We start from the raw sequence: 230686 nt of genomic DNA, 5'->3' as shown, positions 1-230686 counted from the left end.
TGGCCTTTTGAGCGTCGATCAGCTTCTGACGCGCTTCATCTGCTCTTTTCTGCAATTCGCTCTGCAGTTCTTCCTGGCGTTTCTGCAGCTCGGAAATATCCATCGGCTCGCCGTCGTAGACCTTTGTGAACCCGATAAGGGTCATCTTGAAGACGATTTCCTTGGCCTGCTGGTTATACGGAGCCACCCGCATTTCACCACCCTGCTTCATCGCATTGATGAAAGTATCGTCGATGGCCAGTTCGGCGTAGCAAGCGTTCGGGGCGCAGATGCTGTATTTTGCCTGCACCGGCTTGCTGTCGTCGATCTGGATCCGCAGACCCGGCTGGATCAGGACGCCCGTTGGCACTGCAACGAGCAATTTCTTGCGCGCTTCACCTTCGGTTTCCTGTATCGCGATGTTGCTCAGGAACTGGCCTGTGTTGGTGCGCAGTTCAATCGAGATAAAGCAGATTTCCTTCTGCGTGTTCGGATTGGTATTGCACGCCTTCGTCCAAGGGCTTTTCTCTTCCTGGGCGAATGCGGGAGCAGCTGCGAAAGAAGACATGGCCATGAACGCTGCCGTCGCGCAACCAAACAATCCTCTTTTCAAAACACTCGTCATCGAAACGTCCTCAATCGTGCGATATGCGAATTCTTCGCGTTGTTCTGAGGCATTCCGGAAGCATCCGCAAGGCCCGTTGGAACATTAGATCCGTGAAATGCATGGTAAGGCACCGAATTAGGGCGAGAGGGTGGCCGATTTGCAACGCAATCCTTCGGTTTGATTCAAATCTGTATATCTTTGTCTTTATGTCTTGTTCGTGGCGCGTTCACAGGAACCATGTGCTACCCTTATCGGCGAGAATCAAGGGAATCTCTGATGGTTGTTATGCGTCTCTTTCAGATTGTGATGTCTGCTTTTGGTAAAGCTGACAATCGGCGGATTGTTATCGCAGCACCCTTCCTGGGCGCGCTTCTTTTTGCTGCACCCGTTTGGGCTGCAGACGAGAACGTGCCGTGGACACACGCCATCTCCATGCACGGCGCGCCGGCACTCGGGCCGGACGAACCGTTTCCTTACGCAAATGCGGATGCGCCCAAAGGGGGCACAATTACGCTCGGAGTTCAGGGCACTTTCGACAGCATGAACTCCTTCATCGTTCAGGGTGGATGGACCTCGGCGCGCGGGATGCGCGAACGCGAGTTTGGAAACAATATCCTCGAAAGTCTGATGGTCCGCTCCTACGCGGAGCCGTTTTCACTCTACGGATTGATTGCACAACGCGTGCGCATGCCAGACAGCCGCGAGTGGATTGAATTCGAACTTAATCCGGAGGCCAAGTTTTCCGACGGCACACCGGTAACGGTCGACGACATCATCTTCTCACTCGACATCGTTCGCGACAAAGGACGGCCGCCTTACCGGAACTGGTACGCGGCAATCACTGAAAAGGAGGTGACGGCTCCCAATCGTCTGAAGCTGACCTTCGAGAATGGTGACAACCGGGAACTGCCTCTCCTGATCGCTTTGGCTCCGATCTTTTCCGAGAAGCACACAGACGCGGAAAATTTCGACAAATCTTCTTTAACCCCGCCAATCGGCTCAGGTCCCTATACCTTCAAGACAGTCCAGCCGGGCCGGCTGGTGGTTTACGAAAAGAACCCGGACTACTGGGCCAAGGACCTCCCGGTCAAAGCCGGCTTCGATAATTTCGATGAGATCCGCATCGAATATTTCCGCGATGAGACAACACTTCAGGAAGCCTTCCGGAAAGGTCTTGTCAAAGCGCTGCAGTTTCGCGATCCCGCCCGTTGGGCAACCGGTTTCGACTTTCCGGCCGCAAAGGAGGGCAAGGTCGTCCAATTGAGCATTCCGCGCGGTGTTCCAGCCCCGATGCAGGGCATTGCCTTCAACACAAGGCGGGAACAGTTTTCCGACCTGAGGGTGCGCAAGGCTCTGCGGATGCTGTTCGACTTCAACTGGGTGAACAGAAATCTCTACTACGACCTTTTCAAACGGACAGCAGGCTACTGGGACAACTCCGAACTGTCTTCGATCGGTCGTCCGGCGAGCGAACGGGAAAAAGAACTTCTCGCCCCCTTCCCCGGTGCGGTCGATCCGGACGTCATGGCGGGTACTTGGCGGCCAGCGGACGCAGACGGATCCGGCAGGGATCGCAAGGTTTTGAGGGCGGCCCTGGCGCAACTCAAGGAAGCCGGCTACGTGTTGAACGAACGCAAGCTCGTCAATGAAGCGACAGGTCAACAGCTTGCATTTGAGATCCTTGCCAAAAATGAGGACGAAGAAAAACTTGCTCTTGCCTATATCCGAACGGTTGAACTGCTTGGCATTGCCGTAAACGTGCGGAGTGTTGACCCGACACAATTCGAAGACCGCCGCACCAAGCGCGAGTTCGATATGGTGTTCAACACCTGGTACGCTTCGCTTTCACCGGGCGCTGAACAGTACGGGCGCTGGAGCACCAAGGCTGCGGATACCGAGGGCTCTTTCAATTTTGTGGGTGCAAAAGAACCGGCAATCGATGCGCTCATCGACGCGATTGTGGGAGCGCGCAGCCGGGAGGAGTTTGTCGATGCGGTTCGGGCATTCGACAGGGTTCTGATTTCCGGCTCATATGCGGTTCCGCTCTATCACGTATCAGACGACTGGGTCGCACACTGGCAGGACGTCGTGCCGCCTGAACAGCATTCTCTCTATGGGCATGAATTTGACACCTGGTGGTCATCGTCGGCCACGCAATGATCGGACCAATGGACGAAAGACAATATGAAAGCAACCCTTGAAAACCTTGCCAAGGAGTATCACGAAAGCGGAGCCTGGTCCGATGTGCCGCTGGATGAACTCTTCCGCAAGACAGCTGCGGAGCACCCTGACCGCCTGGCGCTGGTGGATGCACCGGACCGGGCAGCGTGGACAGGCGGTGAGCCACGCCGCCTGACCTATGCTGAAGCAGATCGCGAGATCGACAGGCTCGCTGCTTTCTACAGCACGGTGGGCCTCTCCTCAGATCATGTCATCGGGGTGCAGGCACCGAATACGGTCGACACCGTTATTGCCATTCTCGCGGCATTGCGTGCCGATCTGATTGTTTCTCCTCTGCCCCTTCATTGGCGTCAGAAGAACGTTGTGGAAGCGCTCAATTCCATTGGTGCAAAAGGTTTCATTGCGGCGGACCGGATTGAAACGAGAGATGTCGGCACGGCAGCGCGTGATGTTGCGGCAGACCTTTTTTCGCTTCGTTTTGTGTTCGGTCTCGGCAAGGAAGTCCCGGACGGACTTATCGAACTTGCTCCCATGCTGGCCGAAATGGGGGACGATCTTACGTTCACCCCTGCAGACCGTCCCGATCCAGCCGATCATACGGCAACGATCTGCTGGAGCCGGAGCGGCGAAGAAAACGTTCCGGTCAGCAGGTGTCACAATCATTGGCTCGCCGCTGCGCAGATGATTGTGAACGAGGCGCACATCAAGGAGGGAAGTACGCTCCTGGTGCCCTATTCGCTCAGCGGGCTGACCGGATTGGGCGGCGGGTTGGTGCCATTCCTCGCGACTGGCAGCACCTTGCACCTGCATCATCCGACCTCGCTTGCCAATCTTGCATCTCACGCCAATGACGTGGAAGCCGATGTGGTTATGACACCCGGTCCGCTGGCGCAGACGCTGGATAGAAAGCTGACCAACACAAAGACCACGGTTTTGGCGGCCTGGAACATATCTGCACCGCATCCGACAACCTTCGTCGCACGACGGCGCCTTGTCGATGTGCATGTCGCGGACGAGTTTGCCTTGATTGCAAAGGCGCGAGGGCCCTCCGCAAAGATCAAGGCGACAGCCTTGGGAAAGCATGACGGGTCGAACGGGTGTGAAAGCGGGCCAGCCCTCCTCGAAATAGCAGTGACAGAAGAGGTTGAGGCGCAGGTGCCGAAACTGCTGGTCAAAGGGCCCATGGTCCCCGAGATCGGCTGGCGCACGATCAATGGCGACCAGCGGCGCGTCCGATGGGAAGGCACCGGTTTCTTGAATACCAACATCAAGGTTGATCTGGTCGAAGGTGGAATTTCCGGTTTCGGCATTCCGGGCACATATGCCCTGGGGACCGGAAACCTGGAAACCATCGACGTGATCTACTCAAGCTATCCCGGGATAAAGGAAGCTGCCGCATTCGTCGTTGAGGATCATCTGCTTGGCGCGAGGATGTATGCCGCACTTGTCCCGGAATCCTCCAGCGTGCCGGACGCTGCGTCCTTTTTTGCCTATCTCGATGCTGAAGGTGTCGATCTCGCGAAAATCCCGCACCGCGTCCTCATTTTGCAGTCATTGCCGCGCAATGCGGACGGCACGATCTTCCGGGAAAAACTGACGCTGCGGACACAACGCTTGCCGGCAGCCGTCGCTTGAAAGTCATTTTTCCAAAGTGGCTCTGAACAACAGTATTAATGGGCGCAACCCGGCGAACATCTGCTGGTTGATCGGAAACTGATAATCAGGGCATCATGTCCTTGTTGGAAAAGCTAAAGTTGCTCTAGGTGGGGACTGGGCATGGATTATGAAACGTCGCTGTCGTGGCGTGGACCTTACTGGTATGCCGGGCGTCGGCCCAAACGGAACAGCAGCGGAGATGCCCCCGAGGATCTTGATGTTTCGCTGCTGAGTATGTTTGAGCGTCAAGCGACGCCCCCGACTGCCCTACCCGCGGCCATCGTCGTGGATATCGCGCATATTGAAGACGGCAAAAAACAACCTTTCTTTGACTGGCTTCTGCCTCATATCGGAAACCTGCCCTGCGACGTCCCCTTTTATGTCCTGACGGATGGCGATGACGAATTGCCCGATGGCCTTCAGGCAACGGCGATCATTGACCGTGTGGTTCCGGACGATGTTCTTCTCATGCTCATTTGCATCCACCAACGCGCATTGATGCGCTCTGAAGAAGCACAACTACGTCGAAAGGTCTTCGGCCGCATTCCGGGATTTGGGACTGCACCCCATCACACGGGCAGCAGCAGCCTGATGGTCGTCGGCCTCAGTGGCCGCTTTCTTGAGTGGCAGGATGCGAGCGACCCGAAAGTCGAGGTGGTTGGTGCATTCGATGGCAAAATGGCTGTCGAATTCATGTCAATGCGGGCTTTCGATGCTGTCGTGATCGATGCTGCATTCGAAGATGCCATCGACTACATACGCCAGATTAGGCGAGATGCGCGCTTTGCGGGCCTTCCTGTTCTTGCCGTCTGCGACGATGAAGAAGATACCGCAATGCTGTTCCGGAACGGGGCCTCTGATGTCATCGTGGGTGAAAACAGGAAAGAAACGCTAACCCGCCGCATGGTGTCGTCGATCCGGTTCGGAAAGCGGCGCCGGCTGGCAGATCGTATTCTGGCTGAGAGCCAGATGTGGTTGCGTCAGCAGATTGCCGATGGCGGCCTGGCAAGCGAATATTACTCGAGTTATCTGAAAACGTGCAGCGACGCTCTGGCTGTGCGCGGTCTGGATTTGTGGGAGATGCGACTGCAGCCGGAGCATTTCGGCATCCACGCATCGACGCCCGAGGAATTGGAAGAAATCTATACGACCCTCTTGTCGATTGCGGACGCGACCAGCCGTGACGAAGATCTGGTGTGTCTGGTCAAGGGGCTTGGCCCAGTTGCGGTTTTGAAAAACGAGGCCGGAACAGTACGATTGCAGAAGCGAATCAATTCGATCCTGACCCATACTGTGCGTTAGCCTGAGCTTTGCGATTGGTTTAGGGTGTGGACCCCTAGGGTTGGCATACGGGGCCAAATCCCTACCTTTCAACGACAACGAAAAAATTGGGTCAATCATGAACACAGCTGCTCCGATTACGGTTGACGTCGTCTCAGACGTTATGTGCCCTTGGTGTTACATCGGCAAAAGGAGGCTGGAAGCGGCTTTGAAGAGCGTGCCTCAGCTGGACGTGGATGTGCGATGGCATCCGTTTCAGCTGGACGCCACTTTACCAAAGGAAGGTAAAGATCGGCAGCAGTATCTCAGCGACAAATTCGGCGGCAAGGCGAATGCCGATGCTTTTTACAGCCGTATCAAGGATGCGGGGATGGAAGAAGGCATCGATTTTGCGTTCCAGGACATCAAGCTGTCGCCCAATACGCTTGATTGCCATCGGCTGGTCCTGTGGTCACGCTCAGACAACGTTCAAAACGACGTCGTTGAACGCTTGTTCAAGGCCTATTTCCTAGATGGCGAAGATCTGACAAATTCGGAAACGCTTGTGCGAATTTCGGAAGAAGCCGGAATGCAATCCGATCTCGTGGAGCAGCTGCTGGAGACGGAAACCGATCTCGACAAGACGGAAGCACAGGTTGCCAAGGCGCATGAGTCAGGCATTACGGGCGTTCCCTGTTTTATTATCGATGGCAGATTTGTTCTGGCCGGAGCCGAGAGAGCGGAGACGATTGCAGCCGCTCTCCTCCACGCTGAAGAAACACGAAGCAACCCGGACGCATCTGATCCCGATTGAGGTGTGAGAGCCAACATCTTAAAACGAAAAACCCCGCCATGATGGCGGGGTTTTGTTTGGTGCCGGTTCGGTCCGAGCGGCTCAGCCTTTCAGAATGGACCGTCCTGCATAGACAGCCTGCGGACCGAGTTCCTCTTCAATGCGGATCAGCTGATTGTATTTTGCAAGCCGGTCGGAGCGGGCAAGCGAACCGGTTTTGATCTGCCCGCAATTGGTCGCAACGGCAAGATCGGAAATCGTTGAATCTTCGGTCTCTCCAGAGCGGTGCGACATTACTGCCGTATAAGCAGCCTTGTGGGCCGTTTCGACCGCATCGAGAGTCTCAGACAATGTGCCGATCTGGTTGACTTTGATCAGGATCGAGTTTGCAACGCCGAGATCAATTCCCTTGCGCAGGCGCTCGGAGTTGGTGACGAACAGATCATCGCCGACAAGCTGGCAGGAGTTGCCGATAAGGTCGGTGGTGGCTTTCCAACCATCCCAATCGTCTTCCGCAAGCCCGTCTTCAATGGAAATGATCGGATAACGGGATACCAGATCGCCGAGATATTTTGCCATCTCTTCAGGTGCGAGCGACTTGCCCTCACCTTCGAGCACGTATTTTCCGTCCTTGAAAAACTCCGTGGACGCGGCGTCGAGCGCCAGATAGACGTCTTCTCCGGGCTTGTATCCGGCGGTTTCGATCGCCTTCATGACAAAGCCGATTGCTGCGTCCGTTGATTCCAGGTTGGGCGCAAATCCACCTTCATCGCCGACATTGGTGTTGTGTCCGGCCCCATTCAGCGCCTTTTTGAGCGTGTGGAAGATTTCGGAACCCATCCGGACTGCTTCGCTGAGGCTGTCCGCCCCGACCGGCATGATCATGAACTCCTGAAAGTCGATCGGATTGTCCGCATGCGCGCCGCCATTGATGATGTTCATCATCGGAACAGGCAGCGTTCTGGCAGATGTGCCACCAACATACCGGTAGAGCGGCAAGCCGGACGCTTGCGCTGCGGCTCGTGCGACAGCCAGTGAAACGCCCAGGATGGCATTCGCGCCGAGGCGAGCCTTGTTTGCAGTGCCATCCAGATCAATCATCGCCTGGTCGATCTGCAGTTGATCTTCCGCATCCAGGCCGCCAACTGTTTCGAAAATCTCGCCGTTGACAGCTTCGACGGCCTTTTGAACACCCTTGCCCATGTAACGGTCGCCGCCATCGCGCAATTCAACAGCTTCGTGGGCTCCTGTGGACGCGCCGGATGGAACCGCCGCGCGCCCGAAGGATCCGTCTTCGAGGAATACATCGACTTCAACTGTCGGATTTCCGCGGCTGTCGAAAATCTGGCGTCCGACGATATCGATAATGGCGGTCATGGAAAGAACTCCCTTGTCGCATGGACCTGAACTGGCGTGGTCGCCGATAGGATTACCGGCATTTGAGGTGCCGCAGCAACGGCTATGTGTCTGGATTGAAGGTCCAGATGAAAGCCGCATGTCGGTGCGGCCTTGAAATTCCTAGTCGGGCTTGGACTTGACGACGTCGTCAATCATCTTGAGCTGTCTAAGTAGCCCTTCAAGTTCGTGCATCGGCACCATATTGGGACCGTCTGAGGGCGCCTTGTCCGGGTCCGGATGGGTTTCTATGAAAAGGCCGGCGATGCCGACGGCAACTGCGGCACGTGCAAGGACAGGCACCATTTTTCTGTCTCCGCCTGTCGAAGCGCCCTGCCCGCCCGGCTGTTGAACCGAGTGTGTCGCGTCAAAGATCACCGGTGCACCGGTTTCCGCCATGATCGGCAAGGCGCGCATGTCACTGACAAGCGTATTGTAGCCGAAGCTTGCGCCTCGCTCGGTCAGAAGAACATTGGGGTTTCCGGATCCCGTTACCTTTGCAAGGACATTCTTCATGTCCCAAGGCGCGAGAAACTGTCCTTTTTTGACATTTACAACTTTGCCTGTCTCCGCTGCCGCAACAAGCAGATCTGTCTGCCTGCAAAGGAATGCCGGTATCTGAAGAATATCGACAACTTCGCCAACCGGAGCACACTGATCAGGCGCATGCACGTCGGTGACGACCGGCAGACCATAGGTCTCCTTGACCTCTGCAAAGATTGGCAGTGCGTCCTTCATACCGACACCGCGCCCGCCCGACAGGGATGTCCGGTTGGCTTTGTCGAATGAAGACTTGTAGACGGTTGAAATCCCGACGCGCTCGCTGATTTCCTTGATGGCTGCTGCGCATTCAAGAGCGTGGTTCCGGCTCTCCATGGCGCAGGGTCCGGCGATGAGGCCAATAGCCGCATCATTGCGAAACTTTACAGCTCCTGCAGCAACTTCGCGGTTCGCTTCGGTCATTCTTCACCTTGTCCCAACGAGCGACGCCGACCGATGTGATTTCTCGACCGATATCGCTCTGCAGCAAAATTCGCGTGTTCCATAGCCTTCTTTTGGCAAAGCTGCAACTGTCTGGTTTCTGCGGATTGCACGAATTTTTAAATCGATTTAAAAGCCGACATGCACACAATTTGGCATCTGTGCACATCAATTACATCTTTTTGTGTTTTGGTGCCCGCGCTATACGAATCGAGGTCGATCTCGTGAAATTTAACCAGAAAGCAAATCCTCGAAGCTAGTATCCAGCATATACCCGCTCAGAACCCTGAGTTTATTGTCCATTTTGACCAATCATGAGCAGATGGATGTGAACTCGTTTGTAAATTAGAGTTGGAAGGCCTGAAATGAACAAGCCCATTCGGAAAGCCGTTTTACCTGTCGCCGGCCTCGGCACCAGATTTCTACCGGCAACGAAAGCGGTCCCCAAGGAAATGCTGACGATCGTCGATCGTCCAATCATTCAATATGTGGTGGATGAGGCCCGTGCGGCAGGCATCGAGCACATCGTTTTTGTCACGGGCCGGAACAAGCATGTCATTGAAGACCACTTCGACATGGCATATGAACTTGAGGACACTCTCAAGGCGCGCAACAAGACCGCAGCGCTTGAGCTGCTTGAAAATCATCGTCCACAACCTGGCTCGACAAGCTTCACACGTCAGCAGGCTCCGCTTGGCCTCGGCCACGCAATCTGGTGTTCGCGAGACATTATCGGCGACGAACCCTTCGCCATTCTGCTTCCAGACGTCATTATCAAGTCCAAGGTCAGCTGCCTCAGGCAAATGGTTGATCTTTATGAGCAAACGGGCGGCAACATCATTGCTGTCGAAGAAGTGCCTGAGGATCAAACTCACCAATACGGCATTGTCGAGTTGGCTGAAACGATCAATGCGAATTCAAGCCGTATCTCAAACATGGTTGAGAAACCAGCGCCGGGAACAGCGCCGTCCAACCTCATGATTACGGGCCGATACATTCTTCAACCAGAGATTTTTGAGCTACTGTCCAACCAGAGCAAGGGTGCAGGAGGCGAGATCCAGCTCACCGACAGCATGATTTCGCTCATGTCCAACCAAAACTTCGCTTCATTGAAATTCGAAGGCAGAAGCTATGACTGCGGAAGCAAATCGGGCTTCCTTACAGCAAACATTGCCTTCGGGATGGATGACCCGAAACTGGCAGAAGATCTTGTGTCGTTCATGCAGGACATGATCCGGCAGCCCCTGGCAGCCGAATAACAAACTGCGCTGCGCTTTTGCGCAGATGGTTACGCAAATCGTGGCCGGGTCTCAACCAGATCCGGCCTTTTTGAAGGCCAGGCGCATTTACCCGGACAAGCTCTTTCATCGGAAGATTTTACAGTGCGGTTCTAAGGATATCGCAAGCCAGCGCCAAAAAGTAACTTTTTGAAGTCCTTCCCAAAATGGCAAGAGACCGCAGGCGGTGTACACGACTGTTCAGGCGCGTGCTCGTGCATTCCTCTGATTTTATTCATCTATTTTGATCTTAATTCCAAATGATGTCCCGGCTAATACTCAGAAGTCTCCGTTAGTGCCTGGAAAACAGACAGTTTTGCCACTTATTCACTCGTGGAAGAACTCTAAATAGGCAATCCAAACCGATGGCTTCACCGTACACTTGGACATGTTTCAGGAACGGGGGATGCGAGAATGGCGCGATTTCAATTCTGGAAAACACTCGCTGCGGCGGGACTTGCCGGGCTGATGTCCGGTTCGGCTTTCGCTGAAGGCAGCCTGGACAGCGATGCCTTTCAGAACATCATCAAAAACCAGATGAGTGCATTTGCGGCTGGCAACGCCAAGGCCGCCTACTCGTTTGCAACAAATTCTCTTCAGCAGAAGTTCCAGTCGCCTGAAATGTTCATGGAAATGGTCCGCCAAGGATATCAACCTGTCTACAATCCAAAGAGCGTGACCTTCGGACAATCCAAGATGACACAACTCGGACCGACCCAGGAGGTCTACGTCATCGGGCCTAAGGGCCGCAATTGGCTCGCGCTCTACAGTTTCGAACAGCAGGAAGACGGCAGCTGGCGGATATCGGGTTGTTATCTGACCAAATCGGACGGTTTTGCCGCCTAAACCGGCCTGTGTCGTTAGAGCGCGGGGATATCTCCCCGCGCCCAGTTGTCTTTTGTCTCTGCGTAGAAATCCTCGAAACGCCCCTCGTCAATGGCGTCCCGCATGCCCTGCATGAGTTGCTGGTAGTAGGCAATGTTGTTCCACGTTAACAGCATGCCAGCCAAGCCTTCGCCCGTTCGAACCAGGTGGTGCAAGTAGGCGCGACTGTAAGTGTTGGCAGCCGGACAGACGTTTTCTGCATCCAGTGGGCGCGGGTCCTCTTGGTGCCGGGCGTTCTTGAGATTCACTTTCCCGAATTTCGTATACGCCAAACCGTGGCGTCCGGCACGGGTCGGCATAACACAGTCGAACTGGTCGATGCCCCGCTTGACACTTTCCAGCAGATCATCAGGTGTCCCCACGCCCATCAGGTAGCGCGGTTTGTCTACCGGCATCACCGGGGTGGTGATATCAAGCATCTGCAGCATTACGTCCTGGGGTTCACCAACAGCCAGACCGCCGACGGAAAAACCTTCAAACGGCAGTTTCGCAAGTTCTTCGGCGGACCGAATCCTTAGGTCGGGTTGATCGCCTCCCTGAACAATGCCGTAAAGCCCCTGCCCTTTTTTGGGGCCGCCCATGTCTTCAAACTGCTTCCTTGAACGCACGGCCCATCTCAACGACAGTTCCATAGCGCGTTGAACTTCTTCCTTCGGGCTCGGGAGCTTGATGCACTCATCCAGCTGCATCTGGATGTCCGATCCGAGAAGCCCCTGAATTTCAACAGAACGTTCGGGGGTAAGGTTATATTTCTGGCCATCGATATGGCTCTGAAACCGAACGCCGTCCTCGTCGAGCTTGCGCAGTTGTGCCAGCGACATAACCTGAAAGCCGCCACTGTCCGTGAGGATCGTGTGGGGCCAATTCATGAATTTATGCAGGCCACCGAGACGCTGTACGCGTTCAGCGGTCGGTCTGAGCATCAGATGATAGGTATTGCCGAGCACCACATCCGCGCCTGTTTCACGGACCTGACCCGGATACATAGCCTTCACGGTCGCTTGTGTGCCGACCGGCATGAAGGCGGGCGTGCGAACAACCCCGTGTGGTGTTGTGATTTCCCCCCGGCGGGCCTGCCCATCGGTCTTTGTCAGGCGGAAACTGAATGTGTTGTGCGTGTCGGTCATGGGGTTTCTTGTTGTATGGAACCGGCGGGAAACAGCAACGACGAATCCCCGTAGCTGTAAAACCGGTATTTGTTCTCTATTGCGTGTTCGTACGCCGCGCGCATGGTTTCAAGACCTGAAAATGCGGATACGAGCATGAACAGGGTCGACTTTGGAAGATGAAAGTTCGTCATCAGCGCATCGATCGCCCTGAACAGGTAGCCCGGTGTAATGAATATCGAGGTTTCGCCAGAAAAAGCACTTATTTCGCCGCTCTTTTGAGCTGAGCTCTCCAGGATGCGCAGTGAGGTCGTCCCAACGCTCACCACTTTGTTGCCCCGCGCCTTGACCGAAAGCAGTGCCTCAGCCGTTTTTTCAGACACTTCGCCCCATTCTGCGTGCATCTTGTGGTCGTCGGTATCGTCGGCTTTAACCGGCAGGAAGGTTCCCGCTCCCACGTGCAGTGTCACGCGATGCGTTTCAATGCCTCTTTCCGCAAGCGCAGCAAGCAGTTCCGGGGTGAAGTGCAAACCGGCCGTCGGGGCTGCAACGGCCCCATCTTTTTGTGCAAATATCGTCTGGTAGTCCAGCCTGTCCTGCGCATCTTCCGCTCGTTTCTGCGCGATATAGGGCGGCAACGGAATATGGCCGACCGACGCGATTGCAGCATCAAGTTCTGGACCGGATTCATCAAACACCAGGAGAACTTCACCGCCTTCAGATTTTTCCGCAACACGTGCGCTCAGTCGTGCCTGATCGCTTTCGAACACAACCAGATCGGCGACCTTCAGCTTTTTGGCCGGCCGCGCAAAGGCACGCCACCGGTCATGACCGGTCCGCATGTGAAGCGTAACACCGACACCGGCCCGAACACCTTCCCGTGTCCGGTATCCCTCCAGCTGTGCCGGAATAACCTTGGTGTCATTGAAGACCAGAGCATCTCCCGGCTGTAAGAGGCTAGGCAGATCACGAACGCCCTCGTCCTGGAACGTTGGGGTATCATGCGGTCGGACAACCAGCATCCGAGCCGCATCGCGCGGCCGTGCCGGGCGCAGTGCTATCCGATCGTTCGGCAGTTGGAAATCAAACTCTTCGACGCGCATGGCGCTAAATTCAATCCGCTTTGTATCTGGAGATCAGGGTTGAAGACCGTATCCGCGGTCGATGCCCAACTTTACTGAGCGGCTCATAAACAGCGAGCGAAGGACGGTCAACCGCAGTTGTGCCGCTGTCAAACAAAAGCAGCGCGGCACATGCGTCCGCGCTGCAAAAACCTTCAGGATTCGAAATTAGGCAGCGTCAGCTGCAACTTTCAACGAAACGATATTGTCCGGGTCCACAACAGGTTCGCCACGCTTGATCTTGTCGACATTGTCCATGCCTTCAACCACTTCGCCCCAGACAGTGTACTGTCCGTCGAGCCATGGGGCGTCGGTGAAACAGATGAAAAACTGGCTGTCGCCCGAATTCGGGTCCATCGCCCGAGCCATCGAGCACGTCCCGCGAACATGTTTGTAGTCGCTGAACTCCGCTTTCAGTTTTTGTCCGGATCCGCCTGTGCCGGTTCCCTGCGGGCAACCGGTCTGAGCCATGAAACCGTCAATGACACGGTGGAACACAATGCCGTCGTAAAACCCTTCGCGTACCAGTTCTTTGATGCGGGCGACGTGGCCGGGCGCGAGATCCGGCTTCAATTCGATCACGATCGATCCCTGGCTTGTTTCCATGAGAAGAGTGTTCTCGGCATCTTTGATTTCAGCCATGTCTGACTCCTTCGGTCCTTTTGTCGGGGCTTGTCTGTTTTTGATTACTGTGCGTCTTTTGCAACGCGCATCTTGACGATCTTGTCCGGATTGGCAGGCGGCTCGCCGCGCGTGATATTGTCGATATATTGCATCCCGTCAATCACTTCGCCAAAGACGGTGTATTGACCGTTCAGCCAGTCACCATCGGCGAACATGATGAAAAATTGCGAATTGGCGCTGTTCGGGTCTGATGAGCGCGCCATGCCGAGCGTACCGCGCCGGAAAGGCGCTGGCGAAAACTCCTGCGCCAAATCGGGTTCGTTGGACCCGCCGCGGCCCGTGCCTGTCGGGTCTCCGGTCTGCGCCATGAAACCGTCAATGACCCTGTGAAAAATGATTCCGTCGTAAAAACCTTCACTGGCGAGCTTCTTGACGCGTTCAACGTGGTTCGGTGCAAGGTCGGGGCGCAGTTGAATGACAACTCGGCCATCCTTCAGATCGAGGTAGAGCGTGTTGTCGGGATCGTTGCCTTGAGCGCTTGCAACTGCCGGAAGGAAAACCAAGGACGCCATGATGGCGAACATTGCAATTAGTCGTGACACTGGTGACTCCTAAAGTTCAGGTCAGAAAAGGTGAGGTTTCAGCTGTCCGGCCGCGCGCGGCTCCGCAGCGGCTCTGCAACAGGGTTCGGAACAAATGCGGAGATCTCTCCGCCCATCTTCGCGATTTGCCTTACCAAGGTGGCGGTGATGTGGCGCACGTTTGGTGATGCCGGCAGAAACACTGTCCGGATTTCGGGCTCAAGCGTCGAATTCATGCCAGCCATCTGCATTTCATAATCCAGATCGGTTCCATCCCTCAAACCGCGCACCAGATAGGCCGCTCGTTGTTCACGCGCGGTATCGATTACCAGGTTTGAAAAAGAAATCACTTCAATCCGATCCGCCTCGTCAGCGCTGAATTCCGCGCGAGCTGACGCGTGTATGAGCTGAACCCGCTCTTCAAACGAAAATAGAGGAGATTTGCCGGGATGTATGCCAATGGCGACCACGACTTTGTCCGCAAGAGCAAGTGCCTGATGCAAAATGTCGATATGGCCGTTTGTAACGGGATCAAAGGAGCCCGGGTATAGCGCAATGCGTGTCATGGCCATTTCCATACTCCGCCTGCAGGCGCCTCACAAGGAAAACACGGGGCCAATCGGTATTTTTGCAAACACCCGACAATGTGTGACTGCCATCACATAAGTCTTTTCATCAATAGGCCAAGGTGTCTTCATCAGAAACAAGGCGTGAGCAGGAGCCAGAATCATGAGGAGCTACGTTACTTCAAGTTCAACCGCCGGCCAGAAGCCGACGCAACCGTTTGCGTTTCAGGCAAAGGCTTCGGACAGAATGGTCCATCTCAAAATGACTGCGGTATTTGTACTCGCACTTCTGACGATGATTGCAGCTGGCATGATGAGCATGCACCCGAGCAACGCTTCGCAGGCAGAAGATCTGACCAGCCTGGCTACACAGGGTTTGACCGCAACGAAATCCGACCGGATCTCAACGTCAAAGGTTGCCGACAAATGCGATTCTCAGGCATGGGGCGCATGGAGCGAAGACTGTGCAGCATCTCTGACCGGTGCCAACAAGGTCCGCAACGTTTCCTTCGTCACGGTTGAGCAGAAGACGCCGTCCGTCAACGAAACCATTCTCGCAAGATTCCCGACGAACTAACCAAGCTAGTACCTCCAACTTACCTCCCCCCGTAACGGCAAACAGCGGCTCAGGTTCCACCCTGGCCGCTGTTGTCGTTTTAGGCTGTGTCAAACAGCCGGGTCAGCTTTCGGGAGCTTCACCAGAGCCCGTGTCATCCTCATTGTTGCCCGACGTGTCGCCCTGTTCTTCGCTACCTTCGGCGTCGCTGTTTTCTTCACCTGCTTCGCCTTCTTCAGCGAATTCTTCCTCATCCACTTCAGAGATGCCTTCGACGGCAACGACCTTCTCTTCTGCGGCGGTCTTGAAAACGATGACGCCCTGCGTCGCCCGGCCGGCAATACGAATGCCGTCGACAGGACACCGGATCAGCTGTCCACCATCTGTGACCAACATGATCTGGTGACTGTCCTCAACCGGGAAAGATGCAATCAAACCGCCATTGCGCTGATTGACGGCCATCGCCGTAATGCCTTTACCGCCGCGGCCAGTGACGCGGTACTCGAACGAGGACGTCCGTTTTCCATACCCGTTCTCCGACACAGTCAGAATGATCTGCTCCGCAGCGCTCATCTGGGCATATCGTTCCTGGGACAGATCGCCGGCAACAACGCCATCCTCGTCGGCGGCGCCGCCGTTTTCGTCAGCTTCACCGCGCATGGCGCGGGAAAGTTTCAGATAGGCGGCCCGCTCCTCGGCCTCAACGTCGATGTGGTGCAGGATCTGCATGGAGATCACGCGGTCGTCGTCGGAAAGCCGGATACCACGCACACCCACAGAATTTCGTCCCGCAAACACCCGAACGTCTGTCACGGGGAAGCGGATGCATTGTCCGGAATTGGTGGTCAGCATGACATCGTTGTGTTCGGAACAGGTGTCGACGCCGACAATGCCATCGCCCTCTTCCAGTTTCATCGCAATCTTGCCGTTCCGGTTGATGTTGACGAAATCGGAGAGTTTGTTCCGGCGCACCGTGCCGCGAATCGTCGCGAACATGACGTCGAGATTTGCCCAGCTGTCCTCGTCTTCCGGCAAGGGCAGGATGGATGTGATCTGCTCGCCCTGTTCCAGCGGCAGCATGTTGACAAGTGCCTTGCCACGCGATGTCGGTCCGCCCTGCGGCAGACGCCAGACTTTCATTTTGTAGCAAATGCCGCGGGACGAGAAGAACAGCACCGGCGTGTGCGTGTTGGCGACAAAAAGGCGCGTTACGAAATCCTCGTCCTTGGTCGCCATGCCGGCGCGGCCTTTGCCGCCACGGCGCTGTGCCCTGTATGTGGCCAGGGGTACACGCTTGATGTATCCGCCATGGGAGACGGTCACGACCATGTCTTCGCGCTGGATAAGGTCTTCGTCGTCGAAGTCCGCGCCGCCTTCAATGATTTCGGTACGGCGCGGCGTCGCGAACTCTTCCTTGATTTCCAGCATTTCGTTGCGAACGATTTCCTGGATGCGGGCCCGCGAGCGCAGGATTTCGAGAAACTCTGAAATTTCCGCACCGATTTTCTTCAATTCGTCGTCGATCTCGTCACGCCCGAGAGCTGTCAGGCGTTGCAGACGCAGATCCAGGATAGCGCGCGCCTGCTCTTCGGAGAGCTTATAGGTGCCGTCTTCCTGTACCTGATGGCGCGGATCGTCGATCAGACGTATCAAGGGCTCGACGTCATGCGCCGGCCAGTCGCGCTCCATTAATTGGGCCCTGGCGGTGGCCGGGTCCGGCGCGGTCCTGATCAGATGAATGACTTCGTCGATGTTGGCAACCGCAATTCCGAGTCCAACGAGGATATGGGCACGATCGCGCGCCTTCTTGAGAAGGTAACGGGTCCGGCGCTGGACTACTTCTTCCCGGAAGGCAACGAAGGCACGCAACATATCCGAGAGGTTCAATTGCTCCGGCTTGCCGCCGTTAAGAGCAACCATGTTTGCGCCGAACGACGTCTGCAGCTGACTGAAGCGGTACAGCTGGTTCAGGACCACATCGGGGACGGCATCACGCTTCAGCTCGATAACGACCCGCATGCCGGATCGGTCACTCTCGTCCCTGATGTCGGAAATGCCTTCCACCCGCTTGTCACGGACAAGTTCGGCTATTTTCTCGATCATGGTCGACTTGTTGACCTGATACGGGATCTCCGTGACGATCAGCGCGTTACGATCCTTGCGGACTTCTTCAATGTCGACTTTCGCGCGCATCGCGATCGAGCCGCGGCCGGTTTCGTAAGCGTTGCGAATTCCCGCGCGTCCGAGAATAATGCCACCGGTTGGGAAGTCGGGTCCGGGCACGATCTCCATCAATTCCGGGAGCGTCATGGCCGGATTTTCCATGACGGCGATCGCGGCATCGATCACTTCGCCCAGATTGTGCGGCGGAATATTGGTCGCCATTCCCACAGCAATGCCGCCGGCACCATTGACGAGCAGGTTGGGGAACTTCGCCGGCAGTACAACCGGCTCGGTTTCCGAGTTGTCGTAGTTTTCCTGGAAATCGACCGTGTCCTTGTCGATGTCATCCAGCAGCTTGTGGGCGACCTTCTCCAGACGGCACTCGGTATAACGCATGGCCGCGGCGGGATCGCCGTCTATGGAACCGAAATTCCCCTGGCCATCAATCAATGGCAGGCGCAGGGAGAAATTCTGCGCCATGCGTACGAGGGCTTCATAGATCGCGCTGTCACCATGAGGGTGATACTTACCGATGACATCACCGACAACACGCGCCGATTTGCGGTACGGTTTGTTCCACTCGTAGCCGTTTTCATGCATTGAGTAGAGAATGCGCCGGTGAACAGGTTTGAGGCCATCACGGACGTCCGGAAGCGCACGCGACACGATCACGCTCATGGCGTAATCGAGGTAGCTGCGCTTCATTTCGTCGACAATGGAGACCGGTTTGATGTCGGACGGCAAACCATCCGAAGGGGTGCTGTTGTCCTGGTCAGCCAAGGAAGAACTCATTTCTTTGTTATTGCTGGTTCTTTTATATCCGATTCAAAGGTCGCGGCCAAATTTGGGAGGCTTTTCCGTCTAAGTAAAATGTGTTCAATAACAGTGACTTATACAAAGTATTCACAGGGCTTGAAAATCATTTCCGGAAAGCAACTCGAAGTAACCTACAAACCCCTGTAACAAAGCCGAATCCGAGCCTCTCAGATCGCAACGGACACACCAAATGCTGGACTTTTTCATCAATGCGTTTGCAACGCTTTTTGTTACCATTGACCCTGTTGGTCTTGCACCGATGTTCCTTGCAGTCACCGCCGGAATGAGCCAGTCGGACCGGCGAAAAGTAGCCGTTCGAGCAACGCTTACGGCAGCCGGGATTCTTCTGATATTTTATGCGTCCGGACAAACCGTGCTGAACGTCCTGGGAATTTCCGTTTCGGCATTTCGTGTCGCTGGCGGCATATTGCTGTTTTTGATCGCCATAGAAATGGTCTTTGGAAAACGCCAAGAGCGGAAGGCGGAAACAGCAGAGAAGGCCGTTGAATCGCAGGGTCACCACGGCACGGTCAACGAAGTGGCAATTTTCCCTCTGGCGATCCCCCTGATTTCGGGACCAGCAACCATTTCAGCTATTATTCTCCTGTCCAGCCAGGCTCCGGACACGGTTGCCTACGCAGGTCTTGGCGGTGTGATCGCCGTTATCCTCCTGAGCAGTCTCGGAGCGTTTCTTGTGGCGGACAAGCTTGAGAGGCTGCTCGGCGAGACAGCGCAGCTTGTGATCACCCGCTTGCTCGGCGTTCTTCTGGCCGCGCTATCGGTGCAGTTTGTTGCTGACGGTGTACTTTCCTTTGTGCGGGGCTAGCGCGGCAGTTTGAGTTTGAACTCCTGTGGCGAGACGCCGTGAACGCTGTCGCGTGCCCTGATGATCACTTCATCCAGCCCGTCCGGAACGGATACGCCAGAAAGAGAGCGGGTGAAGGGTTGCTCTTCCACGTGGGGGTGTAGAAGCACCCTTTCGCCAAGAAGCTTGCCGTCAGGCGTATAAACCCGCCAAAGGTCGGCATAGTGGTCCCAGCCGGTGTCGCCATGCTTGAGCGTTACAGAAAACGACCAGGTATCGCCCGATTGGCGCGCGGTTGCCTCGACAATTTCGACGTCGCCTGCAAATGAATATGCGCCCATTCCGTTTGCGATCAGCAAGGCACAAGCGACTAAGGGCATCTTCAAAAATTTCATAAACTCAACTCCGATCAACTCGTGCGCAGTTCTCGCAGATGGCAAACGGGCGCGCAAAGTCACGAGTGCGTCATTAACGCAGACACTTTCTCAAACCTGCTCTCAAAAGTAGCTTGCTTGCAAGCGTTCCCGTATTTCTTCATGCTCGAGCCCGGAGGAAAAAATGCCGGTCAACGATGACGCAGTGAGAGAAAAGCTGATCGCGCTCAAGGAGGAACTGGAGTCCTACAGCGAAATTTCCGAGGACGCTCGCGCGACGGTCACGCTCGACCAGCAATCCGTCGGGAGGCTTTCACGAATGGACGCGCTGCAGGGTCAGGCCATGGCACAGGCATCAGAGCGGCAACGGCGTGCGGATATTCAAAAGATTGGCGCGGCGCTCAAACGGCTTGATGAAGGAGACTACGGTTTCTGCGTCGAATGCGGTGAAGACATTGCAGCAAAGCGCCTGGAAGTCGATCCCGCCGCTGCGTATTGCATCCGTTGCGCACGCTAACGCGACGAAGAGACATGATGGCTCAGTGAGCGCAGGAAGCTGTTCACTTCGTTGGTAACGTCCTCAATCGGAAAGTCCCGAAGTCGCTCTTCTGTCCAGGTTCCGGAAGGGTCCACTTTCATCTGAAGATGCGTCAGAGCACGAGCCTCCTGCGCTGCGAGCGTCATTTTACCGGCTGTTTCCAGCAAGAGGAGAAGATCATGAATGCGGCGCATGACCGAAAGGGCGGCGCCCATGGGCTCTTTGAGGGCGGGGTTTTCGCGCCAGTTTGCACCATGAAAGACTTCCTGGGTCACCCTTTGCCCGGCGCCCCGGCAATCGTAAGCGATGCAGCCCTTGAAGCCGAGATCTTCGCGGTCTGCGAAAATACGGCACCTGTCATGGTCGTCGAGGTTCGGACAAACCTCACAAGCGTCTTTGTCGATGGCGAAGGACTCTGAGCGATCAAAAGCAAAGACAACGCAACAAAGCGCTGCGCAGGAAGAGCAATCAGGTGTCAGTAAATCCTGGTCTGGCAACGAAACCCTTTCTGTCGCACCTGCCACTTCGCAAATCCAGTGAACGAAGGCAGATGACGCGTTATGAGTTCAATAGACTTCTTCTCTTATATGATTTTTGCGTTCCTTAAAGTCCCTCGACTCGGAAAGTTCCGCCATGAGCGAGCTGCGTTGTCATCAGTATGATTTCAGCGTCGCGAGGCGTGTACACGCCCCGCCTTCACGAACAGCGTCCGGGCCATGTCGTAGGTTGAGCGCGGTATTTTCATGAATGAGCGTTTGTGACAGTTGGCCAAATCAACGACCTAGTTTTCTTCCTGAAGAGCCGGTGGTTTCTGAAAGTAACCATTCGGAACTCTTACTCCCACTCGATGGTTCCCGGTGGTTTGGAGGTGATGTCGTAGGTTACACGGTTAATGCCCTGCACTTCGTTGATGATCCGCGTTGCCGTCTCCCCCAGGAACTCGTGGCTGAAAGGAAAATAGTCCGCTGTCATGCCGTCAACCGAGTTTACTGCCCTCAGCGCGCACGCATAGTCATAGGTCCGGTAATCGCCCATGACGCCAACGGTACGAACAGGCAGTATTGCAACGAACGCCTGCCAGATCTCGTCATAAAGGCCGTGCTTGCGGATCTGATCGATATAGACCGCATCAGCCTTGCGCAGGATTTCCAGCTTGTCGCGCGTGATTTCCCCCGGGCAGCGGATAGCAAGACCGGGCCCCGGGAACGGGTGACGTCCGATGAAGCTGTCGGGGAGCCCAAGTTCTCTGCCAAGTGCCCTCACCTCGTCCTTGAAGAGCTCGCGCAAGGGCTCCACAAGTTTCAGGCCCATTTTCTCGGGCAGGCCGCCAACGTTGTGGTGGGACTTGATTGTAACGGACGGACCGCCGGAAAAACTGACACTTTCAATGACATCCGGATAGAGCGTGCCCTGGGCCAGAAACTCTGCGCCCTCGATCGTGTTCGCATATTTCTGGAAAACGTCGATAAAGAGCTTCCCGATCGTTTTACGTTTGGTCTCCGGATCCGAAACACCTTCCAGTTCTTTCAGAAAAAGGTCAGCCTCATCCGCGTGGATCAGCGGAATGTTGTAGTTGTCCCTGAACATCGAGACCACTTCGTCGGCTTCGTTCAGCCTGAGCAAACCATGGTCGACAAAGACACATGTCAGCTGGTCTCCGATCGCCTCGTGAATAAGCACTGCGGCAACGGAACTGTCGACACCACCTGACAGACCACAGATAACCTTCTTGTCGCCGACCTGCTCCCTGATCTTTGCAATGGCGTCGTCCCGGTAAGCGCCCATCGTCCAGTCGCCGGTAAACCCGGCCAGGCGGACAAAATTCTCATAGAGTTTCTTGCCATTTGGCGTGTGGTGGACTTCGGGATGAAACTGAACCGCATAGAAATTCCGGTTTGTGTCCGCCGTGATCGCAAATGGAGCGTTCGGAGAAGTGCCATAAACCTCAAAACCAGGCGCAATTTCACTTACGTGATCACCATGGCTCATCCAAACCTGTTCTTTGTCTGATTCAAACCATCCATCCAGCAATGACAGCTTCGTGTCTTTCGGTGTCACGAATGCGCGGCCGAACTCGGCTGTCCCGTGTCCTCTTTCGACCTTGCCGCCAAGACAGTGCATCATCACCTGCTGGCCGTAGCAGATCCCCAGGATAGGTATCTTGAGGTCAAACACCGATGCAGGTGGCATCGGCGCCCCTTCCGCGAATACGGAAGACGGCCCGCCTGAGAAAATAACCGCTCTTGGGTTGAAGGTCTCCAGAAAGGCGTCGGTCACATTCTGGAAGGGATGAATTTCACAGTATACGTTCAATTCGCGCAGGCGACGGGCTATCAGCTGCGTTACCTGCGAACCAAAATCGATGATGAGGAGGCGGTCATGATGGGTCATGGCCAGCTTCTAACCGGTCTAATTTATAATTAGAACCCGAATTCTGCGCAGAAACAGCTGTCTCACAGGATTTTCTGACCGAACACTGTCAGCTTGCATCATTCAGATTGCCGGGAAAGTGCAATCTGCGCCCGAAGACAAGCTGTGTACGGTCCAAATTCCGTTTTGCCCCTGCCGATGTGGTCCTTTAAAGTCGGCGGATTGATTACGTTACACAGCTCGGGATCAGGCGATGGCCGGGTCTTCAACAAGTCGGAAGAGATATGACCGCAACCGCACGTAAAGCGTTTGAAGAAGCGATTGCACTCGAACAATCCGGCGATCTCGACAAAGCGCTGGTGTCTTACCTGCGGGCCCAGGAAATGTCTCCTCAGGACACCGAAATCGCTTACAGAACGGCCACGGCGCTGCTTCAGGCGGGGTATCTGGAAGAAGCGCAATCCCAACTGCGGCGTGTCGTCTTTTCAGAGCCTGAAAATTTGAATGCACGTGCCAGCCTCGGAAACTGCCACCTTCTTTTGGGCGACCTGGAAAATGCTGCGCAGAATTTTCGTGAGGTTCTCGAACTGAAGCCGGAAAACCGGAATGCCCTTTATGGCTACGCCAGTGTTTGCCTGAAACAGGACAATCCAAGAGAAGCCAATGAGGTCGTCAATCGGCTGATCGCGATTTTGCCGGACTCGCCAGCGGTTCTTTCCCTGTTTGCGTCAATACAGGCCAGAAACGGGAACAGCGCGCCTGCCATTGCGGCTTACCGAAAAGCGCTTAAAACGGAACCGAATTCCCTGGACGCGCTTCTGGGATTGTCGGAAGTGCTGTTGCGGCGCAAACGATATGACGAAGTTATTGAACTGACCATCAAGGCGAATGAAATAGCACCTGCCGAGCCTCATGCCCTGGAAATTCTCTCTGATGCGCTGGTTGGAAAAGGTGCCCTGCGAGATGCCTACGAAGCCGCTGAAGCCGCTCTCAAACTTCGTCCCGCGTCACTAACCTGCCTTGTACGCCTCAGTGTTCTCAGCCGCAAGCTGGACGATCAGGTCAGCGCCCTCTCCTTTGCGCTCAAGGCCCACGACATCGACACGAAGGCGCAGGAGCCGCTTAACGCACTCGGAGCCGCGCTTGCCGCACTCAAATACAGCGTTCAGGCGCGCTCGGTTCTAACTGGATTGGCGTCGGGCCTTGGGCTCGATCCAAGTGTCCGCAAGCTTGCTGAAGACATTGTCGCGTCCGCAGCGCAGGCAGATCAGCATTCCGGTGATGACTCAGTTCACGCGCCTGCCCGAGCAGTTGCTGACATGACGAGCGCTCCAAGGGATGCTGAGATAACGGCTGTGCGCGAAACACAAACCGGTAAAGACACAGTCTCACGGAATAAGGCGCCTGACGGGCGTCAATTAGGCCCCGAGACAGCAAGCGGTAAAGACGGACCAGCCCCTAATCTTCTTGGTCTGCAGCGCCGCGACCGAACGTGATTGATTGATCTCACCTGATCCGAACGAGACGTTCAAGACTGCCTTTCGAACATGGATACAAAAAAACCGTCCGTGTTCGATGAAGCTGGTGTCATAAGAATTTCACCGCGTTCAGACACGTATTTCGGCTCACCGCGCCCGGGTAAAACGCTTTTCCAGATGTCGATGACGGACAAGGCCCGGAAATCTTTGTTTTCGTTGAGGAACCAGTCGGCCTGCCGCTGGTTCTCCCGGAGCAAGACCGAGCACGTGACATATACAAGACGCCCACCTGACTTGACATATCTGCTTGCTGCGCGAAGCACATTGCGCTGGTCTTCAATGCGGTCGTTTAACGCTTTTTCGGCGAGGCGCCATTTGGAATCCGGCCGGCGCCGCCAGACGCCGGTTCCAGTACAGGGCGCGTCGATGAACACCAGGTCCATCTGCGCTTCAAGGTCGGCAAGCGTGGAGCTGGCCGGGTCACGCACCTGAATGTTCCGCACACCGGCGCGTTGCAAGCGTTCATGGATCGGCGCGAGCCTCAGCCTGTCAGCATCATATGCGTACAGTTGACCCTTGTTTTGCATGGCGGCTGCGAGCGCGAGCGTCTTGCCGCCCCCGCCTGCGCAATAATCAAGGACCTGTTCTCCAGGTTTTGCCTGCGCCAGAAGCGCCGCCAGCTGGCTGGCCTCGTCTTGCAGTTCGAACCAGCCTTTGCGGTATCCCTCTTCCGCCTGGATGTGCGGCATGCGTGCAAGTCCGGGTTTAGCTTCGATGCGAACGCCATGCGGCGATAGCTTAGTTGCCACCGCACCGGTATGGGCTAGGCGCTTCAGGATCTTCTCCTGGTCCGATTTCAAGGTGTTTGCGCGCAGATCGACCGGTGCCCGGGTCGCAAGCGCGATGCCTTCTGCTTCGGCTTCGTCGCCGAATGCTTCCAGAAATTCAGGCCATAGCCAGTCAGGTACATCGGCCGTCGCAGATGCTGAGAGATCACCGGTTCTTCCGGACGTCAGGCTTGCCGTCTCGACTTCAGACAGAGGTTCCGGTGCGTGGCGGTCCTGCTCAAGCGCCGCGTTCAGCGCTTCGACGCCCTTGTCCCAGGTGAGCGCGTAGGTCGCCAGGACGATCGCGCGCGGCTCTTCGCTTCCCATGTGCGCAGAAAGGGAAGCCTTGTTGCGCAGCGCGTCGAAAACTAGATTACCTATAACCGTGCGGTCTCCGGATCCGGCAAACCGGTGTGAGTTCCCCCAGTCTTTCAAAGCAGCCTGCACCGGACGGTGACGGTTTTCCATTTCTGCCAGGACTTCAATTGCAGCCGCCAGGCGTCCGCCGTCTTTCATATTGATCCTTTGATGTAATCCGCAACAAATGGCCAGATCACGAAAACAGGTTAAACGTTAGAAGGATAATTCGGGCTTTCACGTGTAATCGTGACGTCATGCGCATGGCTTTCGCGCAGGCCGGCGCCGGAAATCTGGACGAAACGGGCCTTTTCCTGAAAGTCCCGAATGTCCCTGCCGCCGACATAGCCCATGGCCGCGCGCAATCCGCCCGCGAGCTGATGCAGCACGCTGCCAAGTGCCCCTTTGTAGGGAACCTGCCCCTCGATACCTTCCGGAACGAGTTTCAGGCTGTCGCGCACCTCGGCCTGAAAATAACGGTCAGCAGACCCGCGCGCCATTGCGCCGACAGATCCCATACCGCGATAGGACTTATAGGACCGTCCCTGATGGAGATAAACTTCGCCGGGGCTTTCCTCGGTTCCGGCAAGCAGCGAGCCAACCATCACAGACCCCGCACCTGCAGCAATCGCCTTGGCAAGGTCGCCTGAATACTTGATACCGCCATCGGCAACGACCGGAACACCCTGTTTCTCAGCCTCGTTGACCGATTCCATGATCGCCGTCAGCTGGGGAACGCCAACACCAGCAACGATGCGTGTCGTGCAGATCGACCCTGGACCGATCCCGACTTTGACCGCATCCGCTCCGGCGTCGATAAGGGCTTTCGTGGCTTCGGAGGTTGCAACATTTCCTGCCAGAACCTGAACCGAATTGGACAGTTTCTTCACCTGGCCAACCATATCCAGAACCTTTTGCGAATGGCCGTGGGCCGTGTCGACGACGACCATATCCACGCCGGCATCAACAAGCCGTTCCGCCCTTGCAAACCCCTCGTCGCCGACGCTGGTCGCCGCTGCGACCCGCAGTCTGCCCTGGGCATCCTTTGACGCGTTCGGATTGAGCTGGGCCTTTTCCATATCCTTGACGGTGATCAGGCCAATGCAATTCTGATCCTTGTCGACAACGAGGAGCTTTTCGATCCGGTTCTGGTGCAGAAGGCGTTTGGCATCCTCCTGGCTGACATTGTCGCTAACGGTGACCAGGTTGTTACTGGTCATCAGTTCCTGGATCTTCTGCTGCGGGTCCGAGGCAAAACGCACATCGCGGTTGGTCAGGATGCCGACAAGTTTGCCGGTAATTTGTCCACCGGTGCCGCCATTGTCGACAACAGGCACACCGGAGATACCGAATTGCTTCATCAGATCCAACGCATTCTGCAAGGTCGCATCCGGACCAATAACGAGCGGATTGACGACCATCCCGGATTCGAACTTCTTGACCATCCGGACTTCTTCGGCCTGCCTGTCCAGTGTCAGATTGCGGTGGACCACGCCGATACCACCGGCCTGTGCCATGGCAATGGCGAGCCGCCCTTCGGTGACCGTATCCATGGCGGAGGAAAGAATGGGAATATTGAGTTCCAGTTCCCGTGTGACCTTGGTTTTCAGGTCGACATCACCTGGCATGACTTCAGAATGACCGGGAATCAGGAGCACATCGTCGAATGTCAGAGCTTGTTGCCCGGTCGACGGGACAAAGAAAGATGCCATGGCCAATTCCCCTTTTAAAATAACAAAAGACGCAGGCTCGAATTCGAAGTCTGCGTGTGACGAGTCGCTTCGGCTTTGCCGGAGAAGTTGGCGCGGGTCAATAACACGCAGGTGACAGAATGCAAAGGGAAATCAGAGCAAAAACCCGTTTCCTGCGATGTCACTGTTCAAGGAACCGGACGACCGCGTTGTGCAGATAATTGTATTGACTGGCATTTGTGTCGCCGAATGCCTCTTCCCGGTCAGAGGGAATGTCGTCATAGGCGATCGGTTCATTGAACTGGCTGTCGGTAAAGTCGTAGCGAACGCCGTCAAGCCGATTGTAGAAATGCCAGATATCGCCGTATCTGGTTTTCAGAACCTCTGCCCCCAGAACGTCGTTGGCCACCATCGCTGTAACGCCGCATTGCCCGGCCGCTGGCGTCTTCGGCGTCCAAAGCGTGCTGGACTCCAAACTCCATGAATTGAGCAATGCCGTTTCGAACTCGGAGATTGTGGTCATACGAATCTCTCCTCATCAGTACTTTGTTTCAAAGTCTTCTGTCAGCTGTCCGGATCAAGGTCGCTGCCACGAAACCCCTTGGCGATCACATAGAGTTCCGGGCTTTCCTTGCGGCTTGCGGGCGGCTTCAGGTGCGCAACGGACTTGAATTCGCGTTTCAAATCCTGAAGGAGTGCATTCTCGGTTCCGCCCCGGAAGACCTTTGCCAGAAAGGACCCGCCTGGAACAAGATTCCGCCTGGCAAAATCAATGGCGATCTCGAAGAGATGTGTCGTGCGAAGGTGGTCGGTCTGCTTGTGGCCCGTCGTCGGGGCGGCCATGTCCGAGAGGACGACATCCGGTCTGTTCCCTCCGAGAGCTTCCATCAGCGCCGCTGGAGCATCGTCGTCGAGAAAGTCCTTCTTCAGAAAAATCGCGCCGCGGACATGGTCCATCTCGAGATAGTCAATACCAACGACCTTGGGCGCGTCGATGCTCGACTGGACCCGCTCGACTGCCACCTGGCACCATCCACCTGGAGCGCAGCCCAGATCAACGACCCGGTATCCGGGTTTGAGCAGCTTGTGCTTGTCATCTATCTCGATCAGCTTGTAGGCCGCACGCGATCTGTAACCGTCGGCCTTTGCGCGCCTGACATAGGGATCGTTCAACTGGCGTTCGAGCCAGCGGGTCGACGATTCCCGTCTTCCGGCAGCCGTCTTGACTTTGACATGCAGGCCGCGGTCACCGGATCCCTTCTTTGAACGGCTCATGCTCTGTTCCTCTGGCGTCGTCTATCCTGCCGCCTGCCTTGCTTTTTGTTTGCCCAGACACCGTCAGCCGCCATCAACTCGGTCAAAATACCCTCGCGCAATCCACGATCAGCTACACGCAACCGCGAACAGGTCCAGCGGCGCCGGATTGCTTCAAGAATGGCGCAGCCCGCAAGAACGAGATCCGCACGATCAGCACCAATGCAAGGATTGTCTACGCGGGCCTCGTAAGGCATGTCCCGAAGCTGATCAATCATCTTCGCCACGTCATGATCGTGGAGCCAGGTTCCATCGACCTTCCGCCTGTCGTAACGTCTCAGTCCAAGATGAACACCTGCAAGCGTGGTGACCGTGCCGGATGTTCCAAGCATGTGCACGCGCCCCGACGCGATGGCCTCGGACAGTGTATCCGAAAGGCCGAAAGACGAAAGATGATCTGCCGCGTCTTCAACCATCGCTTCGAAGATGTCCGGTGTCACATGCACGCCGCCATGACGCTCGGCAAGATTGACGACGCCGACCGGCAAGGAAATCCAGGACCTGATGAACCGGGTCAAGGCGTAACCGCGCGCGCCGCACCGATTGCGCAGATCCAACCATACGATTTCGGACGAACCGCCGCCGATATCAAACAGGATGACGCCATCTGCTTCGTGATCGACCAGCGATGCACACCCCGCCACGGCCAGGCGCGCTTCTGTCTCCCTGTCGACGATTTCCAGTGCCAATCCCGTTTCCGCCTTGACCCGCTCAATGAATTCGGACCCGTTTTCAGCGGCTCTGCAGGCTTCAGTTGCAATCAGGCGAGATCTCAATACGCCGCGGTCAGCCAGTTTCTTGTGACAGTTGGCAAGTGCGTCGATGGCGCGGTCCATGGCAGCTGAACTGAGGCATTTGTTGGACCCTACGCCCTCACCCAGCCTGACAATGCGTGAGTAAGCATCCACGACCCGAAAGCCACGGTCTTCAGGACGCGCGATCAAGAGCCGGCAATTGTTCGTTCCAAGATCCAAAGCTGCATAAAGCGGGGAATTGTGCTGGCCGTTCCTGAACCGTCTGCCGCCCGGAAAACGTCTTTTGACGTCTTTTTCAAGTTCCGCACCCGTCCGCGGGAGCCGAATATCTGTATCTTCCTTCGCGCGGCGGTCGCCGTCGTGCTTGTCTGCCGGGTTTTTCGCTTGTTGCACATGTGCCCGATCCGAATGCACAGCACCGTTTTCAGGCGGTGCTTCGCTCCCGTTCTTTGCGTTTTTAGAAGCCTGCCAGCGGCGACGACCCCTCCGGTTGGCAGCCTTTTTGCCTTTGATACTTGTGAAAGTTTCTGAATTAGATGCTCCGCCGGCCTGATCACCGGCCATGGCAGCTGTCAGGTTCGCTGTTGCCGAGCGGCCACGACGCCTCTTCTTGCGGCGCTTTTCTGGGTTGGGAGAATCACCAATCGCTGCTGCAGGCTTTACCTGCGCGCTGGCTGCAAAATTGACGTGTCCGCTAGCGTCTCGGGCCGGGATTTCTCCCGTTTGTTCTGACGGTGATGAAGCACGAGGACCCTGCCCCGCCAAACCGCCTTTTGAACCCTGTCCGGACCGCCGCTTCCGGCGCCGACGGTTCTTTCCCCTGAACTCGCTACGAGTCCCGCTATCTTCGGACGCGTCAGCGGCACGTCGCCCGGTTCCGGGCGGTTCCTGACCTGACTCAGTCACGTTTTTACCTTTCAGGCCGGATGCGCCTGCCATCTTGGCGGTGCATTCTCTGGCCATATCTATCGTTGGTAAAACTGTAACAGGTTGACCGCCGCTGGAAAAGCTTTCGCTCTCAGAAACTTGCAAAGCTCTCAGCAGGGCCTCAAGCGCGTAATTTCACAAAAAAGTCTAAGACGGTACTTGAAATCGCGGTTATGTTGGGCGTATATGCCGCTCACCAATCGGCGATCAGGTTGTCCTCACAACAGACATCGCACGCTCACACAGGTGAGCCGAGTTGGGGAATAGGTTAACGGTAGACCCGCGGACTCTGACTCCGTTAGTCCTGGTTCGAATCCAGGTTCCCCAGCCAATTTTTCCTAATTTATTCCAATTGCTTTTCGTAACCTGGTTGCACTTGAGATCTGATTATTGTTGCGAGTACTTCCTGCGGTTTCCCAGAACCTTCGGCGAATCCACACACCAATGATGGGACACGAAAGAGCTTAGAACGCTGATGCAGCGCGTAACCTTCTTTGGCAAAACGCGCAGATTAACTCGGCATCCAAATTTTTTCCTGGTTCGGTCCATTGTGCGAATTAAGCGGCTTCGCCTACGTCAACACGCTCATGGGCACTTGCAAGTTCTGGAAGCCCATATTGCTCTTAAAGCGCGTGGCAAAACCTCCCAAGACTACCCTTTAGCCTCTCGATTTCCGCTAGAACCGTTTCTCTCAAGTCTTGTGGATCCATCATAACGGCTTCGAGCGCATGATCTTTGTTGGATTTTCCCTCCAGGCAGAGTTCAAACCAATCTTCAGCCTGTTTGTCGGGATCCCGCATGTATCCGTACTTTAAGCGACTTCGTGGAACACGGGACAATCATTCGCCATTCTTTCAACTCGCAAGCCAATTATTTCGAGGAGCGTGTCCAGGTCTTTTCTGGGCTGCTTTTCTGCAATCAGGCGAGCAGTCTCAGCCATTGAGGCCAGCCTGATCAGCTCTTGCCATTTTATGCGCCTCTGCCACTTCCCACAGTTCGGCGCGTTTCGCTGGTTGGAGAAGCATCATTACCGGTTGTCCCAAACGTTATCCCAAGTTGCCGGGTATCTTTGGCTTCAATGCCTACGGGGATGATGCGGGTTTCCTTTTTGCTGTTGTCGTCGCTGTCGGGCGCGAGAAAAATCAGTATCGCGATCGAAAGGATCACCACGCCCATGCCGACGACCGCCCCGTATCGGCTGAATAACGTGTCATTCTTTGCAAAGAGCGGCATGACCAGCGGACCGATCTCTCCTGAACCCTCCAGATAAAGCTGTCTAGACAGCGCGATCGCGGCATCCGCCCTGCGAATGAAAAGCAGCAATGTCCCCATGATGGCGCCCGTCGAAAACACAAAGCTTAGCGCGATAAATGTGCGTATCTGGATGTCACTGGGTAACCCTTTGACGACCACCCAGCCACCGAAGAGCGAACAGATAGCAATGAAAAATTGCAGCGCTTTTGCGCATAGATCCGATATTTTTAGTGCTATGTCGTAAGCTTGCGAACTCTCCATGCGTCTCCCCCCGGTTTCGCAAAGAGGCAGGATAGGCGCAATCACAGACTGCTTACAACTTTTGGTAAAAATCTGCACCAGCTGGAATAACCAAGATCACGCTCTCTTTCATCCTGTTCCCTTGGTGTTTGCTTTGCCAGAACCCCGTCGCGCAGGTGAGTGTTGCGACGCTCATGCCGCTTTCGTTTGCGCGACGGGGCTCCGGTTCAACACCTGTTTCAGTTTAGTCGGTTGACGGCGTCCGCCATCACGTGCAGGCCGGTCATCAAGTCGGACTCGTGCGTGTCCTCGGCAAAATCGTGGCTGATCCCGTCAATCGAGGGAACAAACAACATCGCTGACGGCATCAACCGCGCCATGTTAGAAGCGTCGTGCAAGGCGCCGGACGGCATCTCGCGCCATTTTCCCGGCGCCTGCGCCTCAGCTGCGGCGCTCAAGGCCGCGTGCAAGGTGGCGTCCATTGGAACCGGCTGCAGCGCCTTGATCGGCACGATTTCAGCCTGCATTCCATGGTTGGCGGCAATCTCGGCAACAAGCTCGCGAACAAGAGCTTCCATCCGGGCCAGTCGATCCTCATCTACATCGCGCCACTGCACGTCGAACATCACTTCACCGGGCACGATAGAGGGCGCATTGGGCCGCAATTGTATCCGGCCAATCGTCCAGACTGTGCGTGGTGTTACGATGTTTCGAAGGCGGTCGTTTAGTGCGGCGTTGAATGCCGACAGCGCTTGAAACGCATCTTTTCGCTGGTGCATCAGCGTGGTGCCAGCGTGGTTTTGCTGACCTCGCAGGGTGACCTGCAGTTGCCGGGAACCGACAATATCTGTGACAACGCCAATCGCCTCGCCCGCGTCGTGCAATGTGCTGCCCTGTTCAATATGAAGTTCAATGAAACCCAAGAACTGGTCATGTGGCACGAACGCGCCTGCAAGATCCGCCATTGAAGACCGCGCATCGAGGAAAGAGACGCCGTTCATGTCCGTGAATTCGTCTGCCTCGGCAAGTGAGGTCTTGCCTGAATAAATGCTGGATCCGGTCAGCGCGCCAAACCGCCCTTCTTCATCCTGGAAGTTCACGACTGACACCGGCGGACCTCCCGCTTCTTTTGCAGCACGCGCGATTTCCAATGCGACGATGACACCCAATGCCCCATCGAGCCAACCCCCTTCGGGCTGGGTATCGGTATGAGACCCCAAAAGCATGGATGGAGCATCGCTCAGGCCGAAGACGTTGCCCATAGGATCTACATGCGGGGCCAGGCCCGCCGCTTCCAACTGGTTGATGAGCCACTTTCGGGCAGCTACGTCTGCTTCAGAAAACGCCGGACGCACCACTCCCTTGCCCACGCCACTTGCACCGAAGGAACGGAGCGTGTGAAGATCTCTCAAAAATCTGTCCGGTAGAACGTTCATCTTGACCTTTCCAAACTGAATACACCCAGAATTTGCCCGATATTCCCAATTGGAACGATCTCTTTTGAGCCTGTAGCCGCTTCGCTCACCTTTCAAGCGACCTTATTCAAAGGCGTGTCGGACTGTCATAGCGTCAAACGCTCCACAGCGCCCGCGTTCTTGACGACCGTAGCGCGCTTTTCCGAGGACCTTGCGCTTGAATGGGGCTGGCGCTGGCATTTAACAACTGCCAGTTTCCTTATCAATATCAACTATTAAGTGTGGCTATTCGCCAAGCCAGCAAAAAAATCAAATCTGACCAGTTAGTTCTGCGGATCGGTGGCATTGGGTTTTGACGGCTCGCTCAGTGTTTACAAGATGACGGCTGCATCTAGGCCACCATCAGCGCCACTGTTTGCGTGGCGTCAAACCAATTGCTTCAAAACCTGCTTAATTCGCCAACGATCCATCATTCACCAGAAAAAACAGATCTGACAATTGATTGCTTACCAAATGAAGATTCAATCCAGTTCCACTCCGTGGAAAGGGTCTTTGCAGATGACGCGTAAGCAGGCTCTGTTCGGGGTGTGTGCAGTCGGTTTACCGAAGCCGGTTACGATACCCGGGAGCGCCTAAAAGATGCGAGCCCAAGCAGTCCGGTTATCAGCAGCCAAGCGGACGCAGGCAATGGAACAACGGATGTTCTCCCGGTCGAAATCATGTCGCCGCCGATCGGCTTGCCGTCCACGTCCACGCGAACACCAAAATTAGCTGCTGCATTGTCGAAGTAGATAAGTTCGATCGGCATACGCCCACCATCGAGCGCCACAGTAGTCATAATGAGGTTCGAGTAAGACGTAACATCGGAACCATCCACGCGCAGACGAAAGATCTCCTGGCCGTCTATCTTGAGTAGCATGCCGTCATCGACCCGAGCTGCGAATGTGTGCAACCCCGCATCAAGCGTGATAAACCCGCTCAAGCGCATAATGAAGTCGTTTCCAGGCTCAAAGGTTGGTCCGGACACGACAGAGAGACTGTCAGAATCATCGCCAAGAAAATCGTCAAACGGAACAACGATCGGGTTTTGAGCAACCATGCCGCGCGGGTAGTTCACTTCGGTTGATCGAAAGGTCGCATCAGGCGTGTTCGCAGGGTCATTTACGAAAGCTTCAACTTCGCCGATAAAGCGGCGCTCGAATGTATTGTTCTGGTCCCACAATTCACCGAACAGGCCCGCAATCGGGGCCGAAGCCGCCGGGGATGCAAAAAGAACCAAAGCCGCAACCGCATAAAAAAGATATTTCATATTCGTTTGCTCCAAAATTATTAGCGAAACCGGACCGGTTTCTAAGTTCACACTCTTTTTCCGTTCGGATGAACACCCATAGAAACGTCTAAAAGGGTGCCCCCCTCTCCGATCAGTCTAGTCCTGGATCGCCGTCAAAGATCACAGCCTAATCGGCCAAGCCCTTGAACTTTGCGGACATGAATGTTTGACGGTTCTTGCGCGTTGCTATGCTTGCTCAAATTAACAAGCGATTGAAAAAGCTTACGAATTTTTTTTGGTGTGCACTTGGCACCGACAAACAGTCTAATCTAGATCCAAATAATGTCGTAACGTAACGCGACACGACTCTCAAGAAAAAACACTAATAGCTGTCGATTTGCATTTAACGCCTTTTTGCGGTTGTTCGCGTGAATGCAAGAAAGGCTGTAGAGCTTCTAGGCAAAACAAAAGGTGTGGGTCTGAAAATTTGGAGGCCTGACGTGGCTTCAGCGCGCGAACGCCAATAATTTGCGGTTCTCAGTGTGTAAAAGTGCGCTCTTCAATCCAAGCCGTAAATTAATACTCATTCAATTATTCAAACTGGCAATCAAATACTTCGGATCTTGCTGAGATATGGAAAAAAAGACAAATATTACGTAAATCTATTCACTTTATTGCTTTTAGTAAACCCTTATCCGTTTAGGTGAATTAAATTCATGCCAACTGGTTACCATAACTTAATTTGTATTTCAGACTGCTGATCTCATCTCTGGCTTACAGGAACACAAGTTCCAAGGACTTATCAAATTGGAGGTGAGAGGAAATGACAGCAAGAACAAGCACGCTTTCTGCAGCGGTTCTGGTTTTTGCCATTGCAGCCGGGCCCGCGTTAGCACAAGACAATACAGCCCCCCTGCTTCCGGAAGGCGTCATCGACGCTCACCGTATGATCGTCGAACCGCCGGCCCTTGGAACACCGCGATTTCACGAGGAAATGTCGACGGTGCTCTGGCTTCAGGAAACCCGAACACCGGAACAGATCGAATTTGTTGAATCAACGCTCAATCTGGAAAGGTTCGCTCCTGTTGTCGGCGAGGCCATTTTCGAAGTGGATGGCCCTGCCCTAAAAGCCCTGATTGACACGGCCATTGACGAAGTCCGCTCGGACTATGATGCAGTCAAGGGTGTTTACGACTACCCCCGCCCCTTCGAAATCAGCGCTGCGGTTGATCCGGTCGGCGACGCCCGCCCCGTTGCGTCCTATCCGAGTGGTCATGCCATTCGGGCGATCGTCTACGCCAGGCTTTTGTCTGAGGTCTTTCCCGAGAAGGCGGATGAGTTAGTGGACCTTGCAAACCGGATCGGTCATGGACGTGTTGTGGCTGGCGTTCACTATCCCATGGACGTATCCCAGGGGCAGATACTTGGAAACGCTTATGCCGATGCAATCATTGCAGAACCTGCTTTCCAAGCGTCGATTGCTGATATCCGTTCGCCTGAAGTTTTATGAGCTTGAGCCGGTGTGCGTGTCCAACGCGCACCGGCCCGTACAAGTCGGCAATTTGCCAGGAGGTGCGGCCTCTCAATATTCTCGCAACCCGTCCATGGGCTCAACAAGCTGCATAGGCCCGACTTGAAAGAAACGGCGCGATCTTCTGCGATCGATTCGACCGTGGTGAGCTTGAGATTTGTCCTTGATGATCGCGGATCAAGAGTGCGACCCGGTGGACGTCGTTAAGAATTGAACTCAAATTCATCCTGAAATCCGAGACAAGCCGAAGCTAGGCTTCCGAAAACGACAACTCAGCACGATGCCGACGGAAAGTGGCTGTTTCTTTGAGGAGCCAGCAGCGAAATTTACGGATTTTCGCAGATCTGCCACGGGTGTGTTTGTCTAGAAGCCAATAGCTGTTTCCATCTTCTCCCAGAAGGTCGAACGGCTGTATAAGTGTGCCCGTTGCCAATTCTCGCTCAAAAAACATAGGTGTCAGCATGGCGATGCCGCTCCCTTCGATGGCCGCGCGTGCTTCGGCTATTTGCGTTCCGAGATGACAAGCCGGCTCCGGGCTCAAGCAAAACGTTTCAAGCCCGGTCGCTTCCAACCAAACACGCCATCGAGGGTCTGCTGGTGACAAAAGGGGAAGCTTCAAAAGATCTTCGTATCTGGTCAGGTCGCCTGCCCTCTCGATCAGGCGTGGCGAAATCATCGGTGTGAAGACGGCAGGAAAGAGCCTGCAGCAGTCCATGTCGCCGAAATTTCCGGTACCAAGGCGGATCGCCATATCGCAATCAACTGACTTCGGGTCAACAGTGTTCTCGCTAATCTCCAGACGTACGTTGATGTTTGGATTTTGCTGCTGAAAAGTCTGCAGTGCACTGGCCAGATAATGGGTGGCGAAAGTCGGGATCGCATTGATCGTAAGGGTTGTTTGTGCCGCTCCTATAGCATCCGCATAGGCTTCGCATATTATGTCCATTGCCGGAACGATCTGTTTAGCAAAGTCTTTTCCAGCATTTGTCAGCGTTACACCTCGTGCATGCCGGTCAAACAGCGGGGCGCCAACACGATCTTCGAGAACCTTGATCTGGTAGCTCACCGCCGCCTGTGTCATCGACAGCTCTCCAGATGCTGAGGAAAAATTTCCGTGTCGCGCAGCCGCATCAAAAACACGGATGGCAGACATTGGGGGGACGTCTCTTGTAAGCATGGTTCTGTCTCGAGAGGAAATTTCAGAGTTGACAGCGAATACGCTGACAGAGAGCCCTTCTTCCCATGGGGCAAGCTGGCGACTTTGCTATCCGTCTCGTCCTGGTTCGTTTGGGTCAGAAGAGAACAGCGCAATCTTGTTGCCTTCCGGGTCTCGCAGGTAGGCAACAAAGAAGTTCGGTCCGTAGGACTCGCGAAAGCCTGGCGCGCCTTCATCGGCACCTCCCGCGTTAACTGCGGCGGCGTGCAGATCCCGAACCTGTTTCTGACTGCCAGCCCGAAACGCGATCATTGTCCCGTTGCCGGCCGTGGCCGGCTGACCATTGAAGGGGGCCTTGACGTAGAATTCTGGAAATTCGGGAGACTGACCCGGTTGCGCGTAACTCAACTCACCATCGATCACCTCCAGTTCATAGCCGAGGTTCAACAGGAAAGAAGAGTAAAAACACTCGGCGCGGGTCATGTCGTTCACGCCGACAGTGACATAGGCAATCATGATAGTTTTTCCTTTCGTGAGATGCGGTGCCGATCGCGGATGTGGAAGACAATTTTCGATACCTTACACATCGTATGTGCCTGTCTAAATGATTGCTGATTTGCACAAGTTTAGCTGATAGTCTCAAGTTTTACGAAACAACAAAAAGCATCAAACAATACATCAGGTATCATTGTGGAAATTGATTGGAAGTCTCTTCCCTCGCTCACGTCGCTCCGTGCCTTCGAACTGACAGCGCGCAGCGGGAGCTTTGCGTCGGCGGCGCGCGAACTCAACGTCACGCATGCTGCCATCGCCCAACGTGTCCGGTCCCTTGAGACCTATCTTGGAGCACAGCTGGCGCGACGCTCGGGTCGGACGGTCGTTCTGACCGAAGCGGGAACCTTACTGGCGCAGTGCCTGAACGCCGGCTTCGGAACGATTGCCACCGGCATCAGGGAGTTGCAGGCAGAGCAAACCAAAGCACCGCTTCAGGTTGCGGCCACTGTGCATTTCTCGCAAGCGGTGATTCTTCCAAAGCTCCACGAATTCTGGGAAACCAGCCCCGATGTCCAGGTTTCAGTCATGCCGTCTCAGGATATCGAGGACATTGTTTCCCTGGGCCTGGATCTGGCAATCCGCACTGCTCCGACCACGCCAAGCTGGCCCGGCCTGAAGGCCGAACCCCTCGTGGAGAGCGAGCTCATCGTCATTGGCGCACCCTCGATCGTAAAGGACGACATGGGGCCTCTCGACAAATTGCCCTGGATTTGGTCTGCCGGCGTCAGACACGAAGAGGAAGGTATGAAGGCTTTTGGTCTCGACACCCGATCGATCAAAAACAACGACGTCGGCGTTCCATTTCTGCAATTCTCATTGGTTCGGCAAGGCCTCGGCCTGGCTATCGCGCCGGAAATCCTTGTACGAGACGAACTTAGGTCAGGACAACTTTGCCGAGTTCCTGTCGCGTCGCCGCTGTCGATAACCTACTATGCCGTGACACCGCTCGGCACCGTGCCGCCTCGCGTCAGGGCCTTCATTGTTTGGCTACGACAAAGCATGTCAAAATAAACACGGCACCAGGTCGAATTCAGCCAGGTGCCGTTCTCCAGCTGCCCTACGAAAAGATGGTTGTGCCCGAAAAGTGTGCCGAAACGCGCGACCAGTCAACTTGCCTTTGCTGGCTGCCCCATCAGCACCGGGACAACCTGATCAGGCGGTCCCATCATGGCAATCTGACCCGATTTGAAAACGACCACGCGATCGGCCATTTTCATGTGGCTTGGGCGTTGCGTGTTGATCAAAACCGTCGCGCTACCCTGAAGTTCGCGGATCATGTCCATGAACCGTCGGTCGCCTTCAAAATCGAGATGTGTGCCCGGATTGTCGAACAGGTAAAGCGGCACGCGTTTGACCAGCGCACGGGCCAAAACGATCCGCTGTTTCATATTGTCGGGTATCTGCTTCAGGATCTCACCGTTCAGGCGGGTTTCGAGACCCTCGAAATTGTCTTCCAGATACTGGAGCAATCCGAGTTTGTGTGTGGTCTCGAAAAGCCTTTCATCGCTCGCACCCGGCTCTGAAAGAAGCAGGTTCTGTTTCACCGTGCCGTAAAAGAAATCGAGGTCATCCGGCGCGTAGCCAATTTTTGACCGCCACTCACCGGCATCAAGCTGCCGGACATCCAAACCGTCGAAGAGTATTGACCCGACTTGCGGCTGGAACAATCCGGTAATGGCCTGAAACAGCGTTGACTTTCCGGAGCCGCTCGGCCCCGTCAAAGCAATCATCTCGCCCTGTCTGACGGTCAGTTCGACCCCTTTCAAAGAGGCTTCGGTTGCACCTGGGTACCGCAGAACGAGGGACGTTATTTTCAGGTCACCCTGAATGTCCCGGGTGATCTTGGGCAGATACCCGGGCTCGCGTTCCAGAGGCACTTTCATCAGATTGTTTATCTGATCAAGAACCGTTCTGCTTTGGGCCAACTGTGTGATGCTCAAAAACGCCTGGTTCATGGGGTTGAGGACACGCCAGGACAGCGCCATTGTCGCGATCAAAGCGCCGAGGCTCATGTCGTCATTCATGACCTGCAAGGCCCCTATTCCAAGAACGAAAACACCGCATATCGTCATCAGGGTTTGAGAGATCGTCTGAAGCAGGTGCGTCAGGTTGCGTGCGTGGACGTTGAGCTTGTTGAAACCTGACGACAAGGTTGAAAATCGTTCGAGCCAGGTGTCTTCCACCGACAGATCCCTGAGGGTGCGCTGGTTGCGGAATGTTTCGATCATGAAGCTGTTAAGCTTCGATTTCTGTTCGCCGACCGCTGCCACCTCGCGCTGTACTTTGGGCAGGACGTAAAGTGCGATCAGCGCGTAGATCACGAGCAAAGCGAGCGGTGGATATGCGACAGGGCCGCCAATGAGGAAGATCGCAGTGATGAATATCAATGTGAAAGGTATATCGACGATGGCGTTGAACAGGGAGCTTTGAAAAATATCCCGAACGCTGTCGAAGTACCGAAGACGCATAACCTGCGTGCCGATCGGCGCTTCGGACAGCATCGCATAAGGTAGATGCAGGATCCGCTCGAAGGTCTTGTTGCCCACGATCGCGTCGACACGGCCACCAAGGTAGGACTGAAGAACGTTTTTGGTTTTTCGCAATGCGATTTCGCTGACAAGAATGATTGCGATCCCAACGGCCATGGTAATCAGAACATCAATGGATTTCGCACCCATTGCCTTGTCATAAATCGCCATGATGAAGAGCGGCGGACCGAGCGCGAGGACGTTCAGTATGAAGCCGATGGCCAGAATTGATACGACGCTTGACCGAAACTGTTTCGAGGCAACCGAAGACCAGCTTCGATTGCTCTTGAACTGACTGATTTCCTCACTTTCCTCTTTTACGAGATAGATATCTGCCTTTGCGACGTCTTTTTCAGACAGTGTCTGTGCCTGTGTTGTCTTGCCGGAATAGGCGCGGAATCCGCCGCTGGCAGTTTTGCTCGCCAAGACCTGGATATCGTCGTCGGTCACGCAAAGGCACGGCAGGTACGCCTCCGTCAACTCGACAGGACCACCACGAAAAGGCGCTGAGGAAACGTTGATGCGATTGAGGACCGTGCGAAGGTCCTGAATCGTTTCTATTCTGTCAAAGTGAGGAAGTGCTTCAAAGAGCAGGCGATCATTGCCTTGCCAATTCATCTCACGCAACAGGGGAACGAGGCACTTTTCCGCAGGTGTTGTGCCTTCCCCCAGTTTACTGAACGCCGTCTCGTCAGCGCGCTCGCTGGTCAACTCCTCCGACAATGCGTTCCACTGCCGGTGGACGGGGTTCGTTCCCGAATTCAGGTCTTCCAGGTCAAAGAGCGCACGGGTCACGCCGACAGTCCTACTGTTGCCGATTGAGTCTGGTCGGCGTCGCCGAGTTCCAGCAGCTGTCCGTCACCAAGCTGAAATTGCCGATCCGCAACCGCAAGCATCGATGGGCGGTGGCTCACGATAACGACTGTGAGATATCCCTTAAGGCGCTCAAGGGCCGCCACCAGCCCCTTTTCGGCCTGCTGATCCAGTTGGGCGTTTGCTTCATCAAGGATGAGAATATTCGGCTCACCGGCAAGCGCCCGCGCGATGCAAATCCGTTGAATTGTCGAGGCAGGCACTTTCCCACCCAGGTCTGCACCCAACTGGGTGTCGTATCCCTTCGGAAGCAGATGAATTTCTTTTTCCAGGCCAATAAGTCTGGCAGCCATTCGGGCATGATTGATGTCGGAAACTGCACCGAACATGGTGATGTTTTCCAGAATGGTTCCATTGAAAACCGCCGACTTGCTGTCGACGTAGGCGATCGTTTTGCGCAAGGCGTGTTTGTGGGGACCGGAAAAATCGTATCCGCCGATGAGGATTTTGCCCTCATCGGGCGAAACTTCACCGGCCAACAACTTCATTAGGGTTGTCTTGCCACTACCATCCGCACCGCGAAAACCAACAAATTCACCGGCGTTTATGTTCAGGTTCATGTGTGAAAAGACTTGCCGCCGCCCGTTTTGGAGATGCATCTCAACATTGAGGAACTGTATGGATCCGTCGGCCTTCACGTTGAGCGCGTCACTCACGGCCACTTCGGGAAGATCGAACAGTACTTCCACCTGGCTGTAATCGTGCTTCAGGCGCTGCATGTCGGTCAGGTGATTTATCGCGCGCAGGAACGGCTGGACAAATTGACCTGCGAGCAAAGTGCTCGCCGCGACACCCCCGATGCTGAAGCCGTCATTGATCACCATCACAGCCCCGCAGAGCACAACGGCAGCCGTCGTCATTGTAGCAAAGAGTGCTGAAGCGTCCCTCGCCTGCCCGGCAAGCCGCATGTATTTCGCGCTCAGCCGCGCCGTTTCTTTCTGGAGGCGCTCGAACCGGCGCATGATGAGCGATTCCATCGCCTGCGATTTCACGGTTTTCGCGCCGGAAAGCACTTCCAGTATGAAATCCGACTTTCGATCATCCTGTGTGGCTCTATCGACCACGACCTTTTGCAGCGCTCTGTTCCGAGTGAGCGCGAAGAGTACAAAGACACCAAGCAGAAGGACCGGAACGAGCGCAAGCGGACCGGCAATGAACACAAGCACGGCGAGAAAGATCCCGCCAGCTGGAAGATCGATGGCGAGTAATCGGCTTTGATCACCATAATGGTCAGCGATTGATTGAAGTGATCTCAGCCGATGGACTTGAACAGAAACCGGTGTCCGCGCAAAGTCCTGCGGTTTCGTATCCAATATCCGGCGAAACAGCTCCTTGTGGGCCTGGTGATTGAAGCTCGCTCCGAGCCGTCCCACGATTGCTGCGCGGGAGACCTTGATCACACCATCGGCGACAAGAACGCAAACAACACCAAGCATGAGCACAAGTAGCGTATCAGTGGAAGCGTTTGGCAGGACCCGGTCGTAGACCTGTAAAATGGCAAGCGGCATCGCCAGACCGAGAATATTTGCAAAGACTGAAGCGATCACGACATCTCGAGGCAATCGTGGTGACGATATCCACTTGCTCGTCGGCGAATGCCGTATTCGCATCCGCGGCAGAAAAAAAGATGAAAATGCCGATTTCAACATACAGTTAGCCAGAGTCATTTGCGCGCTTTAACAAAGTGTGTCGCTCCGGTTTAAAAACAGTTTACCTTAAGCGGCATTTCTCAAAAATATTGCTGTAATACCAATAGTTTTTGCGCAAAACTTTTCGCTTTATTAAGGACGCCGTCGTTCAGTGGCATAATCAAAAATTGTGCGGACAGGCGAGCGGATGGCAAGCGACTCGGAAAATCGGGACCAACAGACCAATACGCGGTCGACTGAAGAAAACACCGAGACAAGAACGACCCTCAGTTCAGACAGCCATCTTCATTCGGGCCTGCTCGAAACAAACGATCAGCATCTCGACAAGGTCCACGACTACCAGCTCCATCAGGACAAAGGTGTTTCCAGCGAGCAGGTCAATTCCAATCTGCACCTTGGCAGCCACAAGGCGGATCCGGTCAGAGCGGACGAAGAGCTGTCTGCCAGACATCTGCTTGAACTCGAAAAAGAAGCATCTGCCGCATCCGATATCGCTTCGTTGCCTGAAGCCGCTGTGGGTGAAGACGCTGCGCAGACCACCGCCAACCTGTCAGGGTTCGCCTTGACTCCAGATGTAGAGCAGCAACACCGCTCGAGCGGGTCATCATCGCACGCTGGTATCCTGACTGGTCAGGTTCCGGGCCTTGCTGCCGAATTTGAGGAGCCCGGTACAGTCTTTCCGGAGCAATCCGAGTTGATCTCTGCAGCGCGTAGCACAGCTTCAGCGCGCGGATATGGACAAGCTTCGGGTCAAGAAGACGCCTCTGTTGAAGCACAAACGTCCGAATTGTCATCTATTGTTGATGCTGATTCTGGCGAAAATTCCGTTGATGAGAACGCGGCTGTCGGAACGAGCACGGGCGTTTCGGTGAATGCCTCCGTCTCCGAAGGATCGTCTGTAAGCTACAGCCTGCTTGATGACGCGAACGGCCTGTTTTCAATTGATCCGGTCACCGGCATCGTCAGCGTTGCCGGCCAATTGGATGCTGAAACGGCGACTGAACATGACATCGTGGTGCTTGCGACCTCATCTGACGGGCAAACACGCACCGAAACTTTCACGATCGAGATCGGAGACGTTGATGAAAGCGACGTCTCGGTTATCACAGATACAGATGCCACGGCAGATGGAATTGCCGAGAACGCATCCGCCGGATCACAAGTCGGCATTACTGCACTGGCCACCGATACCGATGCGACCGCAAGTGTTTCTTATGCGGTCGACGATCCCAGGTTTGACATCGACAGCAACGGGACTGTCACGGTGGCTGCCGGTGCATCGTTCGATGCCGAGACCGAAAGCTCGTTGAACCTAACGGTGACTGCGACTTCAAGTGATGGATCGCAATCCGCGCAGGTCTTCAATTTGTCTGTTTCGGACATCAACGAATTTTCGGCGACGGATATAACTGACGCAAATTCGGCTTCAAACACGATTTCCGAAGGCGCTACGGTTGGTGACAGCGTTGGCGTTACGGTTTTCGCGGACGATGCCGATCTTTCAGACACCGTTACATATTCGATCGACGACGATCGCTTTGATATTGCGTCTGATGGCACGATCCAGGTAGCTGCTGATGCTGATTTTGATGCGGAAACCGAAAGTTCCATCGACGTCATCGTAACGGCACTGTCCTCGGATGGGTCGGCTTCTCAGGAAACCTTCACAATCACGGTTTCCGATGCAAACGAATATGTTGTGAGCGCTGTGTCCGATACGGATTCTGCGGCCAATCAGATATCTGAAGACGCAACGGCGGGGACTGCGGTCGGGATCACGGCTTCCGCGTCAGATGCTGATGTTTCAGACAGTGTCACCTACTCCGTCGATGACAATCGCTTCGAGGTTGATGCGGACGGGATTGTGAGTGTCGCAAGCGGAGCCGTTTTCGATGCAGAAACCGAGCAGTCGATTGACGTCGAAGTGACGGCACAGTCAACGGACGGTTCCACCAGCACGCAGACATTCACGATCAATGTTGCGGACGTCAACGAAACTGCCGTAAGCGCTGTTTCCGATACGGATTCTGCGGCCAATCAGATATCTGAAGACGCAACGGCGGGAACTGCGGTCGGGATCACGGCTTCCGCATCGGATGCAGATGTTTCAGACAGTGTCACCTACTACGTCGATGACAATCGCTTCGAGGTTGATGCGGACGGGATTGTGAGTGTCGCAAGCGGAGCCGTTTTCGATGCGGAAACCGAGCAGTCGATTGATGTCGAAGTGACGGCACAGTCAACGGACGGTTCCACCAGCACGCAGACATTCACGATCAACGTTGCGGACGTCAACGAAACTGCCGTGAGCGCTGTGTCCGACACGGATTCTGCGACCAATCAGATTTCTGAAGACGCAACGGCGGGAACTGCGGTCGGGATCACAGCTTCCGCATCGGATGCTGATGTTGCCGACAGTGTCACCTATTCCGTTGATGACAATCGCTTCGAGGTTGATGCGGACGGTATTGTGAGTGTCGCAAGCGGAGCCGTTTTCGATGCGGAGACCGAGCAGTCGATTGATGTCGAAGTGACCGCACAGTCAACGGACGGCTCGACGAGCGCGCAGACATTCACGATCAACGTTGCGGACGTTAACGAAACTGCCGTGAACGCTGTGTCCGACACGGATCCTGCGGCCAATCAGATATCTGAAGACGCAACGGCGGGGACTGCGGTCGGGATCACGGCTTCCGCGTCAGATGCTGATGTTGCCGACAGTGTCACCTATTCGGTTGATGACAACCGCTTCGAGGTTGATGCGGACGGGATTGTGAGTGTCGCAAGCGGAGCCGTTTTCGATGCGGAAACCGAGCAGTCAATTGATGTCGAAGTGACGGCACAGTCAACGGATGGGTCTACCAGCACGCAGACGTTCACGGTGCAGGTAGAAAACGTCAACGACAATGCGCCAACCGGCATTCAGGTAACCGGTCAGACCGGTAATCTGATCCAGAACGGCAGCTTTGAGTCTTTTGACGTTGCCATCGGAGACTATTCCCACGAATTGACTGATCAGTCGGGCGCCTGGACCTCCAATGGTCCGATGGAAATCTGGGACAACCACAATGGCGTCATCGCAACGGATGGCGACCAGCATCTGGAGCTCGACTCCGACACCGCCCTCAATTCCATATCGCAGACGGTCGAAACCAGTGCTGGACAGGTCTACGACCTTTCTCTGGATGCCGTGGCGCGCACCACTTCTGAGACGAGCACTGTCGAGATCTACTGGAACGGCGAATTGGTCTCCAGTTTCGACCCGGATGCCGGAAGCTGGACGAATTATGACTTCCAGGTTGTCGGCACGGGTGGCGCTGATACGCTCGAGTTCCGGGAAACAGCGGAAGACAATGACCAATATGGTGCTCTGATCGACAATGTTTCCCTGACCGAAGTGCCGCTGACGATTGCCGAAGGCGCGACGGGCGCGGTTGTCGGAACGGTCACCACCAGCGACGCTGACCTTAGCGACACGCATACCTATTCGCTCTCCGACAATCGATTTGAAGTCGTGGACAACGGCAGCGGCGGCATGGTGCTCAAACTCAAGGACGCCGAAAGCCTTGATCGCGAAACTGAGCAAAGCGTCACTGTAACGGTCACCACAACGGACAGCGGCGGTCTCACGCATTCTGAGGATGTCACGATTTCCATCGCCGACGTTTCGGAGTTTTCGGTATCTGCGATCACAGACGGTAACGCGGACAGCAACACCGTTTCCGAAACGGCCACTGCCGGCGACACGGTCGGCGTCACAGCATCGGCGAGCGATGGAGATGCAACAGACACTGTTTCGTATTCCGTTGACGACAATCGGTTTGACATCGCAGACGATGGCGTCCTGACTGTTGCCAGTGGGGCGAGCTTCGACGCAGAGACGGAGAGCTCGGTCGATGTGACCGTGACGGTACTCTCCTCGGACGGCTCGACATCTCAGGAAACCTTCACGATCGCCGTTGCCGACGTCAATGAATACTCCGTTTCCGGTGTCGTGGACGCAGATGCGGGAACGAACACCATTGCGGAAGATGCAACCGAGGGAACCAGTGTCGGCATAACCGCTTCCGCATCGGACGGAGACCTGACCGACACTGTATCCTACACAGTCGACGACGCCCGATTTGATGTTGCCTCAGACGGCACGGTCACTGTTGCATCCGGCGCTGAATTCGATTTTGAAAGCGAGCCGTCAGTTTCGATTACCGTCACCGCGACTTCAACGGATGGATCCGTCACGCAGGAAACTTTTGACATTGATGTCACCGACGTCGCTGAAACCTTCGAACTGGCTGCCGGGCAAACTGTCTTTGTGGACGAAGGAGTTGCTGAACCGACGATAATCGGCAGAGACAACGCGGAAACAATTACGGCGCACGACGATGGAAGTGCCATCTACAGCGGCGGCGGAGCCGACACCCTTCACGGCGGTGCCGGAGATGATCATCTCATTTATGGAACCGGTGCCGATACCGTTACCGGCGGCGACGGCGACGATTTCATTGACGATGAAGTCGGGACGCGTATCAGCACGGAAGACAATCATCTCGACGGCGGTGCCGGTAACGACACGATCTATGGCGGCGGCGGAGACGACACGCTTATCGGTGGTGACGGGAACGACATCCTGTCAGGCGAAGAAGACGATGACACGCTTCAGGGTGACGGCGGCAACGACCAGTTGTCCGGCGGTACTGGCGACGACACAGCGATCTACTCCGGAAACAGGGACGACTACACGATTGTGGAGAACCTGGACGGGTCCTTCACGATCACCGATACGCGCTCCGGCTCTCCAGACGGAACGGATACGGTCAGCGATGTGGAAACCTTCCGGTTTGCCGATGGCGATGTTCTGACCGGGGATCTGATACCCGAGGCCATCGGCGCGGTCTCAGACGCTGATGCGAGTGCAAACGCGGTTTCCGAAAATGCGGTTTCCGGCGACAGTGTTGGTGTCACGGCCAATGCGCAAGATGGCAATGTCTCCGACACTGTCTCCTATTCCGTCGATGATGCTCGTTTCAACGTGGCTGCAGACGGTACCGTCACGGTCGCTGACAACGCTGAATTCAACTACGAAACCGAATCCTCCGTAACGATTACGGTGACTGCGACGTCCTCCGACGGGACAAGTTCGCAGGAAACATTCTCGATCGGTGTGGCGGATGTCGCCGAGACCATGCAACTCGCTGACGACGGTGTCACAATGACCGACACCGGGGTTGCAGAGACGGCAATCGCCGGCGGAACCGGTGACGATACGATCACGGCCCATGACGATGGCGGCGCCATCGATGGCGGAGATGGTGTCGACACGGTAATTGGCGGCGCTGGAGACGACACGCTCGACGGTGGCGCTGGCATTGACAATGACACGCTGCAGGGCGGCGAAGGCAGCGACACTTATCTTTTGCGCGGCGATGGACGTGCCGACATAATCTCGGATACGGGAACCGCCGGCGTTGACCGGATAGTCTTTTCTGCTGACACCGGCACTGAATTTGAACTCGAGGACACATTCAATGCCGCTACTCAAGGCGTTGAAGAAATTGACGGAAGTGCAGTATCCGGTGAAACACTGCGCGCGCAACGCAGCGATGCGCAAATTGACTGGGATTTCACGGGTGTCACGCTGATCGGCGTCGATCAGATCGCGGGCCGGGACCGGGACGATTCCATCACCGGTTCGTCGGGTGACGATAATATCCTTGGCGGCGGTGGCGACGATACGTTAGCCGGGAGCGAAGGTGACGACACGATCGATGGCGGCACAGGAACCGACACCGTTCGTTATTCCGGAAACCGCGCCGATTACACCGTGAGCGAAAATGCGGGCACTATCACGATTGTCGATACGCGTTCCGGTTCACCTGACGGCACCGACACACTAACGAATGTCGAGACCTTCGAGTTCGCCGACGGGACCTTTTCGGTGGGAGATCTCGTTGACCTGGCGCCGACTGATATAACCCTGGACGCCAATGAAAGCCTTTCGGTTACGCAATCGGGTGGCGGCGACGCTGTAGTTACGGGCGAAATCGTTTCAGACGGATCCGGCAATCTGTCGGTCGACCACTGGTCGCTAAGCCACGACGGCGGTGACCTGATAATCGACGTTCTCGCCGGCGGATACGAAAGTGGCAGCCTTGATAGTCAAATCTACCTGTACAGGGACAATGGTGGTGGCGATTTCACTCTTGTGGCGGGCAATGACGATGGATCTGCCGGAAGCGATGGAAGCACGCAGTCCTATGATTCCTACCTTTCCCTGACGGGACTGGACGCCGGCGATTACATTGTTGTGATTGGTGGCTGGCCACTGAGTGGCAGTGAAGCCTTGAGCACGGCATCGGACTATCCAGGCTCGGGGTCAAACACCGGACCCTACCAGATCACGATCTCTGGTGATGCTTCGGTGTCAGGTCTTGCTCAAAACCCGGTCGGCGGGGGTGATTGGGGTGACCCTGGCAACAATGGTGTGGTCGTCTCCGATGGCGCTGTTGCGTCGACGATCTCCGCCGGAACCGTTGTCGCCGGTATCGAAACCGTGGCAGACGCCAATACGGGTGACACCTTCCATTTCAGTTTTTCGGATGCGGGCAGTGGCGCACTGCAGATCGACACGAACAGTGGTGACATTTCTCTCGCCGCTCAACATGATGCCACATCAGCACTCAGCGATACTGTCACCGTTGAAGTAACCGATTCAACCAACAAGACCTATCAGGAAACCGTTGGCATCGAACTCGGAACGACCGGCGACGACACGATTACCGGCACCATGGCCAATGATGTTGTGTTCGGATTTGGCGGAAACGACACAATCGACGGCGGCGATGGCACCGACACGGTCGTGCTTTCTGGGAATCAGGCCGACTACAACATCTATGACAATGGCGACGGCAGTCAGACCGTCATCGACATGCGCTCCGGATCGCCCGACGGCACGAACACGGTCTCCAATGTCGAGGCCTACAGTTTTGCCGACGGAAATGTTCAGGTTGCGGATCTGACCTACAGCACCGAACTGCTGCTCTCTGACGCGAACGGGTCGAGCAACACCATCCACGAGGCGGCGGATTCCGGGACCGAAGTCGGCATATCCGTTTCCGCGATCAACCCGGGCGGCAGCACGCTGACCTATGAGCTCGATGACGACCGCTTCACAATTGACGCGGACGGCGTTGTTTCAATCGCAGACCATGCCTTTTTCGACAGCCAGGTGGAAAGTTCAATCGACCTGACGGTTACAGCCACCTCATCAGACGGCTCACAGGCGACTGAAACCTTTACGGTCTCCGTCAGCAACCACTACGACTACAACATGACTGGTGGCCTTGCGGATGGCAGCTTTACAGGATCCTCCGCACAGTCCTATTCGGTTGATGGTATCGGCGGAAACGATGTCATCGAGACCGGTGAATTCAATGACCGCGTCGATGGCGGGTCTGTGGCCGGCAATGACCAGATTACGGGAAACGGTGGGCGCGACCTGTTGTTCGGCGAAGGCGGGCAGGACACGATCTACGGCGGTTCCGGTGATGACATCATCGTTGGCGGTACGGGAGACGACACGCTTCATGGTGATGACGGCTCGGACTTGTTTATGCATGGCTTGGGCGACGGCAATGACACCATTTATGGCGGCACCGGCAGTGCCTGGACGGACGTGATCGATCTTGGAGGCGGTCCTGGCGTCACTGCCGCCGGCGAATACGGCACCGATTGGACCGTTACCATCACAAACGGCAGCGTTCAGAATACGGATACCGAGAACGGCCGTCTCGAACTTTCTGAAGACGCTGAGGGAACGATTGATTTCTCCGACGGAACAAAAGTTGATTTCGCGCAGATCGAGGAAATTCGCTGGTAGTCCTTCCAACTCCGGAGCGAATTTACATGTCCTGTTGCGGCTGTTTTGGCCCCGCCCCTGATTGGCTGGTCCATGTGGCTGCGATGTTTTTGAGATTTTTGATTGCGGGATCTCCGATATCGGAAGATCCACCCGCAAAGCTGTCGGGGTCAGCACTGCACAAACGGCAAAACAGATGCTGAAGCGCAATAGCTCTAAAATAGTTCGTCGGCGGCGGTTTCAGATCACCGACTGATGCACCTTTGGCCGTCGACTCTTGTTCGAACTGACGCGAAATGTCATTCACGAGCACGTCTAGTGAACCTTTCAGTTTTGAGCGAAGAGCTTCGTCTATCTCCCTGAATCGAAGTTGTTCCGGCGTCGGTTCCCGGTGTGTACTTCTTTCTTCTTTCAATCGGAAAACCTCTTGATATTTAGAGCAGAGCCACGTCCTCAGTGACTGGCGTGAAAATCGCACCAGGTAACCACATCTTCCTGCCGTAAAACGTGAAATGGGTCTAAAGATGACGCCATTGTCTGACGACCAGGAAGGCCGGCCAACAAGTCAATCCGAATTGGAGAGCCAGACCGGATTATCTTTCGCTGAGCGGATCGCCGATTGCCCGTGTAACGGGTTTGAGCAGGTATTGCATGACCGATTTTGATCCGGTGACGATCTTGGCATCAACGACCATGCCCGGCGAAATTGTCTCAGCCTGGGCTCCCGCTCCGATCATGTTGGAGGATAGCGGTATCGTAGCCTTGAAATAATAGTGCCCGTATTCGTCCCGGAAGCTTGAGGCCGACACCACCGTAACTTCACCCGTCAGTGTGCCCTGGATGTTCGGATCAAACGTTGTCACAGCGATTTCGGCCTTGTCGCCAACTTCGACGTGCCCGATATCGCGGGGAGAAACACGCACTTCGGCAACCAGATCGCTGTTGCTCGGAACAATCTCCGCAACGACGTCGCCGGGCGCAAGAACGCTGCCCGGACCTTTGAGGTTAAGAGCCTTTATATGCCCGCTTGCCGGGGCTCTGACATAGAGCCTGTCAAAGCGGTCGCGCTGTTTTTCGGCTTCGAATGCAAGCTCGTTCCGCTCCTGAACTACGCGGCTCCGTTCTTCGGCAAGTTCTTCTTCCGTCGCGGCGACGGAGCGCGCCAATCCGGCTTTGGCTTCCGCGAGCTGGGCCTCAGCACGTCCCTTGCGTCCTACGAGTTCACTCAACTCACTTTGCGAGAGCTGGAGCGCGGACTTTGCATCCAGAAAGCGCCGCTTTGACGTATAACCCTGGTCGAAAAGTGATTCCTGAATAGAGTACTTTTCCTGCTCGATTTCGACCTGCGTTTTCTGGAAGGCAATCCTTTCGACCACCGTCGACAACTCCGCTTCCTTCTCGTTTATACGCGCCTTGAGTGCCTGCTGTTCCTGTTCGAGTGCCTTCTGCTGTGCTTCCAGTGCGGCCTTTTGTGCTTCGCTGAATTCGAAATTGTCTGTCAGCCTCAAAGCACCGCCTACGGTGTCTTGAGGATAGACAGCCAGGCGCTGCTCTTCGCGGGCAAGAAACTGAAGACGTGTTCTCACACGCTCAAGGTCGCTGGACGTTGCTGTTTCCTGAAGACGGACAAGCGGTGTTCCTTCTTCAACAAGCTGACCCTCCTGAACGAGGACTTCTGCGACAATACCACCTTCAAGATGGCCGACGGTCTGCACCTTGCCGGCAGGCACGATCTCACCCGAAGCCTTGGCGACCTCCCTCACCTGCCCGATCACCGACCAGCCAAGAAAGGCCGCGGCACCGATAGACAACACCTGAAGAATGCGCCGATAAGCGACGGGTGGAGGGCCCTCTTCAAGTTCGAGAGGCATGTCCAGGGAATAATCATCTTTGACGGTTTTGCGGCGGAACATATCGGCTTTACGCAACTCGGAACGACATATCCCGAAAGTGCGTGATTAAAGTAAATATCTACTGAATCAACCGGTTAAAAGGTTTGCCACCGGCTGTCAGGCGGCTGGCTCGGCGCAACGTTGTTCGCGCCAAAGTCCGGTTGTTCTTGCATAGTCCCAGCCGAACGCATCTTGCGTAGAGCCTTGCTTGTTCAGCAGATCAAGCCGTTCCAGTGCTTCTTCGAGGCTCGGTTCATGCCCGATGGGAACCGGCCACATGACAAAATGCATTTTGTCCATGACATCAAACCATTCGGCCCTGCGGGCATAAATTCGCTTATGGACCGTCTGGAACACGAACCGCTCCAAGGACTCGACGTCTCTCCAAACTGAAAGATTTGGAATGATCATCGGATCGTCCAGAACAACAGGCGTTTCATTTTGGCTGACATCCGCCTTTAGCCGCCAAATGTAACCATCGCTGCGTTCTGCCGCTGCATTGACTCGATTGAGGTTGTTTACGAAATCTGCGATCCGCGGGTCGTTGATATCGTGCTTGAGCCTTGCGATGTTCAGTTCGGCAATATGATGATCAGACATTGAGACCTGCAAGGTGAGTGTTTTGGGCCAGGATAACGTGCCAGCGTCATCGATCATATTCCAGATCGGCGTCCAATATCAGCTATCCGTATCCTGTTCGCAAATCACGGTGTCCTCTCGCACCCCTGCATCGTTTTCGCCAGCATTGATGTGTAAGGAATCTCTATGTCGTTCTGACAAGCGGATGCAATGCAAAACGCCGGACATCCGCCCGGCGCTTTCGTTTCTTTGATTGTTTTTGTTCAGCCCGCGTTTCTGGCTTTTGCCCGAGTGGCTTCAGTTTTTTCGATTGCCTTCAGGAGATAGCGGTCACGGTCATAGATATCCGAGTAGAACTCGATGCCGTTGCCATCCTGCTCCGGCCATGCCGTGAAATACGCCACATAAACCGGAATATCGCCGGTGACCTTTTCCTGTTCATTCTGGCCGGCCGCGATTCGAGACGTCACGTAGTCTTTGGACTTTCCGAGAACGGCCGCTGCCATGCCCTTCGGGTCGTGCAGTCGGATACATCCGTGGCTATAGGCCCGAACGTCCTTGTTGAAAAGGTTCTTGGCAGGCGTGTCGTGCATATAGATGTGGTGCCGGTTCGGGAACAGGATCTTCACTTCGCCAAGCGCATTGGACCGGCCCGGATATTGCCGGACATTGATCGACTGCTGTCTTGCCGCGACTGCATACCAGTTTACAGAAGCGGATGAGACCTTGCGTCCGCCAGGGGTCGTGACCTCATAGCCGGCCCGGTCGAGATAAGACGGGTCCCGCGCGAGCTTGGGAACCATTTCGTTGACGATGATCGAATAGGGAACGCCCCAATACGGGTTGTATTCCACGATTTCGATCTTGTCGTAGAAGAAGTTGGTCTGATTGGATTTCTTGCCCACGACCACCCGCATGGAAAGCGGGTCCTCGCCCGGCGCCGTGTATGTCGCCGTGAACGCCGCCTGGTTGATAAATACCTTCCGCGTTCCAAGGTTCTCCGGGATCCACCGGCTCCGCTCCATCGCCAGTTCAACCTTGGCAATCTTGGCGGCATTCGTCTCGCCGACGAGCGCCTTGATCGTGTTCTTGCCGACAATTCCGTCAGGCGTCAGACCCGCTTCCTTTTGAAAGGCCTTTACCAGTGCGACCAGTTCAGGTCCGTAAAGGTCAGCCCCTTCATAGGCAGCAAGTGTCTCGCTGTGCGCTTGTTTTAAAGCGTCGGAGCCGTTCATTGAAATTGCGGAGACAATATTTTTGAGCTCTGGGCTCGATTTACCGGCTTTCAGGAAGGTGCCTGGTGCGATGACGATTTGCTCGGCGCTATCGTCTTCAGCCTTCAGACGTTCCAGTTCAGCGGTCAGTTTGCGGAAATGGTCGTTTTGAGGCTGGTGACCGTGAAGTTCGTCAGAAACAGTTAAGGTGGTTGAAAGCTTCTCCAGCGCCGCCACAAGGTCTACCTCGTGCCGGGGAAGATCGTGATATTGCGAGATCCTGTTCGGATCGACCCGCCCACGCGTCGCGTCAAGAACATAGGTCAGCGCAGCTGCGCTCATTTCCATTTCAAAACGCATCATTGCGGCTGTGCGCGCTGCGTCATCAAGACCTGAAACAGCCGGGAGCGGAACAAAGTAATCTGAGGGAACCAGACCATATTTGCCGCTTGATGCGAGTGATTTGCGCAGCTGTGCCGCTTTCAGTGTAACGCCGTTGTCCTCGATCCAAACAAAGTCCGGATGTTCACGGTAATACGCAATGAGCGCTTCCCCCACTTCAGGAAGAACCCTCAAGGCCAAGTCCTTCAACGCCGGACGCCCCTTGTCGAATTCGGTCAGCACGGCTGGTGCGGCGGGGGCAACATCCGTTTCCACGGCGACTGCATTTTCGGTCTCGGCGTCTGCGGCTGTCGGCTGAACTTCAGCTGTTTTCTTTTCAGACAGCGGCGACAGCGATACTTTCTTCAATGCGTCAGGGGAGTAATTCAGGTAGCGCGGCGCTGCGACCTTCACCGAAACCGCCTTCTTTCGCAGTTGTTCCTGACGTTTGCGCTCTTGCTGCTTGCGATGATTTTCAGGATTGAACAAGCGCTGGAAGAGGCCTTGTGCCTCGGCTGTCGTGGGAGTCACAATGCTGAAACCGGACGCAAGTACGGTTGCCATGAGACACGCCTTCAGTGACGCGGCAGACACTGTGCGAATTCCGATTGAGCGTCCATATCTGCGATGGGATTGTTCCATATCGTTTTTCATTTGGCTCGCCTGCATTGCCTAGATCCAAAAATTCATAAGCCGGCCGGCATTCCAGATGAAAAGCCAAGCCGTGCGGCTCTTTCCGCCGCAATTAACAATCTGCCCGAAAGTTCCCCCTCCCGTGCAGCGCCTTCTCGCATTTCTTTCCGGGGCTATTCTGCAGCAAACAGCCGAATATCCTCATGAAACACAAGCGGCAAACTGGTTAATACTATAACAGGCTTGATCAGATGGTTAAGGGCAAGCTTCATACACACCTTTTGAATTCAAATCAGTGTGACGATTTTGCCTCTCCGGAACGGCGAAGACCTAACAAAAATTCGAATTCGTTTAACGCGCTAGTGACTTAGCGCACTGGAAATGACATCCGCGTGATACGCATCACGGTGCCCTACCCTGAATAAAAATAGGTTGCTCCACAGAAGACACGGATCATTCGGAGCGAAGACATGCCGTTTCAGTTCAACATCGGGGACCACGTTTCCTCCCAGATCGGGTTCACGTGTTTCAGCCTGGCGCAATATCGCCAATTGAAATGGTCTCGGGCCAAGCTCTTCGAATTGGTGAAGACCAATCCGAATTGCGATGCGTATTTCTGTTCTCTGCCAGGGGGCAGGAGCCTTACGAACCTGATCAACGACCGAAGCATATGGGTCAATTTTGCCCCGTCGATTGAAGCCCCCCGCTACGGGAAGGCCTGTCTGGCGAGTGGTGAAATCGGTATCGCCGATCGCGCTTTCCGTATGGGAAAGTGGACTGTTCTTGCAACGCTCATTCACGAGCTCGCATGCCTGAACGGCGCATCAGACCGCGGTGGAGACTCGAGTGCGGAAGAGGCCGTCTATTTTTGCGGTCTTGGGACTTCGGAGAAACACGACTGTGCGGTCGAGGACCTGAGCTGGTCTTTTCTGGGTAATCACGTGACGGAGTTTGTTGCTGTCCCGTGAGAGCCCTCAATCCGGCCGAGGGCTCTGTCTCAGTGAAGCCTTAGAACGGGATTTCGTCGTCCATTGGCCCGGACCCGCCGCCGGGTCCTCCAAAGCCGCCTCCAGACGAAGATCCGCCCGAGCCGCCTCCGTATCCGCCGCCGCCAAAGCTGCCGCCGCCTTGGGAGTCATTGCCATAGTCTGGCAGTCCGCCGGACTGGCCACCCTCGCCGCGCCCATCGAGCATAGTCAGGTTTGAATTGAAGCCCTGCAGGACAACTTCGGTCGAATAACGGTCCTGTCCTGACTGATCCTGCCATTTGCGGGTTTGCAACTGGCCCTCAAGATAAACCTTTGAACCTTTTCGCAAATATTGTTCGGCGACTTTGCATAGGCCTTCGTTGAAAATTACCACGCGGTGCCATTCGGTCTTTTCCCGCCGCTCCCCCGAGCTCCGGTCACGCCAGGACTCCGATGTGGCAATCCGAAGATTGGCAATCGGCCTGCCGTCTTGCGTTCGGCGGATTTCCGGATCGGCACCGAGGTTACCGACCAAAATGACTTTGTTGACGCTTCCCGCCATACTGCACTCCTGTTCGTTCTTTTGGCTTTACCGGATCTGCACGCCCTTCTGGCACTTGCTTAGCTGAAACCGGCCTACCTGCCATGCAGCTAGAAAGCAGAACCGTAGCGACACTCCAACCGCTTCGCCCATGTTTTCAGACCGCCACGCCCATTTTCCACAAGGCAAACTGCCTGATTTGACGCTGAGAGCGCGGGAATATGCCACTTTACAAGCTGGTTCACGTCGCCTACCCATGCAAATGTACTTGTTTTGTTCTTATCACTTCTATAAAAAAGATTCAATCGAGCAAGCAAAATCTGCGCGTGTTTTTCAATTGGCTCATTCGCCTCACTGGATGTTGCGCCCATAGCTGCTATATCGGGACATGATGACCAGGTTGAGCATCTTCTGATCTGGTTTCGGGCAACCTGCATCGGGTCAGGACTCGTTGCGATTTATGGCGGGAATTTTCAGAATGTCGAAGTCCGACAGCACTCGGAGGGATGAAAGCTGGAAAAACGACCCAACGCGGGTCATCAGCGTCCGAGGTGCGCGCGAGCACAACCTTAAGGGTGTCGACCTCGATCTTCCGCGCGATCGACTGATCGTCATGACCGGACTGTCCGGTTCCGGCAAGTCTTCGCTCGCTTTTGACACCATCTATGCAGAAGGCCAACGACGCTACGTTGAGAGCCTGTCCGCCTATGCACGCCAGTTCCTGGAGATGATGCAAAAACCGGATGTTGACCAGATCGACGGTCTTTCCCCTGCAATTTCCATTGAGCAGAAGACGACCTCTCGTAATCCGCGCTCCACGGTCGGAACAGTTACCGAAATCTATGATTACATGCGGCTTCTGTTTGCGCGCGTCGGCATTCCCTACTCTCCTGCCACCGGACTGCCAATTGAAAGCCAGACGGTGAGTCAGATGGTCGACCGTGTCAAGGAGCTTGAGGAAGGAACGCGGCTCTATCTGCTGGCTCCCATGGTGCGCGGCCGCAAGGGCGAATACCGCAAGGAACTGGCAGAGCTCATGAAAAAGGGCTTCCAGCGCGTCAAGATCGACGGAACGTTTCACGAGATTGCAGAAGCTCCTGCTCTCGACAAGAAATACAAACACGACATCGATGTAGTCGTGGACCGGCTTGTCGTGCGCGATGATATCGCGGGACGGCTTGCCGACTCTCTCGAAACCGCCCTCAAACTTGCCGACGGAATTGCCGTGGCAGAGTTTGCGGACAAGACAACCGAAAAGGGTGATCCCGAGCGTCTGATTTTCTCCGAAAAATTCGCCTGCCCTGTTTCCGGGTTCACCATTCCGGAAATTGAACCGAGGCTGTTTTCGTTCAACAATCCTTTCGGCGCGTGCCCGACCTGCGACGGGCTTGGAACAACCTTGGCTTTCGAAGAGGACCTCGTTGTTCCGGACCACTCCCTGTCGTTGCGCGAAGGGGCCGTGCTACCATGGGCCAAGACCGGGTCGACCTCACCCTATTACGCACAAACACTTGAAGCGCTGTGCAGCCATTTCAAAGTGACAATGTCGACACCCTGGAAAGACCTCCCGGATGAGGTACAGGATGCGATCCTCCACGGGACCGGGAAAACACCTGTTGAATTCGTTTATGACGATGGCGTGCGCAGCTACCGGACGGAAAAGACTTTTGAAGGTGTAATCGGCAATATCGAGCGTCGCTGGCGTGAGACGGAATCTTCGTGGGTCCGGGAAGAACTTGCAAGGTTCCAGTCGGACCACGCCTGCCCTGCCTGCAGCGGGTTCCGGCTGAAGCCTGAGGCGCTTGCGGTCAAGATTGCTGGCAAGCATATCGGCGAAATCACCGAATATTCGATCCGCGAAGCGCGAGACTGGTTCGATGCCCTGCCAGAGAAGCTGAATGACAAGCAATCGGAAATTGCCGGGCGGATCCTGAAAGAAATCAGGGAACGGCTGAAATTTCTGAACGATGTAGGTCTGGAGTATCTGACCCTTTCCAGATCGTCAGGAACGCTTTCCGGCGGCGAGAGCCAACGCATCCGGCTTGCATCACAGATCGGGTCCGGCCTGACCGGTGTGCTCTACGTTCTCGATGAGCCGTCCATCGGACTTCATCAACGTGACAATGCCCGTTTGCTTGAGACGCTGAAACATCTCAGAAATCTGGGCAACACGGTCATTGTTGTCGAGCACGACGAAGACGCGGTTCTGACGGCTGACTATGTGGTGGATGTCGGCCCTGGCGCCGGCGTGCATGGCGGCCAGGTAGTCGCCAGAGGGACGCCGTCCGAGATCATGGCCAATCCCAAGTCCCTTACAGGCGAATACCTCTCCGGCAAGCGCATGATTGAGCGGCCTGACGGGCGTCGAAAGATCAACAAGAAACGGAAAATTAGCGTTCGCGGCGCACGCGGGAACAATCTGAAGGATGTGGATGTCGACATTCCGCTCAGCACATTTACCTGCGTGACCGGGGTGTCGGGTGGCGGCAAATCGACCTTTCTCATAGACACGCTCTATAAGTCCGCGGCACGTCGATTAAACGGTGCCAGAGACAATCCCGCCCCTCATGACCGAATTGAAGGCCTGGAGGTTCTGGATAAGGTAATTGACATCGATCAGTCGCCCATCGGCCGCACACCGCGATCAAATCCGGCCACCTATACAGGCGCGTTCACACCCATCCGGGAATGGTTTGCCGGAATGCCCGAGGCGAAGGCACGCGGCTATCAGCCTGGGCGTTTTTCTTTCAACGTCAAAGGCGGACGGTGCGAAGCCTGTCAGGGAGACGGTGTCATCAAGATCGAGATGCACTTCCTGCCCGATGTTTATGTGACCTGTGATGTCTGCAAGGGAAAACGCTACAACAGGGAAACTCTTGAAGTGGAATTCAAGGGCAAATCAATCGCAGATGTTCTGGATATGACCGTTGAGGAGGCCGCAGAGTTCTTTTCAGCAGTACCGGCTGTTCGCGACAAAATGCAGACCCTTGCGCGCGTAGGATTGGGTTACATAAAGGTCGGCCAGCAGGCAACGACACTTTCAGGCGGCGAAGCACAACGCGTGAAGCTCGCGAAGGAATTGTCCAAGAGGTCGACCGGGCGAACGCTTTACATCCTCGATGAGCCAACGACAGGCCTGCATTTCCACGATGTTGCCAAGCTGCTCGATGTTCTCCACGAACTGGTGGATCAGGGCAACACGGTTCTGGTCATTGAGCACAATCTTGAAGTCATCAAGACCGCAGACTGGATTATCGACCTTGGACCGGAGGGTGGCGATGGCGGTGGTACGGTGGTTGCGACCGGCCGCCCGGAAGACGTTGCCGAAGTTGAGGCCAGTTATACCGGGCAGTTTTTGCGCGAGCTGTTGCAGCGGCGTCCGCAACGGGCTCACGACGCGGCGGAATAGCACAGGCTCAAACACTTGAATTTATGTGCGCCGCACATATCTTGTTACTGTACTGCTATTGCTGGAATTTCAGGCTCCGTATTCGGATCGCATCTCCGGTAATTTTGCATTGCACAAAATGCATGTCTGTCATGCACATCTAGCACTTCTTTTATTTTAGTTGGTGAATTATATATGAGTTCAACAACGAGACAGGAGCCAACAGGACCTGTCGGATAAGGAATAAGAAGATGTTTGATACTGTGCGCAAGAAGTACAGCAACTGGGTTAGCTATCGCCGTGCGGTTGACGAATTGTCCCGTCTGTCGGCTAGAGAACTTCAGGACCTCGGCATCAGCCGAAGCGACATCAGGTTTGTCGCACGCCGTGGAGCAAACGGCTTGTAATTTGAGATCGCGTCCGTAGGCAACCTCCTCCCAGCCGAAAGACGTGTGACACGCGGGGCATCCTCCTCCCAGCCCTGCCAGTCGAAACGACGCCCGCCAGTACCTCCTCCCACTGGCGGGCGTTCGTTTGTTCGGCTTCCCGTTTCTTCAATCCCTCTGCATCATCGCGCGTGATTCTATTTCGCAGATGCGAAATACGTTCGTTTTGTCCGCATGCCTGGCCTATGCATTATGTGCATGGATGCGCGTTAACTAATTGTTGAATTGCGGTTTTTGCATATCTGCATCGCGAAAAACCCACTACCTCGCACCGCACAATTTTCCTATATAGCGTTTGTAAGAGACGAACGGGCCAGACGCCGATCCGCGGTGCCATGGCCAAGAGATAGCGAAAGGCCTAAATCATGATCGACACAGTCGTCAAAAAATTCAACACCTGGAAACGCTTCCGTCAGACCTATGACGAGCTGTCCAACCTGTCCAACCGTGAACTCGATGATCTCGGCATCTCCCGTGCCGACATCGGCCGGTACGCACGTCAGGCTGTAAAATAATCACGACTTGCAGTCGGGAGACATCCTCCTCCCAGTCTCCGGGCTGCAAATGATCTGCGGATCAATTCGCAGATAACAAAAACGCTCGCCGGATCCTCCTCCCACCGGCGAGCGTTTTTTGTTTGTGCTGTTGGTGGTTTGCAGCGAAATAATGAAGACAAACCTTGACCCCCATTAAATGAATGCTGCTTCTGAGACAGTGTTCTCCTGGTCTTTGATACATCAGGCATGTTTCATATGTCCTTGCGTTCTATTGACCTGCTTCACGCCCACTATTGCCGCACGATTTGACATTCGAGCATGAGCAAAGGCTCATGCGATTGTGTCTTTCAGACTTTCCCAAACAGGCTCAAACAACATCGGTAAGGCATCGTCGTTTTGAGTTGACGCGATGCGATCGATCCGCTTGCGAAACCGTTGCGGTTGTGCGGCAATCCTTGTAATCAGGACAAAACAGATGTTTGCCGGCGTGCGCGAGGCAATTGACGCAAATTCTCGACCGGCATTTGTCCCAAGGATAAAAAATGGCACCCATTCACGTTATCGGTGGCGGCTTGGCCGGTTCGGAAGCCGCATGGCAGATCGCACAAGCGGGAATTGACGTCGTCATTCACGAAATGCGCCCAGTGCGCAAAACCGACGCGCATCAGACAGACGGTTTGGCAGAACTTGTCTGTTCAAACTCCTTTCGATCCGACGATTCGGAACAAAATGCAGTCGGTTTGATCCACCATGAACTGAGGCAGCTCGGATCTCTGATCATGTCATCGGCCGACGCCCATCAGGTGCCCGCCGGAAGTGCGCTCGCCGTGGATAGAGAGGGTTTTTCGCAAGCGGTGACCAAAGCGCTCGAAGACCACCCCCTTATCACGATCGCACGTGAAGAGGTTGCCGGTTTTCCGCCCGAAGACTGGAAGAGAGTGATTGTCGCAACGGGCCCATTGACCTCACCCGACCTTTCAAAGGCTGTGTTGCAGAAATCTGGAGAAGACGCCCTCGCCTTTTTCGATGCGATTGCGCCTATTGTCCATTTCGATACCGTTGATCTCTCAAAGGCCTGGTTCCAGTCGAGATACGACAAGGTCGGTCCGGGAGGAACTGGAAAAGACTATTTGAACTGTCCTATGGACAAGGACCAGTACGAAGCCTTTATTGATGCGCTTCTCGGCGGAGATACGGCAGATTTCAAGGAGTGGGAAGCAAACACGCCTTATTTCGACGGCTGCCTTCCCATCGAAGTCATGGCCTCCAGAGGCCGAGAGACGCTTCGCCACGGCCCCATGAAGCCAATGGGACTGACCAATGCTCATAACTCGGACGTGAAGCCCTACGCGGTGGTGCAGCTACGACAGGACAATGCCCTTGGCACGCTCTACAACATGGTTGGCTTCCAGACGAAACTCAAATACGGCGCGCAGGCTGACATCTTCCGGATGATACCTGGTCTTGAAAACGCCCAGTTTGCGCGGCTTGGCGGCTTGCATCGCAATACATTCTTGAATTCGCCGAAGGTGTTGGACGGTTCGCTGAGGTTGGTGGCGGACCCGCGGATTCGATTCGCCGGGCAGATCACTGGGTGCGAGGGATACGTGGAATCGGCCAGCGTCGGCTGTCTTGCCGGTCTCTTTGCGGTGATGGAAGCACGCGGATCTGCAGTTCAGGTTCCGCCGGCAACGACAGCCATGGGCGCTTTGCTCAATCACATTACCGGTGGTCACATTTCCAGAGAAGACGGCGGCGGCAAGCCTAGGTCCTTCCAGCCAATGAACGTCAATTTCGGCCTATTTCCGCCCGTCGAAGCACCGACGAAGGGTGACGACGGCAAGCGCTTGAAAGGCAAGGAAAAGGCAAAGGCCAAGAAGCTTGCCATGACCAATCGGGCAAAAGCGGACTTTTCAGACTGGATCGCCGGCATCAGTCTGAACCGGATAGCGGCTGAATAACCTTTCGTGGCTAGGCACGAAAGGGCACGTCAGATCCGTTTCAAAGGCGCTGCAGACGCTCTCCAAAGCAACCATTGCCGCTTGAGCTGAGATATTTCCGATGAACCGTGAAGCGGATCGAAAGCGTTCGCTTCCATCTTTTTCAAAAACGGTTCAACAAGCACAAGTGGCAGCACCGCGTTGCCGCATTTTTCCGGAACAGTATCAGCAGCTTCGCGAACACGCTTCAGGTGGTGGCGGGCATGCTCACGCATTTCGCCAAGGGCGGCCTGCAATTGCGGCGTGGTCTCGCCGCGGAAGACGGTCTCGCTATCAACTCCATGTCTTTCAATCAGGTCCTTTGGCAGAAACATCTGCCGGCGGGAAGCGTGCCATGGTAGTGCGCGCATCAGTCCTGTCATTCCATAAGCAACGCCCGCATGCCCGGCAGCTGTTGCCGTTCCGGGATCATCGCCATCATTCAGGATCAGGCAACCCAACTGGATGAGACCGGAGACAGTTTCGCCGGTGTATCCTTCCAGGTCGTTCAGGCTGGGCATCGGATCATCATAAAGATCGAACACCCTTGCTTCGGTCATGGCGATGAGCCCGTTTCTGGGCAGATCGTACTTTGTGATTGTTTGAATGAGAGCGTTTGCGACCGGATTGGATGCCGCGGCGCCATGCTCCGTTCCTTCAAGAAGGTCTCGCCACCATTGCAGGCGCATTTCACCGGGCAAGGGCTCCGAAACAACCTCACGCACACGCGCGATTTCCGCACTGAACGCATATATCGCCATCAGAGCGGCCCGATGCTGTTCAGGTGCCAAAAGGGCGCTGAGATATCGGTCCTTGTCATAGCGGCGCACTACATCGGCGGCATGATCGAAGTCAGTAGTCATAGTCGCCCATATGGCACAGGATCGAAACTAGTCCACCGCCAGTAAAGCCGCCGCGACGGCCCGGTCTTCCGACAACAAAACATTGAATGTGCGAACTGCCGCACCTGTCGACATCGGATCAGCCAGTATTCCCGCTTCGCGGAACAGGTCCTTCAACGCAGGTGTCAATGGCGAGAGGTCCCTCCCTGTTCCCACAAGCAGGACCTCAATGTCCGATTGTTCTTCAAAGACACGCTCAAATGCCTCTTCGCTGAAGCCCGCCGTATCGCCGATATTCCATCCGTAGATTCCGCTCGGGACACAGAGTATGGACCCCTGGTGGGACATTTTCGCGAACCGGAAGCCGCCATTGCCATAAGCATCAAGCGGTGCCCGGCCCGGAAAATGGGCGTTCCGGATTTCCATCAGGTATGGTCCTCAGACGGTTGCCTTTTCCTTGGTTTCATTCTTGTCGTCCTCGTCATTGCGCGACAACGCATCCGGACGCAGTTTCAACAGAATGAGGAAAGGCGCAGCCAGGAAGATCGACGAATAGGTTCCGATCACGATGCCGAAAATCATGGCCAGCGTGAAGGACTGGATGACCTCGCCGCCGAAGACGTAGAGCGCAATCAACGCCAGCAGGGTCGTGACAGAGGTCATCGTTGTACGCGACAACGTTTCGTTGATGGACTGATCCAGAATTTCCGTCAGCGGTCGTTTCTTGTATTTGCGCAGGTTTTCCCGGATGCGGTCATAGACCACAACTGTATCGTTGAGCGAATACCCTATGATTGTCAGAACCGCCGCGATACTGGACAGCGAGAAATCCAGCTGCAGCAGCACAAACAGTCCTATCGTGACCACAACGTCGTTGGCGGTGGTCAGGATCGCACCGACTGCAAAGTGCCACTCGAAGCGGAACCAGATATAGATCATGATCGCAAACAGCGCTGCCGCGACAGCTATGGCACCGGCTTGCGCCAGTTCGCCGGAAACGCGCGGCCCAACGACCTCGACGCGCCGGAAATCGACATTGTCATCAGCAAAGATCGTGCGGACGTTCTGGACCACGGTCTGCTGCGCTAACTCGCCGCCAGGCTGCTCTTCAACGCGAATGAGAATATCGTCTGGAGCACCGAATTCCTGGACCTGCACGTCACCCAGATTGAGCGATGACAGTTCGGAACGGATTTCACCGATATCGGCCGGACCATCGGTCTTGATTTCGATGATCGTTCCGCCCTTAAAATCGATGCCGTAGTTCATACCGACGGTGAAAAAGCCGGTGAGCGAGGCGATTACAAGTATAACGGACAACGGAAAACTGAATTTCCGAAGCCACATGAACTTGATATGGGTGTTGTCCGGAACAAGTCTTAGCAACATTTCTTATTTCTCCCGGATCAGATCGGCAACACGGACGGGCGGCGGCGGCGAATCCAAAGTGCCACCAGCAGCCGGCTGAACGTAAAGGCCGAGAACACGGTCGTGAAAATCCCGATCGCAAGAGTAACGGCAAAGCCACGGACCGGTCCGGATCCAAGCTGGAACAGGATGACGGCTGCGATCAATGTGGTGATGTTGGCATCAAGGATTGTTCCAAGCGCCCTGCTGTAACCAGCGTCAATCGCGGATATCACCGACCTGCCAGCGCGCGATTCCTCCCGTATTCGTTCAAAGATGAGCACATTGGCATCCACCGCCATGCCGATCGTCAGCACGATGCCGGCGATGCCCGGCAACGTCAGTGTCGCCTGCAGGACCGTCAGGGCCCCGAAGATCAGAAAGATGTTCGTCATCAGTGCCAGATCGGCAATCACACCGAAACGGCCATAGGCAAGGATCATGAATACGATCACCGCCACACCGGCAATAATAGACGCGATTTGACCGGCTTCGATGGAGTCAGCGCCAAGGCCTGGTCCGATTGACCTTTCCTCAATGACAGTCAACTGTGCCGGAAGCGCCCCGGCACGCAGCAGGATTGCAAGGTCCTGAGCAGCCTCAATCGTGAAATCACCCGAAATCTGCCCGGAGCCCCCCACGATCGGTTCGCGGATCACAGGTGCCGAGATGACCTCACCGTCCAGAACAATCGCGAAAGGAAAGTTCACGTTTTCCGTTGTGACCCTTGCGAACTCACGCGCGCCGGACTGGTTGAAACGGAAGGTGACGACCGGTTCGTTCGAATACTGGCCGAAGGCGACCTGAGCATCGACCAGATCTTCCCCGCCCAGGAGCGGGTTTGTTTCCAGGAGATACGGAATAGGCGGATCGTCGACGGACATGAACACAGAAGTTCCAGGCGGCGGCCGGTTTTGCAGAGCCTGTTCGCCGGTCATGTTCCGATCGACAAGATGAAAACTCAACAGAGCAGTTTCACCGATCAGATCTTTCAGCCGTTCCGGATCGCCTTCGCCCGGGGCTTCAACAAGAATACGGTCACGGCCCTGGCGCTGAATGTTCGGCTCGGTCGTACCAAGTTCGTCGACGCGTTTTCGAATGACCTCGATCGACTGCTGGACAATCGACTGGAGCCTGTTGTCCAGACCTTCTTCTGAATAGGTGAAACGAACCAATCCGTTGTCGTTTACAGTCAGATCGAATTCATCGACCGGCTGACCGGCGAAGAGATTTGATACGAGCGGATTGACGAGTGGTGCCAGTCGCTCTCTTGCCTCGTCCAGCCGCGTCAAATCTCGAATTCGCACCTGTAGCGAGTCATTGGACGCCGAGAGCCCTGTGTACCCAATTCTGGGATTTTGCCGCAGGACATCGCGCACATCGCCCTCGAGCGCCTCAAACCGTTTCTTGATGTAGTCTTCCTGGTCCACTTCGTAGAGAAGATATGCGCCACCTTGCAGATCAAGACCCAGTACCATCTGGTTTTTCGGCAGGAAATCGGGCCAGGCCTCGAGTTGTTTGGCGGAAAAGAAATTCGGCAGCGTTGTGATAATGCCAGCGGCAACCACAATCATGATCAGCACGATTTTCCAGCGGGCAAAATGGAGCATGATAGAGCCTTAAAAGCAGCCAGGCCGGCGACAAACCGGCATGGCAATTGGATCGATGCGGTTCAAGCGCGTCTTACGAATTTTCCTTGGCAGGCTCGGTCTTGGATCTGACTTCCTGCACCATGGAGCGTACCACGCGCACTTTCACGCCTTCCGAAAGTTCCACTTGCAATTCGCCATCGTCTACCACCTTCGACACTTTGCCGATAAGTCCCCCGGTGGTCACAATGGTGTCACCGCGGCGCAGGTTTGCAACCATTTCCTGATGCTGTTTCATGCGCTGGCGCTGTGGCCGGATGATCAGGAAATACATGATCGCAAAGATTGCCACGAACGGCAGGATCTGAATCAGAAAACTCGGACCTGCGGCTCCGGCTGATTGCGCATACGCTGGGGTGATCAACATTCATCTCTCCTAAGGGGCGTTTTTGCTTGTGCCGCACCTCGGCAGCACCATCAAACGCTCTGAATTCTGGTGGCGCGGACTATAACGGCGGCGCGCCTCATTTCAAGCTTTGCAAGCGGATTCCGGCGTACCGGTATGGGAATAATTGGCGTTTTCGCTTCACCTGCCTCATGCTACTGGTCTCGCAACATGTTTCAGGGCCTCAGATGGGCCTTTTTGACCAGGGTTGCAAGAATTATGAGCGCGCAAAACGACCTTGCCTCATTGAACGCCAAACTCGATTCTCTGCTGGATCTGATCGGGCGCGCTGTGCCGTCAGCGCCGCGTCCGGCGGATTGGTCCAGTGCAGACGCCTTCGTGTGGGTACCCGACCCCGGTGAACTCCAGCCGGTTGAGAAAGTCAATCGGGTCGACATATCGCTGCTGTGTGCTGTTTCGCATGTGCGCGATCTGCTTCTCGACAACACAAAACGGTTTGCAAGCGGCCTGCCTGCTAACAATGCTCTTTTGTGGGGTGCGCGCGGTATGGGCAAGTCGTCTCTGGTCAAGGCGGCCCATGCGGCCGTCAATCGAGAGCCTGATAAAGGCGATTTGAAACTGATCGAAATCCACCGTGAAGACATTGAAACCCTTCCGAAACTGATGTCTCAGATCCGGCAGGCCCCGCATCGCTTCATCATCTTTTGCGACGACCTTAGTTTCGATAACGACGACACGTCCTACAAATCGCTGAAAGCCGTTCTGGAAGGTGGAATTGAGGGCCGGCCGGAAAATGTCATCTTTTACGCAACCTCAAACCGGCGCCATCTGCTCCCGCGCGATATGATCGAGAATGAACGTTCAACGGCGATCAATCCGGCAGAGGCAGTCGAGGAAAAGGTCTCCCTATCGGATCGCTTTGGCCTTTGGCTCGGTTTTCACAAATGCAGCCAGGATGATTATCTGGAGATGGTGCGCGGCTATGCAGTCCATTTCGATCTTAAGATCGTTGAAGACGAAATGCGTGCTCAGGCGCTTGAATGGGCGACGACACGAGGCAGCCGTTCCGGACGTGTAGCGTTTCAATTCATACAGGATCTGGCTGGTCGCCAGGGCAAAACGCTTCCGTAAGAAGAGCACTTCAAGACGCTGCGGCAAGCTTGGGCAGCTAGATTATCGCGTTTCATTCGTGCAGATGGATCGGGACATCTCAATTGATGGTTTGAGAAGCATTCAGGCGTTTCTCAGGTTTAAAACATCGACAGAGAACCTGTGTGAAGGAATAGATCGCGGCGAGGAAAACTCCCCTCGCCGCACATGCTGTTTTGTTTAACGGCGTGGCAGATGCTGGAGCGGATCGACCGGCTTGTTGCCCTTGCGAAGCTCAAAATGCACCTGAGGCTGATTTACGGACCCTGTCGCACCGGCCAGGCCGACCACGTCGCCACGACGGATCTTGTCACCGCGTTTTACTTTCAACTCGCTGTTATGCGCATAAGCCGAAACCCAACCTTCACTGTGGCGCACGAGGACGAGATTTCCGTAGCCTTTAAGCTCGTTGCCCGAGTAAATCACGGTGCCAGCGTCAGCAGCCTTCACAGGAGTTCCCTCCGGTACTGCCAAGTTTACACCTTCGTTCTTGCCGCCTCCCGGTTTCGTCCCGAAGTCGGAGATGATCCGGCCGCGAACCGGCCAACGGAATTTTGCGGTGGTCGCCTTCTCTTCCTGGAGATTTGCAACAGACGGCGTCTTGATCGGTTCGGTAGGACGCGCCTCTTGCGTCAATGCAGGCGCTGGCAGCGATGCCTTTTGAACTTGCGACGACGGCGTCGCAACAGCTGGCGTCACCTGAACGCTTGTCGTTTCGGTTGAAATGGACGCCGTCGTGAGCTGAGTTGCCGCGACCGCCGGTTTACGCTTCGGCGACGCACTGACGCGTACGACATCTGCCTCTGCAACAACTGTTTCAGTCGTGCTGATCTGCGTAAATGTCGGTTGCTTGAAAGGCTTTCGTGTCGGACGTGGTGTTGAACCGGAAACGGTGGAGACGGAACTTGTGACAATCGTTTCGTTTGCGCTAACGCTCGGCAGTTTCACCTTTCCGGTTTCACCTGCAGTCGTGCTGCTAGAGCCATTGCGTTCGGCATAGACATAGGTCGGAATAATCACGCTCTGCCCTGTCCGAACACCGCTGGCGTCGCTGATGCCGTTGACAGACGCCAGTGCTTGAACAGGCACCCCGTAGCGTCTCGCGATCGAATTCAGATTGTCGCCCTGCCGGGCAGTGACCCTCGTGCCGCCCGCCGCCGTCCAGCCCTTCCAGTTCCTGCCTGGAGCGGCGCTGACTGTTTCAGGTGCCGGCAATGTCGAAACAGGCGCTGCCGCTTTTGCGGCCTGCGTTGGCGCAGGAAGCGGTTTGGATTGAATATCCGCGCGATGGCTGGGCACCGAACCGGTCGTCACGGGCGATGACCCGGCTGGCGGCAGACCCGCGCTCGTTCCTCCTGGCCCGTTCGCGATATCCTGATAGGACGGCTGCGGAGTTCTGTTCAGAATCTCACGCTGGTTTTGCGTATTTCCCGTGTAATAAGGAGGTTCTCCGAAGCGCTCAACTGCACTGGAACAACCTGCGAGAAAGACCGCGACCATGGACACTGTCGCTGCTTTACTCAGAAGATCCCCGCGGAGGGTGCGCGTCCGCTTTTTCATCGCCTTACTCATACCGCTAACAATGGCTGCTATGGTTAAGAGTAGACGCCAGTAAGGTTTATAAAGGCTAAAGATGCTGCGCTGTTAAACGCAAAACGGCAGATTTCTCTGACTTTTTCTGTCGAAGTAAATGTTCGCGCGGGGTCTTTATAGTAAATTACAGCACTTACTTCTCGCCAGGGATTCGCTTTTCATCTGCGTACACCCCGTGTTTTCCACCCTAGAGTTTAAGCGCCAGCCCGTTTTGCAGCATCACGGTTCTGATCGGCATGAGCGTTTCGGCGGTCATCACGCTTTCCGACTTCACAAACCGAATCAGAGATTGCGGCTGATTAGGCTGCCCGACAGGTGCCACGAGGATGCCGCCGGGTTTCAGCTGTTGCACCCAGGTGTCCGGAATGGCGGTGATCGCTGCTGTTACGACAATACGATCAAACGGGCCTTTCTGTTTGAGGCCTTCAAAACCATCCGCCTGGCGCGCTTTCACGTTTCCTAATTTCAGGGCCGCAAAGCGCCGTTCAGCCAGATCGGTCAGCGTTGCAAAACGGTCGATGGTCTCAACTTGGCCGGCCAGATGCGCCATAACTGCCGACTGGTATCCCGAGCCCGTCCCGATCTCGAACACGGACTGGCCAGCATTTATGTCGAGTGACTGAACGGTGAAGGCAACAAGCGAGGGTGACGTGGCAGATTGACCGCATTCAATTGGAAGCGTTGCATCTTCATAGGCCAAACTGTGATGTCTTGCCGGGAGAAACAGTCGCCGCGGCAATCGCTCTATCGCCGTAAGAACATTTCGCGCGCCGACGCCCCGCCGCCTGAGCGCAAGCACAAGCGCTGCCCTTGCTTCCGTTTCATCCGGAAGCGCTGTCGACTGCATTGTTCCGCGGTCGCCGGGAGATAGGCCGGCCATTCGCTACGCCCCTTTTCGGGTCTATTTCAGTGCCCCTGTCAGATGACTGACCAGATCGTGTGCCGTCAGATCTATGCGTAGCGGTGAAACGGATACATATCCATCCGCAATTGCCTGGAGATCGGAATTATCAAGAACCGATTTGCCGCGTTCACGAAACTTGAGCCAGTAATATGGATAACCGCGGCCGTCCACACGTTCATCGATCGACAAACCGCTCTGCTCATGGTGTCCCTGTACGGTCACCTTTACACCCTTGACCTGATCGGGTGCGCAGGCCGGGAAATTCACATTCAGGAGGCTGTAGGGCGGCAACTGAAATTCTGTCAATTTGGAAAAGAGCTCCGGAGCATGTGTCTCCGCAATTGAAAAATTGGGTTCGGACTTCACGTCCCAGTCATATGCCTGGGAAACCGCAATGGACCTGATACCAAGGATAGCGCCTTCCATTGCACCCGCGACAGTCCCGGAATAGGTCACGTCTTCCGCAAGGTTCTGACCCCGATTGATACCGGACAGCACCAGGTCCGGGCGCTCCTTCATGATTTTGTGGACCCCCATGATAACGCAATCCGTCGGCGTGCCCTTCACAGCAAAATGTCGATCGTCAAGTGCTCTCAGGCGGAGTGGATCGCTCAAGGTCAGCGAGTGCGCGACACCGCTCTGGTCAGTTTCAGGTGCGACTACCCAGACATCATCTGAAAGCGTCCGAGCAATACGTTCCAACGAGTCCAGGCCGGGCGAATGAATACCGTCATCATTGGTGATCAGGATGCGCATTTAGATCTCTCTTCCGTGGGAACCGATCGAAAATCCCGGGAGCCCTGAACCGACCGACATATCCGGGACAGGCGACGGAGCACTTGCCCCGTCGCATTTGTTTCGAATGCGCGTTTAAGCGCCAATCTTTTCCAGGCCACCCATGTAAGGCCGCAGGGCCTCAGGAACCGTCACGGAGCCGTCGCCGTCCTGATAATTTTCCAGAACGGCAATCAGCGCGCGTCCGACGGCAATACCAGAACCGTTCAGCGTATGAACGTAAACAGGCTGCTTGCTGTCCGACGGGCGGTAGCGGGCATTCATGCGCCGTGCCTGGAAGTCGCCGCAGACCGAGCACGAGGATATCTCCCGGTAGGCGTCCTGACCTGGAAGCCAGACTTCAATGTCATACGTCTTGCGCGCGCCGAAACCCATGTCGCCGGTGCACAGGGTCATGACGCGGTAATGCAGCCCGAGCAACTGCAGGACCATTTCAGCACACCCGAGCATGCGATCCAGTTCCGCTAGAGAGTCTTCCGGTTTGGTTACAGAGACCAGTTCGCATTTCTGGAACTGATGCTGTCTCAGCATCCCGCGTGTGTCGCGACCGGCAGAGCCCGCCTCAGAGCGGAAACAATAGGTCAGAGCGGTGACACGCAGCGGCAAAGCCGCTTCGGAGACAATCTCGCCTGCAACCAGGTTCGTGAGGGGCACTTCGGCTGTCGGGATCAGAAAGTGATCCGTTGTCGTCTTGAAGAGATCCTCTTCAAATTTTGGCAACTGACCCGTCCCGTAAAGCGCCGTATCGTTTACCAGAAGCGGCGGCGAGACTTCCGTATAGCCGTTTTGCTGTGTGTGCAGATCGATCATGAATTGTCCGAGCGCGCGCTCAAGACGCGCTATCTGACCTTTCAGCACCACGAAGCGTGACCCGGATAGCTTGGCAGCAGTGGCAAAATCCATGTCACCCGAGGTTTCACCCAGCTCAAAATGCTCTTTCGGCATTTCATTGAAAGTGAAAACAGGCTTGTCGCCGTGGGTTCTCAGGAGGACATTGCCACTCTCGTCCTCGCCCGTCGGTACGTCGTCGTGCGGGAGATTCGGAATGACAGCCATTGCCGCTTCCAGGTCGGCATTGAGCCTGCGTTCTTCTTCTTCACCCGATTGAATGAAGGCCTTGATCTGCGCAACCTCGTCGATCAGTTCCTGTGCACGCGCGTCATCGCCTGAACCTTTTGCCTTGCCGATTTCCTTCGACGCGGAATTCCGGCGCTCCTGGGCTTCCTGAAGTTTGGTGATATGGGAACGACGGGAATCATCCAACGCAATCAGCTTGGCAGCGGAGGCTTCGTAGCCCCGCTTGGCCAGAGCACGATCAAAGGCGTCTGCGTTTTCCCGAATCCACTTGATATCAAACATCTTCACTTCCCGAACGACGGTCGTTTTCAACACATTCCGTCCGGGAGCTGGTCAAGACCCAAACAAGCCAATCAGGCTGTCGCGTCTTCCGCTTCGCGTTCAGCTTCCCGCTGCGCGCGTTGGCGCTCCACCAATCTCACGGACAGAATGGAGACTTCGTAGAGAAGCAGCGTGGGGAGTGCAAGACCGATCTGTGAGATCGGATCAGGTGGTGTCAGAATTGCCGCAGCAGCGAAGGCCCCGACGATTGCGTATTTGCGCTTTTTCTTAAGATCATCGGAACCCACGAGGCCTGCTCGCCCGAGGAGCGTGAGAACCACCGGCAACTGGAACACAAGCCCGAACGCGAAGATCAGAACCATGATCAGGCCGAGATATTCGCTGACTTTTGCCAGGTGCTGAATGGCCACCTGACCATCACCACCAGGTTGTTCCTGCGACAGGAAGAACCCCATCGCCATCGGCATCACAAGAAAATAGACAAGGCAAGCGCCGATCAGAAAGAGAACTGGCGTTGCGAGCAAAAACGGCAGGAATGCCCCGCGCTCGTGTTTGTAGAGCCCGGGTGCCACAAACATGTAAACCTGGCTCGCAATGACCGGAAAGGCCAGGAAGAGGGCTCCGAATAAAGCGAGTTTCAGCTGCGTGAAAAACCATTCCTGCGGTGCCGTGAAGATCATTTCTACCGGATGTTCGCCGCCAACTGCGCGCATGTAGGGGACGGTCAGAATATTGTAGATGTCTGTCGCGAAGTAGAAGCAGATGATGAACATCACCAGTATCGCGCCTATTGACCACATCAGCCGCTGCCGCAATTCAATCAGATGTTCGATCAAGGGCGCCTTTGAGGCGTCGATATCATCCTGGCTCATGCCTTAACGTCTTCCGTCACCGGTTTTTTGTCCGGACTGCTCTCACTATCCGCCGAAGCGACCGGCTGTGAAGCCTCTGTGCTTCCTCCGTCGGTCTCGGCAGATTTCGGCTTCTCGGCAGCCGTTTCCGCACTCGCTGATGCAGGTTTCGTCGTCATCGGACGTGACGCCTTTTGAGCAGCGTCCTCTTCGATCGACTTTTTGAGGTCACCCAACGGATTGAAGTTTGCTGCGTCTTCAACCTGCTTTTTCATGTCGGCAATATCGGCCTGTTGCTCGGCTTCACGCAAAGCATCGTTGAACGTCGACTGGAACTCGCGCGACATGCGCCGCATTTTTCCCAGTGTCTGTCCAAGTGTGCGCAGCATGCGCGGCAGGTCTTTTGGCCCTACAACAATGATTGCCACACAGGCAATCACCATGAGTTCGGTCCAGCCGATATCGAACATGAGAACTATCGTCCCTTAAGGAGACGCGATGCAGATTAAGATCAGCTCGCCTTGGTCTGATCTTCAGCTTTCGCAGACGGAGCTGCGTCGCCGGCCTGATGATCGATGGTCTTCGGGGCATCGGCAGTGTCGTCTTCGGCCATGCCTTTTTTGAAGCTCTTAATTCCCTTGGCTACATCGCCCATAAGTTCGGAAATCTTTCCACGTCCGAACAGCAGAACCACCACCACTGCGATGATCAAGATCTGCCAAATACTAATGCCCATACGCCAAACTCCTGATAAACGGCTTTAAAGCCCTGCCGCCCTTTTACAAAAACGGCTCTCACCCTGCAACATACACCTGAAGGACATTTTGCGCTCTTAGACAGAATGATGACGTTCAGGGCAGTTTCTTCACCTAGAATTGGGACTCCCTGCGCGGAAAAACAAGCACGTCTTTCGGATCAGTGTCCACAGCGACGTCCATTCCAGCCTCCCAGGAGCTGCCTGCGCGGACCCTGGCCTGCAACGGGTGGTCAAGGCCGTCGACAACGATAGATAGAAGATCGACCTCGCCGACGAATCGTTTTGACAGGATACGCCCCGGGACACCGCACAAACCGGCGTTGGAGAGACAGATCCCCTGAGGCCGGATGCACACATCGACCTTTTCGCCTTCCGAACCGGTTTCCACGCCAAGAAGTCCGAGCGGTGTTTCTACGCCCTTGGCCGTGACACGGCCTTCAATCTGGTTCAACTCGGAAAAGAAACGGGCGGCGAACAGATCAACGGGATTGTTGTAAAGCTCGGCCGCGGTACCGTGCTGAACAAGACGTCCTTTGCGCATCAACGCGATCTTGTCGCCCATCCGCATCGCTTCTTCAGGATCGTGGGTCACGATAATGCACGTCGCCCGCGTCTCACGTATGACCGCTAGCGTCTGGTCCCGGACACTGTCCCGTAGGCGTTTGTCGAGACCGGAGAACGGCTCGTCCATAAGCAGGATACCAGGCCGCGGCACCAGAGCCCTCGCCAGGGCGACCCTTTGTTGTTCACCACCGGACAGCGCATGCGGATAGTCTGCGGCATAATCCGCAAGTCCGACACGGCCAAGCGCTGCAAAAGCAGCCGCTTGCGCATTTTTCCTGGACAGTCCCGTCAGACCAAACATTACGTTCGACAGTATCGTCATATGAGGAAATAGCGCATAATCCTGGAACATCAGGCCTACGCCGCGCTTTTCGGGCGGCAGGAAAGTCTGGTCTCCAGCGATCTCCTGGCCGTTGATCAGCACTTTGCCAAGACTTTGCCTTTCAACGCCGGCCGCAATTCGCATGAGTGTCGTCTTGCCGCAGCCCGAGTGACCCAGTAGGCAGAGGATCTCACCCGGCGCAATCGAAAGGCTCAGATCGCGAACCGACGCGACACCGTCGTAATCATGCGAGACGTTCTCAAATACGAGGCCTGCAGCGATGGTCGCGCCCGCAGTCCCCGGTGCGCCCCAGTTTGGCTGGCGCCCGTTTCCCAGCGCAGATTGCGGCCTGTTTTCCTGTGGCATCAAGCTTCGGCAGTCTCTTCGGCATCGTCATCAAAGAACGATCCGTCTTCTAACGGATCTTCGTCCTCGGTCAATGCCACTTCGTCGTTCGGTGTCGGTACGACAAAGGTGGCAGGCACGGCGCTGTCCAGCAATCCGGCGCCTTTCAGTTCTTCCAGACCGGGCAGATCCTTTACGTTTTCGAGACCAAAATGGACCAGAAACTGTTCCGTTGTACCATAGGTTACGGGCCGACCGGGTGTCCGCCTGCGGCCTCGCATGCGAATCCAGGTTGTTTCGAGCAACACGTCGAGTGTGCCCTTCGACGTGGAGACGCCACGTATTTCTTCAATTTCAGCACGCGTAACTGGCTGGTGATAGGCAATGATGGCTAGTGTTTCCAGGGCGGCACGAGACAGTTTGCGCTGCTCTTCGACATTGCGATGCATCAGGTAAGCGAGATCTTCAGCCGTGCGGAAACACCACTTTCCTGCAAGTTTGACCAGATTGACACCTCGTGGCGCATAGAGCCGCTGGAGATCTTCCAAGAGTTGCACAACATCCGTACCTTCTGGCACGCGCAGCGTCAGTTCCTCAAGCGACAGCGGTTCGGAAGAGGCAAACAGCAACGCTTCAATCATACGCTGGCCGGCAAGGTCACCTCCCGAATGTTCTTCCCCTGCAGCCGTGCCCTTCGCGTTGGTCTGCTTGGCGTCCTCAGTTGTCATGATCCTCGTCCTTCACGATGGATCGAATGTAAACCGGAGAAAACGCTTCACCCTGCCGGATCTCAACCTGCCCTTCGCGCACCATTTCCAGGCTGGCGGAAAATGTGCTGGCAACGATGGTCGCCCAATCCTTGTTGTCATAGAGATAGTCCCGCAGATAGGCATTCAACGGCGCCCACTCGCTCACGCGGCCAACGAGTTTGGCGAGCAGTTCCCTCGCCTCCTGCAAGGACCAGACCTTTCGTCTCAGGACCCTAACTGACGTGACCGACTGCCGTTGCCTCTGGGTCGCGTAAGCCGACAGCAGATCGTAGACCGATGCGTCCCAGATGCTTTTTTGCTGAACCGACATGGTTTCGGGGTCGCCGCGATGGAAGACATCGCGCCCTTGCCGGCTCCTGTCCATAAGCTTCGCGGCAACATCCCGCATTGCCTCCAGCCGCCTCAGTCTGAAGGCAAGAGCGGCCGCAAGTTCTTCGCCGGTGGGCTCATCTTCGTCTTTTTGTTCTGGCAGCAGCAGTTTTGATTTCAAAAACGCAAGCCACGCCGCCATCACAAGATAGTCGGCTGCAAGTTCGAGCCGCATCCGCCGGGCCTCGGCGACGAACTCCAGATATTGCTCGACAAGTTCGAGGATCGAAATTCGGGCGAGATCCACTTTTTGCGTACGGGCCAGCCCGAGCAGCAAATCGAGTGGGCCTTCAAAGCCCTCCACATCAACAACGAGTTGCGGATCGGACGTTGCGCGCTGCTCAACCGTATCGACATTGCTGAGCAAGTCGAAGGAGCCGTCGCCGGCAACCTGCCTATGAGTTTCCAGTTCCGCCATTCAAGCTCCGGTCAGGCACCCGTCAGCCGGTCAATGCCTGAAACTCTTCCAAACCGGCGTTTTTGTCGAAGCCGGCTTCCGGTTCCCTCCAGCCGTCGAGCGCGGCCACGCACCTGCGTTCGGCCTCTCCACCAAGCGTTGGAACCGCCTCAGCAACGGCTTTCATTTCGTCCATATCGCCATTGCAATGCAGGACAATGTCACACCCTGCCTCCACAGTCTTACGCGAACGTTCAACAAAATCCCCGCCGAGCGCATTCATGGAGATGTCATCGCTCATCAGGCAGCCGTCAAACCCGATTTCAGTGCGAATAACATCCCTGACAACCGCCGCACTTTGCGTACCAGCTGTTTCCGGGTCGATCGCTTCATAGACAATATGGGCTGTCATGCCCAAAGACACCTGCGAAAGTGCCTTGAAAGGTTGGAAATCCACGCTTTTCAGCTCTGAAAGCTCTGCATCAACCCGTGGCAGCTCAAGATGACTGTCAACTTGCGCCCTGCCATGACCGGGAATGTGCTTGATGACCGGGAGAACGCCGCCAGCAAGAGCGCCCTCCACCATGGCCTGACCGAGCGCTGTCACGATTTCGGGGTCGTTCGACATCGCACGATCGCCAATCGCATCCACGGTATCCTTGAAATGAACATCAAGACACGGAAGACAATCGATCGTTATGCCGACATCATGCAGATCTGAAGCGATCAGCCTTGCACCGAGCCAGGCCGCTCTCAGTCCACGTTCAGGGCTGATTCTAAAGAGGTCACCGTAGAGTTTAGGCGCCGGGTATTTTGGCCAATGTGGCGGCTTCAACCTTTGGACGCGTCCGCCTTCCTGGTCCACGAGAACAGGTGCGTTCTGCCTGCCAACTGCGTTCCGGAAATCGGATGTGAGCTTCCTCAGTTGATCCGGGCTTTCGACGTTGCGCGCAAACAGTATCAGACCCCACGGATCAGCCTCCTTGTAAAAGGCAATTTCATCCTGCGTGAGGGTCGGTCCGGCACAGCCGGAAACAAAGGCCTTGGTCATAGCATCCGGATTACCCGGCAGCGTCAGACCCGTCAAGAAACACGGCTTATCCTCTTGCGTCCATCCCCTGAACTTGCAATCTAGTGAGCAGTGAGCACCAAAGGGTAGAGTGTTCGGCGATGAAGCGCGCTAAGCAAGCAATCGTTTTGGCATGTGTCGTTCTCCTGGTTTTTGTCTGGTTGGAACCGGACTCAAAGGATGTGTTCATTCTACTCGGAATTCTGGAAAACATGGCGCAACGGCAACCTCTGCCGCCCGGCTTCCTTTGATGAATTCCTACCGCACCAAACCACGCGTACCTGGGAGAATTACATGCGCGCACGTCTCGACATTCCAGCAGGCACGCTTCACAGGATCTCACACCGGTCCGAGATCCTCGGACAAAACAGGTTGGGCGACACCGCAACACGCGAAATTGACGTTTATCTGCCCCATGGACACGATGGTAGCGGCCTGCCTCTCCTTGTCGATATCGTCGGTTTTACTGCCGGCGGCCCGGCGCACGTGAATTGGAAGAATTTTGGCGAAAATGTCCCTGAACGCCTCGACCGGCTCATTCATGATGGCGACATGCCACCTGTTGCGGTCGCCTTTCCTGACTGTTTCACCCGGCTTGGCGGAAACCAGTACATCGACAGCCAGGCGATTGGGCCTTGGGCAACCTGGCTGACAACAGAAATGCTTGAAGATGTCGAAGGACGGTTCAAGTGCGGCGGTCAGGGTATGCGCGCAATTTTCGGCAAGTCCTCGGGCGGTTACGGGTCTATCGTCCATGCGATGCTGCATTCTGACGTTTGGTCGGCTGCGGCCTGCCACTCCGGCGACATGGCCTTCGAGCTTTGCTATTTGCCTGAAATGCCGAGTGCGCTGAGGGCGATCGCCAAGGCTGGATCGATTGAGGCCTTTGTCAAAGACTTCGAAAAGGGTCCGAAATATCCTGGCAATTCGTTGCATGATCTCATGACGTTTGCCATGGCGGCCACCTATGACCCCGACCCGAATCCGGATGTCTTCTGCGGGATCAGACTGCCCGTGGATCTGGAGACCTGCGAACTTATTGAGGAACGATGGAATGCCTGGCTGTCCTGGGACCCCGTGGAAATGGTCGGGGCACACGTTGATGCCTTGAAATCCCTGAAGGGTCTCTGGGTCGATTGCGGCTACGTCGACCAGTACAATCTCGTTTACGGCGCAAGGCGGCTGCATCGCAAACTTGAGGCTGCCGCTGTCGGGCATGTCTATCAGGAGTTCAACGACAACCACTCTTCTATTGACTACCGGCTTGATGAAAGCCTTCCCTTCCTCGCGGAAAAACTCCTTGAAAGCTGACCGGTGGCAATGACCCATTAGGTGACTGTCGGCGTTCCCCGTTTTTGAAGCGGTATGGAGAGGATCACACCACCCAGTATGATGAGACAGGCACCTATTGCCGCCAGTGTCGTCGGGATCTCGCCCCAAACGAGATATGCAAAGATGGCCGCCAAAATCACGCTGCCATAATAGATAGGTGCAAGTGTTGCTGCGCCGGCGCGTCTGTATGCTGAAATGTTCAGGGACTGGCCAACGATGGCGAGCGGGCCCAGCCAGGCAAATGCCAACAAGCTCGGCAAAGAGATGTCTTGCGTACTGATCAGCCAGATGACCGGACCTGTCAGCAAAAGTGATGCGAACACGTTTACATAGGCAAGGATCGTTACCGTGTCTTCACGCTGCGCGATGTAGCGCATGATCAGCGCTTCGCAGGCCATGAAAACAGCGGCAAGCAATGCCGCCACAACACCATCAAATGCAAGCGTGTCATGAGCGCCAGTGTTATCGGCGGCCCTTACGACACAATAAGCCCCGATCGCGCAAAGTATCCCGGCAACCCAGTGCCGGCCGGTGATAACTTCCTTCAGGATGAGCCCAGCAAGTGCAATTGCGATAATACCTTTTGTCAGACCTATTGCGGTCGCGTCCGCAAGCGGCAGAATGGTGGCCGCGTAAAGTGAACATGCCAAGCCGCCGACACCGCAGAAAGCGCGCAAAAGGTGGAGCCTCCAAAGTGGACTCAGTCTGGAAAAGACGGGAACACGCTTTGCCACACCAACGCCGACAATTGAGATGGCACCTCCCAAAAAACGCAACCAGACCAGGACAGCAACGGGAAGCAAACCGTCGGCAATCTTTCCGGCTGCAAATACAGGCGTGAATGCCGCCATGCCGGCGAGTGCGAGCACGAACGCTAATGCCGTGTTTTCACGGCGCGCATAGATCGAGGTTGTCGGCATGGAAACTCCTGACAGCAATCCGGTCCTATCTAGCAATCAAAACGAGGTTCGTTCAGTTACCAATTGCCAATGCCGGATATACGTATTTGCATTGCATTGCTCTCTTGCGCCTAATTTTGTATATCGTCTTGATGAACTGGGACGACCTGAAACTGATTGATGCGGCCGCAAAAATGCGCTCCCTGTCGGGCGCAGCCCGCGCATTGAACCTCAGCCAGCCGCAACTGAGCAGACGACTTAAGAGTTTTGAAGATCGTGTCGGAGCGCGTCTGTTCGACAGAACGCCGACCGGCTTGAAGCCGACGGAAGCAGGTCTTCGCCTCATCCCTCTTGCCGCAGACATGCGCAAGAATGCAGATGCCGCCAGTCGCGTCTTACCGGATCTCTCCGGATCTGCGTTGAAAGTCGTCCGTGTCGCTGTGGACGAAGTCCGTGCAAGGATTCTGACGGACAAGTTTGCCGACCTGAGCGCCCTTTTGGACGGTGTGGAACTTGAAATAATCTCCAGTCATCTTCATGCGAACCATCAGACACGTGGCATAGAGCTGCAGATCCGAAACTGTCTGCCTGAAAGCGATACGCTCTTGTTTCGCAAAGTCGGTGATGTTTCTTGTGGGGTCTTTGCATCCAAAGACTACGTTTCGGCGCATCCGGCGGCTTTGAGCGAGCAAAGATACAAAGAGTGCGCCTGGCTCGGTTTCGCCCCGGACGATTTATGGTACCCGGCGCAAGTCCGTTGGATGGAAGACAGGCGCATCAGTCGACCGAAAATGCGTACGAATACCATGACCACGCTTATGAACATGACAGCTTCGGGTTCAGGGCTCGCGCTTCTGCCTGTTTTCATGGGCAATGCGCATCCGGATCTAGTGTCTCTCTCCGGCCCCCTGCCGGAACTGACGAACTCGGAACACATCATTGTCCATAGAGACGTTCGCCGCGAACCTGCGGTTCGAAAGGCAATCGATGCAATTGCCCGTATTTACAAGGAAATGGCTTCAAAACTGACCGGATCCGATGATCCGGTCCGCCTTCAGGCGGCCGAATAAACGGCCCCTCATTACTTACGAGGAAAAGTATCAGGGCTGGCGGCGCACAAAACAGTCGCCGCCTGCGCCTTTCAAACTTTCACAAAGCGTAATCGCTTCCTGACGCGATCCGGTTGGAATGCGGGCCCGATAGAAGACACCCCGATCACCGAGATCCGCAGATACGATGACGGCATTCCGGCTTCCAAGAACTGAAGGATAACGCCGCTGAAGTCCGGAATAGGCATCGCTAGCGGCCGCCGCAGATCTTTGTGACGTCACCTGAACGATGTATGTGCCCGAGGGTATTGAGCCACTCGGTGTATTTCCAGCCGCCGCAGAGGTTGCAGGTGCCGATGCCGGTGTACTTGCCGCATTGTTGAGAACCAACGGGCCATCCGTCTGCTGCGATGTGGCCGGTGCCGGCTGCGTAACCGGCGCTGCAGCGCGTGCGACTTGAACCGGAGCCGCCGGTTTCTTTCGGGGAATAGCTGATATCACCGGAACCGGATCGGCAGCTGCTTCAACTGGTGCGGGCTCAGTCTGCTCCGGCACCGCAGCAACGGCGGGAACTTCCGGCGCTGCCGGTTCAGACGTTGCAATTGGCGTTGCAGTGTCTACTTGCGGCTGCGCAGGTGTTGCTTCTGACGGTTCAGGAGCGGATACCAAAGGTTCGGCAAGCTGCGTTGCTGTGTTTACGGGCGTTGTTTCGACAACGCGTGGTGTTTCGATTGCCTCGGTCGGGGTCGACACCACTGGCACTGGTTGATCCGTGGCGATAACAGCTGGGGTTTCCGGCTGCACGGTGCCTACCGGCGCGCCTTCGCTTTCGGTTACAAATTTCCCGTCAGGCCCAACCCTGATTGTCGTGACTTGCTTCGGTGTTCCCGGGACAAGGTCTGCCCCACCACGCGTTCCTTCTGGTGCAGGTGGCAACTCGACAGGCTGAGGAGAAACCGGAACTTGCAGACTATCCGGCGCCGATTCCGTCGTCTGACCCAAACGATCCTGAAACGGTTTTGTCGAACTCTCGGTTGGCTGTGCCTGACTTTCTTCCGGATAGATCTTAAGCGGCTCCTGCAGACCCGCAACGACGGGAGGCGGACCGCTTGGTACCTGCACAGCATCTCCGTCAAACAGGAAAAACCCGGCTCCGCCCAAGACTGCTACGCCTACAATCCCAAGAGAGACATAAAGGCCACGGCGTGACCTCTCCTTGGCGAGCGGTGCCGCTTGAGCTTCGGCGGCCGAATGGGGCGGCAAAATACCTGCGCCATTCAGGCTCGGATCGCTCTCCTGCATCGCGCGTGCAACGGCATCGAGGTCATAACCCTCAACAGGGGGAAGCGTCTCATCCTCATCCACTTTAGGAACGGCATTGGCTGCGTCCGGCCAAGCCAAATCGTCGATATCGTCCGCAGAGGTTTCAGGGGGCTCCTGCGGTTCCGGCTCCAACAGGTCTTCATCGGGTAGGATGGGAGACCTCGCTTCGCGGTCAGGAAAATCCAGATCTGCAAACAGCGCGTCTATTCCAGCAGGACTTTCTTTTTCGCTGGCGCGTTGATGTGATGTTGCAGACGCGTCTGACACCGGTTCCGGATTAAGTGCGGCGAACAGGTCGTTCTCGTCAATTGCCGGACGCTTTCCTTCCTCGGCCAGTGTATCGACAGGTTCGCTGACCTGGTTGCGCGCACCTTCGTACGCGGGTGTTTGAACCGCCGGTATTGAAGGCGAAGCTTCAGTCGCGTTTTCTGGCCGATCTCTTGTCACGAGACCTGGTGTGCGAGCAGGAGTAGGTGCGCCTTCCCGGCTGCGCAGGATGTCCATCGGAGTGCGAACAAATGTATCAGACGGTGCTGGTGACGGAGCCGGCGTCGGCGCATCTTTTTCCAAAGCGTTCGAAGCTACTTCGATTTCCGCAATGTCGTCCAACGGGTCCGCCTGAACAGGTGAACCAACGTCTTTTTCGGGCAAAGTCGGAACGTCGTCATCAACAGACTGCCGCAACGCGCCAATGAGTTCATCTTCCAGTTCGGCAGTCAGGTTTTGCTCAAGATCAAGCGCAACCGTCGGCGCAAGCACCGGTCTTTGCTGTCCGATGTCCAAACGTGGCGGCTGGACAGGATTTGAATCATCAACTGTCGGCGTTTCTTCGACTGGATCAGGCTGCGCAAAGTGTGGTGCGGGCGTAATCGGCTGAGGTACAGATACACGAGAAGGCGCCGGCGCCGGCTCGCTTAGTCTTGGCCAGAGTGGTGAAACATTTTCCGGTGTCTTTTCGACAACAGGGGCAGGAGCCGGTGCTGGTGCGGTCGGAGCGTCCAACCCCGAATTGTCCTGACGCCTTGCAAAAAACTGGTTTCTGATCTCGCCAACAATAGGTGACGGTGAATCTTCGGGTCGAAAAGGTGATGGTTCGCTGTTGATCGGTTTGGGGGACGTTGGCGCGAATGTCGGTTCCACGCGAGCCTCGCCGGTCTCCGGTGTCTCGTCGCCGTCACCGGTAAAGTCGTCCAGTCCAGCAAAATAGTCTGTTGTACCAACTCGACCGCTGCTCACATTTGCACCCAATTGTTTGTTTTTATGGACAATTCTTGCCAACTCAAGCAATGGATCTTCCAAAGCAGGCCGTTCTGCGTCAGCCTCATCGGCCGGCGCATGCAAATCCGTACTCTCATTTTCGTAGTCTTTTGACATGAGCTTTACGAAAACCGGTTCCGTTTTGCCTGTACGTCTTTCACTGCGACGCACCAGACTGCGATATAGATCTAGCGCATTTCCTCAGGAGCGTTGACGCCGAGAATCGAAAGCCCTGAAGCAAGCACCAAAGATATTGCACGAACCAATGCAAGACGTGCCAGGGTTAATTTCGAGTTACCAGCGTCAATAAAACGTAAATGCGGCATTTCCTTGCCTCTATTCCAGTGACCGTGGAAAGAACTTGCCAATTCATGTAGATAAAATGCGATCCTGTGTGGCTCATGGGTGTCCGCGGCTGCATTCACCACTTTAGGCCACTCCGCCATCTTTGCTATCAACTCAAGCTCGCCCACATCCTCGAGCAGTGTGAAATCCGTTTCAGCAAGCACTGCATCGTTCACGACCAGATCAGGAAGCTCTTCGGCTGCCTGCCTGAGGACCGAACAGCAACGTGCATGCGCATATTGCACATAAAAAACCGGATTGTCTTTCGATTGTTCCGTAACCTTCTTGAAGTCGAAGTCGAGCGGTGCGTCGTTTTTCCGGAACAACATCATGAAGCGAACCGGATCCGGCCCCACTTCGTCGACAACTTCGCGAAGCGTGATGAAATCACCGGACCGTTTGGACATCTTCACAGGTTCGCCGTCTCGCATCAGTTTCACAAGCTGGCAAAACCTGACGATGACTTCGGTCTTTCCGCCTGAAACCGCTTTGCCGACAGCCTGCAGCCGCTTGGCATAGCCGCTATGATCGGCACCAAGAACGTAGATCGCTTCTTCAAAGCCGCGCTCGAACTTGTCCTGGAAATAAGCTACGTCCGCGGCGAAGTAGGTGTAGGAACCATCGGACTTCTTCAGAGCCCTGTCGGTATCGTCACCGAAATCACTCGCCCGGAAGAGAGTCTGCTCACGATCTTCCCAGTCTTCCGGCATCTGACCTTTCGGAGGTGGCAAGGTTCCCTGATAAATGAGGCCCTTTTCCCTGAGCCCGTCGAGCATATGGTCGATCTTCGAACCGTTTACGCCGGTACGGTCGTGAAGTGTTCTTTCGGAGAAGAAGATCTCGTGTTCGACGCCAAGTGCCGAAAGGTCAGTCCGTATCAGATCCAGCATGGCAGCCATGGCAGCGTCCTTGACGATCGGCAACCACTGAGCGTCCTGCATATCCTTAAGTTTGTCGCCATACCGATCTTTGAGAAGGACGCCGACCGGTTTCAGATAATCGCCCGGGTACAGTCCAGCGGGAATTTCACCAATATCTTCGCCAAGTGCTTCGCGATAGCGCAGGAACGCGCTGCGCGCGAGCGTCTCGATCTGTGACCCCGCGTCGTTGATGTAGTATTCCTTGACGACGTCGCTGCCGGCGAAGGTCAGGAGATTGGCAAGGGCGTCACCGACGACGGCACCGCGAATATGACCGACATGCATCGGTCCGGTAGGATTCGCTGAAACGTACTCGACGTTCACCTTGGAAGGCGATTGCGGAACTGTCGCGCCAAAACGCAGGCCCAGTTCCAGGATGCTTCCCAGAACACGCTGCCACACGGCCGGTGCAACACGCAGGTTGATAAATCCGGGACCCGCAATCGTTGCTTCCGTTATGTCGGGGTCCTTTTTCAGGCCATCAACAAGCCGTTCTGCAAGTTCGCGCGGTTTTACGCCCATGGGTTTTGCGAGCACCATGGCAGCGTTCGTGGCAAAATCCCCGTGATCCGGATCTCTGGGCGCTTCGACAACCACACGTGAAAGGTCTGGGGAAACTCCACTTGCGTCTTTAATTTCAAGTTCTTCTATGATTTTTTTTACGCGCTGCGTGAAGTCCGCGAAAATGTTCATTGAGCACCGGTCGGTTTTGGTCATTCATTCATGACATCCCGGCGCGTGGAGGCGGCCAACACCACAACCGCGACAGGGTGAATAAGGTGATCAAGCGCCTACCCTAATTCAGGTGTGTCGTCAAACAATCTGCGGTGTTCTTCTATCGCAAAGCGGTCCGTCATTCCGGCTATGTAATCGCAAATGCGCCGCGCAATCTCATTATTATCCAGTTCTGCCAAACCGACGTTCCAAGGATGCGGCATCAGGTCAGGTTCCGACTGGAACCGGGCAAACAGATCTCTGACGACGCGTGCGACAAGTTTTCGGACGGCCAGAACGTCGTCGTGACGATAGACACGCGCAAACAAGAAGCGTTTCACCTCTTTTTCCGCCGTCACCATGTCGTTTGAGAATCCGACCATACACTTGCCCGCGTTGCGGATATCCTGAACGCTCTCAGGTGCGAGATCAGAAAGATTCTCAATCGACTCCCGTATGACGTCTTCGACCATCCTGGTGATCGAGCGACGCACGATTTCATGGATTCGCCGCCCCTCTTCCAGTCCCGGGTATTTTCGGTCGACCTCGCTTAGAATGTCGGCCAAAAAAGGTACTTCTCGCATATCCTCGATCGCAAAAAGGCCTGCTCTCAAGCCGTCATCCAGATCGTGGGCGTCGTAGGCAATGTCGTCGGCGATTGCCGCTGCCTGGGCTTCTCCACCCGGCCAGGTGTCCAGAAGGAGGTCCTGTCTTTCGGCATACGCGCGGATCGCAAACGGAAGTTGGCTGTTCCTGAATTTTCCAAGCGGGTTCCCGGCCCCGTCAAGCAGAGGTCCGTTGTGCTTGACCAACCCCTCCAGGGTTTCCCAGGCAAGGTTCAATCCATCGAATTCGGCATAGCGCTGTTCGAGTAATGTCACGACACGCAGGGACTGCGCGTTATGGTCGAAGCCTTCGAAGGGGGCCATGCATTCATGCATGACATCTTCGCCCTCGTGGCCAAAGGGGGTGTGTCCCAGATCATGAGAAAGAGCGAGGCACTCGGCCAGATCCTCGTCAAGGCGCAACGCCCTGGCAAGCGAACGAGCTATCTGCGACACCTCGATCGTGTGCGTCAGACGCGTGCGGTAATGATCGCCCTCGTGATAAACAAATACCTGTGTCTTGTGCTTCAAACGCCTGAACGCAGATGAATGAATGATCCGGTCGCGGTCCCGTTGGAACGGCGTTCGGGTAGGACTTTCCGTTTCAGGAAAGAGGCGCCCCCTGCTTTGGAGCGGGTTCTCCGCATAGGCGGCGCGTGATTGCGCGCCAAAGCCGAGATCCGATTTTACCTGGGACCAGTCACCGTTCACAGCATCTTCACCCCATTTCGCCGAACTCCGCAGATTGACGCGGGCGACTTCAAAACTTACTTATCTGAATTAATCAGGTTTCCTGCTCTTTGCCACGGATAAGAGCACAGCGAGTCGGTGGAACATGACCGAAACACTTGAAAATCGAGTAACAGTCAGCGACCGCGCTGCCAAGCGTATCGCGAAAATATTGTCCGGTGAGCCGTCCGGCAGCATGCTCCGCGTGAGTGTGGAAGGCGGTGGCTGCTCGGGATTGCAGTACAAATATGACGTTGTCGACAGCACAGAAGATGACGACCTGGTCATCGAAAAGCCGGGCGCGACTGTTCTGATCGACTCGATCTCGCTCCAATATATGGGCGGATCGGAGATTGATTTTGTGGACGATCTCATCGGGCAGTCTTTTCAGATCAACAATCCGAACGCCGTTGCCGGCTGTGGCTGCGGTACAAGTTTCACGATCTGAAGACAAATCACATCCGGGCTGATTGTTCCGGCTGACACCATAAACAGGACATTCGGCCCGATGAAAATCGCGACATGGAACATCAATGGTGTCAAGGCACGCATAGACACTGTGCTGGAGTGGCTCAAGGAGACGTCTCCCGACGTGGCGTGCCTGCAGGAAATCAAATCCGTTGACGAGAATTTCCCGCGGCAGCCCTTTGAAGAGCTCGGCTACAATGTGGAAACACATGGCCAAAAGGGGTTTAACGGCGTCGCTTTGCTGTCCAAGCATCCTTTGGAGGATGTTGAACGGCGCCTTCCTGGTGATGACGCCGACGAGCAGGCACGCTTCATAGAAGCCTCCGTATCGACCTCCAGGGGAGCTGTTCGATTCGGCTGCCTTTATCTCCCGAACGGCAATCCACTCGGCACAGAGAAATTTCCTTACAAACTCGCGTGGATGGAACGACTGATCGCGCATGCTGAAAACCGGCTGCGCGATGAAGGCGCTTATATGCTGCTTGGCGACTACAACGTCATTCCGGAGCCTGTCGACGCAAAGAACGCTCAGAACTGGCTTGATGATGCCCTGTTCCAACCCGAGAGCCGGCAGCGTTTCAGGGCGCTGGAGAACCTTGGCTTTACGGAAGCGGTCAGATCCTGCACCGAAGCGGAGGAAACCTACACGTTCTGGGACTACCAGGCAGGTGCCTGGCAGAAGAACAACGGCATCCGTATCGACCACATTCTGCTCTCGCCGCAAGCAACAGATCTTATGTCCGGCTGCGGGATCGACAAACACGTCCGCGGTTGGGAAAAACCTTCTGACCACGTTCCCGTCTGGGTGAAGCTGGCTGCCTGAAAACGAAATCTACAAGCAGAATTCTGTCGTGTATGACGCCTGTGGACCGTGTACAGTCGCGCCAGCTTGCAGACGCCAGACTTGCACAATGGTCATTGCATGCTAGTCTTTTCGGTAATGGGATAACGCAACGACATATTCCGTCCGCGCCGGTCTGCAGCGGGCAACTGCAAAATCCGGTGCTTCAGCGCAGCATCGGACTGTCTTATTTCATCAAGCTTTCAAGACTTTGTTCTCTTACCGCAGCAATCGTGGTCTTTGGCGTGGCTTCCTTTGCCTACGCTCAGAACATCAGCTGTACCTGCAGGTACAAAGGTGAAGACTACGGGATCGGGGAATCGATTTGCCTGAAAAGCCCGGACGGCATGCAAATGGCGACCTGCTCGATGGTGCTGAACAATACGTCTTGGAAGTTCAGCAACGCGCCCTGCCCTTACTCATCGCTCGAGCCCGAGAACCTTGTGCCGAACCAGTCCCCAGCTGGAGCGCTGGAGTATCAACGGGACAAGCGGGCGGCCAACGCAGTGGAGCACGGCTAGAGCCAGCTGACTGCGAAAATAGCCGACACTAAATGAGCTATTGCGTCTTGAGCTGCTGTGCGGTGAGCAGGTCCGAGCGGTTCTGTTCGATCCAGCCGTCGGCGAGCACCCTCGCCTTCTCGCGAACAGTTTCCGGAGACACAGCAAAATACTGTTCGTGCATCGTGTTGATCCACGTGGCTTCCGAACCGGTTGCCTGTTCTCTGGCAACCGTCATCCACATGAGACCGCGCGCCTTTTTCTTTTCAGACGTGCCGATCATGTACAGTGTTTCACCCAATCGGGCTTGCGCTCCGATATGCCCCTTGATGGCCGCGAGATTGTACCAGCGAACGGCCATTCGGCTGTTGTTGTCCTGATACATTCGGCCTAACTCGTATTGGGCGTCAGCATCCCCGAAATAGGACGCTGCATGCGTGAAGATCTGCCGGGCCCGCGTTTCGTTTTGCGGAACCGAACCGTCAATGCCGTTCAGATAATAGGTGCCAAGTGCGACAAACGCGCTGGATACAAATGGCGCATCTGGCGCACTCGGGCTGTCGTCGCCATGTTCGCGCACAATCTGGCTGTAATACTGGAATGCCTTGAGGTCGTCTTCCTGAACGCCATCCCCCTTGGCATACATCTCGCCAAGTTTCCAGGCGGCCATAGGCTGACCGTTTTCGGCCGCATACTGAAGAGAATTCAATGCACCGGCCTTGTCTCCCGCATAATACTGGCGCGCGCCTGCACGCAGCGCTTCTGTCGGCGAAAGATCATTGGGTCCGATCTGGACATTGGGAGTCGGCTGACCATCGAATGCCAGTGCGGACACTGAAAGACCCAACAACAGCGCGATGGACGCAGTTGTTTGTTTTCCAAAGCCGAAGACCTTCGAAAGTGTGTTGTGCCTGCCAGTCACACAATTACTCACCGGACGGTACTCACCGGCGGGCCGTTTGGTATTGACGGCTTTTATATTTGTTCGCGCCTCGCGCATTTTCTGTCTCTTCATACCGTCGGGCCACAACCGGACGGCTCTTTTTGCGCGGCCCAAGTTGGCCAATCAATTCGGCTTAAGTTTGGCCATTGTGGGCCCAATTAAGACCATTTGCGGGTTTCTTCCTCTCTTGGCCATTCGCCGAACAATGCATACATAGATCGCCGAACAACCGAAGCTTAGCGTAACGGTTGCTGCTCAAAAATGGCTGAACATGGGCAGCCTCGCCATTCAAGTCCTTCGAACATGACTCTGTTGGCGAGTGTTGCCGAATTGGCACAATTCTTGTGTTGCCCATGCATCACCCTTTTGAAAAACATCAAAACACAAGCAGGTTGATGATCTGTTTCCGGAGCCGAAAATGGGCCAGTCTGTTGAAAACCGGGGCAACGCGGCAAAATCCTTTATCGTTCTTCATTTGTACTTCAAACTTAGGTGTGATTCGGTGTAGACAGTGGCGCTGAATTTCGGCGAAACGAGTTTCAGACCCTGCAGGCGAGACGGAATGAGTGCAAAAGACGACCTATTTGCTGGCAATGCGGCGATTTCAACACCGATGAACGATGACGCCCCGAAAGCGGCCCCATCCAAAACACGCACGCCTGCTCCCGTCGCCGTGACTGAAGACTACTCCGCTGCCGATATCGAGGTTCTTGAGGGCCTGGAACCCGTCCGCCGCCGCCCGGGAATGTATATTGGCGGTACTGACGAGAAAGCGCTCCATCACCTTTTTGCGGAAGTCATCGATAACTCGATGGACGAAGCCGTTGCCGGCCACGCGACCTGGATCGATGTTTCACTCTCCACCGATGGTTATCTCACCATAGTAGATAACGGACGCGGCATTCCCGTTGACCCCCACCCCAAGTTCAAGGACAAATCCGCTCTTGAAGTGATCATGACGACGCTTCATGCAGGCGGCAAATTCGACAGCAAGGTCTACGAGACATCGGGGGGACTGCACGGCGTCGGTGTGTCTGTTGTCAATGCGCTGTCGGAAGAACTTGTGGTTGAGGTCGCAAGAAGCCGAAAACTCTACCGGCAGACCTTTCGCCGGGGTCACCCGCAAGGGCCGCTGGAAATGGTCGGTGATACCCAGAATCGCCGCGGCACGCTTGTAAGGTTCAAGCCTGATGAGGAAATCTTCGGCAAAGGTGCCAGGTTCCAGCCTGCCCGCTTGCTCAAGATGGCACGCTCCAAAGCCTATCTCTTTGGCGGCGTCGAGATCCGGTGGCATTGTTCCGCCGATCTGATTACCGGCAAAGACGAAACGCCGACGGAGGCCGTTTTTCACTTTCCTGGCGGTCTGAAAGATTTTCTTGCCGAGCGCCTGACCACCGAGCGGCGTGTCGTTGATGAAATATTCGCGGGCCGCACGGACAAGACCGGCAAGCATGGGTCGGTCGAATGGGCGGTCAACTGGTTTGCCGGAGACGGCTTCGTGAACTCCTACTGCAACACCGTTCCAACGCCCGAGGGCGGTACGCACGAGGCTGGTTTTCGTTATGCGCTGCTGCGCGGGTTGAAAGCCTATGGTGAACTCACGAACAACAAGAAAGCCAGCATCATCACCGGCGACGATGTCATGACATCGGCGGGCGGGATGTTGTCCGTTTTCATTCGTGAGCCGGAATTCGTTGGCCAGACCAAAGACAAGCTGGCGACAAATGAGGCGACGCGTGTAACTGAAACCGCAGTTCGCGATGCCTTTGACCACTGGCTGACAGCATCGCCGAACCAGGCGAACAAGCTGCTGGAATGGGTGATCGACCGGGCCGACGAAAGGCTCCGCAGGCGGCAGGAAAAGGACGTCGCGCGCAAATCTGCGGTCAGGAAACTGCGCCTGCCCGGCAAGCTGGCGGATTGTTCAGCCAACCAGTCGGATGGAACCGAGCTCTTCATCGTGGAGGGAGATTCCGCGGGTGGCTCGGCAAAACAGGCCCGTAACCGCTCAAACCAGGCTGTCCTTCCACTCCGGGGAAAAATCCTGAACGTTGCAAATGCCGGCAGAGACAAACTGGTCGCCAACCAACAGCTTGCAGACCTGATACAAGCGCTAGGCTGCGGAACACGGTCGCAATACAGAGAACCAGATCTGCGCTACGAAAAGATTGTGATCATGACCGATGCCGATGTGGACGGCGCTCATATCGCATCGCTTCTCATTACCTTTTTTTACCGCGAGATGCCCGAGCTTATTCGCGGTGGCCACCTTTACCTGGCTGTCCCGCCGCTCTATCGGCTCAGCCAGGGCGGAAAGACGCTCTATGCCCGCGACGATGCCCACAAGGACGAATTGCTCGAGACAGCATTCAAGGGAAAATCAAAAGTCGAAATCGGCCGCTTCAAGGGTCTTGGCGAAATGCTGCCGGCGCAATTGAAGGAAACGACGATGGACCCGGCCAAACGGTCTATGCTGAAGGTCGACGTAGACGAGGCGGAAATCGGCACAACGAACGACACGGTTGAACGCCTCATGGGCAACAAACCGGAAGCCCGGTTCAGGTTTATTCAGGAAAATGCTGAATTCGCCGACGATCTTGATATCTGAAGTCTGCGTATCTCACCCAGACGCAAAACAAAGAGACGACATGATTGCCGAAGCTCTTGTTTGAACAAGATCATGGCTTTTTCGCACTTGCGTGAGATCGTTTGTTTCTGAAATCAACGATAACTTTGCTTAATATTGCGGCAGGCACTATGTCCTAGAAGCAGAGGTTCTAGTGCTTGGTGCCTGCATTATTAACTGCAATGGCAATTCCTTCCCGGAAATACTCGATTTTCCTGGAATTTTACCACTTCGGCGCATTGACACCAGCACCCGTAACTGTAGTGTGCGCACAACGGCGCTGGCGGTTTGCCAAGTGCCGTATTGTTATTACCACAACATCCGGGCAAAACGCTCCATGTCATTTGATACTCTCGGTCTTAGCGAGAAGGTCCTCTCTGCAGTTGATGCAGCAGGTTATAAGGAACCCACAGCAATCCAGGCAGGAGCAATCCCCCAGGTCCTGGAGCGGCGCGACATACTCGGGATCGCGCAGACGGGAACCGGCAAGACCGCCAGTTTCACATTGCCGATGTTGACGCTTCTCGAAAAGGGCCGCGCCCGCGCGCGGATGCCGAGAACGCTTATCCTGGAGCCGACACGCGAGCTGGCGGCGCAGGTTGAAGAAAATTTCGAAAAATACGGCACGAACCACAAGCTGAACGTTGCTCTATTGATCGGCGGCGTATCGTTCGCGGAGCAGGACAGAAAGCTGGACCGCGGTACAGACGTGCTGATTGCCACTCCTGGTCGTCTGCTGGATCATTTCGAACGCGGCAAGTTGCTGCTGCAGGGCGTGGAAATCCTTGTCATCGACGAGGCGGACCGCATGCTGGACATGGGCTTCATTCCCGATATCGAACGGATCTGCAAACTGATTCCGTTCACGCGTCAGACCCTGTTCTTTTCAGCGACGATGCCGCCTGAAATTCAACGGCTGACCGATACATTCCTGCAAAATCCTGCCCGTATCGAAGTCGCGCCCACCTCATCCACTGCAGAAAATGTCAGTCAGCGTCTAAGGGCAGCTGCCTCCAAGGATTACGAAAAACGCGCAGCCCTGCGTGAATTGCTTGAAGGCGCTGAAGACCTTCAGAACGCGATCGTTTTCTGTAATCGCAAAAGAGACGTTTCGACGCTTTTCCGTTCGCTTGAACGCCACGAATACAACGTCGGAACGCTTCACGGTGACATGGACCAGCGTACCCGCATGATGATGCTGGATAATTTCCGCAAAGGGAACATCAAGCTCCTGGTGGCCAGCGATGTGGCCGCACGTGGCCTCGATATTCCAGAGGTCAGTCACGTCTTCAATTACGACGTGCCGAGCAACGCGGAAGACTATGTGCACCGTATTGGCCGCACGGGTCGGGCCGGCCGCAGTGGCACGGCATACACGCTGGTTACCGGTGAGGACAAAAAGTATCTCGACGCGATCGAAGAGCTGATCAAACAGTCGATTGACTGGCTGGGTGATCCGATAGATTTCGAGGCGGCGGCGAAGGAGCGTAAGGCGAGACGGAAGTCAGGCAAGAACGCGAAAAATGAATCCAGCAACGACAACGACGCATCGCAGGCAAAGGCGCCACGCCAACGGCGCGCGCAATCCAGGCAGCGCAACGCAGAAACTGATGTCAAACAGGAGCAACAGGACGTGATCAACCAGGCATCAGTCTCTGAGATCCCGCAAAAATCCGCGAACAAAAAGCCGAAAAGCGACAAGTTTGAACCGGCTTTCAGTCCTGGCGTTCACATTCCAGCGTTTTTGCTCCGTGAGCCGCGTCCGAAAAAGGCGTCGTAGCGTTAATTTAAATGCGGGAAATCCCTTAAGCTTAACCGCTCATTAAAACTTCCATCCGACTTTGGAACCTGAGCTTGTGACCGTGTGGGGCGGATTCGCATGGCTGAGTTGAGAGAAGTTTTATGTCGGATGAAGACGACCATAACCGGACCATCAAATATGGTGAATCCGCTATTGGTTACATAAGAAAAAACACGCTTCCTGCCTATCCTCGCTCTTACGAGCTTTGGTACACGTATTCTGCTGGATACAATCAAGGCCTTAATCGTGCCATCAACGACACGATCAAAAGCAATGGCCGGATCAGCACCGATGAAATGCTGAACCTCTACGGCCGTTTTCTCTCACCGACACGACTTGGTGACCGGCTCGACGAAGTTGGAACACGGGTGTCGCGTGAAGTTGAGGAGCTGATCGATTCTCTGAAACTGAGCGCTGATGCAACATCCGACTACGGCAATGCGCTCGAGCAAGCCGGCGAAAAGATCAAAGAAATTCAAGATCCGCAGAAGCTTCACATGTACGTCACGCATCTGGTGAAGTCGACACAGAATGCCGTTGCCTCGAACAGAAAGCTTGAGAGCCAGCTTCTTGAATCCAAAAAGCACATCGAGAACCTTCAATCCTCTCTCGAGGCGATCAGGTACGAATCGCTGACAGACGAGTTGACCACTCTCAACAATCGCAAACACTTCGAAGTCTCGATTGAAAAAATCATTGATCAGTCAAAAGAGAGCGGTCGAAGCTTTGCGCTTTTGATGACTGATATCGATCATTTCAAGAAGTTCAACGACACCTACGGTCACCAGACCGGTGATCAGGTTCTGCGCCTTGTCGCACTGGCCGTAAAGCAGAACATCAAGACCCAAGACATTGCGTGCCGATATGGCGGTGAAGAGTTCTCAATTATCCTGCCGCAATGCAATCTTGAGGAAGCAATTGAGATAGGCGAAAAAATTCGTGCGGCTGTCATGTCGAAGGAACTGGTCAAAAGATCCACAGGGGAAAACCTCGGACGAGTAACAATTTCGGTGGGAATTGCAACCTTCGAAAGTATGGATACAGCTCATTCCATAGTTTCACGTGCCGACGAAGCGCTCTATGCCGCCAAAAATGCCGGGCGCAACCTGGTCAAAACAGAAGTTGATCTGTCGGCAGCCAATGACGAAGAAAACGTCGCGTAGGTTTTTTGGGGCCCGATCTTCACCGAAGCTTGCACCATACGCCTTAGCTTTCCGGTGCTTTCGTAACGTTTAGCCCCATCTGCCAGAAATCGCTTTCCAACCGGCAGGCTTTCTCAAACAAAGACAAAACACGCGGATACCGGTGTTCCGTGAGCACTTTGGCCGAGGTGTCTTCAAACCAGCTTTCAAAACCCTGAGCCAGATCCTGATAGCCTGCGCTTGCGTATTCCTGTATCCAGCGCTGGTAAGGATTGTCCGGCTTATCGCAGCCCATCATGTGAAGGCGTTTGCCAATCTCGGCATACCCGATGATACAGGGGGCAAGAGCGGCCTGAAGGTCCAGCAGATCACCCGCCATGCCCGCGTCGAGAACGAACCGCGTGTAGGCCATGGTTGGCGTGTCTTCAGGAGCTTGTTCGATGTCCTTGCGCTGCATCCCCCAGCGTTCACAAATCTCGATATGAAGCTCGAGTTCCACATCAAGAATGGCCTTCACCCCTTCCAGAGAGTGGCGCATGTCGGCTACCGTCGGGCTCTTGTAGATGCCGAGCGCATAGGCTCTGGCAAACTGAATCAGGAACAGATAATCCTGCACCAGATAGTGTTTGAAACACGCAAGAGGCAACGCGCCTTTACCGAGCTCTTCAACAAAGGTGTGTTGGGTGTAATCGACCCATTGCTCTGCCGCGTCGGACTTGAGCCGCTCGAATAATCTCATGGAATGCTTTCTGGGAGAATACCGGGTCGTGTCAGTTTGCGTTCAGCGCACCGGCGTCTGCTGCCTGTAGCGAAACGGATTCTCCGCAACCGCACGCTGACACTTCGTTCGGATTCTTGAAAATGAAACCGGACCGGAACTTGGTGACTTCGAAGTCCATCTCAGTACCAAGCAGAAACAGAACGGCTGAAGGATCAATAAAGAGTTTTGCTCCCTTGTCCTCGATCACATCGTCACCGGGCTTGGCATCTTCCACCAGATCCATGGTGTATTCCATGCCGGCACAGCCACCTTTCTTGATGCCGACACGCAAGCCAACGGCGTTCTTGTCTGCATTTTCGACAAGTTCCCTCACCCGCTCTGCAGCGGTATCGGTCATACTCATAACCTTGAATTTTCCGGCAGCGGCCATTTGGTCCTCGTTCTGCTCCAAGTCACCAAAACCTGATATAGGTGTTCAGCTTATCGGATAAAAGGTATCGAACTCAATACCAGTTGAGCGCAACTTTCGCTTCGTCCGACATGCGATCCGGCGTCCAGGGCGGGTCGAACACCATATCGACATTGACCGGACCGACGCCTGCGACTGCGGAAACCGCATTTTCAACCCATCCCGGCATTTCGCCCGCAACCGGACACCCCGGTGCTGTAAGGGTCATATCGATATTGATCGAGCGATCATCTTCGATATCGACCTTGTAAATCAGGCCCAGCTCATAGATATCGCAGGGAATCTCGGGATCGTAAACTGACTTCAATGCACCGACGATATCAGTCGTCAGGCGATCAAGCTCATCGCTTGGGATTGCAGTCTTGGCCGAAACTTCCGCCTGCAGCTCAGCGCCATCGGCAGCCGTGTCGATTGTTGTCACGTTTTCCATCCTGGGTCCGTCCTTACCCGAAAAAACTCTGCGCTTTTAAAAGGGCTTCGTAAAGTGCGTCCACTTCATCACGCGTATTATAGAGCCCAAAGCTTGCACGACATGTAGACGTTACGCCGTATCTTGCCAAGAGCGGTTGCGCGCAATGGGTCCCTGCCCTTACCGCGACACCAGCGCGGTCGATAATCGTCGCGACATCATGCGCATGTGCGCCTTCGATTTCGAAAGATACGATCGCGCCTTTGCCCGGCGCATCACCGAATATCCTGAGCGAGTTGATCTCCCTGAGTTTCTGATGGGCGTAGTCCTTCAGATCCTCTTCGTGCTTCGCGATGTTTTCGCGGCCAATCGAATCCATGTAGTCAAGCGCAGCTCCGAGACCGATTGCCTGAACAATCGGCGGCGTTCCAGCTTCGAACCGGTGCGGCGGGTCGTTGTAAGTGATAACGTCTTCCGCAACATCCAGGATCATCTCGCCGCCGCCGTTGAAGGGACGCAGTGCGTCGAGCCTTTCCGGTTTGCCCCAAAGCACACCGATGCCTGACGGCCCATAGACCTTGTGGCCGGTAAAGACGTAGTAGTCGCAGCCAAGATCCTGGACGTCCACGGGCATGTGGACTGCTGCCTGGCTGCCGTCGACCAGAACCTGGATGCCCCGTTCGTGCGCGATCTCGCAGATTTCCTTGATCGGTACGACGGTGCCTAGCACGTTGGACATGTGCGTGATCGCGACAAGTTTCGTCCGGTCGGTCAGTGCGTCCACGAACGCGTCGAGGTCGAACGTGCCGTCCTCGCGCACATACACCCATTTCAGAACCGAGCCGTGCCGTTCACGATGGAAATGCCAGGGCACAATGTTGGAATGGTGCTCCATGATCGAGAGCACGATTTCGTCGCCTTCACCGAAAAAATCCGGACCAAGCCCGTAGGAGACAAGGTTGATCGCCTCTGTGGTTGATTTTGTGAAGACCACCTCGTCAACCGATTTGGCGTTCAGGAACCTTCGGACTTTTTCACGTGCCGCCTCATAATTGTCCGTTGCCGTATTGGACAGGAAGTGCAGGCCGCGATGGACGTTGGCGTATTCCTCCGAATAGGCCTTCGTAACGGCATCGATCACAGCATTAGGCTTTTGCGCCGAGGCGCCGTTGTCCAGGTAGACAAGCGGCTTGCCGTAGACTTCCCGTGAAAGGATCGGGAAGTCGCGCCGTACGGCCTCCACATCGTAGCCTGAAATCTGAGGTGCTCGTTCTGCAGTCGCGACGGTCATGCGGCGCTGCTCCTTATTTCCGTTTGCCCCAACGCAGCCTAGTGACCAGCCAGCCACTCGCGAACGCGTTCTTCGAGGCCTTCCGTCACATCGTCTTCGCCATATTCCTCGATTGCTTCCGACAGGAATGCAAGAACCAGAAGTGTCTTTGCTTCCGCTTCAGGAATACCGCGCGCACGTAAATAGAACAGCAGATCCTCGTCAATCTGTCCGCTCGTCGCACCGTGCGCACAGATGACGTCGTCCGCGAAGATTTCAAGTTCCGGCTTGTTCGCCATCTCCGCGTCTTCCGACAGGAGAAGAGCCTGGGTCATCATCTCGCCGTCGGTCTTCTGCGCATGCTGGGCGACATTAATTCGGCCCTGATAGACACCCTTTGCCCGGCCATCGAGAATGGTCTTGAAGAACTCACGGCTGTTGCAATGAGGAACGGCGTGATCGACGATCAGCGTCTGGTCAGCCAGATCGTCGCCACCGGCCATCGTAACGCCATAGATCTTCGCCTCTGAGTTTTCACCCGTGAAGTTGACGAATTGCTGGTTCCTGGCAAAACGCGGACCGGCCATGAAACCGAGGGATTTGAATTCGGCTTCCGCGCCAATTGTAGCGACTGACGTGAAAAGCCGCGCCGCGTCATCCTTGCCAACGATCAGACGGGTCGTGGCGAGGAAAGCCTTGTCGGCGACATGATAATCGAAAACAGAATTGACTTCGCCGCCACCCGTTTCGCCAGCGAACGTTTCCAGAAGCCGCAGGCGTGCGCCGGTTCCCACCTTTACGCGGTTACGCGTGACCAATGCTCCGGCGGATGTGGCCACATGAACGAGTTCGACAGGTTTCGACACATCGGCGCCATCAGCAACTTCAACAACAACGCCGCCCTGAACAAAGGCCGTGTTAAGTGCCAGCAGTCCGTCACTCAGACCCGACTTCGGTGCTGCAAGGAACTGCGACCCGTTCTCGCCTGAAAGGACGTCGTTCAGATCCTGGATCGTTACGCCTTCGGCCGCCAGCGCATCGCCGTCAGACAGTTCTGCGACGTAAACCCCGTTGGCGACAACAACCTTGTGCCGCTCCAGGTCACCGTAGCTGTTTTGCTCAGCCAGCAGCTTCTTTGCAGCTGCAAGGTCGGCTGCGTCCGACAAGGGTGCGGCCGCCTTCAGGAAAGCGCGCAAGTCGGTGTACTTATATTCCTCAACCCGGCGGTGCGGCAGTCCCTGGTCGCGGATCTGATCAACGGCGGCTTCCCGAAGCGCCGCTACTGCGACCGATCCCGCCAAAGACGATTTTGCCTTGTCGTAACGGTCGAAGAGATCGCTTTCGGCCTGAGTGTGTCTGATCGGCATGCTGGCGTTCATATCGCGTTGCTCCCTCAAGCGGCCGTTTCAACGTAGTCGGCGTAACCGTTCTTCTCCAGCTCAAGCGCCAGATCCTTGGTACCCGATTTCACGATCTTGCCTTTGGAAAGAACATGAACGACGTCGGGAACGATGTGATCGAGCAGACGCTGATAGTGCGTGATCACGACCATGGCACGGTCGGGTGCGCGAAGCTTGTTGACGCCATCCGACACGACGCGGAGGGCATCAATGTCGAGACCGGAATCCGTTTCGTCCAGTACACACAGCTTTGGCTCCAGAAGTGACATCTGGAGGATTTCCGCGCGCTTTTTCTCACCACCGGAAAAGCCGACATTCAACGGGCGTTTCAACATGTCCATGGAAACGTTCAGATGCGCTGCGGCGGCTTTCACGCGCTTCATGAAATCGGGAATGGAAAGAGCATCCTCGCCCCGCGCCTTGCGCTGCGCATTCATGGCTGTTTTCAGGAATTCCATGGTAGCGACACCAGGGATTTCGATCGGGTACTGGAACGCCAGGAACATACCCGCTGCAGCGCGCTCGTCGGGATCCATTTCCAACATGTTCTCACCGTTGAAGAGTACTTCGCCCTCGGTGATTTCATAGTCGTCCTTGCCGGCCAGAACGTAGGAAAGGGTCGATTTGCCCGATCCGTTCGGGCCCATGATGGCATGGACTTCGCCCGGATTGACCGTCAGATCGACGCCGCGCAGGATTTCTGTTTCGTCTTCCGCAATGCGGGCATGAAGGTTCTTGATCTCAAGCATGAGATAATTCCTTGTTTTGTGCTCGGCCCATGGCCAAAAATTTCGTTCAAGTCTGTGCGCAGATCAGCCCACGGATCCTTCCAGGCTGATGGAGATCAGCTTCTGGGCCTCAACGGCGAATTCCATTGGCAGCTGCTGAATGACGTCCTTCACGAAGCCATTGACGATCAAGGCAACCGCTTCTTCTTCCGACAAGCCGCGCTGCAGGCAATAGAACATCTGGTCGTCCGAGATCTTCGAGGTGGTGGCCTCGTGCTCAAACTGTGCCGATGCGTTCTTGCTCTCGATGTAAGGCACTGTATGTGCGCCGCAGTCCTGACCGATCAGGAGCGAGTCACACTGCGTGAAATTCCGTGCGTTCGACGCCTTGCGGTGCGCCGAGACGAGGCCGCGATAAGTGTTCTGGGACTTTCCGGCGGAAATCCCCTTTGAAATGATCCGGCTGGACGAGTTCTTGCCGAGGTGGATCATCTTCGTACCGCTGTCGACCTGCTGATAACCGTTGGAGACAGCGATGGAATAAAACTCGCCGCGCGAATTTTCACCACGAAGGATACAGGACGGGTACTTCCAGGTGATCGCGGACCCGGTCTCGACCTGCGTCCAGGAGATCTTGGAGTTCTTGCCGCGGCAGTCCCCGCGCTTGGTGACGAAGTTATAGATGCCGCCCTTGCCGTCCTTGTCGCCCGGGAACCAGTTCTGAACCGTCGAATATTTGATTTCCGCATCATCAAGAGCGACCAGTTCGACCACAGCGGCATGCAGCTGGTTTTCATCGCGCTGCGGCGCTGTACAGCCCTCCAGATAGGACACATAGGAGCCCTTTTCCGCGATGATCAGGGTGCGTTCGAACTGACCGGTGTTTTGTTCGTTGATGCGGAAATAGGTCGACAGCTCCATCGGGCAGCGGACGCCTTCCGGGATATAAACGAACGAACCATCCGAAAAGACAGCAGAGTTCAGCGTCGCATAATAGTTGTCTGTCACCGGAACCACGGAGCCAAGGTATTTCTGGACCAGTTCCGGATACTCGCGCACTGCCTCGGAGATTGAGCAGAAAATGACGCCCGCCTTTTTCAGCTCTTCCTTGAAGGTCGTGACGACAGAGACAGAATCGAAAACGGCATCGACCGCGACCCGGTTCTTGGGTTCCACTCCTGCAAGAATTTCCTGCTCGGCAAGAGGGATACCGAGTTTCTCGTAGGTCGCCAGCAGCTCCGGATCGACTTCATCGAGGCTTTTCGGTCCCTCGACGGATTTCGGTGCGGCCCAATAGTAAAGGTCGTCGAAATCAATCTTGGGGTACGCTACGCGCGCCCAATTCGGCTCATCCATCTGCTTGAACCGGCGGAGCGCATCAAGCCGCCATTCGGTCATCCATTCCGGCTCGTCCTTTTTGGCGGACAGGAAACGGACAGTCTCTTCCGAAAGACCCTTAGCGCCTTTTTCCGACTCAATATCGGTGACGAAGCCGTATTTATACTGGTCGACATCGATTGCTTTCACCCGATCGATGGTTTCCTGCACAGCTGGCATCTCTTGTCTCCATTTGGCGAGCGGAACGGCCGCTCAGTGAACATCCGGGTGCAGGCTCTGTCGCTCCTGCGCCGTTACCTAGGCGGTGTCCCGCCGAATTTTCCGGTCATGCCGCCTTATGGCGCGCATTTGGGTTGAGGCGATCGACGATCCCGGGCCAAACATCGAGAAATTCTTCGATGTCAGTCTTCGTCGTATCCCACCCCATACTGATGCGAAGCGCGCAGCGCGCGAGTTCTTCGTCTACGCCCATCGCGGTCAGCACATGGGAAACCGACACCTTGCCTGACGAGCATGCGGATCCTGATGAAATCGATACGCGCTCAAGGTCCAAGGCGATCAGTGCGGTTTCAGCAGAAATTCCCGGCACCGCAAAGCAGCATGTATTTGCCAGACGCTCTGCTTTGATCCCGAAGAAAATGGTTGTCGGGCAATGCGCCTGCAGACCTTCTTCCAACCGGGTTTTCAACTCGAGCAAATGGCGCAGGTCGGCTGTCTCTTCAAGGGCGGCATCCGCGGCAATTCCAAAGCCTGCAATTGCGGCAACATTTTCGGTCCCGCCCCGCCGCCAGTTCTCCTGGCCACCACCGACCATCAAAGCTGAAGGTGTCTTCGCCGTAGAGCGCACAACCACGGCGCCAGCGCCCTGAGGCCCACCAAGCTTGTGTGCCGAAATTGTAAGCGCGTCCGCCTGCCAGGCGTCCATATCGATCTTTATCCGCCCCGCAGCCTGAACCGCGTCGACATGGAAAAAGTGACCGTATTCCTGGGCGATGGCGCCGATTTCGGCGAGCGGCTGAATAACTCCGGTTTCATTGTTGGCAGCCATGACCGAGATCAGGCTTGGCTCTGTGTCACAGACACTGTCCTTCAGAGCATCAATTTGGATGACACCATCGGAATCGACGGGCACGACACACTGATTGGCAACCGCGAACCGGCCGCCTGTCACCACAGAAGGATGCTCGACGGCGCTCCTGAACAGCTTTTCAAGATAAACCGGTGCACCTTGTACCTGCCATACGGGCGTCAGTGCCATCATATTGCCTTCCGTGCCACCGGAGACGAACGTAACAGCGCGATTTTGCGCGCTGCATAAGCGCGCGACCTTTTCCCTTGCAGATTCGATCCTGCCGCGTGCACGTCTGCCGTCCGTATGAACGGATGAGGCATTTCCTGCATCACTTAGCACCTCGATCATGCTCTCGCGCGCAACCGGACGCAAAGGCGCTCCGGCATTGTGATCGAGATAGATCGGGTCAGATCGACGTGGCATGAGACCTTAAATGTCCTTCAAGGTGGTTTCAACGCATCGAAATTCCGCTGAAATGCCAAACACATGTTCGAAAAACTTGAAATTTTTCGCTGTGATGACGATAACACCCCCCAACTGGTCGAACCGAGCGTTGCCGCAATCAGGGGGTGGCGCGAACTTTCGAATAATTCTAAACAAGGTTCTAGAAACTTGGAGGCTAAGAGTCAAGTTTAGACTTACGGGAAACCACGTATATAGAACTGAATTTCCAACGCACCGATTCCCCGGCGCGACAAAATGACAAGGACATAGCGCTTCATGCCTGAGGTGATCTTCAACGGTCCCGCCGGCCGGCTCGAGGGCCGGTTCCATCCCGCCAAAAAACGTAACGCTCCCATCGCACTGGTTCTGCACCTTCATCCGCAGTTTGGCGGCACGATGAACAATCAGATCGTCTACCAGATGTATTACATGTTCGCTCGGCGCGGTTTTGCGGTTCTGCGCTTCAATTTCCGGGGTGTCGGCCGGTCTCAGGGAACGTTTGATCACGGCCAGGGGGAACTTTCTGACGCGGCCGCAGCGCTGGATTGGGTTCAGACTGTTCATCCCGACGCGCGGGCCTGCTGGATCGGCGGCTTTTCGTTCGGTGCGTGGATCGGCATGCAGCTTCTGATGCGCCGTCCTGAAGTGGAAGGCTTTATCTCTGTCGCACCACCTGCAAACCTGCATGACTTTTCGTTCCTTGCCCCCTGCCCGTCTTCAGGCCTGATCGTGCACGGTGACAATGACAAGGTCGTTCCGCAAAAGGACGTTCAGACACTTGTCGACAAATTGAAAACCCAAAAAGGCATCGTGATCGATCACGAGACCATTCCGGGCGCCAATCATTTTTTCGAAAATGACATGGATGAACTTCTGGAGCGCTGCGGAACCTATGTCGATGGCCGGCTCGGTCTCACACCGGATGATTACGTCGATATCGACTGACCGGTCCAAAGGAGAGCCCGCCAGTCCGGCGGGCTTTTTTGATTATGTCCGATGAGCTGCTCATTCGACCCGCATCCTACCAGGACCTTTCCGGCCTCTTGTCGCTTTATCACGACCTCAATCCGGATGACTTGCCGGCTGATCCCGATCTCCGTGACCAGACTTTCCAACAGATGCTCGAGCATCCAGGGTTGACCGTTCTGATCGCATGTCTGGAACGCAAACCAGTTGGTTCGGTGACTGTTTCTGTGGTCCCAAACCTAACCCGAGGCTGCGCATCCTACGCATTGATTGAAAATGTCGTCACCTTGTCTTCCCACGTGGACGGGGCGTCGGAGAAAAGATCATGACTGCGGCAATCGACCTCTGTTGGGCTGCAGGGTGCTTCAAGATCATGCTGTTATCCGGCGAGCAAAACACCAAGGCACATGCATTTTATGAAAGGCTGGGTTTCAAGCGCAGCAAGACCGGATTTGACCTTAGGAAGCTCGGATACGCCCCGCGCAAGGGAACGTGATCACGCATGATCATCCCTGGAACGGTTTCTTCCTTGGAATACCGGGACCGGATTCGACACCATCATCAGGTCCTGCAAGCGGATCCTCACCTTCAGCGACAACGCCTTTGATCGGCGGCCCGTCATAGTCCTCCGGCGGCGGCACAGTCGAGGCAAGCTTACAGTTGGTCAGCCAAATGTCGTAGACCGGATGCTCGACGGCATGAAGACCGGGGCTCGCGGCATACATCCAGCCGGAGAATATGCGGCGCACTTCGTTATTCAGGGTGATTTCATCCACCTGAACAAAACCGGTGGTCAATGGCGACTCGGTTTGCGGTCTTGTGTGGCAAACCCTCGGCGTCACTTGCAGAGCCCCGAACTGCACCGTTTCGCCAATATAAACATCAAACGAAATAATACGGCCGGTGATCTTGTCGAGACCTGAAAAGACGGCAACGGGGTTCTCGATTTTTTCGGCCAGAACAGCACCGCCGGGGATGACCGCAGCAAACGCCGCAAGCGCGACAGATGCACATAGTCGTATCGCTGTTTTTTTTGCTTCGAACACTTTTGCCATCAGGTATTGAGTCGCTGGTGCTAGGATAGTTTCTTTCTTTGACGTCGCGCTAGCACCGAATTACGGCCCGGACAAGACAAGATCCCGTCCGAAGCCGTATCTGCGTCAGCCAATTTCCGCCAGCCGGTTCATGGCAACCTGAACTTTTTCAAGTTTTACCTTGGATTCAGCCACTTTTTCGCGCTCTCCTTCGACAACTTCTTCAGGAGCCTTGTCTACAAACTTCGGATTGGAAAGCTTTTTCTCCGTTTTGGATATCTCCGCTTCCAGCTTACCGATCTCTTTTTGAAGCCGCGCTTTTTCCGCACTCAAATCAATCACGCCGGCAAGCGGCAAGCAAACGGTCACCTCGCCCACAATGATCTGCGCAGACCCGGATGGTGCAGCGTCGGCGTGCGTCACGGTCTCCGCGCGGGCAAGACGAAGGACAGCGGACTCGTGCGTCAAGAGCCGCGAACGAGTTTGCTCGTTTGCACCAACCATCACAACCGACACCTTTGCTCCCGCCGGAACGTTCATTTCTGCACGAACGGACCGGATCTCGGAGATCAGGTTCACAAGCCAGTTGATTTCGGCGGCTGCGTCTTCGTCGGACACGGACGCTTGTGGCCAGGCAGAAAGCATGAGCAAGCCCTCCGCCTTGCTGCCCTCATCGCCGAGACGCTCCCAAAGCTCTTCCGTGAGGAACGGCATGAACGGGTGCAGGACCTTCAGGATCTCGTCAATTGCCCACGCCGTCGTTGCGCGTGTCTCAGCCTTGGCAGCCTCGTCGTCGCCGTTGAAGATCGGTTTGGCGAGCTCCAGAAACCAGTCGCAGAAGGTGTTCCAGGTGAATTTGTATACGGCACCAGCCGCATCATTGAACCGATAGTCTTCTAGTGCCGCAGTGACCTCGGTGATGCAGCGGCCAGTTTCCGTCGCTATCCAACGGTTGAGCGTGTGCTTCGTGGTCGATGGATCAAATTCTTCGACACGAGCACAGCCATTCATTTCGGCGAACCGGGACGCGTTCCAGAGCTTTGTCGCGAAGCGCTGACCGCCTTCAGCCGCCTGGTCAGACATGCGGAGCATCCTGCGCGCCTGAACTTCCTGACTGGCCAGAGCGAAACGGGTTGCGTCGGCACCAAAGCGGTCGATCAGGTCGAGCGGATCAATGACGTTACCGGTCGACTTGGACATCTTCTTGCCCTTGCCGTCGACGACGATGGAGTTGAAGTAGACGGTGTGGAACGGCACTTCGTTCATGAAGTGCAGACCCTGCATCATCATTCGGGCGACCCAGAAAAAGATGATGTCGAGGCCCGTGATCAGCACATCGGTCTTGTAGTAGCGTTCCAACTCTGGCGTCTTGTTCGGCCAGCCCAGGGTTGAAAACGGCCAGAGCGCGGAAGAGAACCAGGTGTCGAGGACATCCTCATCACGCGTTAATGACTTGCCGCCCGCCATTTCAATGGCTTCTTCCTCGGTCTGGGCACAAAACTCTTTACCGTCCTCATCGTACCAAACCGGAATCTGATGTCCCCACCAGAGCTGGCGTGAAATGCACCAGGGCTGAATATCATCAAGCCAGTTGTAGTAGATCTTGTCGGCATTGCCCGGGATAAGCTTTGTCGTACCGTTCCTGACCGCTTCAAGTGCCGGGGCCGCAAGGGTCTTGGCATCGACGAACCACTGGTCGGTCAACATCGGCTCGATGACGACCTTTGAGCGATCGCCGAACGGTTGCATGATCTTTTTCGATTCGACCATCGGCAACGCAGATGGTCCGGTTTCGTCTTCGCCAAGAGCGCGAACAATCGCTCTCCCCAGCGGATGCCAGTCCGGTGCGTTGCCCTTCATCCAGGCAACATCGGGATGGTCAGGCGGAACCATAACCGCGAGCCCTTCCGCCGTGATCTGCTCGATGACACGCTTGCGCGCCTCATAGCGGTCAAGGCCACGCAAGTCATCCGGAACAATGTTGATCAGGTCGACCTCTTTGACGGTCAATTCCGCTCCGTCAATTATCGCCTGTGCTTTTGCCGCCTCCTCGACATATGGCGCGCCGTCGGAACGCATCGCGCCTTTGGTGTCCATGAGCCGGTACATCGGGATCTTGTTGCGCTGTGCGACGCCATAGTCGTTGAAGTCGTGTGCACCGGTGATCTTGACCGCTCCGGAGCCGAAGTTCGGATCCGGATAACTATCCGTAATGATCGGAATCAGGCGACGATGCTCTTTAGGGCCGACCGGTATTTCGCAGAGTTTTCCGACAATTGGCTTGTAACGCTCATCATCTGGGTGAACCGCAACAGCACCGTCGCCCAACATGGTTTCCGGACGCGTGGTGGCAATCGAAATATAGTCGCGAGTTTCTCGGAGAGTGATGTTACCCTCCTCGTCCTTTTCGACATATTCATAGGTGGCTCCCCCGGCCAGGGGATACTTGAAATGCCACATGTGTCCGTCGACCTCGACGTTCTCGACTTCGAGATCGGAAATCGCCGTTTCGAATTTCGGGTCCCAATTGACCAGTCTCTTGGATTTGTAGATCAGGCCTTCGTTGTAAAGGTCGACAAAGACCTTCAAAACCGCCGCTGACAGATTGGGCGACATTGTGAACTCGGTCCGGCTCCAGTCGCAGGACGCGCCAAGGCGCTTCAACTGGCCAAGGATCGTGCCTTCCGACTTGCGCTTTTGCTCCCAGACGCGCTCGACGAACGCTTCGCGGCCCATTTCCCGGCGACCGGGCTGCTGGGTTTCCATGAGTTCCCGCTCAACGACCATTTGCGTGGCAATACCGGCGTGATCGGTGCCAGGTTGCCAGAGAACGTCATACCCCTGCATCCGCTTCCAGCGGATCAGGATGTCCTGCAGGGTATTGTTGAGTGCATGACCCATGTGAAGCGAACCGGTCACGTTCGGTGGCGGAATTACGATGGAAAAGGCAGACGCACCCTCTTTGGCGCCAGCACCGGCCTTGAAGGCTTCCGACTTTTCCCAGGTCTCGTAAATCCGCGGCTCAACGCTTGCCGCATCGTAGGTCTTATCCAGCATCAGGTTCACTCAATGGGAGGATGTAGTTCGATTTTCGTGAGCCACCGTGTAAATCGGAAGCGTCGGCACAAGTCAACAGGCTAAAGGCGTGACAGGGCCAAGATAGGCGCCATTCTCAGAAGATCGGAACCCGAGTGCTTGGGCTAGGCGAAAATTAGTGCCATAAGCCCGCTATGACTGTTTCAATCCGGCCCCATCATCTGCTTTGCATGTTGACGTATCTCGGCAAGGGATACACGCCAAGCTTCGTGCAAAACTACAATGTGATCATCAAGCGGCTGAATTCCGGAGAAGCTATCACGATCGTGTCCGGGCCGGACGACATATGTCAGGCAATGCTCAACGAGGACGATTGCCACTGTCACAATAAGAGTGTGCTCGAGAGGGATGCGCTCGCCTTGGCACAAATCAACAATTTCTTGAAGCGCGACCTGATGCCAGGCGAGCCAATCCTTCTCTCTGCGGATAATATCGCCGGATTGCGAAAAGCATTTGCGTCAGGAGAAATCCGGGGCGCCTGCGCTGGTTGCGAATGGGCGGAGCTCTGCACATCAATCGCAGCAAAGGGTTTCGCGGGTTGTCTTCTGTCAGCCCGCTAGCGTGACTGGAGCATGAGCCGGATCAACGGCGGCGTGTAACGCGCTGGATTTCCTTTTGCACCATTTGCTCCACCATGCCGGGGAGGTTTTGATCGAGCCATGCTTTCAGCATCGGACGCAACATTTCCTGAACAAGTTCTTCGACGGTCTGGGCCTGTGAGCCGACAAACATGTTTGAAAGATTATCGAACGCCGCGTGCACGGCTTCTCCCGTGTTCTCCGAGGTCAGCGGCGCGTTCTCGGCGACCATGGGAAGATCGTCCGGAACCGGGGCTGTTTCCATTGTCGAGGGCGGGATCGGATCCGGTTCGGGAACGGCTTTGGGCTCTTCCGCGAATGAAATGTCGCCGGCAGGGTTGTCGAACTCGTCCGCAAGACCTTCGACCATTTCCATACTGTCGTCTTCTTCGACAGCAAGTTCTTCGGTCAATTCCAGAACGTCGTCTTCGCCTTCGTCTTCAGCGGCATCGGCTTCCATCGCCGCTGCCATATCGTCCGCTTCCTCTTCAGACGAGTCTCCTCCTCCGCTTGGCTCCATATCGAAAAGCTTGTCGAGTTCGTCCTGCGACATTTCTCCAGCATCGCCCATATCATCTACCGCTTCTTCTACTGGAGTTTCTGTTTCTTCAGCCGCTTCCGCTTCGTTGCCCTGGGTGTCCTCATCGGAAATAATGCGGCGGATCGATGCGAGGATCTCCTCCATCGACGGCTCTTCAGCCTTTTTCGCCTCTGCCATGACTTCCCCCGTGCAATTCAGCCAAGCTGCGGATTATCCGGTAAGTTCCAATTGATTCGTTATCGGAAATTATGCGTCTCGATACCAGAGCCGCAAAGCAACCGCGTAAAAAACGGTCGCCTTATCCCCTCATAAGTCTGTCCGGCACATTCATTTTCTTCGTGAAAACCAAAGCCTTTGAGGGCATGAAACCCGCCCACGGCGAATCAAAAGGGCTGCAACCCTTTGGGTTCAGCCCTTTGAAAAAACGATCTTGTTGGACCGTGCGCTCAGCGACCGTCCGGTGTTCTGAGACCGAACCATTTGCCGCGAACCGCCTTGTAGTGCTGTGTCGGATCATAAATCTGGACATGCAGCCCAAGTTTGCTCGCACTCAGGTTACCGACAGAAGACACAAGCTGGTACCCGCTGATGATCCGGTTGCTTTGTGCCGTCACAAGATTCGATTGCTGCGTCACCAGCTCTCGCTGCGCATCAAGAACATCCAGTGTGGTCCGCTGGCCAACGCGCTGTTCTTCGATAACGCCCTCGAGCGCGAGCTGTTGCGCCTCAACGGCGGCACGGGCAGCGACAATCGATGCTTCAGCCGCCTGATAATTTCCCCAAGCGGAAATAACGTTCGCTCGGATCTGGTCACGAGTCACGTCCAGCTGGAGCCGCGTTTGTCCCAGAGACTCTTTTGCCTGCCGTACGCTGGAAGACACACTGCCGGCCTGATAGATCGGAATGTTCACGCTACCGCTGACCGTTGCAGAATCTTGATTGTCCGCAAAAAAGGTATCCGTATCGAGACTTCTGGATACACTCCCACTGACTGATACTGTCGGCAGGAGCTGGCCCTCGATAGCCTTGACGTTAAAGACGGCCGCATCCACCTGGTGCTGCGCCTGTTTGATCAGCGGCTGGTTTGTTTCGCTGGTCTGCAGGGCGTCATCAAGCGATTTCGGCACGAAGCGATTGATGCCCGCGTCTGCGGAGAGGTTCCTGGCCTCAATGCCAATGACCTGCCGGAAAACTGCGCGGCTCGAATTCAGGTTCGCCATGGCCGAGTTGAGGCTCGCCTGCGCTTCAGCTGCGCGGGCTTCCGCCTGACTTACGTCGGTGCGTGTCCCTTCACCAACGTCAAACCTGTCCCGGGCGGCCCGAACCTGTTCCTGCAGGAAGGCAAGATCGCTGCGCTGCAAAGACACAAGCGCGGTATCCTGAATGACGCTGACATAGGCCGACGCAGCTGACAGCAGCGTGTCTTGCTCTGTGGCGATCAGGCTTTCCCGCTGCGCTCTGACGATAGCCTCCGCCTGACGCACCGAGTTTACGGTCCGAAACCCGGCAAAAACGGTCTGGCTGATGCTCAGTGAAATGGATGCATTGTTTTGCACGTCCGAAAGGTTACCGGTCGCGGCGTCGTTCCACGTGCGCGAAAGGCTCGCTGCCGCCGATACAGTTGGCCGCCAACCGGACAATGCCTGAGGCACGCCTTCATCCGTAGCGCGCATTGCCGCGCGCGCGGCATTCAACGAAGGATTGTTGGTATAGGCCAGTGCGAGCGACTGCCAGATCGTTTCGGCTCTCGCAGGAGATACCGTAAGTCCAGTCAACGAAACGGCAGCGACCCCACCCATCAGCGCAAGTCCGACGGTTGCTGCCCTAAATGCTGATCGACGAGACACCCATTGCTCCTTCAGGATCACGACACTTGAGCATGTTGAGTAAACTGAAGAGTTTTATTCTTCAAGCGTTTACGCGTGAGAAATGCGGTTTTTCCCGGAGTGCGTCTTTATAGCAACAAATCAAAATCCGCGGTAACCCGCTCGTGCTGTTGTTAAAAACCGCAGGTGAGCTAAAACTTTCCTCTGCAACCTGAAAAGGTAAGCTAAAACACAAATTCTGCTGTCTTGGCAAAACCCGGCAGCAGGCTAACCGATGCGTTGAACCCGAATCGACTGCTCACTGCGTTGCCCGATTTGCGGAAAAGACGTGATGCACCGGCCCCACCCTGGCCCTCGACAACGACCAGACGACCGGCCTCTTTGAGCTGTTCTGTCAGTGTTTCCGGCAAAACTTCGACGGACCCGTCGACGAAGATCACGTCATATGGGCCTTCCGACGCATATCCTTTGACAAGCGGGCCGTCCACGACCACTGCGTTCTCGATGCCGAGGTCGACCAGTACCTCCGTGGCCGTCTTGACGAGGTCTTCATTTTCCTCGAGCGCAACCACAGATGCTGCCAGATCTGCAATTACGGCTGCGCTGTAGCCGGTTCCTGCACCGACAACCAGAACCACATCGTCTTTCCGGATTTCGGCCAGTTGAACGAGTTTGCCGAAAATATGAGGCTTCATGAGAAACCGTCCGCAATCGGCCGGTCCCACCGGAAGGTCTTCGTCGATATACGCTACAGCCTTTTTCGACGCCGGCACAAAGCGTTCTCTCGGCACCGATTCCATCGCATCAAGGATCCGGTGATCGGTGACATCATTGGTGCGCAGCTGGTTGTCCACCATCTTGCGGCGGGACTGGCTATAGTCCGTCATTTCGGCCCTCACTCTGACTCGCCGGTGGCCCGGCGCCTCTTAAGACGTTCATTAGCGAGGCTGACGCGGCCTGACAAGTATCCCTCGCGCGCGTTACCCCGAAAGTCGATGGCGCGGAAATCAGAAAATCGCGCAAAGCTCGGTATGCGACCCCATTGCGCTCAGGCCTGCCAGTGGAAATGTGATCGCGTCCGAATTCTGGACTTGACCAATGCGCACAACTGTTTGATAAGGCGCGGCACACCACACGGTGGCCCTGTGGCGGAGTGGTGACGCAGCGGATTGCAAATCCGTGTACACCGGTTCGATTCCGGTCGGGGCCTCCAACTTTCTTGAAAAAAATTGCTGACGACAGTAGCCGGTTCTGCAACCAAAGACCGGCAGCTACCGCATTCCGTTACGGCATGATAGCGTTGCTCCAGGCATCTCAGACTGGGGGAACATCATGAAACCGACGGACGGACACACTCCCGCGCCTGCAAAAATGGCACGCGCGGTGACGACTTCCACAATGAAACGGGTCGAACCACCCCGCCCCAGCAAGTCTCCGGAAACAGTCTCGCAAAGCAGCAATGTCGACGCTCTTGTCGAAACACTTCGCCAGCGCATCAACGATCTGGAAACGCGCATCACCGAGTTGGAGACTGTCATCACAATCCAAAATCAGGACGTCATAATCAACTCGTCCAAAAGTGTTCTGATCCAGGGAATGGACACGGTTGAGATATCCGCCGGAACGAAGGTCAAGGTCGCTGCCACTATGTTCGAGGCCAACTTGCCGCTAGCCAAGTATTCCGGTGTTCTGGAGTGCGACGTTCTTCAGGCAAACGCCGTCATCAGCGCGAGTTACACGCCTGGCGCCGGAAATATCTGGTAATATCCAGTAACTCCGGGTCTAAAGTCGTCGCTTTCAGACCGTTATCCGGTCTTGACACCGGCATTCAATTGTTCGGATGCTGGCTTGATGAGAGAACCCAGTTTCAGCGTTGGCGTAGAAGAAGAATATCTGCTGGTCGACAAAACCAGCCGAAAACTCGCCAGCTCACCGCCCAAGGAACTCTTTTCTGCGTGTGAACGCGCCCTTGAGGGGCGTGTCAGCCCCGAATTTCTTCAATGTCAGATCGAGGTTGGAACGCCCGTTTGCATGACGCTTTCGGAAGTGCGCGCAGAACTGGCGTATTTTCGCAAGACGGTTGCCAAAGAAGCGTCAGTGCACAATTTCGCACCCATTGCCGCGTCGACCCACCCGTTCGCAGAATGGACGGACCAGCCCCACACCGACAAGGAACGCTACAATCAGATCGCGCGCACGATGCAGGTGGTGGCTCGAAGAATGCTCATTTGCGGCATGCATGTGCATGTCGGCATCGAAGACGATGAACTGCGCCTCGATCTCTTCAATCAACTTGCCTATTTCCTGCCGCATCTGCTGGCGCTCAGCACCTCTTCCCCATTCTGGCGCGGCCGAAACACGGGCCTGAAGTCCTATCGTCTCGCCGTTTTCAACGAAATGCCGAGAACCGGTCTGCCGCCGCGATTTGAGAGCCATCACGAATATCGGCAGATCGTCGATATCTTGAGCCATGCCGGCGTTCTGGAAGATGCGACCAAGATCTGGTGGGACCTGAGGCCTTCGGACCGTTTCCCCACGCTCGAACTCCGTATCACAGATGTCTGCCCGCGTCTGGATGATGCCGTGGCGATCGCAGCGCTCTATAGATGCCTGTGCCGTATGCTCTATCGCCTGCGCCGCGCCAACCAGAGCTGGCGTCCCTATTCCCGATTTCTGCTGGCTGAAAACAGATGGCAGGCACAGCGGTATGGAACCGCTGCCAGCCTGATTGACTTCGGGCGGAACGAAACGGCGCCTTTCGTGGATCTGGCAGAAGAGTTGATCGAACTTGTCAGCCCCGATGCAGCCTTTTTCGGGTGCGAAGCGGAAGTGGAGCATATCCGGACAATCGCCCTAGAAGGAACATCCGCCGACAAGCAAATTGCTCTTGCCGGCGACATTCCCGATGATGGTTTGATACAAGCGGAAACGCTCAACAGGATCGTCGATCATCTCCTGGTCGAAACGCAGTCCGGGCTCTAACTCCTTTCAATCCGATTTTGGTCGCTCAGTCGCCGGCGAGCCATGTGCGTTTGCGTGGAAGTGAGCCCGGTCACCGGTCAGGACAAAGGCGAATTCGTCAATCTCGTCGATGACCGCTCCAGCAGACCGTGCCATGCCGGATTTGGGCCGCATGGCACGCAACGCTTCTATCAGCGATTTTCTCGCCTTTGCGAGCGATGCCAAAACGTCATCCCTGTCGAATTCCTTCGGACCTCTCGTCCGGCGCTCAGCGGCCATTGATCACCTCACAAAATGTTCCTATTTTGTTCTTATAGAATCCAAAATATTTCTGTCAATTTGCGTTTCTGACAATGCAGATGTCGTTTAACGCGCTGACCGCCATGCCGTAATCGGATAAAGCTTGCCAAAACAAGGACTAGGAGCTTGTGCCGGTGCGCAACTGACGCCCGGCCGAAACGGTAAAGGGTAATGTCGTGGAACACGGTGGTGATTTGTCCCTGGCAATCGAGCGTTTCGGTGGCGCTGCAGTTGACTGGCTCGACTTGTCGACCGGTATCAATCCGCATCCCTATCCTTTTCAGCCGGAACTGCCACTCAGCGCATGGACCGCCCTGCCCGGCCGCGTCGCGGAAGAACAGCTCCTTTCGGCAGCAAGACGAGCCTATGCCGTTCCGGACCATCTCGGGCTTGTAGCAGCGCCGGGTACACAAGTTTTGCTCTCGCTCCTGCCCCTGCTCCTTCCGGACGGCGCATGCGCGATTGCAGCTCCGACGTATCAGAGCCACAAAGCGGTCTGGTTGCGTGAGAAGAGAGACCTCATCGAGCTCTCAAGCGTTTATGCGCTGCCTGCCGACGCAAAGATCGTCGTTATCGTCAATCCCAACAATCCTGACGGACAGCTTATCGACGTCAAGAGTCTTCTGGAGATCGCTCGGATCCTGGGTGAACGTGGCGGTTTTCTGGTGCTTGATGAAGCGTTCGCCGATGTGGTGCCGGGCGCAAGCATCCTGCCACACCTGGGGAGCGAAAACGTCGTTGTGCTCAGGTCCTTCGGCAAGTTTTTTGGTCTCGCCGGCTTGCGGCTCGGATTTCTTGCCGGTCCGCATGCGATCGTTGATAAATTGTCTGCACTCCTGGAGGACTGGTGCGTAAACGGCCCTGCCCTGGAAATCGGTGCACGTGCCTTGCGCGACACAGACTGGCAGGACGTAACGGTGCGCCGCCTCGTGGATGAAATGGCTGATCTGACCATTGCCCTTTCCGAACAGCAGCTAAGCGTCTTCGGCGGCACACCGCTTTATGCCCTTGCCGGCTTGCGCGATGCAAAGGGTCTTCATGAGGCGCTAGCACGGCGGCATATCTGGACCCGGATTTTTGACTATGCACCGACCTGGATCCGGTTCGGTCTTCCAGGCGGCAAGGAAAATCTTCAGCGGCTTGTTGATGCCCTCAGTGAAGCCAGGGGCGAGCTCCAACAATCCGGCAAGCGGAGACGAAGGGAGCGCTAGGTTCCCCTTTGACCGGTTTTGTTCTAGCAAGCTTTCATGCTGATTTACGAACATGCGCTCTGGCTGCTTCTGGCCGCTCTCTTGTTAGACGCCATTCTCGGTGATCCCGACTGGCTCTGGCGACGCCTGCCGCACCCGGTCGTCTGGATCGGCAAGACGATATCGCAGTTCGATAAGCATATGAACCAAACCACGGCGACCGGTTCCCTGCGAAAACAGGCAGGAATTGTTGTCCTGCTGGTGCTGGTTTCAGGCGGTCTGCTTGTCGGTGTAGGCTTACAGGCAATTTCGGCACGATTTTCTTTCGGCGACATTCTTGTCGTGGTCATTGCTGCTGTTTTCATTGCGCAGAATAGCCTTTACCGGCATGTCGCCGCCGTTCGTGACGGACTTGAGACAGACGGTCTCAAAGGTGGCCGCAAGGCCGTGGCCATGATTGTCGGGCGGGACCCGGATCAACTCGACACGCCAGGTGTTTCACGCGCCGCAATCGAATCGTGCGCGGAGAATTTCTCGGACGGCGTCGTCGCCCCCGTATTCTGGTTTGCGGTCCTGGGGTTGCCGGGCCTGCTCGCCTATAAGGCCGTGAACACGGCAGACAGCATGATCGGTCACAAGAACGACAAATACCGGGATTTCGGCTGGGCCTCGGCGCGTTTCGATGATCTGATCAACCTGCCCGCCTCGAGATTGTCAGGTCTTTTGATAGCGCTCGCGGCTCCGCTCGCGCATGGTTCGATCCGACGGAGCTTTGCCTCGATAATCAAGGACGCGGGAAAACACAGATCACCCAATGCCGGATGGCCGGAAGCGGCAATGGCCGGCGCACTCGACATTGCACTTGCCGGCCCGAGAACTTATCCGGGATACATTGTCGACGATCCTTACCTCAATGCAGCAGGACGCAAGGAAGCGACGGCGAACGATATTGACCGGGCCGGAATAGTGATGATCGGCGCCTGTGCAATTCAGGCACTCATGATCGGAGCGTTTGCCATAGCGATCAGCTAGCGCGCCTTTGAAGCCAGCCACATTGCTTCCTTCCAGCAACGCCGTAGCTTTGGTTTGGCCCTAGTTGTCCGCCTTTTCTTCACGTCCGGAATGGACATTTGGCTTCAGCTCACGAAGCCAGGTGAACAGGCCGGATATTCGGCCAGAAATTGCAATCAGAAAGACCCCGGCTGCGACCTCGAATACTGACGACCAGAACGTGGCTATTTGCTCGGGCGTGACGATCCTGCCACCGGAACTGAATGTTGAGCTCATCCAAAGCTGGAACTGATAATTTATTAGCCCCTCCAATCCGTACATTGCTGCCCCCAAACCTATCAGGGCAATGCCCGCAGACTGAAAAATGCCTACATTGAACGTATCGTCTAAACCCGTATTGTCTGTCGGAATACGAAGACCGATCAAAACGACACGAGGATATGTGAACAACAAAAAGCAAATGAGAAACTGCCACAAAACAGTCAGCGAGTGTAAATCCAGATGATCGTCTGAAACTATGTTTAGAACCATACTGGGAACAAAATAAACTATGCTCATGAAATAATAGATCGCGAACAAACGCACGAGAACGAGTGCCAATTTAACAATCACGACAATCTCCAATACTCAATTGCGCGTTAATCGACAGAAGTTCCGCGCGAAAAGCGGTTTAGACAAAATCCAGAATAAACCTCCTTCGTTCCTTGTATCGTGTTCAGCAAGACCACGTGCAATATGCAGTTTTGCAAGACGTTCCTGCGCTAAAGCCGCCGCCGCAGACACTTCGAGACCTGACAAAACGCATGAGGCATTCAAGCACGAGTTAGACCCCGATCCGGTATTCTGGCAGTTATCGCGCTTTGGCGACCGCGAAGATCGCACCAATATCCAGCACTTTTTCAAGGTGTTCCGCGAGGTCATCCAGAATTCGGTCAATGTCCCGGTCATAGGAAAGAGCCGAAACAACACCGAAGGATTTCAGAAAAGCGGACCGGAAAGTGTCGCTTGTGAACAGGCCATGCACATAAGTTCCCGAAACCAGACCGTCTTCGGAGATCGCGCCATCGGAGTGCCCGTCCTTCAATTGCATCATCGGTCGGTCGCAGTCGGGACCGGTTGTTCGGCCGATATGAATTTCGTATCCGGAAAACGGCGCGCCGCTCGCTTCATGCACTCCTTCGGCGAAAACCGTTGACTTTTCAGGTGTCAGGACCGTGTCGACATTGAGGTAGCCAAGACCGTCGACTGTCCCCGGCCCGCCTTCAATGCCTTCTGGGTCCGAAATGGTTTTTCCAAGCATCTGATATCCACCGCAAACGCCAAGTATGTGCCCGCCGCGGCGGTGGTGTGCCCGAAGATCAAGATCCCACCCCTGATTGCGGAAAAACGCGAGATCTCCGACTGTCGACTTGGAACCTGGCAGCAGGACGATATCCGCATCGCCGGGCAATGCTTCACCCGGCTGAACCAGTTCCAGGGTCACACCGGGTTCCAGCCGCAGCGGATCGAGATCATCGAAATTCGCAATCCTGGAAATCACCGGCACGACTATTTTCAGACCGCCTTTTCCAAAGCCGTCCTCAAGGCCCAGAGCATCTTCCGCCGGAAGTTTTCCGGCATCGGCAAACCAGGGCACCACGCCAAGGCCCTGCCATCCTGTCCGGGCGACGATCTCGCGCATACCGTTGTCAAAGAGGCTTGGATCCCCCCGGAAGCGGTTGACGAAGAAGCCCTTGATGCGCTGCTGCTCGTTAGCCTCCAGCACGGCGTGAGTTCCAACGACGGAAGCGATTACGCCTCCTCGATCGATATCGGCGCACAAGATCACCGGCAGACCCGCGGCTTCCGCAAACCCCATATTGGCAATGTCACCGGCGCGCAGATTAATTTCTGCAGGACTACCTGCCCCCTCGACGATGACCAGATCCGCCTTTGAAGCGGTTATTTCAAAACTCTCCAGAACCTTGGGCAAAAGCGTTTCCTTTTGCCGACCATATTCGCGCGCCTTCATCGTCCCAAAGCGCTTTCCCTGAACTATGACCTGTGCACCGGTCTCGGTTTCCGGTTTCAAGAGGACCGGGTTCATGTGAACTGACAAGGGCACTCGGCAGCCCATCGCCTGAAGCGCCTGCGCGCGCCCGATTTCGCCGCCGTCATCGGTCACCGCGGCATTGTTGGACATGTTCTGGGGCTTGAAAGGGCGAACGGAAAGGCCACGGTTCGAAAACAGCCGGCACAACCCGGCAACAATCAGGCTCTTGCCAACGTTTGAGCCCGTACCCTGAACCATTATCGCAGGTGTCCGTGACACCGCACCCGACCGACTCATACGCTCAGGTCTCTTTCAACCGGTGGTGCACCATAAGGGCGAAACTCGGCCGGGACAGGCAAATTGGCCAGGCGGAGTTCGAGCAGCAAACGGATCGTGGGCCTGACGGCAAAGAGGATAGAACCGACGAGAAAAAGCCACGTGCCGGCAAAAACCAGAGCAGGATAAAAGAAGAAGACGCTGCCGGCGACGAATGTTACCGCTGCCAGAAATTCCACAACGGTTCTGTAGAGTTCATACTTGCGAACCAACTCCGCATGATTGGCAGACGCGGAACGGAGCGCGTGATCGAATAGTCTACTCATGGGTGAAGATCTTTCTCAAATATCGCCGATGCGCGGTCTGCGGGATCAATTGGAATGTCGCTCTGGACATAGCCCATAGACCGATAAAAACGTTCCGCTGTAAATGTGCTGCGCAGTCGAACCCGTGTGACACCGATCTTGATGAAATAGCATTCAAGCGCGCGCATGAGCGCTTTACTCACCCCTTGATACCGCGCTCCCGGATCAACGTAATTCAAAACAATCTCGCCTTCCGGCAGACCCATTCCAACACCAAGAAGCCTAGGGTGGTTTTCCGGGCTATCAGCCACCAGCACACTTCCGGGACCGTCAATCCAGCCGAGTGCCGTTTCTTCCGTCTTGTTTCTCAGCCATGACGCGAGACGCTTGGGGTCGTTGTTATGATCGGCACCACAAAGCTCAGTGATCGAACGGCGCAGGACCGCCGCTATTTCTGCCGCGTCCGGCCTTTCGGCTGGACGAATTTCAAAGCCGGTACCGGCCAAATTCATCCCCTTAGAATTCAATTCCTTCCTGGGGCTTAACGCCGGAACGGAACGGATGCTTCACCTGGGTCATATCCGTGACAAGGTCGGCAATATCAATCAGCTCTTCCTTGGCGTTACGCCCGGTAATGACCACATGCACGTCGTCAGGCTTTTCGTCTTTCAGGAACGCGACCACCTTTTCGATATCGATGTAGTCGTATCTCAGGACGATATTGAGTTCATCGCACAACACCAGGCGATAGTCGCCTGATGTGATCATCTCCTTCGCCGCATCCCACGCCTGTTCCGCTGCATCGATATCGCGCTGCCGGTCCTGCGTTTCCCAGGTGAAGCCTTCACCCATGCGCTTGATGGTCACAAGATCGGAAAACCTTTCAAGCGCCATACGCTCGCCGGTCTCGATGCGCCCTTTCACGAACTGAACGACTCCAACCTTGTGTCCGTGCCCGAGAGAGCGGAACACCATGCCGAACCCTGCGGTCGACTTGCCTTTGCCCTTTCCCGTGTGAACGATCAGCAGGCCCTTCTCAATTGTTTTCGTGGCCATGATCTTGTCACGCGCAGCTTTTTTCTTGCGCATTTTCTCGGCATGACGCGCATTCAGCTCTTCTTCGCTCATGTCAGGTTTTTCAGAGTCAGCGGTCACGGCGTGGATCTCCCGTCAATATGTATTTTCAGCTCGGTGAGCGCAGCATGGGTTGAATTGCGCCTCGGCGTCCAGAGGCCACGATCGATCGCTTCCTGGAACCGCGCCAGCATTTCACCAAAACCCGCCGGATTTGCGTCTTTCAGGAAATCCCGAACGACCGGGTTGTCGACATAGGCCTCAAAAAGCTGGTCAAAGTGATGGTCGCCAACAGCGCGCGTTGTCGCGGAAAACGCAAACAGGTAGTCGAGCGTTGCGACCATTTCAAACGCGCCCTTGTACCCGTGGCGCATGACACCGTTGATCCATTTAGGATTGGCCGCCCTCCCGCGCACGACCCGTCCGATTTCTTCGGACAATGACCTGACGAGAGGACGTTCCGGCCGGGAGTGATCGTTGTGATAGACCTTGGGTGCATGACCTTTCAGCGTCTCGACGGTCGCGGCCAAGCCCCCCTCGAACTGATAATAATCGTCGCTGTCCAAGAGGTCATGCTCGCGGTTGTCCTGATTATGCAGTACGGCATCGACAGACGTGAGGCGTTCCTTGAGTTCTCTGCGTGCGCCCTCTCCGCCAGCGCCTGCACCATAGGCATAGCTGCCCCAACTCAGGAAGGCGTCTGCAAAATCGGCACGTTCGCTCCAGATCCCTTCGTCAACCAGCGCCTGAAGCCCGGCCCCATAGGCTCCGGGCTTGGATCCAAAGACGCGGAAGCCGGCACGCCGAGCGGCCTCGTCATGGTCAAAACCCTCCGCCTCAAGTTTATGCCTTTCTTCCAACATGCGTGCAGCAACCGGATTGGCATCGGCCGGCTCTTCCAATGCCCCGACCGCGCGCGCTGCGCTGTCGAACAGATCCATCTGATGAGGAAAGGCATCGCGGAAAAAGCCGGATACCCGCAAGGTGACGTCGATGCGCGGGCGACCGAGTTCGGAGAGTTTCAAGACTTCAAAGCCTGTAACCCTTCCAGACCCCTGCTCCCAGACCGGCCTTGCGCCGATAAGCGCCAAAGCTTGCGCAATGTCATCCCCGCCCGTGCGCATGTTTGCCGTTCCCCAGCACGTGAGCACAAGCGACTTCGGCCACTCTCCCTCTTCCTGGAAAAAGCGGTCCGCAATGAGGGCGGCAGATTGCCAGCCGAGCCGCCAGGCTGTTTCGGTTGGCACTGCGCGTACGTCGACCGAATAGAAGTTCCTGCCTGTCGGCAAAACATCAGGGCGGCCACGCGAGGGAGCACCGGAGGGTCCAGGCTCTACGAAACCGCCTGCGAGCGCTTTCAACACTGCATTCGTTTCGGCGTGCCCGGACGACACGACCAATGTTTTCAGATTGCCGGCGATCTCCTCAAGCACGGCACGTGTTTCAGACCATCTTTCTTTCGCGATCGTGTCGCCTGCGATCAAATCGCGGCACAAGAGCTCAATACGCTCGACGGCGTCTCCATTCGTGCGCCACGAAGCATCAGAAACCGAGTTCAATTCTTCCGGCTTCGATCCTGTCCATGGCCGAGCAAAGTCACAGTCGAGTGGATCAAAGTCGTGCAACAAAAGGTCGTGTGCGAGCGCTCTCTGCAGGCTTTGCTGATGCGGTTCGTTGCCTCTGGGCACACGCGCCAGCGCGGCAAGCAGGTCGGTCAGCTGATCGCCATCCGGGCTTTCGCCGAGAATATGCAGACCGTCACGGATCTGCAGCTCTTTCAAGTCACACAAATGGGCATCTAGCCGGGCAAGACGCGTGTCTTCGTCCATTGTGTCGTCAAGACCAATGTCCTTGTCGAGACCATGACGGGTCGCAGCATCGAGAATGTCCCGTGTCAGAGCCCTGAGGCGGCGGGGATCAACACCACTGGCGAGATAGTATTCATCCAGGAGCGTTTCCAGTTCTTCGGCAACACCATGACTTTCTGCCCGCGTCAGCGGCGGTGTCAGATGATCGACTATGACAGCGGATGTTCTGCGCTTGGCCTGGGCACCTTCGCCCGGATCATTGACGATAAAAGGATAAATGTTCGGAACAGCGCCCAGGACGGCCTCTGGAAAACAGGCTTCCGAGAGTGCCAGAGCCTTGCCGGGAAGCCACTCCAGATTGCCATGCTTGCCGAGATGGATGATGGCGTCGGCACCAAAATTCCGTCTCAGCCAGAAATAGAATGCGAAATAATGGTGCGGTGGAACGAGGTCCGGGTCGTGATAGGTTTCCTTCGGATCGATGTTATAGCCGCGCGCCGGTTGGATGCCGACAACCTGCTCACCAAAACGGTGCAGTGCCAGCCGGAACTTGCCGTCAACGACATGCGGATCGCGATCCGGTGTCCCCCAGCGATCAACCACAGATGACTTTACGGCCGCCGGCAGGCTCGAGAACGAACGCTGATAATCGACAAGCGAGAGGGTTTCGTATGCAGTTCTGTCGTCTCTGCCATCGAGCACGTTCGTGACACCCGATGTCAGAATGTCCATCAGTGCCGCCGAATTTTCGGGCAGCTTGCCGGTTTCGAATCCGGCGCCGCGCATGGCGTGCAGGAGTTTGACGCAAGAGGCCGGCGTATCGAGACCAACGCCGTTTGCCAGCCGGCCATCCTTGTTGGGATAATTTGCCAGAATGAGTGCCGTACTTTTCTTCTGCGCCGGGATTTGAGCGAGCCGCGCCCAATTTGCGGCAAGCTCGGCGACAAATTCGATCCGGTCCGGCACCGGCGTAAAGCGGACGGGCGTGGACTGGGTGGCGGTATCAAAGACGCCCTCTTCCTTGAAGGACACTGCACGTGAAAGAATGCGTCCGTCGATTTCAGGCAAGACCACATGCATGGCGAGATCACGCACAGACAGCCCCTGGTCGCTCTCCTCCCAACCTTCGCGCGAAGACGATGAAAACACCACTTGCAGGACCGGTCTTCTGCCACCGTCGAGTGGTGTCGGCTGATGAGCCTTGCCGGCCTTGGAAACGGCAAAGGCCGTGCCGTTCAGGACGGCAACAGGCTGAACCTCGTCAAAGAGGCTCTCAAGAACGGCAACGGATTCGCTTTCCTTCAGACTGGAGACGAAAACCGGCAGCGCGTTGACGCCGGATCGATCGAGCGCCTCCATGAGTGCGTCGACGGGAGCCGTCTGTGCTCCCTGAACAAGCGCGCGGTAAAACGTTATGGCTGCAACCGGACGGTTCACGTTGGGCCAGCTTGCCTTGAGTGCCGCCACGTCGGGCGCTGACTGGCCGGGCAGATAAATGCCGGCACGTGGCAGCGGGACCGGTTGGGCCGGCTCATCTTCCTTGCCGATGAGATGAGACGCAAAGCGCAGGGCATTGGCATAGTTGCCCGATCCGCCTTCAACGCAGTAGCGCCAAAGGCGATAGACGTCATCGGCTGGAAGCGTGGACCGGCTGGTAAGTGCCTCGTCCCACTTGTCATCGCCGGGAATGGCGATGAGATCGATCCCGTTCGCGCGCACCTCTTCTTCAATGCGCTCCAGACCGTAGCGCCAGTATTCTAGGCCTCCCAAGATCCGCAGGATGACAAGTCTGGAACCGCGAACCGTCTGCTCGGCGTAAAGATCGACAGAGTAAGGGTGCGACAGCGCCATCAGATTCGCCAGCCGGAGGCTTGCCCGTTCCGTCCCGAGGCCGGCATGGGCGCTCGAAAAGCTTCCAAGCTCCGTATCGGCCGCCGACAGGAAGAGGATATCAGCCGGTGCCTGCCCGAGATCGACGGCATCACCGCCGTCATCGATCCGTCTGGTCTGGCTGGCAAGAATGTGCATCTGTACTAGTCTTCTATTCGTTTTCGGTCAGCCAAAGTCGGTCGGCCGCGTGCTATTTTTGGTGTGAGAGAAGACGCTTCAGGCTGCTTGCCTGACGCTGCCGAGCAGCTCGCACACTGCGTTTAGGTCAAAACCCTTGAGACCGATCACGACAAGGCGACCGGATGAGTCCGCTCCGGCAGAAAACCAGGTCTCAACGCGCGGTCCGACGGCCTGCACCATGGCGGGCGCCTGCTTCCCGTCGATACCGACCGCGCCTTTGATCCTGAGGACACCTTTTTGCCTCATCGCCTCAAGAACCTTGGTCTCAAGTGTTCTCAATGATCCGAAGGTTTGAACGTCGATCACGTGGCTTTCAAAGTCGTCGTGATGATGGTGGTCGTGATGTTCGTGGTGATCGTCATGGTCGTGATCGTCGTCGTGGTGGTCATGGTCATGGTCATGATGGTGATGCTCGTGACGCATCGCCATGTCGTTTTCAGCAGCAGACTCGCGCCCAAGCAGAACTTCAATGGGCAGCATTCCCTTTTCAGACGACACAATGTGCACCGCAGGGCGGACCTCACCCTGGATCCGTTCCTCTACCGACACCATGGCATCCGGTGCGACAAGATCCGCCTTGTTGAGAACGACGAGATCCGCGCAGCGAAGCTGATCATGAAAGAGTTCCTCAACAGGGCTTTCGTGGTCGAGCGCTTCATCGGCAGCCCTTTGGGCTTCGAGCGCAGCCTCGTCGAGCGCAATGCGGCCTTCTGCGAGGGCCGCAGCATCGAGAACGGTTACTACGCCATCCACGGTGACCCTCGTTTTCACACTCGGCCAGGAAAATGCTCGCACCAGCGGCTGCGGCAACGCCAGTCCGGACGTTTCAATCACAATGTGCTCTGGTGGCGTTTCTCGCGACAGCAGCATTTCCATTGTCGGCAGAAAATCATCGGCAACTGTGCAGCAGATGCAGCCATTGGTGAGTTCCACCACTTCGTCCGCAGCACAGTCCGGATCCGCGCAGCCATTCACGAGCGACCCGTCAAACCCCATGTCGCCAAACTCGTTCACGATCAACGCGATCTTTCTGCCGTTTGCATTCTGGAGCAGATTGCGGATCAAAGTGGTTTTGCCCGCCCCAAGAAACCCAGTCACGATCGTTGCGGGAATCTTCTGTCCCGGTTGAAGAGCGCTTGTCGTCATAGTGTGATTTCCATCTGGGGGTTGGGTTTCAAAAGCAAAGGCAGGCCCGCGCCGACAAAAACGACCTGGCCGCAAGCCTGAGCGATATCCTGATTAAGTCTGCCCTGCGCATCGCGGAACGACCTTGAAAGTCTGTTCTCCGGCACGATACCCATGCCGACCTCGTTCGAAACGAAAATGCTTGGACCCTTGAGCGAGCCGATCACCGTACAAAGGTTCGCGCATTCAGCGGCGACGTCTTTCTCGGCAAATGTGATATTAGACAGCCAAAGCGTCAGGCAATCGACGAGGACAACCCTGTCTTCGCGGCATTCGCTCGAGAGCAGGTTTGCAAGATCCAGCTGTTCTTCGATCGTGGTCCAGCCTGCACCTCTTTGGACCTTGTGGGCCGCAATCCGGTCAGCCATTTCAGTGTCATAAGCCGCACCGGTCGCGAGATAGACCTTCTCAAGACCCGAATCCATTGCAAGTTTTTCGGCAAAACGGCTCTTGCCCGAACGGGCACCGCCAAAGACAAGAGTGGACCTTCGTCCCGGTTGTTTACTCACGTCGCTCTCCCAGCCGTCCACCCGACAGCGTCAAGGGTTGAAGATGCGACGGCCGGTCTCCTGGCTTGCGGTTCAACGCGCCCTGCATCCCTTCCCGGTCCCTCTCGACCAGTGGATCATATGCAGACGCTCACCGCTCACAGTTGCGGGGGCAGCTCCGGACTGGCGCCAGGCGCATTACCGGATTCCCGTTTCATCCGGATCGGGCACATCCCTCACCGGAACCGTCAAAAACCTTCCTAAACGGATATTCAGCTTGAAACAAGCGCGAGAACTGGCCGGGCGTATAAATTCGCTTTGATTTTATCGGTTGTCGTGGAGACCTGGTTGTTCCGAACAACCAGCCCCGCATTGCCCGCAGGGGCCTGTTGACGCTTTGTATTGGTTTCAACAACTTTGATCGCTCTAGGGCGCTGTTTTATCTACTCTTTTCCACATCCGAAGCAAAAAAATGACGGCACGATGAAAAAAACACCTTCAGGGGCTTGGCAAACAGTTCAAGCCTTTGATATACGCATCCTCATCGACGGGGGCGGTCACGTACCGGCCCTGACGTGGTGATCCCCAGTAGCTCAGTTGGTAGAGCAAGCGACTGTTAATCGCTGGGTCGCTGGTTCGAGTCCGGCCTGGGGAGCCATTTTTTCCAAACACAATTCAGCCAAGACAAGCGCCTGCATCCTTTTTGCGGGGTGTGATGTTGTGTGTTTTTGAGCCGCTTATTCTCCCGGTAAAGCCCTTTTTCCAACCGGGTTATTCCCGGTCTCCTTTGGCGGGCCAATCGGATGTCGCAAGCATGATAAGACAGGCGGCAATGGCCCAGTTTCCGACGGGGCCGGACAAGAGACCGCGCTCATCAAACATCACAGCAAGAAACGAAAAAACGGCAACGGCAGCCGGAAGCCATGTGAGCCATAGGAGTTTTCCGCTGAAGCCGGCGCGCCGAAAGACAAACGGTATGCAGATTGCGCTCAGGATTACAGGCGCAAATACCGAAACCGTCTCGTAGATCATGCAACCGCCCTCACCCTTTTCGCGACCAGCCCGTCCTGGCATCGCTTAGCTTATGCCGATTCCCATGCTCACTCTGAACAATTACACTTCGGAATGGTGAGACACTGAAACGGTGCGGCCTGCGACTGCCTACTGGCTACTGGTTACTGGCTCCGGCCGCCAAGCCAAACCCGCTTTACTCCTAAGTCAGGCCCGTTGAAGAGCACGAAATCGGCTGCGCGACCGGTTTTTAGGCGGCCAACCGGACGGTTGATGACATCCGCCGGAATGCTGGTTGCCATGGCAAGTGCCGTTTCCAGGTCGACACCGATGCGATCAACCAGGAACCGGACCGACGCAGGCAGATCGATGTCGGCGCCCGCGAGCGTGCCGTCGGCAAGTGTCAGTTTTCCGTCCTGCCTGAATATTTTGCGTTCGCCGAGCGTGAAGGTGGTCACGTCCGTTCCGGTCTGTGACATGGCGTCGGTCACGAGAAAAATACTGCCGGGCCCGGTTTTCGACTTCAGCGCGATCCTGATCGCGACCGGATCGACGTGGAGCCCATCAGCGATGAGGCCTGCACTCAACGAGCCAAGATCAAGCGCGGTACCGACCAACCCGGGTTCGCGGTGTTGAAGCGGGCTCATTGCATTGAAGAGATGCGTCACGCAGGCGGCTCCGGCTTCTGCGGCTTGGCGACAACGGTCATATCCGGCACCAGTGTGTCCAAGGCTGACATGGATGCCGGCATTTGAAAGCATGGTTATCTGCGCGGATGTGACCGTTTCAGGGGCTACCGTCATCATCAGACTCGGAAGACGATCAGCAGCTTTAAGGTAAAGGGCGCTGTCGTCGTCATCCATCGGCCTTATCAACCCGGCGTCATGCGCCCCCTTTCGACTGGCAGACAAATGCGGGCCTTCCAGGTGCAGGCCTTGAAATCCGGCGACGGTGTTTTCCGCCGCAGCAATCCCCAGTTCGACAATTCTTCGCGTCGTTTCGCGTGTGTCGGTAATCAGTGTCGGGGTCATTGCCGTTGTTCCAAGCGGCAGGTGCGCCTTGCAAATGCGTGCGATGTCATCGAGCGTTTCGGCATCGCCGAGCATCAGGCCACCGCCACCATTGACCTGAAGATCGACGAGGCCCGGCGCCAGAATGCCGTCGCCAAGATTTTCGCTCGCATAACCATCCGGCACTGCAGACGCGGCGCAATGACCGGCAACCAGTCCATCCAGCACCAGGAGCGCGGCATCCTCATGCATCGCCTCGCCGTCAAAGAGGCGTGCACAAATGTATGCGGCCGGTTCGCTCATACCGTTTGCGTGACTTTGTTCAGATGCCTGGGGACATCGGGATTAAAGCCGCGATGTCGGGCAAACCACTCGATAAAAGCATAGAAAGAGACAATTTGCGTTAGCGCGTCGGTCAACGGGTGGCTCGCGGACTGGTAGTCGAGCCTGTTCGCATGTTCGACCTTGTCAGTAGTGGCAAACACAATGCCGCCCTGGGCAGACATTTTGTCGGCCGTCCGGGCCAGTCCGTCCTGTGCCGCATCCCGGACACCAAGCACAAGCACCGGATACCCGTCCTCCACGATTGAGACGGGTCCATGCATCACTTCCGCAGAAGAATAGGCTTCTGCGTGGATCTGGCAGGTTTCCTTGAATTTCAATGCCGCTTCATTGGCGATTGCCAGACCCGGGCCGCGTCCGACGACGTAAAGCGACCCGCGTCTTTCAATCGGCTCCGCCAGGGCGGTCCAGTCGATAGCGATGGCTTTTTCCATTTCTGCCGGCACGTCAGCAAGTGCATTTAAAAGCGCAGCGTCTCCACCGATTTCGGCCAGAAGCAAAAGGCCGGCAACCACCGAATTGACGTAGGTCTTCGTTGCGGCGACACTTTTTTCAGGTCCGGCGCATATGTCCAGTGTGGAGGTGCACAGCCTGGCGAGCGGACTATCGGCCGTGTTGGTCAGGCCAACCGTTACGGCACCCTGCTCCTTCGCGCTTTCGACCACGGAGAGAATATCAGGGCTGGCTCCAGACTGGGAAATCGCGATCAAAAGTGCCTTTTCGAGCTGGACCTGCGATTTATAGACCGATGACACAGACGGTCCGAGGGACGCCATGGCCAGTCCGAGATATATCTCAGAGGCGTACTTCAAGAACATGGCTGCATGATCGGAGGAGCCACGAGCCACGCTTGCGAGAAAGACCGGCGCACCGGCCTTCTCTGCAATCTCACGTGCACGCGGATGCGCCTCGGACAGAACCCGGCGCACTGCGCTCGGGATTTCCTCGATTTCACGGCGCATATGCGTGCAGTCCATCTGCAGCGTTGTGTCTGCCATTGATCTAATTTTCCGCGATTTGAAGTTCTGCAATGAAGTCATAGGCGTCGCCGCGATAAACGGATCGCGTGAATTCAACGACATGCCCCGACGCATGATAGGAAACACGTTCAATCTTGAGACCGGCAGAGCCTGCCGGGACACGGAGGATCTCAGCGTCAACGATTTCAAGATTTCGCGCCGAGATCCGTTGTATTGCGCGCACCGGCTGCATTCCCTTTGACCGCAGCACCTCGTAAAGAGACGTCGTCACCTGCTCCGGGTCCGGAAGCACGCGTTCCGACAAGGATGCCCGCTCGATCGCCATTGGTGTGCCGTCGGCCTTGCGCAATCGGTCGACACGCGCGACGCGTTGCCCCGAACTCAGCCCAAGCGTGAACATTTCTTCCGGAGATGCCGGATAGAGCCCTCGCCGCAGCCATTCGCTGCTTGCCTCCAAACCCCGCCGGGCCATGTCTTCGCTGAATGACGTAAGGCTGGAAAGACGCTGTTCGACTTTCTGCACCTTTGGCGCAACAAAGGAGCCGCTACCACGCTTTTGAACGACAACCTCATCTTCAACAAGACCGGCTACAGCTTTTCGCACCGTCACACGGGAAAGTTCCGTGATCGAGGCAATCTCACGCTCAGACGGAAGCGGTTCGTTCTCTTTCAGCACACCTTCGTCAATTGCCTGCAAAATCCGGCGGCGCAACTGCAGGTATCTCGGGCCGCTTGAACCCGCCAGCCAATCGCCGTTTTCCAACATGGTTATGAAGTCTGTCATTGAACAGAGCGCCTTGGCTAAAATAATACCTTTCAAATACCAATTTAAACTCTATCGGAACCGAAAATCAAGTGGTAAAAGGATTTCCGCCACCCCCGCTTCATCCCAATGCGATCAGGCTGCTTCGAAACGGGGCTTGTGTCCGAAGCGCCCGGTTCGTGGCGAAAAGCAAAGAGTTTCAGAGTTTCCGGACCATGACACTGCCGACGACAGAAGACCGCGATCCCCTCTCAATCGGGCTCTCTCAAAAGGCAGACGAGGAGATACTCTCCATTATGCTCGACCGGCAGGTCGCGGCGCTGACGGCGGCAGGTAAAGCCATTCCACAGATCGCCAAGGCGGCAAATGCTCTGCAAATTGCTGCGTCCAGCGGGGGCAAGATCGGCTATGCGGGAGCGGGAAGCGCGGGTTTGACAGCGATCGCGGATTGTCTTGAATTGCCGGGAACATTCGGTTTCCAGGCTGATCGCATGCGGATTCTCTACGCCGGCGGCGCGGAGAACCTCCTGCACCTGGAAGGTGTCCATGAAGATGACAGTCTTGCCGGAGCTGATGATTTCCGTAAATCCGGACTCGGCAACGGTGATATTCTGATTGGCGTCTCGGCGAGTGGATCGACCCCTTACACACTTGGCACGTTCCGGGCAGCGAAACAGGTCGGTACGGCAACTATCGGCATCGCCAACAATCCAGAAACGCCTCTCTTGTCCGAGGCTGACCACCCTATCTTCCTGCAAACTCCACCTGAAATCATTGCCGGTTCGACGCGGCTCGGCGCGGCCAGCGCGCAAAAGGCTGTGTTGAACATGATCTCGACCCTGGTAGCGCTCAGACTTGGGCATGCCGTCCGTGGTCACATGGTCAATCTCGTCGCGGATAACGACAAGCTCCGCCAGCGCGCTCAGCGTATTTTGCAGGATTTGACCGGATGTGCGCCAGATGCAGCTGCGCAAGCGCTTCAAAGCGCCAACGGCCGCGTGAAGGTTGCGGTTTTGATGTTGCAGGACGGTCTCGACGTGAACGCAGCGGAAAATGTGCTTGCCCTCAATGACGGCAACCTGCGTCCCTTTCTCTAGACTTGGTCGATAAACATCCTGTGCACCAGGATGCGCCGGTTCAGCAGTTTCTGGTTTACTAAAGGCTCAATTGGTTGCATATTGGTATTTAATTTGACTCAAAATGTCCTCCTTGAGGCGCAAATGAGCGGGCTATGACAACCTGTTTCGATATCGGCGGAACCTTCATACGCCATGGTGCGCTCACCAAAGACGGCTTTGTTACCGAAGACGGCCGTCTTGCAACCCCCACAAACGACTGGACGGCGTTCGTGGAGGCCATAGGGAACCGAGCTGGTACGCAGGGAGACCCGATTTCCATTTCGCTGGCTGGAGCGTTTGACGCGCGCAGTGGCGTGGCGGATGTTGCCAATATTCCCTGTCTTCATCGACGGCATGTTCAGGACGAACTTTCCAAGGCTCTGGAAAGACCTGTCGCCCTCATCAACGACGCGAATGCATTCGCTCTTGCCGAAGCGGTCAGCGGAACGGGCCGCGGCAAGGACGTGGTCTTCGGAATAATCCTCGGTTCAGGGGTCGGCGGCGGCCTGGTGGTTGCCGGTAACCTCGTTACGGGTTTTGGCGGCATGGCCGGCGAATGGGGCCATGGTCCCATTGTCGACCCGACAGCTGGCGGCACGATCGAGGGTGTCGGGCACTACACGTGTGGTTGCGGACAGACAGGCTGTGTCGATGCAACAGGTTCGGCAAGAGGGCTGGAACGCATTCACGCCTCGCTTCACGGCAAGACGCTTTCCAGCCGTGCCATTACCGAAGCCTGGCACGCGCATGAGGACAACGCGGCCAGAACGATTGATGTCTATGCGACCCTGGTATCAAGGGCGCTCTCCGTTCTCGTCAACACTCTGGGACCGGACGTAATCCCGGTCAGTGGCGGTCTTTCGAACGACGAAGCTCTTCTGGAGCTGATTGACATCAAAACACGTTCTCTTGTTCTTGCCGACTATTCCGAACCTCTCATTGTCAGGGGCACTTTTGCCGAGAACGGCGGATTGCAGGGTGCGGGAATTCACGCACGCAAGATGTTTGGAGAAAAGGCGTGAAGGCAAATCGCTTGCTTGAAGTTTGCGTCGACACGATCAAGGGCGCCCGGATTGCCGCCGAAAACGGTGCCGACCGGATAGAACTTTGCGCCGCTCTTTCCGAAGGCGGGTTGACGCCCTCAAGTGGTATGATGTCTGCCGCATCCGGTTTGTCAGTGCCGGTCTATGCGATGATCAGACCCCGGTCGGGAGACTTCAGGTATTCGGACGTCGAAAAAGAACTGATGCTCAAGGATATCAGGGCCGCAGAACAAAACGGTATGAAAGGTGTGGTGATCGGGTCCGTAACCGATGCAGACCGGCTGGACACCGCATTTTTGAAACCCGCACTTCAGGGAACGGCACTCAACGCGACGCTTCACCGCGCGTTCGACACTCTTTCTGATTTCAAAACCGCGATTGACGATGCTGTTTCTGTTGGTTTTGAGCGTGTTCTAACCTCCGGACACCAAAACACAGCCGATGAAGGATGCACCGTGATCCGGGAAGCGGTGCGCTACGCGACGGGACGGATCTCGATTATGGCTGGTTCTGGCGTCACCCCAGCAAATGCCGCCCGAATTCTGAAGGAGACAGGCGTTGAGGAATTACACGCCTCCTGTTCCATGCGGCAATGCGCCCTGCCCGCCTCCAGAGAGGTTCAACTCGGGTTCGCTTCAGCGACTGGACAGAAATTGACCGATGCCCGGCTGGTTCGGGCGCTGCGTCAGGCAGTCGATGTTCGATGAAATCGGGTATGGGAAGTAACGCAGTTTACCAACTTCATTGGCTCGGATGTCTTTGTCTCAAAGCACCAACGCCAATCCGGTTGGAAAATTAATCTAAAATTCGAAATTTACGTTACGACAAGATTCTCGATTGCCCGAAAAAGCAATTGCGGCTACCATTATTTTGTATTTGAAAGCCAAATTTTTGCAAATCAACACAGGAACAAACGAATTGCTTAGTTATTTTTAACAGGAGGATATTGGTCACGTCATGGTGAGTTACCTTGAATGACCGGCCAGAAACCACATTTATTTATGAAAAGTTAATGAGATCACCCAAAAATGTGATGTTCATTACACTCAAAACGCAGGTTGTGGTGCGATAATGGCAAAATCGTGACCGCGCAGCGTGGGGCGCACGCTCAGGAGCCTTAACAACTCAGGCAGATAAAGAGTCGAAACAGACCAAATCTGCAAGTGCCTCAAGCGCGGTAGAACTAGTTGTATTAGCCTTGGGAGGCGAACATGCAACGGAATACCAAAGCAGGAACTTTTGCGCTGGGTCTCATCCTCGCATTGGCGAGTAGCGCAGGTGCCGAACAACTTCCGCAGGAAACAATTACGTTGCCTGAGGATCGTCTCGCTGTGACGGTTGCTTCGGCGTCGGTGGACCAAACGGATCCACTGGAGAGCGAACTCACCATATGGGTCGGTGAGATCGAACTCGATGGACGCAGCGCCGTCTGGGTTGAGTTGATCGATTCCTATGGGGAAGTGATCTACGATTCTGAAGTGAGCAACAATGAAACGCATCTTCTGCCCGATGGCCGGGCTGTCGTGGTGCGCTCAATGGATCAGGAAACTGTCGTTGCCGGCAAAGACGAGTCCCGGCTTACCACCGAGGGTGCACTTATGGTGACACGCCGGGTCGTTAACGACGGTGCTGAAGCAACGACTGTCGAGCTGATCGAAACCGAAAGCGAGCCGGTCAAGCGCGGGACGATGTTGCAGGTTGCCGATTTCGGACAGTCTGTTTGGGAGAAGGTAGTCGCCTTTTTCGATGCAGCGAGAAATCGGGTTGAAATCGCCTGGAACTGGCTTGTCGATACGCTGCAGGCCTGATTGTAATTAAATACAGGTATTGTTTTTGATCATGTTGCCGGGCCCGCTTGCACAGCGGGTCCGGTTTTCTTTGTCGCAGTCGATTTTCAAACAATGCGCGCTAGTTTCCAGTCGAAACATGTGCCAGGTCAGCCGGCCGGTTTTCGATCGGCCTAACCCGCGCCGACAACGTGTCCCGATGGTTTGGACAAAATAATTTATTAAATTCATCAGCCTGCGTGATCCGCGCTGTTTTCTCTGCCGTATTTGCCTGAGAATACGAAGAAAATCCCGACTGGCCGCATGTCCTTGCGGACTGCCCAGAATCATAAAAAGGATTGAACATGCGGATTGCCGTCATCGGCTCCGGGATCTCCGGAAACAGTGTAGCTTGGGCCCTCAACGAACATCACGATGTGGTCTTGTACGAAAAAAGGCCTCGCGCTGGCGGACACAGCGCCACAGCCGACATTGACTACGACGGAGCCCATGTTTCAGTCGACACCGGGTTCATTGTTTACAACGAAAGAAATTACCCGAATTTTACCGCACTGCTCAATCACTTGAACGTTCCGACCGAAGCAAGCGATATGAGCTTTGCCCTGTCTGCTGACAATGGCAGCCTGGAGTGGTCGGGCGACTCGATCAACACTGTCTTCGCTCAGCGATCCAACTTGGTGTCACCGCGTTTCCTGTTCATGCTGCGCGACATGTTTCGCTTCAACAAACGTGCGGTTGTCGACCTTCACGCAGGCAAGCTGACCGGCGAAACACTTGGCGGATATCTTGAAAAGAACCGCTACTCGCAAGGCTTCATCAACGACTATCTGCTTGCAATGGGAGCCGCAATCTGGTCGACGCCGATCAACGAAATGCGCGACTATCCGGCGGAAAGCTTTGTGGCATTTTTCGAGAACCACAGGCTGCTCTCATTCGAGCCAACATTGTGGCGTACGATCTCCGGCGGCAGCAGGAACTACGTGAACCGGTTGCTGGCCCCGCTAGCCGGCAAGATCAGGCTTGCGACGCCTGTCGTTGAAATACTTCGCCAGGGTGGAAAGGTCCACGTGAAGGACGAGACCGGCAACACGGATGTGTTCGATCAGGTCGTGCTTGCTAGCCACACTGATCAAAGCCTTGACATGCTTGGCGACCCAAGCCCTGCAGAGCGGGATATCCTTGGTTCGATCCGCTATCGTCCCAACGAAGTGTTCCTGCACAGAGACGAAAGCCTGATGCCGAAGCGCAAGAAAATATGGTCTTCATGGAATTACATGTCTGACCGGGAGGCCGGAGAGACGCAGGATGTGACCGTAAGTTATTGGATGAACCGCCTGCAAAACATCGATCGCAGCAAACCGGTCTTTGTCACGCTCAATCCTTTCAAAGCGCCTGACGAAGACAAGACCTTCGCAAAATACGTTTACGATCACCCGCAGTTTGACGCAGGTGCGCTGAGTGCCAAACAGAGGCTCGCGGACATACAGGGTGTCAACAACACCTGGTTCTGCGGTGCATGGAATGGTCACGGTTTCCACGAAGATGGTCTTGCCTCGGGCTTGTCTGTTGCCAGACGCCTTGGTGCGCGTCTTCCATGGGAGGCGACATCGGGTTCGACCGACTTTCTGGAAGCGGCTGAATGACAAAAGAGCGCATGAATACACTCAGCGGAAACGGTCCACCCCCCAGGGATCCGGCGTCGCTTTATTCCGGCAAAGTCATGCATCACCGCATGAAACCGACCGAACACAGGTTCAGTTATTCCGTGTTTTCGTTGCTGATCGATCTGGACCAGCTCGAGGCCGCCGGAAGGCAAAGCCGCTTCTTTTCGATGAACCGTTTCAATCTTCTTTCGTTTCATGAACGCGATCACGGTGCGCGTGACGGGTCAAGCCTGAGGCGTTACGTGGAGAAGCTGCTGCGGAAACAGTCGATAGCAAGTCCTTCTAGAATTCTACTCCTGGCCTATCCCAGGCTGCTTGGATACGGGTTCAATCCGCTGAGCGTCTACTATGCTTACGATGAAGACGAGCGGCTGACAGCAATCGTCTACGAAGTGCGCAACACGTTCGGAGGAATTCACACTTATACTTTGCCGCTTGAACCCGGACAGCTGAGCGACGCGGGTGTTCGGCAGGATCAGAGCAAGGAATTCTACGTTTCGCCATTCGTGAGCATGGAACAGCATTATCACTTCAGAATGCTGCCACCGGGAAAGGCCGTAAGGGTGCGCATACTGGAGAAAGATCCCGAGGGTCCTCTCCTATCCGCGACGTTTTCAGGAAACAGTGTGCCGCTTACTTCGCGATCCCTGGTTGCAGAATGTGCCCGCGTACCATTCCTCACGGCAAAGGTCATTTTGGCAATCCATTGGGAAGCCTTTAAAATTTGGCTCAAGCGTGTACCATTTCACCCACGACCGGACGGACGTGCAAAGCGGGATCGGCTGGAAAACCAGCCCATGACGCTCGCCTCAGATAAATGAAATTCCAAGAGGTTTTGCCATGAGTGAACCTGTTGTCCTCACCAAAGACAATCTGCGCAAAGAGTTGAAGGGTGCACCCCGCCTTGCCCGAATGGCCGCAAGCCTGGCAATCAGGATCCGGTACGGCGAACTGGAGATAAGTTTCCCGGACGGTCGACGCTTTTGCATTCACGGGCGTGAAGCCGGCCCCCATGGTGTGCTCGACATTCATGACTGGCGGTTTTTCCGCATGGTCGTGAAAGCCGGTGACGTCGGCGTCGGTGAAGCCTTCATGGCCGGCTATTGGTCTTCACCGGATGTCACGACGTTCCTGGAAGTGTTCTGCATCAATCAGGAATCTACCTTGGAAGCGATCCAGGGACGCCCGCTGACACGCATTCTCATGTCTGTTCGCCATTGGCTGAATTCTAACACGCGCCGAGGTTCGAAAAGGAACATTTCAGCGCATTACGATCTTGGAAATGCGTTCTACAAGGAATGGCTCGACCCGTCGATGACCTACTCCTCTGCGATCTATAGCAACGAAACCAACGATCTGGAGCAGGCGCAGACTGAAAAATATGCGTCCTTGGTAAGGCAGACCAACATCAATCCGGATCATTCCATCCTGGAAATCGGGTGCGGATGGGGTGGTTTTGCGGAACATGTCGCCAAGACTGTCGGTGCGCATGTGCGCGCTCTGACCATTTCCCGGGAGCAGTTCGACTATGCGAGCGAGCGCATCTTCAAAGCCGGTCTCAACGAAAAAGTTGACGTGGTGTTCCAGGACTACCGGGACGAAAAAGGCGTTTTCGACAGAATTGCCTCGATCGAAATGTTTGAAGCCGTGGGTGAAAAATACTGGCCGACCTATTTCGAGCAATTGTCCAAGTGCCTGAAACCCGGTGGCAAGGCCGGGCTTCAGATCATCACGATCCAGGACCAGATGTTCGACGACTACCGGCGCGGCACGGACTTCATTCAGCGCTACATCTTTCCCGGCGGCATGCTGCCACCGCCAGGCAGACTTGTGGAGATCGGCAAATCACTCGGTCTCGATCTGGCGGAGCAAAAAATCTTCGGACAGGACTACGCCCGCACCCTCGCGGAGTGGCGGCAAAGGTTCCGTCAGGCCTGGCCGCAGATCAGCCCCCTGGGCTTCGACGAACGGTTCAAGAGACTTTGGGAATTCTACTTACATTATTGTGAGGCCGGTTTTCGCGCCGGCAACATTGATGTGCGCCAGATGGTCTACGTGAAGGCGTCCTGAAGCCAAAACGAGCAAGCAAATGGAAAAGGCCGGTTTTACCGGCCTTTATTTTTTGTTCCATCCAGTGGTTCTGCCGAGCAACGCAAAATAGACTCGATAAGGCAGCAGCCTCAGAGCTTTCAGTTGCCGAACAAAGGGTTTCGGGAAGGCTATCTCAAACTTCTTCGGATGCGACAGACCCTGGACGATTTCATTTGCGGCCACTCCGGTCGAGATAAGATGCGGCATCGGGAACGGATTGGACTGCGTCGCGGGCGTGTCCACGAATCCTGGATTGATCAGTTGTATGCGAATACCGGCTCGATCCAGATCGAACTTGAGCGATTCAGCCATATTGATAAGGCCGGCCTTGGACGCACCATAGGCAGCTGATGTCGGAAGCCCACCGTAACCGGCAACGGAAGACACGATCGCAATTTGCCCCCTGCCCCTGGCTTTCATATCGGCAATTGCCGGCAAAACGACATTGACAGTGCCCATCAGGTTGACGTCGAAACTGGTGCGAAATGCATCCACGTCCGCTTCAAGTCCATCTTGTGGAAGATAGATACCGGCATTAGCGACCAGCAGGCTGATGCCACCAAGTTGTTGCGAGATCGCGTTGCAGTGCTCCGCCATTAACTGCGTGTCGCTCACGTCGCCCGGAAAGGGTATGATTTCGCCTGAGAAAGGCTGCGCCTTGCTGCTAAGATCTTCGAGCGCCTCGGCAGACCGCGCAGTCACAGCGACGCGCCAGCCATGCCTGGCAAGTTCAAGAGAAAGCGCATGTCCGATACCTGAACTGGCGCCGGTAACCCAGGCGGCTCCATCCGAAGGGCGGGCAATGTATTGGTTTTTGGGCAATATTGTCTCCTTGGCCTTTGACGTGTTTACGCAAAAGCCAGGGAGAGCAGATTTGTATTCAGCGCATAAAAGGTGCGAACCAGCGGCCAACCGGACCGGTCAGTTCGAGGCGACCGGCCGTAACCGCAAAGCAAATGCAGTCTTCGCCCTCATCGGCAATCGGCTTATGGTCAACGTCTCCATCGGCGAACGCGACATCGCCTGAGACGTAATGACCGTCGTCATCACGGAAACCGCCTTGCAGCACGAGGGTCAGCTCGGTTCCATGATGTGTGTGAGACGGCATTGCCCTGCCTGCCCGCACCCAAAGAAGACTTGTTGCGCACCCGTCAATTTCACCAAGCTTGCATTCTTTCACACCCGGCAAGAGTGTTTTCCACGGAAGACCGTCCATCGTGTCGCCCACGATCGAATGCAATGACAGCGGCAGTTTCGGGTCTGATTCTGCTGGTGGAGCGTTATCGTTTGAAAATGGCGCGTCATCGGAAAAAATAGCCGACAGTGCGCTATCCCGGTCGTTAATGGCAACCGGATCAGCGTCACTCAAACTCACGCCACCTAAGCTCTCCAGAGATGATACATATCCCCGGTTCTGGTCACTCAGTTCCAGATGCGCTCCAACCAGCGCTTGAGCCGGGTATGACAGAGTCCCGGCCGCGTATCCAGCCAGCAACTCATCCATTCCGGTGACATTCTTTTCCATTACTGCTCTCATCAAACTCCAAGCACCTAAATTACTTTATCGCGGGTACGCAGTGCAATGTTCTCCGGATCATTGTGTACCCTAAAAATATTCTAATTTAAAATTTCATCTAGGGGTTTTGGAGAACAACTCCATGCTCACTTTCAATCGTTTAGCAGAAAATCCATCGGAAAATGTAAACGGCAGCTGGCATTCGCTAATCCAGCGCTTAAATTGCAAACTTGATCCGGGGTGCTGCTGCCATTAGCGTCCGGGACTCATCACTCTCCATCTGGCCAAGCCCAACACACGGCCAGATCAGCCAGGATTAGAACAATGACTGTGTCCGCTTCTGTTGTCGACGCGATTGGCAACACACCGCTGATCCGCCTGAAGGCCCTTTCTGAAGAAACCGGCTGCGAGATCCTCGGTAAAGCTGAATTCATGAATCCGGGGCAGAGTGTTAAAGACCGGCCGGCGCGGCAAATGATCCTGGAGGCAGAGGCGCGAGGCGATCTGAAACCGGGCGGTGTTATCGTCGAGGGTACCGCCGGGAATACGGGCATAGGCATCGCGCTTGTCGCGAGCGCCAGGGGCTACCGGACAGTTATCGTGATCCCCGAAACGCAAAGTCAGGAAAAGAAGGACATGCTGCGGCTTTGCGGTGCGGAGCTGGTTGAGGTTCCCGCGAAGCCCTTCAGGGACCCAAACAACTATCAGCATGTTGCACGGCGTCTTGCTGCCGAAATGGCGAAGACAGAACCAAACGGCGTCATCTTCGCGGATCAGTGGAATAATCTCGACAACCGCAAGGCACACTATCTGACAACGGGCCCGGAAATCATGGCGCAAACCGGCGGCAGGGTCGATGCGTTTATCTGTGCCGTCGGTTCCGGCGGCACGATCGCCGGCGTCTCCCAGTATCTTCAGGAAAACAAGCCCGGCATTGTCATCGGCTGTGCGGATCCGCGCGGAGCGGCGATGCAGTCCCTGTTCACCACCGGAGAGGCCGTGGCATCCGAAGGTGGATCGATTTCGGAAGGTATCGGGCTCGGACGGAAGACCGTGATCGTTGAGGACGTCAAGGTGGATCACGCCTACACGATCGCCGACGAGGACGCCCTTCCCATTGTTTTCGATCTCGCTGAAAAAGAAGGCCTGCTCCTTGGCGGCTCATCAGCGATCAACCTTGCAGGAGCGCGGCGCCTGGCAAAGGAAATCGGTCCCGGCAAAACGATTGTCACCATCCTGTGCGATCACGGGACACGGTATCAGTCCAAGCTGTACAATCCTGACTTTCTGCGGTCGAAGAACCTCCCAGTCCCCGACTGGCTGGAGCGCACCGTTGATATTCAGCCTCCGTTTGAATGACCGGATTGAGCTTGGCTTGACCAAAAATGGGGCAAGACGACCCAACCCTGGCAAAAGATGACGCCGCTGCAAAGGAGGTGATCCAGGACGCCGTAACTGATGTCGGCATTCTCGACATCATGGCCAACAACCTGGGCCTCGTCGCGACATTCGTCGCCTTCATGTATTTCACGGCCGGAATTTGCTCTGTGCGCGAAGTCATGAACTCACGCACCTCACAAGGGTCCGTTGCCTGGCTCCTGTCGCTGTTCTTTCTCCCCTATCTAACGGTTCCGCTCTATTTCGTTTTCGGGTGGAGGTCGTTTGCGGATTACGCCAAGATCCAAGCCTCGCTTGGGCGCGCCGAACGTGCGCGCCGTGCCGACGAACTCGGGCTTACGGATCATGAGGAAACGCGAGACTGGCCAGTCCTGACACGGGTTGCGGGCGTCCCGTTTCTTGCGGGCAATACCGCAGAACTGCTCATCGATGGTGACGCTACATTCTCCGCAATCAAACAGGCAATAGCGCGTGCGGAACATGTGATCTTCTTTCAGTTCTTCGCAATCCACGACGACGCGCTTGGGCGGGAAATGGCAGATGCGCTCATCGCGAGGGCTCATGACGGTCTAAAGGTCCATTTTCTTTATGACGACGTTGGCAGCCACTCGCTTTCGAATGTTTATATCGCGCGGTTGAAAGAAGCCGGTGTTGAGGTTTGCGGCTTCAATGAGAATCATAAGTTCCTCAGACTGTTGGGGCCGATGCGGCTGAATTACCGCAATCATCGAAAACTGGTTGTCACCGATTTTCGTGAAGCGTTTGTCGGCGGCCACAATGTTGCCGACCAATATGTCGGGCGCGACAAATGGTTCGGAAGATGGCGCGACACCCATGTCAAAGTTGAAGGCCCGGCGGCGGTTGCGTGCGCACTTTCCTTTGTCGAGGACTGGCTCTGGGCAAGTGGCGAGCGTATTGAGTTGCCTCAGGTCCGGGACATTCCCATGCCAGGGGACGAATCCGTTCTCGTCATGCCGACCGGCCCGGCGGATAAACTGGAAGAATGTGCGATTGCCTTTGTTGAAGCTGCTGCGCGTGCGAAGGAACGGCTTTGGATTACGACACCTTATCTCGTGCCGTCACTGGATGTTCAGACCGCTCTGGCTGCTGCCTCGATGCGGGGCGTCGATGTTCGCATCTTACTGCCGGAAAAACGAGATCACTGGACCGTATGGCTTGCCAGTCACGCTTATGAAGACACGCTGGTACAACGCGGGGTCAAGGTTTATCGTTACACAGACGGTTTCCTGCATCAAAAGGTAACCCTGCTGGACAACGATCTGGTGTCGATCGGAACAGTCAATTTCGACAACCGCTCTTTCCAGATCAATTTCGAGCTTACCTTGTGGTTTACCCATGAACGCATGATCGGCAACGTGGAAGCGATGCTGGAGAACGACTTTGAAAACGCAAAGCTCACCTGGCCCGATGCATTTCGCTCCCGCAGTTATGTTTTCCGCGTCTTTGCACAAGGTGCCCGGTTGCTCTCTCCAATCCTTTGAGCAGGCGCATCTAATCGGAGATTCTACAAGGACGCTAAAAAGCAGCAAACTGATTTAAATCTATTTTAACGTGCATTTTTCATGTTCGCACTACAGTGTTTTTCAGTGAGGCTTTCATGAAGTTTGTTCTTAGTTTGATCTTTATTTTTGCGGCGGGTCCCGGACTGTTTCTTATGGACGGGTCGATCATCAAGGACTTTAAGCTGCAGTCTGAGACACTGTCTTACGCCAACATCCCAACGTCTGAGCGAAGATGCCGCACACGGGTTTTTGTGTTCCAGTCCTGCAATTATAAATATGTTCAACAACAAGAAGAACAAAAACAATCCTATTTCTTCTTTGCGCTGGGAGCTCCGGAAACGCTGGTCCTTTTGCGTGGAAATGCCTCCGGTGAACTCACATCGTCCGTGGGACAGGACTATCTTTGGAACAGGATTCTGACGATCTTTCTCTGCATGGGAATTGTTGTCTGGGCCATCGCTCAAGGTATGTTGCAGCGGCGGGCTCAAGCAGCCCCTCGAAAGCTTCAGCACCCTGTGACACAGCGACATGCAGTGCCATCTACAATGCCGCGTCAGGCGCCACCGCCCGCAATGCCGCGTCGAGCGCCAACGTCCCACTCTGGACGTGTGGACAGAGGCGTAACTTTCGGAAAGCGCCGATAGGTTTCTGCTCGTTTCCTGATGTGACAATGTCGTTTATCGGTGCATAGTGTTGCACTGGGCATTTCGGTTCGCACCGCGTTGGTTTTTAGGCCGCTATGCTGGCAACAAGGCTGAAGCCACCATGAACCGTCTTCGCTTCGCTTCTGCGTGGGTGTTCGCAGCCGTTACGGGCACTTCCAACTTGAGCCTGCTCGTCGCCCGGGCAACGCTTCAATCGAGGTCGTAACACAATGGATTATCAGGTCGCAATTATCGGTGCCGGTCCGGCGGGTCTGGCTGCTGCATTGACTTTGTCGCGCTCGCTGATGCGTTCGGTGGTCGTCGATTCAGCGCAGCCTGCGAGAAACGCATCCTCGCCTTTTGTTGCGGCGCTTCCCGGTCTGGAAAAAACATCGCCTTCCGAGCTGCGCGAGACTGTAAGGCGAGACATCCTTTCCTATCCCTATGCTGAGTTCCTGGAAAGCGAAGTCACAGGTATTCGACGACTGCAAGAGGGCTTCGAGGTGTTGATAGGCGAAGAGCAAAAGCTGCAGGCAGGCGTTGTATTGCTCGCAACGGGAATGCGAGATCTATTGCCGCCGCTTAAAGGCTTGAGCGCTTGCTGGGGTCACACCATCATTAATTGTCCGTTTTGCCACGGCATTGAATGGCAGAGCAGACGTTGGGGCATCTATGCACATCGGCCGGAAGTCGTTGACGCTGCAGAAATCTACCGCAACTGGACAAGTCAGCTCATCTATTTTCTTGGTTCAACAGCGTCACCAACCGCCGCGCGCCGACAGACACTTTCAAAACTTTGCAGTGCCGTGGAAGACAGCCTTCCCGTGCGGGTTCATCATGAAGATGGCGCAATAACCCATGCGGAAATGCCGGACGGTCGCCTGATAGAACTTGATTGCCTTTTGGTTTATCCACATCAGACTCAGTGCGACCTGATGTCGGGACTGAACCTGTCTCTTACTGACGCCGGTTACATTGAAGTCGATGAAGGGTTTCGAACGTCCGAAGCAGGTATTTATGCCGCCGGAGATTTGACTTATCCGGGGCATCAGAACACTCCGACTGCATTTCACATGGGCAATATGGCAGCCGCGACGATTGTTATGGACAATTGTTTCAAGACCTAGTCTTGTCTCAGAAAATGTGGTCCCGATCGCTCGTCACTATGGCGGGTCTTCGAGAGTTTAGCCGCACCCCAAAGTGTTTCCGTCAAAAGGACCAAAATATGAGCACACCTTTGTTTCGCGATGATGCCTATCTTCGAACATGCGATGCGGAGGTTGCAGGCGTAAACGATCGGGACGGCATCATACTGGACCGAACCGTTTTTTACGCAACGGGCGGAGGCCAACCCGGTGACAGCGGATATCTTGAGCTGGAAGACGGCAGCCGGATCGAGATCACCACAACCGTTTATGACGAAGACAAATCGTCAATTGTTCATGTTCCGGCAGAGGGCCAAACACCTCCTTCGGCAGGCACGCGCTTGACCGCTCACATAGACTGGGCGAGACGCTACCGGTTGATGCGGGTTCATACAGCCTTGCATCTGCTTTCTGTTGCGCTGCCTTTTCCGGTCACAGGGGGGCAGATTGGAGACGCTGAGGGCCGTCTGGATTTCGACATGGGCGAAGAAACGGTCGACAAGGAAGCCCTTATAGGCAAACTCAATTCACTGGCTGCAGGCGATCACGAAGTGACCACGGAATGGATCACGGATGCGGAACTCGATGCAAAACCCGATCTGGTCAAAACCATGTCCGTCAAACCTCCGCGCGGATCCGGGCGCGTTCGTCTGGTCAGAATCGGCGGCAATGTCGACCTTCAACCTTGCGGTGGCACACACGTCTCCAGAACTTCCGAAATTGGCGAACTTGCGCTTGGCAAAATCGAAAAGAAGGGCAAACAGAACAGGCGTGTACGCATCCGTCTTGTTGACTGACGATTACTGGAGACATTGCCTTGATCCTGAATGGAAGCTGTCACTGCAGATCGGTTGAATTCCGTGTAGAGAGCAAATGCCCCTACCCCTACATGCGCTGTTACTGTTCCATATGCAGGAAAATAGGTGGCAGCGGCGGATACGCTGTCAACCTCATGGCTGATGCAAATACTCTTGAAGTCATTGGCTCCGAAAACAAGGCACACTACAACGCCCTGATAGACGGGAAATCCAGCCCCGCTGAAAGGCATTTCTGCTCTCAATGCGGAGCGCATTTGTGGCTTTGGGATCCGCGCTGGCCGGAACTCGTACACCCGCATGCCGGCGCAATCGACACGCCCTTGCCAAGCGCCCCGGAAACCGTCCATATCATGCTGGACTTCAAGGCTGACTGGGTTTCCGTACCCGACGGGCCAGGCCATGTTCATTTTCGGCGTTATCCGGATTTGTCCATCGAAAACTGGCACAAGTCCAAAGGGCTTTATGAGACATAAGGAACTGCCATGACCGACCATCCTCTCGTCAGCACCCAGTGGCTGGCCGATCATCTCCAGTCTCCGGACCTTGCCATCATCAATGCCTGGATGCCGCCCGTAACCCATCCGGACGCGCCGCCCGTCTATCCGCACGCCCATGTTCCTGGTGCCGTATTTTTCGACGTGAACGAAATCTGCGACAAGACCTCCGATCTTCCGCACATGTTGCCTGCCCCGCACGTCTTTTCTTCAGCCATGCGCAAACTCGGGATCGGCGATGGTCAAACGGTCGTTGTGTATGACGATTTTGGTTTCTATTCCGCGCCCCGTGTCTGGTGGACCCTGCGGACGATGGGCGCAGAACGCGTCTTTGTTCTGGATGGAGGCTTTCCGAAATGGCGTGCTGAAAACCGTCCGGTGACCGATGATCAGCCCCGCATCGTGCAAAGCCATTTCAGTGCGCGACTGAACCACGGTGCCGTTGCTGATCTTTCCCAAATGAAAAAGAGCATTCAGTCAGGCGACCGCCAGATCCTGGATGCAAGGTCCGCAGACCGCTTTGCGGGGACAGCCCCCGAACCGCGCGCTGGGCTGCGCACCGGGCATATGCCGACGGCGTTCAACATGCCTTTCACGCAGTTGCTCAACGAAGACGGCACATTCCGGCAACGCGAAGAACTGAAGGAACTGTATCAGGCTGCAGGCATAGATTTACAAAAGCCGGTCACCACGACATGCGGTTCCGGTGTTACGGCCGCGATCCTGACACTTGGTCTGACTGTTCTTGGAGCGCGAGACCTTGCTCTCTATGACGGATCCTGGAGCGAATGGGGCGGAAGGGAAGACACGGACATTGTCGCGGATGACGCCTAACCTCCACTAAGGAGGAGGCATGGGCAGTCTTGCCGATCGGTCCTTAACCGGATCCGTGAAAATCGAGAGACCAATTGAGCGTTGAAGGGAGCGGTGTCCAAATACCGGTCCGAACACCCGCCAGCCGCAACATGCGCGCTGTCCAGGTGTTGCACCCCACAAGGGCGTTGAACCCGCCTTTTGCCGGAAAAAAGATATCGTGTGCATCATAGGATGCGTCCTTGATTGCGCGTGGAAGATCCGATTCATCAATCTGGAAACTATCCTGTACGCCCTCCAGCAAACTCTGAAATTCTTCCGAGTTGAGTTCCAGTGCCCGCACGTTTTCTTGCTCGAAGGGGATCGTCCCAGACCTACGAACATGCATGACCGACCGATCCCAGGTGAGTGCATCGAAAACCGGTCCCGGCTTCAAATCGGCCCAGGTCGGTGTTTCCAGATAAAACGAGCGACCGCCCCAACCGACAACAACCCAAAAAACACCCGGATAATCCAGTTCCAGTCCTTCAGCACTCACAAATGACAGTGCTTTCAGAACGTCTGGATCAGCTGGCAGCGCGATGTCGGTATGGATAGGATTTGACAAGACGAGGATCTGCCGCGTTTCAGTATCGTCAGGCCCCTGAATATCAGATGAGACAGAAATGGGCCCCGGGATCGCTATCCCAAGGCCCACTGCAAGACTTGCTCCTATTACGATCAGCACGCTACCCAACAACAGTTTTCGGGCGATGCCGATCAGCACTTTCAACGCAAACAGATCAGTGATGCAGGATCTGGCTGAGGAACAGCTTCGTGCGCTCGTGTTGCGGATTGACGAAGAAGTCTTCCGGTTCGTTCTGTTCAACGATCTGGCCGGCGTCCATGAAGATGACGCGATTGGCAACCTTGCGGGCAAAACCCATTTCGTGGGTCACGCACAGCATGGTCATGCCTTCTTCGGCAAGGCCGACCATAACGTCGAGAACTTCCTTGATCATTTCAGGGTCAAGCGCAGACGTCGGCTCATCGAAAAGCATGATTTTCGGGTTCATGCACAGCGAACGCGCAATGGCCACACGTTGCTGCTGCCCCCCGGAGAGCTGACCGGGATATTTCAATGCCTGCTCGGGAATTTTGACGCGCTCAAGATACTGCATGGCAATATCCTCAGCTTCCTTCTTCGGCATCTTGCGAACCCAAATCGGAGCGAGCGTGCAATTCTCCAGGATGGTCAGATGCGGGAACAGGTTGAAATGCTGAAAGCACATGCCGACTTCGCGCCGGATTTCGTCAATTTTCTTCAGGTCGTTGGTCAGCTCGATGCCATCAACCAGGATCTGGCCCGCCTGGTGTTCCTCCAAACGGTTGATGCAGCGGATCATCGTGGACTTGCCCGAGCCTGAGGGTCCGCAGATAACGATGCGCTCACCACGCATCACCTTCAGATTGATATCGCGCAGAACATGAAAGTCGCCATACCACTTGTTCATATTGTTGATTTCAATCGCCACATCCGTGTCGGAAATCGTCATCTTTGAGCGATCGGCAGCGAGCTCGTCCGCGTTTACAGCATTCTCGGTCATGAGGTCTTACTCCAGAAGGTCTTTCGACCGGGGCGCTGCGCCTGAACCGCGCGCCCCGGGGTTCACTCTTTAGCGTTTGTGTCCGGTATGCAGCTTGTTTTCCATGAATATGGAGTATCGTGACATGCCGAAACAGAAGACAAAGAACACGATTGCCGCAAACAGGTATCCTGTGTGCCCCTGGCTTGGTGTGGACCAGGTTGGGTCGGTAAAGGACGATTGGATCTGCCCGAGCAGATCGAACATTCCCACGATCAGAACCAGCGTCGTATCCTTGAACAAGCCGATGAAGGTGTTGACGATCCCCGGGATCACGAGTTTCAAGGCTTGCGGCAGGATGATGAGATACATCATCGGCCAGAACCTCAGGCCCAAGGCCATTGCGCCCTCGTACTGCCCCTTCGGAATTGCCTGCAAACCGCCGCGCACGACTTCCGCCATGTAAGCCGCAGAGAACAGTGTCACCCCGATCAGAACCCTCAGGAGCTTGTCGAACGTCACGCCTTCCGGAAGGAACAACGGCAACATCACCGAAGACATGAACAGCACGGTGATCAACGGAACGCCGCGCCAGAATTCGATGAAGATGATCGAAACCAGTTTGATGATCGGCATCTGTGAGCGCCGGCCGAGTGCCAGTGCGATGCCCAAGGGGAGCGAGGCAACGATACCCGTGACCGCAATCACCAACGTCACCAGTAGACCACCCCAGACCGCCGTCTCGACAATTGGCAGGATGACAGTGCCGCCGATGACAAGACCGGTCAGCAGGAAGTAGGAAACAATCGGGAAAACGACCAGAAACAGGATCGCATTTGTGCGCTTGTAGGGCGCGCTCGGGATCGCAAGTGGGATCAGGAGCAACGCAAACAGCGCGTAGACGATATCCACACGCCACGTTTCGGCAGAAGGATACCGTCCATAGATGAACTGCGGGAAATATGCTTCAACATACGCCCAGCACGCACCGCCGTGACCACCATCCTGAGGCAGGCAGGCTTCCCGGTTTTCGCCGGTCCATATAGCATCAATGAACGCGAACTGGATAAATGGTGCAATCATCCAGTACGCAATCAGGACACCGATTACGGTCAGGATGGTGTTGCCAATCGACGAAAACAGGTTTTTGCGCATCCAGCCGATAGCACCGGTGGTCGACACCGGCGCCGGCAAGGTCGGCGCTTCTTCCGTTCTTATCTGGAACATCTGAGAATTTGCCATCTTGTGCGCTCCTTATCTTTCCACGAGCGCCATGCGCTGGTTGTACCAGTTCATGAAGGCCGATGTGAGCAGACTGAGCGACAGATAAACCGCCATCCAGATGCCGATAATCTCGATTGCCTGACCGGTCTGGTTCAAAACCGTACCGCCGACGGATACGAGATCAGGGAAGGCAATAGCGACTGCAAGCGACGAATTCTTCGTCAAGTTCAAGTACTGACTTGTGAGCGGTGGAATGATCACCCGCATTGCCTGAGGGATGATGACCAGGCGCAGTGTCGGACCTTGGCGAATTCCGAGAGCGTGAGCGGCCTCGGTCTGACCATGGCTCACGGCCTGGATTCCCGCCCGGACGATTTCCGCGATGAAAGCAGCCGTGTAAATCGCAAGGGCTGCCGTCAGCGCCAGAAACTCAGGTATCAGGTTGAAGCCGACACCGAGCTCAAAACCCTGCCTCAGCCGCGGGCCGGTCTCGACAAAATTCGGGTGCTCGAGCTGTATTGGCATACCGGTCGCCAGATAAGTGATCAGCGGCAATCCAATGATCAAACCGACCGCCGTCCAGAAAACCGGGAATTGCTGACCCGTGTTTTCCTGGCGTTTGCGCGCCCACCTTGAGACCGCAACCGTTGCGACAATAGCGATTATGAGGGCATAGCCAATGAATTCGGCACCAGGTTCCCAAATCGGCTTGGGTCCGCGCAAACCGGCGATGTTCAAATGGAACGTGTCGAACAAGGACCATTTTTCGCGTTTGCCGGGCACCGCACGAAGCACCGCGAAATACCAGAAGAAAATCTGGAGAAGAAGCGGAACGTTGCGGATCAGCTCTACATAGCAGTATGCGAGGCGGCTTATGACCCAATTGTTCGAAAGTCTTGCGATCCCGACAACAAAGCCAATGATCGTCGCGCAAAAAATACCGACGACAGCAACGAGAACCGTGTTCAGAAAGCCTACAAATATCGCCTGACCGTAACTGGAGGTTTCCGTATATGGTACAAGCGACTGAATAATGCCAAAGCCGGCAGTATTCTCAAGAAACCCCCAACCTGAGGCAATGTTTTGCCGTTCCAGGTTGGCGATAGTGTTCGTCACGATGATGTATCCGAAAGTCAGCAGCAACACCACCAGTAGCATCTGGTAGAAATAACCGCGGACTTTTGGATCGTTCATCAGCGAAGCACGCGCCGGCGCCCCCGCCGAGTCCTGCTCCATTACTGACATAGAACCTCGCCCAAGTTCACGGAAAGAGCCCGGCTCGAAGCCTCTCCTCTTCCCCGTCTTATCTGCTTCTGCAACACGCTGTCGCGCGCTCCCCAATCGGCTTATGAAGCAGTTTGTTCCCCCACGCGTTTCCCGGTTGTCCGGTCTTTTATGCGCGGCTTTTATTGAGGGTTCCGGCAAGTCTGCCGGAACCCCTTTTCCTCATAAGAAATGAGGATTAACGGATCGGCGGAGCGTAAAGGAAACCACCGTCGCTCCAAAGAGCGTTCACGCCGCGGGAGATGCCGAGCGGAGTGTCCGGACCAACGTTGGCATTGAAGGACTCTTCGTAGTTACCAACGTTCTTGATGACGTTATACGCCCAGTCGTTCGACAGGCCGATGCCTTCGCCGAACGCACCTTCAACGCCAAGCATGCGCTTGATCGAAGGATTGTCGGAAGACTTCATTTCATCAACGTTCGCGGAAGTCACGCCAAGTTCTTCAGCGTTGATCATGGCGTTAAGCGTCCACTTGGCGACGTTGAACCACTCATCATCACCCTGGCGGACAACCGGACCAAGTGGCTCTTTGGAAATGATTTCCGGCAGAACCATGTGATCGCCCGGGTTTGTGAGCTTCAGACGCTGAGCGTAAAGACCAGAGGCGTCTGTTGTGTAGACGTCACAACGGCCCGCATCGTAAGCAGCAACAACCTCGTCAGCTTTTTCAAAAGCGACGATTTCGTACGGCATGTTGTTCGCCCGGAAGTAGTCGGCAACGTTCAGCTCGGTGGTTGTACCGGTGTTCGTGCAGACTGAAGCGCCAGACAGCTCAAGTGCGGACGTAACGCCCAGGTCCTTGCGAACCATGAAGCCCTGACCGTCGTAGTAGTTGACGCCAGCGAAGTTCAGACCAAGCTGGGTGTCGCGAGACATCGTCCAGGTTGTGTTGCGGGACAGAACGTCCACTTCGCCGGACTGCAGCGCTGTGAAGCGCTCTTTAGCGGACAGCGGAGTGAATTTAACAGCCGACGCATCACCGAACACCGCAGCAGCCATTGCGCGGCAAAGATCAACGTCGAGACCGGTCCAGTTCCCCTGTGCATCCGGATTGGAGAAACCCGGGAGACCCTGGCTCACCCCACACTGAATGAAGCCTTTTGCCTTGACATCTTCCAGGGTTGTCGCACCCGCAGCCGTCGAAGCGGCGACGCCCATTGCAGCGCCGAGTACGAGTGGAAGGATTTTATTGGACATGGATATGCAGCCTTTATTTGTTACCCATACTTTTTATTGTGTCAGGACCGAGCGGAAAAACCCTTCGCGCTTCGTTTGCGGACGAGCGCCTGCCTTCTAAGCGGCTTCCTCCAGAATTCTCCCGTTCCACCCAACGTGCACATACGATGGCATTTAGCTGTTCGGGTCAAGTACTTGCTGTCATTATCTCGTCAAAATTCGCAAGCGGCGTTCAAATTCATCGCGGTTCAATGCACAAATAGCGAACATGGCTAAATCGAAATCATTCAATGCTCAAAATGAGTTCACTCGATCCTGGAAAATTCGCGCGCGCATTAACCCTAATAACAAATTACCAACATGACATAGGCGCTGAGAGTGTCCGACAAGCCTTGTTGGCAAGGCAGAGGATTGTCTAGAGTGAGCGCTCCCGACCCGGTAAAAGCCGACGACCCTTCCACGCCCACGCGAAACAGATCCCACATGTCAAATTCCGATTCCAAATCTTCCCTGAAACCGGATACGAAACTTGCGCATCTGGGGCGCGATCCGAAGTCGTTTCACGGCTTCGTCAATCCCCCGGTTGTCCACGCATCGACCGTGCTATATCCCGACGTAGAGACAATGCGACCTGGCGGTCAGAAATACTCTTATGCAAGGCGCGGAAATCCAACGACGGACTCTCTAGAAGAGACGGTCAAGGAACTTGAAGGCGCAGCCGGCGTAAGGCTTGCAAGTTCCGGCTTGGGTGCCGTTTCCCTCGCAATCCTCTCCTGCGTGAAATCCGGTGATCACATATTGATCACCGACACGGCCTATCATCCGACGCGCCATTTTTCGGATACGGTCTTGCCGAAATTCGGTATCAGCGCTGAGTATTACGATCCGTTGATAGGGGCAGAAATCAAGTCGCGGTTCAAGCCAAACACGGCTGCGGTGTTTACCGAAGCGCCGGGCTCGCTCACCTTTGAAATGCAGGACATCCCGGCAATTGCACAGGCCGCACGCGAAATCGGCGCCATGGTGCTCATGGACAACACCTGGGCGACGCCGCTTTTCTGCCAGCCGATTGCCCTTGGTGTCGACCTGTCAATTCAGGCGGGGACAAAGTACATCGTTGGGCATTCCGACGCGATGCTCGGCACTGTGGCAGCGAGTGAACGAGCCTGGGATGGTCTTAATGACTTCTATGGCGCGATTGGCGGTCACGTAGCGCCCGACGATGCCTTTCTCGGACTTCGTGGCCTTCGCACAATGTCCGTGCGTCTTGAAAGGCACCAGCGAAACACGCACGCGGTTCTCGAATGGCTGAAAGATCTGCCCATGATTGGGACTATCCGCTACCCTGCCCTTCCGTCTGATCCGGGCCATGCAATCTGGAAACGCGACTTTTCCGGCAGTTCCGGCCTGTGCGGGTTCGATTTCATTGAAGGAACGACAAAAGAGCAGTCAAATGCCTTCCTCAATGCTCTTACCTTGTTCGGCCTCGGATATTCGTGGGGCGGTTTTGAAAGCCTTGCTATTCCAGTGAAGCTCAAGGGCGCGAGATCAACAACGCGTTTTGATGAAAATCGGCGTTCCGTCCGCCTGCATATCGGGCTGGAGGATCCGGAGGACCTGATCCGGGATATCGAACAGGCGCTCGTCAAGGCATTCGGCTAATCATTAGAAAGCTTATTGATCAGATCGAAGCAAAACGGTGCGGCCTCAGATCGTCGGGTCGCGCCGTTTTTCCTTGAAAATCAGCCAGAGGTTCCGGAAATAAATGACGAGTCCGAGCCCCTGACCCGCGATAAATACAGGATCCTGCCGTTGAATCGCATAGATCAGAAGCAGCGATCCTCCGGCTATGGAAAAGAACCAGAAGGCGACCGGCACAATCGACCTCCCGACACGCTCGGACGCGATCCACTGGATCACGAACCGCATCATGAACATGGCCTGGGCAAAGAACCCCAAGATGATCCAAAAATCGAATTGCTCGACGAATACAGTGTACAGCCAGTCGTAAAGAGCGCTCATGGGCAGATCCAGTCGGTCCAGTCGGGCAGGTTTCCCGTTGTGCGTTGGTTTCGATCGTCCGTTAGGTCAAAGGCCGGACAGTGGGAATTTTTTTGCGCCGGCGGCGAAGCCACCACACACCGAACAAATCCAACACGCCGACGAGCGCGCGGTCAAAAATTCCGTATTTCGACGTGCCATGCCGTCGTTGCCGGTCCTGAACATCAATATGAACGACGTCGAAACCTTCCCTGATCACGAGAGCTGGCAAAAAACGATGCCAGCTGTCGAAATAAGGCAGTTGCAGAAAGATCTCTCTCCTGAGCGCTTTCAGGCCGCAGCCGCTGTCACGTGTTTTATCCTTCAAAATCGCGCCGCGGAGCTTGTTGGCAAATCTAGATGCGTATCTCTTCGCCAGGCTCGCCTTTCGTCCCAACCTTTGACCCGCGGCAAGCGCGGTTGCAGGGCCGGCAGCTTCGAGCGCATCCAGAAGCTTGGGAATATAGGCCGGATTGTTTTCACCATCACCGTCAATCGTGGCAACGACATCGCCGCGTGCATGCTGCAAACCGGTTCTGACGGCGCAGCTTTGCCCACATGATTTCTCGTGACGGACCGGCCTCAGCCAATCGTGCGTGGCGGCATAATCCTGAAGAACAATGTCTGTTCCGTCCGTCGAGCCATCGTCGACCACAATGACCTCGAACGCTCTTGCCTGCAGAGCGGCCTCGATCTCATCGAGAAGGATAGGCAGGTTCTCGGCCTCGTCCTTGGCCGGGACGACAACCGTCACAGCCAGCGCACCCTTGTCGGTCGCAACGTGCTCAAGAAAGCTCTTCGTCATGAAACCGTCCGTTCTGTATCTTCCGTGCGTGCCCGCTCGTTCGGTACGCGGTTGACGCCGCGTTGACCTCGAAGAGCCTGCCAAACCGCACGCACACAGGCTTTCGCAGAACGAACGTTCATATTCGGCTCGATTTTACCTGACGGTGAAAGATGGAAACCGATCCGGCGCCGCGCCATCGCCCTGACCGTGAAGAAAGTGAACGTCATGCCGAGCAGCGTTCCGGCAATGACATCGCTCGGGTAATGCGCACCGACCATAACGCGGCTGAATGCCACCCAAAAGGCGGCGACAATAATGAGCCAGCGATAGGACGGAAAGATAAAGGCAAGTGCGGTCGCCAGTGCTGCGACCGTCGTCGAATGTCCGGAGGGAAAGCTCGTGTACGTTCCGTCGAATGCCAGAAAGTCAAAGCGAACCGGGCCAACCTGTTCGTAAAGCTTCGGACGGGCACGCCCGAGCGACCACTTGAAAGCAATCGCGATCAGGCCGGTGGCTGCCACGGAATAGAAGATAAAGGTTGCATATGTGAATACCGAGCCTATCGCCATGCGGATGCGGAACGCATAACGGCCCGCGTCAAGTGCGAGAAGAAACAAGCATGTCAAACCCGTTGACAGCAAGATCCAGTCCGCCTTGCCGAAATCGGTGAAAGCCCGAAACGCATTCCGGTACTCGCCCGGAAGTGAACGCAGCCACGGATATGTCGGGACGTCGAAAACAACGACTGCAACACCGACCGTCAACAGCAAGACAGCCAGTATGTCCTGCGGCCTTTGACCCGGCGACAGGGGATCGAGGCTGTCGCGCGCCCTCTCCTTGCGGCCCTTGAACAGCATTTGAGCCCGCCGGATATTGCCGCGCATACGCGCAAGTATCCGCCAGACATTATTGCTGCTCTTCGTCATTTCCGCTTTCTGCACCTTTTGCCGCACTGTCATTCTGGTAAAGAGCAATGTCGACGTTGTCGCCGCCATTAATATTGAGGCCGTCTACCCTTTTTCTGACCACCGGCACAAGACCAAACTCCTTGGCGGACGTCAAAAACGCGGCTTCTTCCCGGCTTTCTATGGCGGCGACGCGGCAAGTACCCTCGCTCTGAGCGTCCTTTTGAGCCAGAAACTCGGCGGCGTCTTTCGGTGAGACGATACGTGTTCCCGTTCCCTCCAGGAATATGAAACTCGGTTCGTGAAATCCGGAAGTGACAACTTGCCGCGTCGCACCGCTCTGGCAACCGGGAACTTCATCGAGCGCAGCTACCAGCCGCGGACTTACCCAGATAGGCGTGAGTGCCGGGCCGACGAAGCCCCAGATGCCAATCGCGACGCAAACCGCGCTCAATGATGTGGCCGGAAAGGCATAGAGCGCCGGTCCACGGAACAATCTTGAGGCTGCAGCTATCCCGAAAACTCCGCCAATCGCGACGATGACAACCCCAGGCGGCGATGGCCAGATGCCGAGCACGAATGGGCCGGCGAAGGCGACCGCTGCCAAACCAACGGGTGGCAGCGCCAGCAAAACCGCCGCCAGACGCTTCATCCATTTTCCGGTCTGCTCGCCAGCTCCTTCCAGGAGCGCTGCGGCGACAGGTAACGCAAGCGCCGGCAATATGGGCAACGTGTAGTGTGGCAGCTTCGTCGCCACGAGTTCGAAAACGACCCAGGTCGGGACGAACCAGGCAATCGCGAAAGTCACAAGCGGACTTGCGCGCTCTTTCCAGATCAAGGGCAACGCGATCAGGAAAAACGCAGGCAAAGGCCAGAATATGCCGAACATGGCTCCCAGATGCGTTAACGGCGGCGCTCCGTGCCCTTCCTGGCCCTGCCCGACTTTCCCCAAGAAATCCCGGCCTATGGCCTCGGTGAAGAATGTGCCGTCGGTTGCGATCCAGATGGCGACAAACCATGGAGATACCAACAGCAGCAGCCAGACAATTCCGATAACCGGAGCCGCCGCCTTGAACCAGCGGACCTGCCGCTTCAGGATCATGAGGCCGGCTACAGTCAGACCAACGACCATCAGTCCAACCGGTCCCTTGATCAATACGCCTGCGGCCAGTGCAGTCCAAAACAGGAAACTGAGCCCCCAGATGCGTTCTCCGGCATCCCTGAGCCAGATGCGCGCCAGAGCACCTTGTGCAATGACAACCGTTGCAAACAGCATGGCGTCCGTTTTTGCAAGACGCGCCTCGACCCCGACAATGATGGCAAGCGACACAAAGCCGCCCACAAGAAGCGCACCTGCAGGTCCAAGGAAAGCGCGCGCCATCCAGAAGCTGGCCAACACGCTCAGCGTTGCTCCGATAATTGAGGGCAAGCGATACACCCACAACGGTGCATCGACGCCATTTCCGGTCAGCTTTACCGCGGCAGCTTGTAGCCAGTAGATTCCAACCGGCTTTTTGTGCCGGGCCTGATCTTGAAACCGAATGTCGACATAGTCACCGGTTTCCAGCATCTGTTTTGTCGCCTGGGTATAGCGGGGTTCGTCCCGATCCAGCGGTGGTACGGTCCATTGCCCCGGAACAAACAGCAGAAGCGACAAGAAAAGCAGCAAGAACGGTGCGGTAACGTCGTGGCCGAAAACTCTGAGCCAGACAGGCTTTCGAATGCTGGCAGGTTGTGTTTCCGTCGCGGCGCTGTCTGCCGCTGTTCCTTCCGGGCCTTCTCTGCCGGCATCTTCGGCTTCTCGGGCCTCGTGCGCGACGGACTGATCCTCGGCCGCGTCGCCCTGAAGCTTTTGGGTATCACTCTTTTCTGCCATCTAATGCCGTTTCCAACCTCCGCCGCCGAAATGCAGCTTGGTGTTCGCCACCGCCCGGAAACCTCTCCTACATGAGAGTTCGAAAAAGGGAAACAAGTGCTTGCCCTCGTGAAGCGCTTGGCTATCGTCCTTAACTGGAATGGTTCGCTGAGTCTTCAGGATTTCAAATGACCCTTATTGCGCAGATAACAGATTTGCACCTTCGACCGAAAGGTCTTGCCTGCTATCGGGTGTCCGATACCAACATGCTTGCAGAACGCGCTGTGCGCTCACTGCTCGCGTTTACCCCCAAAATTGACGCCGTCGTGGTTACGGGCGATTTGACCGATCGCAGCGACCCTCGGGAATATGCGGTCGCGAGAGACCTGCTGTCGCGCATCGACGTACCGGTGTTTCTTATGCCCGGAAATCATGACAGCAGCTCGGGCATGCGCCAGGAGATGAAAGAATTCCCCGGAATTTGTGACAGTGCGACCGACAAGATCTATTACATGAAGATGATCGGCGACGTCGCCCTCATCGCTCTCGATTCGCACTTGCCCGGCAGTCCGGAGGGGAAGCTTGGGGCAGAGCAATTGTCATGGCTCGACAAGACACTGCAGGAGACCGATGCGCCTACCATGATCGCGCTCCATCACCCGCCGGCACTTTCCGGTATCGTACATATGGACATGATGGGGCTGACGGATGCACCCGAACTGGAAGAAATCCTGTCCCGGCACGATCATGTCGAGAGGATCCTCTGCGGTCACATCCACCGGCCGATCATTGCAAGTTTTGCAAATAAAATCATGACACTCGCGCCAAGTACAGGCCATCAGGTCCAGCTCGATCTCGCAGAAGACGGCCCGGCCATGTTCAATTTCGAACCACCGGCATTTTTCGTGCACCACCACACTCGGAAAACCGGCCTGGTGACTCACATGGCTTATGTCGAAAGCTACCCGGGTCCCTATCACTTCTTTGCAGATCCGGGCGTGACGTGGCCGGGAGATGAAACCTAATGCAGTTTGTCCAAAGGCACTTCAGTCACCTTAAATTCGTGCTGTTGCTTTTCAGCATGGCACTGGTTGCCGGCTGTAGCGTTTTGCCGGGCAACAGTGATCTTGAGGACAAAACCGTTCTTTCGGATCAAACGGTCGACAAAAGCCAGCTCCTGTCACTCATCAATTCCTACCGGAGGCAAAACGGACTTCCGGCCCTGAAACACGATCCGGCACTTGACGATGTTTCGCAAAAAATGGCGCGCCACATTGCAGAGCGGGACAGCATGGATACCTGGCAGCACAGTGCCTTCGGACTGTCCCAACGGCTCAGCAAGGCCAGCTACACGAATTATGCCGGTGCAGAAAATCTCGGTGCGGGTTACGCGGACCTGCCAGCCGCATTCAAAGGCTGGCAGGGTTCGGAAGGGCACAACAAAAACCTACTCAATCCGTATGTCACCCGTGTGGGTATCGCCCGGACAAATCGCAACACCGGAACGTGGCGGAATTTCTGGGTCATGACACTTGCGCGGCCAAAAGAGGACGGGCGTCCGGTTCTCCAATAGAATTGGGACGGGCGTGACCTGCCGGTTTGTCCAGAGATTGGGCACAACAAAATATATCCGGAGATAGACGCCCCGGGTCCCGAGTGCCGCAGCCGTTTTTTGACGTTCGGGCAAACTGCGCCGTCGAATCACGGCTTTACCTATGTCTAAAACGGAAACGGACGCTTTTGGAACTCGTCTTCCGTCCCTGGCGCGCGCCGCAACCCCCTTCTGACGACACCGTCATAAAGGCGCTTCTTGCCGAAACGCGGTTCCCAGCTGCACAGGTCTTTCGAAATGAGCTTGACGCACGGAATGTTCAGATCGGCGCGTGTCGCGTCAAATTCCCATATTTCTATATTCTGATCCATGCAGCTTCTTAGAAGGTCTTCGTGCGTGAAACAGGCATCATGCCGCGCGGGATGAGAAGTTGCCGCGGTTCTTATAGGCAAGTCGTCCAAGATTGACTTTTGCCGTGCATAGGCGAGCTGGCGGGGGATGTTGGTCGCAGAAGTTGTTGCTCCCGTATCAACAGGATAGGCCCTATCCATAAGCACGAGCGCATTTTCGGATTGCAACATTTCCTCTACCGCCGCGTTGCAAGCTGCCGGCATATTCAAACCGGCGGCGGATCCAAAGGCACACATTTTCCCATCAGGTTCATACGATATCGCGATAACGACATGCACTTCGAAATCGGTATCAACTGAAAAAAGCCGCCATTCGCGGTCTTCTCCATCCAGAAAACCACAAAGAACCTCACCCAAGACCGGATCCACGAACTCGCGAGGTATATGAGTTATCCCCAAGCGGTTGTACCATGCTTGACCGACTGCATCACGCTCGACCAGTTCAAGCAACGCACGGCGCCTCGCACCCTCATGACTATGCCAGACCGCGCATCCAACGGTGGACGCAAATCCAAATTCCTGCCCCTTACCCAGGTCCAAGTCGCGAAACAAAATGCCGAAACTCGGACATTGCACAACCTCTTCCCCTTGAAGGCGCCGCAGAACCACGTGGCTTTCTGACACGCACCCCCAATCTGGAGTTTTCGCATCCAGTTTTTTACCACCATCAGCCAAGCGCCGCGCCGCTCTCCTGCTTTGAGTTTCACTTAGCCCGAGTAGATTTGCAATCTCTACTTCTGGTAGCAATTCCTGTCGCACCACGATCCTCTGATCGTCTTCTCCGGCACGACAAAGACTCAATCGCTCAGCTAGTTCACCTAAACAACCAAAAGCTGCAGATCTTAATGTATCCGCCTGCCCGCCCGCTGGAATTACGTTCGCATTTCTCCCGGCACGCCAGTCGCCGGCGATATTGATTTTCAAAGTACCGGTACAAAACTGAACGGGGCATCCGTCGCGGACCATGGGTACCAGGCGGATGTCATGGTCGGACAGCAAAGGCAGAAACAAACAGAGGTCAATGTGGGCTTCACAGGTATCCGGTGCAGCGTTCTTTTTTACGGGCTGCATCAGCCCAAGCCGCATGAGATCAGCACGCAACGCTGCGGACATCTTCGACACATCAATCATTTCGGTGCGCATGCTCAACCACCTTCGCTGCCCAGTAAATCAAACTCAACCGAAGTATCCGTGAAATACAAGCCTCCCCTTACAATTGTGGCAATTGTAAAAGTAAGAAACCGCTATTGAGCAATATTTTTTTATCGTCTTATATTTTTCTCGAAAGCAGTCGAACAATAGTAAAAATAGAACGATAACAACATTTTACTAATGTTTGACTTATTTCGGGTTGGCCATGTGACCATCCAATCACCCGCCAAGTCAAAGTTCAACTTAAACTTCATGAGGCTCACTATGCACGCAAAAATGACTTCAAAAACCCAATTGGAAATCGGTGCAAAACTTGGCGCGATCATTCAAGACCGCGACACCCGAGAAGAACTGATCGAGAACCCAGCAGACATTTTAGGCGAACTCGGCGTTTCTTCGGACGTGAAGATTTTTGCCGATACCGCTGACCTCGTGCACATCATCGTACCTGCAGAAGTGGACAAGGATCGTGTAGCTGCGGACGACGAGACCTATTTCGAAGAACTCGGCCGGGCTGCACTGGGTAACTGCCTCTACGAAGACGTGCCCGAATGATCTGATTGCGATTGTTCAATATTCGTCCGAGTGGTTCTGCCACTCGGACGCAAACTCGGAGACTGCAAGAAATGGCAAGATTTCCCTACCATCAACACAACATCAAATCGCTCGGTAAATTGATTGCAAAAGCGGCAGAAGATAAAAATTTCTTGAGTGAATTTCGTAACAACCCAGCAAAAACTCTAGCTTCAATCAATCTTCCACAACAAACTGTAGACCTGATCGAATTCAAAATAGTCGATCGCTCAAAATTTCCGCGAGCAGTTGCTGTTCCGTTTAAGTTAAATGACAAAAAAATTCAGGATGGTAATCCGGAATACTTGTCTAGTCTGACGCAAACATTTGCACTAAACTGAGCGCGAGCCACCCGCCAGGAACCTTTGAACAACCTCTGCCCCCCTATCGAAGTTCGCTCGGATCCTGGTGTTCTGGAAAAAGTTGATCTTCGTCCTCCAAAGATCGAGGTTGTCCGTGCCGACGGGAGAGTTCTTCAAAAGCGCCGATCGATGGTCACCGTATCGCTGAAGTATCTGATTTGCCTCATCTTCACGGTCGGAACAAATCAACGCTGCGACTCGTGTCGTTAGTCCGCTCACGCTATTCCCAGCACTGCGTTCAATTTGTCTGATGGCACCCTCATAGTCTTCGGCAGCAAAAGAAATGTTTGCCAAATACTCGTAAAAGACACGCGGAACAAACGCACACAGCGAGAACGCACGGTCCGCAATCGCCCGCGCCTCTGCAACATCTCCAGAAAATGCCAGGCCTTCAGCAACAGACATCAGATTTGCAGGGTCAGCAGAACTTAATCTGCTCGCGTTCTGAAAGGCTCTCTTCGCTTCGTCCGGCATGTTGGCCAAAATGGATGCCCAGCCATAAACACGAAGGTTCACCGCTTGCCAAGGGTCGAGCATGATCGCTTTTTCGGCAAGGTTCAAAGGACTATTCATGTCCAGATTGAAATTGTTGTCGTGAAGCGGATAATGCAATTCGCGCTTCATGACGATGGAGGCCTTTCCTGCATAAGTCCTGGAAAATGAGCTGTTTGTTTGTTCCAACTCGTTCAGGAGCCTCATCGCTTTTTCGTCAGATTGCGGCGTGAAATCCCACAAAAGCGCTTCCGCCTGGCACCATCTGGCAAATACCGATGTGTTCGCCGGGTTTTGAAGTCTGGATATTGAATGTGAGTGTATCCGACTGACAATATGGCTTGCTGCCTGAAACACGCCGTCCCAGAGCGTCAGATCAACGATCTCATTAAATACAATCTGGCCGGTTGCGCGATCTTCGAATTGCACGACGACTTTGTTGGATCGCTCATCATGCCTGAACCTCAGCAGATAGCTGCCAAGTTCGTAACCCTCGATCAACGTAGCATCAGGTGCGTTTTCTTCGCCGAAATACTCGGATTGATAAAGATCGAACGAGCGGAAGGATGACAATCCAGAAACGATTTCCTCTCTCAGGTGTATCGCGTCGTTGCCGCCAGCCATTGCCAGGGACGCCGATATGATCGATATCGACGGTAATTGAATGACCTTGGATGAAACAGGGTGATTTGCAATGGCCGGAGCAACATCTCCCGGTCGCCTTGGTTCTTGCAAAAAACTTTTTTTCTCATTTGCATCGATCAGCAACGCGACCGTTTCCTGGTCCGGGGCCGCATCCAGGTGCAGTTTCATTTCGCGTTCGCAGGCTTTGAGCTGCTGCTCCGCGCGCTCACGTTGACCAAGCTTGAGGTAGAGCTTGATCAAGACCCGGTGCGCCGCTTCTAGAGCCGGATCCACCTTCAACAAAAATCGCGCGCCCGCCTCGGCATTCAAACCGCCGTCAGCTGTTGAGATCTGATTGAGGTGCCTGAAAGTTGCCGTCGCGACTTCAGAACGCACACGCTCGCGCTCAACCTGTAGCCAGTCGGAGAACTCGGAATCAATGTCTTCAAAACCAGCGAGAAAGTCTCCCCGCCAAAGCTCTACGGCCTCCTGGAAATCTTCCGTCTGACCTCGTTCGAGCAACCGCAACAAAGCAGCCAGGTCCGAAGAAAACGATTCCGGATCGAGCCTGACGTCGCCACTTGACGATTGGACAGCGTCAACACCCGCCTCTTCTTCCGCGGTCTTGAGTTGGCGCAACGCCTGGCGCAGCGACTGCATCGCCTTGGGTCTCTCAGCACCGCTCCACAACAGATCCGCGAGCTTCTCCCTCGGCGAGTTCATGGAGTTGATGCGGCTCAAATAACCCATAATTGCCAGGGCTTTACGGGTTTTTACCGCGACGGGCTCACCATTTTCGCCCAGGAGTAACGGGCGACCAAGACATGCGAAGCAGTACGCGTCTGCCATCAATTCCCCGTATTTGAACCACACGTTTACCGTAGCTTAGAAACGCAAAAGCCAATGCCACACAACCCGATATACAACAATACTTTATCACGCTAATATCACGCTGCAACAGCATGCTTCCTGTGGATGGTTACGGCAGCTTCGCTGCAAATGGAAAATCGAATACTGGTGGGTAGTATAATGTCAAAGACAGTCAGTAAGTCAGATCGCACTGCAATTGAGCAGGAACCTGCGGTCGAAGCGATCAAAAGAATGATCCGCTACACAAAGAAAGAGGCCGACAAGGACGGTCGCACCTTCTGCTCCTATTGCCTCGACATGGCCTTGCAGTCGCTTGAGGATGGGTCTGAGGAACTGGACATGATTCTCAAAACGAAGATCACACCGCTTATGGTGGGCCAGCCAAACGCTGAGCAAAGAAAGTCCTAAGCGCCGCGCAGGCCCTTAATATCACAGACCCAAAACACCGGTTCGCGCGAAGCGGACCGGTTTTTCCGGGTGTAGATGTCTGGTGTCGCCAGATACCCTGGAACGTAAATTCTCCATTGGCGTCAAACCAATCCCCAGAAAAGTTTTTTGCAGCTTTGAATGTCGGCGCATGCGCCCCAGCTTAAGTGTCGAGGCATGTTTGGCGCAGGCTGTTCGCGCAATGCATGCCGCTGACGACAGATGTGTCTCTTTTGGCTGACAAAAGAAAAAGGACGCTGGCCGTAACCAGCGCCCCCCCTGCGTTAAAGGAAGATTTTGTTTTGACGAATGGCGCTGAGCAGCCACCATGCGTCAACACTCTCCGCTTTTACACCGGCCGGTCGCTCCCGAAGAAACTTCCAGCCCGCGACCAAGAAACCACAAGATCTCATGCTCGCGCCGATCATACGGATAACCCGCCGTTCACCGGAATACCGGGACGCCCTTCGCTTCACGTGAATGCGTCCGGCGTATCCCATGTGGCACCCGAAGGCCCGGTCGCGATTTCCGTGTGACGGTACGCTCACCAGCTCCGGCATGGGCTACTGGGTTTCCGGGCCGTTATGCGGTTGCCAAACCGCCATCGGTTCCGAACCAGTAGTGGGTATTATGGTGCTCGTTTGGCCGGTATCTGTCCAGTCGAAACATCAGCTTTCAACAGACACTTACGCAATTGTTGATAAGATGTTGATAAATTAACGTGCCGAAAATACTGCACTGCACAAGTATTTATGCATGCCCATCGTATCGCTCTCCAATCGCAGTTACGGAGTTACCGGCTACATTCTTTGCCCTAACACGAAAGACCCAAGACCAGGATTGATGTATCGCCGCCAGGGAAGGTTCACTTCGGCCGATACGATCGAAACGATCTGCGAAATTTCCCTTGCGGTAACCGATGCATTCCGTGAAAGTAGCCGCTTGAGAAGTCGGTAAGCTCCTTTATGTACGCGCGTAAGAACGGAGCCTGGAAAATATGTCCAAGCGCTTTGCAGTCCTTTTGATCAAGCCCTCGCACTATGACGATGAAGGCTATGTCATCCAGTGGCTGCGCGCTCCGATCCCTTCCAATTCGCTCGCTTCGGTATTCGGCCTGATAAAAGACTGCAGCGAGCGCAAAACCCTCGGGCATGACGTTTCAATTGAAATCGACGTCATCGACGAGACGAATACAAAAGTCGAAACAAAAAAACTCATCAGGGATTTGAAGCAAGCCGACGGCTGCTTCGTCGGACTTGTCGGGGTCCAGACCAATCAGTTCCCCCGCGCAGTCGATATTGCAAAAGACTTCATTGACGCCGGAATACCGGTAGCAGCGGGCGGATTTCACGCGGCAGGCAGTATCGCGATGCTGCCTGACGTACCGCAGGAAATACTGGATGCCCAGAAAATTGGGCTCAGTATTTACGCGGGTGAAGCAGAGGGGCGCATGGATGCTCTCTTGAGCGATGCCTGGAACGGCGAGCTGAAACCACTCTATAACTTCATGAAAGACCTGCCGCATCTCGAAGGCGCGGTGCAGCCGATCCTGCCGGCAGACGCGGTGCGGAAAATGGCCGGCGCATATACGAGTTTCGACGCGGGCCGCGGATGCCCCTTCCAATGCTCCTTCTGCACCATCATCAATGTGCAGGGGCGCAAGTCCCGCTTCCGCACCCCCGACGACATTGAGGAGATCATTCGCGCGAACGCTGCGCAGAACATCCGGCGCTTTTTCATCACGGATGACGACTTTGCCAGAAACAAGAACTGGGAAATCATTCTCGACCGGCTGATCTATCTTCGCGAGGAAGAGGGGCTCAAATTCAAACTCACGCTGCAGGTCGACACGCTTTGCTACCGGCTTCCCGGTTTTATCGAAAAGGCTGCACGTGCCGGATGTGCGCGCGTATTCATAGGGCTAGAAAACATAGATCCGGATGCTCTAACGGCCGCAAAGAAGCGCCAAAACAAGATCTGGGAATACCGCAAGATGCTGCAGGCCTGGAAAGACGCTGGCGTGATAACCTATGCCGGCTACATTCTCGGCTTTCCGGACGACACGCCTCAAAAGATTCACCGAAACATCGAGATCATCAAGAAAGAGCTCCCACTTGACCTTATCGAGTTCTTCTTTCTGACGCCCCTTCCCGGTTCGGAAGATCACAAGGTACTTGCCTCCAAGGGCGTCTGGATGGATCCGGATTTCAACAAATACGACCTCAATCACCGGGTCACACATCATCCGAAAATGACGGAACAGGAGTGGGAACAGGTCTATTTTGACAGCTGGAGACAGTTTTATACGCCCGATCACGTGGAAACGGTGTTGCGACGCGACGCAGCGCGGGGTGCGCGCACCAAGGCACTCTATTCGTCAATGATCCACTTTCTCGGGGCCATCCTTATTGAAAAGGTGCATCCGCTTGAATGCGGTATCGTTCGGCGAAAGCACCGGAACCAACGCAGATCGGGGATGAAACTTGAACATCCGCTCATTTTCTATCCCAAACGGGCTGTCGAAGCCGCTTTCGTCGCTTTTTCCTGGGCCCGTTTGTTCCTGAAATTCAGGCCGGCGCTAAAGCGCGTATTGGCGGATGAAAACCGAAAGGCTTACACCGACCTTGCCCTGACGCCGACCAGCGACGCGGAAGAAGAGGAAATGGAACTCATTCAGGTGTTCAAGGAAGCAATCCCGAACACCCACGGTGCCCCGGAAGTCGCTCGAAAAACTGTCGCCGCGAAGTAGACCTTAAAGACTTCCTGGGTGCGTACTCAGGCAGCGCCTGACGTCCAACTCTCATTTTTCGAGCGCGAGCCGGTTGGGATGCGTTCACAAGGACGTTCTGGCAGCAGCAAGCTAAACACCGGTGTGGCCGGTTGCGGATCGTTCGTGCGACGTCAGACGCCGACAATAGGAAACCTCACATGCACAAGGAACAGCGGAACAGACCACCGATCCGCGCAAAATAAGCCATCCAGCCCCAACCAAGCTCGCCATGTAGCGGCCCATCCACTTTGTCGACGCGCCATCTTGTTCTCTTAAGGCTGAAATTTCGAAGTCGGCACGCCTTAGCTGGCATTGCACAGAAACTCAATGCTTTGAGAATGCAGTCCATTACTTTCCTTTTCTTTATTTATCGCTAAGTTAATTGAAATTAACTAATTAATGGTCAATTGGTAAGCGCTACTTACGTAGGGTAATTTTATTTGATACAACTTCAATTAAAGCCTAACCTCTCTAACGTCTGAGAAACGCTGCAAACGCGTTGCGATATCACATCGGACAAAAGCAAATAAATGGGAGGAAACAATGATAGTTGGGAATGTCACCAGTCTTATGGCGCTTCTGATGAGCGTTACAGTTATCTCTACCCCAGTCTTTGCGCAAAACACCACCAGCCTCCAGCATACGCTTGTACTTGACGACCTGGAAAACCCGTGGGACATGGCGTTCCTTGACGATGGGACGATGTTCTATACCGAAAAATGCAAAGGTCTTTCGGTGCTGCTGCCGCCCGGTGAAACCAAGGCACTTCTCGGCATGGGTGGGTCTGAGGGCTACGCCTCTGCCGCTGACGACCTTTTCTGCGAAGGCCAGGCAGGAATGATGGGCGTTGCCGTTGATCCGAATTTCGCCAACAACCGCCGCATATACGTTTATTCCACGTCCAACATGTCTGACCCGCACACCAACCGCTTGATGCGGCTTGAGGTCAGCGACGACTTTTCCAACGTGTCAGGCCGCACGGATATCGTCGATGATGTGCCTTACAAGATGAAGGCATCGGATCATCCGTTCGGTGGACCGGGCGCGCACAATGGCGGAAGGGTCCGATTCAATCCTGACGATGGCTATCTCTACCTAACCACGGGTGACACACATAACGGTCAGGTTCCACAAAGCCCGACCATGATGGGAAGCAAGGTTCTGCGTATCGACACAGACGGTACCGCAGCGGCTGAAAACACACCTCCCGTCGGGTTCGACAAGCGGACCTATACCTACGGGCACAGAAACGTCCAGGGTATCGCATTCCATCCAGGAACAGGCACCCCGATTGCCGCTGAACACGGCCCCTGGCATTCAGATGAAGTCACCGTGCTTCGCAACGGCGGAAACGCAGGCTGGGATCCAAGACCAAACATGGCCGGACGCGGTGATTGCCCGGACGATTATTGCGGATACAGCCCGAACCAGATGGTTGGCGAAAACAGGTTCGCGCGAGCATCCTGGATGCCGATGACTGACTTTGAAACCTATCCGGGCGCAATGCCTCCTATCTGGAATAACAATGGCTGGTCACAAGGTACATCCTCGGCAGCATTCCTTGAAGGCGACGCCTGGGGCGACTGGAACGGCGCAATGGTCGTTGGCCTCATGGGGATCGGTTTCGGTGGCACGCCGCTGGGTCAGCGTATCGATGTCCTGCAGCTTACCGAAGACGGAACAGAGGTGACGGATATCACCGAAATGACACTTCCTATGGAGGCCGGCAGGTTCCGGTCACTGGTGCTGGGACCCGACGGCAGTCTTTATGCAGCTGTTGACGAAGGTATGATCCACAAGATTACACCCTGAACCTGGCAACAACAATCGGTGGTGCCCACGGGCGCCGCCGTACCGCAAAACTACTGCCTTTGAAAGACGAATGGGTCCGGCAGTTCAAAACGCTGATCGTCGACCCGCACCATATGGACACCGTTCTGCAGGCGCCAATCAATGTCTCTGCCAACGCCAGACATGGTCGCACTGGCTCTCACGAATTCCCCATGAACAAAATAGAGTTTGCGTTCAAATCCGTTTGCGAATGTCACCACGATTGTCGCATCGCCGCCAACATCGCGTGAAACGGCCGCGCTGCATGTTCCAAGCGCCTGACCGCGTTCCTGGGCACAGGCGATTGTTACCTCGGCATCAAAGTCCCGTTTTCCTGCCCTGCCCTTGCTGGTGTCTTCGCCCACCGGGACGTTGCCGTCCGGACCGCGCGCGGCTTGCAGATCGCTCGACCTGATGTAGCCCTTCGCCCCGCCCCTGAAAGGTCGAACCGCGCACCAGGTCTGGTCAGCCGATCCATCGCATCCCATGTTCAAGAACACTGTGCCCTGCTCAACGGTATCAATGAGTTTTGAACCGCTCGATGGCGCCTCGTGAAGCGCCGCCTTGATGGTCGCGACCTCGAAGCGCCGGGGGCCTCCCTCGTTTGGTGTTTTTTGTAAACCAGGGGCAAGACCGCCGTCGCCAGCCATGAGCGGAGCGGACATGAACACACCGAAGACCGCAATGACAAAGATCTTCCAATGTCCGCAATGAGAAAAACCCATAAGCGCCTGCCTCCGGTCGAATGGTCTTGTAACGCTGACGTTGGGAAAGGCTAGGTGTCGTATGTTTTGGGGTCAAGATCGGTCTTCAGACACAGGCGGTCCGGCCGATTTTTGACCCGGAAAAGCAACTCCGCTTTGTTCTCGAAAGAAAAACTCGCGACGCACATGGAAGGTGCCATGTTCGTATGCTGTGACGTCGTCTTACAAACCTGTTTCCATCACCAATCAGCGTCCAGGATGCTTCACTTGACCGGTGCGCGCCCTATTTGTTTTATCATTCGACAAACGCAGGTCACGCATGCTTCAGGACAAGAAATCCGAAACCGACGCGGAGAAGCAAAAGGTCCTTTTGCGTCAGCTCGTTGAAGAACTGGGCCGTGAAGTCCCTGAGCTATACTATCAACCGACAAGCCACGTTGCGCGGATGGTTCGCCGCATGATATCCGAAGGCGATATCCTGAATGCCGATCAGCGCAAACTGATGGCGCGGCTGAGCGAGCGCGACCTTGAGGTTCTCCTGAGCCTGCACTGATTCAACGAACCCTTGGCTTTGAAACACAATCGGCATGTTGATGTTGGTCTGATCCGACAGTAACTGCTTTCGGTGATATTGTCCGGGCTGTAAAATTTAAAGGGCTAGCGCTCCGGCAGGTAGGAGCAGCGCATTGCTTTGTTGAACTTACTTCCCCCCCAGTCCAGGGGTAATCACGGTTTTTCCCGATTGATTTTACTAAGAACTTTCGCCAATCGTCGTGTCAGATTCTGCCTGCCTCAACGCAAACCCGATCTGATCGTCTACCATTATTCGGCATCGAGACACGCCTCTCTTACTAGAAATGCACACAAAACTTCTACGCAATTCGGATCCGTTTCAGAGGTCGCGACCAAAACTCCGTAGGTCAATGTGATAGCCTTAGACCTATTGGGTTTAGAAACTGATCGGGATAGCAGCCAATGCAGCGACTTGAACTTCCAAGCGAAAGCGAACTGGTCGCAAACTTCAAGCTTTTGTCGGAAACCATCGAGCCGGTCAGGAGATATTCGCAGGCCACGGCACAAAAGTCTTTTGTGGCCGATGACGGCCGAAAAGCGGATTTGGAACGAATGATTTTTTCGCCCGAAAAAGCAGCGTTGCTTGCCTTTCTTTGCCAGCATTGCGAAGCGGAACTTTCGATTGAAATTGGCTTCGGCATGGGTTCATCCGCCACTGTAATTCTAGGGACAAGGAGGTCGACGGGACGAAATTTTGAACACCTGATCCTCGACCCGTGGGGCATTAGCAGACTAGATGGGGAAATCGTCCAGGATTACCTTGAACAGGAGTTCGGACCCAAGTTTCAACGGATCTGGGAACGTTCTGAAATCGCACTTGGTCAAATACTCAAGACCCGTGGGCAAGGCAAAGCCGGACTTATCTTCATCGACGGTGGACATCAGTTCGAAAACGTGATGACGGACTTCGCCCTCTCAGACCTTCTTTGTGCACACCATGGATACATTGTCCTGGACGATGCAGCTTTTCCTGCCATTGAAACAGTCCTGAATTACATACGCGCCAACCGTCCAGACTATCAAATTGCCTATCAGCCTGTCCCAGACATCGCGGTTCTCAGAAAGGTCGCCCCCGATGCGCGTAGCTGGTCTTCATTCAAACCTTTTGAAGTTCCCGATCGAAGCGATTGGACAAGTGTTAATCACACTTAGCTTGCTGCATAAGTATCAGAAAAACGCATGTTTCAGCCGCTTGTGGATGTAACGCAGCGCGCCCGCGTAGACCCATTCCATGACCGGACCGTGCGCGTCACACGATGCGGGCGCATCTGCATTGGAAAACGAAAGATCAATCTCAACCAGGTCTTCGCTGGCCAGATCCTGGGGCTACGCGAATTCGATGACCAGATATGGCTCGTTTCGTTCCTGAATTATGATCTGGGGTTCTTCGACCACAGGGAGAACCGTGTCGAGCCAGGTACAAACCCATTCACTCCGGAGAAAGTGTAAACTATCTCTCCGGTATCAAATGTAAGCCATGTGACAAGAATGGACCCGAAAGTGGATGGCGACCCCGGCAGGATTCGAACCTGCGACCATTCGCTTAGAAGGCGAGTGCTCTATCCAGCTGAGCTACGGGGCCATATTGTGTTGCAGCCAGGTGAGTTGCTGCGTTGAGCCTTAAATTCTGTTTTTGCCCGCGTGTCGATTCATCTTTCTGAATTTCAACAGGCATTCGATCCTAGTAAGCGCTTGGATTACGTCGACACAGTAATGATGGGCGCATCAGTGCGTCCAGGGGGCGACCCGCTTGAACTTGAAATTGTCCGCATAGGCCGCGCCGCGCACTTTCCGGTTCTGCGCTTTTTCCACGCGGTGCGCGATACCATGGCGTTTGGCGTATGCGACGGCTTCCTCTTGTGTGTCGAAATACAGCCGGACCTGCTGCTTCATATCGGAAGAGGACGTATAACCCATGAGCGGTTCGACGGACTTCGCGACTTCCGGCTCATAGTCCAGTACCCAGCGATGCGTTTTGGCCTTGCCGGACTGCATGGCGGTTTTTGCCGGACGGTAAATGCGTGCAACCATTTGGCGTTGCCCTTAATCAGTTCGTCGGTGTCTCAAGATCCTGAAAGCTTTTTCCCACCTTTTGGCCGGAAGTCAACACCGTTCTTGAAAGTGAGCCAGCTGACACGCACTCACACGAACGTTGGTGTGCGGGTTCGATTTCCTGTCCACTGTTTTGCATGAATGACGCCGTGTTGAGATGACAGTGACATGCAGAGTGTGCTAGTAGCTACCTTAGCGAGAATTTCAGCGGCGTTGGGAACCGTTTCGGTTTGCAAACGGCTGAACTTTTACCGACCGGCTGGGCCGGTTCAAAAAACCATAAGAACCAATACGAGCGGGGCACATGCAGCATAACATTTACAAGTCGCTGGGAGCTTATGTCCCGGAGCATGTCTCGCCGACAACATCCAAAGCCTTGTCGCCGGTCAAACTCAAATCAGCCGTCGATGCGGCCAACCTCACCGAAATGTGGAACATGATCCTGACGCTGGATTATGGTGTTTCGACCGTCAAGGAATTGCCACAAGAACGGCAGGACGAATTCTTGAATGTCATGTCCCTGCTGTTGCAGGCATTTGACCGATAAGCTCGCGAAAAACTCGCAAACCCGTTTCTGAGACTCAAGAGTTTCAATCAGCAATCTTCGACAAGCGGCCCACATTCAGGTCCATTCTTCAAGCTGCGACTGATAACCGCTGATATCACCAATATGCGCAAGAACCCATTCCGGGTCGTAGTAGGTGTCGAGATAGCGTTCTCCACTGTCGCACATCAGGGTCACAATCGAGCCCCGCTCGCCGGCCGCCACCATGCCGCGCGCATAGTTCAGAACGCCCCACAGATTGGTCCCCGTCGAAGCGCCCGCCCTGCGTCCGATGCGCCTTTGAAGCCAATGGATCGTTGCTACGCTTGCGGCATCCGGCACCTTCATCATTTCGTCAATGACGTCCGGCTGAAACGAATGTTCGACCTCGGGCCGGCCGATTCCTTCTATGCGGCTTGATTTCCCAGAAGTCAGCGTTCGATCGCCTGATTGAAAACTATCATAAAAAACAGAGTCTTCCGGATCGACAACAGTCAATGCGGTGTCATAGCTTTTGTAGCGTATGTACCGTCCAAGCGTTGCGGACGTTCCACCGGTTCCTGCGCTCATGACTATTCTGCGCGGCACCGGGTGCGGCTCAAACTCCATCTGCCGATAGATGCTTTCTGCAATATTGTTATTGCCCCGCCAGTCCGTTGCACGTTCTGCGTAAGTGAACTGGTCCATAAAGTAGCCGCCGATCGAGCGCGCCAGTTCGACCGAAGCGTCATGCATCTTCGGCGCAGACCCAACATAATGGATCTTTCCGCCATAAAGCTCGATCAGGCGGATCTTGCTGTGGGCAGTGCTTTCAGGAACAACAGCGATAAACGGTACGCCGATCATGCGCGCGAAATACGCCTCGGACACAGCCGTGCTGCCGGAGGACGCCTCCACAATGGTGGTTCCCTCTTTGATCTTGCCGTTGCAAAGCGCGTACAGGAACAACGACCGAGCAAGCCTGTGCTTCAGACTGCCGGTCGGATGGGTGCTTTCATCCTTGAGATATATGTCGACGCCGTCGAGTTTCGGCACCTGCAATTTAAACAGGTGCGTATCGGCAGATCTATGTGCATCCGCATTGATCTTGCCGACAGCCCTGGCAACCCAATCAACCATGACTTCAACACTCTATGTGTGCTTCGACTGATGCGATTTCATCACAAGAGCATTCAGGCGCCAAGTCTGGCTGACTGCGCGTTTTCTAAAATGCACACACGGTCAAACGGACAAATCGCGGTCTGTCCCAGGGATGCGCAGCGCGCGACCAACGGTCCTGTTAAGTCACTCGGCCGCCATCAGCTTGCAAGCTTTTTCGCGTCGGATCTCGTACCTTATGAGCTGACTAAGGTCGCTGGGACCGCCGACTTCTGTCATCTGATCAAAGCTCGACAGCGATTCGCACAGCGGTCTTGCAAAACTGTTCGCAGAGCGCTCCGACAGGTAACCAATCAGCCGGGCTCCTTCGTTTTCTGCTATGATCTGCCGATAGATGAGTGCTGTGGTGAATGCCTCGGGTGAGATCAGCAGACTTGTCTCGGAGTCCTGGCAGACCGTGTGATCGGGGAACTTGGATTTGAGCTCGCCTAAAATGAGTGGCAGTTCACTATGTTCTTTTTCCCACTCCAGGTACGCATTCAGTTGTCCGATTGTTGCCTTTGTACCCGCCAGGCAAACCCGAAGCGTTGCAGGCCCGTTTTCAATAACCGGGGCAATCTTTACAGGGTAAGCGCTGTTTTGCACCACCTTCACGAGATACTCGTAAAGATCATCTGAAAAGCAATGCTCGTAGCGCTCGACAATCTCATCGCCGCTCCACAGTTCAGCCCCGGACGAGACGAATATCCCTCTGAAACTACGGCGCACGCTGGACGGCACCCGGGACATAAGTTCGTTATAACTGACACTTGCTATCAGATAACACGGTTTTAAAAGCGCGAAGCTGCGCAAATAGGCTGCAAAGTCATGATCCATCTGGCCAAAAGTGCCGGTGACAATCGAATTCAAATCGAAAAGAAAAACGTTCTGTGAACCTGCGTTACCCGTTGCCTCTTCGGCAGTGTCCAATGAAATCACTTGGGCTTTGGAAAGCATTACAATCTCCTCCAGTCCTTGGCTCTGACCAGGTGAATGCAAGACTGCGACCAAATGATGCTTAACGTATTATCGAACTTTTTCTCTATATTTCTCAGACTGTTAGAGCATATTCGTCAGCTAAGTTCCGTCCTGATGCACACTGATTGTGACAAGAAATGAAGTATTCAGTCCCAAAACAGAACAAAATGACTTTTCACAATTCCCGTAACGGCACTTATTTTAACTATCCGAATTAACAATACTTTTTTACTTTTTGAATACTATCGATATCCTTGCGGAAATTTTCAGCGGTCAACTATCGGGAATCCAGGTGCGCTGCTCCTTGTTTGCGACCTTCGTCCTCTTACCCACCCCAGACAACGGCATCTTCGTGACGTTTGATCAGGTGCCGGAGGTTTTCAAAACTCTTGGCGACGTGCTGTGCATATTTATCCACTGCCGGCAGGTAAGGCGCGTCGGCCGGACGCAAGATCCCCAGTGCACGATCCGGATGGGGGATCTGGAACGGCAGAGCAGTCATGGTCCTCTCCTTCCGGTAGGCGAAGACGACACTGTGTGGCAAAACCGTCAGGGCATTGGTCCGGGTCATGTAGTTGATCACGCTGGCAAGCGACCCGCCCGAATAGCGGACCTTGATTTCTGTGGCACCGAGCGAGAGTAGGATGGAGTGAAGATCAGCGTAGAGCGGGCTGCCGGGCGGAGGCGCGATCCATGGATATTCGAGCAGTTCCTGCGCTCCTGTCCTGCGATTGCCCAAAAGCGGATGCAGAGCGCTGCAGGCGACAACATTCCGGCCAGGCAGGATTTCATCGAACACAAGCCCTGAGCCTTCTCCCAGTATATCTATCGGGCAGATTGCAAGATCGATCCGGTCCGCATGAATGGCTTCCCGCAGATCCCGGACATAACCGTAGCTCTGATCAACGCGGATTTCCGGATAACTGTTCTGGAACTCCGCGGTCATGCTGGAAATAAGCGCATCCATGAAAAACGGTGTTCCGCCAACCCTTACGGTTCCCGCCTTGCCTTCCTGAAAATTCCGAACCGTTTCCGAAGCCTTGCGCGAGGCCGACAGCATCACCATTCCCTGATCGGCCAGGGCCTGCGCCAGTGGAGTTGGCAGAAGCGGCCGCTGCCCTTTCTGGAAAAGCGGTTCCCCCAGGCGCTTTTCCAGCGAAGAGAGCGTGCGCGAAACCGCCGGCTGGGTCATGCCGAGCATTTCGGCGCCTTCCGTGACGCTGCCGGTCTGAACGACGGCGGCGAGCTGTATCAGGTGTCGCTCATCAAGCTTCATAGCAATTTGTTATAAACTTGACCCAAGAAATCATCAACCGCACCGCTGTGCCCGATAATTTTCCCAGAGGTCAGGAAATGACCATTGGGAGGAACCATGGCCGGCATGTCCGACATCGCTTATTTCAAGACGGAAACGTCCGACCGGCTTTTTGCCGAGCGGCTCGACGCGACTTCGGATGAGCGGCTTGCCCAGGTGCTGAGCAAGGTCGCGGAGCATCTGCACGCCATCGTCCGGGAAACCCGCCCAACCCTGAACGACTGGCGCGCGACGATCGAATTCCTGACGGAAGTCGGTCACCTGTGCGACGACCGGCGTCAGGAATGGGTTCTGGTGTCAGACCTTCTGGGCATGTCCACGCTTGTCGACGCCCTCAATTCGGACCGGCCCCATAAAGCGACACCGAACACGATGCGCGGGCCGTTTTACCGCCCGGACGCTCCACTGATGCAGCACGGCGAAAACATCTCGCTCGACGGTGCGGGAACACCGGTCGACGTCACCCTCCGCCTCTTTGACCTGGACGACCGGCCCCTTGCCGGGGCGCATGTCGAAACCTGGCAGGCCAACGCGCAAGGGTTTTATGAAAACCAGCAGCCCGATCTGCAGCCGGAACACAATCTGCGCGGCCATTTCGTTTCAGATGATGCCGGTCGCGTCACCTACCGCACCATCCGCCCTTCCGGATACGAAGTGCCGAAGGACGGCCCACTCGGAGATCTTCTTGCAAAACTCGGTGCGCCCCTTTGCCGGCCTGCCCATGTCTATTTCCAGGTGTCGGCTGACGGTTTCGAGACCCTCACGACGCAGATCTTTGACGGCGACGATCCAAACCTCGGCAAGGACCCGCTATTCAGCGTCAAACCCGGGCTCATCCGTTGTTTCAAGGAAGCCGAAGCGGGTTCGGACGCAGCGCTCAAACTCAACATTGATTTCCACCTGAACCCGGTCAGACAGGAGCTTGATGCATGACCCGCGCCTTCACCTACAGAGGCAGCGCAGCCCATATCGTCTTCGGTGCCGGCAAGCGCGCCGAAACAGGGACCTGGGTGAAAAAGCTCGGCTGCGGGAAAGCCCTGGTTCTGGCAACACCGCATCAGGCGGACGATGCGGCACAGCTTGCCGAAGAGCTTGGAGGTCTTGCCGTCGATGTCTTCGCGAAAGCGGCCATGCACACGCCCATCGATGTCACCGAAGCGGCAATGGACCTTGTAAGATCCTCTGGTGCGGACTGCGTCGTTTCGCTCGGCGGTGGTTCCACGACCGGCCTCGGCAAGGCCATCGCCTACCGCACAGATGTGCCCCAGATCGTTATTCCGACCACCTACGCCGGGTCTGAGGTGACGCCGATCCTCGGCCAGACGGAAGAAGGCCGTAAAACCACGGTGCGGGGCGACAGTATCCTGCCTGAGGTCGTGATCTACGACCCGGACCTGACAACAGGACTGCCGCTGGCCATGACGATCACCAGCGGCCTGAACGCCATGGCCCATGCCGCCGAAGCCCTTTACGCGCAGGACCGCAATCCCGTTTCCAGTCTGATGGCGGCCGAAGGTCTGGCTGCGTTCAGCGAGGCTCTGCCTTTGCTCAAGGCGGATCCGGCAGATACCGAGGCCCGCTCTGCAGCGCTCTATGGTGCGTGGCTCTGCGGCACGGTCCTCGGTACTGTCGGCATGGCGCTTCATCACAAGATCTGCCACACGCTCGGCGGCAGTTTCAATACGCCGCACGCGGAAACCCATGCCATCATGCTTCCGCACACGGTCGGCTTCAACGCCGGTGCGGTTCCCGAACAATTGCAGCCGATTGCCGATCTTTTCGGGGCAACACCGGGTGCAGGCCTCTTCGACTTTTCTACACGTATCGGCGCACCGCTTGCGCTCAAGGACCTTGGCCTGAACGAGACAGACCTTGAGCGTGCCGCCGACATTGCAACCGAAAACCCGTACTGGAACCCGCGCCCGATCGACCGCGCGTCCATCCGTCATCTGCTGCAGGACGCCTGGGAAGGAACGCGCCCCGCAGTCTGATCACCTGGTCTGGGAGGAACCAATATGTTGAATAGACGCACATTCCTGAAATCGACTGCGGCAACGGCCGCCCTTGCGGGTTCATCCGGACTGGCTCTGCCGGCCCGTGCGCAGGGAACGCCGATCAAGCTTGGCTATGTGAGCCCGCAAACCGGCCCCCTCGCCGCTTTCGCCGAAGCCGACAACTTCATCATCAGCGGTTTCAATGCGGCTGCAAAAGCTGAAGGCCTCAACATCGAGGTTATCGTCAAGGACAGCCAGTCGAACCCTAACCGGGCAGCTGAAGTCGCCCGCGAGCTTATCATTGACGATGAAATTAACCTGATGCTTGTGGCCTCCACCCCGGAAACCACAAATCCGGTCACCACGACATGTGAAAGCGAAGAGATCCCCTGCATCTCGACGGTCGCGCCCTGGCAGCCCTGGTTCATCGGCCAGCAGGGCAACCCCGGCGATCCGGGCAGTTGGGAACCGTTCTACTATTCTTATCATTTCTTCTGGGGTCTGGAGGATGTCATCGCAGTCTTCACCAACATGTGGGGACAGCTCGACACCAACAAGCAAGTCGGCGGCCTCTTCCCGAATGACGGCGACGGCAATGCCTGGGGCGATCCGAATGTCGGCTTTCCACCGGTGCTTGAAAAACTCGGCTACGGCCTGACCGACCCGGGACGCTATCAGAACCTCACCGACGATTTCACCGCGCAGATCAACGCGTTCAAACAGGCGAATGCTGAAATCGTGACGGGCGTGATGGTCCCGCCGGACTTCACGACATTCTGGACACAGGCCAAGCAGCAGGGTTTCACGCCCAAAGTCGCCTCGATCGGCAAGGCGATCCTGTTCCCGCAGGCCGTCGCAGCGCTCGGCGATGCCGGCAACAATCTCTCTTCAGAAATCTGGTGGAGCCCGACGCACCCGTTCTCCTCCTCGCTCACGGGCGAAAGCTCCGGCCAGCTTGCATCAGGTTTCACCGAAGCCACCGGACGCCCCTGGACACAGCCCATCGGCTTCGTCCACGCACTGTTCGAACTGGCAGCGGATGTCATGAAGCGCGCAAGCGACCCGACGGACGCCGACGAGGTCTCGGAAGTCATCGCAGCGACCGACCTCGACACGATCGTCGGCCCGATCGCCTGGGACGGAAAGGGCCTGCCGCCCTTTGCTCAGAAGAATGTTGCCAAGACGCCGCTGGTCGGCGGTCAGTGGCGCCTGAAGGACGGCGGAGGCTACGACCTCGTCATTACCGACAACCAGACCGCACAGGCCATTCCGACCGGCGGCAAGATGGAACCGATCACCTGAGTTCCGGCAGGCGTGGACCTTTCGTCTGCGCAGGCTTGAGGGAGTGAAGCAATGACGATCCTGGCGCTTGACAATGTGTCGAAAGCCTTTGGTGCGCTGCGTGTTTCGCAACACATTACCTTTGATCTTGCAGAAGGCGAGGCCCTGGGTGTGATCGGACCGAACGGCGCCGGCAAATCGACCTTGTTCAACCTCATCACCGGCAATCTGCCTGTCGATGAGGGCCGGATCGAATTTCTCGGCCGGGACGTGACACATGTCCCGCCGATGGAACGGTGTCTCAGCGGATTGGGACGCACCTTCCAGATCCCGCAGCCATTTGAAAAACTGACGGTTTTTGAAAACCTCATCGTTGCTGGAGCCTTCGGCAACAGGTTGCCGGAAAGCGCCGTTTCCGATGAATGCGCCGAGATTCTCGTCGAGACGGGTTTAATCGGCAAGGCGAACGAAGTTGCCGGGCGTCTCAGCCTTCTGGAGCGCAAACGCCTGGAACTCGCCCGCGCCCTGGCAACCCGACCCAAGGTGCTTCTGCTCGACGAGATCGCCGGCGGGCTCACCGAGGGCGAATGCCACGCGCTAGTCGCGACCATCAGGAAAATCCATTCGGGCGGCATGTCGATCATCTGGATCGAGCACGTTCTTCACGCCCTCACCTCCGTCGCCGAACGCCTGCTCGTGCTCGACTTCGGCAAGGTGATCGGCATCGGCGAGCCGGACGCCATCATGAACTCGCAGGAAGTGCGGGAAATCTATCTCGGGATCGATGTGTGATGGCGCTGCTTCAGACAGACAATCTGACCGCCCACTACGGCGACTTCCAGGCGCTCTTCGGGGTCGATATCCGGCTTGAGGAAGGCGAGACTGTGGCGATCATCGGCGCAAACGGGGCCGGCAAAACCACACTGATGCGTTCCATTTCCGGGGTTCTGACCAACCGGGCGGATGCGATCACATTCGATAACGACCGGATCGGTTCCTCCCATGCGGCGGATATCGTGAAGAAGGGCATTGCCATGGTGCCCGAGGGGCGCAAGCTCTTCCCTTCATTAAGCGTGGAGGAAAATCTCCTCATCGGCGCCCACGGCCGCAAGGTCGAGGGAAGCTGGACGCTTGAAACAGTCTACGACATGTTCCCGGTCCTCCAGGAGCGCAGGCTCAATCCCGGCACCGCCCTTTCCGGCGGTCAGCAGCAGATGGTCGCGATCGGACGGGCGCTGATGTCCAACCCGCGCGTGCTCCTTTGCGATGAGATCAGCCTTGGTCTTGCGCCGGTGATCATCAAGGACATCTACGCCGCGCTGCCAAAGATCAAGGCATCCGGCACCTCCATCGTTGTGGTGGAACAGGATATCGGCCAGGCGCTGAAAGTCGCAGACCGCGTCTATTGCATGATGGAAGGACGGATCACGCTGGAAGGCACTCCCTCCGATCTCAGTCGCGATGCCATTCACAACGCCTATTTCGGAGCTGCCGCATGATCTGGGTCGACACAATCGTCCAAGGCGTCCTGCTCGGCGGCCTCTATGCCCTCTTCGCAGCCGGGCTCAGCCTCGTTTTCGGGATCATGCGGCTCGTGAACCTTGCCCATGGCGATCTCATCGTCATGGCCGCCTACCTGATCCTTGTGCTTGTGACGTTGCTCGGCATCGACCCGTTCCTGGCAGCCCTGATATCGGCGCCGATCCTGTTTGGCATTGGCTGGCTTTTGCAGATGCATGTTCTCAACCGGACGCTCGGTCCCGACATCCTGCCGCCACTGCTCGTGACCTTCGGCCTTTCCATCGTGATCCAGAACGCGCTTCTGGAAGGCTTTTCCGCCGACAGCCAACGCCTTTCCGTCGGTCAACTCGAAACAGCGTCTCTCGCGCTTGGTCCCCTTAATGTCGGCGTGATGCCTCTTCTGACATTTCTTTCCGCGATCGTGGTTATCGTTGGATTGAACCGACTTTTCTACAGCACGTCGCTTGGCCGGGCCTTCCGCGCAACCTCGGATGATGCGGTGACCGCGAGCCTGATGGGCATCCGTCCCCAGAACATTTTCGCCACCGCAACGGGTATTGCGATGGTCGTTGTGACGATCGCCGCGCTCTATCTTGGAACCCGCGCCAATTTCGACCCGACAATCGGCCCGGCGCGACTGATCTATGCCTTCGAGGCCGTGATTATCGGCGGGCTCGGTTCGCTCTGGGGCACGCTTGCGGGCGGCATCATCATCGGCGTTGCACAAACGCTGGGAGCCGCCATCAACCCGGAATGGCAGATCCTCGCCGGGCATATTGCCTTTGTCGTCGTTCTGTTGCTCAGACCACGCGGTTTGTTCCCGCGGGCCGTGGATTGAGGGAGCTGCCATGACCGCGTCCACCCAAACCACCCGAACCGCCTGGACCGTTGAGACCGGCACACGCACCTCGACGCTGTTCCTCGGGCTTGCAGCGCTCCTTGTGATCGTTCTGGCTTTCGCCCCGTTCTATGCGTCGCGCAGCCTTATCCAGGATCTCTTCTTCATTCTCACCATGCTGGTGCTGGCGCAGGGTTGGAACCTGCTTGCCGGATATGCCGGCCTCGTCTCCGTCGGCCAGCAGGCCTTCGTCGGCATTGGTGCCTACGCCATGTTCGGCGGCGTCATTCTTCTGGATCTCGATCCGCTGGTCTCGATCCTTCTGGGTGGGGTCGCAGCCGCGCTGCTCGCCATCCCGACCGCCTTCTTCACGTTCCGTCTGCAGGGCGCTTACTTCGCTATCGGCACCTGGGTGGTCGCGGAAATCGTACGCCTCACCGTTGCGCAGTGGAAGGCGCTTGGCGGCGGCACCGGCACGTCCCTGCCCCGCAGCGCGACGCGGGACATGTTCGGCCTCGATTTTCTGAAAGACACGTTCGGCTTCAAAACGTCCGCCGCAACCGATGTCATTACGTTCTGGCTCGCGTTGATCCTGGCAGTCGCCACGGTGGGTGTCGTCTACTGGCTGTTGCGCTCCCGCCAGGGGCTCGGGCTCGCAGCCGTACGCGACAACCAGAATGCCGCCCGGTCCGTCGGCGTCGACGCGCAGCGCCTGAAAACTATCGTGTACCTGAGCACGGCGTTCATTACGGGTCTCGCCGGTGCGCTGATCTACGTCCAGAAAGCCCGGATTTCTCCCGATGCTGCCTTCTCGGTGCTCGACTGGACCGCCTATGTGATCTTCATCGTTGTCATCGGCGGCATCGGCACCATCGAAGGACCGATCATCGGAGTCCTCGTCTTCTTCGCCCTGCAGAATTCCCTATCCGGCTATGGCTCCTGGTACCTGCTGGTTCTGGGTCTCTTGGGCATCGTCATCATGCTGTTCGCGCCGCGCGGCCTCTGGGGCCTCTTCACCGACCGCACCGGCATCGAACTCTTTCCCATTCGCCGCAGGCTCTCCGGCGGCACCAGCGAAAAATCTGGAGATTGAAATGAAAAAGACACTTGCAGCGCAGTGCCTGATTGATTTTGGAGGAAAGACAAATGGCTGATTTCAGCACCGATGTCCTGATCATCGGCACCGGCCCGGCGGGCTCTGCAACAGCGGCGCTTCTGTCGACTTATGGTATCGAGAACATGGCGATCAACCGCTATCGCTGGCTCGCCAACACCCCGCGTGCGCACATCACCAACCAGCGCACCATGGAGGTCCTCAGAGATCTCGGGCGAGCCGTCGAAGACGAAGCCTATCTGTTCGCCGCACACCAGGAGCTGATGGGCGAGAACGTCTTCTGCGAGAGCCTCGCGGGCGAAGAAATCGGTCGCATGAAAAGCTGGGGCAATCATCCGCTGTCCAAAGCGGAACACCTGATGGCCTCGCCGACGATGATGAACGACCTGCCGCAAACCTTCATGGAGCCGCTTCTCTTCAAGACGGCCTGTTCGAGGGGAACTCAAGCGCGCATGTCGACCCAGTATCTTTCCCACGAACAAGACGCGGAAGGCGTTACCACCACTTGCCTCGACCGACTGTCGGGAAAAGAATTCACCATCCGGTCGAAGTATCTTATCGGTGCTGATGGCGGCAACTCCCTCGTAGCGGAACATGCCGGATTGCCATTTGAGGGCAAGATGGGCGTCGGCGGTTCAATGAACATTCTGTTCCGGGCGGACCTTTCCAAGCATGTCGCCCACAGACCCTCTGTTCTTTACTGGGTGATGCAGCCGGGTGCGGATGTCGGCGGCATCGGCATGGGTCTTGTGAGGATGGTGCGCCCTTGGAACGAGTGGCTGATCGTCTGGGGATACGACATCAATCAGCCGGCCCCGGAAGTCGACGAAGCCATGGCGACCGACGTGGCCCGCCAGCTGGTCGGAGATCCGGATCTGACGATTGAGCTGATCTCGGCGAATACCTGGACCGTCAACAACATGTACGCAACGCACATGCAGAAGGACCGCGTGTTCATCATGGGCGATGCGGCGCACCGACACCCACCCTCAAACGGCCTCGGATCCAACACCTCCATTCAGGACAGTTTCAACCTGGCCTGGAAACTTGCCGCGGTTCTGAAGGGTCAGGCAGGCGAAGCGCTGCTTGACAGCTACAGCGTCGAAAGGGCACCGGTCGCCAAGCAGATCGTGACCCGCGCCAACCAGTCCATCGCCGAGTTCGGCCCGATCTTCGAAGCGCTCGGCATGGGCGAAGGTGTCGATCCTGAGGTCATGCAGAAAAATCTTGTTGCCCGCTGCGACCGCACCGATGCCGCAGAAGCGCAGCGCGAAGCGATCCGCAAGGCGATCGCCTTCAAGAAATACGAATTCGACGCGCACGGCGTGGAGATGAACCAGCGCTACAAGTCAAAAGCGATCGAAACGGATGGACAGCAGGAACCGGCTTTCGAACGCGATGCCGAGCTGCATTATCAGGCAACGACATGGCCAGGGGCCCGCATACCGCATTGCTGGTTATTTGATCACGACAACGGCGACAAGTTCTCAACGCTCGACCTGTGCGGCGGCGGAACCTTCACCCTCTTTACCGGCATCGGCGGTGAAGCCTGGGAAGAAGTCGCGAAATCCGTCGGTGCGGAATTCGGCCTCGCTGTCCAGGTCCATGTAATCGGTCCGCGCCGGCAATATGTTGATCACACAGGCGACTGGGCACGGGCGCGCGAAGTTAGCGACAAGGGCTGCATCCTGGTGCGCCCGGATCAGCACGTCGCCTGGCGCAGCACCGGGCTGACCGGCGACCCTGCCGGCGATCTGCGCCGTGTCTTTTCCAAAATTCTCGCACGCTAAGGAGAGCCCGATGGAAGCTCACGAACTTGGATATTTCACCGAAGAAAACTCCGCCGAAGTGGTCACGGGCCGGAACAAGAACGCCAGCGACCCGCGTCTCAAGGAAATCATGGAAGTCGTGACGCGCAAGCTGCACGAGGCGGTCAAGGAGATCGAGCCGACGCAGGAAGAATGGTTCAAGGCAATCCAGTTCCTGACGGCGACGGGCCACAAATGCGACGACTGGCGCCAGGAATTCATACTCCTGTCCGATGTGCTCGGCGTCTCGATGCTGGTGGATGCGGTCAACTCGCGCCGTCCGACCGGAGCATCCGAAAACACCGTTCTCGGTCCTTTCCATCTGGGCGACGCTCCGGAATACGAAATGGGCCACAACATTTGCCTCGACGAGAAAGGCGAAGACCTTTTGGTGCGCGGCATGGTCAAGGACATCGACGGCAACCCGATGGAAGGGGTCAAGATCGATGTCTGGCAGGCCAATGACGAAGGCTTCTATGATGTCCAGCAGAAGGGCATCCAGCCGGAATTCAACCTGCGCGGTGTGTTCCGCACCGGACCTGACGGCAAATACTGGTTCCGGGCGGTCAAGCCGAAGCACTACTCGATCCCGGCAGACGGACCTGTCGGCGACATGCTGAACCGGCTCGGACGGCACCCGTTCCGACCGGCCCACCTCCACTACATCGTGTCCAAGGACGGCTACGACGAGCTGACCACGCATATTTTCGACCCGGATGACGAATACATCGATTCCGACAGTGTTTTCGGCGTGAAGAAAAGCCTGATCGCGGATTTTCGAAAGATCGAAGACCCGGCAAAGACCAGGGAAGCCGGTTTCAGCGGCCCCTCTTTCTGGGATGTGGAATTCGATTTCGTGCTGGCACCGAAGAAGGCGTAAGATGTCCAAGCCCTGTATCATCTGCGTCGCGATTACCGGCTCCCTGCCGCGCAAGGAGCACAATCCCGCGGTGCCTATCACGGTTTCCGAGCAGGTCGAAAGCACGCATGAGGCGTTTGAGGCCGGGGCAACGATCTGCCATGCGCATGTGCGCAATGACGATCAGACCCCGAGCTCCGATCCTGAGAAATTTGCCCGCCTCAAGGAAGGGCTGGAAAAGCATTGCCCCGGCATGATCATCCAGTTCTCCACGGGCGGACGATCGGGAGCGGGCAAGGTGCGCGGCGGCATGCTGCCACTGAAACCGGATATGGCCTCGCTATCGGTCGGCTCCAACAATTTCCCGACAAGGGTTTATGAAAACGCCCCGGACCTTGTCGACTGGCTCGCCGCGGAAATGCGAACCCACAACGTCATGCCGGAGATCGAGGCGTTCGATCTCAGTCATATCCATCAGGCGGCGGCGATGAACCGGGACGGCCGCATTCCGGGCGCCGTGTATGTCCAGTTCGTCATGGGCGTGAAGAACGCGATGCCCGCGGACAAGGATGTGTTCGATTACTATGTCAATACGGTTGAACGCCTGATGCCGAACGCCGAATGGTGCGCCGCGGGTATCGGCGCCAGCCAGCTCACCCTGAACGAATGGTCGATTGCCGCCGGCGGTCATGCCCGCACCGGTCTTGAGGACAATATCCGCCTGGACCGGGACCGGCTCGCGCCGTCGAATGCCGCACTTGTGAAGCGGACGGCTGAAATCTGCGCAACGAACAATAGGTCTGTCGCAACGCCTTCCGAGGCCCGCGCGATCCTCGGCCTCTCCCAACACACCCTCTGAATATCCAGGACCCTTTCAATGAGCGATCCCTTCGAAGCCGACCATATAGAAGCCAGAGAGGCCGCCCGGATCTTCCAGGCGATGGAACATGCGGCCGATCCGACCACCCTCGAACTTCTGTTCACCGTCGCACGCACCCACTACGGCTGGCAGGACCGCGATGTGTCCGAAGAGACGCTGCATGCGCTCTATGACATCGCCAAAATGGGTCCGACCTCTATGAACCAGCAGCCCATGCGGGTGCTGTTCATCCGCTCGGACGATGCCAAAGACCGGCTCGAGCCCTGGCTGATGGAGGCCAACAGGCCCAAAATGCGTACCGCCCCGGTGACCGCGATCATCGCCTATGACCTTAATTTCTGGGAGGAACTGCCGAAGCTGTTCCCGCCGAACCCGAATGCCCAGGACATCTTCCGCAACAATTCGACCGCTGCGCAGGTCAATGCCTTCCGGAACGGGACGTTGCAGGGCGCTTACTTCATGCTCGCCGCGAGAGCCGTCGGGCTGGATGTCGGAGCCATGTCCGGTTTCGACAACAAAAAGGTGGACGAGGAATTCTTTCACGGAACGTCCCTCAAATCGAATTTCCTGGTGAACCTTGGCTATGCCGACACGTCGAAGATTTTCCGGCGCCTGCCCAGGTTCGACTACGCCGACGTCTGCCAGACCCTTTAGGAGGACCACGCCATGTCAGGCCCGCACATTACCAAGGACGACATCCTGAAAGCCTCGGCGGGGATGCTGCAAAAGCAACTCTTCGTCGTATTCACCAGCCCGACCAACGGCATGGGGCCGGTGATGGAAAACATTGAAGAACACCTGAAATTCCAAGTCGATCTGGAACAGAGGGGCATCATGCTCGGTGCCGGTCCCTTCTGGGCCGATGACGAGCACACCTGGAACGGTGAAGGCATGGTGATCATTCGCGCCGACAGCCTCGCCCACGCCCGCGAGATTGCGGAAACGGACCCGATGCACTCCTCGGGTGCGCGCAGTTTTACGATCCGGCCCTGGCTGCTCAACGAGGGACGGATCACCGTCGAGGTGAATTTCTCGACAGGACGCCACGCGGTCGCCTGATGACCGCCTTTTGGGAGGAACAATGATGAAACGCATAATAGCTGCGCTCAGCTTTGTCGCCGCAGCCGCAACGGCGCCGGCCCAGGCTGAAACTTACAACCTGACCATGGCGTCCAGCCATCCGACTGTACTGCCATGGGTCGGACAGCTCTCGACGCTGGTCGTGGGTGAATCCAATAAGCGCCTTGAGGCGATGGGGTCTGAAGACCGGATCGAGTGGACCGAAGCCTATGGCGGATCACTCTACGGCTTCAAGGACACGCTGGAAGCCGTCGGCGACGGTTTGACCGATGCCGGCTGGGTCGGCACGCTCTGGGAAGGCTCCAAGATGCCGCTCCAGAACATGACCTATTTCACGCCGTTCGTGTCCGACGATCTCGTCGCGACGCTGAAGATCATGAACGAGCTTCATCGCGAACTGCCGGCGTTGCAGAAGGCCTGGGACGACCAGAATGTCGTCTTCCTTGGGGCCAGTGGCGTGGAAACCTACCACTTGCTGACGAATTTCCCGGTGAATTCCCTGAAAGACCTGGAAGGCCGCAAGATCCTGGCACCCGGTCCTTCTGCCAACTGGATCAAGCATCTGGGTGCGGTGCCGGTGAACGGCGCGCTGCCGACCTACTACAACCAGATCCAGACCGGCGTGGCTGACGGCATGGTGGTCATCGTGACTGGCGCGTTTGCGAACAAGCACTATGAGGTCGCCCCGTATGTGACACTGGTGGGGATCGGCGCGCAAATGACCGGCGGGCTCGGTATCAACAAGGATGTCTGGGACGGACTTTCTGAAGACGTCCAGAATGTCCTGACGGAGCTTGGTGAGGAATACACCGTCGCCCACGCCGAAGAAGTGATGCAGCGCTACGAAAACTTCCTGGCCAAGCTGCCAGAGGTAGGTGCGACCGTTACCACACTTCCTGCGGAAGAAGTCACGACCTGGGCCGACGGTCTTCCAAACCTTGCCAAGGACTGGTCCGACGCGAATGCGTCCAAGGGTGCTGAGGACGTGCTTCAGGCCTACATGGCCAAGGTGCGTAATGCCGGCCTTGAGCCGCGGATCGACTGGACGCAGAAGTAAGCCGGGGGGCTCGCCGTGGCGATCACATCAAGACAATTCCGCCACGGTGCCGACCGGACGGTGAATGGGGTTTCCTCACTCACCGGCGCCGTCAGTGCGGCCGCATCGATCTGGATCTTCTGCCTGATGCTCCTGATCTGCTCCGATATCATCGGCCGCACCTTTTTCAATTCGCCTGTTCAGGGCGTTGCGGAGATCGTTGCCAATTCTATCGTTGCCATCGTTTTCCTGCAGGCGGGCCACACCATCATGAGCGGGCGCATGACGCGCACCGACATACTGATCGGCAGCATCGAGGAACACAGGCCCTTCGCAGCTGCCGTCATGCGTGTATTCTTTCATCTCGCGGGTATTTTCGTCTTCGCCCTGATCGCCTGGGGCACATGGCCGAAGCTGGTTGATGCCTGGGTTGAAAACGAGTTTTTCGGTGCGCAGGGCGTTTTCACCGCACCGGTCTGGCCGATCAAGGCCTGCCTCTTTGGTGGTTCGATCCTGACCTGTCTCGCATTCGCGACGCAGGTCCTTACCGATGTGAAGGAAATCCTGAACGCCTCACGCGTTGAACCCCTCACCGTCCGCCATTCTGTCGACCTGCCACCTAAGGGCTTGCCCATTCTGATCGGGTTCGCGCTGCTCCTGGTGCTCGGCTACGGCGTGTTCTTTGCCGATCTTGGCCGGATCGAAATCGGGGTCGCAGCCATCTTCTTCATGCTGATGCTGATCTTTTCCGGAGCGCATATCGCCGTCGTTCTGATTCTGCTCAGCTTTCTTGGCATCTGGCTGATCCGCGACAACCCGAATGTCGCCATGCGCTCACTCGCGCTGGCGGCGGACGGAGCGATCAACCGCTATCTCTTCGGCGTCGTGCCGCTGTTCGTCCTCATGGGACTGATTGTCGATACGGCCGATATCGGCCGTGATGCCTATCGCGTTGCAGCCTGGATGCTGCAGAAAATCCGGGGCGGCCTTGGCATGGCGACCGTTGCCGCCAACGCCGTCTTTGCGTCCATCACCGGCATTTCCATCGCCTCTGCGGCAGTTTTCTCACGGGTTGCGGTGCCGCAGATGGTCGCCAACGGTTACAACAACCGCTTCGCGCTCGGGGTGGTCGCCGGGTCTTCCGTTCTGGGTATGCTGATCCCGCCGAGCCTGCTTTTGATCATCTACGGCGTTCTGGCGGAACAGTCCGTCGGCGCGCTGTTCCTGGCCGCCATCGTACCGGGCATCCTGCTGGCGCTCGTCTTTGGCGTCGGCATTTATCTGATGGCACGGTTCAGGCCGCGAATGGTGATGCAGAGCGACCGGCCGGCCGTGATCGAGGGCGAAACGTGGGGCACGGCTATCGTCAAGCTGATCCCGATAACTGTGCTCGTCATCATCGTGCTTGGAGGCATCTATTCCGGTTTCTTCACGCCAACAGAAGCCGGTGCAGCAGGTGCTGGCGCCTCCATAGGGGTCGCAATTGCCAAGGGCAGTCTGACCTGGGCGCGCTTCTGGAAGGTCCTGGTCGATACCGGTCTGGTATCCGTCTCTATCCTTCTCCTCATTATCGCCGCGTCGATGTATTCCAGAATGCTGACCCTGTCGACGATCCCGCAGGAAATCACAATGTTGTTCTCCGATGCCGGGCTCGGGCTGATGGGCTTCATGATGATCTACCTGCTGCTCGTAGTCGTCATGGGCATGATCCTCGATTCCACCTCGATCATGCTGATCCTGCTGCCTTTGTCGCTGCCCATCGTCTCCGGGCTTGGCGGTGACTTGATCTGGTTCGGCATCGTCACCGTGATCGCCGTGGAAATCGGCCTCCTGACACCGCCCTTCGGCCTGACCGTCTATGTGGTCAAGGCGACCATCTCGGACAAGAACACAACGCTTGGCGACATCTTCATCGGCACATTTCCGTTCGTGGTCATGATGACGCTTGTCACCTTGCTACTGACCTTCGTCCCGGCGCTCAGTCTCGTCTTTGAATAGGAAGCAAAATGCAATTCGTCGTATATGCCATAGACGTTCCGGATTCACTCAGCCGGCGTTTGGAGGTCATCGATGCGCATCGCCGTTATCTGGCGGATGCGCCGGTCCGACACGGTATTTCAATCCTTCTGTCAGGACCGCTCACCCAGGACGACGGCGAGACCATGTGCGGGTCCTTCTTTCTCCTCGAGGCGGAAGACCGCAAAACCGTCGAAAAATTCTTTGACGGCGATCCGCTCAAATCAGCAAATGTCTGGTGCAGGTTTGAGGTTTCAGCTGTCCATATCCGGCAGAACAACATGACTGGTTGACAAGCCGTTCCTTCGAATCGGCCAACTTGTTCTCACACCGGACGCGGCACGTTGAGGTTCGTAAGCTCGGATGAGCTTGTGATCCCCATCGATTTCGCTTTCTCATGCATTTGCCGCACCTGGCCTCGGCGAAGCGTGAAGTTGGTCTTGATCACCTGATTCTGAGCGTTGACCTCGCTGATCGTCCGCGTCATCAGGTTCTTTTCCCCCAAGATTTGCCCGGAATGCGGGTCGACCGGAACAACCACGAAACCCTGACCCGCTGTCTGTCTGCTCGTTGGTTCAGGGTGGTCGAGGCCAAGAACATGTCCGACTTCATGCGCCAGCACTTCGCCAGCTGAGAAGGCACGCCGATACTTTGTTGGATCACGGATGAGAATAGTGGGCGATGTGCCGCTTGCAACTCCGTAGGCTTTCAAAGTCTCGTTCTGCTTTTCCTCTTCGTATGTGAGAATATTGTTGACGAAAAACACGTTTATGTCCGCGGAGAGATCACGATAAGTGTCCAGATAGTCCCACTCGTCCACTTCACCCTTTTTCTTCTTTTTCGCTTCTATATAATTGACAGCCTTTCCAAAAATGTGATCAACGCGACGAATGTCATGGGCATGAAGATGGATATTCGCGTGACCGAAAAGAATGTTGTTTGCCGTTTCCAGGCTATCGGTGACATCGGCCTCCGAGCGGCGCGAACCGCCGTGTTCATCCTGTACAAGGTGGAAAGTCACCTTAACCGACAGATTGCGCACCACATCCACTGAGAGCTGCGTCCTGATATGGCCCTCACGGTCTCGCGCGAGTATTCTCCGTCGTTGAAGACCGGCGAGCCCGGGCAAACCGGACAGAAGAAACAGGCGACTTTTGGTGAAAAAACGTGGCCGGATCTCGGTCACGTTGATCGTGTGGTCCGAGGCCGTGACAGTAAGATCGCGTCCGCCAACTAGCTGGACAATGCGATTTCCATTGGCTGGGACCATTTGCCAGGGCGGATCTCCCCGCTCGTCGAAACCATTGAGCACCTTTCCGGGTACGAAACGTGGACGATGAGGATCATCTACAGTTGGGGTCACTGGCCGGGGCGGCGTCGGGAGCGGATGAACCGGCACCACCCGTTTCGGGCCGTTGCCACCCGGATCAGGTGACGGGGGCACCGGACCATTCGGGACCGGACCGTTCGGATCAGGAACCGGATCGTTAAAAAGAGCTCCACCGAGTTCGGAATTTAGGCGTCCGATCGTTTCCTTTCCTGCGTCACCGTCGACCGAGAGGCCGTGTTTTGTTTGAAAGTGGCGTGTGACCGCATCCGTTTCCTTGCCGAAAATGCCGTCGTGGGCTCCGTCGGCGCCGGTGGAATTGGGCATGGCGTGACCAAGCGCGACATAAGCGCCCTGAAGGAGCGAGACGCCCTCTCCTCTTTCCCCCCTCGTCATAGGCGGTGAATTGCACGCTGCATTTTTCAATCGGATGATACCTTGCGAATGCGTGGTCATAACTATCAATCCCATTCGAAAATTCGGCTTTCCGGCGTGCGAAATCCTTCACGCTTACGGAATTTTTCTGGCGTTTTCCCACATTGTGTGGATTTGCGACATGCGCAGATAAGACAGCTTGGTCTGGCCGACATCGGCCATGATCGAATTGTCCTGATGCTTCAGGCCAAGTGCATGACCAACCTCATGCATGAGCGTCCACTTCCCGTGTTTTCTGGCGCTGCTGGCATGTTCGTCTTCCACGATGATGCGGCCCCTGCCGGAGTGAAGACCAACGTGCACACCACCCTTGTCGGCATTTTCCTGGTTCCTCTCAAAGTCCCAGACACAGAAAACGCTGAGGTCGGCGGTGAACTGACAGCCCTGATAGATGAGGTAGACGTCTTGGGTTTCGACCCTCCTCTGCATGTCCCGCTCGAGAATGACATCGCCAAGATCCATATCGAGATGATATTTTTTATAGACGTGCTTCTTCTGGAGATGGATGTTGCACTGATCTGCAAGAAGTTTGGTCGTATCGCGCACGAGCTGATCCAGCTCTCCAACCGGCCGTTTTGTTTTGCGAAATTTGTCGCTCACCATGTAGAAATCGACCGTCAACACGTAAGGCCTGGTCGCTTCAACCTGCAATCGGGCGGCCGTGAAAACGCCATTGCGCGCCAGAAGCTGTCCACGGGCCCCATCGACATCGCTCGTCAGGAGGAATTGCCGGCTGCCGTCTCTATGACTGATCGGCAGCTCGTGGACCTTTATGAGATCGTTATTGCTTACAACGGTAAGCCCTTCACCGTTGTGCAGTTTCACGATCGCACCACCTCCGCCGGAGCTGTTCGGCCTGCTGGAAGTCGGAACCATCTGCCAATGCGGAATTACCGTATTGTCGAAGCCACTCGCGATCCGCTCTTCGGCGAAGTGCGCGCGCTTGGCGGGCTGCGGGGATGGTTTAGGTTTTTTCGGAACCGTCGGACCACTTGGTGACGGTGGCTCCGGCTGCGGCGGAAAGACGGGTCCGCTTGGCGTTGGCTTCACCGGATCATTGCCCGGAATGACCTCGTTCAGTGCCTTGGCAAGAGCGCCGAGCGTGTTCTGACCGACAATGCCGTCGACGCAAATCTCTTTTCCAATCTGAAAATGACGCGTGACCGAATAGGTCTCCTTGCCGAATATGCCGTCCGCAGATCCGTCAGCACGAATGGAACCGGGCATTGGAAAGCCTACAGCTTCATAAGCTTTTTGAAGAATGGCAACCGCCGGTCCTCGCTCCCCTGTGCACATGGGTGGTTCATTGCGGGCAGCACTTTGAAGCCGGGGGTCGTCGCTCAGTTTTAAGGTTTCGTGTGTCATTGCAATGCCTGTTCAAAATCAGCCGTGGCAGCACAGGTCGTGCAAAAAATAATGCCTTGACGGTACTCCGATCGCCTGGCGGAAAAGTGACCCAAATCACGCTTCATCGGTTTGCAACTCGAGAGTTTTGCTGGGTTGCGGTCCAATTCTTTAAAATATCGCACACGATCTTTGATGGCGATTGGTACTGACGACGCAAAGTTTCACGATCACTCAGATACGCGCCTGGTTTGGTTTCAGTCGAACCGCTTTATTTCGCGCACCTGGCTGGACAAACCCCTTTTCGCGTCACACGAAAGAGTTTTAATGCTCAAACGCTTTGGTTCACCACACTCGGTTGCCAGCCCAATTTTACGTATCACGCGCGTTGTCATGTCACCGTCCGCAAAAAGGCAGCAAGCCGCAGACATAATGATGCTTCTCATGCCGCGCTGATTTTCCTACCCCATCATATACGGCAGCAGCGACCGATAGAGGATAGGCGGATGGCAAAGAGGTTTTATTGGAACGAACTGAACACGACCGACTTTGCAGAGCTTGATCCGGAGCGTGTTATCGCCGTCCTGCCCACAGCTTCCACGGAACAGCACGGACCGCATCTGCCGATCGCGACAGATGTTGCCATAGCGGCAGGTATGCTGGACGAAACACGCCGTCAATTGCCGGATAACCTCGACATTCTCGTGCTGCCTGTCCAGGAAATCGGCAAGGCGAATGAACACAAATACGGTCCGGGCACATTGTCGCTTGGAGCAGAATTGCTTATCCAGGCCTGGACAGCCATCGGCCAGAAAGTCTGCGAAGCCGGCGTCCGCAAACTTGTGATCGTCAATTCCCATGGCGGCAATACGGACATCATCAGCATCGTCTCCCGTGAGCTGCGCGTGCGATACGATATGGCCGTTCTGGTCACCCATTGGAGCCGGTTCGGTCATCCTGAAGGCATGATTTCAGATCACGAGGCCAAGTTCGGGATCCATGGCGGTGACGTGGAAACATCGCTCATGCTGCACTTCCGCCCCGATCTTGTTCGCATGGAGAAAGCAGAGAACTTCAGATCCAAGGCGGAAGATATGCGGGCGGGATCAAAATTCATTCAACCTACACCGCCGCATGCGCTCGCCTGGATCGCCCATGATCTCAACCCGGCAGGTGTTGTCGGGGATGCTTCAAATGGAACAGCCGAAAAAGGTGCGAAAATCTGTACACACCAGGTAAGCGGTTTCATCGAGATGCTGCAAGATTTTGCTGCCTATCCGCTATCAAATCTATATCAGCCGGAGTAACGTCCGATCGCTAAGTTGGCAGGCTGCCGTCATCCCTGAGGTCTGCTACCAGCGAAACAAGCTCACTCAGCAAGAACTCAACGAAGAGGTTCGTGGCTGCATCCATGGACGCCCTTGCTCTCGTGAACAACTTCATCGGTTGATGGTGGGTTTTCATGGCAGCGAGTGGACGGAAAACAAGGTCGCCACGACGACACTCCTCCACAACATCAAGCGGATTGAGCAGACTTATGCCAATCCCGCGCCGTACCAGTTGACGCACTGTCTCGGACGAATTGGTCTCCAGAACCGGTTCGACGGGAACCGGTACGGAAGACAGCACGAGATTGATAACATCCCTGAGGCTCGTGCCCGACTGTGCAAGGACCATGCGTTCCTGAACGAGTTCCGTCAACTCAACCGGCCCCGCTTCCCGGGCAAGCCTGTGCTCAGGCGGCACGACAGCACCGATCGGGATGTCGAATGTGGCCAGCGTACGGATACCCGGCATGGCGGCGATATTGAAACCGAGCCCAATGTCGACATCGCCCGTCAGGACAGGATTGACAGTTGTTGTTCCGCCGTCGCTGCGCAATTTGATGTGAACCCTGGGGTTCTTCTCGATGAACCGACCAATGATGTCCGGCAATGGGCCGGAGGCAAGTCCAACCGTTGTTACCAGTGATACCTGGCCGGCTTGAGGCACCTTGAGCGCCCTGATCCGCGTCTCGAGCTTCTCAAAGTCCTTCAGGACTTCGCGAATGTGCTCAATACAGAGTTCACCCGCAGCCGTCAGGCGCAAGCCACGGGGCAATCGCTCAAACAAAGGCACGCCGAATTCTTCTTCAAGCGCAAGGATTTGACGATTGATCGCCGAGGAAGACACATTCAGTCGATCCGCTGCTTTCCGGATCGACCCGGCGCGCGCGATCTCGTCAAGATACTGAAGCTTCCTGGAATGAAGCTGCGCCAAATCTTGCCTCCTTTCTATGCATGAGGCACAAATAATCATCAGAAACACCAGCGATGACAAATAGGCATCGCTGCAGGCGAATTTTGATGCTTTTCAACGCGCACTTCAAGCGCTCAAATATTTCGAATTCCTGCGAATTCTCGGCAACGCACGCCAATGGAGGGTATGATATGACTGTTTTTCCGTCTCCCAAGACGCTTCTTGCGACTGTTCTGTTCACCGGAATCGCAGCTCCTCAAGCCCTTGCGCTGGATGAGGTGACCTACGGAACAAACTGGCTGGCTCAGGCAGAACATGGCGGCTTTTATCAGGCCGTGGCCGATGGGACCTATGAAAAATACGGCCTGAAAGTAACGATCGCTCCGGGCGGGCCGCAAGCCGCCAACGACGCGTTGCTGATCTCCGGCAAGATTGATTTCTATATGGGCGGAACGCTCAAGGGCTTCGACTATGTGAAGGAAGGCATTCCGCTCATCAATGTCGCCAGCATGTTCCAGAAAGACCCGCAGATCCTGACAGCCCATCCGGATCAGGGGATTGAGAAATTCACCGACCTGACGAAACTCGAAACCATTTTCATGGGTAAGGACGGCTATGTCACTTACTTCGAGTGGATGAAGAAGAATTTCGACGGGTTCACGGACGCGCAATTCAAACCCTATACATTTAATCCCGCACCTTTCATTGTGGACCCGAAGTCGGGGCAGCAGGGTTATCTGACCTCTGAGCCGTATGAGATCGAGAAGCAGGCGGGCTGGGCGCCGAAGGTCTTCCTTCTGGCCGATGAGGGCTGGACGCCGTATTCAACGATGATCACCACCTCCAAATCCCTCGTAGACGAGAACCCTGACCTCGTTCAGCGCTTCGTCGATGCGTCGATTGAAGGCTGGTACAACTATCTTTACGGCGACAACGCTGCTGCAAATGAGCTGATCAAGAAGGACAATCCGGAGATGACCGACGGTCAGCTCGCCTACTCCCTCGCCAAGATGAAGGAATACGGCATTGTGGATTCGGGCGACGCGCTGGAGCAAGGCATCGGCTGCATGACCGACGATCATTTCAAACAGTTCTTCGATACACTGGCATCCATTGATGTCGTTGATGCTTCTCTTGACTACAAACAGTCTTATACCGTTGACTTTGTCTGCAAAGGCGTAGGCCTCGATCTGAAGAAGTAGCAACAAGCCAAGTCAGTCTGCCACCTCGTGCAAAAGCGCGAGGTGGACGTGTCCAATTCTCCGAGTTGAAAATGGTCATAGCCGAAGAAGGCAGCCAAGATAAAAACATGGTTTCAGCGCGCGAACACAGCCCATCGCGCCCCCTCGTTGAAATGAAACATGTTACCAAGGTTTTTTCCAACGGCACCGTCGCGCTGTCGGACATGTCGATGACCGTCCGGTCTGGCGAATTCATCAGCCTTCTGGGGCCGTCGGGATGCGGAAAATCAACCGCGCTCAGGATCATCGCAGGACTGGGCGGTATTTCGCAAGGCGAGCTCGACTGGCCAAGCCTCAGGATCAACGCGCGCGGACTTCCCGATGGTGCAATCAGCTTTGTGTTCCAGGAACCGACGCTGATGCCCTGGCAGACCGTGTTCGGCAATGTCTATCTGCCGTTACGCCTGAAGGGTGTCTCCAGGAAGGCTTCGCGTGAGCGTATCATGGCGGCGCTCGAAAGCGTTGGTCTTGCCGATTTCGATCAGGCGTATCCACGTGAGTTGTCGGGCGGAATGAAAATGCGCGTCTCGATCGCGCGTGCGCTTGTGACGGAGCCGAAGCTCCTGCTCATGGACGAGCCGTTCGCGGCCCTTGATGAAATTACGCGCCAGAAGCTAAATGACGACGTTCTTGCGCTTTGGAAATCGACCGGTATCACGGTGGTGTTTGTTACACATTCCGTTTTTGAATCGGCCTATCTTGCCAACCGCATCGTGGTGATGAAGGCCCGGCCTGGACGTGTTCACGCCGATTTCCCGCTTCACACCAGCCTGGATCGTGATGCCGGCTACCGCACTTCGGAAGAATACCGCCTGGCATGTTCGGAAGTCTCGGCGAAACTCTCCGAAGCGATGGGAGGGGCCGAACATTGACGATGACGACCGTCAAAGAAGTCGACGCGCCCACCGAAGGCGACTTCGAGGAAACCGCTCCAGGAAAGGGTCAGACTCAGGTTCTGCCAACGAAGGAAAGTGCGGCGGCCGGCAAGCGGCGGGATCGCTTCTTCACGATCGTTATCCCGCTGTGCGTGATCGCCTGTCTGATCGTTGTCTGGCACGTGATGGTCAAGGTTAACGAAGTACCGCATTACATCCTGCCCGGACCTTCGCTGGTCGTAAATTCCCTCGTGTCCGACTGGCACATCCTGTTTCCCGCTCTTTTGGTGACGGCAAAGATCACGCTGATGTCGCTGGCGCTTGCTCTCATTGGCGGCGGCGGCATGGCGATCCTTCTGGTCCAATCCCGCTGGATAGAAACAGCCCTTTATCCGATCATGGTGATCCTTCAGGTCACGCCGATTATCGCGATAGCGCCCCTCATACTGATCTACGCACCGACGACGCAAACCGCCTTGTTGATCTGCGCTTTTGTCGTCGCCTTTTTTCCGATCCTCTCGAACATGGTCCAGGGGCTGAAAAGCGTTGATCACAACCTGCTCAATCTGTTTGAACTTTATGGGGCATCGCGCTGGCAGACGCTTATCTATCTCAAGCTGCCGTCCTGTCTGCCCTATTTCATGACGGGCCTCAGGATCGGCGGTGGCCTCGCACTCATCGCGGCAGTCGTTGCCGAGTTTGCAGCCGGATCGGCAGGCGCGGGTTCAGGCCTTGCTTTCAGGCTATTGGAGTCGCAATTCCGGCTTAACATTTCCAGACTGTTCGCAGCCCTTTTCCTCCTTGCCAGTCTCGGCGTTCTCATCTTTGCGATTACGTCCTTCATCTCCTGGTGGACGCTGCACCGCTGGCACGAAAGCAGCGTGAAACGGGAAAACTGATTGTGCTTAAAATTCCCAGGACCAGACGATTTGCTTTGCGCTCGGCGACCTTACCGATCGCAGTTACGCCTGGATTTGAGAGCGCTGCAAAGGAAGGACTTTCTTCAGCAGATCTCATCATCGCCGAAGGCAGCATCGAAGCGGTGCTTCCTGCCGGATCGGCACCTGACGATATCGAAGGGGCCGACCTTCAGGATCGCATGGTGTGGCCGTGTTTTACCGACATGCACACGCATATCGACAAGGGACATATCTGGGACCGCGAACCCAACCCGAGCGGTGACTTCGATGGCGCGCTGCAAGCAGTGCGGGCCGACAGGGAAGCCAACTGGAACGCGGATGATGTTGCTACACGCATGGATTTCTCCCTGCGTTGCGCCTATGCCCACGGAACCAACCTGCTCCGGACGCACATAGACAGCCTTGCGCCGCAGCACAGGATTTCTTTTGAAGTCTTTTCCGACATGCGCGCGCGCTGGAAAGATCGCATCAGCCTGCAGGCAGTCGCGCTTTTCCCGATCGATGCCGTTGATGATGAAGCCTATTTCGATGATCTGGTGGAAGTCGTCGCTGCGAATGGCGGGCTGCTCGGCGGTGTGACCCACATCCTGCCGGATCTCGAACGCAGACTTGACCGTCTTTTCCAGACCGCATCGGACAGAGGGCTCGATGTCGATCTCCATGTGGACGAGACGCAGGATGTGAACATCCTGACGCTGGCGTCCATCGCCGAAGCCAAGATGCGGAACAAGTTCGAAGGCGCCGTCACTGTGGGGCATTGCTGTTCGCTTGCGCGGCAAAGCGAAGACCGGGCAAACGCGACAATCGAAAAAGTGGCGGAAGCCGGGATCTCCATCGTCTCCCTGCCGATGTGCAATATGTACCTCCAGGACCGGCATCCGGGCAGAACGCCGCGGTCGCGCGGCGTTACACTCTTTCACGAACTCAAGGCAGCCGGCGTTCCAATTGCGGTCGCTTCGGACAATACCCGAGACCCTTTCTACGCCTATGGCGACCTGGATATGGTCGAAGTCTTTCGCGAAGCGGTCAGGATCGCGCATCTCGATCATCCGCTGGATGAAACCGCAAAGATTATCACCTGCCTTCCAGCAGACATTCTTCAGGCACCTGAATTCGGCCGCATTCAAAACGGCGCTACTGCCGATTTGGTTGTCTTCAACGCTCGAAACTGGAGCGAATTTCTTTCCCGTCCGCAGGCGGACCGCATCATTTTGCGGAATGGCATGGGCATCGACCGCTGCCTGCCGGACTATCGTGAACTTGACCCACTGATGAAAGGCTGACAATGGCCGATTACGAACAGATCAAGAGCGAACTTGATGGCGTGGCAGTGGAAGACAATCCGAAGCTCGTGCAAGCCAAGAGCCGGGACTTTTACTGGTATTCGCCCGTGTTGAAGAGACAACTCGACAATGTCACTGGCGATCTCCTTGTTTCTCCGAAGAACGAGGACGAAGTCATCAGGGTCTTGAAGACCGCATTCGCCCATGGCGTCCCGGTCACGCCGCGTGGAACAGGCACTGGGAATTACGGTCAGGCCATGCCGCTCTCAGGGGGCATTGTCCTCGACATGTCCAAGATGGATGAGGTGAAGGAAATCGCTCCTGGCCGTGTGGTGTGCGGGCCGGGCATCGTCATGGCAAAGCTCGACAAGCAGACCAAAGAGCACTCTGGACAGGAACTGCGGTTTCACCCATCGACCGCGCAGACGGCGACCATTGGCGGGTTCATTGCGGGCGGTTCGGGCGGTGTCGGCTCTGTGCACTGGGGCGGGTTGCGTGATCTCGGCAATATCCTGCGTCTTCGTATCGTGACAATGGAAGCTGAACCGCGTGTAATCGAACTCTCGACCTGGGACCTTCAGAAGGTCAGCCATGCTTACGGCACAAACGGCATCATTACGGAGGTCGAAATGCCTCTCACGACCGCCTATGACTGGGTGGATGTCATTGTCGGTCACGAGACCTTCATGGATGCGGTCGTTTTTTCAGACAAGCTCGCGCGCAGCAACGGTCTCCTCCTGAAGGAAGTCGCTCCCATTGCAGCTCCAATCCCATTTGACTATTTCACCCGCCACAAGCCCTGGCTGAAGGAAGGCGAAGCCGTCACGGTTCTGATGGTGGCACCGCAATCCATGTCTGCGGTTCTCGCCCTCGCCGAGCGCATGAAAGGCACGATCCGGTTTCGATCCGACGCCGTCGAAAGCATGAAGGGCATTCCGCATGTCTATGAGCTGGCGTGGAACCACACGACCCTGCGCGCGCTCAAGTTCGACAGCTCCTTCACCTACCTGCAGACACAATATCCTGGCCCGAACCATGTGGAACTGGTCCGAAAGACCACCGAAATGTTCCCCGGCGAAATATTCGGTCATCTCGAGTTCCTGCGTTTCGACGGTCAGGTCCAATGTTCCGGGCTGCCTTTGATCCGGTTTACGAGCGAAGAGAGGCTCGACGAAATTATCAGGCTGCACGAGGAAAACGGTTGTCCGGTTTTCAATCCGCACCGATACACGCTGGAAGAAGGCGGCATGAAACGCACCGACCAGGTTCAGCTCGATTTCAAAAAGGAAACCGATCCGAAGGGACTGCTCAACCCCGGCAAGATGATTGCCTGGGAGAACCCGGATTTCGACTTCAATGCTGGCGGCAACTATCTCTTCCCAGGCCTTCAGGCCTTTGCCGAGGCATGAAGGCATGCGCGTTCTGGTACTTCATTCTCACCCGCAAGAAGCTAGCTTCGGCCGGGCCCTGTTCCACAAGACCTGCGAAAGTCTGGAAAAAGCCGGTCATCAGGTAGATCCCTGCAATCTCTACGAAGAAGGTTTCGACCCTGTCCTGTCCGCTCGTGACAGGGACATCTATCACACGGTTCCGGACAACAGAGAACTGGTTGACGGCTATTGCGAGCGGCTGCTTGCCTGCGAGGCACTGGTCATCTGTACTCCCGTCTGGAACTTCGGCTTTCCGGCCATCTTGAAGGGGTACTTCGACCGTGTCTGGTTGCCGGGCGTGTCCTTCGATCTGGAGAACGGCAAACTGACGCCAACTCTGCGGCATATTCAAAAGCTTGGTGCGGTCATGACCTATGGCGGCAGCAGATGGCGCGCCCTGCTCGTCGGCGATCCCCCACGCAAGATCGTCAAACGGGTCATCCGGGCGCAGATCAAACTGGGTGCGCCTGTGAAATACCTCGCCCATTACGACATGAACAATTGTACGCCGCAGACAACGTCCGCTTTCCTTCAGAAAGTTGGCGAGGAAATGGAACGGTTTTAGGCCCGGCGCCACGGATCGTACTTCGTACCGGGATGGTCATAGTGGCTCAAAAGATCTTGGCCGCCGTTACCTCAACCTCGACCAGGAAATCTTCACGCGTGAAACCGCTGACAATGAGCAGCGTGGAGACCGGTTTGATAGTGCCGGTGTAGCGATCCCTCACGGCCATGTAGGCCGGAAAATCCTCACGTCTGGTGACAAATCCCGAGATCCGGATGACGTCTTCGAAGCTCATGCCAGCGTCCCTCAAGATCGCGTCTACAGCCTGAAAACAGACTTCGGCCTGCCCCGTCACATCCGGAGGGATCGTCTCATCAGGCTCAATGCCGAGTTGTCCCGACGTCACCAGCAGACTTGCCCCTGGCGGGACAAAGAGGCCGTGGTTGTAGTTCCCGAAAGGAGCGCGCACGGAAGGTGGGTTGAAAGTCTTCTTGTCCGATGGACCGGCCATGAATTCTCGAGCTCTTATCTTGGGACTTGGGTCAGGCGGTTGTCGGCAAGGCGCTGACGCAGATCATGTTTCCTCGGAGATAATACTGACATGTGCGGCAACCACTTGCCAGCCCGCTTCCGATTTGACCCAGGTTTGCATTTGCCGTCCGGTCTTGCCCGGAGCTGTGTCTCGGAAGAACAGCGTCGAAGCCGTTGCAAAGGACGCGCCGTATGTTGTGATCACGGTGCGCTCGAGGGTCCTCTGAAGGTTCGCGCTGTCTCTTGATGACCTGAAGGCCGCAATTTCCTCGTAGCCGTAAAGGTTTTCGCCGCCGCCATAGCGGATGGTTGTCGGCGCATCCAAAAACAATCGATCCAGTGTCTCGACGTCATTGGTAACAAGTGCGGTCTCATACTCTTGAAAAACCGCTTCAACTTCGGCTTTTACCGATGCAATGTTGATTTCCATCAGTCGCCCTTCCCCGCTGCTTCGAGCCGATCGCGTAGTGTCGCGAGAAATGGAATGTCACGAAACTGATCCGGCTGCACTTCATCCCAGGCAACACCTTTTGGCTGGGTGAAAGCGGTGCTGGTTTCGATCAGCTCCACCTCGGTCGCGATTGCGTGCAGCGCGCTGTCGTGGCGCATCATGACAAGCGCGCCATCATCGACGACCTGCGACGAATGAACTGTCGTCGTAATCAGCGTGTCGGGTTTCAGTTTGGACAATTCGCGGAAGATCCCGAGTTCAAGATCCGCAAAGCCGCCACCCTTCCCGGTTCTTGCTCCTGTCCGGGTAACGGCAACGCATCCAACGACTACAAAATCCAGAAGCTCCATATCTTCGAATTCCACGGCCTCGCCATGTTCGACGAAGCCCTGGGAGGTAGCTGCCAACTCGAATTGAATGCCTTTTTGGTTCAACTTGTCCGGATCAAGACGCACGAAAGGGTACGGTTTCAAGAGCTCCGGAACGGGAGCATAAACGATTTTGCCCTCATAAAGCGCGCGAAGCCGGACCGGGATCTGAGGCGGGTCGGGATTGCACTTCACGACTCGTGCCGCTTGCCACTGAGGAAGCTGTGCCAGATTTCGCGCGGCGAGATCGGCGCCGGCGAAGTTCGGGATACAGCTGAAAGCCGGGCCGATGCTGGTTCCATTGTCTTCAAGTCCGGACCAGATCTGCTGCCGGATCCTGTCCTTGTCCGCGTTCCGGCCTGACCAGCGCGCATCGTCCATGATCCCCTCCCTTAGGTGATAGGTGCATCAAGGGCCGCTACGGGCGCCTTGCAGACACCTGCTCGCTCAAGTTCGGCAGCGACCCGAAGTGCAAGATCCTCGCGCCACGCCGGTGCGATGACCTGAACGCCGATAGGCAGGGACGCCCCTTCCAGCCAGACGGGCACGGCCACAACCGGTAACCCGATAAACGAGATCGGCTGTGTAAAGAGACCGATGTTCGGACGCGCAGGCATTGTCTCCCCATCCAGCGTGATCGTTTTTGTTCCCGATGGCAGAGCGGAAAACGGGGTGGCCGGCGTGAGGATGACGTCGACATCCTCAAAGACACGCCGCATCTTGTCCCTGAACCAACTCCGAAAGCGTTGTGCCTGTTGAACCCAAACAGCCGGTACCATCGTGCCCGAAAGGAACCTGTCGCGGGTATCTGGGTCGTAGTCCCAGGGGCGCTTGATAATGCGCTCCAGATGAAGACTTGCGCCCTCGGCGACAGTGATTACATAAGCCGACGCACGTGCTCTGGCGGCCTCCGGAATGTCGATTTCAGCTGTTACACCAAGCGCTTGTGCAACCTTGTCGACTGCCGCAAAAGCCTCTGGTTCGGCTTTTTGTCTGAAGTAACCACCAGCAACGGCAATCCGAAGGCCGTCAGTTCCTTTTTCAATCTCCGTCAGCGTTGCCAGGCTCTCTCGTTCCGCCTGCGCGGGGTCAAACGGGTCCGGTCCTTGCAGGGTATCAAAGACAAGTGCCAGATCCTTTGCGGAACGGGCCATAGGCCCGAGATGGTCAAGACTGCCAACGAACGGATACGTTCCATGACGCGACAGGCGACCATAGGTTGGCTTCAGGCCAAAGAGACCGCAAAAGGATGACGGTACCCGGATAGACCCATTTGTGTCCGATCCAAGCGTCAAGGGTACCATTCCAGCGGCGACGGCAGCCCCTGATCCCGATGAGGACCCGCCGCTCATGCGGCCAAGGTCATGCGGATTGACGCAATTGCCGTCATGGAAATTTTCACCGGTAAAGTCATAGGCGTATTCGCCCATATTGAGCCCGCCCACCAAAACCGCTCCCGCGCTTCGGAGCTTGCTGACAAGCGTGGCGTCTGCCACCGCAGGCGCGTTCTCACGATTGATCTTCGAGCCCGCCCGGGTGACGACGCCTTCAATGTCAAACAGGTTCTTGACCGCAAACGGCACACCGGCAAGGGGAAGTTCTGCTCCTTTTGCAACGGCAGCATCGACCTCTTCCGCTTCGGCCAGCGCTCTTTGGGCGGTGACATCGGTAAAGGCGTTGACAGCCGGGTTCAGGGTTTCAATCCGCGCCAGTGACGCCTCTAAGACCTCTTTGGCCCGAAGAGTGCCCGTTCCGACGGACGAGGCAATTTCCGACGCAGTCAGCGCGGACAACGGCGTGCCACCACTCATGCCTCAAAAACCGGCGCTGCTTCAACGTCGTCCTCGAGTGGAAAGGACAGGACGAGTTCTGCCGCCTTTTGCGTTGCGGCGATGTGAGTTTCAACGACCGGACGCCAGCCTTCTTCCAGTGTCAGACCCATAACAACTTCCATGTGCGCCACATGTGCTTTTGCGTCGAATTTGCCGCTCATGCCAACCCCGGTCTATTGATTGATCGCTATTCCGAAAGACGCCAATGGCGTGGTCCAGCCCACTATACCGCCCTGCGCACGGATCATCTCGAGCGTCGCAGCCTTGAAGGCCGGAAAATAGCTCTCGGTTGCCTCTTCGATCAAAAGACAATCGTAGCCTCTGTCATTGGCTTCCCGCATGGTGGTTTGAACACAGACTTCAGTTGTGACCCCGGCAAAAATCAAGCTGTTTGTACCAAGCGTCTTGAGAACATCGCTCAAGGGCGTCGCGTAAAACGCTCCCTTGCCGGGCTTGTCGATGACGGTTTCACCGTCTACGGGCGCACATTCTGGAACGATCTCCGCACCGGGCTCACCCCGAATGAGTATCCTGCCCATCGGCCCTTCGTCGCCAATGCGCAGAGACGGCTCGCCACGTTCGCGTTTCGCCGGTGGGCAGTCGCTCAGATCCCCCGCATGATTTTCACGTGTGTGGATGACAGGCCAGCCTCGTTCCCGAAAGAGCTGAAGCAGATGCCTTGTCGGACCGATGGCACGCTGCATGTGAGACACATCGTTGCCAAGCGTTTCCCCGAATCCACCCGGTTCAATGAAATCGCGTTGCATATCGATCACGACCAATGCGGTTCGCGCGGGATCGAATTTGAATGCAAAGGGTGCCGCGTCAACTTCGATCATCAATGATGTCCCGCCATGGCATGACCGATCGTTGCCCTGTCCGTCTCCGCCATGGGGGATTGGTAGGTGATCCGCCCTTCGGACATCACGGCGACTGTGTCCGCAAGCTCGAGAATTTCGTCGAGATCCTCTGACACCAGTAGGACCGCCGCCCCCTTGTTCCGCTGCTCCATGATCTGAGCCCGGATCTCGGCGACGGATGCAAAGTCCAATCCGAAACAGGGGTTTGCGACGATCAGAATATCGACCTCGCCGGAGAGTTCCCTGGCGAGAATGGCGCGTTGGACATTCCCGCCCGAAAGGTTCTCGATCGGTTCTTCCGTGGAAGGCGTCTTGACCCGATAGGCGGCAATGAGTTCGCGCGCCTGTTTGCGCATCGGCGGCGGAGACAGCCAGCCCCTGAAAGGAGAAATGGGTGCCTTGTCGAAAGTCCGGAAAGCCATGTTCTCCGCAACGCTCATGCGCGGAACCGCCACGTTCTTGAGCGGCTCTTCAGAAAAGCCGAACACCTTGAACATGTCCATCTGACCACGTTCCGGTTCATAGGGCTTCTTGTCGACAAAAATCCGTCCGTCCTTAAGAAGGCGCTGTCCGGAGAGCACCTCAATCAGCTCCGACTGTCCGTTTCCGGAGACGCCGGCGATGCCGAATATTTCCCCTTCGTGGATCTTCAGACTGATCGCCTCTATGGCAGGTAGTTCTTCATCATCCTCCGCAAACAGACCGGCCAGCTCCAGCTTGAGTTTCTTTTGCGTTTGTTCGGTTCGAGCGGCGCTTTCCCTGATTTCCGTCTCGCCGATCATCATGCGGCTCATGTCTTCAACCGATAGATCCTTGACCCGTCCGCTGCCAACCAGACGGCCACGCCGCAAAACCGTGACGTCGTCCGCGTAGGCGGTGACCTCCCGAAACTTATGCGTGATCATCAAGATGGTCAGCTCACCCGCTTCCGTCATGCCTCGCAACAGGCCCAGAACCTCATCGGCCTCGTCAGGGATCAAAACCGAAGTCGGCTCATCCAGGATTAAGAAGCGCTGGTCGAGATATAGCTGCTTCAGAATTTCGAGCTTCTGTTTTTCTCCCGCGGACAGGCTCGAAACGGGCACTTCCAGCGGCACCTTGAACGGTGTTGTCTCCAGAAAAGCGCCAAGAGCCTTTCGCTCCTTTTTCCAGTCTATGATTGTCGGCGTGTCCGCCCTTGCAATCACAAGGTTTTCGGCGGCCGTCAGCGAAGGAACCAGCGTAAAATGCTGATAGACCATGCCAATTCCATGCGCATGTGCCGCACGCGGATTGGGGACGCTGACTTCGCTTTCGTTGACAACCAAAGCGCCGCTTGAGGGCTGGTAGAAGCCCATCATGCATTTGACCAGCGTGGACTTGCCCGCTCCGTTTTCTCCTAAAAGAGCGTGAAACGAACCCGGCGCGACCTTTATCGACACATCGTCGAGCGCATTGAGACTGCCGAACACCTTGCTCATGCCAATGGTTTCGACGCTGATTGCCCGCTGCGTCGGCGCTATGTCCTGCGCAACACTCATGCAATCAACTCACCGGTGCCTTGCAATCCCTTCAGCAGGGTTTCGCTGTCAGCAACAGCGCCGAAAACACCGCCCTGCATCGTTACCATTTTCAATGCCGCATCGTGATTACCAGCATCGGTTGCCCCGCAGCAATCCGACAGGACCAGGCATTCAAAACCGCGGTCATTGGCTTCGCGCATGGTCGTGTGTACACAAACGTCCGTTGTGATGCCAGTCAGAACGAGGTTTTGAACGCCCCGCGTGCGCAGAAGCAACTCAAGATCCGTTGCATAGAAGGACCCCTTGCCTGGTTTGTCGATGATGGGTTCTCCCTCTGCTGGCGCGAGTTCCGGAATAATCTCCCAGCCAGGCTCACCTCTTACCAGGATCTTGCCGCAAGGCCCGGGATCGCCGATGCCCGCTCCGATCCTTTGGGAGCGCCAACGCTTGTTGGCCGGCAGGTCGGCCAGGTCGGGCCTGTGTCCTTCCCGGGTGTGAATGATGTGATAGCCTTTTTCTCGCATGATTTTGAGCACGCGGCTTATCGGCTCAATCGGTGCTCTGGTCATGCTGATGTCGTAGCCCATGCTGTCGACATAACCGCCTTTGCCGCAGAAATCCGTCTGCATGTCGATGATGACCAGCGCCGTATTGTCCGGCCTGAGGTCGCCGTTGTAGGGCCAGGAATAGGGATTGGCCGCGACCGGGCCTTCCGCGATGCCAGCAATAGTGGTTGCTAATTGCATGGCTTTCACTCCGCAGCGTCGCTCATGGCTTTTTCGCCATAGATGCGAGCCGGTGTTTCGAAGCCGCAGGAGGTCCCGTCCGTGTGAATGACCTCGGCCTCCCAGGGCAACCGGTATTTTCCTGCCGCCAGATCCGTCATGTAGGTATACGGACAGTCCTGGGCACCACCCTTCACAGCCACATAACCACGATGGCCGAACTGGTAGATGTTGTTCTCAACGCCCCAGTTGATGCGGGCTTCACGCACAAGGTCGGGGCGCACTTCCGCCGTGATGATCTCATTTGCCCGGCCGCTGGTACCATGTGCGATGATCGTGCCGTCAAAGTTGACGACCATGCCCTCGCCCATGCTGTCGAACGTACCGTCCGTGCCGCACATGCACACATTCGCTGTGACCATGAGATTGCAGAAGGCGTTGGACTGGTTGGTGAATTTCCAGCTCTCTCGGATCGGCGCCGTGTAACCCGCAGTGCGGATCATGATCTCCGCACCCTTATAGGCGCATTCGCGAGCCATCTCCGGAAACATGCCGTCGTGGCAAATGATCAGAGCGAGCTTGCAGCCCTTCGGGCCGTCTATGACCGGGATACCCTGGTCGCCAGGTTCCCAGGGCTCTACAGGCACCCAGGGATGCATCTTGCGATAATAGAGCTTCAATTCGCCTTTGTTGTCGATCACCAGGCCCGAGTTATATGGCATGCCGCCCGGATTAAGCTCCATGATGGAGAAACAGCCCCAGATATCGTTGTCTATGCAGGCTCTCTTGAAGGCGGCGACCTCAGGCCCGTCTAGCGTGCACATGATGTCGGGATTGGTGTCCATCGAGAGCCCGTGCAGAGCGTATTCGGGAAAGACGACCAGATCCATGGACGGCATGTTGCGCCGCGCCTTTGCGACCATGTCAACAATGACCCCGGTCTGGCGTGCCAGATCGGCTTCGTTGACAACATTGGGCAACTGCAATTGCACCATCCCGAGGACTACGCCATTCGGAGATTTGTTCAGTCCGCCAAGTCCGTTCATGCTGCCGCTCCTATTTTGTGATCGACAATTCGCCGGGGGCGCCCTTCAGCGACCGCCGGGGTGACGTGCTCACGATCATGATGAGAAGGGTGAGAATGTATGGGGCGGCATTGAAGAAGTGATAGCCGCGCGAGATTCCGATGGATTGAAGTGCCGGACCAAGTGCTCCGGCCGCACCGAAAAGAAGTGCCGCCCAAAAGCAAGCAAGCGGGTTCCAGCGGGCGAAAATGACCAGCGCCACCGCCATCAGCCCCTGGCCGGACGAAAGACCTTCGGTCCAGCTACCGGGATAGTAGAGCGACAGAAACGAGCCACCGATGCCGGCAAAAAATCCCCCGGCCATGGTCGACAACAATCTGACCTTGTTGACATTGACGCCGAGCGCAAGAGCAGCTGGAGCGCTGTCGCCGGTCGTTCGTATGATCAGTCCGTAGCGTGTGTTCTTTAGCGCCCACCACAAAAAGACTGCCAGGGCCAGCCCGAGCAGGAAAAGCGGATTGATCTCAAGTGCCTGCCGGATACCCGGATGATCGCTCCAGGCACCAAACGACATCGCCGGCAGCCTTGGCGCGGATGGCTGGATGTAGGCTTTGCCGAAAAAGAAGGCGAGCCCGGTGCCGAAAAGCATAAGCGAAATGCCGATCGCAATGTCGTTCACGCGCGGAAGCTTGCACAGATACCCATGCAGCGCACCGAAGGCCGAGCCGCAGATGCCGGCAACCAGAACACCCAGCCAGGGCGATCCAGTATGGTAGGAGATGGCATATCCGGACATGGCCCCGAAAACCAACGTACCCTCCAGTCCCAGGTTTATCCTTCCGGACTTTTCGGTCAGCATTTCACCTAGGCTGACGAACAGGAACGGGGTTGAGACCCTAATGGCACCGGCAAACATGGCCAGAAGCACCGTCATCAGACCGGGGTCGTCCGTCATGCCGCTTCTCCCTTCGGTCTGAATATCTGAAACCGGCCGTAAAACGTTTCCGAGACGAGGATGACGATGAACAATAGGCCCTGGAGAACCAGGACCGTGGCATCGGGAAGATCCATGCGCCGCTGGACAAGACCGCCGGAGGCGGCAATCCCGCCCAGGAAGATGGCAACCGGCACGATCACCAGCGGATTGTGCCGCGCAAGGAACGAAACAAGGATTCCTGTGAAACCATATCCGGCGATCAGCGACGCGTTGGCCTTGCCGTGAATGGCTGCAACTTCAAAAAATCCGGCAATACCTGCACTGGCTCCGGCAATCATGCAGGCGACAACCATCAGCTTGCCAACGGGGAGTCCCTGCGCTTGCGCTGCTCGCAAATTGCCCCCCGCAATCTGGGCGGCAAAGCCGAAAGTGGTGCGGTTCATGACCAGAAATAGCGCAATACAAAGCAAAATGCCGACGAGCAGTCCCCAGTGAACATCCGTTCCTGGTATGGCACCGATCATGTTTTCCGAGCCGATTGGTTTGGTCGAGGGCTTGTTCGGGTCAGAGGGGTCGCGCAGTGCACCCTCAACAAAGAAGTTCAGGATCGAAACGGCGATATAGAACATCAGCAACGACGCGATCGTTTCGTTGACACCCCGATAGTGCCGAAGTGCCCCGACCAGTCCGATCCAGACACCGCCTGCAATCGTTGCCGCTAGAAACATCACCAGGAGCATCAAAAATGAAGGAGCCCAACCCACCATCGGTATTGCGATGGACGCCGCCGCAAAACCACCAAGTACCAGCGCCCCCTCGCCTCCGATGATGACGAGGCCAAGCCGTGCCGGAATTGCAACGCAAAGCGCGGTGAAGACCAGTGGCGCTGCTCGAACCAATGTGTTCTGCCAGGAAAAACTGGTTCCGAAACCGCCTCTCCAGACGAGAGAGAAAAATTCTACAGGCGACTTGCCAAGCGTCAGGAGAAAGACTGAAAACAGGAGACCGGAAACGACTAAAGCCAAAAACGGAATGACGAAAAACTCAGACGATCTTCGAAGACGGTCCACCAGTTCAAAGGACGTTCCGGATTGCATTCGAACGCCTGAGGTTTCCGTCGTATCCGCCATACCGGCTTCCCGTACTGAGTGAAGAATTGCGCATTTGCAAACGGTTTTGCGCCAATGACAGTCCCGGACACTTCATCTCTGAGATGGGTGTCCGGGACGTTGGTTCGATCCGATTGATCAGGTAATGGAACCCGTGACGCCTTCGATCAGATAGTCGGTCTGGTCGAGCGACGGTTCGTAGTTGTCGAAGCTCGCTCCGGCAGCAAGAAGCGGCGAGCCATCCTGTTTGTTGATCGGCCCCACAAAGATCGGCTTTCCTGCCTTGACGTCAGCACGCGCAGCGTCCGCAGCGGCGATGGCCTTTTCCGTTGCACCGGCGCCATAGGGCGTGTTCTGCACGAAGTCGACATCAAAGCCGCCGCCGGTGAAGTTCGGCAGGGGTTCTCCCGCGCCGAGATCAGCCGCGAACATCTTGTAGATCGTTTCCCACTTGTATTCGGCACCGGTGATGAAGCCGTTCGGTGCCAGCGGTGCCTGGGAGGCATTGTGACCGCAGCACTTGATGCCGCGGGCCTCCGCGGTTTCGATCACGACCTTAGGACCGTCCACATGACAGGTCAGGACATCACATCCCGCATCAACGAGGGCGTTTGCAGCTTCCGCTTCACGCACCGGCATAGACCACTCACCCGTAAAGATCACCTGCACCGTCGCGTCCGGATTGACCTTCCTGGCGCCAATCAGGAAGGAGTTTATGTTGCGCAGCACGGTGCCGATCGGCTTGGCCGCGACGAAGCCGAGCTTGTTGCTCGTTGTTGACAGGCCTGCAGCGACACCATCGACATAGTGCGCCTGGTCGAGGTAACCGAAATAGCTGCCCGCATTTTTCGGATCCGCGTCGGTCCAAAGAGGAGCGGCGTGCCGGAACTCCACGTCGGTGTATTTTGCGGCAAGGTCCAGGACGAAGGGCTTGTAATAGCCGAACGACGTCGCAAAGATCATGTTTGCTCCGTCCAGATTGATCATCGATTCCATCGACTTCTGAACGGCAATCGTCTCTGGCACATTTTCCTCTTCGACGACGGTCACGCCGGGCACTTCCTTCAGCGCACTCGCAGCGACGGCATGGGCCTGGTTCCATCCGAAGTCATCGCGCGGTCCAACGTAAACGATGCCTACGGTCAAGTTCGAGGCATGGGCCAGCCGGGACAACCCGGCTGACGACAGCAGCGTCAGACCAGCGGCAGAAGATTGCAGAAGGGAGCGGCGGGAAATTTCAAATTTCGACATTACGTCCTCCGTTATAAAGACAAGGCCGCACCACACATGCTGCCCTGTCGATCCTTTTGGTTAAGTTTTGCAAGGCGCGTGCCATATGTATTTGCATGAAGTGTTTGGAGTATTTCTATCGTAACTGTTTGTGTTTGCTGATTTTTTTACGATACACTCCTGCGTATTCGCAACTTTGTTACTGCAGCTTTTCTAGTCACTTACAGGAATTAGGCCTATTTTTTAGGCATTTCAATTTCTGTCTACTTAGCGTGCAATTGCTCTGCACTTACAACTGCAGCTGACGGGCTGCCGCTTGCGACGAATTCGCGCCAACTGCCGAGGTGCGAAATGTCTTCAGCCTCCGCTATTCCACTGGCTTCACAGATAAAGCCGGTGACCATGCGGCCATCGGCAAGCTCGACCTTTCCGAGCCCAAGCGGCGCCGGGATTCCAGCCAGAAAACTTCCCACTTGCGAACTGGGAAGTGCCCAAACTTCAAGCGCAATGGTGTTGCCCGCCCCAGCACGCGCCTTGACCAATCCAGGCCTCTTCGGCGGCCCGCCCGCAAGCGCGTAGAGCGCATAGGCATTGCTCGTCGTTGTTGCCTCGAGAAACCTGGCACCTCTGGAAACCAGTTCGTGATTGAGCGGCATACCGGACATATGCGCACCGCAAACGGCAATTGCGAGCTCATCGTCCTGCGGATACGAGCTTGCGTCAGGTGACAGCGGCAAAGCCCACCCGGTAGCGCCGAGCGTATGTGGCGCGAGGCGTTCCAGCCTGGACCCGATGGATGCCAGAAAACTGTCCCGCCCCGCCTGTGCGAGCAGTGTTACGTTGCCCGGTTTGCCGTCGCTACGCGCTGAAACCGGCACTGCAAGGCCGCACATATCCAAGAGATTGACAAAGTTCGTGTAGGTGCCGTTCAAGGAATTCGGCTTGATAGGATCGGCTTCCAGATCCGCGACCGAAAAGAATGTCGGCATGGTCGGCACACACAGAAGATCAACATCCGCAAGCACCTTCTCGGTCTTCCGTGCGAGTTCCTTCAACTTGTACATGCCACGAAATGCATCTGTTGCCGAAAGACCAAGTGCCTTGCCAACCACTTCCCTGGTAACGGGATGCACGACTTCGGGCGTATCGCGCATCAGGTCTTCGATAACGGTATGGCGCTCGGCGACCCACGCGCCTTCGTAAAGCATGTCGGCCACGTCATAAAACGGCGTGAAATCAATTTCGACGATTTCCGCACCGTTGGCCTTCAAAAGCGCAACAGTATCTGCAAAAGACCGCTCTTGAACCTTGTCGCCACAAAACTCGATCGTCGCGGTGTCCGGCACGCCGATTTTCAGGTTCGACGGCACATGCGCCAGCGGAGCAGCGCCGGTTTTCCGGGCATAGGCATCCTTGTCATCGTACTTTGCGGTTACCTGAAAGACCGCATATGCGTCTTCAACGGTCAGCGCAAAAATCGAAACGGTATCCAGCGTTCTGCAAGCGGGAACCACGCCCGAGGCGGACAACGCCCCGAGGGTGGGCTTCAGCCCGACAATGTTGTTCAGAGCGCCCGGTACCCGGCCGGAGCCGGCCGTGTCTGTTCCGAGTGAGAAACTCACGATGCCATGACCGACAGCGACCGCAGATCCTGATGAAGACCCGCCTGGCACCAGTGCCGGATCTACCGAATTCTTGGGCGGTGGATAGGGAGAGCGAACGCCAACAAGTCCGGTGGCAAATTGGTCGAGATTGGTCTTGCCAACCAAAAGCGCCCCGGCGGCCCTCAACTTCGCGATCACGAATGCGTCTTCGCTCGCTGAGTATTCGTAGGCTGGACAACCTGCCGTCGTCGGCTTGCCGGCCACGTCGATATTGTCCTTGGCGACAAAGGGCACGCCCCAAAGAGGCTTCGCCGGATCGTAGTCCCCCAAGGCTTCGGCCGCTTCAATGACTTCGCTTATGTCGATCAGGTGAATGAATATGCCGGGGTCACCAATTGTATCGATCCGCCGATAGACCTCCTCGATGATGTCCCGAGGTTTCATCCCGTCTTCATACGCCGCCTCGAGCGAAGTGAGTGTAAAGGGCAAGTCGAACATGTTGATCCTCAAACTCTTTTTTGACCTATTCTGCTGCTTTCGCAGCCGAGGACGACAAAACGGGTGGATGCGGCGCAGCTTCGAGCAACGTGCGCGTATAGGGATGGTCCGGCGATGACATGATCCGGTCGGCCGGACCGCTTTCAACGATCTCGCCCGCCTGCATGACAATCACCTCGTCGCAAAGCAAACGCACAACATTCAGGTCGTGACTGACAAAAAGGTAGCTGATCCCGAGCTTGGCCCTTAAATCGACCAGCAGATTCAGGACGATGGCCTGAATGGAAACGTCAAGCGCCGCCGTTGGTTCATCCAGGACGAGAAATTCAGGCTCGAGCGCTATGGCTCTGGCAATTCCGACACGCGCCTTCTGTCCCCCGGAAAGCTGATGCGGAAAGCGGTCCAGCAAAGCGACCGGAAGCCCGACGAGGTCCGCCAGCTCATCTATGCGGGCCTTTCTCGCTGATCTGTTCAACGACGAGAGGCGTGCGAGGGGTTCCCCGATGATCTGGCGTGCTGTGTGCCTCGGGTTAAAGCTGTCGGTTGCGTCCTGGAACACCATCTGAATGGACGCGCGCCGGGGATCGCGCGCGAACTGTTTCGCCGGTATAGCCGCCAGATCGTCTCCCTTGAAAAGGATCTGCCCTTGAGTGGAATCAAGCAGACGCACAAGCATCGATGACGTTGTGGATTTGCCGCAGCCGGATTCTCCGACAAGGCCGACGCTCTGCCCTTTTTTCACCGAAAATGATATGCCGTTGACGGCATGGACCGGGCCGGACTTGCCCTTGTAGGTCTTGTAAAGGTCTCGAATTTCAAGCAGGGGTGTTTCTGCGATTTCTACTGTCGGCATCGGTGTACGCAACTCCGGCAAGAGCAACTCGCGAACGGAGACACCGGCCCGTGGTGTCGCATCGACAAGCTTCTGCGTATAGGGATGCTCAGGCGCTGAAAACAGTTGCTGCGCACTTCCCTCCTCCACCACCTCGCCATCCTTCATCACAATTATCCGGCTGCAATACTGCGCAGCCAAACCAAGGTCATGCGTGATCACCATCGCGCTCATAGTGCGCTCGTCGATCAGATCCGCGATCAGGTCCATGACAGCTTTTTGCGTCGTGATATCGAGACCGGTCGTCGGCTCATCAGCAATCAGAAGCTTCGGATCGCAGGCAAGCGCAATCGCAATGACAATCCGCTGGCACATGCCCCCGGACAGCTCAAAAGGGTAAGCCTCATACCGGTTCTCGGCATCGTTGATGCGCACGGCCTTCAGGGCCTTGATTGCTTCGGCCCTTGCATTGGCGCGGGTCGCCTTGGCATGGCGCCGCAAAACGTCCTCGATCTGGTGTCCGACCTTCCTGATGGGATTGAGCGCTGCTCTGGGGTTCTGGAAGATCATGGAGATCTCACGACCCCGCAGATCCCGCATCGTGCTTTCTTTCGCAGATTTCAGATCGATGCCGCCATAGGCGAGATCTCCGCCAGAAATTGAACCGCCCTTGTCGAGGAGCCGCATCAGCGCATAGGACGTGACAGACTTGCCAGAGCCCGACTCGCCGACAATGCCCACGATTTCGCCTTTGCCGACTTCCAGCGAAACACTCCGCACCGCATTGACGGTGCCCTTGCGCGTTCTGAAGTCAACTTTCAGGTCTTTGAGCGATAACAAGCTCATTTGCTTTCCCATCATCGCCTTGCTCATGTGCGTTGTCGTGGATCAACGATATCACGCAAACCGTCGCCCATGAGATTGAACGTGAAGACTGCAAACATCAGTGCAAACCCCGGAAAGAATGCCAGCCACCATTCACCCGATACGATGAAGTTCGCGCCCTCGGCAACCATGATCCCCCACTCGGCCGTTGGCGGGCGCACGCCAAGCCCGATAAAACTCAGACCGGCTGCGTTGAGGATTGCCCATCCAAGGTTCAAGGAGACCTGCACCATCATCGGCGGCAGTGCATTCGGGAAGATATGCAGCGCCAGCACGCGGATGTCGGAATTGCCGGATAGTTTTGCCGCCAGCGCAAATCCGGACTCCCGGCGGATATTGACTTCGGCGCGCACCAGCCGCGCGTAGAACGGTATGTTGATCACGGCTGTCGCATAGACAATGTTCTCGACCGTATTGCCGAGGGCCGCCACAATGCCCATGGCAAGGACGAAGAGCGGAAACGCCATGATCGTGTCGAACAAGCGGTTCAGAACGGCATCAATCCAGCCGCCCCAATACCCTGCGATGCTGCCGAGAACAGAGCCAATGGCAAAGGACAGCGCTACCGCGGCCACGGAGATGGCGAGGTCGAGCCGCGTTGCCACGATAACGCGGCTGAACACGTCCCGCCCAAGATTGTCCGTGCCGAACCAGTGCGAAAGCGAGGGCGGCTGCAAGGCGTTTGCCGCGTTGGAAGCCAATGGGTCGTATGGCACAAGCGAGGGGCCGAACACTGCGGCAACGATAAGGATCGCGAACATCGAAAACGCGAGCATCGTCACCGGGTTGGATTTAAGCACATAGGCAACGTGTGCCAACGCGCCGTCGTTGCTCTTCACCTGCAGCGAATTGGAAGTGGCGTCGCTCATCTTGATTCAAATCCTATGCGCGGGTCGATCAGCGTGTAGGCGATATCGATGATGAGATTGAGCGCGACGAACAACAGAGCCATCGCAAGCACGAAGCCCTGTACCGCCGCGTAGTCGGAAACGACGAGGGCTTCGACCGCATATGAACCGATGCCAGGCCAGGCAAACACCTTTTCGACCAGCACATTGGCACCGAGGGTGAATGAAAAGACCATACCGAGCGTGGTAATCACCGGCAGGAGTGCGTTCCGGAATGCATAGGTGAAAAGGACCTTGTTTTCAGTCAGTCCTGCGGCACGAGCCGTGCGGATGTAATCCGAAGAGAGCGCGGACAGCATTGCAGCGCGGGTCATTCGGGCGAGCGGTGCCAGCGTAAACAGGGCAAGTGTGATCGCCGGAAGAATGAGTTGTTTCAAGGCTCCGGCCCAGGTTTCCCAATCACCAGCGATAGCCGCGTCGATCAGATAGAAACCAGTCACGTGATCAGGCTCGATATAGATGAAATCAAGACGCCCGAGTGGAGACGGTGCAATACCGAGCAGGTAGTAGAAAACATAGATCAGCACGACACCTGTAAAAAACGTAGGCAAAGAGACGCCGGCAGTCACCAAAACCCTGCACAAATGGTCGATAGCGGTTCCTGGCCGGGTTGCCGCGAGGACCCCAAGCGGGATTGCGATGGCACATGACAGAAGCAGGGCCGTCAGGGTCAGTTCAAGCGATGCCGGCAACCGATTTGCAAGGTCGGACAGAACCGGCTGGCCGGTCGATATCGACTGTCCCAGATCACCGGAAAGGACATCCCCGGCATAGACGAAAAACTGCTCCGGCAATGACTTATCGAGCCCGAGCGCCGTGCGGATCTGGGCAATGGAAGCTTCATCGGCGGCTGGCCCGGCGAAATACACCGCCGGATCGCCAGGAAGGGCGCGGGTCAGCAAAAAGCTGACCACAACAACCCCCAGGATCACGGGAATGGCATGTGCGATCCTGTAACCAACCGTGGCAAGACGCCCGCTCATGAATCAGCTCTTTGCCAGACCGCGCACATCGAGCTGGCGATGGAACCAGTACTCGTAGCCGGAGAGTTCGCGTGTGCCGACATTCAGTGCCGGCTGCCAGAGCGCGATGCGCGGCACTTCATCCCACACGATCTCGATCATCCGCTTGATCTTGGGCGCGTAGTCCGGATCGTCCACATTCATATGCAGTGTTTCACCGGTAAGCGTTTCAATTTCCTCGTTGCGATAATTCGAGGAATTAAACAGATGGCCTTCCAGATACGCCCAGAAGAAATAGTAGCAGGGGTAATTCAACCACCCGCCAAACGTTTCCAAATGAAGCGGTAGTCGTTTTTCAACAAGCGAGGCGGTGCGCCAGTTAGCGCCCGGGATCTTCTCGATCGTCGCCTTGATGCCGATCTTGGCGAGATTTTCCTGGATCAGGAGTGCAGCCGGTTCCATCCAGTCGGTCTGACTGAGCGAAATCGATAGCGGAACTTCGAAACCGGATCCGTGACCAGCTTCCTCCAGAAGAGCCTTCGCCTTGTCGAGATCCGTCGAATAGGGGAACTTCTGCGGCCAGGCCATGTCTGCCGGTGTCGCGGAAGCGCCTCCCCACATGGGAGCGCCCCGGCCATAGGCAGCCGTCTGGAACACCTCCTCATAGGGCACGGACCACGCGATCGCCTGACGCACCTTTTTGTCCTTAAAGGGCTCGAACGACAGGTTCGGACACAGGCAGTAGATAGCGTTTTCAATCGGTGTCGTTGCAATCGTGATGTCTTCGGTTTCGGACAACTCCTTGGCGTCTTTGTTCGGCATGTTGAAGGACATGTTGACGTCGCCGCGCTCCAGAAGCGCACGCCGTGTGGCCGGGCTTGGAACTTCCCTCAAAACGACACGTTTGACGGAAGGCAGTGGGCCGGATGTCCAATCATCATTGCGCTCATAGACGAGCTGTTCGCCCGGCTTCCACGATGCGACCTTGAACGCACCAGAGCCTGAAGGGTTCTTGTGCAGGTATTCCATTGCCCAGGGATCTTCGTCTGTCGCATTCGCTATTGCGACCTTCGAGTTGATAATCATGGGCACCGGAACGGCAAGGTCTGGCAAAGTCAGCTTGGACTTGCGCAGGAGATTGATCTTGAAGGTCAGGTCGTCAACCGCTTCGAACTGCTCGGGTTTTTCTAGCGATCCTGCCTTCATCTGTACCGTCGGAAAACCACCGACACTGACCGCCCTGTCGAACGACCACTTCACATCTGCCGCCGTTATCGGCGAACCGTCCTGAAACTTTCCATCGGGGCGCAGCTTGAAAACGATGGCCATCCCGTCATCGGTGAACTCCCAGCTTTCAGCGATCTCGGGCTCAATCACGGAGTAGTCATAAGACAGACTGCCATCCTCAAGCGTCTTGGTACCGAAGCTCACAAGGCGGTCATAGACGTTAACAGCCACCTGATAGCTTGGCCTGTTCGTTCCCGTGCGATGAATGTCGAGACTATTGATCGTCTGTCCGGTAACGGCCACTACAACGTCATTGCCGGCTGCGGACGCCGGCAGGACTTTCAAAAACGGTAAAACCGACGCTCCGAGCACTGTTGCGCCGGCGCCCTTCAAGAACCCGCGGCGTGATGAATTATAGGTCATAGTAATCCCCTCTTGGAAGGAAAGCGGAGAAATGCCCTTTCCACTCGCGACAACGATGCGTGTTATCGGTGCGTACTTCTATTGCTATTTTTGCAGCTTTATGCTTCGTAATTTGCAGCACAAGTTCTAAGGCATTGAAAATGAGACATCTTCAGACGCTCAAGCTGATCGATGCGGTGACCAAGGCCGGGTCTATCCGCAAGGCAGCGGAAGACATGCACATCACGTCATCGGCGCTCAATCGCCGTATCTTGGGCTTCGAAGAAGAATTCGGTGCAACGATTTTCGAGAGGCTGCACGGCGGTGTTCGTCTCAATCCGGCCGGTGAGCTGCTGATCCAGCATATCCGCGGCCAAATGGCTGATCTGGATCGGGTTCGCAGCCAGGTCGCGGACCTTTCCGGCCTGCGCCGAGGACATGTCAGCATCGCTTGTTCGCAGGCGATTCAGCCGTATTTCATGCCGGCGCAGATTGCGGCTTACCGAGCTGAATATCCAGACGTGTCGTTTTCCGTGCATGTCCGGGACAGGGATGCAGCAGAAGCGGATCTCCGGGCATTTGAAAGCGATCTGGCGCTTGTATTTGAACCGGTTCACATCGGCGACATCGACATACTTCTGGCCGTGGAACAACCTGTTTACGCCGTCATGGAAAAGAACCATCCATTGGCGATGAAAAAGAAGCTGCGCCTGCGCGACTGTCTCGGATATGCCCACGTGGTCCCGCCAAAACGCATCGGTATCCGGTACCTGCTCGATCTTGCCGTCGCCAGTATGAGCCAGAAGATGGAACCCATCGCAGAGGCTGATTCCTTCGAGTTCATGCGCCACTATGTGCAGCACGAACAAGCGGTCGGATTTCAGTTTCCCATCGGGCTCAATATCTCGGGAGACGACCGCCTGGTGTTCAGGCCGTTACCTAAGGAAGACGTACCCTATGGAACGCTGGCGCTGATGCAGATGCGCGGCCGGACGCTGTCGGTTGCCTCTGCCCGCTTTGCCAACCAATTGGCAACCGTGCTCAGCAGTCTAAGGAACGACCTGGAATGAGGTAAGCGAACAAGCGCTTGCGCGCGGAAGGACGACACCCATCAGATGAGCGCGCGTACAAAGGTCTGAGTAACAAGAGAAGAGTTTCGCTGCTCCTGTTGAGTGGATCTATACACTCTCTTTAAATCTAATATTTTTCATATAGTTATCTCTATTTTTTAAAGTTACAATTAAATTACGCTCCTTCGCTACAGGCAGTCTGTTCCGGTCACTGATTGCTCATCGCCTTGAGCGGCGGCACAACATCATCCGGTATTGGACAGGCGTAAGGGTCAATCGCCAGTTTTCTCTGGTGGGCGTCTTTGGCGCTTTCCAATGTGCTGCTGTCCTCAAAAAGATCCACCGCGGTGCCTGCCATTATTTTGGCTGCATGGGTCATGCCCTTGTGCGCCGCAGGGGCTTTGCCCTGAGCTGTTAGTTGCCAGGTATGAAATGGTGTTCCGACCGCGCATGTGGCAACCCGTGCCTGAACCGTCGGGACAGCCCAGCTGACATCACCAACGTCTGTCGAGCCTTCGCCGCCTTCGCTGTGCCGGTCAAGTGGCGCAACAAAATCGCAAAGGGCAAGATCCGGGTTCACTTCCGCACCGATCCTTCTGAATGAGACTGTGATGTTGTCCTGACTGAGCGTTGCCCGGATCTTTTCCGCAAACTCCCGGTCATGTTCATCAAAATCCGGTGCGCCGAGCCGCTCCATGTTCTTCTGCATGGTTTCTTCCAGCGGCCGGTTGCCGATCAGGTTGGAAACGCCACTGACCACGTTGGTTTCGACTTCCGTTTCCGTCATCAGGGCAGCGCCTTCGGCGATCTTGCGTACACGTTCAATCAGCCCGCGCAGTTCGGAAAGGTCACGGGCCCTGACAAGCTGGCGAACGGTTGCCTTTGATTGCACGACATTCGGGGCAATTCCGCCCGCATCGAGATATGCATAATGCACCCGCGCCTCGTCCGGCATGTGTTCACGCATGTAATTGACACCAACATTCATCAGTTCGATGGCATCGAGAGCACTCCGCCCAAGTTCAGGCGCACCGGCGGCATGGGCTGCGCGGCCGTGAAAGGTGAAATCGATGCGCGTGTTGGCAAGGGATCTGGCTTCGTTGACCGCCGTGAAAGTTGCCGGATGCCAGGAAATCGCGGCATCCACATCCTCAAACACACCTTCGCGAACCATGAAGGTCTTGGCCGCACCGCCCTCCTCTGCCGGGCAACCGTAGTAGCGCACGCGTCCCTTGATACCCCGTTCGCTCAAGTAGTCCTTGACCGCAGAAGCCGCCAGCAATGCGGCCGCGCCGAGGAGATTGTGCCCGCATCCGTGCCCTGCTCCGCCCGCTTCCACCGGTTGGTGTTCAGCGACACCGGCGACCTGCCCCAATTCCGGAAGAGCATCGAATTCGCCAAGAATGGCAATCACCGGCCCTTCTTCCCCCGCCTCGCCGACAATGGCCGTCGGTATTCCGGCAACACCTTCCGTGATGCGAAATCCTTCCTGTTCTAGCATCTTCTTGTGCTCTGCGACGGATTTGAACTCAGTATAGGCGATTTCCGGCAGGTCGAAGACACGATCAGAAAGCCCGATGTAGTCCTCCCGGCGCGCATCGATCAAATCCCAGACTCGATCCGTGTTTTTCATTCTTTCCTCCAATGTCGCGCGGAAGCCGGTCACGCCTGGTTCAAACGCGTCTGGCGATGCCTTGGCTCCGTTCAGATGTCCTTCCAAAAGTGGCAGGCGACCGAGTGTGCTTCTCCGAACGTCTCAAGCTGTGGCTGGCGCTGACGGCAAATGTCCTGCGCATGCTGGCATCGCGGATTGAAAAAACACCCGTCCGGTGGTGCCAGTGGAGAGGGAATCTCGCCTTCGATCGGCGCGAAGTCGCGCTTTCGCTGGTCAAGACGCGGCGCTTCCGCCAGAAGTGCTCTTGTGTACGGGTGCCTGGGCGCGCTGAAGATTTCCTCCGTTGACGCGCTTTCCACAATCCGTCCGAGATACATGATCGCAACCCGGTCGGCGATGTGCTCAACAACACTGAGATCATGGCTGATGAACAGGTAGGTCAGCCCGAATTCTTCGCGCAAGTCCATGAACAGGTTGATGACTTGCGCCTGGATCGACACATCCAGAGCGGCGATTGCCTCGTCGCACACGAGAAACTTCGGCTTCACCGCGAGTGCACGCGCTATTCCGATACGCTGGCGCTGGCCACCTGAAAACTGGTGTGCGTAGCGCCGCTTCAACGACGGATCAAGCCCGACTTTTCGCATGATGTCGTCGACATAGTCTGACGCTTCGCTTCTTGAAACAATGCCATGTACCTTCGGCGCTTCTCCAATGATGTCCTCAACGCGCATCCTTGGATTCAAGCTGGCGAACGGATCCTGAAAAATCATCTGAACTGCAAGCGTTGCCGCCTTTTTGTCGGCGCTCGAAAGGGTCGCGACATCATTTCCTTGAAAGAGAAGCTGGCCGGCAGTCGGGGCGTGAATCCCGGCGACGACGCGACCAAGGGTGGACTTGCCGCATCCTGACTCGCCAACCAGTCCGAGGACTTCCCCTGCCCGAATTTCCAGCGTGACATCGTCAACGGCGTGAACGACTTCCTCCCGGACGCCCGCCCCAAGCTTCTGGGCGATCTTGCCGGCAACATCCAAACGCTTGGCAAAGTGTTTCGACACAGCGCGGATTTCGACCAACGGTTCCGTCATTGAGCCGCTGCCTGTGCTTGGGGGTGATAGCAGCGCAATTCACGGTTCGCCACTTGCTCGACCGGTGGTGGCGCCTTACAGGCATCACTTGCAAACGCACAACGCGGCGCGAAGGCGCATCCTGCCGGCAACGACAGCATATTCGGCGTCATGCCTTCAATCTGGAACAGGCGTTCGCCCCGGTTGTTCGCCGTCGGGACCGACCCGAGCAACCCGACAGTATAGGGATGAAGCGGTCGATCAATCACATCGTCCGTCTGCCCCTGTTCGACGATACGCCCCGCATACATCACCGAAATCCTGTCGGCGAGACCTGCGACGACAGCCAGATCATGGGTTATCCAGATCATTGCCGTTCCCGTTTGCCGCGTCAATTTCTGGGCCTCATAGATGATCTGCGCCTGAATGGTGACATCCAGGGCGGTGGTCGGTTCATCGGCAATGATGAGATCCGGCTTGTTCAAGAATGCGATAGCGATGGAAACACGCTGACGCATGCCTCCGGACAGCTGGTGCGGATAGGCGCGCAGGCGTTCTTCCGGTGATGGTATTCCAACCAGTCCAAGCGCATCCCGGCTTCGTTCCCACGCCTGTCGTTTCGGAACAGACTCATGCGCGAGGATCGCTTCCATCATCTGGGTGTCGATGCGCAGAACCGGGTTGAGTGTCATCATCGGGTCCTGAAAGATCATCGAGATGCGATTGCCTCTGATGGATTTGAGCTGTTCTCCCGGCGCATTTGCAATGTCTTCGCCGTTGAAACGGATCGTGCCCTCGACGATCCGGCCCGGCGGGTCGATCAGTCCAAGAATAGAGAACCCTGTGATGGATTTGCCCGAACCGGATTCGCCGACAAGCCCCATGACCTCGCCCTTCCTGACGGCAAAGTCGACCCCGTCGACGGCCTTGACGACACCAGCATGCGTGAAGAAATGCGTCTTCAATCCGCTTACTTCCAGCACCGCGGTCATTTCTTCAGCCTCGGATTGAGGACATCACGCAACTGGTCTCCGACCAGATTGATCGACGCGACGGTCAAGAGCAGCGCTATTCCCGGAAAGACAGAGATCCAGTACCGGCCGGACAACATGTACTCAAAACCATTGGCAATCAGGACGCCGAGCGAGGGTTCGGTCTGCGGCAAACCGACCCCGAGGAATGAAAGGGTCGCTTCGAGAGAAACCGCGCTCGCGGTTTGCACAGTGCCGACGACAATCAGAGGTGCAAGGCAGTTTGGCAGGATATGCCCGAAGACAACCCTCATTCTGGACAGCCCCAGACACTGGGCCGCTTCGACATACTCTTTGCTGCGTTCCACCAATGCGGTTGCTCGAACCGTCCGGGCATAATAGGCCCATTGGGCAACGACAAGCGCGAGGATGATCTTGTCGACCCCCTTGCCAAGAATTGCGACGAGCATCAGCGCTACAAGTGTAGCCGGAAACGAAAGCTGAAGATCGACCACGCGCATGATTATCGCTTCTGTCCGGCCACCGACATATGCGGCGATCAGGCCGACGGCCATGCCGATGAACAAGGCGATCACGCCTGACGCCAAACCGACGGAGATCGAAATGCGCAATCCATAGAGGATCGCTGAAAAGAGATCCCTGCCCGCACCATCGGATCCGAGCCACATGGTGTAGCCGGCAAACGCTTCTGATCCTGGTGGCAGACGACCGTCAAGCACGTCGACCTGCGCCAGGTCGTAAGGATTTTGGGGGGTGATCCAGGGTGCCAGAATCGCAAGCAGGACGATAATCGTAAAAATGACGAACGCGATTGTCGCGATACTGCTTTCGAAAAACTCGGCCCTGAACCGCTGAAACGGCGTCTCGACTTTGACGCTCACCGGGGTGGTGGATTGTATGGTGCTGTCGCTCATGCGCCCTGATCCTGAAGACGGACCCGCGGATCCAGAACTGAGTAGAGGATGTCGACCACCAGATTGATCAGGACAAAGAACAGGACCATGATCATCAGGTACGCCACGACAACCGGACGATCGAGCTGCAGGATGGCATCGATCAGAAGTTTCCCCATGCCCGGCCAGGCGAAGATTGTTTCGGTCACGACGGAAAAGCCGATGAGGCTTCCGAATTCCAGGCCCATCACCGTAACGACCGGGATCATGATGTTTTTCATGACGTGCACGAAGATGATGCGGCTGGTCGAAAGCCCTTTGGCACGGGCGTATTTCACATAGTCCTGACCCATCGCCTCGCGCACGCCTGCACGGGTCAAGCGGATCGCAAGCGATATCTTCAGGAGGGAAAGGTTCAGCGCCGGAAGAAAAATGTGCCTGATGCCGTCCCAAGTCGCCAGACTGGTCTCGATACCGAAGATCGAGGCCGTATCACCGCGCCCTGTCGAGGGAAGCCAGCCAAGTTCGACTGCAAACAGCAGAATGAGCATAAGGCCGACCCAGAATGTTGGCAGCGAAAACCCGAGAATAGATCCCGCCATGATGCCTTTCGACACCGGGTTGTCCGGATAAAGCCCCGAAAAAAGGCCAAGCGGAATACCAAGGACGATCGACAGAAACAGCGCGCTGAATGCGAGTTCAAGCGTTGCCGGCATGTGATGCAGGATCAGCTTGAGCGCCGGCTCGCCGAAGACAAAAGAGTCTCCGAGATTACCCTGCAAGGCCCCCTTCAAGAACAGGAAATACTGTTCCCATATAGGCCGGTCGAGCCCAAGGCGACGGATCGCAGCTTCGATATCCGCCTGATCCGCATCGGGGCTGACCAACATGTAAACAGGGTCGCCGACAACGTTCACGCCGAAGAAGACGATGACCGACATGAGAAACACGACAAAGATCGCCTGCATCAGCCGACGGATGACGAAAACAGTCATTGGGTTTTCTCGACTTGAGGAAGGACCGGGCCGCTGACTACAGCGGCCCGGATGAAGGCTGCTATTCCTTCACGACGCCCATTGCGAGGGTGTATTCGTCGGTTCTGGGGGTGTATTTCAAACCCTTCTTTGCGGCCCAGGTATTCACCTGGAAATGGGTTGGAATGATCGCGACATTCTCAATCGCCATCTCAGTCGACTTCGCAAGAAGATCCTGCCGCTTTTCGTCATCCACGGTCCGCAGGGCTTCCTCGATCAACGCGTCAATCTCGGCGTTGGAGTGACGTCCGCGATTGGAAGATCCGAAGCCCTTGTCTTTGTCGAAGGTGTGGATGAGCGACTTCAAGGGAGAAGACGCTTCGCCGGAGCCTGCGCCCCATCCAACCAGGATAAAGCTGAACTCCGGAAGCCCGTCCGGGCTGCCGCGGGACGCACGTCCGAAGTAGACAGAGCGCGGCATCGTCTCAACAGCGGTCTTGATACCGACCCTGGTCAGCATCTGACCGATCGCCTCGGCAATCTTGGCATCGTTGATGTAACGGTCGTTCGGACCATGGATTGTCAGCTGGAAACCGTCGCCATATCCCGCTTCTGCGAGCAATGCCTTGGCAGCTTCCGGGTCATAAGCTTCAGGCGACAACTTGTCTGAGACGCCAAAGAAGCCCTCAGGCAGAAGCTGGCCTGCAGGTATCGCAACACCCTCCATGACACGTTCGACAATCGCATCACGGTTAATCGCCTTGGAGATCGCAAGACGGACACGCTGGTCCATCAGCGGATTTTTGATCTCGCTGCCGTCATTCCCTTTCACGAAAGGCGAATTCTCGCGGAACTGATCCATGTGCAGATAGATCACACGGTTCGAGACACCTTGGCTGAGCTGGATATCGTCCTTTGCTTCCAACGTCGAAATGTCGGTCGTCGGAACACCGGCAATCATGTCGACATCACCGGCCAGCAGGGCCGCAACCCGGCTTGGACCGGACTTGATCGGGCGGAACTCCACCTCGCTCCATGCCGGAGCATCACCCCAGTAGTCGTCGTTGCGAACAAGCGTGATGCTTTCACCGGGCTTGTAGTCTGAAAACTTGTACGGACCGGTGCCAACGGACGCTGTGCCGGCATTGAAGTCTTCTGTCGCGGCGCCGCACCCGGCACTGTCGGAAATCACCGGTATCGTGGAGATGTCATTGGCCATCAGCGGATAAGGCGCTTCGGTGATGGCGTGTACGGTGTAGTCGTCAATTTTCTTGAAGGATTTGCCTTTCAGGTAAGTACCATAGCCTGAAGGTGAATTCGGGACTTCCGGCGCGCGTTCCATGGTGCAGATGACATCATCTGCCGTGAAATCACTGCCGTCGTGAAACTTCACGCCTTCGCGCAATTTGAATTCCCAGGTCAGGTCATCAATCGGCTTCCAGGAAACGGCAAGCCCGGGTGAAAGACGCTGTTTCTCGTCCTGAGCAATCAGGCGATCAAAAATATGGACCGACATTGCATTGTTCGGTCCAAGATTATGAAAATGCGGATCCATCGATGTGGGCTCTGAAGCCAGCCCGATGGTGAGCTTTTCTGCCAGAGCCGCCCCTGTGAACAACGCCAGCGCGCTTACCGTCGCCACCGCGACGGCTGAAAGTTTTCTCATAACTATGTAACTCCCTCGGAAGCGCGGTGTCCTTATCCGGACTTTTGCCGCACGATGGAAAAGATGTTAGCTTGCAGAAAATTCATTGCCAACATCAAAGTTAATGCATTTTTGCATAGGGCAATCCAGACCGCAGCCCTGAGCCGATGCGCCGGAAGTCTTCTCAATGGCAGAACCCCGACACCGACTGAGAGAAATGGAAGCGCTGCGGGCGCTGGTGACAACCGGAACAACCATAGGCGCGGCCCGCAGACTTGGTGTCTCACAATCGTCCATCAGCCGGGCCCTGGGGCAACTCGAGCAACGGGTCGGCCGCGACCTCTTCCTGCGCAGCTCGGGCAAGATCGAACCCACTGCGGCTGCCCTCAGGTTGAATGAGCAGCTTGATCCGCTCTTTGAAACGCTGGCGTTGATTGAAGGCGCCGAGTGGGCTGCCGCAGACGAGGACCCGCTACGTCTGATCGTGCCGCCGACATTGGCGCATAATTTTGTAATCAAGCGCGTGGCCGCGTTTTTGAAACAGAACCCAGGCAAACACCTTCAACTGGACATTCAGGCAACCGACGTCCTCGTCTCCGGTATTCTCGACCTGCGCTACGACCTTGGCCTCACCAGCGCGATGATCCAGCGAACGGGGGTCACGCTCATTCCATGGCGCAAGTCTCATGTTGTCTGCGCTATGCCGAGCGGACATCCGCTCGAGAAAAAGGAAATTGTTTCCCCATCGGATCTGGAAGATGTTGAACTCGTTGAGTTTTTGCGCCGCCTCGGAACAAGAGCGATTACAGAACAGGTCTTCGCACGCGCAGGGGTTCGCCCAAGGACAGTGGCGGAAACGGCAACAAACATGGCTGCGCTTGAACTAGTTCGCGAAGGCCTCGGCGTCACCTTGCTCAATCCTTTTCCGGTCCTGTCGGGCGGCATGCCGGACATTTCAGTAAGGCCGTTCGACGCTCCCATCACGTATCACACGAGCTTTGTTTTGCCGTCCGGGCGCCAGCCCTCCGAGTTTGCGAGACAATTCATGGAGTATGTCAAGAACACCACACCGCCGGACGAATATTCGGAGACCGTTTAGCTGTGCCCGGCATCTGTCCAGACAGTGTCACGATCGAGCGGAAAACTCGGGCGCGGTATGAACTTGAACGGCCACCGTTCCAGCACAGGGCTGGTAAGGCCCGCCGTATCAATCTCGTAAACTTGCTCCGGAGCAAACCACTTCGCGAAACCGGCCCGAAAGTGCCCACGCGACTTGACGACGACACACCGGGCGTCGCCGACATTAAGGCCAAGCATGTGAAAAAACACAGGATCAGCTGTCTGAGCCCGATCGGAAATGACAACCGCGCGTATCCCGCCAAGATCGAGCGCCGCGCAGGGTCCGAGATGAAGTTGCCGCCCCTTTGTCATACCGCGCTCGCCGACGACATTTCCGTCATGAAGCGCGAGGACTTTTGCTGGCACTTCAAACCTGTGATCCCACTTCTCCCAGACTGCAGATCCCGCATTGCGGTTGAAGACAGCCGCGAAGCTTGCGCCAACACCCAGGCGATGGGCTTCAGCGGCAAGGTCAGGGTCGAAGAACGATCCGAAAAGAACATTTTCCGCACCGGCGGAATGCAAGGTGGCAAGCAACTCCGTCGTGCGACCCGAGCCGCCACCACCCGGGTTATCGCCCGCATCCGAGAAGATAACCGGCGTTCGTTTTGGTTCCGTTGCCAGTCGCACCGCCTCATCGACAGGTGTCAGCGTCCTCAAGAATTTTTCACGTATCGACCAGGCCCGATCTGCGATTTCGGAAGCAAGGCTCTCCGCGATTGCCTGGTCCTCGCGCGCCGTCACAACGATACTCAATCCATTGTCAGGGGTGTCGGCAAAAACGAAATTGCCGAATACAGAGACATTCAGGACTGCGCCGCCGAGTTCAGCCTGCCGCCGCTGTCCAAAATCGATCAACTCCCCATAGGGCACTTCCGCTGTCAGAAGGGTCACGGACGATGGCACGATGGGTGGTCTTTTGAGCGCGACCTGCGGACGAATTCCATCCGCAAGACAGCGTCTCAGCGAAAAGGCCGCTTCTTCCCCGCGTTCGATCATGTCCACATGCGGGTTGGTTCGGTAACCGACAATCAGATCACAGGCTCCGACCATCTTGAAAGACACGTTCGCGTGGAGATCGAGCGTTGTAACGATAATCGGCTCTTTTCCCACGGCCTCACGCACAAGAACCATCAGATCTCCGTCCGGATCGTGGCTGTGTTCGGCGACCATCGCACCGTGGTTGCAGATATAGACCGCATCGAAAGGGCCGTCCTTGCGAAGCCGGTCGATGATCTCACCGCTCACCTTTTCAAACACATCACGTTCGACGGGCCCGGCCGGATGACTGGCCGCCAGCGTGCACGGTACGGGCAGCCATGGCCCGGTGGCATCCATCGCGCGGACAAAAGCCGCAAACTCGGACGCAAGAGCGGGTACAGGCGAACGCGCCTCGTTCAGCAGCGCGTCTCCTTCAAGCCATGTCAGCGAACGGAAATCATCTTCGCCTGCAGGCCGCGCGAAGCGGTTCGATTCCAAAATCATTCCAAGCAGCGCAACCTTGGGTATCTGCACCAGCCTCACTCCCTGTTCCGATCGTCATGAAAAGGAGCACGATCTCGTGTCCGAAATCAATATTCCCAACGAATACCCGGTCGAACTCGCTCCGCCCGATCTTTCCCCTTACAAGGACGGC

At 55.8% G+C, this 230686-nt stretch carries 207 protein-coding genes, 4 tRNA genes and 1 riboswitch (2 of these 212 running past the window's edge); of the genes, 89 read left to right on the top strand and 122 right to left on the bottom strand.

Annotation, left to right across the window (positions count from 1 at the left end; all coding sequences use genetic code 11):
- Window positions 1-604 carry the 5' portion of an invasion associated locus B family protein gene (locus ABVF61_RS25315; protein ID WP_353996298.1) on the bottom strand. The gene continues 8 nt to the left of window position 1, outside the view, so the window shows 604 of its 612 coding nt (coding positions 1-604); it begins with the start codon at window positions 602-604; its stop codon lies beyond the left edge, outside the window.
- A gap of 258 nt (window positions 605-862) precedes the next feature.
- On the opposite strand from ABVF61_RS25315, the gene ABVF61_RS25310 reads away from it, so the two are divergent.
- The 4 genes from ABVF61_RS25310 (at window position 863) to ABVF61_RS25295 (ending at window position 6497) form a co-directional block, all read left to right on the top strand.
- Window positions 863-2746, top strand: coding sequence for an extracellular solute-binding protein (locus ABVF61_RS25310; protein WP_353996297.1), 1884 nt, complete (start codon window positions 863-865; stop codon window positions 2744-2746).
- Window positions 2747-2770: 24 nt separating this feature from the next.
- Window positions 2771-4402, top strand: a complete 1632-nt coding sequence (locus ABVF61_RS25305) for an AMP-binding protein (protein ID WP_353996296.1) — start codon at window positions 2771-2773, stop codon at window positions 4400-4402.
- Window positions 4403-4543: 141 nt separating this feature from the next.
- Window positions 4544-5725, top strand: coding sequence for a PleD family two-component system response regulator (locus ABVF61_RS25300; RefSeq protein ID WP_353996295.1), 1182 nt, complete (start codon window positions 4544-4546; stop codon window positions 5723-5725).
- Window positions 5726-5822: 97 nt separating this feature from the next.
- The gene (locus tag ABVF61_RS25295) at window positions 5823-6497 is read left to right on the top strand and encodes a DsbA family oxidoreductase (RefSeq protein ID WP_353996294.1); all 675 of its coding nucleotides are present in this window, start codon (window positions 5823-5825) and stop codon (window positions 6495-6497) included.
- An 81-nt stretch (window positions 6498-6578) separates the two neighbouring features.
- On the opposite strand, the gene eno is transcribed toward ABVF61_RS25295, so the two are convergent.
- Window positions 6579-7853, bottom strand: coding sequence for a phosphopyruvate hydratase (gene eno / locus ABVF61_RS25290; protein WP_353996293.1), 1275 nt, complete (start codon window positions 7851-7853; stop codon window positions 6579-6581).
- Window positions 7854-7994: 141 nt separating this feature from the next.
- On the bottom strand, window positions 7995-8834 hold the full coding sequence (gene kdsA, locus ABVF61_RS25285; RefSeq protein WP_353996292.1) for a 3-deoxy-8-phosphooctulonate synthase: 840 nt from the start codon (window positions 8832-8834) through the stop codon (window positions 7995-7997).
- A gap of 383 nt (window positions 8835-9217) precedes the next feature.
- Here kdsA and galU point away from each other — a divergent pair, with 383 nt between their 5' ends.
- On the top strand, window positions 9218-10111 hold the full coding sequence (gene galU, locus ABVF61_RS25280) for a UTP--glucose-1-phosphate uridylyltransferase GalU (protein WP_353996291.1): 894 nt from the start codon (window positions 9218-9220) through the stop codon (window positions 10109-10111).
- Between the two features lie 432 nt (window positions 10112-10543).
- Complete coding sequence (locus ABVF61_RS25275; protein ID WP_353996290.1) at window positions 10544-10975, top strand: DUF4864 domain-containing protein; 432 nt, start codon at window positions 10544-10546, stop codon at window positions 10973-10975.
- Window positions 10976-10989: 14 nt separating this feature from the next.
- Here the strand turns inward: ABVF61_RS25275 and tgt are convergent, their stop codons facing one another.
- The 5 genes from tgt to coaD form a co-directional block, all read right to left on the bottom strand.
- Window positions 10990-12141 carry a tRNA guanosine(34) transglycosylase Tgt gene (tgt, locus tag ABVF61_RS25270; RefSeq protein ID WP_353996289.1) on the bottom strand — a complete coding sequence of 384 codons (1152 nt, stop codon included), beginning with the start codon at window positions 12139-12141 and terminating at the stop codon, window positions 10990-10992.
- Window positions 12138-13223: a tRNA preQ1(34) S-adenosylmethionine ribosyltransferase-isomerase QueA gene (gene queA / locus ABVF61_RS25265; RefSeq protein WP_353996288.1), complete on the bottom strand. Its 1086-nt coding sequence runs from the start codon at window positions 13221-13223 to the stop codon at window positions 12138-12140. The genes tgt and queA overlap by 4 nt, the downstream gene beginning before the upstream one ends.
- 186 nt (window positions 13224-13409) lie before the next feature.
- The gene (locus tag ABVF61_RS25260; RefSeq protein WP_353996287.1) at window positions 13410-13883 is read right to left on the bottom strand and encodes a peptidylprolyl isomerase; all 474 of its coding nucleotides are present in this window, start codon (window positions 13881-13883) and stop codon (window positions 13410-13412) included.
- A gap of 44 nt (window positions 13884-13927) precedes the next feature.
- Entirely contained in the window at window positions 13928-14449 is a 522-nt protein-coding gene (locus ABVF61_RS25255; protein WP_353996493.1) for a peptidylprolyl isomerase, read from the bottom strand.
- Window positions 14450-14505: 56 nt separating this feature from the next.
- Window positions 14506-15012 (bottom strand): pantetheine-phosphate adenylyltransferase, encoded by a 507-nt coding sequence (gene coaD / locus ABVF61_RS25250; RefSeq protein ID WP_353996286.1) that lies wholly within the window; start codon window positions 15010-15012, stop codon window positions 14506-14508.
- A gap of 163 nt (window positions 15013-15175) precedes the next feature.
- Here coaD and ABVF61_RS25245 point away from each other — a divergent pair, with 163 nt between their 5' ends.
- Window positions 15176-15589 carry a phosphopantetheine adenylyltransferase gene (locus ABVF61_RS25245; RefSeq protein WP_353996285.1) on the top strand — a complete coding sequence of 138 codons (414 nt, stop codon included), beginning with the start codon at window positions 15176-15178 and terminating at the stop codon, window positions 15587-15589.
- Between the two features lie 102 nt (window positions 15590-15691).
- Here ABVF61_RS25245 and gyrA read toward each other — a convergent pair whose 3' ends face one another.
- Window positions 15692-18523, bottom strand: a complete 2832-nt coding sequence (gyrA, locus tag ABVF61_RS25240) for a DNA gyrase subunit A (RefSeq protein ID WP_353996284.1) — start codon at window positions 18521-18523, stop codon at window positions 15692-15694.
- Between the two features lie 214 nt (window positions 18524-18737).
- On the opposite strand from gyrA, the gene ABVF61_RS25235 reads away from it, so the two are divergent.
- Window positions 18738-19373, top strand: a complete 636-nt coding sequence (locus ABVF61_RS25235; protein WP_353996283.1) for a MarC family protein — start codon at window positions 18738-18740, stop codon at window positions 19371-19373.
- On the opposite strand, the gene ABVF61_RS25230 is transcribed toward ABVF61_RS25235, so the two are convergent.
- Window positions 19370-19747: a hypothetical protein gene (locus tag ABVF61_RS25230; RefSeq protein ID WP_353996282.1), complete on the bottom strand. Its 378-nt coding sequence runs from the start codon at window positions 19745-19747 to the stop codon at window positions 19370-19372. The genes ABVF61_RS25235 and ABVF61_RS25230 overlap by 4 nt on opposite strands.
- Window positions 19748-19910: 163 nt before the next feature.
- Here ABVF61_RS25230 and ABVF61_RS25225 point away from each other — a divergent pair, with 163 nt between their 5' ends.
- Entirely contained in the window at window positions 19911-20243 is a 333-nt protein-coding gene (locus tag ABVF61_RS25225) for a TraR/DksA family transcriptional regulator (RefSeq protein WP_353996281.1), read from the top strand.
- On the opposite strand, the gene ABVF61_RS25220 is transcribed toward ABVF61_RS25225, so the two are convergent.
- Window positions 20240-20788: a hypothetical protein gene (locus ABVF61_RS25220; protein ID WP_353996280.1), complete on the bottom strand. Its 549-nt coding sequence runs from the start codon at window positions 20786-20788 to the stop codon at window positions 20240-20242. The genes ABVF61_RS25225 and ABVF61_RS25220 overlap by 4 nt on opposite strands.
- Window positions 20789-21098: 310 nt before the next feature.
- Window positions 21099-22655: a glutamine-hydrolyzing GMP synthase gene (gene guaA / locus ABVF61_RS25215; protein WP_353996279.1), complete on the bottom strand. Its 1557-nt coding sequence runs from the start codon at window positions 22653-22655 to the stop codon at window positions 21099-21101.
- Between the two features lie 263 nt (window positions 22656-22918).
- Between guaA and ABVF61_RS25210 the strand changes: the two genes are divergently transcribed.
- On the top strand, window positions 22919-24130 hold the full coding sequence (locus tag ABVF61_RS25210) for a tetratricopeptide repeat protein (RefSeq protein ID WP_353996278.1): 1212 nt from the start codon (window positions 22919-22921) through the stop codon (window positions 24128-24130).
- Between the two features lie 32 nt (window positions 24131-24162).
- Here ABVF61_RS25210 and ABVF61_RS25205 read toward each other — a convergent pair whose 3' ends face one another.
- The 5 genes from ABVF61_RS25205 to ABVF61_RS25185 all read right to left on the bottom strand — a co-directional run bounded on the left by ABVF61_RS25205 (window position 24163) and on the right by ABVF61_RS25185 (window position 29620).
- Window positions 24163-25455 carry an RsmB/NOP family class I SAM-dependent RNA methyltransferase gene (locus ABVF61_RS25205; RefSeq protein WP_353996277.1) on the bottom strand — a complete coding sequence of 431 codons (1293 nt, stop codon included), beginning with the start codon at window positions 25453-25455 and terminating at the stop codon, window positions 24163-24165.
- 50 nt (window positions 25456-25505) lie between these two features.
- Complete coding sequence (gene guaB, locus ABVF61_RS25200) at window positions 25506-27008, bottom strand: IMP dehydrogenase (protein ID WP_353996276.1); 1503 nt, start codon at window positions 27006-27008, stop codon at window positions 25506-25508.
- 160 nt (window positions 27009-27168) lie between these two features.
- Window positions 27169-27510, bottom strand: coding sequence for a YunG family protein (locus ABVF61_RS25195; protein ID WP_353996275.1), 342 nt, complete (start codon window positions 27508-27510; stop codon window positions 27169-27171).
- 41 nt (window positions 27511-27551) lie between these two features.
- Window positions 27552-28262, bottom strand: a complete 711-nt coding sequence (locus ABVF61_RS25190; protein ID WP_353996274.1) for an RlmE family RNA methyltransferase — start codon at window positions 28260-28262, stop codon at window positions 27552-27554.
- Entirely contained in the window at window positions 28259-29620 is a 1362-nt protein-coding gene (locus ABVF61_RS25185) for a Ppx/GppA phosphatase family protein (RefSeq protein WP_353996273.1), read from the bottom strand. The genes ABVF61_RS25190 and ABVF61_RS25185 overlap by 4 nt, the downstream gene beginning before the upstream one ends.
- A 620-nt stretch (window positions 29621-30240) precedes the next feature.
- Between ABVF61_RS25185 and ABVF61_RS25180 the strand changes: the two genes are divergently transcribed.
- A tRNA-Gln gene (locus tag ABVF61_RS25180) sits at window positions 30241-30314 on the top strand.
- A gap of 638 nt (window positions 30315-30952) precedes the next feature.
- Here the strand turns inward: ABVF61_RS25180 and ABVF61_RS25175 are convergent.
- Window positions 30953-31498: a hypothetical protein gene (locus ABVF61_RS25175; protein ID WP_353996272.1), complete on the bottom strand. Its 546-nt coding sequence runs from the start codon at window positions 31496-31498 to the stop codon at window positions 30953-30955.
- Between the two features lie 218 nt (window positions 31499-31716).
- Window positions 31717-32913: a hydantoinase/carbamoylase family amidase gene (locus ABVF61_RS25170; RefSeq protein ID WP_353996271.1), complete on the bottom strand. Its 1197-nt coding sequence runs from the start codon at window positions 32911-32913 to the stop codon at window positions 31717-31719.
- Window positions 32914-33113: 200 nt separating this feature from the next.
- Between ABVF61_RS25170 and ABVF61_RS25165 the strand changes: the two genes are divergently transcribed.
- The gene (locus tag ABVF61_RS25165; protein ID WP_353996270.1) at window positions 33114-33248 is read left to right on the top strand and encodes a hypothetical protein; all 135 of its coding nucleotides are present in this window, start codon (window positions 33114-33116) and stop codon (window positions 33246-33248) included.
- 257 nt (window positions 33249-33505) lie between these two features.
- On the opposite strand, the gene ABVF61_RS25160 is transcribed toward ABVF61_RS25165, so the two are convergent.
- Window positions 33506-34201 (bottom strand): VPLPA-CTERM sorting domain-containing protein, encoded by a 696-nt coding sequence (locus tag ABVF61_RS25160; RefSeq protein WP_353996269.1) that lies wholly within the window; start codon window positions 34199-34201, stop codon window positions 33506-33508.
- A gap of 784 nt (window positions 34202-34985) precedes the next feature.
- Here ABVF61_RS25160 and ABVF61_RS25155 point away from each other — a divergent pair.
- Window positions 34986-35672 carry a phosphatase PAP2 family protein gene (locus ABVF61_RS25155; RefSeq protein ID WP_353996268.1) on the top strand — a complete coding sequence of 229 codons (687 nt, stop codon included), beginning with the start codon at window positions 34986-34988 and terminating at the stop codon, window positions 35670-35672.
- Between the two features lie 271 nt (window positions 35673-35943).
- Here ABVF61_RS25155 and ABVF61_RS25150 read toward each other — a convergent pair whose 3' ends face one another.
- On the bottom strand, window positions 35944-36846 hold the full coding sequence (locus ABVF61_RS25150; RefSeq protein WP_353996267.1) for a LysR family transcriptional regulator: 903 nt from the start codon (window positions 36844-36846) through the stop codon (window positions 35944-35946).
- Between the two features lie 111 nt (window positions 36847-36957).
- Window positions 36958-37365, bottom strand: coding sequence for a VOC family protein (locus ABVF61_RS25145; protein WP_353996266.1), 408 nt, complete (start codon window positions 37363-37365; stop codon window positions 36958-36960).
- A gap of 174 nt (window positions 37366-37539) precedes the next feature.
- Here ABVF61_RS25145 and ABVF61_RS25140 point away from each other — a divergent pair, with 174 nt between their 5' ends.
- Window positions 37540-38415 carry a LysR substrate-binding domain-containing protein gene (locus ABVF61_RS25140; RefSeq protein ID WP_353996265.1) on the top strand — a complete coding sequence of 292 codons (876 nt, stop codon included), beginning with the start codon at window positions 37540-37542 and terminating at the stop codon, window positions 38413-38415.
- A gap of 95 nt (window positions 38416-38510) precedes the next feature.
- Here the strand turns inward: ABVF61_RS25140 and ABVF61_RS25135 are convergent, their stop codons facing one another.
- Both ABVF61_RS25135 and ABVF61_RS25130 read right to left on the bottom strand, forming a co-directional pair.
- Window positions 38511-40727, bottom strand: a complete 2217-nt coding sequence (locus ABVF61_RS25135) for a peptidase domain-containing ABC transporter (protein ID WP_353996264.1) — start codon at window positions 40725-40727, stop codon at window positions 38511-38513.
- Window positions 40724-42352, bottom strand: a complete 1629-nt coding sequence (locus tag ABVF61_RS25130; RefSeq protein WP_353996263.1) for a peptidase domain-containing ABC transporter — start codon at window positions 42350-42352, stop codon at window positions 40724-40726. Before ABVF61_RS25130 ends, ABVF61_RS25135 begins: the two co-directional genes overlap by 4 nt.
- A gap of 289 nt (window positions 42353-42641) precedes the next feature.
- Between ABVF61_RS25130 and ABVF61_RS25125 the strand changes: the two genes are divergently transcribed.
- Window positions 42642-50330, top strand: coding sequence for a cadherin domain-containing protein (locus tag ABVF61_RS25125; protein WP_353996262.1), 7689 nt, complete (start codon window positions 42642-42644; stop codon window positions 50328-50330).
- Window positions 50331-50352: 22 nt separating this feature from the next.
- On the opposite strand, the gene ABVF61_RS25120 is transcribed toward ABVF61_RS25125, so the two are convergent.
- The 4 genes from ABVF61_RS25120 to ABVF61_RS25105 form a co-directional block, all read right to left on the bottom strand.
- On the bottom strand, window positions 50353-50724 hold the full coding sequence (locus tag ABVF61_RS25120; protein WP_353996261.1) for a hypothetical protein: 372 nt from the start codon (window positions 50722-50724) through the stop codon (window positions 50353-50355).
- Window positions 50725-50902: 178 nt separating this feature from the next.
- Window positions 50903-52237, bottom strand: a complete 1335-nt coding sequence (locus tag ABVF61_RS25115; RefSeq protein WP_353996260.1) for an HlyD family type I secretion periplasmic adaptor subunit — start codon at window positions 52235-52237, stop codon at window positions 50903-50905.
- A gap of 81 nt (window positions 52238-52318) precedes the next feature.
- Window positions 52319-52801 (bottom strand): DUF3291 domain-containing protein, encoded by a 483-nt coding sequence (locus tag ABVF61_RS25110; RefSeq protein WP_353996259.1) that lies wholly within the window; start codon window positions 52799-52801, stop codon window positions 52319-52321.
- A gap of 242 nt (window positions 52802-53043) precedes the next feature.
- Complete coding sequence (locus ABVF61_RS25105; protein ID WP_353996258.1) at window positions 53044-54939, bottom strand: L,D-transpeptidase family protein; 1896 nt, start codon at window positions 54937-54939, stop codon at window positions 53044-53046.
- Window positions 54940-55478: 539 nt separating this feature from the next.
- Between ABVF61_RS25105 and ABVF61_RS25100 the strand changes: the two genes are divergently transcribed.
- Entirely contained in the window at window positions 55479-55976 is a 498-nt protein-coding gene (locus ABVF61_RS25100; protein WP_353996257.1) for a hypothetical protein, read from the top strand.
- Between the two features lie 40 nt (window positions 55977-56016).
- On the opposite strand, the gene ABVF61_RS25095 is transcribed toward ABVF61_RS25100, so the two are convergent.
- Window positions 56017-56538, bottom strand: a complete 522-nt coding sequence (locus ABVF61_RS25095) for a single-stranded DNA-binding protein (protein ID WP_353996256.1) — start codon at window positions 56536-56538, stop codon at window positions 56017-56019.
- Between the two features lie 457 nt (window positions 56539-56995).
- Here ABVF61_RS25095 and uvrA point away from each other — a divergent pair, with 457 nt between their 5' ends.
- From uvrA to trmFO, 4 genes are all read left to right on the top strand, one after another.
- Complete coding sequence (gene uvrA, locus ABVF61_RS25090; protein WP_353996255.1) at window positions 56996-59926, top strand: excinuclease ABC subunit UvrA; 2931 nt, start codon at window positions 56996-56998, stop codon at window positions 59924-59926.
- A 230-nt stretch (window positions 59927-60156) separates the two neighbouring features.
- Window positions 60157-60312, top strand: coding sequence for a DUF1127 domain-containing protein (locus ABVF61_RS25085; RefSeq protein WP_353996254.1), 156 nt, complete (start codon window positions 60157-60159; stop codon window positions 60310-60312).
- A 404-nt stretch (window positions 60313-60716) separates the two neighbouring features.
- Window positions 60717-60866: a DUF1127 domain-containing protein gene (locus ABVF61_RS25080; RefSeq protein ID WP_353996253.1), complete on the top strand. Its 150-nt coding sequence runs from the start codon at window positions 60717-60719 to the stop codon at window positions 60864-60866.
- A 524-nt stretch (window positions 60867-61390) separates the two neighbouring features.
- Complete coding sequence (gene trmFO, locus ABVF61_RS25075) at window positions 61391-62809, top strand: methylenetetrahydrofolate--tRNA-(uracil(54)-C(5))-methyltransferase (FADH(2)-oxidizing) TrmFO (protein WP_353996252.1); 1419 nt, start codon at window positions 61391-61393, stop codon at window positions 62807-62809.
- Window positions 62810-62838: 29 nt separating this feature from the next.
- On the opposite strand, the gene ABVF61_RS25070 is transcribed toward trmFO, so the two are convergent.
- From ABVF61_RS25070 to yajC, 5 genes are all read right to left on the bottom strand, one after another.
- Entirely contained in the window at window positions 62839-63690 is an 852-nt protein-coding gene (locus ABVF61_RS25070; protein ID WP_353996251.1) for a phytoene/squalene synthase family protein, read from the bottom strand.
- A gap of 27 nt (window positions 63691-63717) precedes the next feature.
- Window positions 63718-64095, bottom strand: a complete 378-nt coding sequence (locus tag ABVF61_RS25065) for an Mth938-like domain-containing protein (protein ID WP_353996250.1) — start codon at window positions 64093-64095, stop codon at window positions 63718-63720.
- Window positions 64096-64107: 12 nt separating this feature from the next.
- Entirely contained in the window at window positions 64108-65058 is a 951-nt protein-coding gene (gene secF, locus ABVF61_RS25060; protein WP_353996249.1) for a protein translocase subunit SecF, read from the bottom strand.
- A gap of 17 nt (window positions 65059-65075) precedes the next feature.
- Window positions 65076-66686, bottom strand: coding sequence for a protein translocase subunit SecD (gene secD, locus ABVF61_RS25055; RefSeq protein ID WP_353996248.1), 1611 nt, complete (start codon window positions 66684-66686; stop codon window positions 65076-65078).
- A 73-nt stretch (window positions 66687-66759) separates the two neighbouring features.
- Window positions 66760-67092 carry a preprotein translocase subunit YajC gene (yajC, locus tag ABVF61_RS25050; protein ID WP_353996247.1) on the bottom strand — a complete coding sequence of 111 codons (333 nt, stop codon included), beginning with the start codon at window positions 67090-67092 and terminating at the stop codon, window positions 66760-66762.
- 237 nt (window positions 67093-67329) lie between these two features.
- On the opposite strand from yajC, the gene ABVF61_RS25045 reads away from it, so the two are divergent.
- A complete protein-coding gene (locus ABVF61_RS25045; RefSeq protein WP_353996246.1) occupies window positions 67330-68202 on the top strand; it encodes an ATP-binding protein in 873 nt (290 codons plus the stop codon).
- A gap of 198 nt (window positions 68203-68400) precedes the next feature.
- Here ABVF61_RS25045 and ABVF61_RS25040 read toward each other — a convergent pair whose 3' ends face one another.
- From ABVF61_RS25040 to nagZ, 11 genes are all read right to left on the bottom strand, one after another.
- Entirely contained in the window at window positions 68401-69780 is a 1380-nt protein-coding gene (locus ABVF61_RS25040) for a peptidoglycan DD-metalloendopeptidase family protein (protein WP_353996245.1), read from the bottom strand.
- Window positions 69781-70000: 220 nt separating this feature from the next.
- Complete coding sequence (locus ABVF61_RS25035) at window positions 70001-70693, bottom strand: protein-L-isoaspartate(D-aspartate) O-methyltransferase (protein ID WP_353996244.1); 693 nt, start codon at window positions 70691-70693, stop codon at window positions 70001-70003.
- Between the two features lie 21 nt (window positions 70694-70714).
- Window positions 70715-71473 (bottom strand): 5'/3'-nucleotidase SurE, encoded by a 759-nt coding sequence (gene surE / locus ABVF61_RS25030; protein ID WP_353996243.1) that lies wholly within the window; start codon window positions 71471-71473, stop codon window positions 70715-70717.
- Window positions 71474-71587: 114 nt separating this feature from the next.
- Window positions 71588-72871: a serine--tRNA ligase gene (gene serS, locus ABVF61_RS25025; protein ID WP_353996242.1), complete on the bottom strand. Its 1284-nt coding sequence runs from the start codon at window positions 72869-72871 to the stop codon at window positions 71588-71590.
- Window positions 72872-72942: 71 nt separating this feature from the next.
- A complete protein-coding gene (gene tatC / locus ABVF61_RS25020) occupies window positions 72943-73743 on the bottom strand; it encodes a twin-arginine translocase subunit TatC (RefSeq protein ID WP_353996241.1) in 801 nt (266 codons plus the stop codon).
- A complete protein-coding gene (gene tatB, locus ABVF61_RS25015; protein ID WP_353996240.1) occupies window positions 73740-74192 on the bottom strand; it encodes a Sec-independent protein translocase protein TatB in 453 nt (150 codons plus the stop codon). The genes tatC and tatB overlap by 4 nt, the downstream gene beginning before the upstream one ends.
- Window positions 74193-74233: 41 nt before the next feature.
- Window positions 74234-74458, bottom strand: coding sequence for a twin-arginine translocase TatA/TatE family subunit (locus ABVF61_RS25010; RefSeq protein WP_305985536.1), 225 nt, complete (start codon window positions 74456-74458; stop codon window positions 74234-74236).
- A gap of 133 nt (window positions 74459-74591) precedes the next feature.
- The gene (locus tag ABVF61_RS25005; protein WP_353996239.1) at window positions 74592-75731 is read right to left on the bottom strand and encodes an ABC transporter ATP-binding protein; all 1140 of its coding nucleotides are present in this window, start codon (window positions 75729-75731) and stop codon (window positions 74592-74594) included.
- Window positions 75731-76351, bottom strand: coding sequence for an SMC-Scp complex subunit ScpB (scpB, locus tag ABVF61_RS25000; protein WP_353996492.1), 621 nt, complete (start codon window positions 76349-76351; stop codon window positions 75731-75733). Before scpB ends, ABVF61_RS25005 begins: the two co-directional genes overlap by 1 nt.
- Before the next feature lie 76 nt (window positions 76352-76427).
- On the bottom strand, window positions 76428-77267 hold the full coding sequence (locus tag ABVF61_RS24995) for a segregation and condensation protein A (protein ID WP_353996238.1): 840 nt from the start codon (window positions 77265-77267) through the stop codon (window positions 76428-76430).
- A gap of 22 nt (window positions 77268-77289) precedes the next feature.
- Window positions 77290-78297: a beta-N-acetylhexosaminidase gene (gene nagZ, locus ABVF61_RS24990; RefSeq protein WP_502950019.1), complete on the bottom strand. Its 1008-nt coding sequence runs from the start codon at window positions 78295-78297 to the stop codon at window positions 77290-77292.
- A 312-nt stretch (window positions 78298-78609) separates the two neighbouring features.
- Here nagZ and ABVF61_RS24985 point away from each other — a divergent pair, with 312 nt between their 5' ends.
- Window positions 78610-79626, top strand: a complete 1017-nt coding sequence (locus tag ABVF61_RS24985) for an alpha/beta hydrolase (protein ID WP_353996236.1) — start codon at window positions 78610-78612, stop codon at window positions 79624-79626.
- A gap of 17 nt (window positions 79627-79643) precedes the next feature.
- On the opposite strand, the gene ABVF61_RS24980 is transcribed toward ABVF61_RS24985, so the two are convergent.
- Window positions 79644-80567, bottom strand: a complete 924-nt coding sequence (locus ABVF61_RS24980; RefSeq protein ID WP_353996235.1) for a DMT family transporter — start codon at window positions 80565-80567, stop codon at window positions 79644-79646.
- 104 nt (window positions 80568-80671) lie between these two features.
- On the opposite strand from ABVF61_RS24980, the gene ABVF61_RS24975 reads away from it, so the two are divergent.
- Entirely contained in the window at window positions 80672-81616 is a 945-nt protein-coding gene (locus ABVF61_RS24975) for a LysR family transcriptional regulator (RefSeq protein ID WP_353996234.1), read from the top strand.
- A 30-nt stretch (window positions 81617-81646) separates the two neighbouring features.
- On the opposite strand, the gene ABVF61_RS24970 is transcribed toward ABVF61_RS24975, so the two are convergent.
- The 3 genes from ABVF61_RS24970 to ABVF61_RS24960 all read right to left on the bottom strand — a co-directional run bounded on the left by ABVF61_RS24970 (window position 81647) and on the right by ABVF61_RS24960 (window position 87470).
- A complete protein-coding gene (locus tag ABVF61_RS24970; RefSeq protein ID WP_353996233.1) occupies window positions 81647-84154 on the bottom strand; it encodes an SPOR domain-containing protein in 2508 nt (835 codons plus the stop codon).
- A gap of 209 nt (window positions 84155-84363) precedes the next feature.
- Window positions 84364-86133 (bottom strand): arginine--tRNA ligase, encoded by a 1770-nt coding sequence (gene argS / locus ABVF61_RS24965; RefSeq protein ID WP_353996491.1) that lies wholly within the window; start codon window positions 86131-86133, stop codon window positions 84364-84366.
- A gap of 98 nt (window positions 86134-86231) precedes the next feature.
- On the bottom strand, window positions 86232-87470 hold the full coding sequence (locus ABVF61_RS24960; RefSeq protein WP_353996232.1) for a deoxyguanosinetriphosphate triphosphohydrolase: 1239 nt from the start codon (window positions 87468-87470) through the stop codon (window positions 86232-86234).
- Window positions 87471-87594: 124 nt separating this feature from the next.
- Between ABVF61_RS24960 and erpA the strand changes: the two genes are divergently transcribed.
- The 3 genes from erpA (at window position 87595) to ABVF61_RS24945 (ending at window position 89318) form a co-directional block, all read left to right on the top strand.
- Window positions 87595-87936 carry an iron-sulfur cluster insertion protein ErpA gene (erpA, locus tag ABVF61_RS24955; protein ID WP_353996231.1) on the top strand — a complete coding sequence of 114 codons (342 nt, stop codon included), beginning with the start codon at window positions 87595-87597 and terminating at the stop codon, window positions 87934-87936.
- Window positions 87937-87996: 60 nt separating this feature from the next.
- Window positions 87997-88779, top strand: coding sequence for an exodeoxyribonuclease III (gene xth / locus ABVF61_RS24950; protein ID WP_353996230.1), 783 nt, complete (start codon window positions 87997-87999; stop codon window positions 88777-88779).
- A gap of 179 nt (window positions 88780-88958) precedes the next feature.
- On the top strand, window positions 88959-89318 hold the full coding sequence (locus ABVF61_RS24945) for a hypothetical protein (protein WP_353996229.1): 360 nt from the start codon (window positions 88959-88961) through the stop codon (window positions 89316-89318).
- A gap of 37 nt (window positions 89319-89355) precedes the next feature.
- On the opposite strand, the gene ABVF61_RS24940 is transcribed toward ABVF61_RS24945, so the two are convergent.
- Window positions 89356-90219, bottom strand: a complete 864-nt coding sequence (locus ABVF61_RS24940; RefSeq protein ID WP_353996228.1) for a tetratricopeptide repeat protein — start codon at window positions 90217-90219, stop codon at window positions 89356-89358.
- Between the two features lie 583 nt (window positions 90220-90802).
- Between ABVF61_RS24940 and parE the strand changes: the two genes are divergently transcribed.
- The 3 genes from parE to ABVF61_RS24925 all read left to right on the top strand — a co-directional run bounded on the left by parE (window position 90803) and on the right by ABVF61_RS24925 (window position 95830).
- The gene (gene parE / locus ABVF61_RS24935; RefSeq protein WP_353996227.1) at window positions 90803-92848 is read left to right on the top strand and encodes a DNA topoisomerase IV subunit B; all 2046 of its coding nucleotides are present in this window, start codon (window positions 90803-90805) and stop codon (window positions 92846-92848) included.
- Between the two features lie 355 nt (window positions 92849-93203).
- Entirely contained in the window at window positions 93204-94646 is a 1443-nt protein-coding gene (locus ABVF61_RS24930) for a DEAD/DEAH box helicase (RefSeq protein ID WP_353996226.1), read from the top strand.
- 122 nt (window positions 94647-94768) lie between these two features.
- Entirely contained in the window at window positions 94769-95830 is a 1062-nt protein-coding gene (locus ABVF61_RS24925) for a GGDEF domain-containing protein (RefSeq protein ID WP_353996225.1), read from the top strand.
- 43 nt (window positions 95831-95873) lie between these two features.
- Here the strand turns inward: ABVF61_RS24925 and tenA are convergent, their stop codons facing one another.
- The 8 genes from tenA to ABVF61_RS24885 form a co-directional block, all read right to left on the bottom strand.
- Window positions 95874-96548, bottom strand: a complete 675-nt coding sequence (gene tenA, locus ABVF61_RS24920; protein WP_353996224.1) for a thiaminase II — start codon at window positions 96546-96548, stop codon at window positions 95874-95876.
- A gap of 31 nt (window positions 96549-96579) precedes the next feature.
- Window positions 96580-96933 carry a Fe-S cluster assembly scaffold SufA gene (sufA, locus tag ABVF61_RS24915; RefSeq protein WP_353996223.1) on the bottom strand — a complete coding sequence of 118 codons (354 nt, stop codon included), beginning with the start codon at window positions 96931-96933 and terminating at the stop codon, window positions 96580-96582.
- Between the two features lie 100 nt (window positions 96934-97033).
- Window positions 97034-97429, bottom strand: a complete 396-nt coding sequence (locus ABVF61_RS24910) for an SUF system Fe-S cluster assembly protein (RefSeq protein ID WP_353996222.1) — start codon at window positions 97427-97429, stop codon at window positions 97034-97036.
- A 13-nt stretch (window positions 97430-97442) separates the two neighbouring features.
- Window positions 97443-98699: a cysteine desulfurase gene (locus ABVF61_RS24905; RefSeq protein ID WP_353996221.1), complete on the bottom strand. Its 1257-nt coding sequence runs from the start codon at window positions 98697-98699 to the stop codon at window positions 97443-97445.
- 38 nt (window positions 98700-98737) lie between these two features.
- Window positions 98738-100057 carry a Fe-S cluster assembly protein SufD gene (sufD, locus tag ABVF61_RS24900; protein ID WP_353996220.1) on the bottom strand — a complete coding sequence of 440 codons (1320 nt, stop codon included), beginning with the start codon at window positions 100055-100057 and terminating at the stop codon, window positions 98738-98740.
- Between the two features lie 14 nt (window positions 100058-100071).
- Entirely contained in the window at window positions 100072-100827 is a 756-nt protein-coding gene (gene sufC / locus ABVF61_RS24895) for a Fe-S cluster assembly ATPase SufC (RefSeq protein WP_353996219.1), read from the bottom strand.
- 63 nt (window positions 100828-100890) lie between these two features.
- Window positions 100891-102363 carry a Fe-S cluster assembly protein SufB gene (sufB, locus tag ABVF61_RS24890; protein ID WP_353996218.1) on the bottom strand — a complete coding sequence of 491 codons (1473 nt, stop codon included), beginning with the start codon at window positions 102361-102363 and terminating at the stop codon, window positions 100891-100893.
- 106 nt (window positions 102364-102469) lie between these two features.
- Window positions 102470-103639, bottom strand: coding sequence for a cysteine desulfurase family protein (locus tag ABVF61_RS24885; protein ID WP_353996217.1), 1170 nt, complete (start codon window positions 103637-103639; stop codon window positions 102470-102472).
- A gap of 297 nt (window positions 103640-103936) precedes the next feature.
- On the opposite strand from ABVF61_RS24885, the gene ABVF61_RS24880 reads away from it, so the two are divergent.
- Genes ABVF61_RS24880 through ABVF61_RS24870 form a run of 3 tightly spaced genes read left to right on the top strand, consistent with a single transcriptional unit; the run spans window position 103937 to window position 105122 of the window.
- Window positions 103937-104605 carry an alpha/beta hydrolase gene (locus ABVF61_RS24880; protein WP_353996216.1) on the top strand — a complete coding sequence of 223 codons (669 nt, stop codon included), beginning with the start codon at window positions 103937-103939 and terminating at the stop codon, window positions 104603-104605.
- 44 nt (window positions 104606-104649) lie between these two features.
- Window positions 104650-104955, top strand: coding sequence for a hypothetical protein (locus tag ABVF61_RS24875; protein ID WP_353996215.1), 306 nt, complete (start codon window positions 104650-104652; stop codon window positions 104953-104955).
- Window positions 104952-105122 carry a GNAT family N-acetyltransferase gene (locus ABVF61_RS24870; protein ID WP_353996214.1) on the top strand — a complete coding sequence of 57 codons (171 nt, stop codon included), beginning with the start codon at window positions 104952-104954 and terminating at the stop codon, window positions 105120-105122. The genes ABVF61_RS24875 and ABVF61_RS24870 overlap by 4 nt, the downstream gene beginning before the upstream one ends.
- Window positions 105123-105132: 10 nt before the next feature.
- Here ABVF61_RS24870 and ABVF61_RS24865 read toward each other — a convergent pair whose 3' ends face one another.
- Complete coding sequence (locus tag ABVF61_RS24865) at window positions 105133-105672, bottom strand: DUF2155 domain-containing protein (RefSeq protein ID WP_502949992.1); 540 nt, start codon at window positions 105670-105672, stop codon at window positions 105133-105135.
- Between the two features lie 114 nt (window positions 105673-105786).
- Window positions 105787-108717 carry a valine--tRNA ligase gene (locus tag ABVF61_RS24860; protein ID WP_353996213.1) on the bottom strand — a complete coding sequence of 977 codons (2931 nt, stop codon included), beginning with the start codon at window positions 108715-108717 and terminating at the stop codon, window positions 105787-105789.
- Window positions 108718-108890: 173 nt separating this feature from the next.
- Between ABVF61_RS24860 and ABVF61_RS24855 the strand changes: the two genes are divergently transcribed.
- On the top strand, window positions 108891-109316 hold the full coding sequence (locus ABVF61_RS24855) for a DUF1284 domain-containing protein (RefSeq protein ID WP_353996212.1): 426 nt from the start codon (window positions 108891-108893) through the stop codon (window positions 109314-109316).
- A 22-nt stretch (window positions 109317-109338) separates the two neighbouring features.
- Here the strand turns inward: ABVF61_RS24855 and ABVF61_RS24850 are convergent, their stop codons facing one another.
- The 3 genes from ABVF61_RS24850 to ABVF61_RS24840 form a co-directional block, all read right to left on the bottom strand.
- Entirely contained in the window at window positions 109339-110052 is a 714-nt protein-coding gene (locus tag ABVF61_RS24850; RefSeq protein WP_353996211.1) for a PopZ family protein, read from the bottom strand.
- A gap of 269 nt (window positions 110053-110321) precedes the next feature.
- Entirely contained in the window at window positions 110322-111722 is a 1401-nt protein-coding gene (locus ABVF61_RS24845) for a TolC family outer membrane protein (protein ID WP_353996210.1), read from the bottom strand.
- Window positions 111723-111925: 203 nt separating this feature from the next.
- Entirely contained in the window at window positions 111926-112588 is a 663-nt protein-coding gene (locus ABVF61_RS24840; RefSeq protein ID WP_353996209.1) for a protein-L-isoaspartate O-methyltransferase family protein, read from the bottom strand.
- A 252-nt stretch (window positions 112589-112840) separates the two neighbouring features.
- Between ABVF61_RS24840 and ABVF61_RS24835 the strand changes: the two genes are divergently transcribed.
- The 3 genes from ABVF61_RS24835 to ABVF61_RS24825 all read left to right on the top strand — a co-directional run bounded on the left by ABVF61_RS24835 (window position 112841) and on the right by ABVF61_RS24825 (window position 114683).
- Window positions 112841-112914, top strand: a tRNA-Cys gene (locus ABVF61_RS24835).
- 119 nt (window positions 112915-113033) lie between these two features.
- Window positions 113034-113465, top strand: a complete 432-nt coding sequence (locus ABVF61_RS24830) for a hypothetical protein (RefSeq protein WP_353996208.1) — start codon at window positions 113034-113036, stop codon at window positions 113463-113465.
- Between the two features lie 87 nt (window positions 113466-113552).
- Window positions 113553-114683, top strand: coding sequence for a carboxylate-amine ligase (locus tag ABVF61_RS24825; protein ID WP_353996207.1), 1131 nt, complete (start codon window positions 113553-113555; stop codon window positions 114681-114683).
- A 6-nt stretch (window positions 114684-114689) separates the two neighbouring features.
- Here the strand turns inward: ABVF61_RS24825 and ABVF61_RS24820 are convergent, their stop codons facing one another.
- Window positions 114690-114941 carry a hypothetical protein gene (locus ABVF61_RS24820; RefSeq protein ID WP_353996206.1) on the bottom strand — a complete coding sequence of 84 codons (252 nt, stop codon included), beginning with the start codon at window positions 114939-114941 and terminating at the stop codon, window positions 114690-114692.
- Between the two features lie 197 nt (window positions 114942-115138).
- Between ABVF61_RS24820 and cobD the strand changes: the two genes are divergently transcribed.
- Both cobD and cbiB read left to right on the top strand, forming a co-directional pair.
- Complete coding sequence (cobD, locus tag ABVF61_RS24815) at window positions 115139-116173, top strand: threonine-phosphate decarboxylase CobD (RefSeq protein WP_353996205.1); 1035 nt, start codon at window positions 115139-115141, stop codon at window positions 116171-116173.
- A gap of 36 nt (window positions 116174-116209) precedes the next feature.
- Window positions 116210-117184 (top strand): adenosylcobinamide-phosphate synthase CbiB, encoded by a 975-nt coding sequence (gene cbiB, locus ABVF61_RS24810; RefSeq protein WP_353996204.1) that lies wholly within the window; start codon window positions 116210-116212, stop codon window positions 117182-117184.
- A gap of 60 nt (window positions 117185-117244) precedes the next feature.
- On the opposite strand, the gene ABVF61_RS24805 is transcribed toward cbiB, so the two are convergent.
- From ABVF61_RS24805 to cobU, 8 genes are all read right to left on the bottom strand, one after another.
- Entirely contained in the window at window positions 117245-117775 is a 531-nt protein-coding gene (locus ABVF61_RS24805; protein WP_353996203.1) for a hypothetical protein, read from the bottom strand.
- 238 nt (window positions 117776-118013) lie between these two features.
- Window positions 118014-119453 carry a cobyric acid synthase gene (locus tag ABVF61_RS24800; protein WP_353996202.1) on the bottom strand — a complete coding sequence of 480 codons (1440 nt, stop codon included), beginning with the start codon at window positions 119451-119453 and terminating at the stop codon, window positions 118014-118016.
- 35 nt (window positions 119454-119488) lie between these two features.
- Window positions 119489-119797: a YrhK family protein gene (locus ABVF61_RS24795; protein WP_353996201.1), complete on the bottom strand. Its 309-nt coding sequence runs from the start codon at window positions 119795-119797 to the stop codon at window positions 119489-119491.
- The gene (locus ABVF61_RS24790; protein WP_353996200.1) at window positions 119794-120288 is read right to left on the bottom strand and encodes a GNAT family N-acetyltransferase; all 495 of its coding nucleotides are present in this window, start codon (window positions 120286-120288) and stop codon (window positions 119794-119796) included. Before ABVF61_RS24790 ends, ABVF61_RS24795 begins: the two co-directional genes overlap by 4 nt.
- Before the next feature lie 4 nt (window positions 120289-120292).
- The gene (cobO, locus tag ABVF61_RS24785) at window positions 120293-120904 is read right to left on the bottom strand and encodes a cob(I)yrinic acid a,c-diamide adenosyltransferase (RefSeq protein ID WP_353996489.1); all 612 of its coding nucleotides are present in this window, start codon (window positions 120902-120904) and stop codon (window positions 120293-120295) included.
- Between the two features lie 23 nt (window positions 120905-120927).
- A complete protein-coding gene (gene cobN, locus ABVF61_RS24780; RefSeq protein ID WP_353996199.1) occupies window positions 120928-124686 on the bottom strand; it encodes a cobaltochelatase subunit CobN in 3759 nt (1252 codons plus the stop codon).
- 78 nt (window positions 124687-124764) lie between these two features.
- Window positions 124765-125874, bottom strand: a complete 1110-nt coding sequence (cobW, locus tag ABVF61_RS24775; protein WP_353996198.1) for a cobalamin biosynthesis protein CobW — start codon at window positions 125872-125874, stop codon at window positions 124765-124767.
- On the bottom strand, window positions 125871-126422 hold the full coding sequence (gene cobU / locus ABVF61_RS24770) for a bifunctional adenosylcobinamide kinase/adenosylcobinamide-phosphate guanylyltransferase (protein WP_353996197.1): 552 nt from the start codon (window positions 126420-126422) through the stop codon (window positions 125871-125873). The genes cobW and cobU overlap by 4 nt, the downstream gene beginning before the upstream one ends.
- 33 nt (window positions 126423-126455) lie before the next feature.
- Window positions 126456-126666, bottom strand: a riboswitch (cobalamin riboswitch).
- 317 nt (window positions 126667-126983) lie between these two features.
- Between cobU and ABVF61_RS24765 the strand changes: the two genes are divergently transcribed.
- A tRNA-Asn gene (locus tag ABVF61_RS24765) sits at window positions 126984-127059 on the top strand.
- 113 nt (window positions 127060-127172) lie between these two features.
- On the opposite strand, the gene ABVF61_RS24760 is transcribed toward ABVF61_RS24765, so the two are convergent.
- From ABVF61_RS24760 to ABVF61_RS24745, 4 genes are all read right to left on the bottom strand, one after another.
- Window positions 127173-127433 carry a hypothetical protein gene (locus ABVF61_RS24760; protein WP_353996196.1) on the bottom strand — a complete coding sequence of 87 codons (261 nt, stop codon included), beginning with the start codon at window positions 127431-127433 and terminating at the stop codon, window positions 127173-127175.
- A 143-nt stretch (window positions 127434-127576) separates the two neighbouring features.
- Window positions 127577-128725 carry an N-acetylglucosamine-6-phosphate deacetylase gene (nagA, locus tag ABVF61_RS24755; RefSeq protein WP_353996195.1) on the bottom strand — a complete coding sequence of 383 codons (1149 nt, stop codon included), beginning with the start codon at window positions 128723-128725 and terminating at the stop codon, window positions 127577-127579.
- Window positions 128722-129762, bottom strand: coding sequence for an SIS domain-containing protein (locus tag ABVF61_RS24750; protein ID WP_353996194.1), 1041 nt, complete (start codon window positions 129760-129762; stop codon window positions 128722-128724). The genes nagA and ABVF61_RS24750 overlap by 4 nt, the downstream gene beginning before the upstream one ends.
- Before the next feature lie 4 nt (window positions 129763-129766).
- Window positions 129767-130528 carry a GntR family transcriptional regulator gene (locus tag ABVF61_RS24745; protein WP_353996193.1) on the bottom strand — a complete coding sequence of 254 codons (762 nt, stop codon included), beginning with the start codon at window positions 130526-130528 and terminating at the stop codon, window positions 129767-129769.
- Window positions 130529-130686: 158 nt separating this feature from the next.
- On the opposite strand from ABVF61_RS24745, the gene ABVF61_RS24740 reads away from it, so the two are divergent.
- From ABVF61_RS24740 to ABVF61_RS24710, 7 genes are all read left to right on the top strand, one after another.
- On the top strand, window positions 130687-131604 hold the full coding sequence (locus ABVF61_RS24740; RefSeq protein ID WP_353996192.1) for an N-acetylmuramic acid 6-phosphate etherase: 918 nt from the start codon (window positions 130687-130689) through the stop codon (window positions 131602-131604).
- Between the two features lie 134 nt (window positions 131605-131738).
- Window positions 131739-132647 (top strand): ROK family protein, encoded by a 909-nt coding sequence (locus ABVF61_RS24735; RefSeq protein ID WP_353996191.1) that lies wholly within the window; start codon window positions 131739-131741, stop codon window positions 132645-132647.
- A complete protein-coding gene (locus ABVF61_RS24730) occupies window positions 132644-133375 on the top strand; it encodes a copper homeostasis protein CutC (protein WP_353996190.1) in 732 nt (243 codons plus the stop codon). Before ABVF61_RS24735 ends, ABVF61_RS24730 begins: the two co-directional genes overlap by 4 nt.
- A gap of 504 nt (window positions 133376-133879) precedes the next feature.
- Entirely contained in the window at window positions 133880-134476 is a 597-nt protein-coding gene (locus ABVF61_RS24725) for a hypothetical protein (protein ID WP_353996189.1), read from the top strand.
- A gap of 323 nt (window positions 134477-134799) precedes the next feature.
- Window positions 134800-136098, top strand: a complete 1299-nt coding sequence (locus tag ABVF61_RS24720) for an NAD(P)/FAD-dependent oxidoreductase (RefSeq protein ID WP_353996188.1) — start codon at window positions 134800-134802, stop codon at window positions 136096-136098.
- Window positions 136095-136940, top strand: coding sequence for a DUF1365 domain-containing protein (locus tag ABVF61_RS24715; protein WP_353996187.1), 846 nt, complete (start codon window positions 136095-136097; stop codon window positions 136938-136940). The genes ABVF61_RS24720 and ABVF61_RS24715 overlap by 4 nt, the downstream gene beginning before the upstream one ends.
- A 19-nt stretch (window positions 136941-136959) precedes the next feature.
- The gene (locus ABVF61_RS24710) at window positions 136960-138189 is read left to right on the top strand and encodes a class I SAM-dependent methyltransferase (protein ID WP_353996186.1); all 1230 of its coding nucleotides are present in this window, start codon (window positions 136960-136962) and stop codon (window positions 138187-138189) included.
- A gap of 45 nt (window positions 138190-138234) precedes the next feature.
- On the opposite strand, the gene ABVF61_RS24705 is transcribed toward ABVF61_RS24710, so the two are convergent.
- Window positions 138235-139032 (bottom strand): SDR family NAD(P)-dependent oxidoreductase, encoded by a 798-nt coding sequence (locus ABVF61_RS24705; protein WP_353996185.1) that lies wholly within the window; start codon window positions 139030-139032, stop codon window positions 138235-138237.
- Window positions 139033-139090: 58 nt separating this feature from the next.
- Window positions 139091-139735 carry a ChrR family anti-sigma-E factor gene (locus ABVF61_RS24700; protein ID WP_353996184.1) on the bottom strand — a complete coding sequence of 215 codons (645 nt, stop codon included), beginning with the start codon at window positions 139733-139735 and terminating at the stop codon, window positions 139091-139093.
- 315 nt (window positions 139736-140050) lie between these two features.
- On the opposite strand from ABVF61_RS24700, the gene ABVF61_RS24695 reads away from it, so the two are divergent.
- From ABVF61_RS24695 to sseA, 6 genes are all read left to right on the top strand, one after another.
- Window positions 140051-141085, top strand: a complete 1035-nt coding sequence (locus ABVF61_RS24695) for a cysteine synthase A (protein WP_353996183.1) — start codon at window positions 140051-140053, stop codon at window positions 141083-141085.
- 26 nt (window positions 141086-141111) lie between these two features.
- Entirely contained in the window at window positions 141112-142626 is a 1515-nt protein-coding gene (gene cls, locus ABVF61_RS24690) for a cardiolipin synthase (RefSeq protein WP_353996182.1), read from the top strand.
- An 895-nt stretch (window positions 142627-143521) separates the two neighbouring features.
- A complete protein-coding gene (locus ABVF61_RS24685) occupies window positions 143522-144418 on the top strand; it encodes an NAD(P)/FAD-dependent oxidoreductase (protein ID WP_353996181.1) in 897 nt (298 codons plus the stop codon).
- Window positions 144419-144516: 98 nt separating this feature from the next.
- Window positions 144517-145233, top strand: a complete 717-nt coding sequence (locus ABVF61_RS24680; RefSeq protein ID WP_353996180.1) for an alanyl-tRNA editing protein — start codon at window positions 144517-144519, stop codon at window positions 145231-145233.
- Between the two features lie 20 nt (window positions 145234-145253).
- Complete coding sequence (locus tag ABVF61_RS24675; protein ID WP_502949991.1) at window positions 145254-145727, top strand: GFA family protein; 474 nt, start codon at window positions 145254-145256, stop codon at window positions 145725-145727.
- Between the two features lie 9 nt (window positions 145728-145736).
- Window positions 145737-146582 (top strand): 3-mercaptopyruvate sulfurtransferase, encoded by an 846-nt coding sequence (sseA, locus tag ABVF61_RS24670; RefSeq protein ID WP_353996179.1) that lies wholly within the window; start codon window positions 145737-145739, stop codon window positions 146580-146582.
- Between the two features lie 43 nt (window positions 146583-146625).
- On the opposite strand, the gene ABVF61_RS24665 is transcribed toward sseA, so the two are convergent.
- The 5 genes from ABVF61_RS24665 to ABVF61_RS24645 all read right to left on the bottom strand — a co-directional run bounded on the left by ABVF61_RS24665 (window position 146626) and on the right by ABVF61_RS24645 (window position 151832).
- Window positions 146626-147258 (bottom strand): TIGR02117 family protein, encoded by a 633-nt coding sequence (locus ABVF61_RS24665; RefSeq protein ID WP_353996178.1) that lies wholly within the window; start codon window positions 147256-147258, stop codon window positions 146626-146628.
- An 85-nt stretch (window positions 147259-147343) separates the two neighbouring features.
- Window positions 147344-148147, bottom strand: coding sequence for an amino acid ABC transporter ATP-binding protein (locus tag ABVF61_RS24660; RefSeq protein WP_353996177.1), 804 nt, complete (start codon window positions 148145-148147; stop codon window positions 147344-147346).
- Window positions 148148-148216: 69 nt separating this feature from the next.
- The gene (locus ABVF61_RS24655; RefSeq protein ID WP_353996176.1) at window positions 148217-149368 is read right to left on the bottom strand and encodes an amino acid ABC transporter permease; all 1152 of its coding nucleotides are present in this window, start codon (window positions 149366-149368) and stop codon (window positions 148217-148219) included.
- A 12-nt stretch (window positions 149369-149380) separates the two neighbouring features.
- Window positions 149381-150586 carry an amino acid ABC transporter permease gene (locus ABVF61_RS24650; protein WP_502950018.1) on the bottom strand — a complete coding sequence of 402 codons (1206 nt, stop codon included), beginning with the start codon at window positions 150584-150586 and terminating at the stop codon, window positions 149381-149383.
- A gap of 226 nt (window positions 150587-150812) precedes the next feature.
- Window positions 150813-151832, bottom strand: a complete 1020-nt coding sequence (locus ABVF61_RS24645; RefSeq protein WP_353996174.1) for an amino acid ABC transporter substrate-binding protein — start codon at window positions 151830-151832, stop codon at window positions 150813-150815.
- A 462-nt stretch (window positions 151833-152294) separates the two neighbouring features.
- On the opposite strand from ABVF61_RS24645, the gene metC reads away from it, so the two are divergent.
- Window positions 152295-153473, top strand: coding sequence for a cystathionine beta-lyase (gene metC / locus ABVF61_RS24640; protein WP_502950017.1), 1179 nt, complete (start codon window positions 152295-152297; stop codon window positions 153471-153473).
- A gap of 45 nt (window positions 153474-153518) precedes the next feature.
- Here the strand turns inward: metC and ABVF61_RS24635 are convergent, their stop codons facing one another.
- From ABVF61_RS24635 to ABVF61_RS24620, 4 genes are all read right to left on the bottom strand, one after another.
- Window positions 153519-153833 (bottom strand): lipid-A-disaccharide synthase N-terminal domain-containing protein, encoded by a 315-nt coding sequence (locus tag ABVF61_RS24635; protein ID WP_353996172.1) that lies wholly within the window; start codon window positions 153831-153833, stop codon window positions 153519-153521.
- A 61-nt stretch (window positions 153834-153894) separates the two neighbouring features.
- Window positions 153895-154656, bottom strand: coding sequence for a glycosyltransferase family 2 protein (locus ABVF61_RS24630; RefSeq protein WP_353996171.1), 762 nt, complete (start codon window positions 154654-154656; stop codon window positions 153895-153897).
- Complete coding sequence (locus ABVF61_RS24625) at window positions 154653-155564, bottom strand: phosphatase PAP2 family protein (RefSeq protein WP_353996170.1); 912 nt, start codon at window positions 155562-155564, stop codon at window positions 154653-154655. The genes ABVF61_RS24630 and ABVF61_RS24625 overlap by 4 nt, the downstream gene beginning before the upstream one ends.
- Complete coding sequence (locus ABVF61_RS24620) at window positions 155545-157419, bottom strand: ArnT family glycosyltransferase (protein ID WP_353996169.1); 1875 nt, start codon at window positions 157417-157419, stop codon at window positions 155545-155547. Before ABVF61_RS24620 ends, ABVF61_RS24625 begins: the two co-directional genes overlap by 20 nt.
- A 167-nt stretch (window positions 157420-157586) precedes the next feature.
- On the opposite strand from ABVF61_RS24620, the gene ABVF61_RS24615 reads away from it, so the two are divergent.
- On the top strand, window positions 157587-158423 hold the full coding sequence (locus ABVF61_RS24615) for a phosphodiesterase (protein WP_353996168.1): 837 nt from the start codon (window positions 157587-157589) through the stop codon (window positions 158421-158423).
- Window positions 158423-158971 carry a CAP domain-containing protein gene (locus ABVF61_RS24610; protein WP_353996167.1) on the top strand — a complete coding sequence of 183 codons (549 nt, stop codon included), beginning with the start codon at window positions 158423-158425 and terminating at the stop codon, window positions 158969-158971. The genes ABVF61_RS24615 and ABVF61_RS24610 overlap by 1 nt, the downstream gene beginning before the upstream one ends.
- 146 nt (window positions 158972-159117) lie before the next feature.
- On the opposite strand, the gene ABVF61_RS24605 is transcribed toward ABVF61_RS24610, so the two are convergent.
- Window positions 159118-160503 (bottom strand): YcaO-like family protein, encoded by a 1386-nt coding sequence (locus tag ABVF61_RS24605; RefSeq protein WP_353996166.1) that lies wholly within the window; start codon window positions 160501-160503, stop codon window positions 159118-159120.
- Between the two features lie 285 nt (window positions 160504-160788).
- On the opposite strand from ABVF61_RS24605, the gene ABVF61_RS24600 reads away from it, so the two are divergent.
- Both ABVF61_RS24600 and ABVF61_RS24595 read left to right on the top strand, forming a co-directional pair.
- A complete protein-coding gene (locus ABVF61_RS24600) occupies window positions 160789-161067 on the top strand; it encodes a hypothetical protein (RefSeq protein ID WP_353996165.1) in 279 nt (92 codons plus the stop codon).
- A gap of 71 nt (window positions 161068-161138) precedes the next feature.
- A complete protein-coding gene (locus ABVF61_RS24595; RefSeq protein ID WP_353996164.1) occupies window positions 161139-161426 on the top strand; it encodes a hypothetical protein in 288 nt (95 codons plus the stop codon).
- Here ABVF61_RS24595 and ABVF61_RS24590 read toward each other — a convergent pair.
- A complete protein-coding gene (locus tag ABVF61_RS24590; protein WP_353996163.1) occupies window positions 161418-163412 on the bottom strand; it encodes an AfsR/SARP family transcriptional regulator in 1995 nt (664 codons plus the stop codon). The genes ABVF61_RS24595 and ABVF61_RS24590 overlap by 9 nt on opposite strands.
- A 180-nt stretch (window positions 163413-163592) precedes the next feature.
- On the opposite strand from ABVF61_RS24590, the gene ABVF61_RS24585 reads away from it, so the two are divergent.
- The 3 genes from ABVF61_RS24585 (at window position 163593) to ABVF61_RS24575 (ending at window position 168441) form a co-directional block, all read left to right on the top strand.
- Window positions 163593-163841, top strand: a complete 249-nt coding sequence (locus ABVF61_RS24585; RefSeq protein WP_353996162.1) for a hypothetical protein — start codon at window positions 163593-163595, stop codon at window positions 163839-163841.
- Between the two features lie 1015 nt (window positions 163842-164856).
- Window positions 164857-166608, top strand: a complete 1752-nt coding sequence (locus tag ABVF61_RS24580; RefSeq protein WP_353996161.1) for a B12-binding domain-containing radical SAM protein — start codon at window positions 164857-164859, stop codon at window positions 166606-166608.
- A gap of 564 nt (window positions 166609-167172) precedes the next feature.
- Window positions 167173-168441: a PQQ-dependent sugar dehydrogenase gene (locus ABVF61_RS24575; protein ID WP_353996160.1), complete on the top strand. Its 1269-nt coding sequence runs from the start codon at window positions 167173-167175 to the stop codon at window positions 168439-168441.
- Window positions 168442-168491: 50 nt separating this feature from the next.
- Here ABVF61_RS24575 and ABVF61_RS24570 read toward each other — a convergent pair whose 3' ends face one another.
- Window positions 168492-169184 (bottom strand): SH3 domain-containing protein, encoded by a 693-nt coding sequence (locus ABVF61_RS24570; protein ID WP_353996159.1) that lies wholly within the window; start codon window positions 169182-169184, stop codon window positions 168492-168494.
- 298 nt (window positions 169185-169482) lie between these two features.
- On the opposite strand from ABVF61_RS24570, the gene ABVF61_RS24565 reads away from it, so the two are divergent.
- From ABVF61_RS24565 to ABVF61_RS24555, 3 genes are all read left to right on the top strand, one after another.
- A complete protein-coding gene (locus tag ABVF61_RS24565) occupies window positions 169483-169716 on the top strand; it encodes a hypothetical protein (RefSeq protein WP_353996158.1) in 234 nt (77 codons plus the stop codon).
- 422 nt (window positions 169717-170138) lie between these two features.
- Complete coding sequence (locus ABVF61_RS24560) at window positions 170139-170888, top strand: class I SAM-dependent methyltransferase (RefSeq protein WP_353996157.1); 750 nt, start codon at window positions 170139-170141, stop codon at window positions 170886-170888.
- 27 nt (window positions 170889-170915) lie between these two features.
- Window positions 170916-171185: a hypothetical protein gene (locus tag ABVF61_RS24555; protein WP_353996156.1), complete on the top strand. Its 270-nt coding sequence runs from the start codon at window positions 170916-170918 to the stop codon at window positions 171183-171185.
- Window positions 171186-171241: 56 nt separating this feature from the next.
- Here the strand turns inward: ABVF61_RS24555 and ABVF61_RS24550 are convergent.
- Window positions 171242-171318, bottom strand: a tRNA-Arg gene (locus ABVF61_RS24550).
- 143 nt (window positions 171319-171461) lie between these two features.
- A complete protein-coding gene (locus ABVF61_RS24545) occupies window positions 171462-171767 on the bottom strand; it encodes an ETC complex I subunit (RefSeq protein WP_353996155.1) in 306 nt (101 codons plus the stop codon).
- A gap of 325 nt (window positions 171768-172092) precedes the next feature.
- On the opposite strand from ABVF61_RS24545, the gene ABVF61_RS24540 reads away from it, so the two are divergent.
- Window positions 172093-172335 (top strand): hypothetical protein, encoded by a 243-nt coding sequence (locus tag ABVF61_RS24540; RefSeq protein WP_353996154.1) that lies wholly within the window; start codon window positions 172093-172095, stop codon window positions 172333-172335.
- Between the two features lie 75 nt (window positions 172336-172410).
- Here ABVF61_RS24540 and ABVF61_RS24535 read toward each other — a convergent pair whose 3' ends face one another.
- The 3 genes from ABVF61_RS24535 to ABVF61_RS24525 all read right to left on the bottom strand — a co-directional run bounded on the left by ABVF61_RS24535 (window position 172411) and on the right by ABVF61_RS24525 (window position 175723).
- Window positions 172411-173451 (bottom strand): PLP-dependent cysteine synthase family protein, encoded by a 1041-nt coding sequence (locus ABVF61_RS24535; RefSeq protein WP_353996153.1) that lies wholly within the window; start codon window positions 173449-173451, stop codon window positions 172411-172413.
- Between the two features lie 165 nt (window positions 173452-173616).
- On the bottom strand, window positions 173617-174426 hold the full coding sequence (locus ABVF61_RS24530) for a hypothetical protein (RefSeq protein WP_353996152.1): 810 nt from the start codon (window positions 174424-174426) through the stop codon (window positions 173617-173619).
- A gap of 346 nt (window positions 174427-174772) precedes the next feature.
- A complete protein-coding gene (locus ABVF61_RS24525) occupies window positions 174773-175723 on the bottom strand; it encodes a LysR family transcriptional regulator (protein ID WP_353996151.1) in 951 nt (316 codons plus the stop codon).
- A gap of 96 nt (window positions 175724-175819) precedes the next feature.
- Here ABVF61_RS24525 and ABVF61_RS24520 point away from each other — a divergent pair, with 96 nt between their 5' ends.
- The 15 genes from ABVF61_RS24520 (at window position 175820) to ABVF61_RS24450 (ending at window position 190482) form a co-directional block, all read left to right on the top strand.
- Window positions 175820-176695: a dioxygenase family protein gene (locus tag ABVF61_RS24520; RefSeq protein WP_353996150.1), complete on the top strand. Its 876-nt coding sequence runs from the start codon at window positions 175820-175822 to the stop codon at window positions 176693-176695.
- The gene (locus ABVF61_RS24515; protein ID WP_353996149.1) at window positions 176692-177753 is read left to right on the top strand and encodes a maleylacetate reductase; all 1062 of its coding nucleotides are present in this window, start codon (window positions 176692-176694) and stop codon (window positions 177751-177753) included. Before ABVF61_RS24520 ends, ABVF61_RS24515 begins: the two co-directional genes overlap by 4 nt.
- Before the next feature lie 24 nt (window positions 177754-177777).
- A complete protein-coding gene (locus tag ABVF61_RS24510) occupies window positions 177778-179058 on the top strand; it encodes an ABC transporter substrate-binding protein (protein WP_353996148.1) in 1281 nt (426 codons plus the stop codon).
- 51 nt (window positions 179059-179109) lie between these two features.
- Window positions 179110-179829 (top strand): ABC transporter ATP-binding protein, encoded by a 720-nt coding sequence (locus ABVF61_RS24505; protein ID WP_353996147.1) that lies wholly within the window; start codon window positions 179110-179112, stop codon window positions 179827-179829.
- Window positions 179829-180536 (top strand): ABC transporter ATP-binding protein, encoded by a 708-nt coding sequence (locus ABVF61_RS24500; protein WP_353996146.1) that lies wholly within the window; start codon window positions 179829-179831, stop codon window positions 180534-180536. The genes ABVF61_RS24505 and ABVF61_RS24500 overlap by 1 nt, the downstream gene beginning before the upstream one ends.
- Window positions 180533-181396 (top strand): branched-chain amino acid ABC transporter permease, encoded by an 864-nt coding sequence (locus ABVF61_RS24495; protein ID WP_353996145.1) that lies wholly within the window; start codon window positions 180533-180535, stop codon window positions 181394-181396. Before ABVF61_RS24500 ends, ABVF61_RS24495 begins: the two co-directional genes overlap by 4 nt.
- 10 nt (window positions 181397-181406) lie before the next feature.
- Window positions 181407-182489, top strand: a complete 1083-nt coding sequence (locus ABVF61_RS24490) for a branched-chain amino acid ABC transporter permease (RefSeq protein ID WP_353996144.1) — start codon at window positions 181407-181409, stop codon at window positions 182487-182489.
- A 53-nt stretch (window positions 182490-182542) separates the two neighbouring features.
- Window positions 182543-184300 (top strand): FAD-dependent oxidoreductase, encoded by a 1758-nt coding sequence (locus ABVF61_RS24485; protein WP_353996143.1) that lies wholly within the window; start codon window positions 182543-182545, stop codon window positions 184298-184300.
- 10 nt (window positions 184301-184310) lie between these two features.
- A complete protein-coding gene (locus tag ABVF61_RS24480; protein ID WP_353996142.1) occupies window positions 184311-185198 on the top strand; it encodes an intradiol ring-cleavage dioxygenase in 888 nt (295 codons plus the stop codon).
- 1 nt (window position 185199) lies between these two features.
- Window positions 185200-186036, top strand: coding sequence for a 3-oxoadipate:acetyl-CoA acetyltransferase (locus ABVF61_RS24475; RefSeq protein WP_353996141.1), 837 nt, complete (start codon window positions 185200-185202; stop codon window positions 186034-186036).
- An 81-nt stretch (window positions 186037-186117) separates the two neighbouring features.
- Complete coding sequence (locus ABVF61_RS24470) at window positions 186118-186711, top strand: malonic semialdehyde reductase (RefSeq protein WP_502950016.1); 594 nt, start codon at window positions 186118-186120, stop codon at window positions 186709-186711.
- A gap of 12 nt (window positions 186712-186723) precedes the next feature.
- On the top strand, window positions 186724-187116 hold the full coding sequence (locus ABVF61_RS24465; protein WP_353996139.1) for a YciI family protein: 393 nt from the start codon (window positions 186724-186726) through the stop codon (window positions 187114-187116).
- Window positions 187117-187138: 22 nt separating this feature from the next.
- Window positions 187139-188194 (top strand): C4-dicarboxylate TRAP transporter substrate-binding protein, encoded by a 1056-nt coding sequence (locus ABVF61_RS24460; protein WP_353996138.1) that lies wholly within the window; start codon window positions 187139-187141, stop codon window positions 188192-188194.
- 15 nt (window positions 188195-188209) lie between these two features.
- Window positions 188210-190171, top strand: coding sequence for a TRAP transporter large permease subunit (locus tag ABVF61_RS24455; RefSeq protein ID WP_353996137.1), 1962 nt, complete (start codon window positions 188210-188212; stop codon window positions 190169-190171).
- A gap of 8 nt (window positions 190172-190179) precedes the next feature.
- On the top strand, window positions 190180-190482 hold the full coding sequence (locus ABVF61_RS24450; protein WP_353996136.1) for a YciI family protein: 303 nt from the start codon (window positions 190180-190182) through the stop codon (window positions 190480-190482).
- A gap of 32 nt (window positions 190483-190514) precedes the next feature.
- On the opposite strand, the gene ABVF61_RS24445 is transcribed toward ABVF61_RS24450, so the two are convergent.
- Window positions 190515-191912, bottom strand: a complete 1398-nt coding sequence (locus ABVF61_RS24445; protein WP_353996135.1) for a peptidoglycan-binding domain-containing protein — start codon at window positions 191910-191912, stop codon at window positions 190515-190517.
- 114 nt (window positions 191913-192026) lie between these two features.
- Window positions 192027-193316 (bottom strand): peptidoglycan-binding domain-containing protein, encoded by a 1290-nt coding sequence (locus ABVF61_RS24440; RefSeq protein ID WP_353996134.1) that lies wholly within the window; start codon window positions 193314-193316, stop codon window positions 192027-192029.
- A 485-nt stretch (window positions 193317-193801) separates the two neighbouring features.
- Between ABVF61_RS24440 and ABVF61_RS24435 the strand changes: the two genes are divergently transcribed.
- On the top strand, window positions 193802-194602 hold the full coding sequence (locus tag ABVF61_RS24435; RefSeq protein WP_353996133.1) for a creatininase family protein: 801 nt from the start codon (window positions 193802-193804) through the stop codon (window positions 194600-194602).
- Between the two features lie 10 nt (window positions 194603-194612).
- Here ABVF61_RS24435 and ABVF61_RS24430 read toward each other — a convergent pair whose 3' ends face one another.
- The gene (locus ABVF61_RS24430; RefSeq protein ID WP_353996132.1) at window positions 194613-195554 is read right to left on the bottom strand and encodes a LysR family transcriptional regulator; all 942 of its coding nucleotides are present in this window, start codon (window positions 195552-195554) and stop codon (window positions 194613-194615) included.
- Between the two features lie 170 nt (window positions 195555-195724).
- Between ABVF61_RS24430 and ABVF61_RS24425 the strand changes: the two genes are divergently transcribed.
- From ABVF61_RS24425 to ABVF61_RS24400, 6 genes are all read left to right on the top strand, one after another.
- Window positions 195725-196735 (top strand): ABC transporter substrate-binding protein, encoded by a 1011-nt coding sequence (locus ABVF61_RS24425; protein ID WP_353996131.1) that lies wholly within the window; start codon window positions 195725-195727, stop codon window positions 196733-196735.
- Between the two features lie 107 nt (window positions 196736-196842).
- Window positions 196843-197646 carry an ABC transporter ATP-binding protein gene (locus ABVF61_RS24420; RefSeq protein ID WP_353996130.1) on the top strand — a complete coding sequence of 268 codons (804 nt, stop codon included), beginning with the start codon at window positions 196843-196845 and terminating at the stop codon, window positions 197644-197646.
- Between the two features lie 2 nt (window positions 197647-197648).
- Complete coding sequence (locus tag ABVF61_RS24415) at window positions 197649-198548, top strand: ABC transporter permease (RefSeq protein WP_353996129.1); 900 nt, start codon at window positions 197649-197651, stop codon at window positions 198546-198548.
- Window positions 198549-198550: 2 nt separating this feature from the next.
- The gene (locus tag ABVF61_RS24410) at window positions 198551-199852 is read left to right on the top strand and encodes a cytosine deaminase (RefSeq protein WP_353996128.1); all 1302 of its coding nucleotides are present in this window, start codon (window positions 198551-198553) and stop codon (window positions 199850-199852) included.
- 2 nt (window positions 199853-199854) lie between these two features.
- Window positions 199855-201261, top strand: a complete 1407-nt coding sequence (locus tag ABVF61_RS24405) for an FAD-binding oxidoreductase (protein WP_353996127.1) — start codon at window positions 199855-199857, stop codon at window positions 201259-201261.
- 4 nt (window positions 201262-201265) lie between these two features.
- Window positions 201266-201847: an NAD(P)H-dependent oxidoreductase gene (locus tag ABVF61_RS24400; RefSeq protein WP_353996126.1), complete on the top strand. Its 582-nt coding sequence runs from the start codon at window positions 201266-201268 to the stop codon at window positions 201845-201847.
- Between the two features lie 46 nt (window positions 201848-201893).
- Here the strand turns inward: ABVF61_RS24400 and ABVF61_RS24395 are convergent, their stop codons facing one another.
- The 17 genes from ABVF61_RS24395 to ABVF61_RS24315 all read right to left on the bottom strand — a co-directional run bounded on the left by ABVF61_RS24395 (window position 201894) and on the right by ABVF61_RS24315 (window position 219696).
- Complete coding sequence (locus ABVF61_RS24395; protein ID WP_353996125.1) at window positions 201894-202298, bottom strand: RidA family protein; 405 nt, start codon at window positions 202296-202298, stop codon at window positions 201894-201896.
- Between the two features lie 63 nt (window positions 202299-202361).
- Window positions 202362-202748, bottom strand: coding sequence for an oxalurate catabolism protein HpxZ (gene hpxZ, locus ABVF61_RS24390; RefSeq protein ID WP_353996124.1), 387 nt, complete (start codon window positions 202746-202748; stop codon window positions 202362-202364).
- On the bottom strand, window positions 202748-203518 hold the full coding sequence (locus tag ABVF61_RS24385) for a 5-formyltetrahydrofolate cyclo-ligase (RefSeq protein ID WP_353996123.1): 771 nt from the start codon (window positions 203516-203518) through the stop codon (window positions 202748-202750). Before ABVF61_RS24385 ends, hpxZ begins: the two co-directional genes overlap by 1 nt.
- 11 nt (window positions 203519-203529) lie before the next feature.
- Window positions 203530-204948, bottom strand: coding sequence for an AtzE family amidohydrolase (locus ABVF61_RS24380; RefSeq protein WP_353996122.1), 1419 nt, complete (start codon window positions 204946-204948; stop codon window positions 203530-203532).
- Window positions 204945-205130, bottom strand: coding sequence for a DUF4089 domain-containing protein (locus ABVF61_RS24375; protein ID WP_353996121.1), 186 nt, complete (start codon window positions 205128-205130; stop codon window positions 204945-204947). The genes ABVF61_RS24380 and ABVF61_RS24375 overlap by 4 nt, the downstream gene beginning before the upstream one ends.
- Window positions 205131-205142: 12 nt before the next feature.
- Window positions 205143-205808, bottom strand: coding sequence for a cysteine hydrolase family protein (locus ABVF61_RS24370; RefSeq protein WP_353996120.1), 666 nt, complete (start codon window positions 205806-205808; stop codon window positions 205143-205145).
- Window positions 205808-207349, bottom strand: a complete 1542-nt coding sequence (locus ABVF61_RS24365) for an ABC transporter ATP-binding protein (RefSeq protein ID WP_353996119.1) — start codon at window positions 207347-207349, stop codon at window positions 205808-205810. The genes ABVF61_RS24370 and ABVF61_RS24365 overlap by 1 nt, the downstream gene beginning before the upstream one ends.
- Window positions 207346-208077: a biuret amidohydrolase gene (gene biuH, locus ABVF61_RS24360; RefSeq protein ID WP_353996118.1), complete on the bottom strand. Its 732-nt coding sequence runs from the start codon at window positions 208075-208077 to the stop codon at window positions 207346-207348. Before biuH ends, ABVF61_RS24365 begins: the two co-directional genes overlap by 4 nt.
- A 5-nt stretch (window positions 208078-208082) precedes the next feature.
- Complete coding sequence (locus ABVF61_RS24355; RefSeq protein WP_353996117.1) at window positions 208083-209102, bottom strand: formamidase; 1020 nt, start codon at window positions 209100-209102, stop codon at window positions 208083-208085.
- Window positions 209103-209112: 10 nt separating this feature from the next.
- Complete coding sequence (locus ABVF61_RS24350) at window positions 209113-210036, bottom strand: ABC transporter permease (protein ID WP_353996116.1); 924 nt, start codon at window positions 210034-210036, stop codon at window positions 209113-209115.
- On the bottom strand, window positions 210033-211148 hold the full coding sequence (locus ABVF61_RS24345; protein WP_353996115.1) for an ABC transporter permease: 1116 nt from the start codon (window positions 211146-211148) through the stop codon (window positions 210033-210035). The genes ABVF61_RS24350 and ABVF61_RS24345 overlap by 4 nt, the downstream gene beginning before the upstream one ends.
- A gap of 117 nt (window positions 211149-211265) precedes the next feature.
- Window positions 211266-212378 carry a BMP family ABC transporter substrate-binding protein gene (locus ABVF61_RS24340; protein WP_353996114.1) on the bottom strand — a complete coding sequence of 371 codons (1113 nt, stop codon included), beginning with the start codon at window positions 212376-212378 and terminating at the stop codon, window positions 211266-211268.
- Between the two features lie 242 nt (window positions 212379-212620).
- The gene (atzF, locus tag ABVF61_RS24335; protein WP_353996113.1) at window positions 212621-214459 is read right to left on the bottom strand and encodes an allophanate hydrolase; all 1839 of its coding nucleotides are present in this window, start codon (window positions 214457-214459) and stop codon (window positions 212621-212623) included.
- Between the two features lie 25 nt (window positions 214460-214484).
- A complete protein-coding gene (locus ABVF61_RS24330) occupies window positions 214485-216137 on the bottom strand; it encodes a dipeptide ABC transporter ATP-binding protein (RefSeq protein ID WP_353996112.1) in 1653 nt (550 codons plus the stop codon).
- A 23-nt stretch (window positions 216138-216160) separates the two neighbouring features.
- The gene (locus ABVF61_RS24325) at window positions 216161-217045 is read right to left on the bottom strand and encodes an ABC transporter permease (protein WP_353996111.1); all 885 of its coding nucleotides are present in this window, start codon (window positions 217043-217045) and stop codon (window positions 216161-216163) included.
- Complete coding sequence (locus tag ABVF61_RS24320; protein WP_353996110.1) at window positions 217042-218067, bottom strand: ABC transporter permease; 1026 nt, start codon at window positions 218065-218067, stop codon at window positions 217042-217044. Before ABVF61_RS24320 ends, ABVF61_RS24325 begins: the two co-directional genes overlap by 4 nt.
- 3 nt (window positions 218068-218070) lie before the next feature.
- A complete protein-coding gene (locus ABVF61_RS24315; protein ID WP_353996109.1) occupies window positions 218071-219696 on the bottom strand; it encodes an ABC transporter substrate-binding protein in 1626 nt (541 codons plus the stop codon).
- 140 nt (window positions 219697-219836) lie between these two features.
- On the opposite strand from ABVF61_RS24315, the gene ABVF61_RS24310 reads away from it, so the two are divergent.
- Entirely contained in the window at window positions 219837-220745 is a 909-nt protein-coding gene (locus tag ABVF61_RS24310) for a LysR family transcriptional regulator (RefSeq protein ID WP_353996108.1), read from the top strand.
- A gap of 208 nt (window positions 220746-220953) precedes the next feature.
- On the opposite strand, the gene ABVF61_RS24305 is transcribed toward ABVF61_RS24310, so the two are convergent.
- The 6 genes from ABVF61_RS24305 to ABVF61_RS24280 form a co-directional block, all read right to left on the bottom strand.
- Window positions 220954-222378, bottom strand: coding sequence for an amidohydrolase (locus ABVF61_RS24305; RefSeq protein WP_353996107.1), 1425 nt, complete (start codon window positions 222376-222378; stop codon window positions 220954-220956).
- A 71-nt stretch (window positions 222379-222449) separates the two neighbouring features.
- A complete protein-coding gene (locus tag ABVF61_RS24300; RefSeq protein ID WP_353996106.1) occupies window positions 222450-223448 on the bottom strand; it encodes an ABC transporter ATP-binding protein in 999 nt (332 codons plus the stop codon).
- A complete protein-coding gene (locus ABVF61_RS24295) occupies window positions 223445-224419 on the bottom strand; it encodes an ABC transporter ATP-binding protein (protein WP_353996105.1) in 975 nt (324 codons plus the stop codon). The genes ABVF61_RS24300 and ABVF61_RS24295 overlap by 4 nt, the downstream gene beginning before the upstream one ends.
- Window positions 224416-225333: an ABC transporter permease gene (locus tag ABVF61_RS24290; RefSeq protein ID WP_353996104.1), complete on the bottom strand. Its 918-nt coding sequence runs from the start codon at window positions 225331-225333 to the stop codon at window positions 224416-224418. The genes ABVF61_RS24295 and ABVF61_RS24290 overlap by 4 nt, the downstream gene beginning before the upstream one ends.
- On the bottom strand, window positions 225330-226307 hold the full coding sequence (locus ABVF61_RS24285; RefSeq protein WP_353996103.1) for an ABC transporter permease: 978 nt from the start codon (window positions 226305-226307) through the stop codon (window positions 225330-225332). The genes ABVF61_RS24290 and ABVF61_RS24285 overlap by 4 nt, the downstream gene beginning before the upstream one ends.
- A gap of 61 nt (window positions 226308-226368) precedes the next feature.
- On the bottom strand, window positions 226369-227952 hold the full coding sequence (locus tag ABVF61_RS24280) for an ABC transporter substrate-binding protein (protein WP_353996102.1): 1584 nt from the start codon (window positions 227950-227952) through the stop codon (window positions 226369-226371).
- 166 nt (window positions 227953-228118) lie between these two features.
- On the opposite strand from ABVF61_RS24280, the gene ABVF61_RS24275 reads away from it, so the two are divergent.
- A complete protein-coding gene (locus ABVF61_RS24275) occupies window positions 228119-229030 on the top strand; it encodes a LysR family transcriptional regulator (RefSeq protein ID WP_353996101.1) in 912 nt (303 codons plus the stop codon).
- Here the strand turns inward: ABVF61_RS24275 and ABVF61_RS24270 are convergent.
- Window positions 229027-230565: a M81 family metallopeptidase gene (locus ABVF61_RS24270; RefSeq protein ID WP_353996100.1), complete on the bottom strand. Its 1539-nt coding sequence runs from the start codon at window positions 230563-230565 to the stop codon at window positions 229027-229029. The genes ABVF61_RS24275 and ABVF61_RS24270 overlap by 4 nt on opposite strands.
- A gap of 46 nt (window positions 230566-230611) precedes the next feature.
- Here ABVF61_RS24270 and ABVF61_RS24265 point away from each other — a divergent pair, with 46 nt between their 5' ends.
- Window positions 230612-230686, top strand: the 5' end (the start) of a protein-coding gene (locus ABVF61_RS24265) for a M14 family metallopeptidase (RefSeq protein ID WP_353996099.1). Its footprint extends 885 nt past the window's final position; 75 of the gene's 960 nt are visible here — the first part of the coding sequence; it begins with the start codon at window positions 230612-230614; the stop codon falls past the right edge of the window.

The sequence above is a fragment of the Roseibium sp. HPY-6 genome (assembly GCF_040530035.1).
In the GTDB taxonomy this organism is placed as follows: Bacteria; Pseudomonadota; Alphaproteobacteria; order Rhizobiales; family Stappiaceae; genus Roseibium.
This window is presented reverse-complemented; position numbering and strand designations above follow the sequence as displayed.

Coding starts and splice junctions, on each gene's coding strand:
- ABVF61_RS25310 (WP_353996297.1), top strand. CDS start 863: ATGGTTGTTATGCGTCTCTTTCAGATTGTGATGTCTGCTTTTGGTAAA.
- ABVF61_RS25305 (WP_353996296.1), top strand. CDS start 2,771: ATGAAAGCAACCCTTGAAAACCTTGCCAAGGAGTATCACGAAAGCGGA.
- ABVF61_RS25300 (WP_353996295.1), top strand. CDS start 4,544: ATGGATTATGAAACGTCGCTGTCGTGGCGTGGACCTTACTGGTATGCC.
- ABVF61_RS25295 (WP_353996294.1), top strand. CDS start 5,823: ATGAACACAGCTGCTCCGATTACGGTTGACGTCGTCTCAGACGTTATG.
- eno (WP_353996293.1), bottom strand. CDS start 7,853: ATGACCGCCATTATCGATATCGTCGGACGCCAGATTTTCGACAGCCGC.
- kdsA (WP_353996292.1), bottom strand. CDS start 8,834: ATGACCGAAGCGAACCGCGAAGTTGCTGCAGGAGCTGTAAAGTTTCGC.
- galU (WP_353996291.1), top strand. CDS start 9,218: ATGAACAAGCCCATTCGGAAAGCCGTTTTACCTGTCGCCGGCCTCGGC.
- ABVF61_RS25275 (WP_353996290.1), top strand. CDS start 10,544: ATGGCGCGATTTCAATTCTGGAAAACACTCGCTGCGGCGGGACTTGCC.
- tgt (WP_353996289.1), bottom strand. CDS start 12,141: ATGACCGACACGCACAACACATTCAGTTTCCGCCTGACAAAGACCGAT.
- queA (WP_353996288.1), bottom strand. CDS start 13,223: ATGCGCGTCGAAGAGTTTGATTTCCAACTGCCGAACGATCGGATAGCA.
- ABVF61_RS25260 (WP_353996287.1), bottom strand. CDS start 13,883: ATGGCTGAAATCAAAGATGCCGAGAACACTCTTCTCATGGAAACAAGC.
- ABVF61_RS25255 (WP_353996493.1), bottom strand. CDS start 14,449: ATGTTCGCCATCATGGCGTCCTTGGTTTTCCTTCCGGCAGTTGCAAGC.
- coaD (WP_353996286.1), bottom strand. CDS start 15,012: ATGACACGCATTGCGCTATACCCGGGCTCCTTTGATCCCGTTACAAAC.
- ABVF61_RS25245 (WP_353996285.1), top strand. CDS start 15,176: ATGAGGAGCTACGTTACTTCAAGTTCAACCGCCGGCCAGAAGCCGACG.
- gyrA (WP_353996284.1), bottom strand. CDS start 18,523: ATGAGTTCTTCCTTGGCTGACCAGGACAACAGCACCCCTTCGGATGGT.
- ABVF61_RS25235 (WP_353996283.1), top strand. CDS start 18,738: ATGCTGGACTTTTTCATCAATGCGTTTGCAACGCTTTTTGTTACCATT.
- ABVF61_RS25230 (WP_353996282.1), bottom strand. CDS start 19,747: ATGAAATTTTTGAAGATGCCCTTAGTCGCTTGTGCCTTGCTGATCGCA.
- ABVF61_RS25225 (WP_353996281.1), top strand. CDS start 19,911: ATGCCGGTCAACGATGACGCAGTGAGAGAAAAGCTGATCGCGCTCAAG.
- guaA (WP_353996279.1), bottom strand. CDS start 22,655: ATGACCCATCATGACCGCCTCCTCATCATCGATTTTGGTTCGCAGGTA.
- ABVF61_RS25210 (WP_353996278.1), top strand. CDS start 22,919: ATGACCGCAACCGCACGTAAAGCGTTTGAAGAAGCGATTGCACTCGAA.
- ABVF61_RS25205 (WP_353996277.1), bottom strand. CDS start 25,455: ATGAAAGACGGCGGACGCCTGGCGGCTGCAATTGAAGTCCTGGCAGAA.
- guaB (WP_353996276.1), bottom strand. CDS start 27,008: ATGGCATCTTTCTTTGTCCCGTCGACCGGGCAACAAGCTCTGACATTC.
- ABVF61_RS25195 (WP_353996275.1), bottom strand. CDS start 27,510: ATGACCACAATCTCCGAGTTCGAAACGGCATTGCTCAATTCATGGAGT.
- ABVF61_RS25190 (WP_353996274.1), bottom strand. CDS start 28,262: ATGAGCCGTTCAAAGAAGGGATCCGGTGACCGCGGCCTGCATGTCAAA.
- ABVF61_RS25185 (WP_353996273.1), bottom strand. CDS start 29,620: ATGGCCGGTGATCAGGCCGGCGGAGCATCTAATTCAGAAACTTTCACA.
- ABVF61_RS25175 (WP_353996272.1), bottom strand. CDS start 31,498: ATGGAGAGTTCGCAAGCTTACGACATAGCACTAAAAATATCGGATCTA.
- ABVF61_RS25170 (WP_353996271.1), bottom strand. CDS start 32,913: ATGAACGTTCTACCGGACAGATTTTTGAGAGATCTTCACACGCTCCGT.
- ABVF61_RS25165 (WP_353996270.1), top strand. CDS start 33,114: ATGGGGCTGGCGCTGGCATTTAACAACTGCCAGTTTCCTTATCAATAT.
- ABVF61_RS25160 (WP_353996269.1), bottom strand. CDS start 34,201: ATGAAATATCTTTTTTATGCGGTTGCGGCTTTGGTTCTTTTTGCATCC.
- ABVF61_RS25155 (WP_353996268.1), top strand. CDS start 34,986: ATGACAGCAAGAACAAGCACGCTTTCTGCAGCGGTTCTGGTTTTTGCC.
- ABVF61_RS25150 (WP_353996267.1), bottom strand. CDS start 36,846: ATGTCTGCCATCCGTGTTTTTGATGCGGCTGCGCGACACGGAAATTTT.
- ABVF61_RS25145 (WP_353996266.1), bottom strand. CDS start 37,365: ATGATTGCCTATGTCACTGTCGGCGTGAACGACATGACCCGCGCCGAG.
- ABVF61_RS25125 (WP_353996262.1), top strand. CDS start 42,642: ATGGCAAGCGACTCGGAAAATCGGGACCAACAGACCAATACGCGGTCG.
- ABVF61_RS25110 (WP_353996259.1), bottom strand. CDS start 52,801: ATGTCTGATCATCATATTGCCGAACTGAACATCGCAAGGCTCAAGCAC.
- ABVF61_RS25105 (WP_353996258.1), bottom strand. CDS start 54,939: ATGGCAACCGTACTTGCGTCCGGTTTCAGCATTGTGACTCCCACGACA.
- ABVF61_RS25100 (WP_353996257.1), top strand. CDS start 55,479: ATGCCGTTTCAGTTCAACATCGGGGACCACGTTTCCTCCCAGATCGGG.
- ABVF61_RS25095 (WP_353996256.1), bottom strand. CDS start 56,538: ATGGCGGGAAGCGTCAACAAAGTCATTTTGGTCGGTAACCTCGGTGCC.
- uvrA (WP_353996255.1), top strand. CDS start 56,996: ATGTCGAAGTCCGACAGCACTCGGAGGGATGAAAGCTGGAAAAACGAC.
- ABVF61_RS25085 (WP_353996254.1), top strand. CDS start 60,157: ATGTTTGATACTGTGCGCAAGAAGTACAGCAACTGGGTTAGCTATCGC.
- ABVF61_RS25080 (WP_353996253.1), top strand. CDS start 60,717: ATGATCGACACAGTCGTCAAAAAATTCAACACCTGGAAACGCTTCCGT.
- trmFO (WP_353996252.1), top strand. CDS start 61,391: ATGGCACCCATTCACGTTATCGGTGGCGGCTTGGCCGGTTCGGAAGCC.
- ABVF61_RS25070 (WP_353996251.1), bottom strand. CDS start 63,690: ATGACTACTGACTTCGATCATGCCGCCGATGTAGTGCGCCGCTATGAC.
- ABVF61_RS25065 (WP_353996250.1), bottom strand. CDS start 64,095: ATGGAAATCCGGAACGCCCATTTTCCGGGCCGGGCACCGCTTGATGCT.
- secF (WP_353996249.1), bottom strand. CDS start 65,058: ATGTTGCTAAGACTTGTTCCGGACAACACCCATATCAAGTTCATGTGG.
- secD (WP_353996248.1), bottom strand. CDS start 66,686: ATGCTCCATTTTGCCCGCTGGAAAATCGTGCTGATCATGATTGTGGTT.
- yajC (WP_353996247.1), bottom strand. CDS start 67,092: ATGTTGATCACCCCAGCGTATGCGCAATCAGCCGGAGCCGCAGGTCCG.
- ABVF61_RS25045 (WP_353996246.1), top strand. CDS start 67,330: ATGAGCGCGCAAAACGACCTTGCCTCATTGAACGCCAAACTCGATTCT.
- ABVF61_RS25040 (WP_353996245.1), bottom strand. CDS start 69,780: ATGAAAAAGCGGACGCGCACCCTCCGCGGGGATCTTCTGAGTAAAGCA.
- ABVF61_RS25035 (WP_353996244.1), bottom strand. CDS start 70,693: ATGGCCGGCCTATCTCCCGGCGACCGCGGAACAATGCAGTCGACAGCG.
- surE (WP_353996243.1), bottom strand. CDS start 71,473: ATGCGCATCCTGATCACCAATGATGACGGTATTCATTCGCCCGGCCTG.
- serS (WP_353996242.1), bottom strand. CDS start 72,871: ATGTTTGATATCAAGTGGATTCGGGAAAACGCAGACGCCTTTGATCGT.
- tatC (WP_353996241.1), bottom strand. CDS start 73,743: ATGAGCCAGGATGATATCGACGCCTCAAAGGCGCCCTTGATCGAACAT.
- tatB (WP_353996240.1), bottom strand. CDS start 74,192: ATGTTCGATATCGGCTGGACCGAACTCATGGTGATTGCCTGTGTGGCA.
- ABVF61_RS25010 (WP_305985536.1), bottom strand. CDS start 74,458: ATGGGCATTAGTATTTGGCAGATCTTGATCATCGCAGTGGTGGTGGTT.
- ABVF61_RS25005 (WP_353996239.1), bottom strand. CDS start 75,731: ATGCCACAGGAAAACAGGCCGCAATCTGCGCTGGGAAACGGGCGCCAG.
- scpB (WP_353996492.1), bottom strand. CDS start 76,351: ATGATTGAAGCGTTGCTGTTTGCCTCTTCCGAACCGCTGTCGCTTGAG.
- ABVF61_RS24995 (WP_353996238.1), bottom strand. CDS start 77,267: ATGGCGGAACTGGAAACTCATAGGCAGGTTGCCGGCGACGGCTCCTTC.
- nagZ (WP_502950019.1), bottom strand. CDS start 78,297: ATGACCAAGGCCTTTGTTTCCGGCTGTGCCGGACCGACCCTCACGCAG.
- ABVF61_RS24985 (WP_353996236.1), top strand. CDS start 78,610: ATGCGCGCACGTCTCGACATTCCAGCAGGCACGCTTCACAGGATCTCA.
- ABVF61_RS24980 (WP_353996235.1), bottom strand. CDS start 80,567: ATGCCGACAACCTCGATCTATGCGCGCCGTGAAAACACGGCATTAGCG.
- argS (WP_353996491.1), bottom strand. CDS start 86,133: ATGAACATTTTCGCGGACTTCACGCAGCGCGTAAAAAAAATCATAGAA.
- erpA (WP_353996231.1), top strand. CDS start 87,595: ATGACCGAAACACTTGAAAATCGAGTAACAGTCAGCGACCGCGCTGCC.
- xth (WP_353996230.1), top strand. CDS start 87,997: ATGAAAATCGCGACATGGAACATCAATGGTGTCAAGGCACGCATAGAC.
- parE (WP_353996227.1), top strand. CDS start 90,803: ATGAGTGCAAAAGACGACCTATTTGCTGGCAATGCGGCGATTTCAACA.
- ABVF61_RS24930 (WP_353996226.1), top strand. CDS start 93,204: ATGTCATTTGATACTCTCGGTCTTAGCGAGAAGGTCCTCTCTGCAGTT.
- ABVF61_RS24925 (WP_353996225.1), top strand. CDS start 94,769: ATGTCGGATGAAGACGACCATAACCGGACCATCAAATATGGTGAATCC.
- tenA (WP_353996224.1), bottom strand. CDS start 96,548: ATGAGATTATTCGAGCGGCTCAAGTCCGACGCGGCAGAGCAATGGGTC.
- sufA (WP_353996223.1), bottom strand. CDS start 96,933: ATGAGTATGACCGATACCGCTGCAGAGCGGGTGAGGGAACTTGTCGAA.
- ABVF61_RS24910 (WP_353996222.1), bottom strand. CDS start 97,429: ATGGAAAACGTGACAACAATCGACACGGCTGCCGATGGCGCTGAGCTG.
- ABVF61_RS24905 (WP_353996221.1), bottom strand. CDS start 98,699: ATGACCGTCGCGACTGCAGAACGAGCACCTCAGATTTCAGGCTACGAT.
- sufD (WP_353996220.1), bottom strand. CDS start 100,057: ATGAACGCCAGCATGCCGATCAGACACACTCAGGCCGAAAGCGATCTC.
- sufC (WP_353996219.1), bottom strand. CDS start 100,827: ATGCTTGAGATCAAGAACCTTCATGCCCGCATTGCGGAAGACGAAACA.
- sufB (WP_353996218.1), bottom strand. CDS start 102,363: ATGCCAGCTGTGCAGGAAACCATCGATCGGGTGAAAGCAATCGATGTC.
- ABVF61_RS24885 (WP_353996217.1), bottom strand. CDS start 103,639: ATGCCACGTCGATCTGACCCGATCTATCTCGATCACAATGCCGGAGCG.
- ABVF61_RS24880 (WP_353996216.1), top strand. CDS start 103,937: ATGCCTGAGGTGATCTTCAACGGTCCCGCCGGCCGGCTCGAGGGCCGG.
- ABVF61_RS24875 (WP_353996215.1), top strand. CDS start 104,650: ATGTCCGATGAGCTGCTCATTCGACCCGCATCCTACCAGGACCTTTCC.
- ABVF61_RS24870 (WP_353996214.1), top strand. CDS start 104,952: ATGACTGCGGCAATCGACCTCTGTTGGGCTGCAGGGTGCTTCAAGATC.
- ABVF61_RS24860 (WP_353996213.1), bottom strand. CDS start 108,717: ATGCTGGATAAGACCTACGATGCGGCAAGCGTTGAGCCGCGGATTTAC.
- ABVF61_RS24855 (WP_353996212.1), top strand. CDS start 108,891: ATGACTGTTTCAATCCGGCCCCATCATCTGCTTTGCATGTTGACGTAT.
- ABVF61_RS24850 (WP_353996211.1), bottom strand. CDS start 110,052: ATGGCAGAGGCGAAAAAGGCTGAAGAGCCGTCGATGGAGGAGATCCTC.
- ABVF61_RS24840 (WP_353996209.1), bottom strand. CDS start 112,588: ATGACGGACTATAGCCAGTCCCGCCGCAAGATGGTGGACAACCAGCTG.
- ABVF61_RS24830 (WP_353996208.1), top strand. CDS start 113,034: ATGAAACCGACGGACGGACACACTCCCGCGCCTGCAAAAATGGCACGC.
- ABVF61_RS24825 (WP_353996207.1), top strand. CDS start 113,553: ATGAGAGAACCCAGTTTCAGCGTTGGCGTAGAAGAAGAATATCTGCTG.
- ABVF61_RS24820 (WP_353996206.1), bottom strand. CDS start 114,941: ATGGCCGCTGAGCGCCGGACGAGAGGTCCGAAGGAATTCGACAGGGAT.
- cbiB (WP_353996204.1), top strand. CDS start 116,210: ATGCTGATTTACGAACATGCGCTCTGGCTGCTTCTGGCCGCTCTCTTG.
- ABVF61_RS24800 (WP_353996202.1), bottom strand. CDS start 119,453: ATGGTTCAGGGTACGGGCTCAAACGTTGGCAAGAGCCTGATTGTTGCC.
- ABVF61_RS24795 (WP_353996201.1), bottom strand. CDS start 119,797: ATGAGTAGACTATTCGATCACGCGCTCCGTTCCGCGTCTGCCAATCAT.
- ABVF61_RS24790 (WP_353996200.1), bottom strand. CDS start 120,288: ATGAATTTGGCCGGTACCGGCTTTGAAATTCGTCCAGCCGAAAGGCCG.
- cobO (WP_353996489.1), bottom strand. CDS start 120,904: ATGAGCGAAGAAGAGCTGAATGCGCGTCATGCCGAGAAAATGCGCAAG.
- cobN (WP_353996199.1), bottom strand. CDS start 124,686: ATGCACATTCTTGCCAGCCAGACCAGACGGATCGATGACGGCGGTGAT.
- cobW (WP_353996198.1), bottom strand. CDS start 125,874: ATGACGACAAGCGCTCTTCAACCGGGACAGAAGATTCCCGCAACGATC.
- ABVF61_RS24760 (WP_353996196.1), bottom strand. CDS start 127,433: ATGATCTACGAGACGGTTTCGGTATTTGCGCCTGTAATCCTGAGCGCA.
- nagA (WP_353996195.1), bottom strand. CDS start 128,725: ATGAGCGAACCGGCCGCATACATTTGTGCACGCCTCTTTGACGGCGAG.
- ABVF61_RS24750 (WP_353996194.1), bottom strand. CDS start 129,762: ATGGCAGACACAACGCTGCAGATGGACTGCACGCATATGCGCCGTGAA.
- ABVF61_RS24745 (WP_353996193.1), bottom strand. CDS start 130,528: ATGACAGACTTCATAACCATGTTGGAAAACGGCGATTGGCTGGCGGGT.
- ABVF61_RS24735 (WP_353996191.1), top strand. CDS start 131,739: ATGACAACCTGTTTCGATATCGGCGGAACCTTCATACGCCATGGTGCG.
- ABVF61_RS24725 (WP_353996189.1), top strand. CDS start 133,880: ATGCAACGGAATACCAAAGCAGGAACTTTTGCGCTGGGTCTCATCCTC.
- ABVF61_RS24720 (WP_353996188.1), top strand. CDS start 134,800: ATGCGGATTGCCGTCATCGGCTCCGGGATCTCCGGAAACAGTGTAGCT.
- ABVF61_RS24715 (WP_353996187.1), top strand. CDS start 136,095: ATGACAAAAGAGCGCATGAATACACTCAGCGGAAACGGTCCACCCCCC.
- ABVF61_RS24710 (WP_353996186.1), top strand. CDS start 136,960: ATGAGTGAACCTGTTGTCCTCACCAAAGACAATCTGCGCAAAGAGTTG.
- ABVF61_RS24700 (WP_353996184.1), bottom strand. CDS start 139,735: ATGGAAAAGAATGTCACCGGAATGGATGAGTTGCTGGCTGGATACGCG.
- ABVF61_RS24695 (WP_353996183.1), top strand. CDS start 140,051: ATGACTGTGTCCGCTTCTGTTGTCGACGCGATTGGCAACACACCGCTG.
- cls (WP_353996182.1), top strand. CDS start 141,112: ATGGGGCAAGACGACCCAACCCTGGCAAAAGATGACGCCGCTGCAAAG.
- ABVF61_RS24685 (WP_353996181.1), top strand. CDS start 143,522: ATGGATTATCAGGTCGCAATTATCGGTGCCGGTCCGGCGGGTCTGGCT.
- ABVF61_RS24680 (WP_353996180.1), top strand. CDS start 144,517: ATGAGCACACCTTTGTTTCGCGATGATGCCTATCTTCGAACATGCGAT.
- sseA (WP_353996179.1), top strand. CDS start 145,737: ATGACCGACCATCCTCTCGTCAGCACCCAGTGGCTGGCCGATCATCTC.
- ABVF61_RS24660 (WP_353996177.1), bottom strand. CDS start 148,147: ATGACCGAGAATGCTGTAAACGCGGACGAGCTCGCTGCCGATCGCTCA.
- ABVF61_RS24655 (WP_353996176.1), bottom strand. CDS start 149,368: ATGGCAAATTCTCAGATGTTCCAGATAAGAACGGAAGAAGCGCCGACC.
- ABVF61_RS24650 (WP_502950018.1), bottom strand. CDS start 150,586: ATGGAGCAGGACTCGGCGGGGGCGCCGGCGCGTGCTTCGCTGATGAAC.
- ABVF61_RS24645 (WP_353996174.1), bottom strand. CDS start 151,832: ATGTCCAATAAAATCCTTCCACTCGTACTCGGCGCTGCAATGGGCGTC.
- metC (WP_502950017.1), top strand. CDS start 152,295: ATGTCAAATTCCGATTCCAAATCTTCCCTGAAACCGGATACGAAACTT.
- ABVF61_RS24635 (WP_353996172.1), bottom strand. CDS start 153,833: ATGAGCGCTCTTTACGACTGGCTGTACACTGTATTCGTCGAGCAATTC.
- ABVF61_RS24630 (WP_353996171.1), bottom strand. CDS start 154,656: ATGACGAAGAGCTTTCTTGAGCACGTTGCGACCGACAAGGGTGCGCTG.
- ABVF61_RS24625 (WP_353996170.1), bottom strand. CDS start 155,564: ATGACGAAGAGCAGCAATAATGTCTGGCGGATACTTGCGCGTATGCGC.
- ABVF61_RS24620 (WP_353996169.1), bottom strand. CDS start 157,419: ATGGCAGAAAAGAGTGATACCCAAAAGCTTCAGGGCGACGCGGCCGAG.
- ABVF61_RS24615 (WP_353996168.1), top strand. CDS start 157,587: ATGACCCTTATTGCGCAGATAACAGATTTGCACCTTCGACCGAAAGGT.
- ABVF61_RS24610 (WP_353996167.1), top strand. CDS start 158,423: ATGCAGTTTGTCCAAAGGCACTTCAGTCACCTTAAATTCGTGCTGTTG.
- ABVF61_RS24605 (WP_353996166.1), bottom strand. CDS start 160,503: ATGCGCACCGAAATGATTGATGTGTCGAAGATGTCCGCAGCGTTGCGT.
- ABVF61_RS24600 (WP_353996165.1), top strand. CDS start 160,789: ATGACTTCAAAAACCCAATTGGAAATCGGTGCAAAACTTGGCGCGATC.
- ABVF61_RS24595 (WP_353996164.1), top strand. CDS start 161,139: ATGGCAAGATTTCCCTACCATCAACACAACATCAAATCGCTCGGTAAA.
- ABVF61_RS24590 (WP_353996163.1), bottom strand. CDS start 163,412: ATGGCAGACGCGTACTGCTTCGCATGTCTTGGTCGCCCGTTACTCCTG.
- ABVF61_RS24585 (WP_353996162.1), top strand. CDS start 163,593: ATGTCAAAGACAGTCAGTAAGTCAGATCGCACTGCAATTGAGCAGGAA.
- ABVF61_RS24580 (WP_353996161.1), top strand. CDS start 164,857: ATGTCCAAGCGCTTTGCAGTCCTTTTGATCAAGCCCTCGCACTATGAC.
- ABVF61_RS24575 (WP_353996160.1), top strand. CDS start 167,173: ATGATAGTTGGGAATGTCACCAGTCTTATGGCGCTTCTGATGAGCGTT.
- ABVF61_RS24570 (WP_353996159.1), bottom strand. CDS start 169,184: ATGGGTTTTTCTCATTGCGGACATTGGAAGATCTTTGTCATTGCGGTC.
- ABVF61_RS24565 (WP_353996158.1), top strand. CDS start 169,483: ATGCTTCAGGACAAGAAATCCGAAACCGACGCGGAGAAGCAAAAGGTC.
- ABVF61_RS24560 (WP_353996157.1), top strand. CDS start 170,139: ATGCAGCGACTTGAACTTCCAAGCGAAAGCGAACTGGTCGCAAACTTC.
- ABVF61_RS24555 (WP_353996156.1), top strand. CDS start 170,916: ATGTTTCAGCCGCTTGTGGATGTAACGCAGCGCGCCCGCGTAGACCCA.
- ABVF61_RS24545 (WP_353996155.1), bottom strand. CDS start 171,767: ATGGTTGCACGCATTTACCGTCCGGCAAAAACCGCCATGCAGTCCGGC.
- ABVF61_RS24540 (WP_353996154.1), top strand. CDS start 172,093: ATGCAGCATAACATTTACAAGTCGCTGGGAGCTTATGTCCCGGAGCAT.
- ABVF61_RS24535 (WP_353996153.1), bottom strand. CDS start 173,451: ATGGTTGATTGGGTTGCCAGGGCTGTCGGCAAGATCAATGCGGATGCA.
- ABVF61_RS24530 (WP_353996152.1), bottom strand. CDS start 174,426: ATGCTTTCCAAAGCCCAAGTGATTTCATTGGACACTGCCGAAGAGGCA.
- ABVF61_RS24525 (WP_353996151.1), bottom strand. CDS start 175,723: ATGAAGCTTGATGAGCGACACCTGATACAGCTCGCCGCCGTCGTTCAG.
- ABVF61_RS24520 (WP_353996150.1), top strand. CDS start 175,820: ATGGCCGGCATGTCCGACATCGCTTATTTCAAGACGGAAACGTCCGAC.
- ABVF61_RS24515 (WP_353996149.1), top strand. CDS start 176,692: ATGACCCGCGCCTTCACCTACAGAGGCAGCGCAGCCCATATCGTCTTC.
- ABVF61_RS24510 (WP_353996148.1), top strand. CDS start 177,778: ATGTTGAATAGACGCACATTCCTGAAATCGACTGCGGCAACGGCCGCC.
- ABVF61_RS24505 (WP_353996147.1), top strand. CDS start 179,110: ATGACGATCCTGGCGCTTGACAATGTGTCGAAAGCCTTTGGTGCGCTG.
- ABVF61_RS24500 (WP_353996146.1), top strand. CDS start 179,829: ATGGCGCTGCTTCAGACAGACAATCTGACCGCCCACTACGGCGACTTC.
- ABVF61_RS24495 (WP_353996145.1), top strand. CDS start 180,533: ATGATCTGGGTCGACACAATCGTCCAAGGCGTCCTGCTCGGCGGCCTC.
- ABVF61_RS24490 (WP_353996144.1), top strand. CDS start 181,407: ATGACCGCGTCCACCCAAACCACCCGAACCGCCTGGACCGTTGAGACC.
- ABVF61_RS24485 (WP_353996143.1), top strand. CDS start 182,543: ATGGCTGATTTCAGCACCGATGTCCTGATCATCGGCACCGGCCCGGCG.
- ABVF61_RS24480 (WP_353996142.1), top strand. CDS start 184,311: ATGGAAGCTCACGAACTTGGATATTTCACCGAAGAAAACTCCGCCGAA.
- ABVF61_RS24475 (WP_353996141.1), top strand. CDS start 185,200: ATGTCCAAGCCCTGTATCATCTGCGTCGCGATTACCGGCTCCCTGCCG.
- ABVF61_RS24470 (WP_502950016.1), top strand. CDS start 186,118: ATGGAACATGCGGCCGATCCGACCACCCTCGAACTTCTGTTCACCGTC.
- ABVF61_RS24465 (WP_353996139.1), top strand. CDS start 186,724: ATGTCAGGCCCGCACATTACCAAGGACGACATCCTGAAAGCCTCGGCG.
- ABVF61_RS24460 (WP_353996138.1), top strand. CDS start 187,139: ATGATGAAACGCATAATAGCTGCGCTCAGCTTTGTCGCCGCAGCCGCA.
- ABVF61_RS24450 (WP_353996136.1), top strand. CDS start 190,180: ATGCAATTCGTCGTATATGCCATAGACGTTCCGGATTCACTCAGCCGG.
- ABVF61_RS24445 (WP_353996135.1), bottom strand. CDS start 191,912: ATGACGAGGGGGGAAAGAGGAGAGGGCGTCTCGCTCCTTCAGGGCGCT.
- ABVF61_RS24440 (WP_353996134.1), bottom strand. CDS start 193,316: ATGACACACGAAACCTTAAAACTGAGCGACGACCCCCGGCTTCAAAGT.
- ABVF61_RS24435 (WP_353996133.1), top strand. CDS start 193,802: ATGGCAAAGAGGTTTTATTGGAACGAACTGAACACGACCGACTTTGCA.
- ABVF61_RS24425 (WP_353996131.1), top strand. CDS start 195,725: ATGACTGTTTTTCCGTCTCCCAAGACGCTTCTTGCGACTGTTCTGTTC.
- ABVF61_RS24420 (WP_353996130.1), top strand. CDS start 196,843: ATGGTTTCAGCGCGCGAACACAGCCCATCGCGCCCCCTCGTTGAAATG.
- ABVF61_RS24415 (WP_353996129.1), top strand. CDS start 197,649: ATGACGACCGTCAAAGAAGTCGACGCGCCCACCGAAGGCGACTTCGAG.
- ABVF61_RS24405 (WP_353996127.1), top strand. CDS start 199,855: ATGGCCGATTACGAACAGATCAAGAGCGAACTTGATGGCGTGGCAGTG.
- ABVF61_RS24400 (WP_353996126.1), top strand. CDS start 201,266: ATGCGCGTTCTGGTACTTCATTCTCACCCGCAAGAAGCTAGCTTCGGC.
- ABVF61_RS24395 (WP_353996125.1), bottom strand. CDS start 202,298: ATGGCCGGTCCATCGGACAAGAAGACTTTCAACCCACCTTCCGTGCGC.
- hpxZ (WP_353996124.1), bottom strand. CDS start 202,748: ATGGAAATCAACATTGCATCGGTAAAAGCCGAAGTTGAAGCGGTTTTT.
- ABVF61_RS24385 (WP_353996123.1), bottom strand. CDS start 203,518: ATGGACGATGCGCGCTGGTCAGGCCGGAACGCGGACAAGGACAGGATC.
- ABVF61_RS24380 (WP_353996122.1), bottom strand. CDS start 204,948: ATGAGTGGTGGCACGCCGTTGTCCGCGCTGACTGCGTCGGAAATTGCC.
- ABVF61_RS24375 (WP_353996121.1), bottom strand. CDS start 205,130: ATGAGCGGCAAATTCGACGCAAAAGCACATGTGGCGCACATGGAAGTT.
- ABVF61_RS24370 (WP_353996120.1), bottom strand. CDS start 205,808: ATGATCGAAGTTGACGCGGCACCCTTTGCATTCAAATTCGATCCCGCG.
- ABVF61_RS24365 (WP_353996119.1), bottom strand. CDS start 207,349: ATGAGTGTTGCGCAGGACATAGCGCCGACGCAGCGGGCAATCAGCGTC.
- biuH (WP_353996118.1), bottom strand. CDS start 208,077: ATGCAATTAGCAACCACTATTGCTGGCATCGCGGAAGGCCCGGTCGCG.
- ABVF61_RS24355 (WP_353996117.1), bottom strand. CDS start 209,102: ATGAACGGACTTGGCGGACTGAACAAATCTCCGAATGGCGTAGTCCTC.
- ABVF61_RS24350 (WP_353996116.1), bottom strand. CDS start 210,036: ATGACGGACGACCCCGGTCTGATGACGGTGCTTCTGGCCATGTTTGCC.
- ABVF61_RS24345 (WP_353996115.1), bottom strand. CDS start 211,148: ATGGCGGATACGACGGAAACCTCAGGCGTTCGAATGCAATCCGGAACG.
- ABVF61_RS24340 (WP_353996114.1), bottom strand. CDS start 212,378: ATGTCGAAATTTGAAATTTCCCGCCGCTCCCTTCTGCAATCTTCTGCC.
- atzF (WP_353996113.1), bottom strand. CDS start 214,459: ATGTTCGACTTGCCCTTTACACTCACTTCGCTCGAGGCGGCGTATGAA.
- ABVF61_RS24330 (WP_353996112.1), bottom strand. CDS start 216,137: ATGAGCTTGTTATCGCTCAAAGACCTGAAAGTTGACTTCAGAACGCGC.
- ABVF61_RS24325 (WP_353996111.1), bottom strand. CDS start 217,045: ATGAGCGACGCCACTTCCAATTCGCTGCAGGTGAAGAGCAACGACGGC.
- ABVF61_RS24320 (WP_353996110.1), bottom strand. CDS start 218,067: ATGAGCGGGCGTCTTGCCACGGTTGGTTACAGGATCGCACATGCCATT.
- ABVF61_RS24315 (WP_353996109.1), bottom strand. CDS start 219,696: ATGACCTATAATTCATCACGCCGCGGGTTCTTGAAGGGCGCCGGCGCA.
- ABVF61_RS24310 (WP_353996108.1), top strand. CDS start 219,837: ATGAGACATCTTCAGACGCTCAAGCTGATCGATGCGGTGACCAAGGCC.
- ABVF61_RS24305 (WP_353996107.1), bottom strand. CDS start 222,378: ATGAAAAACACGGATCGAGTCTGGGATTTGATCGATGCGCGCCGGGAG.
- ABVF61_RS24300 (WP_353996106.1), bottom strand. CDS start 223,448: ATGACGGAACCGTTGGTCGAAATCCGCGCTGTGTCGAAACACTTTGCC.
- ABVF61_RS24295 (WP_353996105.1), bottom strand. CDS start 224,419: ATGACCGCGGTGCTGGAAGTAAGCGGATTGAAGACGCATTTCTTCACG.
- ABVF61_RS24290 (WP_353996104.1), bottom strand. CDS start 225,333: ATGAGCGACAGCACCATACAATCCACCACCCCGGTGAGCGTCAAAGTC.
- ABVF61_RS24285 (WP_353996103.1), bottom strand. CDS start 226,307: ATGACTGTTTTCGTCATCCGTCGGCTGATGCAGGCGATCTTTGTCGTG.
- ABVF61_RS24280 (WP_353996102.1), bottom strand. CDS start 227,952: ATGAGAAAACTTTCAGCCGTCGCGGTGGCGACGGTAAGCGCGCTGGCG.
- ABVF61_RS24275 (WP_353996101.1), top strand. CDS start 228,119: ATGGCAGAACCCCGACACCGACTGAGAGAAATGGAAGCGCTGCGGGCG.